Annotated in this window: 188 protein-coding genes, 4 pseudogenes and 1 riboswitch (2 of these 193 only partly in view); of the genes and pseudogenes, 139 read left to right on the top strand and 53 right to left on the bottom strand. The window is 48.9% G+C overall.

Annotation, left to right across the window (positions count from 1 at the left end):
* The 12 genes and pseudogenes from MKX76_RS18030 to MKX76_RS17975 all read left to right on the top strand — a co-directional run.
* On the top strand, positions 1-413 hold the end of the coding sequence (locus tag MKX76_RS18030; protein WP_283927173.1) for a sensor histidine kinase. It extends 757 nt beyond the left edge of the window; only the last 413 of its 1,170 coding nucleotides appear in the window; the start codon falls outside the window, past its left edge; its stop codon occupies positions 411-413.
* A 162-nt stretch (positions 414-575) separates the two neighbouring features.
* On the top strand, positions 576-3,137 hold the full coding sequence (locus tag MKX76_RS18025; RefSeq protein WP_341034362.1) for a LuxR C-terminal-related transcriptional regulator: 2,562 nt from the start codon (positions 576-578) through the stop codon (positions 3,135-3,137).
* Between the two features lie 366 nt (positions 3,138-3,503).
* Positions 3,504-7,010, top strand: a complete 3,507-nt coding sequence (locus MKX76_RS18020; RefSeq protein WP_341034360.1) for an RCC1 domain-containing protein — start codon at positions 3,504-3,506, stop codon at positions 7,008-7,010.
* 140 nt (positions 7,011-7,150) lie between these two features.
* Complete coding sequence (locus tag MKX76_RS18015; protein ID WP_341034359.1) at positions 7,151-10,522, top strand: S-layer homology domain-containing protein; 3,372 nt, start codon at positions 7,151-7,153, stop codon at positions 10,520-10,522.
* A 578-nt stretch (positions 10,523-11,100) separates the two neighbouring features.
* Positions 11,101-11,280 (top strand): annotated as a pseudogene (locus MKX76_RS18010) (group II intron reverse transcriptase/maturase); the annotation flags it as partial.
* A 4-nt stretch (positions 11,281-11,284) separates the two neighbouring features.
* Positions 11,285-11,686 (top strand): hypothetical protein, encoded by a 402-nt coding sequence (locus MKX76_RS18005; protein WP_155609839.1) that lies wholly within the window; start codon positions 11,285-11,287, stop codon positions 11,684-11,686.
* Positions 11,687-11,840: 154 nt separating this feature from the next.
* Positions 11,841-12,080, top strand: a pseudogene (locus MKX76_RS18000) (GTP cyclohydrolase); the annotation flags it as partial.
* Between the two features lie 1,191 nt (positions 12,081-13,271).
* Positions 13,272-15,047 (top strand): recombinase family protein, encoded by a 1,776-nt coding sequence (locus MKX76_RS17995; RefSeq protein ID WP_341034358.1) that lies wholly within the window; start codon positions 13,272-13,274, stop codon positions 15,045-15,047.
* A gap of 254 nt (positions 15,048-15,301) precedes the next feature.
* Positions 15,302-16,447 (top strand): endospore germination permease, encoded by a 1,146-nt coding sequence (locus MKX76_RS17990; RefSeq protein WP_007131025.1) that lies wholly within the window; start codon positions 15,302-15,304, stop codon positions 16,445-16,447.
* Complete coding sequence (locus MKX76_RS17985; RefSeq protein ID WP_244152739.1) at positions 16,444-17,976, top strand: spore germination protein; 1,533 nt, start codon at positions 16,444-16,446, stop codon at positions 17,974-17,976. Before MKX76_RS17990 ends, MKX76_RS17985 begins: the two co-directional genes overlap by 4 nt.
* Positions 17,973-19,109, top strand: coding sequence for a Ger(x)C family spore germination protein (locus MKX76_RS17980; RefSeq protein WP_007131027.1), 1,137 nt, complete (start codon positions 17,973-17,975; stop codon positions 19,107-19,109). The genes MKX76_RS17985 and MKX76_RS17980 overlap by 4 nt, the downstream gene beginning before the upstream one ends.
* A gap of 699 nt (positions 19,110-19,808) precedes the next feature.
* Positions 19,809-20,132, top strand: a complete 324-nt coding sequence (locus tag MKX76_RS17975) for a HAMP domain-containing protein (protein ID WP_341035055.1) — start codon at positions 19,809-19,811, stop codon at positions 20,130-20,132.
* Between the two features lie 58 nt (positions 20,133-20,190).
* On the opposite strand, the gene MKX76_RS17970 is transcribed toward MKX76_RS17975, so the two are convergent.
* Positions 20,191-21,171 (bottom strand): BtrH N-terminal domain-containing protein, encoded by a 981-nt coding sequence (locus tag MKX76_RS17970; RefSeq protein ID WP_341034356.1) that lies wholly within the window; start codon positions 21,169-21,171, stop codon positions 20,191-20,193.
* The gene (locus tag MKX76_RS17965; protein ID WP_213614984.1) at positions 21,155-21,727 is read right to left on the bottom strand and encodes a PadR family transcriptional regulator; all 573 of its coding nucleotides are present in this window, start codon (positions 21,725-21,727) and stop codon (positions 21,155-21,157) included. The genes MKX76_RS17970 and MKX76_RS17965 overlap by 17 nt, the downstream gene beginning before the upstream one ends.
* A gap of 322 nt (positions 21,728-22,049) precedes the next feature.
* On the opposite strand from MKX76_RS17965, the gene MKX76_RS17960 reads away from it, so the two are divergent.
* The 4 genes from MKX76_RS17960 to MKX76_RS17945 all read left to right on the top strand — a co-directional run bounded on the left by MKX76_RS17960 (position 22,050) and on the right by MKX76_RS17945 (position 27,686).
* Positions 22,050-23,006: a helix-turn-helix transcriptional regulator gene (locus MKX76_RS17960; protein ID WP_210095629.1), complete on the top strand. Its 957-nt coding sequence runs from the start codon at positions 22,050-22,052 to the stop codon at positions 23,004-23,006.
* Positions 23,007-23,203: 197 nt separating this feature from the next.
* Positions 23,204-25,036, top strand: a complete 1,833-nt coding sequence (locus MKX76_RS17955) for an ABC transporter ATP-binding protein (protein WP_341034355.1) — start codon at positions 23,204-23,206, stop codon at positions 25,034-25,036.
* Positions 25,005-26,753, top strand: coding sequence for an ABC transporter ATP-binding protein (locus MKX76_RS17950; protein WP_210095631.1), 1,749 nt, complete (start codon positions 25,005-25,007; stop codon positions 26,751-26,753). Before MKX76_RS17955 ends, MKX76_RS17950 begins: the two co-directional genes overlap by 32 nt.
* 69 nt (positions 26,754-26,822) lie before the next feature.
* Positions 26,823-27,686: an alpha/beta fold hydrolase gene (locus MKX76_RS17945; protein ID WP_028404462.1), complete on the top strand. Its 864-nt coding sequence runs from the start codon at positions 26,823-26,825 to the stop codon at positions 27,684-27,686.
* Between the two features lie 105 nt (positions 27,687-27,791).
* Here MKX76_RS17945 and MKX76_RS17940 read toward each other — a convergent pair whose 3' ends face one another.
* From MKX76_RS17940 to MKX76_RS17925, 4 genes are all read right to left on the bottom strand, one after another.
* A complete protein-coding gene (locus MKX76_RS17940) occupies positions 27,792-28,202 on the bottom strand; it encodes a VOC family protein (RefSeq protein ID WP_051425059.1) in 411 nt (136 codons plus the stop codon).
* A 338-nt stretch (positions 28,203-28,540) separates the two neighbouring features.
* Positions 28,541-29,917, bottom strand: coding sequence for a Na+/H+ antiporter NhaC (gene nhaC, locus MKX76_RS17935; protein WP_341034354.1), 1,377 nt, complete (start codon positions 29,915-29,917; stop codon positions 28,541-28,543).
* Between the two features lie 225 nt (positions 29,918-30,142).
* Positions 30,143-30,793 carry a nitroreductase family protein gene (locus MKX76_RS17930; protein WP_341034353.1) on the bottom strand — a complete coding sequence of 217 codons (651 nt, stop codon included), beginning with the start codon at positions 30,791-30,793 and terminating at the stop codon, positions 30,143-30,145.
* 31 nt (positions 30,794-30,824) lie between these two features.
* Entirely contained in the window at positions 30,825-31,808 is a 984-nt protein-coding gene (locus MKX76_RS17925; protein ID WP_007131040.1) for a DMT family transporter, read from the bottom strand.
* Between the two features lie 205 nt (positions 31,809-32,013).
* On the opposite strand from MKX76_RS17925, the gene MKX76_RS17920 reads away from it, so the two are divergent.
* Positions 32,014-33,354: an aminotransferase-like domain-containing protein gene (locus MKX76_RS17920; protein WP_341034352.1), complete on the top strand. Its 1,341-nt coding sequence runs from the start codon at positions 32,014-32,016 to the stop codon at positions 33,352-33,354.
* Between the two features lie 67 nt (positions 33,355-33,421).
* Positions 33,422-34,129, top strand: coding sequence for a DNA alkylation repair protein (locus tag MKX76_RS17915; protein WP_028404458.1), 708 nt, complete (start codon positions 33,422-33,424; stop codon positions 34,127-34,129).
* 150 nt (positions 34,130-34,279) lie between these two features.
* On the opposite strand, the gene MKX76_RS17910 is transcribed toward MKX76_RS17915, so the two are convergent.
* The 4 genes from MKX76_RS17910 to MKX76_RS17895 all read right to left on the bottom strand — a co-directional run bounded on the left by MKX76_RS17910 (position 34,280) and on the right by MKX76_RS17895 (position 37,698).
* A complete protein-coding gene (locus tag MKX76_RS17910; protein WP_028404457.1) occupies positions 34,280-34,462 on the bottom strand; it encodes a hypothetical protein in 183 nt (60 codons plus the stop codon).
* On the bottom strand, positions 34,443-35,603 hold the full coding sequence (locus MKX76_RS17905) for a hypothetical protein (protein WP_028404456.1): 1,161 nt from the start codon (positions 35,601-35,603) through the stop codon (positions 34,443-34,445). Before MKX76_RS17905 ends, MKX76_RS17910 begins: the two co-directional genes overlap by 20 nt.
* A 51-nt stretch (positions 35,604-35,654) precedes the next feature.
* The gene (locus MKX76_RS17900) at positions 35,655-36,908 is read right to left on the bottom strand and encodes an MBOAT family O-acyltransferase (protein WP_232239262.1); all 1,254 of its coding nucleotides are present in this window, start codon (positions 36,906-36,908) and stop codon (positions 35,655-35,657) included.
* Positions 36,909-37,302: 394 nt separating this feature from the next.
* On the bottom strand, positions 37,303-37,698 hold the full coding sequence (locus tag MKX76_RS17895; RefSeq protein WP_007131046.1) for a winged helix-turn-helix transcriptional regulator: 396 nt from the start codon (positions 37,696-37,698) through the stop codon (positions 37,303-37,305).
* A gap of 209 nt (positions 37,699-37,907) precedes the next feature.
* Between MKX76_RS17895 and MKX76_RS17890 the strand changes: the two genes are divergently transcribed.
* The 12 genes from MKX76_RS17890 (at position 37,908) to MKX76_RS17835 (ending at position 55,382) form a co-directional block, all read left to right on the top strand.
* Entirely contained in the window at positions 37,908-38,486 is a 579-nt protein-coding gene (locus tag MKX76_RS17890; protein WP_028404454.1) for an NAD(P)H oxidoreductase, read from the top strand.
* A gap of 231 nt (positions 38,487-38,717) precedes the next feature.
* Entirely contained in the window at positions 38,718-41,015 is a 2,298-nt protein-coding gene (locus MKX76_RS17885) for a beta-L-arabinofuranosidase domain-containing protein (protein WP_341034351.1), read from the top strand.
* 150 nt (positions 41,016-41,165) lie between these two features.
* Positions 41,166-42,335: a DUF4317 domain-containing protein gene (locus MKX76_RS17880; protein ID WP_341034350.1), complete on the top strand. Its 1,170-nt coding sequence runs from the start codon at positions 41,166-41,168 to the stop codon at positions 42,333-42,335.
* A 239-nt stretch (positions 42,336-42,574) separates the two neighbouring features.
* Positions 42,575-43,144 carry an SF0329 family protein gene (locus tag MKX76_RS17875; RefSeq protein ID WP_007131050.1) on the top strand — a complete coding sequence of 190 codons (570 nt, stop codon included), beginning with the start codon at positions 42,575-42,577 and terminating at the stop codon, positions 43,142-43,144.
* A gap of 203 nt (positions 43,145-43,347) precedes the next feature.
* Entirely contained in the window at positions 43,348-44,508 is a 1,161-nt protein-coding gene (locus MKX76_RS17870; protein ID WP_007131051.1) for a cobalamin-independent methionine synthase II family protein, read from the top strand.
* Positions 44,509-44,855: 347 nt separating this feature from the next.
* Entirely contained in the window at positions 44,856-48,227 is a 3,372-nt protein-coding gene (locus tag MKX76_RS17865; RefSeq protein ID WP_341034349.1) for a HEAT repeat domain-containing protein, read from the top strand.
* 15 nt (positions 48,228-48,242) lie between these two features.
* Positions 48,243-49,052: an AAA family ATPase gene (locus MKX76_RS17860; RefSeq protein WP_341034348.1), complete on the top strand. Its 810-nt coding sequence runs from the start codon at positions 48,243-48,245 to the stop codon at positions 49,050-49,052.
* Positions 49,053-49,270: 218 nt separating this feature from the next.
* The gene (locus MKX76_RS17855) at positions 49,271-49,852 is read left to right on the top strand and encodes a TetR family transcriptional regulator (RefSeq protein WP_210095651.1); all 582 of its coding nucleotides are present in this window, start codon (positions 49,271-49,273) and stop codon (positions 49,850-49,852) included.
* Between the two features lie 38 nt (positions 49,853-49,890).
* Positions 49,891-51,180 (top strand): cytosine permease, encoded by a 1,290-nt coding sequence (locus MKX76_RS17850; protein WP_210095643.1) that lies wholly within the window; start codon positions 49,891-49,893, stop codon positions 51,178-51,180.
* Between the two features lie 4 nt (positions 51,181-51,184).
* Positions 51,185-52,300 (top strand): DUF917 domain-containing protein, encoded by a 1,116-nt coding sequence (locus tag MKX76_RS17845; protein ID WP_210095644.1) that lies wholly within the window; start codon positions 51,185-51,187, stop codon positions 52,298-52,300.
* A complete protein-coding gene (locus MKX76_RS17840; RefSeq protein WP_210095645.1) occupies positions 52,297-53,874 on the top strand; it encodes a hydantoinase/oxoprolinase N-terminal domain-containing protein in 1,578 nt (525 codons plus the stop codon). Before MKX76_RS17845 ends, MKX76_RS17840 begins: the two co-directional genes overlap by 4 nt.
* 539 nt (positions 53,875-54,413) lie before the next feature.
* A complete protein-coding gene (locus tag MKX76_RS17835; protein WP_341034346.1) occupies positions 54,414-55,382 on the top strand; it encodes a tRNA dihydrouridine synthase in 969 nt (322 codons plus the stop codon).
* A gap of 278 nt (positions 55,383-55,660) precedes the next feature.
* Here MKX76_RS17835 and MKX76_RS17830 read toward each other — a convergent pair whose 3' ends face one another.
* Together MKX76_RS17830 and MKX76_RS29760 are read right to left on the bottom strand one after the other, a co-directional pair.
* Positions 55,661-55,834 carry a hypothetical protein gene (locus MKX76_RS17830; RefSeq protein WP_341034345.1) on the bottom strand — a complete coding sequence of 58 codons (174 nt, stop codon included), beginning with the start codon at positions 55,832-55,834 and terminating at the stop codon, positions 55,661-55,663.
* Positions 55,835-56,165: 331 nt separating this feature from the next.
* Positions 56,166-56,237, bottom strand: a complete 72-nt coding sequence (locus MKX76_RS29760; protein ID WP_431786086.1) for a putative holin-like toxin — start codon at positions 56,235-56,237, stop codon at positions 56,166-56,168.
* A gap of 304 nt (positions 56,238-56,541) precedes the next feature.
* On the opposite strand from MKX76_RS29760, the gene MKX76_RS17825 reads away from it, so the two are divergent.
* The 5 genes from MKX76_RS17825 to MKX76_RS17805 all read left to right on the top strand — a co-directional run bounded on the left by MKX76_RS17825 (position 56,542) and on the right by MKX76_RS17805 (position 59,707).
* Positions 56,542-56,832, top strand: coding sequence for a type II toxin-antitoxin system Phd/YefM family antitoxin (locus MKX76_RS17825; RefSeq protein ID WP_077569668.1), 291 nt, complete (start codon positions 56,542-56,544; stop codon positions 56,830-56,832).
* The gene (locus MKX76_RS17820; protein ID WP_341034344.1) at positions 56,810-57,127 is read left to right on the top strand and encodes a type II toxin-antitoxin system RelE/ParE family toxin; all 318 of its coding nucleotides are present in this window, start codon (positions 56,810-56,812) and stop codon (positions 57,125-57,127) included. The genes MKX76_RS17825 and MKX76_RS17820 overlap by 23 nt, the downstream gene beginning before the upstream one ends.
* A gap of 308 nt (positions 57,128-57,435) precedes the next feature.
* The gene (locus tag MKX76_RS17815) at positions 57,436-58,287 is read left to right on the top strand and encodes a hypothetical protein (RefSeq protein ID WP_341034343.1); all 852 of its coding nucleotides are present in this window, start codon (positions 57,436-57,438) and stop codon (positions 58,285-58,287) included.
* A 31-nt stretch (positions 58,288-58,318) separates the two neighbouring features.
* Positions 58,319-58,762, top strand: coding sequence for a hypothetical protein (locus tag MKX76_RS17810; protein ID WP_007131066.1), 444 nt, complete (start codon positions 58,319-58,321; stop codon positions 58,760-58,762).
* A 195-nt stretch (positions 58,763-58,957) separates the two neighbouring features.
* Positions 58,958-59,707, top strand: a complete 750-nt coding sequence (locus tag MKX76_RS17805) for a superoxide dismutase family protein (protein ID WP_341034342.1) — start codon at positions 58,958-58,960, stop codon at positions 59,705-59,707.
* Positions 59,708-59,821: 114 nt separating this feature from the next.
* Here MKX76_RS17805 and MKX76_RS17800 read toward each other — a convergent pair whose 3' ends face one another.
* Complete coding sequence (locus MKX76_RS17800; RefSeq protein WP_144878685.1) at positions 59,822-60,478, bottom strand: helix-turn-helix transcriptional regulator; 657 nt, start codon at positions 60,476-60,478, stop codon at positions 59,822-59,824.
* A gap of 164 nt (positions 60,479-60,642) precedes the next feature.
* On the opposite strand from MKX76_RS17800, the gene MKX76_RS17795 reads away from it, so the two are divergent.
* The 11 genes from MKX76_RS17795 to MKX76_RS17745 all read left to right on the top strand — a co-directional run bounded on the left by MKX76_RS17795 (position 60,643) and on the right by MKX76_RS17745 (position 73,225).
* Positions 60,643-61,257, top strand: a complete 615-nt coding sequence (locus MKX76_RS17795; RefSeq protein WP_028404445.1) for an FMN-dependent NADH-azoreductase — start codon at positions 60,643-60,645, stop codon at positions 61,255-61,257.
* A gap of 38 nt (positions 61,258-61,295) precedes the next feature.
* A complete protein-coding gene (locus tag MKX76_RS17790; protein ID WP_210095765.1) occupies positions 61,296-62,834 on the top strand; it encodes a DHA2 family efflux MFS transporter permease subunit in 1,539 nt (512 codons plus the stop codon).
* Positions 62,835-62,872: 38 nt separating this feature from the next.
* Entirely contained in the window at positions 62,873-64,012 is a 1,140-nt protein-coding gene (locus MKX76_RS17785; protein WP_341034340.1) for an NADH:flavin oxidoreductase, read from the top strand.
* Positions 64,013-64,206: 194 nt separating this feature from the next.
* Entirely contained in the window at positions 64,207-64,602 is a 396-nt protein-coding gene (locus MKX76_RS17780; RefSeq protein WP_007131072.1) for a hypothetical protein, read from the top strand.
* 52 nt (positions 64,603-64,654) lie between these two features.
* A complete protein-coding gene (locus MKX76_RS17775) occupies positions 64,655-65,017 on the top strand; it encodes a hypothetical protein (RefSeq protein ID WP_341034339.1) in 363 nt (120 codons plus the stop codon).
* Positions 65,018-65,119: 102 nt separating this feature from the next.
* A complete protein-coding gene (locus tag MKX76_RS17770) occupies positions 65,120-66,073 on the top strand; it encodes a carbohydrate ABC transporter permease (RefSeq protein WP_341034338.1) in 954 nt (317 codons plus the stop codon).
* Complete coding sequence (locus MKX76_RS17765) at positions 66,070-66,915, top strand: carbohydrate ABC transporter permease (RefSeq protein WP_341034336.1); 846 nt, start codon at positions 66,070-66,072, stop codon at positions 66,913-66,915. The genes MKX76_RS17770 and MKX76_RS17765 overlap by 4 nt, the downstream gene beginning before the upstream one ends.
* Positions 66,916-67,028: 113 nt before the next feature.
* On the top strand, positions 67,029-68,750 hold the full coding sequence (locus MKX76_RS17760; protein WP_341034335.1) for a cache domain-containing sensor histidine kinase: 1,722 nt from the start codon (positions 67,029-67,031) through the stop codon (positions 68,748-68,750).
* Between the two features lie 112 nt (positions 68,751-68,862).
* Positions 68,863-70,188 (top strand): ABC transporter substrate-binding protein, encoded by a 1,326-nt coding sequence (locus tag MKX76_RS17755; RefSeq protein ID WP_341034334.1) that lies wholly within the window; start codon positions 68,863-68,865, stop codon positions 70,186-70,188.
* A 352-nt stretch (positions 70,189-70,540) separates the two neighbouring features.
* A complete protein-coding gene (locus tag MKX76_RS17750) occupies positions 70,541-72,163 on the top strand; it encodes a response regulator transcription factor (RefSeq protein WP_341034333.1) in 1,623 nt (540 codons plus the stop codon).
* Between the two features lie 525 nt (positions 72,164-72,688).
* The gene (locus MKX76_RS17745; protein WP_341034332.1) at positions 72,689-73,225 is read left to right on the top strand and encodes a hypothetical protein; all 537 of its coding nucleotides are present in this window, start codon (positions 72,689-72,691) and stop codon (positions 73,223-73,225) included.
* Positions 73,226-73,310: 85 nt separating this feature from the next.
* On the opposite strand, the gene MKX76_RS17740 is transcribed toward MKX76_RS17745, so the two are convergent.
* Together MKX76_RS17740 and MKX76_RS17735 are read right to left on the bottom strand one after the other, a co-directional pair.
* Complete coding sequence (locus MKX76_RS17740; protein WP_084046551.1) at positions 73,311-75,023, bottom strand: M56 family metallopeptidase; 1,713 nt, start codon at positions 75,021-75,023, stop codon at positions 73,311-73,313.
* Between the two features lie 9 nt (positions 75,024-75,032).
* Positions 75,033-75,407 (bottom strand): BlaI/MecI/CopY family transcriptional regulator, encoded by a 375-nt coding sequence (locus MKX76_RS17735; protein ID WP_028404429.1) that lies wholly within the window; start codon positions 75,405-75,407, stop codon positions 75,033-75,035.
* A 299-nt stretch (positions 75,408-75,706) separates the two neighbouring features.
* Between MKX76_RS17735 and MKX76_RS29755 the strand changes: the two are divergent.
* Positions 75,707-75,835 (top strand): annotated as a pseudogene (locus MKX76_RS29755) (nucleoside triphosphate pyrophosphohydrolase); the annotation flags it as partial.
* Between the two features lie 73 nt (positions 75,836-75,908).
* Here MKX76_RS29755 and MKX76_RS17730 read toward each other — a convergent pair.
* Both MKX76_RS17730 and MKX76_RS17725 read right to left on the bottom strand, forming a co-directional pair.
* Positions 75,909-77,183 (bottom strand): M56 family metallopeptidase, encoded by a 1,275-nt coding sequence (locus MKX76_RS17730; protein ID WP_341034331.1) that lies wholly within the window; start codon positions 77,181-77,183, stop codon positions 75,909-75,911.
* 9 nt (positions 77,184-77,192) lie between these two features.
* The gene (locus MKX76_RS17725; protein WP_341034330.1) at positions 77,193-77,567 is read right to left on the bottom strand and encodes a BlaI/MecI/CopY family transcriptional regulator; all 375 of its coding nucleotides are present in this window, start codon (positions 77,565-77,567) and stop codon (positions 77,193-77,195) included.
* Positions 77,568-77,858: 291 nt separating this feature from the next.
* Between MKX76_RS17725 and MKX76_RS17720 the strand changes: the two genes are divergently transcribed.
* The 8 genes from MKX76_RS17720 to MKX76_RS17685 all read left to right on the top strand — a co-directional run bounded on the left by MKX76_RS17720 (position 77,859) and on the right by MKX76_RS17685 (position 93,703).
* Positions 77,859-78,362, top strand: coding sequence for a hypothetical protein (locus MKX76_RS17720; RefSeq protein WP_341034329.1), 504 nt, complete (start codon positions 77,859-77,861; stop codon positions 78,360-78,362).
* A gap of 68 nt (positions 78,363-78,430) precedes the next feature.
* Complete coding sequence (locus tag MKX76_RS17715) at positions 78,431-78,709, top strand: hypothetical protein (RefSeq protein WP_341034328.1); 279 nt, start codon at positions 78,431-78,433, stop codon at positions 78,707-78,709.
* Positions 78,710-79,681: 972 nt separating this feature from the next.
* Entirely contained in the window at positions 79,682-80,551 is an 870-nt protein-coding gene (locus tag MKX76_RS17710) for a DUF4007 family protein (protein WP_341034326.1), read from the top strand.
* The gene (locus MKX76_RS17705) at positions 80,548-83,961 is read left to right on the top strand and encodes a hypothetical protein (protein ID WP_341034325.1); all 3,414 of its coding nucleotides are present in this window, start codon (positions 80,548-80,550) and stop codon (positions 83,959-83,961) included. The genes MKX76_RS17710 and MKX76_RS17705 overlap by 4 nt, the downstream gene beginning before the upstream one ends.
* 11 nt (positions 83,962-83,972) lie before the next feature.
* Positions 83,973-84,788, top strand: coding sequence for a phosphoadenosine phosphosulfate reductase domain-containing protein (locus tag MKX76_RS17700; protein WP_341034324.1), 816 nt, complete (start codon positions 83,973-83,975; stop codon positions 84,786-84,788).
* A 214-nt stretch (positions 84,789-85,002) separates the two neighbouring features.
* Positions 85,003-86,838, top strand: a complete 1,836-nt coding sequence (locus MKX76_RS17695) for a hypothetical protein (protein ID WP_341034323.1) — start codon at positions 85,003-85,005, stop codon at positions 86,836-86,838.
* Entirely contained in the window at positions 86,838-88,382 is a 1,545-nt protein-coding gene (locus MKX76_RS17690) for a hypothetical protein (RefSeq protein ID WP_341034322.1), read from the top strand. Before MKX76_RS17695 ends, MKX76_RS17690 begins: the two co-directional genes overlap by 1 nt.
* Positions 88,382-93,703, top strand: a complete 5,322-nt coding sequence (locus tag MKX76_RS17685; protein ID WP_341034320.1) for an FtsK/SpoIIIE domain-containing protein — start codon at positions 88,382-88,384, stop codon at positions 93,701-93,703. The genes MKX76_RS17690 and MKX76_RS17685 overlap by 1 nt, the downstream gene beginning before the upstream one ends.
* A gap of 117 nt (positions 93,704-93,820) precedes the next feature.
* Here MKX76_RS17685 and MKX76_RS17680 read toward each other — a convergent pair whose 3' ends face one another.
* On the bottom strand, positions 93,821-93,940 hold the full coding sequence (locus tag MKX76_RS17680; RefSeq protein WP_341034319.1) for a hypothetical protein: 120 nt from the start codon (positions 93,938-93,940) through the stop codon (positions 93,821-93,823).
* A 1,133-nt stretch (positions 93,941-95,073) separates the two neighbouring features.
* Here MKX76_RS17680 and MKX76_RS17675 point away from each other — a divergent pair.
* From MKX76_RS17675 to MKX76_RS17635, 9 genes are all read left to right on the top strand, one after another.
* On the top strand, positions 95,074-96,318 hold the full coding sequence (locus MKX76_RS17675) for a WXG100 family type VII secretion target (RefSeq protein ID WP_341034318.1): 1,245 nt from the start codon (positions 95,074-95,076) through the stop codon (positions 96,316-96,318).
* Positions 96,318-96,647, top strand: a complete 330-nt coding sequence (locus tag MKX76_RS17670; protein ID WP_007131112.1) for a hypothetical protein — start codon at positions 96,318-96,320, stop codon at positions 96,645-96,647. The genes MKX76_RS17675 and MKX76_RS17670 overlap by 1 nt, the downstream gene beginning before the upstream one ends.
* A 382-nt stretch (positions 96,648-97,029) precedes the next feature.
* The gene (locus MKX76_RS17665; RefSeq protein WP_340897244.1) at positions 97,030-97,395 is read left to right on the top strand and encodes a hypothetical protein; all 366 of its coding nucleotides are present in this window, start codon (positions 97,030-97,032) and stop codon (positions 97,393-97,395) included.
* A gap of 169 nt (positions 97,396-97,564) precedes the next feature.
* Positions 97,565-98,053: a SitI3 family protein gene (locus tag MKX76_RS17660; protein ID WP_341034317.1), complete on the top strand. Its 489-nt coding sequence runs from the start codon at positions 97,565-97,567 to the stop codon at positions 98,051-98,053.
* A 150-nt stretch (positions 98,054-98,203) separates the two neighbouring features.
* A complete protein-coding gene (gene cdiI, locus MKX76_RS17655; RefSeq protein ID WP_341034316.1) occupies positions 98,204-98,530 on the top strand; it encodes a ribonuclease toxin immunity protein CdiI in 327 nt (108 codons plus the stop codon).
* A 486-nt stretch (positions 98,531-99,016) separates the two neighbouring features.
* Positions 99,017-99,502 (top strand): hypothetical protein, encoded by a 486-nt coding sequence (locus MKX76_RS17650; protein ID WP_341034315.1) that lies wholly within the window; start codon positions 99,017-99,019, stop codon positions 99,500-99,502.
* 134 nt (positions 99,503-99,636) lie between these two features.
* On the top strand, positions 99,637-100,002 hold the full coding sequence (locus MKX76_RS17645; RefSeq protein ID WP_341034313.1) for a hypothetical protein: 366 nt from the start codon (positions 99,637-99,639) through the stop codon (positions 100,000-100,002).
* A 303-nt stretch (positions 100,003-100,305) separates the two neighbouring features.
* A complete protein-coding gene (locus MKX76_RS17640) occupies positions 100,306-100,677 on the top strand; it encodes a hypothetical protein (protein WP_341034312.1) in 372 nt (123 codons plus the stop codon).
* On the top strand, positions 100,674-101,183 hold the full coding sequence (locus MKX76_RS17635) for a hypothetical protein (protein WP_341034311.1): 510 nt from the start codon (positions 100,674-100,676) through the stop codon (positions 101,181-101,183). The genes MKX76_RS17640 and MKX76_RS17635 overlap by 4 nt, the downstream gene beginning before the upstream one ends.
* A gap of 592 nt (positions 101,184-101,775) precedes the next feature.
* Here MKX76_RS17635 and MKX76_RS17630 read toward each other — a convergent pair.
* From MKX76_RS17630 to MKX76_RS17620, 3 genes are all read right to left on the bottom strand, one after another.
* Positions 101,776-102,438 carry a hypothetical protein gene (locus MKX76_RS17630; protein WP_341034309.1) on the bottom strand — a complete coding sequence of 221 codons (663 nt, stop codon included), beginning with the start codon at positions 102,436-102,438 and terminating at the stop codon, positions 101,776-101,778.
* A 429-nt stretch (positions 102,439-102,867) separates the two neighbouring features.
* Complete coding sequence (locus MKX76_RS17625) at positions 102,868-104,484, bottom strand: response regulator transcription factor (RefSeq protein ID WP_340897219.1); 1,617 nt, start codon at positions 104,482-104,484, stop codon at positions 102,868-102,870.
* Positions 104,468-106,258, bottom strand: coding sequence for a sensor histidine kinase (locus tag MKX76_RS17620; RefSeq protein ID WP_340897217.1), 1,791 nt, complete (start codon positions 106,256-106,258; stop codon positions 104,468-104,470). Before MKX76_RS17620 ends, MKX76_RS17625 begins: the two co-directional genes overlap by 17 nt.
* Positions 106,259-106,466: 208 nt before the next feature.
* On the opposite strand from MKX76_RS17620, the gene MKX76_RS17615 reads away from it, so the two are divergent.
* The 4 genes from MKX76_RS17615 to uidA all read left to right on the top strand — a co-directional run bounded on the left by MKX76_RS17615 (position 106,467) and on the right by uidA (position 111,437).
* Positions 106,467-107,360, top strand: a complete 894-nt coding sequence (locus MKX76_RS17615) for a carbohydrate ABC transporter permease (RefSeq protein WP_340897215.1) — start codon at positions 106,467-106,469, stop codon at positions 107,358-107,360.
* Between the two features lie 13 nt (positions 107,361-107,373).
* Positions 107,374-108,204: a carbohydrate ABC transporter permease gene (locus tag MKX76_RS17610; RefSeq protein ID WP_077569614.1), complete on the top strand. Its 831-nt coding sequence runs from the start codon at positions 107,374-107,376 to the stop codon at positions 108,202-108,204.
* Positions 108,205-108,282: 78 nt separating this feature from the next.
* Positions 108,283-109,626, top strand: a complete 1,344-nt coding sequence (locus MKX76_RS17605; protein ID WP_028404396.1) for an ABC transporter substrate-binding protein — start codon at positions 108,283-108,285, stop codon at positions 109,624-109,626.
* Positions 109,627-109,637: 11 nt separating this feature from the next.
* Entirely contained in the window at positions 109,638-111,437 is a 1,800-nt protein-coding gene (gene uidA, locus MKX76_RS17600; protein ID WP_028404395.1) for a beta-glucuronidase, read from the top strand.
* A gap of 189 nt (positions 111,438-111,626) precedes the next feature.
* Here the strand turns inward: uidA and MKX76_RS17595 are convergent, their stop codons facing one another.
* The 6 genes from MKX76_RS17595 to ssuC all read right to left on the bottom strand — a co-directional run bounded on the left by MKX76_RS17595 (position 111,627) and on the right by ssuC (position 117,517).
* A complete protein-coding gene (locus MKX76_RS17595; protein ID WP_341034308.1) occupies positions 111,627-112,613 on the bottom strand; it encodes an ABC transporter substrate-binding protein in 987 nt (328 codons plus the stop codon).
* A 27-nt stretch (positions 112,614-112,640) separates the two neighbouring features.
* On the bottom strand, positions 112,641-113,783 hold the full coding sequence (locus MKX76_RS17590; RefSeq protein ID WP_028404393.1) for an LLM class flavin-dependent oxidoreductase: 1,143 nt from the start codon (positions 113,781-113,783) through the stop codon (positions 112,641-112,643).
* Position 113,784: 1 nt separating this feature from the next.
* Positions 113,785-114,684 (bottom strand): aliphatic sulfonate ABC transporter substrate-binding protein, encoded by a 900-nt coding sequence (locus tag MKX76_RS17585; protein ID WP_028404392.1) that lies wholly within the window; start codon positions 114,682-114,684, stop codon positions 113,785-113,787.
* Complete coding sequence (locus MKX76_RS17580; RefSeq protein ID WP_028404391.1) at positions 114,681-115,697, bottom strand: ABC transporter substrate-binding protein; 1,017 nt, start codon at positions 115,695-115,697, stop codon at positions 114,681-114,683. The genes MKX76_RS17585 and MKX76_RS17580 overlap by 4 nt, the downstream gene beginning before the upstream one ends.
* Before the next feature lie 229 nt (positions 115,698-115,926).
* On the bottom strand, positions 115,927-116,724 hold the full coding sequence (locus MKX76_RS17575) for an ATP-binding cassette domain-containing protein (protein ID WP_028404390.1): 798 nt from the start codon (positions 116,722-116,724) through the stop codon (positions 115,927-115,929).
* A gap of 13 nt (positions 116,725-116,737) precedes the next feature.
* On the bottom strand, positions 116,738-117,517 hold the full coding sequence (gene ssuC / locus MKX76_RS17570; protein WP_028404389.1) for an aliphatic sulfonate ABC transporter permease SsuC: 780 nt from the start codon (positions 117,515-117,517) through the stop codon (positions 116,738-116,740).
* A gap of 287 nt (positions 117,518-117,804) precedes the next feature.
* Between ssuC and MKX76_RS17565 the strand changes: the two genes are divergently transcribed.
* Positions 117,805-118,287, top strand: a complete 483-nt coding sequence (locus MKX76_RS17565; protein WP_232239257.1) for a hypothetical protein — start codon at positions 117,805-117,807, stop codon at positions 118,285-118,287.
* Positions 118,288-118,510: 223 nt separating this feature from the next.
* Here MKX76_RS17565 and MKX76_RS17560 read toward each other — a convergent pair whose 3' ends face one another.
* Positions 118,511-120,322, bottom strand: coding sequence for an Ig-like domain-containing protein (locus MKX76_RS17560; RefSeq protein ID WP_213614888.1), 1,812 nt, complete (start codon positions 120,320-120,322; stop codon positions 118,511-118,513).
* A 523-nt stretch (positions 120,323-120,845) separates the two neighbouring features.
* On the opposite strand from MKX76_RS17560, the gene MKX76_RS17555 reads away from it, so the two are divergent.
* The 3 genes from MKX76_RS17555 (at position 120,846) to MKX76_RS17545 (ending at position 123,369) form a co-directional block, all read left to right on the top strand.
* A complete protein-coding gene (locus MKX76_RS17555; protein ID WP_341034307.1) occupies positions 120,846-121,580 on the top strand; it encodes an SMI1/KNR4 family protein in 735 nt (244 codons plus the stop codon).
* A gap of 150 nt (positions 121,581-121,730) precedes the next feature.
* Positions 121,731-122,903: a WXG100 family type VII secretion target gene (locus tag MKX76_RS17550; protein ID WP_340897186.1), complete on the top strand. Its 1,173-nt coding sequence runs from the start codon at positions 121,731-121,733 to the stop codon at positions 122,901-122,903.
* A gap of 19 nt (positions 122,904-122,922) precedes the next feature.
* Positions 122,923-123,369, top strand: a complete 447-nt coding sequence (locus MKX76_RS17545; RefSeq protein WP_340897184.1) for a contact-dependent growth inhibition system immunity protein — start codon at positions 122,923-122,925, stop codon at positions 123,367-123,369.
* A 396-nt stretch (positions 123,370-123,765) separates the two neighbouring features.
* Here the strand turns inward: MKX76_RS17545 and MKX76_RS17540 are convergent.
* A pseudogene (locus tag MKX76_RS17540) lies at positions 123,766-123,876 on the bottom strand (putative holin-like toxin); the annotation flags it as partial.
* A gap of 53 nt (positions 123,877-123,929) precedes the next feature.
* Here MKX76_RS17540 and MKX76_RS17535 point away from each other — a divergent pair.
* Positions 123,930-124,274 carry a hypothetical protein gene (locus MKX76_RS17535; RefSeq protein WP_340897182.1) on the top strand — a complete coding sequence of 115 codons (345 nt, stop codon included), beginning with the start codon at positions 123,930-123,932 and terminating at the stop codon, positions 124,272-124,274.
* Positions 124,275-124,592: 318 nt separating this feature from the next.
* Positions 124,593-125,096 (top strand): C40 family peptidase, encoded by a 504-nt coding sequence (locus tag MKX76_RS17530; protein ID WP_007131131.1) that lies wholly within the window; start codon positions 124,593-124,595, stop codon positions 125,094-125,096.
* A gap of 324 nt (positions 125,097-125,420) precedes the next feature.
* Here MKX76_RS17530 and MKX76_RS17525 read toward each other — a convergent pair whose 3' ends face one another.
* Positions 125,421-126,806 carry a helix-turn-helix domain-containing protein gene (locus tag MKX76_RS17525; RefSeq protein ID WP_341034305.1) on the bottom strand — a complete coding sequence of 462 codons (1,386 nt, stop codon included), beginning with the start codon at positions 126,804-126,806 and terminating at the stop codon, positions 125,421-125,423.
* A 205-nt stretch (positions 126,807-127,011) separates the two neighbouring features.
* Between MKX76_RS17525 and MKX76_RS17520 the strand changes: the two genes are divergently transcribed.
* Positions 127,012-127,566: a hypothetical protein gene (locus tag MKX76_RS17520; protein ID WP_340897176.1), complete on the top strand. Its 555-nt coding sequence runs from the start codon at positions 127,012-127,014 to the stop codon at positions 127,564-127,566.
* Between the two features lie 211 nt (positions 127,567-127,777).
* Positions 127,778-128,203 carry a DUF6157 family protein gene (locus MKX76_RS17515; protein WP_340897174.1) on the top strand — a complete coding sequence of 142 codons (426 nt, stop codon included), beginning with the start codon at positions 127,778-127,780 and terminating at the stop codon, positions 128,201-128,203.
* Positions 128,204-128,430: 227 nt separating this feature from the next.
* On the opposite strand, the gene MKX76_RS17510 is transcribed toward MKX76_RS17515, so the two are convergent.
* A complete protein-coding gene (locus MKX76_RS17510; protein ID WP_340897172.1) occupies positions 128,431-129,300 on the bottom strand; it encodes an alpha/beta fold hydrolase in 870 nt (289 codons plus the stop codon).
* A gap of 150 nt (positions 129,301-129,450) precedes the next feature.
* Between MKX76_RS17510 and MKX76_RS17505 the strand changes: the two genes are divergently transcribed.
* The 3 genes from MKX76_RS17505 (at position 129,451) to MKX76_RS17495 (ending at position 131,295) form a co-directional block, all read left to right on the top strand.
* Entirely contained in the window at positions 129,451-130,146 is a 696-nt protein-coding gene (locus MKX76_RS17505) for a MerR family DNA-binding transcriptional regulator (RefSeq protein WP_213614874.1), read from the top strand.
* Between the two features lie 18 nt (positions 130,147-130,164).
* Positions 130,165-130,569 (top strand): MmcQ/YjbR family DNA-binding protein, encoded by a 405-nt coding sequence (locus tag MKX76_RS17500; RefSeq protein WP_340897168.1) that lies wholly within the window; start codon positions 130,165-130,167, stop codon positions 130,567-130,569.
* Positions 130,570-130,749: 180 nt separating this feature from the next.
* Positions 130,750-131,295, top strand: coding sequence for a hypothetical protein (locus MKX76_RS17495; RefSeq protein ID WP_341034304.1), 546 nt, complete (start codon positions 130,750-130,752; stop codon positions 131,293-131,295).
* 261 nt (positions 131,296-131,556) lie between these two features.
* On the opposite strand, the gene MKX76_RS17490 is transcribed toward MKX76_RS17495, so the two are convergent.
* Positions 131,557-132,909 carry a uracil-xanthine permease family protein gene (locus tag MKX76_RS17490; RefSeq protein WP_340901500.1) on the bottom strand — a complete coding sequence of 451 codons (1,353 nt, stop codon included), beginning with the start codon at positions 132,907-132,909 and terminating at the stop codon, positions 131,557-131,559.
* A 44-nt stretch (positions 132,910-132,953) separates the two neighbouring features.
* Positions 132,954-134,318 (bottom strand): guanine deaminase, encoded by a 1,365-nt coding sequence (gene guaD, locus MKX76_RS17485; protein WP_210095355.1) that lies wholly within the window; start codon positions 134,316-134,318, stop codon positions 132,954-132,956.
* A gap of 222 nt (positions 134,319-134,540) precedes the next feature.
* Here guaD and MKX76_RS17480 point away from each other — a divergent pair, with 222 nt between their 5' ends.
* Both MKX76_RS17480 and MKX76_RS17475 read left to right on the top strand, forming a co-directional pair.
* The gene (locus tag MKX76_RS17480; RefSeq protein WP_144870926.1) at positions 134,541-135,050 is read left to right on the top strand and encodes a DUF4241 domain-containing protein; all 510 of its coding nucleotides are present in this window, start codon (positions 134,541-134,543) and stop codon (positions 135,048-135,050) included.
* A 195-nt stretch (positions 135,051-135,245) separates the two neighbouring features.
* Entirely contained in the window at positions 135,246-135,734 is a 489-nt protein-coding gene (locus tag MKX76_RS17475) for a GNAT family N-acetyltransferase (RefSeq protein WP_260985845.1), read from the top strand.
* Positions 135,735-135,932: 198 nt separating this feature from the next.
* On the opposite strand, the gene MKX76_RS17470 is transcribed toward MKX76_RS17475, so the two are convergent.
* Both MKX76_RS17470 and MKX76_RS17465 read right to left on the bottom strand, forming a co-directional pair.
* A complete protein-coding gene (locus MKX76_RS17470; protein WP_210095356.1) occupies positions 135,933-136,694 on the bottom strand; it encodes an alpha/beta fold hydrolase in 762 nt (253 codons plus the stop codon).
* 96 nt (positions 136,695-136,790) lie between these two features.
* Entirely contained in the window at positions 136,791-137,711 is a 921-nt protein-coding gene (locus MKX76_RS17465; RefSeq protein WP_144870930.1) for a copper amine oxidase N-terminal domain-containing protein, read from the bottom strand.
* Between the two features lie 87 nt (positions 137,712-137,798).
* Between MKX76_RS17465 and MKX76_RS17460 the strand changes: the two genes are divergently transcribed.
* From MKX76_RS17460 to sigJ, 3 genes are all read left to right on the top strand, one after another.
* Positions 137,799-138,050, top strand: a complete 252-nt coding sequence (locus tag MKX76_RS17460; protein ID WP_341034302.1) for a hypothetical protein — start codon at positions 137,799-137,801, stop codon at positions 138,048-138,050.
* A gap of 83 nt (positions 138,051-138,133) precedes the next feature.
* Positions 138,134-139,435 (top strand): phytoene desaturase family protein, encoded by a 1,302-nt coding sequence (locus tag MKX76_RS17455; RefSeq protein ID WP_144870934.1) that lies wholly within the window; start codon positions 138,134-138,136, stop codon positions 139,433-139,435.
* Complete coding sequence (gene sigJ, locus MKX76_RS17450) at positions 139,413-140,297, top strand: RNA polymerase sigma factor SigJ (RefSeq protein ID WP_341034301.1); 885 nt, start codon at positions 139,413-139,415, stop codon at positions 140,295-140,297. Before MKX76_RS17455 ends, sigJ begins: the two co-directional genes overlap by 23 nt.
* Before the next feature lie 205 nt (positions 140,298-140,502).
* Here sigJ and MKX76_RS17445 read toward each other — a convergent pair whose 3' ends face one another.
* Positions 140,503-142,089 (bottom strand): glycoside hydrolase family 30 protein, encoded by a 1,587-nt coding sequence (locus MKX76_RS17445; RefSeq protein WP_340901496.1) that lies wholly within the window; start codon positions 142,087-142,089, stop codon positions 140,503-140,505.
* Positions 142,090-142,179: 90 nt separating this feature from the next.
* Complete coding sequence (locus MKX76_RS17440) at positions 142,180-144,861, bottom strand: glycoside hydrolase family 3 C-terminal domain-containing protein (RefSeq protein WP_341034300.1); 2,682 nt, start codon at positions 144,859-144,861, stop codon at positions 142,180-142,182.
* Between the two features lie 800 nt (positions 144,862-145,661).
* Here MKX76_RS17440 and MKX76_RS17435 point away from each other — a divergent pair.
* Both MKX76_RS17435 and MKX76_RS17430 read left to right on the top strand, forming a co-directional pair.
* Entirely contained in the window at positions 145,662-149,003 is a 3,342-nt protein-coding gene (locus tag MKX76_RS17435; RefSeq protein ID WP_341034299.1) for an S-layer homology domain-containing protein, read from the top strand.
* Positions 149,004-149,177: 174 nt separating this feature from the next.
* Positions 149,178-151,268, top strand: a complete 2,091-nt coding sequence (locus tag MKX76_RS17430) for a bacterio-opsin activator (protein WP_210095360.1) — start codon at positions 149,178-149,180, stop codon at positions 151,266-151,268.
* A 265-nt stretch (positions 151,269-151,533) separates the two neighbouring features.
* Here MKX76_RS17430 and MKX76_RS17425 read toward each other — a convergent pair whose 3' ends face one another.
* Positions 151,534-152,091: a hypothetical protein gene (locus MKX76_RS17425; RefSeq protein WP_341034298.1), complete on the bottom strand. Its 558-nt coding sequence runs from the start codon at positions 152,089-152,091 to the stop codon at positions 151,534-151,536.
* A gap of 181 nt (positions 152,092-152,272) precedes the next feature.
* On the opposite strand from MKX76_RS17425, the gene MKX76_RS17420 reads away from it, so the two are divergent.
* The 3 genes from MKX76_RS17420 to MKX76_RS17410 all read left to right on the top strand — a co-directional run bounded on the left by MKX76_RS17420 (position 152,273) and on the right by MKX76_RS17410 (position 155,276).
* Positions 152,273-152,866, top strand: coding sequence for a TetR/AcrR family transcriptional regulator (locus MKX76_RS17420; RefSeq protein WP_144870946.1), 594 nt, complete (start codon positions 152,273-152,275; stop codon positions 152,864-152,866).
* Between the two features lie 272 nt (positions 152,867-153,138).
* A complete protein-coding gene (locus MKX76_RS17415; protein ID WP_341034297.1) occupies positions 153,139-154,260 on the top strand; it encodes a beta-ketoacyl-ACP synthase III in 1,122 nt (373 codons plus the stop codon).
* 158 nt (positions 154,261-154,418) lie between these two features.
* Positions 154,419-155,276 carry a hypothetical protein gene (locus tag MKX76_RS17410; RefSeq protein ID WP_341034296.1) on the top strand — a complete coding sequence of 286 codons (858 nt, stop codon included), beginning with the start codon at positions 154,419-154,421 and terminating at the stop codon, positions 155,274-155,276.
* Between the two features lie 50 nt (positions 155,277-155,326).
* Here MKX76_RS17410 and MKX76_RS17405 read toward each other — a convergent pair whose 3' ends face one another.
* The 5 genes from MKX76_RS17405 to MKX76_RS17385 all read right to left on the bottom strand — a co-directional run bounded on the left by MKX76_RS17405 (position 155,327) and on the right by MKX76_RS17385 (position 161,752).
* Positions 155,327-156,115: a response regulator transcription factor gene (locus tag MKX76_RS17405; protein WP_341034295.1), complete on the bottom strand. Its 789-nt coding sequence runs from the start codon at positions 156,113-156,115 to the stop codon at positions 155,327-155,329.
* Entirely contained in the window at positions 156,108-157,808 is a 1,701-nt protein-coding gene (locus MKX76_RS17400; RefSeq protein WP_210095365.1) for a sensor histidine kinase, read from the bottom strand. Before MKX76_RS17400 ends, MKX76_RS17405 begins: the two co-directional genes overlap by 8 nt.
* 134 nt (positions 157,809-157,942) lie before the next feature.
* Positions 157,943-159,598: an ABC transporter permease subunit gene (locus tag MKX76_RS17395; protein ID WP_028406417.1), complete on the bottom strand. Its 1,656-nt coding sequence runs from the start codon at positions 159,596-159,598 to the stop codon at positions 157,943-157,945.
* Positions 159,595-160,707 carry an ATP-binding cassette domain-containing protein gene (locus MKX76_RS17390; RefSeq protein ID WP_028406416.1) on the bottom strand — a complete coding sequence of 371 codons (1,113 nt, stop codon included), beginning with the start codon at positions 160,705-160,707 and terminating at the stop codon, positions 159,595-159,597. Before MKX76_RS17390 ends, MKX76_RS17395 begins: the two co-directional genes overlap by 4 nt.
* A 22-nt stretch (positions 160,708-160,729) precedes the next feature.
* Positions 160,730-161,752, bottom strand: a complete 1,023-nt coding sequence (locus tag MKX76_RS17385) for an ABC transporter substrate-binding protein (RefSeq protein WP_028406415.1) — start codon at positions 161,750-161,752, stop codon at positions 160,730-160,732.
* 246 nt (positions 161,753-161,998) lie between these two features.
* On the opposite strand from MKX76_RS17385, the gene MKX76_RS17380 reads away from it, so the two are divergent.
* The 4 genes from MKX76_RS17380 (at position 161,999) to MKX76_RS17365 (ending at position 165,560) form a co-directional block, all read left to right on the top strand.
* A complete protein-coding gene (locus MKX76_RS17380) occupies positions 161,999-162,226 on the top strand; it encodes a hypothetical protein (protein ID WP_028406414.1) in 228 nt (75 codons plus the stop codon).
* Between the two features lie 275 nt (positions 162,227-162,501).
* The gene (locus MKX76_RS17375; RefSeq protein ID WP_028406413.1) at positions 162,502-162,876 is read left to right on the top strand and encodes a BlaI/MecI/CopY family transcriptional regulator; all 375 of its coding nucleotides are present in this window, start codon (positions 162,502-162,504) and stop codon (positions 162,874-162,876) included.
* Positions 162,877-162,885: 9 nt separating this feature from the next.
* On the top strand, positions 162,886-164,409 hold the full coding sequence (locus MKX76_RS17370) for a M56 family metallopeptidase (RefSeq protein WP_445669856.1): 1,524 nt from the start codon (positions 162,886-162,888) through the stop codon (positions 164,407-164,409).
* A gap of 275 nt (positions 164,410-164,684) precedes the next feature.
* Complete coding sequence (locus tag MKX76_RS17365) at positions 164,685-165,560, top strand: radical SAM/SPASM domain-containing protein (RefSeq protein ID WP_144870950.1); 876 nt, start codon at positions 164,685-164,687, stop codon at positions 165,558-165,560.
* Between the two features lie 38 nt (positions 165,561-165,598).
* Here MKX76_RS17365 and MKX76_RS17360 read toward each other — a convergent pair whose 3' ends face one another.
* Entirely contained in the window at positions 165,599-165,880 is a 282-nt protein-coding gene (locus tag MKX76_RS17360; protein WP_007131178.1) for a hypothetical protein, read from the bottom strand.
* Positions 165,881-165,894: 14 nt separating this feature from the next.
* Between MKX76_RS17360 and MKX76_RS17355 the strand changes: the two genes are divergently transcribed.
* Together MKX76_RS17355 and MKX76_RS17350 are read left to right on the top strand one after the other, a co-directional pair.
* The gene (locus MKX76_RS17355; protein WP_007131179.1) at positions 165,895-166,650 is read left to right on the top strand and encodes a sugar phosphate isomerase/epimerase family protein; all 756 of its coding nucleotides are present in this window, start codon (positions 165,895-165,897) and stop codon (positions 166,648-166,650) included.
* A 156-nt stretch (positions 166,651-166,806) separates the two neighbouring features.
* Positions 166,807-168,279 (top strand): DEAD/DEAH box helicase, encoded by a 1,473-nt coding sequence (locus MKX76_RS17350; protein WP_007131180.1) that lies wholly within the window; start codon positions 166,807-166,809, stop codon positions 168,277-168,279.
* Positions 168,280-168,743: 464 nt separating this feature from the next.
* Here the strand turns inward: MKX76_RS17350 and MKX76_RS17345 are convergent, their stop codons facing one another.
* The gene (locus tag MKX76_RS17345) at positions 168,744-169,472 is read right to left on the bottom strand and encodes a hypothetical protein (protein ID WP_007131182.1); all 729 of its coding nucleotides are present in this window, start codon (positions 169,470-169,472) and stop codon (positions 168,744-168,746) included.
* Between the two features lie 385 nt (positions 169,473-169,857).
* On the opposite strand from MKX76_RS17345, the gene MKX76_RS17340 reads away from it, so the two are divergent.
* The 5 genes from MKX76_RS17340 to MKX76_RS17320 all read left to right on the top strand — a co-directional run bounded on the left by MKX76_RS17340 (position 169,858) and on the right by MKX76_RS17320 (position 174,023).
* The gene (locus MKX76_RS17340) at positions 169,858-170,295 is read left to right on the top strand and encodes an NUDIX hydrolase (RefSeq protein ID WP_007131183.1); all 438 of its coding nucleotides are present in this window, start codon (positions 169,858-169,860) and stop codon (positions 170,293-170,295) included.
* A 549-nt stretch (positions 170,296-170,844) separates the two neighbouring features.
* Entirely contained in the window at positions 170,845-171,519 is a 675-nt protein-coding gene (locus MKX76_RS17335) for a uracil-DNA glycosylase (RefSeq protein ID WP_007131185.1), read from the top strand.
* Between the two features lie 49 nt (positions 171,520-171,568).
* A complete protein-coding gene (locus MKX76_RS17330) occupies positions 171,569-172,117 on the top strand; it encodes a hypothetical protein (RefSeq protein ID WP_007131186.1) in 549 nt (182 codons plus the stop codon).
* A 392-nt stretch (positions 172,118-172,509) separates the two neighbouring features.
* Positions 172,510-173,070 (top strand): sugar O-acetyltransferase, encoded by a 561-nt coding sequence (locus tag MKX76_RS17325; RefSeq protein ID WP_007131188.1) that lies wholly within the window; start codon positions 172,510-172,512, stop codon positions 173,068-173,070.
* A 197-nt stretch (positions 173,071-173,267) separates the two neighbouring features.
* Positions 173,268-174,023, top strand: coding sequence for a hypothetical protein (locus tag MKX76_RS17320; RefSeq protein ID WP_138919345.1), 756 nt, complete (start codon positions 173,268-173,270; stop codon positions 174,021-174,023).
* 433 nt (positions 174,024-174,456) lie between these two features.
* Here the strand turns inward: MKX76_RS17320 and MKX76_RS17315 are convergent, their stop codons facing one another.
* Complete coding sequence (locus MKX76_RS17315; protein ID WP_007131191.1) at positions 174,457-175,287, bottom strand: WYL domain-containing protein; 831 nt, start codon at positions 175,285-175,287, stop codon at positions 174,457-174,459.
* The gene (locus MKX76_RS17310) at positions 175,274-176,581 is read right to left on the bottom strand and encodes a WYL domain-containing protein (protein ID WP_007131192.1); all 1,308 of its coding nucleotides are present in this window, start codon (positions 176,579-176,581) and stop codon (positions 175,274-175,276) included. Before MKX76_RS17310 ends, MKX76_RS17315 begins: the two co-directional genes overlap by 14 nt.
* Before the next feature lie 886 nt (positions 176,582-177,467).
* Between MKX76_RS17310 and MKX76_RS17305 the strand changes: the two genes are divergently transcribed.
* From MKX76_RS17305 to MKX76_RS17295, 3 genes are all read left to right on the top strand, one after another.
* A complete protein-coding gene (locus MKX76_RS17305; RefSeq protein ID WP_007131193.1) occupies positions 177,468-178,286 on the top strand; it encodes a nucleotidyltransferase domain-containing protein in 819 nt (272 codons plus the stop codon).
* The gene (locus MKX76_RS17300) at positions 178,261-179,865 is read left to right on the top strand and encodes a limonene hydroxylase (RefSeq protein ID WP_245256135.1); all 1,605 of its coding nucleotides are present in this window, start codon (positions 178,261-178,263) and stop codon (positions 179,863-179,865) included. The genes MKX76_RS17305 and MKX76_RS17300 overlap by 26 nt, the downstream gene beginning before the upstream one ends.
* A 315-nt stretch (positions 179,866-180,180) precedes the next feature.
* A complete protein-coding gene (locus MKX76_RS17295) occupies positions 180,181-181,407 on the top strand; it encodes an RtcB family protein (RefSeq protein WP_210095368.1) in 1,227 nt (408 codons plus the stop codon).
* A 389-nt stretch (positions 181,408-181,796) separates the two neighbouring features.
* Here MKX76_RS17295 and MKX76_RS17290 read toward each other — a convergent pair whose 3' ends face one another.
* Complete coding sequence (locus tag MKX76_RS17290; RefSeq protein WP_210095369.1) at positions 181,797-182,528, bottom strand: class I SAM-dependent DNA methyltransferase; 732 nt, start codon at positions 182,526-182,528, stop codon at positions 181,797-181,799.
* 243 nt (positions 182,529-182,771) lie between these two features.
* Between MKX76_RS17290 and MKX76_RS17285 the strand changes: the two genes are divergently transcribed.
* The 15 genes from MKX76_RS17285 to MKX76_RS17215 all read left to right on the top strand — a co-directional run bounded on the left by MKX76_RS17285 (position 182,772) and on the right by MKX76_RS17215 (position 198,919).
* Positions 182,772-183,017: a PepSY domain-containing protein gene (locus MKX76_RS17285; RefSeq protein ID WP_144868966.1), complete on the top strand. Its 246-nt coding sequence runs from the start codon at positions 182,772-182,774 to the stop codon at positions 183,015-183,017.
* Between the two features lie 410 nt (positions 183,018-183,427).
* The gene (locus MKX76_RS17280; RefSeq protein ID WP_144868963.1) at positions 183,428-183,616 is read left to right on the top strand and encodes a hypothetical protein; all 189 of its coding nucleotides are present in this window, start codon (positions 183,428-183,430) and stop codon (positions 183,614-183,616) included.
* Between the two features lie 281 nt (positions 183,617-183,897).
* Complete coding sequence (locus MKX76_RS17275) at positions 183,898-184,503, top strand: DUF2087 domain-containing protein (RefSeq protein WP_144868960.1); 606 nt, start codon at positions 183,898-183,900, stop codon at positions 184,501-184,503.
* A 241-nt stretch (positions 184,504-184,744) separates the two neighbouring features.
* Positions 184,745-185,008: a B-box zinc finger protein gene (locus MKX76_RS17270; protein ID WP_028405444.1), complete on the top strand. Its 264-nt coding sequence runs from the start codon at positions 184,745-184,747 to the stop codon at positions 185,006-185,008.
* A gap of 45 nt (positions 185,009-185,053) precedes the next feature.
* On the top strand, positions 185,054-185,842 hold the full coding sequence (locus MKX76_RS17265; protein ID WP_007131201.1) for a prolipoprotein diacylglyceryl transferase: 789 nt from the start codon (positions 185,054-185,056) through the stop codon (positions 185,840-185,842).
* A 23-nt stretch (positions 185,843-185,865) separates the two neighbouring features.
* Positions 185,866-187,281 carry a radical SAM protein gene (locus MKX76_RS17260; protein ID WP_007131202.1) on the top strand — a complete coding sequence of 472 codons (1,416 nt, stop codon included), beginning with the start codon at positions 185,866-185,868 and terminating at the stop codon, positions 187,279-187,281.
* A gap of 5 nt (positions 187,282-187,286) precedes the next feature.
* Entirely contained in the window at positions 187,287-188,399 is a 1,113-nt protein-coding gene (locus MKX76_RS17255) for an SGNH/GDSL hydrolase family protein (protein ID WP_144868957.1), read from the top strand.
* Between the two features lie 528 nt (positions 188,400-188,927).
* Positions 188,928-189,983, top strand: a complete 1,056-nt coding sequence (locus MKX76_RS17250) for a LacI family DNA-binding transcriptional regulator (RefSeq protein WP_028405442.1) — start codon at positions 188,928-188,930, stop codon at positions 189,981-189,983.
* Position 189,984: 1 nt separating this feature from the next.
* A complete protein-coding gene (locus tag MKX76_RS17245) occupies positions 189,985-191,856 on the top strand; it encodes a sensor histidine kinase (RefSeq protein ID WP_244869172.1) in 1,872 nt (623 codons plus the stop codon).
* Between the two features lie 2 nt (positions 191,857-191,858).
* Entirely contained in the window at positions 191,859-193,373 is a 1,515-nt protein-coding gene (locus MKX76_RS17240) for a response regulator (RefSeq protein WP_251536601.1), read from the top strand.
* Between the two features lie 113 nt (positions 193,374-193,486).
* Complete coding sequence (locus MKX76_RS17235) at positions 193,487-194,371, top strand: carbohydrate ABC transporter permease (RefSeq protein ID WP_028405439.1); 885 nt, start codon at positions 193,487-193,489, stop codon at positions 194,369-194,371.
* A complete protein-coding gene (locus MKX76_RS17230; protein WP_007131208.1) occupies positions 194,368-195,198 on the top strand; it encodes a carbohydrate ABC transporter permease in 831 nt (276 codons plus the stop codon). The genes MKX76_RS17235 and MKX76_RS17230 overlap by 4 nt, the downstream gene beginning before the upstream one ends.
* 177 nt (positions 195,199-195,375) lie before the next feature.
* Complete coding sequence (locus MKX76_RS17225; RefSeq protein WP_341034290.1) at positions 195,376-196,362, top strand: glycoside hydrolase family 113; 987 nt, start codon at positions 195,376-195,378, stop codon at positions 196,360-196,362.
* A gap of 299 nt (positions 196,363-196,661) precedes the next feature.
* Complete coding sequence (locus MKX76_RS17220; RefSeq protein ID WP_210095372.1) at positions 196,662-197,972, top strand: ABC transporter substrate-binding protein; 1,311 nt, start codon at positions 196,662-196,664, stop codon at positions 197,970-197,972.
* 368 nt (positions 197,973-198,340) lie between these two features.
* The gene (locus tag MKX76_RS17215; RefSeq protein WP_007131211.1) at positions 198,341-198,919 is read left to right on the top strand and encodes an SEC-C metal-binding domain-containing protein; all 579 of its coding nucleotides are present in this window, start codon (positions 198,341-198,343) and stop codon (positions 198,917-198,919) included.
* 58 nt (positions 198,920-198,977) lie between these two features.
* Here MKX76_RS17215 and MKX76_RS17210 read toward each other — a convergent pair whose 3' ends face one another.
* From MKX76_RS17210 to MKX76_RS17195, 4 genes are all read right to left on the bottom strand, one after another.
* Complete coding sequence (locus MKX76_RS17210; protein WP_251536607.1) at positions 198,978-199,436, bottom strand: hypothetical protein; 459 nt, start codon at positions 199,434-199,436, stop codon at positions 198,978-198,980.
* Positions 199,437-199,565: 129 nt separating this feature from the next.
* Positions 199,566-200,417, bottom strand: coding sequence for an ABC transporter ATP-binding protein (locus MKX76_RS17205; RefSeq protein ID WP_050954056.1), 852 nt, complete (start codon positions 200,415-200,417; stop codon positions 199,566-199,568).
* A gap of 23 nt (positions 200,418-200,440) precedes the next feature.
* The gene (locus tag MKX76_RS17200; protein ID WP_341034288.1) at positions 200,441-201,487 is read right to left on the bottom strand and encodes a FecCD family ABC transporter permease; all 1,047 of its coding nucleotides are present in this window, start codon (positions 201,485-201,487) and stop codon (positions 200,441-200,443) included.
* A 5-nt stretch (positions 201,488-201,492) separates the two neighbouring features.
* Positions 201,493-202,467 carry a FecCD family ABC transporter permease gene (locus MKX76_RS17195; RefSeq protein WP_341034287.1) on the bottom strand — a complete coding sequence of 325 codons (975 nt, stop codon included), beginning with the start codon at positions 202,465-202,467 and terminating at the stop codon, positions 201,493-201,495.
* 199 nt (positions 202,468-202,666) lie between these two features.
* On the opposite strand from MKX76_RS17195, the gene MKX76_RS17190 reads away from it, so the two are divergent.
* The 18 genes from MKX76_RS17190 (at position 202,667) to MKX76_RS17105 (ending at position 226,312) form a co-directional block, all read left to right on the top strand.
* Positions 202,667-203,695 carry an ABC transporter substrate-binding protein gene (locus MKX76_RS17190; protein WP_007131217.1) on the top strand — a complete coding sequence of 343 codons (1,029 nt, stop codon included), beginning with the start codon at positions 202,667-202,669 and terminating at the stop codon, positions 203,693-203,695.
* Between the two features lie 349 nt (positions 203,696-204,044).
* Entirely contained in the window at positions 204,045-204,578 is a 534-nt protein-coding gene (locus MKX76_RS17185) for a sigma-70 family RNA polymerase sigma factor (protein ID WP_028405431.1), read from the top strand.
* Positions 204,538-205,941 carry a DUF4179 domain-containing protein gene (locus tag MKX76_RS17180; protein WP_341034285.1) on the top strand — a complete coding sequence of 468 codons (1,404 nt, stop codon included), beginning with the start codon at positions 204,538-204,540 and terminating at the stop codon, positions 205,939-205,941. Before MKX76_RS17185 ends, MKX76_RS17180 begins: the two co-directional genes overlap by 41 nt.
* Before the next feature lie 165 nt (positions 205,942-206,106).
* Positions 206,107-206,210, top strand: a riboswitch (TPP riboswitch).
* A gap of 418 nt (positions 206,211-206,628) precedes the next feature.
* Entirely contained in the window at positions 206,629-207,333 is a 705-nt protein-coding gene (tenA, locus tag MKX76_RS17175; protein WP_144878187.1) for a thiaminase II, read from the top strand.
* Positions 207,334-207,480: 147 nt separating this feature from the next.
* A complete protein-coding gene (gene thiM / locus MKX76_RS17170) occupies positions 207,481-208,332 on the top strand; it encodes a hydroxyethylthiazole kinase (RefSeq protein ID WP_445669845.1) in 852 nt (283 codons plus the stop codon).
* On the top strand, positions 208,329-209,162 hold the full coding sequence (thiD, locus tag MKX76_RS17165; RefSeq protein WP_210095379.1) for a bifunctional hydroxymethylpyrimidine kinase/phosphomethylpyrimidine kinase: 834 nt from the start codon (positions 208,329-208,331) through the stop codon (positions 209,160-209,162). Before thiM ends, thiD begins: the two co-directional genes overlap by 4 nt.
* Positions 209,159-209,833 (top strand): thiamine phosphate synthase, encoded by a 675-nt coding sequence (gene thiE / locus MKX76_RS17160; RefSeq protein WP_007131223.1) that lies wholly within the window; start codon positions 209,159-209,161, stop codon positions 209,831-209,833. Before thiD ends, thiE begins: the two co-directional genes overlap by 4 nt.
* A gap of 228 nt (positions 209,834-210,061) precedes the next feature.
* Positions 210,062-212,014, top strand: a complete 1,953-nt coding sequence (locus MKX76_RS17155) for a BglG family transcription antiterminator (RefSeq protein WP_341034282.1) — start codon at positions 210,062-210,064, stop codon at positions 212,012-212,014.
* A 245-nt stretch (positions 212,015-212,259) separates the two neighbouring features.
* Positions 212,260-214,266, top strand: a complete 2,007-nt coding sequence (locus MKX76_RS17150; RefSeq protein ID WP_213614781.1) for a fructose-specific PTS transporter subunit EIIC — start codon at positions 212,260-212,262, stop codon at positions 214,264-214,266.
* Positions 214,267-214,443: 177 nt separating this feature from the next.
* Entirely contained in the window at positions 214,444-215,085 is a 642-nt protein-coding gene (locus MKX76_RS17145) for a TetR/AcrR family transcriptional regulator (protein WP_028405423.1), read from the top strand.
* A 14-nt stretch (positions 215,086-215,099) separates the two neighbouring features.
* Complete coding sequence (locus tag MKX76_RS17140) at positions 215,100-215,270, top strand: hypothetical protein (protein ID WP_007131227.1); 171 nt, start codon at positions 215,100-215,102, stop codon at positions 215,268-215,270.
* 227 nt (positions 215,271-215,497) lie between these two features.
* Positions 215,498-217,948 (top strand): helix-turn-helix domain-containing protein, encoded by a 2,451-nt coding sequence (locus MKX76_RS17135; protein ID WP_341034281.1) that lies wholly within the window; start codon positions 215,498-215,500, stop codon positions 217,946-217,948.
* A 160-nt stretch (positions 217,949-218,108) separates the two neighbouring features.
* On the top strand, positions 218,109-219,692 hold the full coding sequence (locus MKX76_RS17130) for an extracellular solute-binding protein (RefSeq protein ID WP_341034280.1): 1,584 nt from the start codon (positions 218,109-218,111) through the stop codon (positions 219,690-219,692).
* A 21-nt stretch (positions 219,693-219,713) separates the two neighbouring features.
* A complete protein-coding gene (locus MKX76_RS17125; RefSeq protein ID WP_341034279.1) occupies positions 219,714-220,670 on the top strand; it encodes an ABC transporter permease in 957 nt (318 codons plus the stop codon).
* Positions 220,671-220,681: 11 nt separating this feature from the next.
* Positions 220,682-221,566 carry a carbohydrate ABC transporter permease gene (locus MKX76_RS17120; protein WP_007131231.1) on the top strand — a complete coding sequence of 295 codons (885 nt, stop codon included), beginning with the start codon at positions 220,682-220,684 and terminating at the stop codon, positions 221,564-221,566.
* Between the two features lie 12 nt (positions 221,567-221,578).
* Positions 221,579-224,281 (top strand): exo-alpha-sialidase, encoded by a 2,703-nt coding sequence (locus MKX76_RS17115; protein ID WP_341034278.1) that lies wholly within the window; start codon positions 221,579-221,581, stop codon positions 224,279-224,281.
* 40 nt (positions 224,282-224,321) lie between these two features.
* A complete protein-coding gene (locus MKX76_RS17110; RefSeq protein WP_210095385.1) occupies positions 224,322-225,362 on the top strand; it encodes a sialidase family protein in 1,041 nt (346 codons plus the stop codon).
* Between the two features lie 14 nt (positions 225,363-225,376).
* Positions 225,377-226,312 (top strand): N-acetylneuraminate lyase, encoded by a 936-nt coding sequence (locus MKX76_RS17105; protein ID WP_210095386.1) that lies wholly within the window; start codon positions 225,377-225,379, stop codon positions 226,310-226,312.
* Between the two features lie 106 nt (positions 226,313-226,418).
* Here the strand turns inward: MKX76_RS17105 and MKX76_RS17100 are convergent, their stop codons facing one another.
* Positions 226,419-226,601: a hypothetical protein gene (locus tag MKX76_RS17100; RefSeq protein WP_210095387.1), complete on the bottom strand. Its 183-nt coding sequence runs from the start codon at positions 226,599-226,601 to the stop codon at positions 226,419-226,421.
* 70 nt (positions 226,602-226,671) lie between these two features.
* Here MKX76_RS17100 and MKX76_RS17095 point away from each other — a divergent pair, with 70 nt between their 5' ends.
* The 3 genes from MKX76_RS17095 to MKX76_RS17085 all read left to right on the top strand — a co-directional run.
* Positions 226,672-228,513, top strand: coding sequence for an alpha-L-fucosidase (locus MKX76_RS17095; protein WP_007131235.1), 1,842 nt, complete (start codon positions 226,672-226,674; stop codon positions 228,511-228,513).
* Positions 228,497-229,528, top strand: coding sequence for a glycoside hydrolase family protein (locus tag MKX76_RS17090; RefSeq protein ID WP_007131236.1), 1,032 nt, complete (start codon positions 228,497-228,499; stop codon positions 229,526-229,528). The genes MKX76_RS17095 and MKX76_RS17090 overlap by 17 nt, the downstream gene beginning before the upstream one ends.
* Positions 229,529-230,436: 908 nt before the next feature.
* A protein-coding gene (locus MKX76_RS17085) for an extracellular solute-binding protein (protein WP_028405413.1) crosses the window boundary here: on the top strand, positions 230,437-230,686 show its 5' end (the start). 1,334 nt of this gene lie beyond the right edge of the window; only the first 250 of its 1,584 coding nucleotides appear in the window; the start codon lies at positions 230,437-230,439; the stop codon falls past the right edge of the window.

The following is a 230,686-nucleotide window of genomic DNA, read 5'->3' as shown; positions in this document are numbered from 1 at the left end:
GTGAATTAAACGATTTAGCTTTGGCACAAACAATTTCTATTGAAATCCACATCCATCCTGATGTTGAGATATACGGGAACGATATTTTAGTCCAGAGAGCCATTAGCAACCTGGTCGAGAACGCCATTATGTACAACAAGCCACAAGGAAAAGTGATCATCACATGTGCAAGTCAAGAAGGAGAGTGTTTCATTTCTATCATGGACACCGGAGATGGCATAGATGAAAAACACATTCCGTTTATCTTTGAACCGTTTTACAGAACTTCGGAAGGTAGAACGAAGAACAAGGCAGGTACAGGGCTAGGTCTATCCATAGCGTTATCCATTATTAAAAAGCATGAGGGAACGATTGAATACAGTCGTGAGCAAACGACGAAAGGCTTTATCGTCCGCCTTCCTGTCATCGACTAGCGGAAAGATGTACTCCATTCTATTTCATGTTAATAGTACCCCCAGCATTGTCGATCGAAGATGCTCCGATAAGGCCCTACATAAATAAAAGTTTTTTGGTAAAATAATAGAAAAAATGTTCATATCTCATGACGGTTGCCAAATAAGGGAGGGGGGCAAGCCATGATCATAGCCACGAAACTGCATATTCCTCGATCGCGAAGCTCGCTTGTTGTGCGTTCCCGTCTCACCCGGCGTTTGCATGAAGGGTTAGATCGCACGCTTACTTTGATCTCAGCTCCAGCCGGGTATGGCAAAACGACATTGCTCGGCGAATGGGTGATGACGCTGGAAAATCCCGTCGCCTGGGTCTCGCTTGATCAAGGGGATAATGATCGCACGCGCTTCTGGGCACATACCATTGCAGCGTTAAAACAAGCTTATCCGTCTTTTGACCAACAGGACGTCCTTCGTCATGCCGCAGAAGATCCATCGGGTGTGTCACTGATTGCTGCGCTCATCAACGGGCTACATCGCATTTCACACACGATGGTGCTCGTATGGGATGACTTTCATCATATCGAAGAAACGTCCATCTTGCAGGGCGTCACTTATCTGCTGGAACGTTTACCACTACATGTCCATCTCTATCTTGCAAGCCGAAATTCTCCAGCGCTTCCTCTTTCCAGACTACGAGCAGAAAATAGGCTGATCTCGTTGGAGGCGAGCGATCTCCGGTTTGTGCCGGACGAAACGACTGAATTTTTTGCGAAGTGCGGTGGTATACAATTATCCAATGAAGATGTGGCGACCGTACAAAAAAAGACAGAGGGTTGGGCAGTGGCGATGCGACTGGCGGTCTTGTCAATGCACGAACATACCGATCCCGTATCTCTAATCCGGAAGATGGCGGGGACGGAACGTGATATATCGGATTACTTCTTTGATGAGGTGTTAGCCCGACAATCCGCAACGATGCAGCAATTTTTACTCTATACTTCCATTTTGGACCGGATGAAGGGCGAACTTTGTCAAGCGGTAACCGGTATAGCCGAAAGTCATGCGTATCTGCAACAATTAGACAAGGAAAGCTTGTTTCTTGTAGCTTTGGACGAGTGGCGGGAGTGGTACAGGTATCATCATTTATTCCGGCAATTTTTGACGGCGCAGTTGAAAATGCGCGAGCCGCGGCAATGGCAAACACTTCACATGACAGCGGGAAAATGGTTGGAAGAGAACGGTTATCCGCATGAAGCGGTAGATCATTACCTTGCGGCTGCCGATTATGAACATGCGCTATCATTGATAGAGGAGATGACACCGGAGCTGATGACCAATGAATGGACGACGCTTTGCAAGTGGTTAAACGCAATTCCCGACACGCTGTTATTTGCCAGACCGATGATGCTGTTGACAAAACTCGCTTCCCAGTACTTGTCCGGGCATGTCGAAGCGGCCACTGACGGGTATTGGCAAGCGGTTCGCAGGCTAGAAGAGGACACAGATCCCCTTCCTCCTGAAGAAGCCGAAACATTGCAAGCCGGACTCGCTTTTCTGGCTGCATTTCGCACGTTTTTGGATCGTGATTTTGAATATGCCGTTCAATTTTCACATGAATATGTCGAGAAGCATCCGGAAGGCGATTTCTTCATTGAGTTTGGGAGCGACGAGGATGGCTATCATCCGGTGTGGGATATCTACGTGTCGGATGACAGCCTTCGATTGGCGGAGCAGGTGTTAACGTCCTTGCTGTCGATTTGGTCTGAAACCCGAAATGTCTATTTTGTTGCTCATCTTTATATCGACTTAGGCAAAATGCAGTACGAACGAAATCGCTTGGTCGAAGCGGAAAAGCTGATGCGCCAAGCCTATGATATTGGAAGATTGCATGATCATCGAATCTTGGCGACCATCGCAGCGCTCTGGCTTGCCCGCATTGCCACCGTACAAGGAGACGAGGCGACGTCAAAGCACATATTACGCGAGCTAACCCAACTCACGTCCAAGACGGCGAATTCGCGTTTGTCCGGGAAAATCGCCTCGTTTCGCGCCATGCTGGGCAGGATGCATAGAGAAGAGAAACCGGTGAGACAATGGCTGAGAAAGAGCCGCTTGCGATTCCGTGATGAAATTCCGGTATCCATGATCAAGGAATACGATTTACTGGCCTCTATACTGGCAGAGCAGGGGAAATTCGAGGAAGCTGCAGCGTTAGCGGAGCGTCTTCTTTTCATGGCCAGAGAAACAGGACGGCAAAGCGATCAAATCCGTCTTCTTGTTCGTAAGGGCAGGCTTTTATCCTTACAAGGAAAGGTTGCAGAATGCATGGACGTGTTGGAAGAAGCGCTTGCATTGGCGTGGCCAGAAGGGTACATTCGAACCTTTGTTGACGAAGGGGCAGCTTTTGGCCAATTATTGGATCAATATATCCAACTGCGTCAAAAACAGCATCGCCGCCCCAGTCATAAGGTGCCTTTATCCTATGTGAAACGACTGCGGAGACTGATACCGCAAGTCGAAAGGAAAGCCGGTACTCTCCATGAAGCAACGGTGGTCGTTTTAACAGCCAGAGAACAAAGCGTGCTTCGGTTGATGGAAACGGGAATGTCTAATAAAGAAATCGCGCTTAAACTGAACGTTTCCCTGGCGACGGTAAAAACACACATTAACAATATCTACGGCAAATTGCAATCCAAAAATCGCTTACAAGCGTTGGAACGTGCCAGAACATTGCAGCTGTTCTGACTCGTTCTTTTTATTTTGTAAAAATTATCTCCACCTCCCTGTTCAACCTTTTTGATCTTATGTGCCAGGCAGGGTTGATCACAGATGGACAGGATGTTTGTATAATAAATCGGATGAAGTTATACTCCTTTGCCTTCACATCATCGGAAAAGTCATTGCTTGGTGAAGTAATTCCTCTGGTCAACTCGAGGTTCCGTTAAACCGCGTAAGTCACAATGCCAACAGACCATCTTGCGACCAAAGGGACTAACGGGAATGCCATCGGCGGTTAATGTTCATTTCATTGTCTACCCGTCACGGAAGCGTTCGCATCGCCAGGCAAACCCTTTGCCACAGATGGGAGGGCAAGCATTGGAAGGAGGATTAATGTTGAAATCAATGAAATCCCCGATCAAGTATGTATCCCCATGGCTGATTGCCATGCTCTTCATCAATCTGATTCTATCGCTGCTGGTTATACCAGCGCCAACTCTGGCTCAAGAATCAGAGACAAATGCAAACCTAGTCGGCGTATTTTCGTTCGGAATGGGTAATCATGGAAAATTAGGACATGGCGATACGGATCGTCAATACACGCCCAAGAAAATCGAGAGCTTGACGGACATTCAGGCGATTGCGGCTGCCGATAATCATTCCCTTGCTTTAACGAAGTCCGGAGACGTATACTCGTTCGGACATGGTTATCATGGCGAATTAGGACATGGCGATAGGGAAGATCAACTCACGCCGAAGAAAATCGAGGGATTGGCGGACATTCAGGCGATTGCTGGAGGATGGTATCATTCCCTTGCTTTAACGAAGTCCGGTGACGTGTACTCGTTTGGAAGCGGTACTTTTGGCCAATTAGGACATGGCGATACGGAAACTCAACTCACCCCCAAGAAAATCGAGGGTTTGTCGGACATTCAGGCGATTGCGGCTGGTGTATATCATTCCCTTGCTTTAACGAAGTCCGGAGACGTGTACTCGTTTGGATTCGGTACGCATGGCCAATTAGGACGTACGGAAGATCAACTCACGCCGAAGAAAATCGAAGGTTTGTCGGACATTCAGGCGATAGCTGCCGGGGGTCATTATTCCCTTGCTTTAACGAAGTCCGGAGAAGTGTACTCGTTTGGAAGTGGTACTTTTGGCCAATTAGGACATGGCGATACGGAAACTCAATTCACCCCCAAGAAAATCGAGGGTTTGTCGGACATTCAGGCGATTGCGGCTGGCTCTACCCATTCCCTTGCTTTAACAAAGTCCGGAGAAGTGTACTCGTTTGGAAAGGGTACGCATGGCCAATTAGGACATGGCGATAGGGAAGATCAACTCACGCCGAAGAAAATCGAGAGCTTGACGGACATTCAGGCGATTGCGGCTGGCTATTATCATTCCCTTGCTTTAACGAAGTCCGGAGACGTATACTCGTTCGGAGGTGGTAATTATGGCCAATTGGGACATGGCGATACGGATCGTCAATACACGCCCAAGAAAATCGAGAGCTTGACGGACATTCAGGCGATTGCGGCTGGCTCTACCCATTCCCTGGCACTTATCATCGAAGCGACACAAGATAGCACCATTTATCCGGACGAGGCATCGTTCGACAAGAACATCCTGAAGCAGCAAGCGATCTTGGTCACGATGGAGTTGAACGGCAATACGCTCATCGATGTGAGGAATGGCACAACATCGCTATCGGAAGGCGCGGATTACATCGTAAATGGAACGATCGTCACCATTACAAAAGAATACCTGGTCAACCTGCCGATCGGTACGACTACACTGGTCTTTATGTTCAGTGCAGGAAACGATGCAACGCTTAGCATAACGGTGAGCGACAGCACACTTGTCCCCCCAACCGACTTGCTGGCGACAGAGGGAGATGGGAAAGTGGTGCTGAGTTGGACGGCATCCGACGCTGTAGACGGCTATAACGTCTATATGCAAGAAGCGAAGGAAGGGATGCCCCCCGTTGTCGACCGATGGATGCTTGATAATGATGAGGGGCCAGTAACCGGAACGTCCTATACGGTCGACCATTTAACTGCTGGAAAGTGGTATTGGTTTGCTGTAACGACCGTGAAGGATGAGATGGAAAGCGGCTTTTCGGAGGCAACGTCCGAAACGCCGTATACAACGGTTGCGGCTGTCGCATCTCCCGGTGCGATCGAGGTGGGTAAGGGCGTCGCACCAGAGAAGCTGGCGGCCTATCTTCCCGAACATGTCCAAATTCAATTAACAAGCCTGCCGGTCACGATGGACGCGGGTGTGCAATGGGACCTGGAGCATGCTGATTATAACCCGGATCAAGCCGGAGTGTACGCGGTTACAGGAGAGTTGCAATTGCCGGGATATGTTCGCAATCCACAACGGCTGCAAGCCGAAATGGCGGTTCATGTACGGCCGAATACGAATGCGAGACTGAGCGGCATTACCCTGAACGGAGAACCGTTGGCCCCGTTTGATCCGGATATTTATACCTACGATGTGTCGGTTCCTTATGCAACGGAGCAAGTGATCGTGACAGCGGCAACGGATGATCCGGCAGCACACTACGAAGTCGTCGGCGAGGTTGTGTATGGTGGCGTGCAACCGCTGAAGGTCGGCTTGAATCGAATGGACATCCTGGTAAAGGCAGAGGATCCACAAGAGCAGGCCGTCTATACCCTCTATGTGCAGCGTCAGCCGGATGGCGAAGCGCCGCAATGGCGAGCGGGGGATGAACTGACCGTCTCGGACATCACCCCGACGAGCGTGAAACTGTCGTGGCCGAGCGCGACGGATAACGTCGGCGTGGCAGGTTATCGAATCGATGTTGATGTTGACAACTGGATGCCTCAAACCGTTACAGCAAGCGTGTACGAATTCACGGTCACGAGCCTTCGTGCAGGCATGACGTACACCTTTACGGTGAAGGCGTTTGACGATGCAGGCAACGAAAGTGCACCGCTTAGCAAACAAGCGACTACGGCTCGAGCTGCAGGCGGGGACGTTGGCTCAAGCGGAGATTCGGGAAGCGGTCGTGTGTTGTCCAGCAATGCGGATCTGGCGGACCTGCAAGTATGGGCGGGGGGCAAACAACTGAAGCTCAGCCCTTCATTTGCTACGGGAACAACAGAATATACGGCCTGTACCGAAGCCGAACGAATTGAGATTGTGATCAAAGAAGCTCACTCCGCGGCGAAAGTGATATGGAAGAACAAGGTGATTACGGACGGAATTCAATTCGATTTGGAGGAAGGCGACAATACGATTGTACTCACGGTAGAAGCAGAAAACGGCACGAAGAAAACCTATACGCTGACCATATATCGTGAAATATATCGTGAAATGCCAAAGCCAATCGAACCGGTTATTAAATTTACCGACATTGCCGGACACTGGGCGGAAAGTGACATCAAGCGCGCCACAGCGAAATGGATCGTCAGCGGTTATCCGGATTTCACATTCAAGCCGAATAACCCGGTCACTCGCGCCGAGTTTACTGTGATGCTGGCAGGTGTGAGGAAACTGGAAGGTGACGGCTCTGTGTTAACATTCACGGATCACGACCAGATCGGTGCGTGGGCGAAGCAAGCCGTTGCGCAGGCCGTACAAGCGGGCATCGTGGTCGGATACAGCGATGGCAGCTTCCGGCCAAACACGCGGATCACCCGAGCGGAGATGGCGGTGATGATCGCTCGGGCGCTACAACTGGAGCTTAACGCGAATGCGTTACCCGGCTTTGCCGATGATGAAACGATCCCTGGATGGGCGAAAGGCGCGGTCGAAGCCATCCGAAAACTGGGCATTGTCGATGGCCGCAGCGACAATCGTTTTGTGCCGAACGAAACGGCTACCCGCGCAGAAGCGACGGTGATGCTGCTAAGATTGTTGGATAGATGATAGAGCATCGTGCTGACAAGTATATCCCTCCGACTAGGAAGCGATCAGTTTCGACGAATCCGGGGAACAACAGCAGAGCGTGAACAAGGCCATGCTTGCGATGGAAAAGATTGATCTGGGAGCCTTGGAGAAGGCGAGAATTGGACTTTCAGACGGACAATGATGCTGAACTGGCGGGCTCCGCACGTTGGAAAGGAAGTGAAAGGAAAATGAGACCGTTTAAATCAGCCGTTCTGTTGGCGGCGTTAGTTCTTTTTTTCGGATGGACCTGGACACAACTGTTTGGGAATGTCGGCATATCGGTTCAGGCCGCCGATGACGGTGCATTCGCGCCGTTAAGCAGTGATTTTGCCGGCGGCTCAGGCACGGAAGAAGCCCCGTATATTATCGAAACCGCTGAACAGCTGAACAAAGTGAGAGATTATCTGGATGCCCATTTCAAATTGGGAGCCGATATTAATCTTTCAACTTACAGTTCCGGAGAAGGATGGTTGCCAATCGCAACGGAATACTCTTCTCCTTTTACCGGAACATTTGATGGCAACGGCTATCAAATTACAGGTTTAAAGATCAACCGTGAAGATGAGAACTACCAATCTTTGTTTGGAGTAACGTCAGAAACGGCTGTCATCCGGAATGTCCATCTCGAGGTCGTGGAGATCAAGGGGTATGATTACATCGGCGGGTTAGTAGGGTATAGCTACGGGATGATTGAAAACAGTACGGTAACGGGAACCCTTATTCGAGGAGAAATGAAGGTTGGCGGGTTAGCCGGTATTGTTAGAAATGACGTGATCGGGTCATCCGCCCATATCGAAGTTGTCGGAGAGCGTGAAGTCGGGGGTCTGGCAGGTCTATTTAGGGGTTCGACTGGTAAAAAGATTACGATTCGCGATTCATTTGCAACTGGTGACGTTGCGGGCATAAATAATCTTGTAGGTGGTTTAGTTGGCATAATTTCATCGGGAAATATAGGAAGTGTCAATGAAATCACGAATTCATATGCGACTGGGGAGGTTAATGGAGACCAGCTTGTAGGTGGATTTGTTGGTAAAGCTGAAGCCCTTCCATCTGGTGTGGTCAGAATTAAGAACTCCTATGCGACAGGGAATGTCAACGGTAAGCAATACGTGGGTGGTTTGATCGGATTTAATGTTACAAATGGTTACGATTCGCCAATAAGTTCAGTGATAGAAGTTGAGCATTGTTACGCGACAGGCAAGGTAACAGGTCATTCTGAGACTGGCGGGCTGGTCGGGGCGAATAATGAATATGAAGAAAGAGGAAATATCATTGAGGTCGCCGGCAGCTACTGGTTGACCGATAGCTATACGGATGGTGAACTCCCTGACAATGGAATCGGAATACCTGTGGAAGAGGCGGATCTCCGCGATCCGGAAACATTTAAGGATTGGGATCTCACAGAGGGCTGGTACCAGTACGACGGACATCGGCCATTTCTCCAATGGCAAAACCCGCTCATCTCCTGGGCTGCGTCCATTGCAAACGATCAGTTGAACCTTGACGACAAGACCCACATTACCGTGAATACGGAACATCAAAACGGGGATCGCTACAATGCGACAACAACCGCCAGGTATAGCGTTGATCCGGATGACCCCGAAATTGTGCGTGTTGATCCTAACGGGGAGGTCAGCACCGTCAAAGGCGGCAAAGCGACGATCACCGTCTCCTTATTCGACAAGTCCGAGACTCTCGACATCGTCGTGGACAGCGGAAATCCGGAACCGCCGACGATCACCCTTCATCCCGACGGCTGGACCAATGCTGCCAAAGTGGAAGTGGCGATCGACCACAGCGCCGCTAACCCAAGGCAGACAGATGTTCACACGATTCGTGTGAAAGTCGGCGACAAGGAGTGGGAGGATCGTGCATTTAACGGTACACCTATCCGCTTAGAGGTGACGGAAGAAGGGCAAACGAAGATCCAGGCGCAAGCGATGGATGACATCGGCAATAAGAGTACGATCGTTGAGCGGACCGTGAAGATCAGCAGAAGCGGCCTGAAGCTGGATGTGGATTTGTATTTTACCGATAATGACAGTAAAGCATATCCCAGCGGAACGTGGACGAACCAAAGTGTGACCGCAGCGGTTTATGCTTCTCATGACCACGGGATCGCGCTGCGGCCCATTGCATATTCGTTGGATGAAGGAGCGGCTTGGGAGATTTATCATGATCCGCTCGACTTCACAACAGAGGGGCAGTACTCGCTTTGGTTCAGAGTGGAAGATGTATTAGGCAATGAAATGAGCGAGCATGTACTCATCCGTATCGATCACACGAATCCGGAGATCGAATTGAAACCCGACGGCGATGAAACCCTTTCGCGGACCATATCCAGTCAAGTCAACGTGAAGGACGACGGCAGCGGGATCGATGCCGCTTCCCTCCGTTATGTTTGGTCAACGAGTTCAGACCCGTTGGATGAACATGCCGACTGGCAACCTTTCATTAACCAAAGCACGTTGAGTTATGCAGACAAAAACGGCGGCGACTGGTATTTGCACATTTACGCCAAAGATCAGGTGGGTCAAGAGAGTTATAAAATATCCCAGCGCTTTCGTCTGGTGCGTGAGCCCGATCCTTCAGATTCGCCGAGTCCGCCTGCCTCTGCACGCTCCGGCAATGCGACACTGAGGGAGCTCATCTTGTCAGAAGGCGTGCTGACACCGGAATTTTCGGGGGACATTACGATGTACAAGGCTTTGATCCCGCATGATGCTGACAGCATCCAGCTCACGATCCGTGCTGCACATCATCAGGCTGGAATCAGCGTGAATGGTCGGCAAGTCCGGAGTGATCAGGGAAGCATTCGCATCCCCTTGCACACGGATACGGATATCATTGACATCGTGGTCACTGCAGAAGACGGAACGCGCAGAACGTATTCCATCACCGTGGAACGTATGCAAGAGGAGATGCCGGACCCGCCTTCCCCGGAGCCGTTATTTGCGGATATTGCGGGTCATTGGGCGGAGCCGTTCATTCAGGAAGCCTATGCAAAAGGCATCGTTGCCGGATACCCTGACGGTACGTTTAGGCCGGATCATGCCGTCAGCCGCGCTGAATTTACGTTGATGCTCGTTCATGCCTTGCGGCTGGAAGGAGAAGCGGGAGGCGATGCGCCTGCTTTTGCGGACGGGGAGCAAATTGGCGAATGGGCAAAGCAAGCGATTGATTTGGCGGCAAGGGCAGGCATTGTGTCAGGATATGAAGATGGAACATTTCGACCTGGTCGCCCGGTCACTCGTGTGGAAATGGCGGTGATGATCGCAAGAGCAACAGGAGCGGAGTTGACCGACCATGCGCACACCCGCTTTGCAGACGATGCCAGTATTCCGGCATGGGCGAAAAGTTACGTGGAAGAGGTTCGTATCATGGGCATCATTCACGGTCGCGATCGCAATCTCTTCGCGCCGAATGAGACGCTGACCCGCGCGGAAGCGGTCACCAGTATCCTGAGATTGTTGGAGCTGTTGTCACAATAAGGTTTGGTGCAGAAGCGCTTTTGCTTCTGCACCCTTTTTGGTACGCCCGGCATGGGTGCCGTGCTTTAGGGTGAAAGTCCCGAACGGGGGCTGTCGAGCGCCTACCGTTAGCCAAAAGTAAGGGTGTCCATCGTGAGGTGGAATCTGAAGGAAGCTGGAGGCAAACACTCGACCTGAGATACAAGAATCCAATTTGAGGCTAGTACAGTCGGACGAGTCTGCGAAACAAGGCGAAGTCCTAAGGCGCCAAGGGCTGTATGGGTATATTGGACAGGTGCATGGATGAAAGTACGCATCCTTATCCGAGGAGGCCTGCACGGAACGCCATCTGAGGATGGTAACCAAGGCCGTAAGGTTTTGCTGAGCGTGCAGGAGTCAGCAAAGGTCATAGTGCGTGAGTAAGGTACGCCTGAAAAAGGGAAGGGCCAAATGTCAACTCAAGGATGGATCAGACGTTTTCGAGAACGACGCGTTGAAGCAGAATTCCTGACGGAACTCTTCCAAGGAAAGATGGGTGAAGCCCGGAGGGCCTTGAAGTGATGGTTAAGCGTCGTCCGGCAAACTCCGAGCCCCATGAGCACTGGCCGCTTATACGACAACAACTATTAGAAGGGGCCTATCAAACGGCACCAGTCCGAAGGGTCGAAATCCCGAAACCCGACGGCGTAGTCAGATTATTTGGCATTTCGTCTGTGGTAGATCGCTTTATCCAACAGGCTCTTCTCCAAGTGCTTACTCCTATCTTTGAAGCCCATTTTGTCAATGACAATTGAAACCGATCGGGAAGATATAAAGCGGCTTTTTGCTCCGGTTGCACCGGGAATTAAGCTGGGAATTCAAGCATTAAGAGAAGTACATGAGGTAGGGATAACTATACAAGCGTCAATTTCACCTGTACTGCCGTTCACTCCGGATTTCCCAAAGTTACTGGAAGGTATCGTAGATCGGATATGGATAGATACACTTAATATCGGGAATGGTTTGATGGGGAAACGCTCTGAACGACTCGGCAAGCCACAGTTGTTCAAAGCCTATGGACATTCGGAATGGTATCAAAAAGATATCCATCACAGAGTAGAAAAGTACTTTAAGAAAACATTCCCTCAAGAAATGATTCAAGTTTCCAAAGAAGAAGCTTTTCCGGTCTTTGAGAAAGGTACTTAGTTCAGATGAAACCATACCTAGATACTAATTCGCAGGCTATATAGTTTGCCCCTTAAGGATAACTCTCAACATAACTGTCGCAATATAAGCACAAGATAAGACAAGACTTTTCCAGAAAACCAACGAAATGGAGTCTATACATGTCAGTTAAACAACATCTGAGTTTAAGTGGTACTGCTGGCTTAATTGCAATGAGGTAACAGAAGATTTTGATCGTATTATTGCGAAACTATCTTCCGCTAATTTAGCTGAACTTCAGCAATAGAGCGTGCTAGTCCATGGCGATTTCGAAAATGCAGAGCACGCCTTAATTCGATTTCATTCCATCTGCCATACTGGAGATGTTTTTGGCAATAGGAGGGCAGAGCAAGTGCAGCTTGTTCATTCATTGCATGCAGGGTCGAGCGGCGGACAATGACCAGCACCTATATATAATGAGTAATCTGAACAACCTGCAGCGCATTAAGCTCTTGAATTATTCTTCGGGATCCCCCAGTTCACTAGCTTCCACCTTCAACGGGATTTTCTTCACTTTGTTCAGTTTCTTTACATGTAAAGCTGGTTATTGACCGAGATTTAATCGCGACAGCATTAAGTGGCCATTTTTATTTTTTTTCGGCAATAGATACATCCCATCTATTCTGTAACCGAGATTAAACTCTCGGAGCATGCAGATGATGATCTCGAAATACTCACATTATTTTCCCTCACATTGATTCATCATTTTTTTGAGCTTTCTGACAAAGCTCAGAACCTCTCTTGTTGGGACCATTTCTTCCATAATGTGATCACCTCGCCATCATTATAGCTCACGCTACCGGAGATTTCTAATCTCTGTACCAAGAGCTTTCTATCCTCTCCTATTTATTTTTTCGCAGAAAGGTCCGATTTTGACTTCAAAATGAAACGGATGATAGAGGGGCATGTCCCCTGCTGTTTTTCTGTACCTTGAAAATCAAATACCATCCATTCCAGTACGTTCCCCGCATGTCTAGGAAAGCCAAATTGCAGGTGCGCCATGACCATTCTGTTTTTTTTTCGATCTATGTTTGAAGTAGCAGGGTGAGAGCGATTTTTGTCCATGCAATAATAAATGGTGGTTCCATTTAAGGCGATGACCCATGCGGGGGATAATGATACTTCCGTCCAGCCACAGCTCTGCTTTTAGGCAGATCACGCAATGGGGGCGGCTTGCAGCGATCCTGGGAGAGGTATTCGGACTATACCTATGAGGCCGTTAACCACCGGCCGCTGGAATTGGATTTATGCGATATAACCAAAACAAGGAAGAACAGAGATGCGTATAAGGTTATCGTCCTTTGTCGCATCTCTGTTTAAGATGTAATGAACCAAACGGGGGGCTTATGATGAGTCGAAAATTAATCAGATATAGCATGCAAATTGCCATGTTGAAACAATTATTTGCTCTGTCATTGATTTCGGAAAAAGAGTTTACTCTTATCAAAAACAAAACCATGAAGGAATACGATGTTGTTTCAGACCTGACTTCTTGATTCATACAATTGTTGGTCTGCTTAACTCTTATTACACTGATCGTGATAATAAGACGAAAGGAGCCTTAACAATGGGGTATGCAGTTGAAGTAATCAAAGCCAATCGGAAGCTATCAGATCGTGTTGGAGGAAGGCCAGACCGTCTGCGCGTTGCTCCTTATGCCAGAGTGAGTACCGACACGGAAGAACAGTTAAGCAGCTATAAGTCGCAAGTTGCTCACTATACAGATATGGTTAGCCAACGAAACGATTGGATATTGGTGGACATTTACGCGGATGAAGCCATCACTGGAACCCAAGTGAAGAAACGTGATGATTTCCAACGACTGATAAAGGATTGCATGGATGGCAAAATTGATATGGTTATTACCAAGTCCATTTCAAGGTTTGCCAGAAATACTGTAGATACTTTGAAATATGTTCGCATGTTGAAAGAAAGAAACGTTGCTGTATTTTTTGAGAAAGAAAATATCAACACGCTTACCATGGATGGGGAATTGTTGCTAACCATTCTAAGTTCGGTAGCTCAACAAGAGGTTGAGAATATTTCTTCTATTGTAAAAATGGGCTTGAAAATGAAAATGCAACGTGGGGAACTGGTTGGATTTCAAAGCTGCCTTGGATATGACTATGATCCCGTTACCAAACAGATATCGGTAAACGAAGAAGAAGCTAAGATTGTACGCTACATCTTTGAGCGCTATATTTCTGGTGTTGGTGCATACGTGATTGCAAAAGAACTGATGGAATTTGGATATAAGACGAAAAGAGGGAATCCCGAATGGAATGATACAACTGTTCTAGGCATTATTAAGAATGAGAAATATAAAGGTGATCTCCTTCAGGGAAAGACGTTTACTCTCGATCCGATTTCCAAGCGCAGACTTGAAAATCATGGTGAGGAAGATCAATACTACATCAAAAATCATCATGAGCCAATTGTCAGCGAAGAAGTCTTTAACAAGGCACAGGATATATTGCACCGTAGAGGAAAAAATCGCGGGAAGCTTAAACAAGGCAGTAAACGGGAAAAATACAGTAGGAAATTCGCTTTTAGCAGCAAGTTGGAATGTGCGTTCTGTGGTTCCAACTTCTCTCGGCGGAGTTGGAATAGTGGTACATCGCATGAAAAGACAATTTGGCAGTGTACCACTAACACGAAGAAGGGAAAAAGATTTTGTCCGCACAGCAAAGGAATAGAAGAAAAAATTATTGAAGGTGCATTTATTGAAACGTACAAATTAGTTTGTAGTAATCATAAGGATGTGTTAGACGAATTATTAATCAGAATGGAATCCGTATTTAGTGACCAGAACAATCAAAAACAATTGAACAAAATTATAAATGAAATCCAGGCGATTGAACATAAGCGTTGTAAACTGATCGACTTGCATCTGGAAGAAAAAATAGACCGCCCAACATATGAGCGTAAGTTTGAGGAACTCGAATCCACGTTGACCGAACTGCTCGACGAAAGAGAGGGATTGGAGGAAGCGGCGCAAGAAGAAATCAATATCGAGAAAAGAATTGAACATTTCCGCAAAGTGCTTCAAACGAATGCCATCCTGTCTACATTTGACCGGAATGTGTTTGAGAGCGTCGTTGATAAAGTTATAATTGGAGAGAGCCTTAATGAAGGTAACCCTAATCCTTATAAGCTAACTTTTATCTATAAAACAGGCTTTACGAGCAGCGTTCAAGCCAAGATGGGCAGGCAAAATCGAAAAAAGCCCTCAGTAAATGAAAGGAGTGATTCATGTTCCTATTCCCAACTCAACACATGTGGAGTGCTGTGTGTCGCTAGTAAGAAAGTAGTAATTAGGAGCCGCATTTACCTTCTATATTAGGGCCTAAGCGATGTGAACGCTTAGGCCTTTTCTTATGCGGGAGACAATGTGGAGGCAACAGCTAATGAACAAGATTTTCTTCACCCTGATAGTAGGTTCTTCATGTTCTTCCCAAAAAAGACCGAACTTCTTATTAAAAAGCTCTGTCTCGATCTCGTGCATAGCAATTATCGAAGCAGCTTTATGAAGGCATTGGTTGATTAGGGATCCCCTCCAAGAACAGTTACCGAATTTCTAAAATGAGTGATTTTGGGATGAAAATGAAGAAGATGGGAAAAGTAATGGTACTGCTTCCATTTAGTGCTTCACAGGGTAAGGTGAGTTTGATGCCGAAAATTTCAGTTTTACAGTCATACATGATCATAATACTTTCTGTCGGTTTGCTGAACCACGTCATCATCATACCGTTACTGCTCGGTTCATCAGGGCGAGATGCCTGGCTTGTAGTACTTCTTGTATTAATCGCTTCGCCAATTTGGATTGGCATTCTGAGCCATATCCTAAAAAACATGAACGGAATGCACGTTAGGGATTGGTTAAAGCAACAATTCGGAATGGTTCTCTCGGTAACCTTGATTGTTCTATACAGTGTACTTGTATGGCTTATGGGAGTCATTTCCCTTAAGGACACTATAACATGGACAATTGCAACTTATATGCCTCAATCTCCAATGCTTGTTCTCGCAGGAACGACGCTTTTCGGATGCTTCTTCGCGGCATTTAAAGGGCTTCGCACCATTGCAATTTTAAGCGGGATATTGTTGCCTTTTGTTGTTATTCTGGGTGACCTTGTCATGGTTGCAAACTTTCAGTTTAAAGACTACACCATGCTATTTCCTCTTCTCGAAAATGGGTTATCTCCGCTTTGGAAAGGCATACCCTACGCAGCTGGGGGATTGTTGGAGTTGTCGTTGCTGATTTTGTTTCAGCACAAGTTAACGAAAAAACCAGGTTTCAAAAGTTTAATGCTTATTTGCATCATATTATCCGGGCTAACGCTCGGCCCTTTGATGGGCTCGATCGCCATGTATGGCCCTGATGAAGCGGCACACCAACGATACCCCCCTTTCGAACAATGGAGAATGGTTCGACTGGGCGAGTATGTGGAGCATATTGATTTTTTCTCGATTTACCAGTGGTTATCCGGTATGTACATTCGAGTTTCCCTTTCCCTGTTACTCTTAAGCGAATTGTGGGAATTGCAAAAGTATAAGTGGTTGCCTATGTTTCTGGGCGCTTTATTCATGCTGGTTGTTACATTGTTGCCAATCAGCGATATGATTTTTCAAGACCTGCTCAGCCGATATTACTTTCCTTTGTTTTGTGTCTTTACCATTGTGGTCATGTTCGTATATTTCGTGCGAATTTTAATCTCAACACGGAGTAAAAGGAGCAATTGAAATTGATAAAGCTTTTCAGTAATAAATGGGCAAAGGACATAAAATCGTCGACACAACAAGGGGCGCCTGATACACAACCGCTTAATGAACAAACACTTCTTCAACGTTTCCAGATGTGTAGTGATGTAAAGGATCATGTTTACAAATTAAAAACTGGCGACGATCAATCAAGGATCGTTTTACTGTATTGCGATGGGTTATGTGACAACCAACAACTCATTCAGGATGTGGTGCTTCCTCACTTGACTCGGTTTTACGAAAATCACGGTTTTCAAAAGAACAAGGAAGTTCTGGAGTCGTGTCAATTACAGCTTGAGAGCATTTCCTTCGAGGAGTGGGGGCAAAAATCCGAAACGGACATTTTTGAGGGAAAACTGCTTTTGTTTATTCCGACACTAACTTCATTGTTCTCCCTCGACATATCGAAAAAACCGGCACGCCAGCCCGAAGAATCCAATATCGAAGTCTCTATTCGCGGGCCGAAAGACGGTTTTGTTGAGGAACTCGGTGTCAATGTTGCGTTAATTCGGAAACGAATCAAGTCAACAAGCATGGTATACGAAACGAAAACAGTAGGTGTCCGGACAAAAACAACTATTGCAATTCTCTATATGCAAGACATTGTTGATCCGAAAATCGTCCAAGATATCAAGATGAAATTGGATCGTGTTCACATTGACGGAGCAATCAGCGCCACTCAACTGGAAGAGTTAATGGAACCGACCAAAGCTTTGTTTCCTTTGATGGGCTATACGGGAAGACCCGACTTTACCGTTAACTGCATGATGAATGGACGTGTAGCGCTGATTGTGGATGGTACGCCTGCCGCGTTGATCGCACCGGCAAATTTGTTCCTGCTCTTGAAAACGCCGGAAGACATCCACTTTACTGCATTATCGTCTACGTTTGGGCAAGCGCTTCGTTTGCTCGGATTGACCGTATCACTCATGCTGCCCGGTTTTTGGGTTGCCATTCTTTCGTTTCATCAGGATCAGTTGCCCTATTACCTTCTTGCAACAATTGGCATCAACCGATTAGGCATTCCTCTTGGCGTGACAGGGGAAATGTTTCTCGCGCTCATCTTTTTGGAAATATTGCGGGAAGCCGGTATTCGGTTGCCTTCAGCGATAGGATCTACAGTTACGGTAGTGGGAGGGCTTATTTTAGGGGATGCAGCCATACGCGCAGGATTTTTATCCCCTAGCATTGTTGTCATAGGAGCTATTACGCAAGTGTTCGGTTCGACTTTATCCAACCAGTCAATGAGTGGGACAATAAGCATTTTGCGCTTCTTCCTGTTCGCTTTGTCTGCCATCTTGGGGTTCTATGGCTATTTACTTGCTTTGTTTATCGTGATAACTCATTTAGCCTCTTTGCGTTCATTCGGATTGCCTTACCTGGCTCCGGTTTCGCCTCTATATGAAGACTTCGCCAATGCCTTGTTCCGATTACCATGGAGATGGCGGAAAACTCGGCCAGACATGCTAAATACTCAAGATTCTACAAGCCAAGGGGATAAGCAGAAATGAACGCATATAAATTTACCGCAGTTCTTCTGCTTCCCTTCTTTCTCACCGGATGTTGGAGCAAATACGAAGTACAAAACATGAACTATGTAACTGCCGTTGGAATTGATTATGCGGATGGCCAATACATTATTTATGCACAGTTGCTCGATTTCTCCACAGTGGCAAAATTGGAAGGACAACAGAAATCGGAACAGCCTCCGATCTGGATCGGCATAGGAAAAGGTATCTCATTTACAGAAGCGGCGAATGATTTATACAGCACTTCGGAACAAAGGTTAAACTGGGGACAAATCTCAGCAATCTTGTTTAGCGAAAGATTATTGAAGGAACGAAAAGTGGGTGAAGTGTTGGAACTGATCGACCGATATCGTGAGATAAGGTACTTAGCTTGGGTGTTCAGTACGCGCGATCCCCTTGACGAGGTCTTAATTGCGACTCCATTTTTCAGATTATCGCCGAAAGCGTCGATTCTACATAACCCCGAACAGAATTATCGGCAGCGTTCTATCCTCGCTCCGATCCGCCTGCAAAGATTTGTAATGGATTCAAACGAAAAGGCGAGGACAAGCTACATACCAGAATTATCTGTCCGAAAGGATCAGTGGAAGGAAAATCAAAAACCGCATGATCTGCTTAGATATTCAGGCATACAAATATACGATAAGGACAAATATTACGCACGCATGAACCTCGAAGAAATAAAAGGATTGCCATGGCTGAATAAACACACAATCCGACTGCCCGTCAACTTGTTTTCCGATAACAAGCTTGTTGCAGTTCTCGTCGCGGAAAAACCCAAATATGACGTTAAACCAAGGGTTACATATAACAAAGTATATTTCGATGTTTCCGTTAAAGTGGAGGCTGGAGTAAATGAGCTACATGCAGACGTTACGGAGCAGGAACTCACGCAACTGGCCCAAAAAGAAATTGAGCATCAAATTAGGCAGACCTTTCAAACCGCGGTTGAAAAGAGAATAGATATTTATAATCTAGGGGAATCTCTTTTTCGCAGGAATCCGTATGCGTGGAAACGGATTGTATCTGGGACTGTATTAAACAAAGATTCCTTACAAACGATCAACGTTAACGTACAAATCGTGTACCCTGGCAGGTATAAACTTTCCCCTTGAATTTGGTTGTGATTTACTTTTGCGGGTGGTGCCAGCTTCCTAGTACTGCCTTATATGGGGTATTGGGCGACCGGTACCCGTTTCATTCGAGTTATTACCTCCTTGCCCGGTATCAGGAAACTTTACTTATGATAGTTGACACTGCTTATTCAACACATGTTGAGTGCTGTGTGTCGCTCGTATGGAAGTAATGATTAGGAGCCGCATTTACCTTTCATTAAAACTGATAGAGCCTAAGTGGGGTCACCGCTTGGGCTTTTATTATGCACAGATATTATAGAGACAAAATGAAAGGTGTTCAGGAAATGGAGGCCCTTTTTGTTATTGGGCATGTGGGCATGCGCGTGACCGTGATGTCCGTGAGCATGTCCATGGCTGTGATCATGCCCGTGATCATGATGATCATGATGATCATGGGTAGAATGCGGATGGCTGGAATGGCTCATAACGTTTACCTCCTCGTATATGAACAATTGCTCATATATTCTTGTGAGATGATCATACACTCATTTTCCGACTGACGCAAGCCTTTTTTTGACATGTTGCGAAAAGCGAAGTAACGCGAAAAAAATTTACATATCCGATACATGTAAGGCTGGGATGATACATCTGCCCGATACCGTTTGAGCCGTGAGGGTATCCTCATGAGAATTTGAAAAAGGGAGGGCGGGAGGCGCGACCGATAACGAAGGAAAGGAGCTGGCCGCAGCACAACGTGGAGAGATCGCTTATTTTACGAAGTCTGTCCCCCGGTTATCCAAAAACTCTCAGCAGGTGTATGCCGGGGATTACAACATGGATATGCGAGTATCCTCCCGCGATGAGATCAGTGAATTGGCAGGCATGTTTAAGAAGATGATGCAGAGGATCAGGGAGCAAATCCGTATCACTGAACAGAAACGAGGTGCATTAAAGAAAGCTCAGGCACAAAACAAAGTGTTTTTCGCTAATGCTGCGCACGAGATGAATCCTCCGTTAACAACGCTCATAGGTTACGCCCAGATTATAAAGAAAAAGGGATAGAGTCATCAGAATACCTTCTGAAACTCTATCCTTTTTTACAAAGGAACGATTTATTTTCTCACAACAATAACTCCATGGCTGTGCGTTCTTTATCCGCGATCTCGAGCAAGAGCTTGGAAGCCTGCTGCAGCTCCTGGTGGCTGCCCGTTCTTCCCGCACGGTCGATTAATGCTGAGACGCTGACCCACATTGGGGCGATCTCCGTGAACAATTGGTAGGCTTGCTCGATTCGCGGGTCTGCTAATTGATCGGCGCATTCCTTCAAGTAATCCCGATACAGATTCCGAAACAAAGCGCCGCCGGTTCCCGCGCGTTCCATCAGCAAAGCCGTCAGGCATAAATCATGCTCGAAATGGCTGCTGCGGGAAGGCCACTTCAGGATTTCTTTGCTCATTTTCACGATGCCTTTATTTCCGATATTGCGGATAGGCGGGTTCAGATAGTCCTGCGCATTCTTGGTCAAGGATTGGCGTAATGCGGGAGCGAGCGGAGGTAAGGCGTCAATCGGCTCGAGCGTAAAGGAACGATTCCGGGAACTCATGGGTCCTTTTGCATTTCTGGCTTCAGCCAAGCTTGTCAAACGCGTCTTCACCAGACTGCCCTGTTGTCCGGTATCCGCCATATAGGCGTATTCGTCATCCATACCGTATAGGACCGCATAGTGACCGGCAAAGTGCACTTTGCTCGTGAAATAGTCCAAGTAATAGGAATCCAATTTCAGCCCGACCGGAATCCCGCGTTCGATACAGCCCCGTACGTTCCGCCACGCTTTATCGACGGAGGACGTTTCTTGAACGTTAACGGTCAAACGCAGCATGTCGGCGAGGTTGGCCGTCAACTGATCCACTTTCACTCTTCCGCCGATGAACGGAAAATCCATTCCCTTCGAGTCCCAATAAATGAATCCGAGCCCTTGTCCGAGTCCGAACAGCATCGGCTCCGACAGCTGGACTCCCGCAAACTGCATTAAATTGCCCATGGCAGTCGTTTCGCAATGCTCACCTTGGTAAGGAACGAAGCCTTCAATGATTGTGCTCATCTTCCCTGGTCTCCTTCGACAATTCGTTAATTAAACTGGCAACGAACGCTTGCTCACTCTCTATCAGCCTGAGCGGATGCAAGAACAGCGCCCTTACGTGCAGCGGCAATCGAACGCCGCCTTGGGATTCGAATTTTTGCCGTATGCCTTCTGAAGCCTCCCGAAGAAAATCCAACCTTTTCCGTAATGCAGCTATGGCCATGTCGTTCCCGATAAAAGGCATAGCGGCCAAGCCAAGATCGAAGCGATTGTCGCGCTCACGTGCTGACGACAGACTGTCAAGGATCTCATCTTTCAGCTGGGCCATGCCGGCTTCGGTGAGGACATACCGGGTCGGCGCTGGTCCCTTGCCGGATTTTCCATCGGATTCCTCGGATGCAATCCATCCTTTATCGCTCAGTTTCTTCAGTCCGACGTAGATTGAGGTCGTGCCGATGTTCGCCCATTCCCGATACCCTCGTTGATCGACTAATTTCTTAATATCGTAGCCCGAAGCTTGACGGCATTCCGCGATCATTTGCAGCAGCATGAATTCGACATTGGAAATAGGGTGCATGAAGAACCCCCTTAAATTTATTATTTCACATATGTAATATAACACCAGTGAAATATAAGTTCAATAACGGGTTCTATGGAGGCGCGTACGGCTGGTCAGAGTTGACCAACAGCACATTCGAAAGGGGAGGCACTCATCTTGTAGACTTGCACCGACTCATGTGGGAAGAGTTATTGGTCTTTTTTTAGAAAAGGCGATATTTCTGGGAAACATTATTTTATAATTTAGACATCATCGAGGTGCTAATGATGCTACAAAAGTATATTTATAAATTTTGCAAAATCCTGAATTAACAATTTTTGCGAAACGGGGTAGGAATAAAATGGCAGATTTCCATCATAACTTTCATTTGTTTTTCGACGAATTCGGCCTGCGGCAGCAAAGTACAAAGGGGTCGGAAATGACGATGAATACGCCGATCGGAGATGGAAGCATTCGTCGACTCGTTCCTCGCCCCGATCTCGAGATCGTGTTTGAAGAGTTGATGTTCCATGGCGATTTTCTCATGCCGCTAGCCACAACAACGCCAATGGTTGAGCTTCACTATTGTTTGCAAGGAACGAGGGTTATTCATGTCGAACGAAATCAGTACGAATTTGTTCCCGGGACGTGTGCGCTTCAACTCATCGACGAAGGGAAAGCGCTGTTTGAATTTACCGGAAATCAGCCTTATCAGGCACTATCAGTCGGGATTCCCGTTTCGACCTTCCATCATTACATGGAGGATATCTCGGGTGCCAGGCATCTTCATTTTTCCAGCCTTCTCGGGAGAAAGCCTTTCCGCCTTTTTGATGAGCCCATCGATCCCGCGTCTGCCGTAATTATTAAACGCTTGTCTCAGTCTGTGCAAACAGGCAGCATGAAGAACCTGGAGCTGGAGTGCAATGTGCTGGAGCTCCTGTCATCGGCCTTTCAGTCATTTCTTACCGAGCCGAAGACTCCGAGACTATCTAGCATTGAAAGGCAAAAAATACAGCGGGCGCGCGATATTATGTTGGAACGAATGGCGAATCCCCCCTCGCTGGTCGAACTGTCCCGTATGATTGGCCTGAACGATAACAAATTAAAAGTTGGCTTTAAAGAACTATACGGAACGACCGTATTTGGTTATTTGAGGGAAAAACGACTGGAAAAAGCCTTTCTCCTTTTGCAGCAAGGAGACTTGAATGTGACTGAAACGTCGCTTTCGGTAGGCTACTCCAACCCCAGTTACTTTACTGAGGCATTTCGGGAAAAGTACGGCGTAAATCCCGGAAACCTGCTTAGACGTTCATTTTGATTTGTAGCATGGAATTCATGAACAATTGTTTTATGGAAAGGCTGTTCTTCGGAGCAGTCTTTTTGTTTTGGATCGATGGCTCCCTGTAACCGCGAAAATACTCCGTCTACTGGTAGAGAAGGAATCGATTCGACTGTACGCTAAGGATTATGGAGTTTGTTTAAATACAATAAAACTCGAAAGGTCGAGGGAGAGCTATGACAAATAAAAAGGGGATAGCCAGACTGCTGGAAATCGCCGGAGAGAAGCGCGGACTGATGATCGTCTCCGGCCTGTTATCTTCGCTTAGTGCCATTTGTATGCTGGTGCCTTACGCTTCCGTCTATTTCATTTTGAAAGAGTTGTTGGAGCACGCGGCGTCCCCGGCTTTGGCTGACGGAGCGAAGATGATCCGCTTTGGCGTTATCGCTTTGCTCGGCTTCGCAGTCGGCTTGATTACGATGTACGCAGGGGGAATGGCTTCGCATATCGCCGCTTTCCGTATTCTTTACGGTCTCAGGATCAAGCTTTCCGGCCATATCGGCAAGCTTCCGCTCGGATGGCTGACCGGCAAATCGACGGGAGCCGTCAAGAAAACGCTGGAACAAAGCGTAGAGAAAGTGGAGACGTTCATTGCTCACCAGTTACCTGATCTCGTACATGTTGCCGTGACCACGCTCCTGATGATTGCCGTGATGTTCACGCTGAATGTTTGGCTGGCGATTGCTTGCATCGTGCCGATTGTTCTCGGTTTCGCGGTTCAGATCGCGCTCATAAGCGGGTCGGAGACGAAAGAAAACCTCAAGCGGTGCTATGATTCACTGGAACGGATGAATGCTTCTGCCGTCCAATATGTGCGGGGGATGCCTGCCGTCAAGGTGTTCGGACAAACCGTACAATCTTTTCGCCAGTTTCACCAGGACATGATTCGTTACCGCGACTATGGCGTTAAATTAACGGATCAGTTTCAATACGGATCTTTAATTTTCAAGGTGATTCTTGGCTCGTTAGCCGCGTTTATTCTGCCTGTCGGCGTGTTTTTGTTAAGCCGCGATCCGGGCAGCGTCGCCTTCGCCTCTGTTCTGTTGTTTTTCCTGGTCATGGCACCGGGCATATCCGCCCCGATGTTTAAAATCATGTTCCTGGCCGAAACAATCAGGGATATTAACGAGGGCGTGGAGCGCATCGACCGCATATTGGCGGAGCCGCATGTGCCGGAGCCCGAGCATCCGAGCCGGCCGACTTCATTCGATGTTACATTCGATCACGTCTTTTTTTCGTATGGATCGGAGCATGCGGATACCGATGCGCTTGCGGACATTTCCTTTACCGCCCGCCAAGGGGAAGTGACGGCGCTCGTCGGTCCGTCAGGAGCGGGCAAATCAACCATCGCGAACCTGGTGCCTCGTTTCTGGAATGTGAACACGGGATCGATTCGCATCGGCGATGTGGATATCCGCGAAATAGCGACCCCTGATCTGATGAACACCGTTGCATTCGTGTTTCAGGAATCCTTTTTGTTTTACGACACCGTGTACAACAATATCGCGGTTGGGCGGCCGGACGCGCCGCCGGAAGATGTGTACGCCGCGGCGAAGGCGGCGCAGTGCCATGCATTCATCGAGGACCTTCCGCTTGGGTATGACACGCTGATTGGAGAAGGAGGCGTTTATTTGTCCGGCGGGGAGGAACAGCGGATCGCCGTGGCTAGAGCGATCCTGAAAAACGCCCCCATCCTTGTGCTCGATGAAGCGACGGCGTTTGCCGACCCGGAGAACGAGCATGAGATGCAGCTGGCGTTGAAAACATTGATGAAAAACAAGACGGTCATCGTCATCGCGCATCGCCTGTCCACCATTCGGGATGCAGAACAAATTCTCGTCATGGACAGCGGGAGAATCGTCGAGCGGGGAAGGCATGAAGGGCTCCTCTCGGCGGGCGGCCTGTACGGACGCATGTGGAATTCCTATCGTCAAGCGGCAGCTTGGCATATGGGCAAAGGGGAGGTGGACGCTGAACATGAACATGCTGCGCAGCATTACGGCGGATAATCCGCGCTCGCTCGTCAAACCTGTTTTTTACACGACGATTGCCAACCTGGCGGGGATCATTCCTTTTGCGCTGTTGGTGGAAGCGGCGAGATTGATCTTTAACCCGTTTGTCCATCCCGATATCCCGCTGGATACGGCACGACTCTGGTGGGTGTGCGGTGGGCTGGCGGCTTCGCTCGTTCTCTTGTTTGTCTGCGAAATTCCTGCTTATCGAGCCCAATACCGCGACGCATACGGTGCGGCGGCGAACGGACGGTCTCGGCTGGCCGAGCATTTGCGCAAGCTGTCTCTGGGATACCTGAACAAGCGGGATCCGGGTGATCTGGCCAATATGATAACGGGCGATTTTGCGATGCTGGAGCACGGCATCTCCCATTTGGTTCCGCAGATGATCGGAGCCGTCGTCATGCCGGTTCTGGCCTTGATCGGCCTGTCTTTCCTCGACTGGCGCCTCGCGCTTTCCTTGTTCGCGGCTATGCCTTTGGCCATCCTGCTGGTGTTCTTGACGTCCGGCATCCAGCGCAAACTCGGCTCGCAGCATATGCGGGCCAAGATCGATGCCGGAGGCCGGCTGCAAGAATACTTGAACGGTATCCGGGTGATCAAAGCCTATAACTTGACAGGAGAACGTTTTGTCCGGCTTGAAAGCTCATTCAGGGAATTGATGCGGCAGAGCATCCGCCTCGAAGGGATCGTGGGGCCCATTGTACTGAGCGCGATTGCCTGTATTCGTGGCGGTCTAACCCTGATGGTCATGGCTGGTGTTCATCTGCTGCTCGGCGGAAGCCTGGATGTCATCACATTCGTAGCGTTCCTGATCATCGGAACCCGAATCTTCGATCCGTTGATGACAGCGCTCGCCGGTTATGCGGAGCTTCGCTATCTCGAGCAGGCGGGCGGACGCATCGTGCAGCTTTTGCGGGAGCCGGTCATGCAAGGAGAGCGGCTGCCCCCTGCAAATCATGATGTCGAATTGAAGCAAGTTACGTTTGGCTACATGGATCAGCAGGTTCTCCGGGAGGTGAGCCTAAGCATGCCGGCGGGTTCCTTTACCGCATTGGTCGGCCCTTCGGGCAGCGGCAAAAGTACGATTCTTCGGCTCATTGCCCGTTTTTACGACCCGGATAAGGGAACGGTGATAATGGGCGGGGAGGACATTCGTGCCATGGACCCGGAAGCATTGCTTCACAAAGTATCGATGGTGTTTCAAGATGTGTACCTGTTTCAGGATACGATCGCAGGCAATATCCGGTTCGGCCGAAAGGACGCAACGCGTGAGGAAATCGAGGAAGCAGCGCGGCTTGCTTGTTGTCACGATTTTATCCTGAAGCTGCCACAAGGTTACGACACGATGGTAGGTGAGGGAGGAAGCACATTGTCGGGAGGTGAAAAACAGCGGATTTCCATTGCCAGGGCGATGCTGAAAAATGCGCCGATCATTCTCCTCGATGAAGCAACGGCTTCTCTGGATCCCGAGAACGAAGCCGAGATTCAAAAAGCAATCGATCGTCTTGTTCGAGGCCGAACCGTCATCGTCGTTGCTCACCGGCTTAAGACCGTGCAGCATGCCGACCGGATTGTTGTAATGGATCATGGGCAGATCGTGGAGCAGGGCCGCCATGATGAATTGCTTTCGTCGAATGGCCTGTATGCCCGGTTATGGAGTCGGCAGCATTCGCCCCAGCAACCAGATATATTCCCTGACCACCGTCCTTAAGCTAACGGGCAGTGATGGTGAGGAAGCACGCGGTTTCTAAATTTATGAATGAGCATGGAGGATGAGCATATGAGGGATTATACCGTGATGTTGAATGATGGCAGAAAACTTGGATGTGCAGAGTATGGTCAAATTGATGGTGAAGCGGTCTTTGTATTCCATGGAACGCCGGGAGCACGCTACCAAATCTACGCTGCCCGGCTGGAATCTATTGCACAAGAAGGCCCAGTTCCGTTGCGAATTTTCGTACCAGAACGACCTGGGTACGGGTTATCGGATGCAAAAGCGGGAAGAACACTGGATGATTGGTGCCAGGATTTTGAAGCTTTGGCTGATGAAATTGGTGTTAAGCGGTTTTCTATTGTCGGGATTTCCGGGGGGGCGCCTTTTGCTCTTGCCTGTACGTATAGAATGCCAACACGCGTTCGGAAAACGGCCGTTATTTGTGGAATGGGTCCTATCGATATCCTTGGTCAAGAGGGGCTCTGTCTCTTTACGGAAGAAAAGGTTTGCCTTCAGGGTCCTGAATTCACCCGGGCATATATAACTAAGCTAGCAAATATGGTCAATGCTAACCCAGACCGCTTCACGGAATATTATATCGATAACCTTCCAGAATTGGATCGAAAATTAATTTCGGACGACCTGGTTCCCGTTCTTAAGCAATCCGGTATCGAAGCAACTCGGCAAGTGGACGGAATGGTAGATGATTATGTGATTTTTGGTCAACCATGGAACATCCCACTACAAAAAATACGCGTGCCCGTTGCGTTCTGGCATAGCGAAGACGATCATGTTGTCCCGATTCGCTATGCGGATTACCTAGCATCTATCATCCCGAACGCGAAACTGAGGCGGATGCAAGACTATGATCACTTTGGGTCGTTTTTAGCCGCACAACCTGAGCTTTATGACTTTTTAACTTTAGACTGATGTGACCTAGCCCTTTACTTCTGAAGAAATAAAGGGCTAAGTCAATTGGCGTAGAGGAGGCTTGTTCGATTCTAGGATCTTCCAATATTGAATGAGAGGAGGTATTCAGTCATTAACCATAACATCCCATGCTACACCAAACTTATCCCTAAGATGACCAAAATAATCTCCCCATGGTTGATCTGCAATCGGATATATTATAGTTCCCCCTTCGCTTAATGCCGCAAATAAGCGGTCAGCTTCTTCCCGGGATTTTGGATTGAGACTTATGGTTACATTCGGGATCAAATCCCAGTGCATGGGCTCCTTAGTATCGCTTGCCATTAATATACTTTCACCTAAATCAAGACCCATATTTAAAATAAGATTTTTGTCTTCATCCGGTAATTCTTTGTCACTCATATCCTGATAGCGTACAATTGGTCCTGCCAAATCAACCTTCAACGCATCTTTATAAAACAACATAGCTTCTTCAGCTTGACCATTAAATTTCAAATACACGTTTAACTTTATCATCGAACATCCCCCCTTCTTTTTAATCCCTTTAATTATAGCGTTTCAAATATCTGCATATTTCTTCTCGATTGCTGAAGTCTCCTTTCTTTATTCCCTCCACACTCATTTTCATGCAAACCAATAGATTTGCCCGCCGGTAAGCGGCACCTATAATGTCAACAAACTAATCTTCACATCCACCGGAAACGAATCGAAGCCGTTTGAGCACGCAGCGCTTATCCAGTGAGCCAATACTCGGAATCTTGTCAAAATGGAAGGTAGCTACACCTGCATAGCTCACAATAAAAAGGCCTTGTATCCTAATTGATAGGGTACAAGACCAGAGTTGAAGCTTGATATCACTTACTTTCTCCCAGCGAGTTTCGTTGTAATTGCGGAATCAAGGCAAAGGCGAACGTGAATATCGGACTTAACCATAGGAATGCAGCGAACGGGATATATTCTAGTACCGGAACGCCAAGGGTCGCAGCGAAGAAAGCTCCGCTGACGCCCCATGGAATCAGAGGGTTGACGAGGGTTCCGCAATCCTCCAAGGTTCGTGACAGGGTTTTGGCCGGTATTTGTCTGCGGGTATACTCATCCTTAAACATTTGGCCCGGCAGCAGGATGGATAAATACTGCTCCCCGGTCATGCCGTTAACGGCGATCGATGATGCGCCCGTCATAAGAACAATGCTGCTGCGCCGTTTTATCGGCTCAATCCATTTACGGAACAAGGCTTCGATGACTCCGCAGTGCTGCAGCAAGCCGCCTAATGATAAGGCGATCAGGATCAGGGACACCGACCCCATCATCGATTGCAGGCCGCCACGATTGACGATCTGAGCTACAGTCTCATTCACGATGCTACTCTTGTAACCGCCCTGCATCACGCTAAACCAGCTGCTTATCGTGGTTTGCTGTTGAACGAATGCCGTTATCAACAGTCCGGTAACGATGCCTGCTATTAATGTGGGAAGGATCGGTATACGCTTTGCCGAGCATACAATGACCGCAAGGGGTGACAGCAGCGTTAACCAGTGAAGATGAAACCCGTCTTGCAGCGACTCCTTGATGGGCTGAATAGAGCTCAAATCCATAGACCCGGTCGTCGGGATCAGAAGAAATAATATCGTTGTGATGATTAACGCAGGTACCGTGGTATACATCATATTACGAATATGGGTGAACAAAGAGATGCCGGCCACGGCAGGCGCAAAATTCGTCGTATCGGACAGCGGAGACATTTTATCCCCGAAACAGGCACCCGAGACGATGGCCCCCGCTGCCAAAGGAAGCGAAATTCCCGTCGTCATGGCGATCCCCATCAAGGCGACACCGACCGTGCTGACCGTGGTGAACGAGCTGCCGGTAAACATCGATACCATGATGGTGACATATAAGGCGCTCACTGCAAAATAATGCGGTTCGATATAATCCAAGCCGTAATACAGTATGGTCGGCACGGTTCCGCTCATCATCCACACGGCAATTAATATGCCAATAAGCGAAAGAATCAAGATCGGCATAATCGCGGATTGTATGCCTTGTATGATAGAGGATTCAAGCTTCTTCCAGGAGAATCCGTATAAGCGTAATATGGCGGCAGTGCCGATCGTTGCGCCCAGAAGCGGGATATGAGGCTCCGCCTTGAATATAAAGATCGAAACAAACAGAAATGCTAGAATGAAAGCGATAAGAATGATGCTTTGTACAAAACCAAGCTGTCGTTCCATGATGCTGGAGCTCCTTATACATGAGGTTAGCGGCTTGAAGACATGGATCCCCATCCGCTCTTTTTTGCTTTTTCACTTTTGTGCTTTTTGGCTTTTTTGCATTGAAGCACGTAGGTACTATAAACGATAAGATGAGATCGAGTCAATGTTATAAAAATACATTCCATAAGAAAAAGTCAAGTTTCCCAGCTGTACTGAGAAACTTGGCTTTTCTGCTCTGGCATACTACACCTGGAATCCGAACCCATTCCAATGAATCTTCTCTTCGACCGGCAGTCTTACGGAAGGCCGAGCCGGCTCTGCTGCCTTGCCGATGGCAACGAGCATGACCGGCACGTACCGGTCAGGAATCGCGAAGGCCTCGATCAGTTTGTCCGGATTAAAGCCGCTCATCGGACAAGAGTCCAGTCCCATCGCTTTTGCGGCAAGCATCAGCTGCATGGCGGCAAGCGAGGCATTGGAGAAGGCCTGATCCCGCGCCCAGGTAGGTTTGTTCGTATAGGCTCCCTGGATTTGCAGGATCAGATTTGCCTTTATCTCCGGAGATAACCGACCTGCCTGCACATCCGCTTCGAATATGCTCTCCGCATTCCGGTCGGCTTGCAAATCTCCGAGGATCGCCACGGTCGCCGATGCTTCGGCGACCTGCTGTTGTCCGTTCGCAATACCAAGGAGGATGTCCTTGCTCGCTTGATCCGTCACGACGAGGAAATGCCAATGCTGCAGATTCCAGGCGGAAGGTGCTTGCGAAGCGATTCGGAGCAGTTCTTTGATTTCGTCTTCGCTCATCCGATAAGTGCGGTCATAACGCTTTACGGCATGCCTTTCTTTTGCTACGGTCAAAAAATCCTGCTTGCTATCGAGGTTTACGTTCATTTTCGATACACTCCCTTTATTTAAGTATGGGTCAAACAACATTATCCTTCGGCATGCTTCGTTCCGTATCCCGGAGCACTGCTGCCGCTTTGGGCTTTGGTCTCACATTCGTTCCAATGACGCCCGCGACAATGAGTACCGAACCGATAAGATGATAGACGGTCACGGCCTCTCCGAGTAAGAACGCTCCGGCTGCGATGGAGATGACGGTGGACAGATTGGAAAATACGCTGATCTTCGAAGCCTCGAGCTTGGAGAGCGCATAGCTGGACGAGAAGGCCGTTACCAGCGATGCCAGAATGCCGAGATACAAGATAGCCCAGATAAAATCCGGATTGGCCAGCGGTGTGAAGATTTGATTCATCGTTCCGTTGGCCGCATGATCCAACAGCGACGCCAGCCAAAAGGTCACGCACCCGATCGTCATCATGAAGCTGGTCACTTCGGGCGGCGTGAACGTACGCAGCAGGAAGCGCGATAGTACGGTATACCCTGCGGATACGAGACAAGAGAGGAACAGCAGCAGCATTCCGGCTGCATTCGTAAGATCCATGCTTGAGCCTTGCATGACAAAGATCAGCACCACCCCGAATACGGACAGCAGAATGGAGAGCTTTTGCCGCAGCGTCGTGGACTCCTTCAGAAAAAATCCCGCGAGCATGGCGGTAAGGATCGGCGTGACGGCAAAAATGATGCCGCCTTCGGCAGAGGATGCATGCTTCAGCCCGAAAGCCTGCAAGGTGAAGAACCCGAGCGGGTACATCAAAGCCAACAGAAGCAGCCTCGGCCATGGCTTGCCCTTGAGCGAAAGGCGAAATACGCCTGTAGCAACCAGAATCACAATTGCCGCGAAGGACAAGGTGAAGCGAAGCGCCAAGGTGTCGATGGCGCTTGCGTACGCCAGAGCGACTTTCGTATACATAAAAGATAACCCGATGATGGATGCGTAGATGAGAACTGCTAAATACGCAAAGGCGCGATCTCGTCGCGACTTGTTGGATCGCATGGATGACATGGATAAAACCTCCTATTAGCTACTGGTTGATGAAGCTTGCAATTGAAATCGTACGGGATTCCCGATCATGCCACAATGCGAAAAATCCATAACTGTATCGGTACAGTTACGCCCGGCTGTCGTGGTGTGGGAGTTCTTTTTTCGGTATAGTAGGGTATGAGAGGAACTTCGGGCCGATTCGAGGGCTTAGGGGGCGAGGCAAATCATGAACAAATATTCGGTGATCCTGGCGGATATCGAACAAAAGCATGCTGCTGGCGAGCTGCGACCGGGACAGAAGCTGCCATCCGTACGTCAAGCGGCCGAAATTTACGGCTGCAGCGTCAGTACGGTGATTCGGGCCTATGCGGAGCTGGAGAAGCGTCATTTCATCTACTCGATTCCGCAGAGCGGTTATTATGTGGTGCAGGATGAAGAGAGAGAAACCGATGTGAATCACGGGATCATTGATTTTGCTTCTTCTTCGCCCGATTTGAATGTGTTTCCTTACCGGGATTTCCAACATTGCTTGAACAAGGCAATCGACACGTATAAATACCATCTGTTTACCTATGGGGATCCGGAAGGCCTGGGGGCTTTGCGCGAAACGCTCGTGAAGCATCTCGCTGCGGACCAGGTGTTCGCCAAGGCCGGGCAGATTGTGGTAACCTCAGGCATTCAGCAGGCGCTTCATACGTTAGCGGAGATGCCGTTCCCGAGCGGCAAGCCGGCCATCCTGGTGGAGCAGCCGAGTTATAATAAGTATTTGGATTTTCTTGAGGCGGAAGGGTTGCCGGTGAAGACCATCGCCCGCACCGCGGACGGCATCGATCTGCAGCAACTGGAGGAGATATTCCGCAGCGGCGATATTAAATGCTTCTACACGATGTCAAGGCATCATAACCCGCTTGGCACATCATATAGCGACAGGGAGAAGAAGGCGATTGCCCGTATGGCCGCCAAGCACGACGTGTATGTGATCGAAGACGACTACATGGCGGATTTGGGTGATCGGCGCGGGTTTGACCCGATTTTTGCGTATGACCGGAGCGGGTATGTGGTGTATTTGAAAAGCTTCTCGAAAATCATTTTTCCGGGACTGCGGATCGGCGCCGTGGTGCTGCCTGAGTCGCTTGCAGCCAGCTTTCACAAAGCAAACCAGCTAAACGGTGCTGCACTTCTCTCTCAGGCGGCGCTGGATATCTACATGAAGAATGGTATGTATGATAGGCACCGGGATAAGATCCATCGGCAGTATGAATCGAGGATGAGGACCTTACACGAAGCGGTGAACAGGTATAACGAACCGGGACTGCTCGAAGTGGCGGAAGTCCGATCAGGCATATATACGCAGTTCAAAATGCCGCAGGCGGTCAATCTGGAGCGGGTGGTGGAACGACTGCAGAAACGGGGCGTGCTCGTGTTGAGCGGGAAGCTGTTTTACCTGACGGACTATCGGCAGAGGGAGAAGTTTTTGCGAATCAGCATCTCCCGCGCCCGCCCGGAGCAGATTCATGAGGGCGTGCAAGCCGTGATTGAGGAAGTCAAGCGGGGAATGAATGTGTGAGGCAATCGAATTTTGCGAAAATAATGGTAAGTAAATACAACTAAAATAAAGACGGGAGTGTCCCACGATGAATTTTGAAACGGTGATGCAGGAGCTTGAAGCGCTCGGCAAGGAACGGCTCAAGAAAATGTACATGTCCAATGGAGCGCGCGAACCGCTGTTCGGCGTGGCGACAGGCGCGATGAAGCCCATGGCCAAGCAAATCAAGATCAATCAGCCTTTGGCTGAGGAGCTTTACGCTACAGGAAATTACGACGCCATGTACTTTGCCGGCATCATTGCAGATCCGAAAGCGATGACCGCGGCGGATTATGAGCGCTGGATCGAGGGGGCGTATTTCTATATGCTGTCCGATTACGTGGTTGCGGTCACCCTGGCGGAAGCCGATATTGCGCAAGAGGTTGCCGATCAATGGATCGCAAGCGGCGATGAGCTGCGAATGTCGGCAGGATGGAGCTGTTATTGCTGGCTCTTGGGCAGCCGGCCGGACGCCCAGTTTGACGAAAGCAAACTCGCGAGCATGCTGGAGAGGGTGGAACAGACGATTCACGAATCTCCCGAACGCACGAAAGCCTCGATGAATAACTTTATGTACACCGTTGGGGTATCCTATCTGCCGCTCCACGATAAGGCAGTCGAGACTGCTAAGGCCGTAGGCCCGGTTGAAATTAAACGGGATAACAAAAAGAGCAGCATCGTTAACGCCTCCGAAAGCATTCAGAAGGCGGTTGACAAAAATCAGCTTGGTTTCAAACGCAAATATGTAAGATGTTAAACCGTCCGGGGTGGACGAGCCTCAGAGCGAAAAGTCCGTTCGGACATCGCGGCGGGCGAAATTGCAAAACGGCATGCAGGACTGAAAGTCAGTCATTTGCACGCCGTTTTTTATGCGAGGATTTTGCAACATCCTGTTACGCATCAGATATTAGAAGTTCATATAAATAAATTCCTGCGTTTCTCCGGAAAAAAAGATAATACCAAGCACGACGGCGATCAGGACGACGGCTCCGCCGAGCGCCAGGCCGACCATGATCAGCGCCCGTACGACACGATCCGTAAGGCTGCGGGCTTTCGCTTCCGCCGATGCGTTATGGGGCTGCAATTCCATAATTGTTCATCCTCGTATACAAGATTTCGCCAAACCGGTGACTCCCTTGGTCGATCAGATGAGCCGGGTCGCGATAATATTCATGCGGAATGGTGTTGATCGGTTCTTGATTAAATTCGATAAAGGGGTAGCCTCTTGATTCTACCAGCTTCTGATAGGCGCCCATCGCTTCCGTATACTCGCTCCAATGGAACAGCTTCTTGTCAGCGATATGCTCTTTATCGAGCGGAGCGGAATAGAATACGGCTTGCTTCTGATGCTCCTCCAGCAGATCAAGCGTTTGTTCGATCATGAATAACCCGAAGCTGTGATCTGGATCGAAAGGCTTATTCCAGCGATAGAGCTCTTCGTAGTGCTGGTCGATGCCTTCCTGCTGAGCGTCATTCATGTTGTCATAAGCGGTATACATCGGCGTATAGCTTTCTTCGATCCCTTTTCTTTCATTTTCGTTCTTTTGAACCTCCTGGCGGATTTTCTCCATCGGCGTACGGGTCTTGAACAGACGGTAGCTGATCGCGTCGCGGTCATGATAGAGGGTCCATTGATTCAGGAGGCGGGACGTCACCCAATTGTGGGCATTACTCGGAAGCGACTCGCGGTTTTTGTCCGGGAAATCAGCAAGCCAGCTGCGCGGGATCGGCTGTCCCAGCTTCTCCACCAGCGACGGGTAGACAACAACGTTCGGCTCGTTATCCGACACGACGACGATCCCATAGTTGATCTCAAAGACAACATAATCAACCTTATCGATCATGGAGGCGAGCAGCGCGTAGGTCTCCGTAAATCTTCCTCCGGAAATTCCAAGGTTGATCACACGGCTGTCCTTCAAATGAGCCTGAAGGACGCCGGCCGAGGTATTCTCCCCTTTTCTTACGGTCGTGCCGAAGAGCGTGGAGGGTCCGAACATGCCGATCACCCTGGTGCCGTCATCCAGGTGCTTCTTCAAATATTCGACCCATAACGGCGTATAGACAATGGCATCATAGGTCGGAACGCGCAGCTCTTTCTCCGCGTATGTCACGACTTCCTGTCTCATTTCTTCGACCGCTTGATTCGCCCGAATGCTCAATCCGAGCAATCCGATCAAGGCAAAGGAGATCATCATGACAAATACGGTTTTATTCAGAATGAATTTAGGCAAGACAGCTTACACTTCCATTTCCATCCATATTCATATTCGAGTATCGACAACTTATCGCATGCCAAGCAGCCGGAGCATTAAATCCCATCCGTCTGCGATCGGCAATATGAAAAATACGCGGCTGATCGTCACCCCGAAGAATGTAAACAATATCGCGACCGTGACGGTTGCCGGCTTCAGCCATTTCGGAACGGGCTTTAAAGCAGGCTTCAGCTTCTTTACATAAAAGCGGTGCACGCACAACATCACGCCGTGGAACATGCCCCAGACCACGAAATTCCAGGCGGCTCCGTGCCAGAGACCGGAGACGGTCATCGTGGCCATCAGGTTGAAGTAAACCCGGGGAGCAGAGACGCGGCTTCCCCCGAGGGGAAAATACACATAGCGGGTCAGCCATGAACCGAGCGAGATATGCCAGCGGTTCCAGAACTCGGCGATGCTGCGGGCCAGATAAGGGAAGCGGAAGTTCTCCGGGAGGACGATGCCGAACAAGCGGGCGGTCCCGATGGCAATGTCCGAATAGCCGGAAAAGTCAAAATAGATGACGAACGTATAGGCGATCAGCGAAATCCAGAGTCCTCCGGTATCTGTCCCGGCGATGCCGGACGCCGAATAGACAGGCTGCGCCAGGATATCAATCGATCCGGCGAGGACGAGCTTTTTGAACAGGCCGATCCCGATCCGTATGACGCCGGTCAGCAAGTGGTCCACGTGAAATCTCGCTGTTAGCTGTGAATGAAACGTTTGAAATTGCTTAATGGGGCCAGCCACCATCGTCGGGAAGAAGAAAATGAACGACAACAGACCCTCCGGCCGATGCCCCGGCAGCGTTCCGCGTTTGCGTTCAACCAAGTAATGAATCAGCTCGAACGTAAAGTAGGAAATGCCGAGCGGGAGCACGATCTGCTCTGCCTTAGGCAAGAAGGGCTGATGAATAAAACCGAATAGATTATGTAACGTATCCAGCATCATATTCGTGTACTTGAAATAGCCAAGGACCAGAATGGCGGTAAGGATCCCTGCGGGATAAATCCATCGCCTGCCCCATTTCGCTGCAGATTTCACGACAATAATCGCGATGACAACTTCCGCAAGCAACAGGAACAGGTAAGCACCTGCAAAATTGTAGTAAAAAGCGACACCTGAGGCAAACAGCACCCAAGGTCTGACACGTTGCGGCACGAGGTGGTACGTGACGACAGCCACGAGCACGAACAGCCAGTAAAACCAATCCGTATACATCATAATTTTTCCGTATCCACCATCCAAGCCGTCAAAAATACGTAACTTTATACCCTTGTTCATGTTACACGATCCACAAGTCGAAGCCTATGGAAATTTTATGAACAAGCTTCATATATTGACGAATGATACATTAAAGTGAAAGACTCAGGCTATGAAGGCTTCGTGAGCTAACCGCCACCCGGGTATTTACGGGGGCAGTTAATACGAAGTGCGGCAGCCGTCTTGCCAATTTCCTATCAGAGGCCGTTACATGATGATGCCTTGAGGAAAGCACAGCACATAGAGTAGACGGATCCATTTCAATAAAAGTTGCAACCGGGTATAGGTCAAGAGAATCGTCTACAAAGGTTGTTGTGAAAAAAACCTGCTCTTAAACCGGCAGGTTATGTTTTCGTTACGTATCAAGTATCAAGCAGTCCCAGTTTTTCATGGCTCGGAGAGTACACTTAAAGGCTTATTTCTCCTCCGTACGGCAGCCTTGGAATTCCTCCAAAACCTTGGATTTGTCTCCGTACATCTTATCCAGGTGATCCTCTCCCCAATAGCATAACAGGTCCAGCGCGGGCTTTAATCCCCAGCCGTAAGGCGTTAGCTCATACTCCACTTTAGGCGGAACCTCGTTATATACCTTCCGTGTCACGATCTCATCCTTTTCCAGGCCTCTGAGCTGGGTGGTCAGCATTTTTTGAGTAATGCCGGGCATTAACCGGCGAAGCTCAGACGTACGTTTCCGCCCTGTCATCAGATGGTAGATGATTAAAGGCTTCCATTTCCCTCCCATGACCTCTAAAGCCGCTTCCACACCGACTTGATATTTCTTTTGAGCACTGTTGTTCACCGGTTCCGTCATCTCTCCATCCTCCAATCCCGTTTATCCATTGCTCAGGCCAAGATTCAAGGGATTCCCCTAGGGAACCTCCGTGTTCCTATGGCACATGTATCTTCCTATAGCACATCAAAGTGCGTACTTCCGGATCATTTTCCTACTGTTTATAATAACAGCAGCCATAGGTCATGGCTACAAATCAGCTGCTGAAGAAAGGTAGTGAAGATATAAGCATGAGAGTACTAACCGTTGTTTCCCACCCAAGAAAAGATTCCTTGACCTTTAAGGTTGCCGATCGTTTCGTACAAGGTCTTGCCGAGGCTGGCCATGACTATGAGATATTGGATTTGCACGGGATTGGTTTTGATCCTGTCCTTAAAGGCGCAGATGAACCCGATTGGTCCGCTTCGGTCCAGACCTTTTCCCCTGAAGTGGAAACGGAAATAAGGCGGCTGAAGGAGCATGATGCGTTGGCATTGATTTTCCCCGTTTGGTGGTGGCATCTGCCGGCAATGCTAAAGGGGTATATTGACCGTGTATGGAACAATGGGTTTGCATACGGTGCGAACAACCTTCATCACCAGCATGCCTTGTGGATTGGTTTGGCAGGCGTTTCGGAAGAACAGATGAACAAACGCAGCTATGGTGAAATGATTACTCACCTGCTGAATGTGGGAATTGCAGGTTATTGCGGTATTTCCAATTCAAAGGTTGAATTCTTATATGAGACTCTGGAATCCGAGCCTGCTCATTACGACATGCTGCTGGACCAAGCTTATCGCTTAGGTTTGAATTATGGCAAGGATCATTAAGCTCAGCAGTTCCTTCTATATGACGTAGAAGGGACTGTTTTTTTATAAATGGAATACCAGCACTGAAGTTGAGTTTTCTGTAATGGGTGTTCATGTTACGGCTAACGATCCGTGGCTTTGTGTGAAATTTTATAAAAAAATGGTTGGGTTCTTTCATCGTTCATCTCGCATGCAGAAGGTAAACTGGAATGTATGAGTGTTAAATTGGTGGACTTGTGGGGAGATGATATAATGCCAAAGACCGAACTGTTGGAAGGTATTTTTAAAGAATCGCAAGAAACGGGAAAAGGATATTTACTTCATCTGGATGTCGATCGATTAATGGCCCCTTGTTACGAGGCGGCCTCATTGGAGCCGAAAAAACCGCGATACGGCGGATGGGAAGAGACACCGATTGCAGGACATTCCATCGGGCACTGGCTGTCCGCAGCCGCAGCCATGATTGATGCAACGAGCGACGAGGAGTTGCTTAAGAAGCTGGTCTATGCAGTTAACGAATTAGCTTATGTGCAGTCGCATGATCCGGATGGTTATGTGAGCGGATTTCCCCGCGATTGCTTCGATATCGTATTTACCGGCGATTTTGAAGTTCACAACTTCAGCCTTGCCGGATCATGGGTGCCTTGGTACAGTCTGCACAAAATTTTTGCAGGGCTGATCGATGCTTACCGATTGACTGGAATCGAGCAGGCGCTTGAGGTCGTGATCCGACTTGCGGACTGGGCCAAAAAGGGAACGGATCGACTGACGGACGAGCAATTCCAACGCATGTTAATCTGCGAGCATGGCGGAATGAATGACACTATGGCTGATCTGTATCGCCTGACGAATAACCACGCATACCTGGAGCTTGCGATCCGGTTCTGTCACCGGGCAATCCTTGAACCACTGGCCCGCGGTGTGGATGAACTTGAAGGAAAGCACGCAAATACGCAAATTCCGAAAGTCATCGGCGCTGCCAAGCTATATGAGATCACAGGCGACGATTTCTATCGGAAGGCCGCAGAATTTTTCTGGAAAGAGGTTACGCGCAACCGCTCCTACATCATCGGAGGCAACAGCATCTTCGAGCACTTCAGGGCTGCGAACCAGGAGAAGCTTGGTGTTGAGACCGCGGAAACCTGTAATACCTACAATATGTTGAAGCTTACAGGCCACTTGTTCGGCTGGTCGCAAGATGCGGAATACATGGATTTCTACGAACGGGCCTTATATAATCATATTCTTGCATCACAGGATCCGGATACCGGCATGAAAATGTATTTCGTATCCACGGAGCCGGGCCATTTCAAAGTATATGGAACTGCTGAACATTCGTTCTGGTGCTGTACAGGCACCGGCATGGAGAATCCGGCCCGCTATACGCATGAAATCTATCATGCCACGTCGAATGCGATTTACGTGAATCTGTTCATTGCCTCCAAAGCAACCTTCGACGATCACCAGGTCGTCATCCGACAGGAAACAGAGTTCCCGAAACAATCGCGAACTAGACTCATTATAGAAGAGGCGAAGGCTGCTCATTTCAAACTTCGTATCCGTATTCCGCAATGGACCGCCGGAGCGGTAACGGCCGTGGTGAACGGGAGTGAGATCTATGCCGATGCGGAGCCCGGATATCTCAATATCGAGCGGGATTGGAATGCTGGGGATACGATTGAAGTGACCTTACCCATGGAGCTTCGCTTGTACCATGCCAAAGATGATGCGAAAAAGGTAGGCATCCTGTATGGCCCAATCGTACTTGCGGGTGCGCTGGGCACGGAGGCGTTTCCTGACAGTGATATCGTGGACAATCATACGAAGCTGCATCAGCATCCATTAATTGAGGTTCCGATATTGGTCTCAGATGAGCCGGATATCCGGCAATGGATTAAGCCTGTTGACGGGGAGGCATTGACGTTCGTCACGGAGCCTGTCGGGCAACCCGGCAATTCGCGGGTGAGACTGATCCCTTTCTACGCCCTGCACCATCAGCGATATACGATTTATTGGAATCTACTGACTGAAGAGGAATTCAAGAACTATGAGAATCGCGAGCGGGCTGAGAGGGAACGGCTGAAGGCCATTACGGTGGATGTCGTCCATCCTTATCAACAGCAATCCGAGGTTGATCACCATATGAAGTCCGAGCAATCGAGGTCAGGCTATTCCGTTTACGCTCAATGCGGCTACCGAGATGCGATAGGCAGCGGATATTTTAGCTATCAAATGGCGGTTCTGCCTGATCAACCGATGTTGTTGCAGGTGACCTACTTCAGCCGCGAAGGAGCAGCTCATGTTGACGGAAGGCTGATGGAGCGGGATTTTGAAATTTTAATTGATGACCATGTGATTGCACGGCAGAGGCTGGAGGGGACGCAGGGGGAACATCTCTTTAATGTGACTTATGAAATCCCCATCCGCCTGACGGAAGGAAAACGGAGTGTCGAAGTCAAGTTCGCATCGGCAAATGGGAAATTGGCCGGAGGGGTATACGGCGTTCGAATGATCGACCGGGTTCAAATGGAGAAGTTTGTGACGAAATAGGGCTTGATAATCTTTTGCGAGCGACAACTTTTTGGATACGATAAACTGAACAGGCGTCATGGTTATAAAACCCTTCCCTTCTGGCGAAGGGTTTTTAATTCGTTTATACTGGTAGAGCCAATTTACTTTCTAGGAGTTGTCTGCCGAGCTATGAATAAGAAAGAAGTCGCACATATACGCAAGCAGTTTAAGATGGATAATGATTTGCTGAATATTGAGGATATTCTCAACGTGTACATTATGAAGGAAACGAACGAAATCTATCACTGGGAGCGGCTGCCGTTTGGTCTGTTGGACCGAGAGAAGCAGGAGCTGCATATGGGCAATTTCAAGAAGCTGCTGACCGGTGAGCTGGATCATAAGCTGTTTGAATTGAAGTTTCAGGAGGGTGCAGGGGAACCTACGCGGGTGATGCTTCATCAAGGCTTGTCGACAGGAGACCCGGAAGAATGGCAGGACCTGATGCTGATGCTGGTGGACAAAATGATGGCGGATACCAAGTATGAGCGAGATACGGTGATCACCTTCGTTCGAGGGCAATACTACCGGCCGACCAAGGCCCGGAATGAGGAAGCTGAAGAGAGCGAGAAGGACGAGGTGTTCGGGCACCCGTTCATTCTATGCAGCGTGAATTCCACGGAGAAGCAGCGGAAGACGCTCTTGTTCGATTATGTGGAGAAGGAATTCAAGTACAATGTCATGGTGGACCCGGTTATCAAATTGAGTTCGCCGGAGCAAGGGTTCTTCTACCCCAGCGTGACGGACAATTACTCGGATGTGAACCGCGTTCTGTATTGTACGGGAAAATCCAATTTTCCGGATCAGGATTTCATCGAACAAGTCCTGAATGCTGAGAGGTCCATGACCGCAATGGAGGAGAGGGGCATCTTCGAAGAAATCGTGAAGGAAGTGGCTGGCGAACAGCTGGACTCGGCTACCCTCGCGCAGGTGTATGAGGAGATCAACCATGTCATTGAAAGCCACCAGGAGGAGGAAGAGCCTCCGAAGCTGGATTATAAAGATGTGGAACGCGTGCTGACCGTAAGCGGCGTAGAGAACGTGACGCCGGAAAAAGTAGAACAAGCGTTTCAAACGGTTGTCGACGATACGAATTATGAACTGAAGGCCAGCAGCGTGATGCCGAAATTTTCGTCGAAATCGATTAAGATCGATACCAAGGTAGCCACGATTTCGATCAGCCCGCAGGATTTACGATATGTGAAGCAGGTGAATTACCAAGGGAGACGCTGCATCCTGATTGAGGTCGACGAGGATGCCGTCATTGAAGGCTTTACGCTCAGTACGGAAACGCTATTATAGACTCGTTCATCGTACGCTAGTATATAATAAAGTGGAGTGAGGATGCTGGTAACATCCTCACTCCTGACAACAGCCGCTTTTAAGGGCGGCAGGCTGTACAAGGTTCAGAAATAGGTCGTCACCCTTGCCTGGGGAGTCCTATTTCTTTTTATTTTGGTTCAGTGCTAAGATTAAATATGACCATAATCATGGTATGATTGACCTTCACCCAAGGGTAATCTTTTCAATTAGGAGGAACCATGTCCTGGAGCAAATTGAAGCAACAACTGGAGAGCTTTCTCTCTCCTGCGTTACATGGAAGGGTCGAATACCGGGCAACCAGTTATCGTTACCTGCCAGGCAAACCCGGAATCTGTTATCTTGCCGTAGATAAGAAGAACGTGCTCAATATGAGTGAGACCACGGGTTCCATCCGCTGGTACCAGACAGAGCAGGAAATAAAGAATGATCCGGATCTCCAAATCCCTATCAGCCAGGAGGAAATTGAAGCGATCCGCAAGGAAACCAAGGGGACCGTTCCCGAGGAGCGTCTGCAAGTCATCGCAAGAAACCGAAAAATAACAGAGCTTGCAAAAGAGCTTTTGTCGGCACAGGCCGCATTAAGCAAATCCAATTTTGTGACTACAGCGAATAAGTTCTTATCTACTTCTATAGATGAAAGCTTGGAGAGTAATGATATTTTATTGAATATTCTAGCTTTGGTGGACAGACGAGTCGGCAAAAAGCGCATATTGAACATGGCCGAGAAGATGAAGCTAAAGCATCCCGCTGTGCAGTATTTTTATGAGCTGCGGCGCAGTACGTTGTAAACAAACAGTTTAATAAACACAGCATATCATTTTGGATATCCTTATCGAATTCTGCAACTTCACTGTTTAAGTTGGCTTCCTATGCATTTTCCGCACCTTTTTTGCTATAGCTTCTAGCTATAGCTAGTTATGATTTTTTGGTATGCCTTCTAACCCCGCTCGTCGTGATATGATCATCGTATACAACGAGGGGGGTTATTTACATGACTGATAAGTTTCAGATCGTAGGAAGTTTGTTGCGTCCTGAAGAGCTGCTGAAATATAAAAAGCAAATTGAACATCGTGATGATATCCAGTATCCGTTCTATGAAAATTTTGAAGGGTATGCCGAGTGCGAGACCGAGGCCATCAAAGAGGTCGTGAAGAAGGAAATCGAGCATAACCTGTCGGTTATTACGGACGGCGAATTTTCCAAATCGATGTGGCATCTGGATTTTGTATGGGGCTTTGGCGGAGTCCAGCGTTATATCGCGGACCATGGCTACTTCTTCCGGGATGTGGACGGAACCTCGAAATATGAAACGCGCAAAGATATTGGATTGCGTATTACTGGCAAACTTAGCGGAAAGAATCATCATTTCATCAAGCTGTTCAAACAGCTTCAGGATTTCGCAGGCGATCACCAAACGAAGCTTTGCGTACCGTCTCCTTCCCATATTTTCGGCGAGCTCTCCTGGTCGGATAACATTGGCGGAACGGATGCCGTTTATCAGAACAGACAGGAGCTCAAAGAGGGCCTTGTAAGCGCGTATAAGGAATTCGTGGCGGAATTCGCTGCGGCGGGCGGCACGATCCTGCAATTCGATGATTGCTTATGGGAGCTGTTTGCGGACGACAACCCGAACTCTCCGTTTACCGGGGAGCATATTAACCAAGCGGAAGTACAGGGTCTCGCCACCGAATTTATTGAACTAAACAATACATTGATTGACTACGGTCATAGCCTCGGCTTAAAAATGTGGACACACAACTGCCGCGGGAACTATGATTCCCGGAACATGGGCGGGGGATCTTACGCAAAAATCGCCAACCTGTTCCTGAAGCAATTGAAATATGACCGCTTCTTCCTGGAGTGGGATGATGAGCGTGCGGGTTCGATTGAAGCGCTGGAGGTCTTCAAGGACCGGCCGGAAACGGAGATTGTTCTGGGCCTGCTGTCTTCCAAAACAAATACGCTTGATGATGAAGCCCGCGTCATCCGTCTGCTTGACGAAGCATCCAAAATCATTGACAAGGATCGTCTGCTGCTCTCGCATCAATGCGGCTTTGCATCCTGCGATGGCGGTAACGAGCTAAGCGAAGCCGAGCAATGGGCAAAAATCGATCAAGGTCAAAAGATTGCCGAGCAGTATTGGAATAACTAAATTCGGATAAATATCATGGAGCTAAAAAGGGATGACTCGAAGGACCTTTAATGGGCCGGGAGGCATCTCTTTTTGTTTGCGGCTTGTTGTACGCAGCGAGTTACTGTTTCCCCGTTCACGGGCAGAAGTCCCGAAAATATAGATCATGAATATGGATTGTGCACCTGCTTCCCCATACATTAACTAGGCTGCAATGGCCGATTCCGTAGGCTATGCAGGCCCGAACTGTCGCATCGAACAGGAGAAGCCCTCGCTTATGGAGAAGTTATATGTTTCCAGGAGAGCTTGCGCAAACCGGTTACGAATAAATGGGGATCGGTCATAAGAGCATGAGGGGAGAGGAAATATTGACATATAACCATGATCTGTTGAACAAAGAGCAGCTGCTCAAGGAGCTGGATTTGCTGGGTTACTCGGACAGGATGAAGCGGATGGCGCTTCTGGGGCGCCAGTATAAAGGAGATGCGGATTTTTCCGCGCTGCTCATATCCTTGCTCGAAAGCGGCACCGCCTATGAGGCGCATTTGGCATTGACCGGTGCGGGTGTAGTAAATGATGCACGTGCGGTTTTGTTTGCCCTGAAGCATCCGAAGGCAGGGGTCAGAGGACGGGCGGCCAGATTACTGCCGGAGGTGGTGACAGCTCCGGACTTTTCGGTTGAATCCGAAATCGTGCAGATGTCCTATCATTGCCGTCGTCAACTGCTGCGGAGCATCGTAAATACCCGTCGCCAGGATTGGGCGGAACGGCTGCTGCCGCTCGTGCTTGACCGTTGGGGGGCGCAAGAAGCCTCTTTATTATTAGCCGCGTGCAGCGGAGAGACGGTTCGCAGCAGGCTTCCTGAGCTGGGGTATGCGCTACGCCATTGGCGGCTTGTAACGAAGCGCTATCCCGATCTGGCTGCAGCGTATTTCAAGAATGCTTTGCAGAACGCAACGCATCGGGAAAAGGTCAGCGTATGGTGGACGCTCTCTTCCGCGATTGAGGTACTGAGTGTTTCAAGGCCGGCAGTCGTGTTGGAATGTGCCTTGAAGCTTGGACCGACGGATATGATTCATCCTGTACTCAAGTTGCAATTGGGCATACTGATTCAGGCCAGCCCTGCGGACGTATTCGAGCTGCTGACACGTGAGGATGCGCGTGAACAGCTTTTGAATCAAGGCATTCCGGCAGGAGTTTTGAAGAAGAGAAGATGGTTCACCACAGCGCAGTGGACCACGCTGACGACTTTGCTTGCAGATCGGCCTGAGCATGTTGCCAAGGTGCTGGATACCCTTGCCCCGTCTTGCCGTGTAGCGATGTTTGATGCCGCTTATAAGGAGGATGAGCGGAAGACGCGTATGTTCCCTATGCCGCTGCTGGATGTACTGCCGCATCGGCTGCGCGACAAGGAAGCTGCCCGCATGCTGGGGCTTCGCGATGTTCGCGATCATCGGGATAGCATGCTCGAAACGGCGGCGCGTCGTTTCATTGCGAATGCCAGGGAGAAGCTGGTGCAGGCCGTCCAGGTGTCAAATAGCGATGAGCGTGCTGCGGCCTATGCCCACCTCGTTCGGAGTACGGCGTTATCCCGAAGCGGAATGGATGAGACGCTGCGCTTCCTGACCCGGATCAAGAACGACCAGGATCCGGTGCGCTGGCAAGTGATGGTCGAGCTCTCGAACTGTCCTGCTCCCATGTTTAAGGAAGAGCATGTGAATGATCTGACTGTGCTGGTGGATAGCGTGGTGGAAGCGAGAGACACTTCGTACGGGACAAGGTCGGCCACGGAGAAGCTGGCTTTTGCCCTGCTGCGTGAACATGCACTGGAGCCGAAGAGCGAGCTGTTCAAATTCGCTTTGAGAACGTTCGGAAGATTGACGATGCGTGACGGTCAGTTGGCGCTCTTCTCGATGGATTGGGAGAGCATACCAAGCTCTGCGCTGGAAGCGTTGTTCGATGAGATTTACGCCTTTGGCGTAGAAGCGAACAAGCGCGAAAACGTGAGTGTGGTCCTGCGAATGGCTAATTTGTTCGGGAAAGCCGTGGATCGATTGCCGAAGCTGCAGCTTCTGCTGGAAGAGCTGCTGGATTCCAAAACGGTATCGCCGCAGGCGGTCCATTATTGGCTGGCACCGTACAGAACGCGGGATGAGAGAGTTAGAGAACTGCTGGACAGAGACCCATCCTTCATCTCATTCCACGACGTATTCATGCATCTGCATCTGAAGCGTCAGGAGTGGCTGGACCCGTTCATCTCGGGGCAAATCATCCAAGGCAAGCATTTATCGGGAAAAACGATTTATGTCGTGCCCGCCCACAATGGGTTTCACCGGTGGCTGCCGCGTCAGCAAAAGGCATTAGCCTCCCTCTTGGAGCGGGTGGCATTGGATGCCAAACGAAGCTTCCATGAACGTGCAGCGGCGATGCGAAGCTTGGCCGTTATGCCGGATTATCGCTCTAATCAATTCGAGGTTCTGCTGCAGGACCAAGAAGTGCATGTCGTCGAGGCAGCGCTTCACGCCTATTCGTTAGAGGAAGAGCCGGAGAAGGCACTTCCTGTATTGCTGGGCAACCTGGATGGAGACCGTGCCCGGGTCGCCATGTACTCGATCCCCAGATGCATGCGCAGGGTGAGCCCGATGATGTTAACGTCGACGCTGTCGGACCTGCTGAGCCGGGAGAAGTTGAAGATCACGGTCAGAAAAGAGGTCATCCGGCTCCTTGGGGCTCATAAAAGCAGTGAGAGCATGGCGCTTCTCATCCGTGAATACGAAAAACCGAATGTGCACAAAGACGTGATGATCGCCATCGGGCATGCTGCCAGACAATGGCTTGATAATGAACGCAGCTGGTCCATGATGCGTGCCATGGCTGCTTCGCCGCAGCGTGATATCGCAAGAAGCCTGCTTAACCAGTACCCTGGCGGACTTCCGGTGGAGGCTCGGCCAAGGTATTTGCAATTGATTACGGAGATCGCAGGACATCCCGATGCTGTGGTGGCAAGAGAGGCTTTCCAGGCGATGAGCTATTGGGTGAATGGAAGCGAGGAGAAGGTGGCGGCTAGCACCGGCAGAGCGATTCTTGATATGGAGGACAACGCCAGATGGAAGGCGGCGATGGATACGCTCGTGGTGGCATGCCGTGACGGCAAGGTAAACGATCGGGTCATCAGCGTTTGCACACAGCTTGCCGGCATGGAGACGAGGGCGGAATGGAATGCTGCGCCGGAGAGAGACCTTCCTCAGCGGCAGCGTCTGGCGGCGTTGATCGACAAGCTGACCTCGTTGCCTCTCAATGCAAGGCGGGTGCTCATTCCTTTATATACGGGCCTGATCGATGCTCTTAAATCCCAAGAAACCCTGAAACCCGCCGTGATCAAGTTATATTTGGCGATGGTGGAATGGAGCGAGGCGGATCAGGCGGCCCTGCATTTGGACCCTGTGATTCAGGTCGTTGACACGCATCCGTATCTGCTGGATCACGTTTACAGACAGATCGCTCAGGCAGCCAATGCCAGCAAGGCGTATTGGAGCCCGGAGGCGATGCTGGATCTGGTGGATCATTTGAGAGATCGGCAGTCGTTTGCGGCCCAATATTTCGGTCTTTCTTTGATGCAGGTTGCGGGGGCAGCCTTATTGTGGAACCAGGCGTGTACCGACCGTTTGAGAGCGTACCGGAAGCATGAACATGAGGCGATCCGTCTGGCTGCGTTGGATATTTGGACCGTGCGTGAATAGAGGTGAGCGAAAGCGATGCTATATTTAAGGAACTTCAAACTCTCTTCCACCATTTCCAGCAATCCCAATATATATCCCGATCATGTGTTCAGGCACATCGCAGGGGAAGTTCTGCTGTTTGATCGAATCACAGTGTTATATGGCAGTAATGGCTCAGGCAAATCCACCTTGCTGAATTTAATCGCTAACAAATTGAACATCGCGGGCGCTGAGCGAATGACGAGTTATGGTCACAACGCGTACGCACAGCGGTTTATCGAGGAAAGCAGCTATGAGCTCGGGCATGATGATCAGGAGCATCCCGTATATAAGCTTCCCGAAGGGAGCCGGTACATTAAGTCAGAGGATATATTGTACGAAGTCAAGAAAATACAGCAGGAAAACGTGCTCCGCGAAGGGCTGCTGCATGAGCAGCTCGTAAAGGGAAAGAGCAAGCAAGAGGTAGAGGAGCTGGAGCAGTCGTATGAGTTCAAAAAGAAGGTGGATATCATTCAATTCGCTCAGGAGAAATACTCGAACGGGGAGACGTCGATGCAGTTTTTTGAGGAGCATTTGCTACCCGGTAAACTGTATTTACTGGATGAACCGGAAACATCGCTCTCTCCGGCGAATCAAATCAAGCTGGCCGAGCAGATGAATGATCTGGCGCGTTATTTTGACAGTCAATTTATTATCGCTACACACTCTCCCTTTGTTCTGGGTACGCTTCATGCGAAGATCTACAATCTCGATGCCCAGATTTTGCACACGGCAGAATGGTTTGAACTGGACAATGTACAATTCTTTTACCGATTTTTTCATAAGCATCAAAGATTGTTTGAATGAATAGGTTTGAGTTTCCAGAAGAGGTATCCTTCGAGTTGGGATATCTCTTTTTGGTATGGGAATTTTTATCTACCTTGGTGCATTGTCCTGCTTAAATCATTGAACGTATAAAGATTCGAAGACAATTCGGCTGGGCAATTAAATCAATTGATTTTTATGCAGAAAGTTGTATAATCTACTTAATTAACGTTAATTAAACTGGGAAAAAGGGGATGAACATGACCAGAACGAAGCTGAAAGAAGCTGCGCTGAGGTTATTCGGACAGAAGGGCTACGACGGAACGGCATTATCGGAAATCGCGAAGGAGGTTGGTGTCAAAACCCCGGCAATCTACGCTTTTTTCGAGAGCAAGGAAGATCTGTTTATGACGGTCTTCGAAGAATCGATGAGCGCCTACAACGAATATATCCAAGCGATGGCAGAAACCAGCAAAGGAATGAGCACGGAGAAAAAACTGCATGCGCTGCTGCTTCGCCAATACGATTTCCACCGGGACAAGCAGGAGCTTGCCGTATTTGCCTTCCGGTACTTAGTTTTCCCGCCGGATTTCTTGCAGGATCGGATGCACGAGGCGTTTGGGCGGTTCGATACGCTTCTGAGCAGCATTATCGGCGAGATTATCCAGGAAGGTCTGGATCGCGGCGAACTGGCCGTTATCCCGATGGAGACGCTGGTGGATTCGTACCTTACCTTGATGGACGGGCTGGGCATGCAATATTACTACTATAAATCGCCGGAGCTGTTCGAACGGAAGCTGAAACATGCCTTTGAGATGTTCTGGAGATCCGTGAAAGCTTAGGCGAACAACAAGATTGTACAGAAAGCAGAGGGTGGAGCATGAGCAATGATACGAAAATAGAAGATTACGAACGGGAGCCCGTCCCCCAGCATTTGCGGAAATCATGGCTCTCGATGGCATTCGTCTGGATTGCGATCGGCATTGACCTGTCCGCGATGTTCCTGGGGGCGCAGCTCGGCGCGGGCATGAGCATCGGCGACTCGCTTACGGCGGTCATCGTCGGTTCGGCGATATTAGGCATGATCGGGGCAGTCTGCGCATATGTGGGAGCGAAAACGGGCCTGTCGACGGCCATGATCAGCAGGTTTCTGTTTGGGAATCAAGGGGCGCTAATCGTCTCGGTCATTCTCGGCATTTCATCGCTGGGCTGGTTCGGCGTTCAGGTGGGCTTCTTCGCTTCCAACTTCCAGACCGCGTTAAACGAATTATGGGGATGGCATTGGTCGCTCTGGGTGCTGTCGATCATTGGCGGACTTCTCATGATGTCCACGGCGATCTGGGGCTATAGGGCGATTGAAAAATTAAGCGTCTGGTCGGTACCGCTGCTCGTCGTGTTTATCATTATCGCGCTGGTCATGGCGCTAAACGGGGAAGGCGGAAGCACCGTCTGGGCACCGTTCGAGGGTGAGGCTGTGCCGATGGGGACGGCGATTTCGCTGGTTATCGGTATCTTTATCCTTGGAACGGCGCTGTCCCCTGACATCGCGCGCTGGGCCAAAACGCCAAAGCATGCCGTTACCGCAGCATTTATCGGTTTCTTTGTCGGCAACAGCTTCATGACCATCATTGCAATTTTCCTGTCGCGTACGATGGATTCCGACGATCTGACGGGCATTCTACTGACGCTTGGTCTCGGTATTCCGGCGATCATCGTGCTGACGCTGGCACAATGGACGACCAATACGAACAATTTATATTCCGCGGGGCTGGGCTTCTCCGTCGTATTCAAACGGGTGCCTAAATCCGTGATTACGATTATTGCAGGTCTCATTGCGACGGCACTTGCTTGCTTTGGTATTTATGATCGTTTCATGACGTTCCTGACGTACATTACGATGCTTGTCGCACCGCTGGGCGGCATTTATACGGCTGAGTATTTGTTGGTGAACAAAAAGCGATTCTCGTTTGACGGGCTGGACAGCAACCGAAGCTGGATCCCCCGCTCCATCGTCGTATGGGTCATCGCCACGTTCTTCGGGTTCATGACAACGATGGCCCCGGATGGGCTCGGATGGTTCCAGGTAACGCAGGTTCCGGCGCTGGACAGCTTCCTGATGGCATTTATCTTGCAAGCAATCATAGGCAAATGGGTCGTAAAGAAGGGATGAAAGCATGAATCAAGCAACCAGATTAACCTCATTGGATGAACAGTCAATCGAATATATCGCGATCGGAGCTGCGGTGCTTGGCACGGGCGGCGGCGGAGATCCTCATGTCGGAAAATTGATGGCCATGGAGGCGATCCGCGAGCTTGGCCCGGTACGAATCGTCCAGCTCGAAGAGCTGGACGATGAAGGGCTTATCGTGCCGGTATCGATGATCGGAGCACCGACGGTGATGCTGGAGAAAATCCCTTCGGCAGACCAGCTGACCAAGCCGCTGGATCTGATGGAGAGAGAGCTCGGCCGCAAGGTGGACGCCGTTATGCCGATCGAGGTCGGCGGCGGCAACTCGCTCGTTCCGGTCATTGCGGCGGCACAGCGCGGAATTCCGCTCGTCGATGCCGATGCGATGGGGCGCGCGTTTCCCGAATCGCAGATGGTGACGTTCCATCTGGAAGGCATCCCCTGCAGCCCGGTGGCGATGGCGGACGAGCGCGGCAACAGCGCGCTGATGCATACGATTGACGGGGTGTGGGAAGAACGGCTGGCGCGTGCGCTGACAGTAGAGATGGGGGGCTCTGCCTCCATCTGCGATTATCCGGTATCCGGCGCGCAGGCGAAGCGAAGCGCGATCGGCGGCACGTTGACGCTCGCCTATGAGATCGGGCGGACGCTGTTCGAAGCGAAGCAGCAGAAGCTGAATCCTGTGCGCGAGCTGCTCACGAAGCTGAACGGCCATGCACTGTTCCACGGCAAGGCCGTGGATATCCGTCGCCGCATGGACGGCGGATTTACGCGCGGCGAAGCGGTATTTGAAGGTACCGGCGAGAACAAGGGAGAAACGATGCGGCTGTTTTTCCAGAATGAGTTCCTGCTCGCCACCGTTGACGATCAACCGCTCGCCATTACGCCTGATTTGATTACGCTGCTGGATCAGGATACGGGCATGCCGGTGACGACGGAGAACTTGAAGTATGGCGCCCGGGTGACGGCAGCAGGTTTGCCGTGCGACGACAAATGGCGCACGCCGAAGGGCATCGAGACGGCCGGGCCAAGATACTTCGGTTATGACTTTGATTATGTGCCGATCGAGACGTTGGCTTCGAAAGGAGGTGCGGCGAAATGACCGAGACTACAACTGCTAGTGCAAACCAGATTTACCGCATCGGCATTGATGTGGGAGGGACGAATACGGACGCCGCCCTGCTGGATTCCGACTTGCGCTGCGTGCACAAGGTAAAGGTCCACACGACGGCCGACGTGAACGAAGGCATTGTGGAGGCCGTTCGCCTGCTGCTGCAGGAAAGCGGCGTAAATGGCTCAGACATACGCTATGCGATGCTCGGCACCACGCATTGCACCAATGCCATCGTGGAGCGAAAGCATCTCGGCCGGGTAGGGCTGATACGTATCGGCGCTCCGGCAACGACGGCCGTTCCGCCGCTTGCCGGCTGGGACGAATCGCTGCGCGCTGCGGTAGGGCCGCATAGCTATATCGCCTCCGGCGGCTATGAGTATGACGGCCGCAAGATCGCCAGCCTGGACGAGAAGGAGATCGCCGAGCTGTGCCGCCGGATGAGCGGAGAAGTCGACGCGGTGGCGGTGTGCGGGGTATTTGCTCCTGTGAACCGTGAGCAGGAGAAGCGGGCCGGAGAGATCGTCCGCGAAGTGTTGGGTGCGGATATGCCGGTCACGTATTCCAGCGAGATCGGCAGCATCGGGCTGCTCGAGCGGGAGAATGCCTCCGTGCTGAACGCGGCGCTGCTGCAAGTCATTGCAGGCGTGGTGCGCGGCTTCGAGAAAGCGTTGAATGGCTTCGGCATTGATGCGCAGCTGTATATTTGCCAGAACGACGGGACGTTGATGAAGAGCGAGTATGCGCTCCGCTACCCGATTCTGACGATTGCGTGCGGACCGACGAATTCGATTCGGGGCGCGGCGCATTTGTCCGGGCTGAGCGACGCGCTGGTCGTCGATATCGGCGGCACAACGACGGATATCGGCGTGCTCGTGCAGGGCTTTCCGCGCCAATCTTCGGCAGCGGTGGATATCGGCGGCATTCGCACGAATTTTCGGATGCCGGATATTTTGTCCATCGGCCTTGGCGGCGGCACGATCGTCCGGCTTGATGACGCGGGCGGCGTAACGGTTGGCCCGGACAGCGTGGGCTACGAGCTGACGAAACGGGCCCGCATCTTTGGCGGGGATACGCTGACGGCGACGGACGTAGCGGTGAAGCTGGGCCGGGCCGCATGGCCGGGCACCAACGCGGATGCCGTGGACGAAGTCGTCTGCAGCAAAGCGGATGCAGTCATGCAGCAGAGCCTGGAGGATGCCATTGACCGGATGAAGACGAGTGCAGACCCGGTCGATGTCATTCTGGTCGGCGGCGGCAGCTTGTTGGTGCCGGAGACGCTGGCCGGGGCAAGCCGAATCATCCGGCCGGACAACTATGATGCGGCGAACGCAATCGGCGCAGCATTGGGATTGGTCAGCGGGGAGTCGGAGCGGATCTATTCGCTGGACGACTGGAGCTATGACGACGTCATCCGCGATGCAAAGGAGAGCGCCATGAACGAGGCAGCTGCTGCCGGCGCGAACCCGGAGACGTTAGAGATCGTGTCCGTCGAGGACATTCCGATTGCGTATTTGCCAGGCAATGCGCTGCTTGTGAAAGTGAAAGCTGCGGGTAAGCTGTAACGCGCTCAAGGCATTAGCCTCGCTCGGCCACTATTCGCTGCCGCATGAGAAGTTTGCGCATAGCCAGTGGGCATTTCGCATATCGGGGCTCGCGGCGATCGGTGAACAGCGCGGGACCCAAGTAAACATGAAAAATGGCGGTACGGATTCATTTCCGTACGGCCATTTTTTATTTTGCGGCCTAACTTTAAAATTCGATTTCCTCATATAAAAAATTGAAGTGCTGAAAAGTCCTTTGGCCTTTCCGTTATGGAGGCGAAGGGAGTCGAACCCCTGTCCGAAGATAACGACAGCACAAATTTCTACAAGACACTCTGATAAGGGGCGATGCCCCTTCTTTTTTTACTAATCTATGGGAGTATGCTCCTCACTTCGGATTGTGATATATTCATTTATGTGTCTACGGCTTTAACATATACTGCCGTTTGATATGCATGGCTTAAATATGCTATAAGTGAAGAAAAAGCAAGGGTATGAACGAGCTTACATTTACTATTTCGGGATAAAGATTTCCCTGCATTTATAGAGGAGTTTTGGATATGACAGAAAATTTTTGGCGGGATTTGCCGCGGCCTTTTTTTGTGCTGGCGCCCATGGAAGACGTGACGGATGTAGTGTTTCGCCATGTCGTAAGCGCAGCAGCCAGACCGGATGTGTTTTTTACGGAGTTTGCGAATACAGAGAGCTATTGTCACCCGGAGGGGCATCATAGCGTGCGCGGACGTTTGACGTTTACAGAGGATGAACAGCCCATGGTAGCGCATATCTGGGGCGATAAGCCGGAATACTTTCGTCAGATGAGTATCGGCATGGCGAAAGAAGGGTTTAAAGGCATCGATATAAATATGGGTTGTCCTGTACCGAATGTAGCCGAGAATGGGAAGGGAAGCGGCTTGATCTGCCGTCCCGACGTTGCAGCGGATATTATCCAGGCCGCAAAGGCCGGAGGACTGCCCGTCAGCGTAAAAACAAGGCTCGGCTTTAGCAGGGTGGACGAATGGCGCGGCTGGTTAACCCATATTTTGGAGCAAGACATTGTGAATCTGTCCATCCATCTGCGGACAAGAGACGAGATGAGCAAAGTAGAAGCTCACTGGGAACTGATTCCGGAGATTAAACAGCTTCGTGATGAGGTAGCGCCAGATACACTTCTAACCATTAACGGGGACATTCCTGACCGTCAGACCGGCCTGAAGCTCGCTGAACAATACGGCGTGGACGGAATTATGATCGGGCGCGGGATTTTCCATAATCCATTCGCTTTTGAGAAGGAGCCGAAGGAACATAGCAGCGAGGAATTGCTGGGTCTGCTGCGGCTGCATTTGGATCTGCATGATCAATATTCCGAACAGATGCGGCGCTCCTTCAGCGCCCTTGTCCGCTTCTTCAAAATCTATGTCCGTGGATTCCGAGGGGCAAGCGAGTTGAGAAATCGCTTAATGAACGCAAAGTCAACCGATGAAGCACGTGCACTGCTTGATGAATTTGAGGGTGGAGGAGTAGTATAAGCTCGGAACCGTATAGGTTCACATCCAAACCATTCCTTACGTTAAAGGAGTGGTTTTCTTATTGTCTTTTGAATGCGAGGGTTGTGGCTGCATCCGTTAGCGAGCCGTGGGCGGTGCGTATATCGGCTTCGGTCGCTGTTAAAATCGGGAAGCTGAGTGGATATCAGCTAAATGCCCCGCGTGGCGGCCCGCTTTATTAGCCAGGGACTACCCCGGTCGATAGGGGACGTTGCTGCGTCTTCCATTGGACAAAGAAAAAGACCGCCCCTTGACGGTCTTTATCCTGCGCTCACAAATTGGAGGATCCCAATAAGAACTAATAAGAGAAAAATAACGAGTACTATGATGATTCCTATTTTAAGTGTCTTGAAGCCATTTGACTTCTTTGCCAGCTGCTCTTCAACAGAATTCAATCGCTCTTTAAGCGCTTGGATTTCATCCTCCTGCCTCATGCCAACCTCCTTACAAGCATTTTGTAACCTATCATATGTATTCAATATTCAGCAACGATACCCTCTTTCGATGCAGAATGGATACGAAATGAGGACTTGCTCTGTACCAGTGGCTGCCGGATATCGCTGGTTATTGAAGTGGCAGAATACCGGATCGAGCGTTCATCTGAAAATCAGTTCGGATCATTGAGGACTAAAACCGGGTATGATATGATAAGAATAAATAAGGGACCGTGCTGTAACACGATCCCTGCACAACAACCGCTAACAGAGCGGTCGGCTGCAAGTCTTCAGTCAGAAAATAGACCGTAACCTTGCGACGGGCGGTCTATTATCGTTTATTAAACGATAACAATGCGACGATTAACGTCCCGAAGGTAAGCATTAAGCTCATCGCTTCCATACACTGTCATGGGCATCACCTCCCGTCCGGGAGACTAGCCGACCGCCTTTATTAGCCAAATGTCGTACATTCCAAATTATGGCATGCAAGCTCCGATATTCGGGGCTTTTTCTTTTGCCTCCATGCATGAATACGACCATCAGAAGTGAATTGGATATATCATTGAGTTTTTGAAGGGTACGGAGTGAGTTTCGTTATTGCCCATTTTCAAAAGTGTACAAGTGAAAGTAGGGGGTTACATTGAATATATAGCGGAATATAGGTACAATATGATTAAAGAATGGCTATGAAAGGAGTGGATACGGTGTTAATTAAACCATCGGCGAGTATACGTCAAAACTATAATGAAATTGCTGATTTGTGTAAAACGTCCGGGGAACCCGTGTATTTGACCAAAAATGGTGAAGGGGATCTCGTCGTCATGGACATTGAGGCATTCTCCCGTCGTGAGAAGATGTTGAAGCTCCGTGAAGAGTTGCTGGCTGTTCAAGAGGATCGATTGGCTGGACGCATTGGTGTAACTCCTGACGAATTGGATGCCTATTTGGACAGTGTTATTGATGAGGTCGAACATGGAAAAAAAACCTCGTTATAACGTAATCATTTCTGACCGTGCCCGTCAAATGTTAGCAAACCATGTGCGTTTTCTTGCGGAAAAAAGTCCCGAGGCTGCACGCAACACGAAAAACGAATTGCTCCAAGCGATACGTTCATTGGAGCGGATGCCAGAACGTTATCCTTTTCTAGAAGCGGAATTTATACCTCCGAACAAATATCATAAGATGTTTGTGGAGAAGTGGTATCTAGTGCTGTACCAGGTCCAAGATGAGATGGTGTATGTGGATCATATTGTAGATTGCAGGCAAGATTATCGCTGGCTGGTACGCTAACAACACTAAATTGAAGGTATATGCTGATGGAAAAGTTAGCAGGGGAAAGGGACATTGCCGCCACTGCTCTTTCAGTTCGTAATCAACCATTCCATATAAGGAGTGGTTTTTTTCTTATGATTGAGATTACTTACCTAGTAAATCCCTATCTTCGATTCAATTTCGGAATACGGTAAGATACCGAGTATTTCTCACTGCTGCGGACGCAAAGTCTTTCGCAGCCTTTTTATATGGGGAAGAGGATATCCGTTGGGTCCTACAGAATAATTTGAAACTGTAATTATTTTGAGCTTTGAAGGCAATTTGTAATGAAAACAAAATTGATCCTGGTTGAGGGCCTGCCTGGGTTCGGCAAATCGACGACGTCCCGGATGATTCATGACATTCTTACCGAACGAAACATCGAGGCCCGGCTTGTCATGGAAGGGGATGCAGAACATCCGGCAGATTATGAGGGAACGGCGTGTTTAACTGAAGAAGAATTCGGACGTCTGCTGCAGGTCGCAGGTCCTTTTAAACAAATATTGATCGAACGGGCTGCCAAGAAAGGCAGCTGGTATCTCTTGCCCTACCAGAAACTGAAGAACGAATATGAAGCCTCTATGCCGGATGATCTATATCATTCGTTGTCCAAACAGGATATTTACGAGCTCCCGCCGGACCTCAACAGGAGACTCATCACCGATCGGTGGGAGACATATGCGGAGCAGGCGGTGCATGAGAATACGCTCATGATTTTTGAGTGCTGTTTCATTCAGAATCCGGTGACCGTCGGTATGGTGAAGCATGATGCGCCGGAAGAGCAAGTGACTGACTACGTGCTGGGGCTGGAAAAGACGATCCACCCGCTGAATCCCCTATTGTTCTACATTGAGCAAAACGATCTCGGATATGCATTCCGCAAGGCCATCCGGGAACGCCCGGAGGCTTGGGCCACAGGATTCGTCCATTACTACACCCAGCAGGGATACGGCAAGCATCACGGTCTAGAAGGCGTCGAAGGGACTTTGCAAGTCTTGGAAGCCCGGCGCCAGCTGGAATACAGCATCTTGGACAAGCTCGGACTGAACAAGGAGCGAATCAATAACTCCCTTTATGATCAAGACACGTACAAAACCATGCTGATCAACAAGCTGAAGCTGCATGGCGTTATCCAGTAATATTCTTCCATAGATAAGAAAGGCCGGTTTAATGAAGCGCTTATTAACGATCACGATTCTGTGTATTACAACGGTCCTAATGGCAGGCTGCGAGAAAGAGACGGGTTGGGCGACGATGCAGCTTCTAGACGAACAGATCGCCGAAATCCGGATCTCGGCATTCGAGAATTGGGACGAGATGAATGGGGATACGCTGCTGTCCTTGAAGGAAGCGAAAGATGTAAGCGTATTTGAGGAAGCCATCCGTACGACCCGCAAGCAGCCAGATGATGCCAAACGAACGGAACCGAATTACGATGTGATGGTTGTCTATGCACAGCAATCTCCCGTTCATGCCATCAGGCTGTGGCTAGGGGAAGAGGGACAGGAAAGTGTATTCAGCTATGCTTTCAAAGATTGGGGAGAAGATGTATATGTGGTACCGTCCAAATATACGGATCGGATGAGAGAACTCATTTTGTCTGAGGGGAATTAAAGCCGTAGCCTGTATCCTCTTCTGCTCCGCCGTTTCAGATGATTCAAGTGCTAAAATTTATCTGTTATCGCTTGAACCTGTCTTTCGGAATCAATCGCTAACGCCGAAAGCCCCAACTCTCATAAAATCACGGCCCAGACGTATAAAATCAGAGGATTGGGAGATGAATGATACCATCATTCAGGAGGCGATGAAGTGAAGAAGAAGACTAACAAGTTAAAATATATGGCGGGAGCTTTTCTTGCCGGAGCCCTATTACTTATAGGGATCTTGATTGCTGCGAATCCCGAAGGAACCCTAAGCGCGATTAAACACACAACGTCTAAAATAAGCGATTACGTTAACGGGAAGGACAACTCCACCGCTGACGGCCCATTAGCGAAACAAGGGACGGCAACCTCGGATCCTAATATGCCTGCCGGCCGCAACGGTGTGTCAGCTCGCATGGATTCGGAACCAGTTAACCAACCCGTCTACTGGAGCGAGGCTTCCAGGAAGGAATCCATGGGGCATCCTGTAGTCAAGCTGTACAATGCGGCGGGAGAGCCTATTGGTTCCGCTACCTTGGAGCAGATCCATGACGGGGTGAAGGTGAAGATTACCGCATCCGGACTAACTCCGGGCAAGCATGGGTTCCATGTGCATGAGAATGCAATTCAGGGAACGGATTTTAAATCTGCCGGCGCTCATTTTAACCCGACCCATAAGCATCATGGCCTTGAGAATCCACAAGGAAGCCATGTCGGCGACATGCCGAACCTGGTCGTAGGCGCTGACGGCACCGTGGAAGCGGAGACGATCATCCAGCATGGAACGCTAGAGAAAGGCCAGCCCAACTCGGTACTTGGGCGCTCGCTGATCATTCATGCCGGTGAAGATGACAACGTCACCGATCCGGCGGGCAATTCGGGCGACCGTGTGGCCGGAGGAAATATCCCGGAGTAATCCGGCAAGCAGGCGGCGCTATCGGTTAACACATAGAAATGCCCGTGAACAACGCATCTCCACAGGGAGATGCGTTTTTTTAGTTATCAGAAAGTATATTGATCCAGGTGATCTTCACAGACCCTGCTTGTCCGTTATCCGATAAGCATAGCTGGGGCCGTCTGACAAAAGATATTCAACACGTTCGATGGTCACATGATCGCCAAGCACCGATTGAAACAGTTCGAGCTCGTTATCGGTAAAACGGGAACTAACAGCGACAGCCTCTGCGATCGGACAATGTTTCTGTACGAATAAGAAGCTTCCGTCCTCCTGCTCTTGTATTTCCGGAAAATACCCTTCGTTCATACGGATCATGACCAGCTTTTGGAGCCTGTCCCTTAGGCTGTCCGCATCGGACAAATGCTCCCGATATTTTATTATTTGATTATGTTTGAGGTCCTCAAGCACTCTCCCCAATCCTTCATCTCCGAACGTGGCCCTGACCGAATGAAGTAAATCGACCGATAATTGCAAATAGCCGTTAGGAAACCAACGGTTGGCCAAGGCCGTCAGCCTCCATACCTTTGCTGGCCTGCCGATGGGACGAGCCTCTTCCTCATATTCAACGACTTCCTGTTTCTGTAGTTCATATAAATGCTGACGCACAGCCATCCCTGTCAATGATAACTTCGAAGCTAACGTAACGGCATCCATAGGACCATGCTGCTTCAGCAGCGTTACAATGGCTTTTCTGGTGGATGTTACAGATGACTCGTCCTTCTTTTTCAATGGTTCACGACCCCCACATCACATATTACGAGAGATGCTTCTCCCCTTATATTCTAAAGAAAGTTCTTTACAAAGTCAAAAGAAACTGGTTAAATTTGTTTTATAAATAAAATACTTTATAAAGTGTAGCCCATCAAAAGTGGCCTATGAATGGAGGAAATGAAATGACAACAACGTTATTTATTCAAGCGAGCAATCGCCCGGCGGAGCACGCTGTCAGTGTGCAAATGTACGAAGCCTTCTTGTCAAGCTATAAGGAATCACACCTTCAGGAGGCTATTGTGGAAGTGAATTTATTTCATGAACCGCTGCCCTATCTGGGGACCACGATGATAACGGGAAATTATAAAATCGCCCAAGGCTTGACGCTCACACCGGAAGAAGAAGCCGAGCAACAGATGGTTCGTAAGTACCTGGATCAGTTTCTTGTAGCCGATAAAATCGTCATAGCTTTCCCGCTTTGGAATCTTACGGTTCCAGCTGTCTTGCATTCGTATTTGGACTATCTGCATCAGCCCCGTAAAACCTTTAAATATACAGCGGAAGGCTTGGTCGGACTATTGCAAGGCAAGAAAGTCGCTCTATTAAATGCCAGGGGCGGTATCTATGCGGAACAAGATGAGCTTGCGGTTAGTTTTGTCAAAAGGCATTTGCAGGTGTTCGGCATTACGGACATCACCACGATTGTTATAGAAGGTCATAACCAATACCCCAATCGCAGGGAGACCATCATTGCTGAAGGTCTCAGAAACACGGCACTTGCGGCAAAAATGTTCTGACGGCGGCTGGATATCGAAAATAGAGGGAGTGGAGTCGATTGGCCCAACAACGAAGGTTTATCATACTGATGTCCATTGCTTTAGGCTTGGTGCTGACCGCACTGGATCACACGATCGTATCGGCAAGTGTCAGCAAGATCATAGACGACATCGGCGGTCTGGATAGAGTCACCTGGATTTATACCACCTACGCACTGGCCGGAACGAGCACGATGTTAATATTCGGCAAGCTCTCCGATCTTTTCGGGAGGAAGACCTTGTATTTGGTTTCCATCGGCATCTTCCTTCTGGGCTCCGCACTCTGCGGAACGGCCCAGACGATGGAGCAGCTTAGCATTTACCGGGTCATACAAGGAATCGGATCCGGCGGTATTTTTCCGATTTCCTTCTCCTTGATATATACCTTGTATACCGATCCCAAAGAATCGGGGAAGCTGTCGGGGATATTTGGTGCCGTATTCGGACTCTCTTCGATTGCGGGGCCGCAGATCGGTATGTGGATTTCCGAAACGCTATCCTGGCGTTGGTGCTTCTATATCAACTTGCCGATCGGGATCCTCTCGTTCGCGGCAATGCTCCTAACGCTACGGGAATCCCGAGCGGAGACGAAGCCGAAAATCGATGTGCTTGGTGCCATACTGATTGTCATTGCTACGGTCTGTTCCATGATTGCGCTCGAACTTGGCGGTAATAACGTATCATGGACCTCCTGGAAGATCATGGCCTTGTTCGGGATTTCGGTTATGGCGGTCATAAGTTTCTTCACTGTGGAACGGCGGGCCATGGAGCCCATCTTGCCGCTCAAGCTATTCAAAAACCGTATGGTGACAGGAACAAGCATCGTCGTCTTCTGTCAAGGTGCCATGATGTTCGCCGCGATGACCTACCTGCCGCTCTATACCAACTATGTACTGGGAGAAAGCCGATTAAATTTATTGCTGACTCCGTTGATGTTGTCCATGATCATCGGCTCCGTTCTGATGGGTTTAATTCTCACCCGCTTCCAAATCCGGACCGTCATGGTGGTCAATATGGGGATCGGAATCGTTGTTTCTAGCTTGTTCATGAGTCTTTCGCCGGCTGTTCCTTTTTGGCAATTCATTGGAATGGTTGTCCTGCTCGGGCTGGGCGTGCTCGGCCCCCTGAACAGTCTCAGTCAGAACGCCGTCGCTTACAGCGTTGAAGAACGATCCATCGGTATTGCTTCATCGCTTGTCGGCTTCTGCCGCAGCATGGGCGGCGTAATGGGCGCTTCGATCATGGCCGTCATCGTCAATTCCCAAATGACCGCGTCGGTCGAGACGGCAATTACACGATTCAACCTGAATTCGAGCTCCAACCCGTCCTATCATCCGCCGGATGCCGAAACCGTGCTGCGATATAAAGATCGTTTTGAACCGGAGCTGGTGTCCTACTTTACACACGCGATGGATCATGCAATTACACAAGGATTTGTTCTGCTTCTTGGCTTCTCTGTCCTCGGCGCCATCGCGGCTCTGACGGTCGGATCGATGAAAATAAAAAAACGTTCCGAAGAGACATCCCGGGCTAAAACAAGTTCACGGCTTGAAATTTAATAATTACGCAAGAGAACAAATAAGGAGGATTCATTATCATGTCTAATCCATCAAACGGGAACGCATCCGCCGTTCACCCTTCCGTACAGCCTTTATTTACGCCATTTTCGATCGGTACATTGACGCTTCCTAATCGAATCGTCATGGCGCCTATGACCCGATCGTTCTCGCCGAATGGCATACCCGGTGCTGATGTTGCCCGGTATTACCGGCGTCGGGCCGAGAATGGGGTGGGGCTCATCATAACGGAGGGAACCGTCATTAACCATCCCTCGTCAGCTGACCATCCGAACGTCCCTCATTTCTACGGCCCTGCTCTGAAAGGCTGGTCGTCTGTTGTCGAGGAAGTTCATGCGGCAGGAGGCCTTATTTTCCCTCAACTGTGGCATGTCGGCATGGCACGGAAAATAGGCAGTCCTCCGAATCCGGAAATTCTCCCTATAGGACCATCCGGAATCGATCTGTCCGGCCATCAAGTAACCGCACCTATGACCGAATCGGATATCCTTTCCGTGATTGACGCATTCGCCCAGGCGGCTGCCGACGCTAAGTCACTCGGTTTCGACGGTATCGAAATCCATGGAGCCCACGGCTACTTGATTGATCAATTTTTCTGGAAAAAAACCAATAGGAGATCAGACCGATACAGCGGCGAAAGCTTCGAGGGGGCCACGCGTTTCGCTGTAGAAATCATTCGCGCCGTTCGGCATGCGGTCGGTCCCGATTTCCCGATTGCTCTGCGCATATCTCAATGGAAAACCTCGAACTACACGGCCAAGCTGGCGGAAACGCCGGAGCAGCTGGCCTCATTCCTTGAGCCGCTGACAGCCGCAGGTGTCGATATCTTTCATTGTTCGACCCGTCGCTTCTGGGAACCCGAATTCGAAGGCTCTAACCTAAACTTGGCAGGATGGGTCAAATTATTGACCGGACGACCGACCATAACCGTCGGATCCGTAGGGTTAAACGAAGAATTCATGCGCTCCTTCGCTTCCGGCCAAGCGACTCAGGTGACCGGGATCGATGGTTTGATCGAAAGACTTGAGCAAAATGAGTTTGATCTGGTGGCCGTTGGGCGCTCGTTGTTAGTAGACCCAGAGTGGGCGATGAAAATCCGGAACGGACGGTTCTGCGAGCTGAAACCTTTCACAGTCGATGCGCTGAATTCCCTATACTGATCCATGATTGAACATCATTCGGTGCACCGGATCTGAACTCATAAGAGGATTTGGTCGGGGATTTATGGAAAGGTATATAGATCCTTACCGCAAGCGCAGGACATGAACGGCAAGGATTCGAAGAACGTGGACTTTAACTTATTTTTTCATACTAAACTACCGGGCCTATCGGAGCCCACCCGCGGGGGATGATCATGGGAATAGCATTCAAATTGGAGTGCGGTACGTGCCATTACAACAGCATTATTTATGAAGGAATCGGCTTTATGTACATCTCCTTGAAGTCGATCGCTTCGTTTGTCACAGATCCGGCGCTTAAGCAGGTGATCGGAGAATTTATGGAGGATGGTTCCGTCTCGTACGACGCTCATCAGGCACTGTATGTGTGCCCACAATGTGATGGCATTCAAAATGAATTGTACATTGAGATGAAGTCAGACCGGTCACAGTATCGGCGCGTTTGCAACTGCAAGAGATGCGGAGCCGAAATGGAACGGACACCGATTGAGCACAACGTGCCGATTCGTCTAACCTGTCCAGATTGCAGGGAAAGCGAGCTGATGGCGACGTCTTTTATGGATTGGGATTGATGGGGCGGCGGATCGTGATGAAGATAAATCCAAAACTAAAGGGGAACTTTCATTGTCGATATTACTAATATTCCTTTTGTTTGTTGCCGGCGCTTGTTTCACATGGTTGGGATCGAAGCTGTCTTACATGAGTATCCGGGCCTCCCGATCCATTGCTAGTTCAAGTGCACCTGGTGAGTTAACCCGGCAAGATAAAATTGAATTACTCGCAGTGCACGTGGCTGGCTTCTTGGTCGTATTAGGCATCCTTCTTCTTCTGTTCTACCTGCTTACCAAAGGTCGGCAAAACGCAAAGGCATATCATATCTATGCACTGATCATCCAAATCCTATTTGTCATTGGATTTTTCATCATCAACTATACTTATCTTTTTGTGGATTATCCGGCACACCTGGATTCCGGTTTTCCGTTCTGACGACACATTCTGAAAATATTGAATGATTTTGAGCAATTGTCTTATGTAGTTCCCGGCGGCTCTCCTTCTATACTGAAGGTACGAAAAAAGGAGAGTGAGTTCATGGAACGAGCAACATCTGCAGCATCCGGAATACCTGTTCGCAAAAAGCCATCTCGCAAGCGCTGGGACTCTCCCCTTGCAGGTTATCTGTTTATTTCCCCTTGGCTGATTGGATTTCTGGCGTTGACGGCCTATCCGATGCTGTTGTCCCTCTACTATTCCTTCACGGATTACACGCTCATGAAGCCGATCGAGTGGGTCGGCCTGGACAATTACGAGCGCATCCTTATGGCGGACGACAAATTTGCCCAATCGCTCAAGCTCACATTTTATTATGTACTCGCCTCGGTGCCGCTAAAGCTGATTGCCGCGCTGATGGTTGCGCTCCTGCTAAAAAGGGCCGTGCGCGGGATATCCGTCTATCGGACGGCCATTTATTTTCCTTCCTTAATCGGGGCGAGCATCGCGGTGTCCCTGCTGTGGAAAAATATTTTCGGCGTGGACGGCTTCTTCAACAAGGTGCTTGGATTTTTCGGGATTCCCGGCACGGGCTGGGTCACGAACCCCGATACCGCATTATGGTCCCTGATTGGGTTGTCGGTATGGCAATTCGGCTCCTCGATGGTGATTTTCCTGGCGGGCCTGAAGCAGATTCCGAATGATCTGTATGAAGCCTCCGCGGTGGATGGGGCGGGCAAGCTGAAGCAATTTTACAAAATCACGCTTCCGATGCTGTCGCCCACATTATTCTTCAATCTCATTATGGGGGTCATTAACTCCTTCCAGATGTTCACGCCTGCATACGTCATCACCGGCGGCGGGCCGATGAACTCTACCTATGTCTATGCGTTATACCTGTATGAAAGGGCATTCAGCCGCTATCAGCTGGGCTATTCCTCTTCCTTGGCCTGGATCATGCTGATCTTGATTGTGGCTGCCGCCGTGATCATTAACCTGACTTCGAAATACTGGGTATTCTACGAGTCCGAGAGCCAAGGAGGGAAAAGAAAATGACCAGACACAAATGGAACCCCGTAATTCGCCATGCGATGCTCATCCTATTCAGCTTGGTGATGGTGTATCCGGTCATTTGGTGGATTGGCGCCTCCCTGAAAACAAACCAGGAGCTCAGCTCTCCGTCCATCTTCCCGTCCGTGCCGCAGTGGTCCAATTACGTCAACGGATGGAATTCCGTTCCGGGCTTCACCTTTACCGACTTCTATCTGAATACCTTTTATCTAATTACGGCGGTCATCATCGTAACGGTCATTTCCTGTACGCTGGTCGCCTTCGGATTTGCAAGGCTGGACTTCCCGCTTCGCGGCTTCTGGTTCTCGCTGCTCATGCTCACGCTGATGCTGCCGGGTCAAGTGCTCATCATTCCGCAGTATGCGATGTTCCACCAGTTCGGCTGGGTCAACACCTACCTGCCGTTCATCGTGCCCCATGCGTTAGCGGGAGGGGCGGGAGGAACCTTCTTCGTCTTCCTGCTCGTTCAGTTCATACGCGGAATCCCGCGGGAACTGGATGAATCGGCCAAGATCGACGGTTGCAGCTGGTTCGGGATTTACTGTCGGATTGTCATGCCCTTGATGAAGCCTTCCATCGTGACGGTCATCATCTTCTGCTTCCTATGGAACTGGGATGATTTCCTTGGCCATCTTCTGTACATTAATTCCGTCGACAAATACACGGTAGGCTTGGCTTTGCGGATGATTAACGATTCGCAAGGCGGCGCGGAATGGGGACAACTGCTCGCGATGTCGCTCGTATCCATTCTGCCGGCTACGCTGCTGTTTGTCTTTGCCCAGAAATATTTTGTGGAGGGTGTAGCTACCACAGGACTAAAAGGGTAGTAGCTAGGCCTGCCGATATATTATAAAATGAGAAAACATTGAGGCAGCGGTTCGCCGCACGGCTTCAATGTTTTTTTCGGATCGGAATGGATAAGCATGGAGGATGAGCGCTTATGATCAATCCCTTCAAGAAATACCGGATCGATTCCCTGTTTATTATTTGCTTTGCAGGGCTGATCACGATTGTGCTGGCGATCACGGTATGGACCAGTTATGCCATGACCTCGCGGGAATTGGCCGACAACACGTCGTATTACCAGAAAAGGCTGCTCGAGGAGCTGAACAATGAAATTACGGGACGTCTGACGTCGATCGAGCAGATCTCGCTGACCACGTCCAGGGACAATGATTTGCTTACGTTTTTGTCGGGAAAAGAGGATGAGTTTAATCACTACAGACGCTCCAAGGGCATACAGGAAGCGCTGGCTCATCTTACGTATTCGATTCCGCAAATTCAAGCCATCGATTTATATATGGAGCAGCCCGAGTGGGGGGATCGGCAGAGCTATATTCAGTTCCATGGATTAACGGAGGCTGAGACAAAGCCATGGTATCCTTTGCTGAAGAACAATGACTTTTCCTGGTCAGAGGAGCATGATTTAACGACCTATAATGGGAACGTGCCTGTGCTCAGCTTTTCCCGCAAGGTGTACAACAACTCCCGGTACTTGGGTATTCTTGTCGTGCATGTGAAAGCGGATTGGATCCGCGGGATTCTCGAAGGATACTCTAAAGATTCGAACCGGATGCTGCTGGATCTGAACGGCAGGGAGCTGCTGAGCGTCGGGAAATCAATGAGGGATGCCGGATTACAGGAGCAGGATTTGCGGTTCACGGACCAATCCGGTGTGCCACGGCTGCATACACAGCATGGCGTCGAGTCTCTGATCGTCTATTCCAAAGTCGCCGACTCCAACTGGATGCTGGTTGAGATTACCCCTTGGGAGAGAATTACGTCAGGCAGCGTCAAGCTGGCTGGAGCCATTATTACCATCGGCATCGGAGCCCTATTGCTGGCTTTTTTGTTAACGCTATGGCTAAGCAGGCAATTGTTGAAGCCGATCGCCCAGTTAGTCAGAGCCATGAAGAATTACGATGTCGGTGGGAGACAAGCTGAGCTGGCCGGTGATTACACGAATGAATTCGGCATTCTGTTTGCAGGGTTTCGCAGACTGAATGAGCGAATCCAGGCATTGTACGCCTCCCTGGCGCAGCGTTACGAGCAGCAGCGGAAGGCGGAAATCGAAGCGCTCCAAGCCAATATTAATCCGCATTTTCTATATAACACCTTGGACCAGCTGAACTGGATGGCGATTGCGGAGGGACAGGAGAAGATGAGCCGCATTCTGGAGCTGATGGGCCGCATGTTCCGCATCGGATTATCGCATGGAGAAAGCTTTATCACGATTGAAGAAGAGCTGACTCACGTCGCATGCTATTTGGAAATCCAGCAGATCCGGTGGGAAGACGGTCTGGAATACGAGGTGCATGCCTCCCAGGAAATCCGCAACTTATTCATTCCCAAAATGACGCTCCAGCCTTTCGTCGAAAATTCAATCATTCATGGATTTAATTCAAGGCAAACTGGCCGAATTCAAATTAAGGCTGAGGAAGAGGGCAGCCGGATCCGAATGACGATTATCGACGACGGAAGTGGGCTTGCTCCTCAGAGCAAAGGGAGCCATCGCCGCAAAGGAGGTTACGGGATCCGGAATGTGAGAGAGCGGTTCTCGGCGTTTTTTAATGAAAATTATGAGATCCACGTTAAGGACGGCGAGTTTGAAGGGGTCGTTGTAACGATCATCTTCCCAAGGCTTGAGGAAGCACAGACGTAATGCATAATCAGACGATTTTATAATAAATTGTGCATCTCTCTTATACTCCCGTCATCCCGGAATTGATAGGATCATATTGACCACAATATATTGTTTCTAGGGGGAAGTCGGCATGAATAAATGGAAGCGATTGCAGATTCTCGCGTTATTGATGGTGTTCTCCTTGCTGGCAGCGGCATGCGGCGGCGGTAACGGAGGCACCGGCACAAACACAGGCAGCACAAACTCATCCAAGAACAATACACAGGCCGAAGGCGGTTCGGCAGACAACGTCAAGCTCCGGATTATGTGGTGGGGCTCACAGCCGCGCCATGAAGCGACACTGAAGGCATTGGAGGCCTATACGGCGAAAAATCCGCATGTGACCTTCGAGCCCGAATACTCCGGGATGGATGGTTATCTGGATAAGCTATCTACGCAGGCAGCGGCGCATAATGAGCCGGATATTTTCCAAATGGACCCGGGCTGGATTTCGGACTGGACCTCCCGCAACCAGCTCGAAGAGCTCGACACCAAGGTTAAACTGGATGAATTGACGCCGAGCCTGCTGCCGATCGGGCAGAGAGACGGCAAGCAATACGGCGTGCCGCTCGGATCGGTTGCTTTCGGGATGATTTACGACAAGGCGGCTCTGGAGAAGCTGGGCGCAACGATGCCGAAGGACGGCTGGACATGGGATGATTTCTTCGCATTGGCGGAAGAAGTAAAGCCTAAGCTGGCGGAAGGCCAATATTTCACGCTGGATTATGCCGGCAACTACTTCATGTTCAGCGCGTATCACTATGCCAAGGGCAAGGGTACCTTGATCACGGAAGACGGCAAATTCAACATCGATGAGGCGACATTCCTGGAGTGGACGAAGAAGTTTGAACAGCTGCGCAAGGACGGACTTGTGCCTCCGGCGGATCTAAACGCATCTGACAAGGAAATGGATCCGACGGCCGACCTGCTGGTCAACGGCAAAATCCTGTTCCGCTACTCCTTCTCCAATAACTACACCACATGGGACAGCATGAAGGAAGGGGCGTACGATCTGGTTACGATGCCGCGGGCCGAGGAAGCAGGGGGCTGGCTCAAGCCGTCCATGTACTTCAGCCTGTCGCCGAATTCCAAGCATAAGGAAGAAGCGGCCAAATTCATCGACTGGTTCATCAACGATCCGGAGGCAGGGGCCATTCTTGGTACCGCTCGAGGCGTGCCAGCCAATGCCAAAATCGCCGAGTCGCTGATTCCGAAGCTTCCGGAGGGCGAAAAGGTCGGGATGAAGCTGATCGACGCCACGACGCCGGACGGACAGATCTTTACGACAGGGCCGGAAGGCTGGGTGAACTTCATCGACAAAGACTTCCCGCTCGTCCGGGATGAGCTGAGCTTCGGCAGAACGACGCCGGAGGAGGCCTATGAATCGTTGAAGAAGGCCGCGCAAGAATATGAATAACTCTTATACAATGGAATGACTGAGAACGAGATGTCAGCAAGGGAGTAAAATGACTCGGTTATTCGGTGAAAGCTGGAAAGAGAGCTGCAGCGGAAGCCTGAACCAGTGACCGCCTTTGTGACCGGATATTTACCCGCATTATATAAAATCCAAGAAATCCGGGAGCAACCGCGATCATAGGAACATTTTACGTGCTTGCCACCTGCATCCAAATCGATAATTCTGTAAATATAGTTCCAGTCTATTTCCGGTTTACGTCATGCCTGAGCGGTTTCACAGCCGATCGGGCATGGCGTATTACCGTTAGCGTGAAGCTATTTTCCTTTTTGCAAATAAGGAGGGGGCTCTTCAGATGTGGAAGATAGGAATCGTGGATGACGACCGCGCCGTGCTGCAGGGAATCCGCAAAGCCATCCCGTGGGATGAACTGAATGCAGAGTGGGCAGGGGAAGCGTTGAACGGGGAAGAAGGGCTTGAAATGATTGCATCGGCCAGCCCCGATATCGTGATTACCGATTTATACATGCCTGTCATGAACGGTCTGGATATGATCGAGCACCTGCGGAAGAACGCCGGCTATACGGGAAAAGTGATCATTCTGAGCGGTTACTCGGACTTCGAATATGCCCGTCAAGCCTTGCGTCTGGACGTAAGCGATTATCTATCCAAGCCGGTCAGCCTTCCGACGCTGAAATCCGTGCTACACCAAGCGATATCCGATTTGGAGGAGCGTGAAGAGGTGCGCAGCAAGCAGGATGAGCTGCTCCAGAAGCTGCATCTGTACGAGCCCTTCGTCGAGAAGGAGTGGGTCAAATCGGCCGCAGCCGGCACGCTGCTGCAGTCAGGACTCCAATCGGAAATCCCGGAGCCTTATCGGTATTGGACCGATCACGATCATACGGTCATCGGCATCGAGCTGGTCTACGACCAACGGGCAGCCAAATTAAGCTTGCCGGACTGGAGCCTCCTTCGGTTTGCAATCAGCAATATGGCGTGCGAAATTACGCAGGCGGCATTTCCATGCTTCGACCATACGGATCTCCACACCAACCGTTCGGTGATCATTATTCACCATGATCGAACGGAGCCTGCCGAGCGAGTGCGGCAGCGGCTGGAGCAGCTGGCTGTCCGATTAATCGACTGTGTGCGGAACTACTTGAAGCTGAAGATCCGGATCGGCATCGGTGAGCGCAAGAGCAGCATAAGGGAAATCGGCATCTCGACGGATGAAGCCTTCCGGGCGATCGATGTGACTTCCCGGCCGGCGGTTCCGGAGCATGAGCTGTATTTCTACAGTGCACAGGAGCCGGGGAATGCGGAGGCCAAGTCTCCGGTGCGTCCGGTTAAGCTATACCTGGAGCTGGCCGGCGCGATTCGTACCTCGCAGGAGAATCAGGCGCAGACGATTATAAGGGATTATATGAAGCGGCTGGAGCAGGAAGGGGGCATCACCAAACCCTACGTCGGCATGCTGGCCGGCGAGCTGTGGGGCATTATCGCCTTTGCTTTCTATGAGACGGGGACCGTCGTTGACGATATCTTCCCGTATGACGGCATTACGCGCGAAATGGCGAAGCTGCAGCGTCCGTCCGAGCTTGCCGAATGGCTGATCACCAAGATCGGGCTCGTGTTCGGCAGCCGCGAATGGGGCGGGAACGGAAAGCATCGGCAGGCTGTGGACTTTATGATCGAGTACATTCACGAGCATTATGCCGAGGACCTCACGCTCGGGGGACTGGCAGACAAGGTGTATATTTCGAGAAACTACTTGTCGATGATTTTTAAGAACATGACCGGAGAAACGTTCAACAATTACCTGACCCGAGTACGGGTCGAGAAGGCCCGGGAGCTGCTGATGGAGAAAAATGCATTGGTATACGAAGTGGCCGAAAAGGTTGGATATAAAAACGTTCCGTATTTCAGCACGGTATTCAAGAAATTCACGGGCATGAACCCGACGGAGCTCGTGAAATGATGCTGGGGAGGCTTGATGAATCCAGGAACACAGGGGAGCCGCAAAGGAGTGGTGGCGCAATGTCATCAAAGCGTATTTTTATCGGAATTCGGGGATCAAGGATTAACATCATCGAATGATCAACTCATGTTGGTGAGGACCTTGAATTCAACCTTGGTTGAATTCAGGGTCTTTTTGTTATTCGTGGCTGAGGGAACACACATTTTCTTATTCGAATCATAAAATCCTATATATTTCCTTATTATTATCAATAAAGAAAATCCCCTAAAAAAAGTTTAGGGAAAAACAGTCATAATTTACTATTATAATTCGTTTTAGTAGTAGATTAGCTCTTTTGGTTGTTGCATCTTCAAGCTGCCTTACTGATCTAAGCAGGGTGCGACATGAAGCTGTGATCCTACAAGATACTTGCCATGGGAAATAAGGTAGCTCACATCTCGGGACAAGGGGGTGAGGTGAGTTTTTTTGTGGTTGGTCTGAAGAGCTAATCTAATATTTTCAGTAAAAAGAAGAGGAGGATTTTCTATGAAAAAAATGCTTACACTTGCCCTTGCAATGGTTATGATCTTGTCACTTTCGGTATCGGCTTTTGCGAATCCTGTGGAAGAACAAGAAATCTCTCCCCCTGGAACTTCCATTACAGTCAGACCATTGACTCCGGAAGAGATCACTTTACTTGAGCAAAGAGCCAATGGTAACAAAGACGTTAGTCTTTTTGATGTTGGCATCCTGTCTGATAGCTGGAGCGGAAATGTTACTGTACCTGTTAATAAAGATGGGAACCAAGGAGCGAACGTAGGCCATGCATTTGTTCCATCTCCGGATAGATATGTATTAATATACGTGGGAGACTTGCCTAGCACTATGCCATCCGTTAATTTAAGCATTCAAAGTCAAACCAACAGCAATGTACAGTGGTGGAGATCGAATATAAAGGGAAATTCGCTGGTTGTTATTGACACGGGTAGTTACAACAATCATACATTCCGAATTAAAACAAGCACGAACGAAGCTAATTCAAGAAGTGCATGTTTCGAATGGGCTACCTCTAGCGATTATTGAGGTGTTACAAGCCACATAACCCCATCCATAAACCCAAAGAAGCACTGCCTTCGGCAGTGCTTCTTTTCTTTCGATTTTCGTAGTTTTAATCTTCAAACTCAGCCTGTTCTTCAGGAGACAGCAAGGCTCTTGCTGCTAACTCCCTTTCCTTAAATTCAGCGCTTTCTTCAGGGGTTAATTTTCGTACCGTAATGGAAGTTCCCGGCGGCATTTCGCCTGGACGAAGTTCATAATCTTCTTCTTCAAACTCGGCTTGTTCTGCGGGAGTCAGTGATGCGCGTGCTGCCAACTCCCTTTCTTTAAATTCAGCGCTTTCTTCAGGAGTTAATTTTCTTACTGTAATGGAAGTTCCCGGGGGAATGTCGGCTGGATTAGACTTCTCATAACCGCCATCTTCAGCTGGGGCTGGCTTTTGGTTTGGTTGAAGTTCAGGGCCGTTTTGCTCAGGCTTAGCTGTGTCTTTAGGTGCCGCCGTGGTTGCTGATGGAGTCTGGACAGTGCTTGATCGGTTGTTAGCTGCAGATACAGCAGGAGCTGACTCTGATGAAGCTTTCTTGCTGCTTTTTTTAGAATCGGTCTCGATTTTAGGTAGGGCTAAGGATTCTTTGCCTTTGGCTTCATTGTTTGATTCACTTTCCGCTACAGGTGCAGTCCGAGCTTGATTTTGCTGTGGATCAATATTGTTTGATTCTTTCTCAGCTACCGCATCATAAGGGGCCGCTTCTGGGACTTGCTCCCCTGGTTGAACGTTAGCATGACTTTCCTCATATTCCTCATGTGGAACGACTTTTGGCGTATTGCTGGAAGCCCATACCGCTGCTGATGTGCTAATTACGGCAACGGACAATACAGCTGTTATCGTAAGATATAATGTTCTCTTTTTCAGCTTCTTCACATTAAGCATCATCATCAATCTCCTTTTCAATTGTTGGCCATCACTGGATAAGGAGGCGCAAAATTGCACGGGCAAATGCCTTGAACCTTCCATGACATTCAAGATCGTCATACCGTATCGTTTTCGCTCGGCATGGGACATCCCTTTGACGACTTCTTCATCGCAAGACAGCTCGCTCCAGGTGTGAATGTCCTTACGAAGAATGTGCACGAAGGGGTTAAACCAATGTATGGCAGACGCTACCAAGGTGAGGGCCTTGACCCATAAATCATTCCGTTTCAGGTGGATCAATTCATGACGAATCACCATACCCATGTCCATGTTCACGTTGTGCTCCATAGGGAGATATATGGTCGGTTTCCATAGGCCGACAAGAACCGGGCTCCGAATGATGGCGCTGTAAGCTAGCAGGACATCTCGTTTCACACCGAGGGATTTCTTAACCAATGAGAGCTGTTCAGTAGCCGTGCTGTTTTTCGGAACGGCGGTACGCGTATGTTTTAATACCTTCAAAAATCTGCGATAACAATACATCTGCCATGCAGCAAAAGTGATAGCGCCGATTGCCCATAAACTAATAAGGGAAAGAGCTACGTTGGTTGTAATGGCAAACTCTGTAGTGAACGACTCCGGATTGAACCCTGAATATGATCCGGACGCATGCGGCACTGATGGCGACTCGTTCACAGAAGGGACCGTTGCTGTATTGAAGTTGATTGATGATATCCACTGAATGCCAAGGATCACGGGCAAAAGATAGAAGCCTACGGCCATTTTGCTAAATCGGTAACGCCACTTAGTAGGAAAGGCATCGTCGGGTAAGAGCCGCAGTAACAGAATACAGGCAACAACAACACTACCAGCTGCGTTTAATGTAAACAGCAGTTCAAGAATGGTATTCATGGATGCCACCTACTTTCCCGAAAACCATTGCTTCAGTTCCGCGATATCTTCATCTGAAAGCTTGTCGCCGTCATATAAGGCTGCGATTAAATTTTTCACGGATCCTTGGTATAGTCCGTCCAGAACATGCTGCGTTTCAGCCAGTTTATAATCTTTCGGCGTGATCAGGGGCGTATATTTGTTCGTTCGGCCATGCCGAGTGGCTTCCAGGGCCCCTTTGTCCACCAGTCGCGATAGGAAGGTGGAGATCGTTTGCGCCTTCCACTCTTTGCCCCTCCCAGCGAAAATGTGCAGCAATTCAGTGGATGTGACCGGAGGGACGCATTCCCAAATCACCTCCATAAGTTCCATTTCAGTATCCGATAACTTTTGCACTTGGTTCACCATGAACACCTCACAACAATCGTTATGCGTCCATAACGAGCTGTATTACTACACTACGTAGTAATTATAAATTACTACGTAGTGTAGTGAGTGTCAAGAGAGGATGAGTTAAAACCACTACAATTGTAGTGAAAGGGGAGTTATCACGTTGTATGCAGGAAGAAACTTAGAAGAGTTATTGGATTTTTCGTTGGAAGGTTAAGGTTGGGGACGAATCGAAGATTTCTAGTAATCACGCTTCCTCGGATCATTGATGATAGAATAGGGATAAATAATTAACCGTTGAGGTGATCTGAGAATTGGCGGTCGTGCATGGTGCAAATTGGGAAGCGCTTGGAGCCTTGAGAGAGAAGAAGGCGAAAGCTCGAGGCGGGTTTCAGGAGCGGGTGTATTTAATCGATGTGGATTACAATGTTCTATCTAGATAAAGGAAGTGAAAAAAGGTTGTCCCAATTCATCTTAGATAATTCAGGGTCCAACCTCTTTATTATTTGATTAGATTTATTTGAGCTTATCAATTACTTCAGAAGTGTAAATTCCATCTTCTTTAGTAACTTGAGTCTGTTCAGCTGGTGTGAGTTTTTCATAAGGAACCAAGTTGTCGTAACCTTTAGGCTCATAAAGCCCCAATTCTTTAGTTACTAATTCTTTCTCATCAGGTAAAAGAGCATCATACTTAAAATAATGTATGCTTTGGGAGATTGTATTTGATGCAGAACCACCGATCTCTTCAATGGTTTGATTAGTAGCATCGTTTATCGTTGCTTCAGCTTTGATCTCAGGTGAATTTTTTGAAGCCCAAACGGCTGTAGATGCCCCGATTGCTCCAACAGCAATGATTGCCGTTGCCGCAAAGATTACGGTTTGTCTTTTCAACTTCTTCACACTAAGCATCATGATCAATCTCCTTTTCAATTGTTTGCCGTCACTGGATAAGAAGGCACAGAATTGCATGGGTAAATTCCTTGACCCTTCCATGACGTTCAAGATCGTCTCCCCATAGCGTTTTCGCTCGGCATAAGACATCTCTTTTACGACTTCTTCATCGCAAGAAAGCTCGCTCCATGTCTGAATGTCCTTGCGAAGAATGTGGACTAAGGGATTAAACCAGTGGATGGCGGACGCTCCCATCGCAAATGCTTTGACCCATATATCTTTCCGTTTTAAATGGGTCAGCTCATGACGGATCACCATACTCATATCCATATCCGCCGTATTTTCCATAGGGAGGTAAATAGTCGGTTTCCATAGCCCGACAAGGACAGGACTCCGAACAGCAGAACTGTATGCAAGATGAACGTTGCTGCGCATGCCTAGAACTTCCTTCATTAAGGTAAGTTGTCTGGCAGCTTCACTGTTCTCTGGAACGGGGATGCGAGTTTGCTGTAATTTCCCTACAAACGTACGATAGCAATACACCTGCCACACTGCAAAAACTAAAGCTCCGATCCCCCACATACTCAAAAAGGCAAGAGCAATATCAGCCGAAAAATTCAGTTCCGGGATAACCACTTTGGATAGATCAGGCTGTATTTGCTGCACACTCATAGGTAAACCGGATAAAGAAGGGTTTTGCTTCGGAGTAAAGAGCAACCCTAGAGACTGCAGAACAAGAGCTACGGGCAAAAGATAGAAGCCTACGGACATTTTGCTAAGTCCGTAACGCCACTTTGTAGGGAAGGCATCGGTGGGTAATAGACGCAACAACAGAATACAAGCTACAACGACACTACCCGCTACATTCAACGTAAACAGCAGTTCAAGAATGGTATTCATGAATGGCACCTACTTTCCCGAAAACCATTGCTTCAGTTCCACAATATCTTCATCCGAAAGCTTGTCACCGTCATACAGGGCCGCGATTAAATTTTTCACCGATCCTTGATATATTTCGTCCAGAACATGCTGCGTCTCGGCCAGTTTGTATTCTTTCGGTGTGATCAGGGGCGTATACTTGTTCGTTCGGCCATGCTTTGTTGCTTTAAGCGCTCCTTTATCAACCAACCGCGATAGGAAGGTGGAGATCGTTTGCGCTTTCCACTCCTTGCCCCGCCCAGCGAAAATATGCAGTAATTCGGTCGATGTGACAGGAGGGTCGCATTCCCAAATTACCTCCATGAGTTCCATTTCAGTATCCGATAGCCTTTGAATTTGGTTCACGGTGAACACCTCTTCAAATCGTTATGCGTCCATAACGAATCGTATTACTACACTACGTAGTGATTATAAATTACTACATCGTGTAGTGAGTGTCAAGCGATGTAGGTGGAATCATTACAAAATGTAGTACCAGGGGGGGAGGCATATGTTTAGAGAAGATCAGTGACTTGATGGAGGTTCTCCTTTAAAAGATACGTTGGGAGGGAATTGGGTACGCATATGATGACGAATCTATGTTCATTGATGATAGAATGGATACATAATTAACCATATTAGAAGGTTGGAGATTAGGTGAAGATAGTATATTTCAATGATACCGGTAAGGAAATCAATATACACCCCGGAACGCTCTCACATGGGACCCAAACTTCCACTGAGCCTATCAAGCCCTTGGAGGAGAGAGTATTTGAGCTGCCAGAGGGAACCTATCCTTGGATTATGATGTGCGAGCATGATGGTCAGCTTTCTATTTTCGTATCCGGCAAGCAGGGCGACGAGCAAAAAGAAAGTTTATATGAAGAGTATGATGAGGATGAATACTACGAGGATTACGAAGATGATGAAGAGTATGAAGAGTATGGAGATGATGAAGAAGAATCCGATCGTGTTCGAAGGATTAAGGCCGTCCGGGAGTATGCAAAATCTTCAGCGAACTTGGGGGCGGTGTTGTTTGTAGCAGGGGCAGCATTGACCTATTTTACGGATAGTAAATTGCCGCTTTATGCAGGAGCAGCTTTAGGTGCTGTATTCTTCTTAATTTCTTTGGTGGTATTCATAAAGTCTTTTAGAGTCTGAGGGATATTACTTGGGAGAAGTAAAGTTCTCACTAAAGGTGCTATAACCAAAGGAGAAGACGTTACAATATGAATCGATTTGTGATGATATTACTTTTATTATTGGCTCTAGTTGGCTGCGCTGGGGAACAGAATATCTTTCATGTCGAGGGTCCTGTGGAAGAGATAAATGAACAATCTTCACAAATTTACGTAGACGGATTCTGGCTGCCCGTTAAAAACATAGGAATTTACAATGTAGGTGATATTGTCAGTGCGGAAGTCGAGAGTTCTGCAGAAGGCGATCAATACGTTCCTGGAGATATAAAGGTTATCAAAATAAAGTTTATTGAGAATCCCGAGAAATGAACATTTATATTGGGAATGTTTTATTTCTTGGTTGAAGCCTTAACTCCGGTTTCACCATGTTCAATCTTGATGAATTTCAGAAAGATAAATTCTCATTAAGATAGAATTTACCCCATAGTTCACCAATAATAACTGATATGCTCCCCTTAGGTAACAGGTGAAATTATTAAAACCTGCTAGCTTAGGGGAGTTTCGTTTATCTCATAAAAAGCATTATTCTCCCGTATTGTCCAAAATACCATTCACAAATGTAAAGTTTACGATTCGATTGCTGTAGTTATAATTATACAACCACATGTCGGCCGTTCCCCTAGCAATGTGAAGACTTCCTTTCTATCTGGATCTCCAAGAACAAGATGAACCATTGGTCTCGTCATCCCTGAAGTGACTTTATAGTTTTGAATTCCATATAAGTATCACTCATACCATAAGTGATTTCATAAGTGATTTTTGGATTATTAAGAAATAATGTATTTTTCAAATCCTTTTCCAGAATAATAACAATAATAAACATTTTCATCAAGATTATAAACAACTATTTCCAATCATTCCTAAGGATTATCCCCTCTAATAATCTCTTTTATTCCCGCTCTCATTAATTTTTTGGATAGGTGCTGGTGGAGTAACAATACAAATTAATAAAATACTAGGCGAAATAAGTTAGCAGACCATTATTTTAGTACAAAAGTATGCACTAAAAAATAGTATAAAAGTCCTTCAGGGTGTTCGGTCTAAAAAAAATCTTACTTGATTCTTCAAACAGATCGTATATCGATAAAGGCTAATATAGCGATATTATTGACACGATGAATGTCAAAAATAATGAGTGAATTTTCTGAAAATTAATCGTTGAATTATGGGTGAATATGGATACTATGTTAACTTTATAACTGATATTATTCATCTTCTATGATAAAATGACTTTAAAGTTATTCTGGAGATGATTCACCAGAAATAAAGGGGCGAACTAAGGTGGGTTATGGACAACATCAAAGTTTTTATCTAAGAACATATTGGCTAAGAAAAGCTATACAACAATTAGAAAAAAACAATAGATTTTTTTACGAAAAAGAAGCATCGGAATGGATTGGTCTAGGGAGTAACATGGTAAAGTCCCTTAAGCATTGGATTGAAGCAACAGATATTTGTGAAATTGATAAACGTAATAGTGATAATAAAGTCATACACACAATTTCACCATTTGGAGAAATTTTCAATGAATATGATCCTTACATAGAAATAAATGACACAGTAAGCATACTTCACTATCATATTGTGGATAGTGATGATCCATCTACGACATGGTATTGGCTTTTTAATGAATATGATAAAAGTTCATTTGATAAAGAAGAGGCACTTAACGATTTGATTTCGTGGATAAATAAGAATTATGACACTAAGAATTCAACAGATACTTTGGAAAGAGATCTTGATTGCTTGTTAAAGCAATATTTTTCAAGAAACAAATCGGAGGATCCGGAGGAAGTTATTCAGAGTCCTTTTGTAGCTCTAAATCTATTAGAAGAATTAGATGGAAGGATATACAAAAGACATCCTAAATATGAAGACATAGGCTTGACAGCTTTAATGTACGTATTATTAAAATATGGACAAACTGAATTATCAATAGATGAAATTGCGACTAATACAAACTTATGGGGCAGAGTATTTAATTTACAAAGGAATGAGATTGTTAGAGCAATTGAACAACTTGTAAACACATATAAGTATCCACTTGTGTTTGATAGGACGAATAGGTTGGATTTAGTTAGAGTTACTCTTGTTGATCCTATTGAATTCTTAAAGGAAGAGTATGTTAGAAAAGAAAGGGTATTGAGATGATAATTACTAAGAGTAGATTTAAGTCAACCGTTAATATAAAGCTAGATTTAGGTAGAGAGTGGATTGCAGAAAGGTATATTCCTACTCCAACGCATTCAGAAAGTCTGTCAGGAGTGTTAGAAGGTTTCTTAGGCAAAGGTAATAAGTCGCATATATTAATAGGATCATATGGATCCGGTAAATCTATGATTGGAACTTTAATAGCTAATGTAGTTTCAAAGAACATTGATTCTAAAACTTTTAATGAGTTGGTTAATAAATTCGATAGAGTTAATATTGAAGAGTCAACTGTAGGTTACTTACTTAATCAAGTAAAGCAGTTGGATAAAATATATATACCTGTTGTGATAAATGGAAAACAGGGGAACTTTCGTGAAGCGATAATATCTTCGATCCATAAGTCGATTACTAAGTATGGTTTCGATTTGTCTCTTCCATCTTATGCAGCTGAAATTAAAAGTAAAATTTTATTATGGGAAGAATATTATAAAGAGACCTTTACACAATTTAATCATCTGTTAAAGTTGAACAATTGGAATTTAGAAGGTTTTATTAATGATATTAATGAATATGAAAAAGAATCCATTAGTTGGTTTAAAGAGGTATATCCATCATTAACAGCAGGGGCTGAATTAAGTCCCTCTTATAACCTTGATTTTACAGAACATATAGCACTTATTTTAGAAGAATTAGATAAAAAGAACTACGGTATCTATTTAGTTTATGATGAATTTGGGAGATTTCTCCAGGGGTTGGATAAATATGAGACATTAGAAGCCATGCAAGATATACAAGATATAGCAGAATTAGCTGATCACCATCAAAGCGCAAACCTTACTTTATTATTAATAACCCATAGAAATTTAAATCAGTATTTCCTAAGTTATGGTGATGAATTACAAAATGAATTTAAGAGAATACAAGGTCGCTTTAGGATTTACCATACGCGGAGCGATCCAGCAACATTTATAAGACTTGCAAGTCAAGTTACTTCAGATTATAGAGTTAATTGGAATCAAGAATATAATTTTGAAAATGATATTATTAAGTATGACTTATTTCCTGAGCTAAATGGAAGAGAGAAGAAGACTATTTTGGTTGAGAATTCATTTCCGTTACATCCAGTAACTCTATATACTCTTCCACGTTTAGCTAATGCGGTTGCCCAAAATGAGAGAACTTTGTTTACCTTCTTAGAAAGCGATGAAAATGGTGGATTAATACATTATTTTGATCAAAATAAAACTTGGTATTTTGTAGGAAACTTATTCGATTATTTTGAACCTGCTTTTCAAGAATTTGTAAGCGATACTTTAATTGGTAAAGCATATATAAAATATTTAAGAGTTAAAAAAAAGGTTGAGAAGTCCACTTCTGCTTCAAGTGAATTACAATTCTTGAAGCTACTCACATTGTGGGACATAACTAATCTAAGTTACAAGCGTAAGCTAACAAAAGATTTTATTTCTTTTTCCCTTAATTGGGATGAAAATAAGGTTAATGAAGTAGTTAGCATACTTGAGAATAAAAAACTCATTAGATATAGGCTGTTTGATGAAATTTGGGAAATTTTCGAAGGAAGTACTATCGATTTAACTCAGAGAATAAAAGAAAAAAACGAATTAGGAATTAACAAAGTTGAGAGTATAAGTATCATCAATCGAGTTCTAGATACTAAGTATGCTTATCCAAAAAGATATAATGATGAGAAGAACATGATTAGATTTGCAGTAATAACCCCTATATTCGCAAAGGATCTTACAGAATGCTCAATTTATTCCAAAAGTATAAATATGAATTCTGATTTAGAAATTTTATATGTTATTCCAGAGAATGATGCAGATATTGAATCTATAAAAAGTGATATTGTTAAATTAAGTGAAAAACAAGCTAGATTCATATTTGCCCTACCTAGAAATCAACTGAATAATTTCGAAAAGGAAATTCTAGAATTATCATCAATAGATAAGTTATTAGAAGATAAATATTTATTGAATGAAGATGCTATTGTAGAAGAAGAATTATTAAAAATCAGAGAAAATACTACTTATAAATTAAGAAAACATCTAGAGCCTTTCACTCAATTTACGGGATCATATTGGATTTATGAAGGGGCCGAAATAAACATAAAGAGTAAAATGTCCTTAAGTGAACAATTATCTAAAATGGCATCTAAATATTTTTGGGGTACACCAATTATTAATAATGAGTCTTTTAATCGAAGAAACATTTCAAAGCAACAATTAAATGCAGCTAAAGAAGTAATAAATGCTATTATTAGTGGAACAAACGATTATAAATTTACAGGACCTGCTAAGTTAATCTACGCTTCTGTAGTAAAAAACAATAGAATTAATAGGGCTGATGAAAGTGAAGAAATTACTTTATTACGTCATGAGTTAATAAAAGAGGTCAAATCGAACAATAATAACTTTTTAAAATTGGTAGAAATTTTTAAAGGTGAGGGATTTGGTGTAAGAGATCCGATTATTCCCGTATTGTTAGTAGCCATCTTAAAAGAAGAATGGAAATATATTATGTTTTATCATAAAGATGGCTCGTACATCAGTCATGTAGATGGTGATATATTGTATGATAGAATGCTCGATAAGCCTGAAAATTATACTTTTACACATCAGAAGTTGGATAACAAATACAAAGACATCATAAATGTAATTGACTCTTGTTTTGAAGATTATATCGAAGATCTAGATTATTCTTACCATCCAAGTGTTCGTTTAAACAGAATGCTATTAAGATGGCTTAATAGTTTACCTAAGATTGCTCAAAAGACGAGTAAAATATCAGAAGAAGCCAATATCTTTAAGAAACTAATTTCCAAAGGTGAATTTGAACCGGATGCTGCATTAAAGGAACTATTTAACTTGAAGCTAGATGTTGAAAAAGTTAACGAAATAAAGAAAGAATGCGAAGAATACTCACAGAATCATAAAAAACTAATTGAAAACACTGTTTACAAGTTAACCAATTCTTCTTCATTTGAAGATTTAATTAGCCATGTTCAAAAGCAAAGTGAATTAGTTAAAGTTGATAACAAATTCTATAACTTTATGTTATCAATAGATAAGGGGAACTGGATCAATGAATTGTCTAATGAATTAGTAGGTGTAAACAGAGAAGATTGGTCTGATGCTACAAGTGAGGTTTTCTTTAAAACCCTAAATTCGCTTGTGGAAATAAAAGATCAAAATTTACAAGATCAATATATTGAAATTAAAGTTGATTCAAAAACTTTCGCAATTCCTAAAATGGATTTGTCTCCAAAGGGTAGTATTATTTATTCTAATGTAAAAACAGATCTTGAATTAATGGCAAGGAAACTACCAAAAAGAGAAATTACCGCCTTACTGTATAAGTTGCTAGTAGATTATTACGAAGAAAATAAATAAGGGTGATTTAGATGTACGGTAGAGAACCGATTTATATCGCAATGTTTAGTGGTGGTGCTGCAAGTGCTTATGTCGCTTATTTAATGGTTCAAAAACATGGTGAGAAAAGATCGCAATTATTTTTTACTGATACGCTCTGGGAGCATAAAGATAATAAACGATTTATGGTAGAAGTAGCTGAGAAGATTGGTATAGATATTAAAACGGTAAGAGATGGAAGAACACCAGAAGAAGTGTTTGAAGAGACCCGCTTTCTTGGCAATTCAAGACTTGCCAAATGTTCATCGGAACTAAAAGTTTATCAAACTATTATATATCTTGAAGATCTTAGGGATAATGGCTATGAACCGATTCTTTACTTTGGAATTGGCAAGCATGAAAAACGAAGACGTGAAGGAATTGAAGCATTATATAATCACTTCCTATTGCCTCGAAATGGAGAGGAACAACCGGTAAAAACTGTATTCCCGCTTTATGAAAGCAATATTTCAGATGATGAGATAAAAAAGATAATTACAAAAGACTGGAATATTGAACTTCCTGAAATGTATCACTTAGGATTTTCTCATGCCAATTGTGGTGGACGTTGCGTAAGAGGTGGTTTTAACCATTATAAACATTTGTATGAGACTTGGCCAAGTGTGTATATTGAACAAGAAGAAATGGAAAATAGACTAAGAGAACAACTAGGGGATGTTACTATTCTTAAAAGAAATGGAAAGCCATTTACTTTAGAGGAATATAGAAAAGAGTTAGATAAAGATTCAGAAATAGTGAAAAAGCTAGTTGAAGAAAATGATGTGCCTTGTGTATGTCATTACGCCTAGAACGCAACCTAGTTATAGATTAAACTGATGAGGACTGGAATAATCTAGTCCTTTTTTTATTAACCGATAAGATCTAGACGGAGTTCGATCATGCTCTACGCCAAGGATCTGACAAGCAGATTAGAAGGCATGAGAAACATCAATTTGATTAGTGCTTAATTCATAGTTTAATAGTCCTGTGTATAGTATAATGATATTAGGTAAAATTTGTAACGTGAAAGTAGGGATTAAAAAGATGAGCACAATAAGGTCCAATTGGGTAAACTTTCTAAGACAATATGGTCCTATTCCTCAAAATGACAATATGTATGATGAAACGATACAATCAATTCTGAGGAAAACGAAGGTTACGCCGATTAGAATTGATATGGAATATTTAGAAGAACTAGTTGATAACTTTAAAAGCGAAAATCCTTATTCTGTGATTTTGACAGGTACAGCCGGAGATGGTAAAACCTTCTACTGTCGTGAGATTTGGAATAGACTTGGTGGATCAGAAAATAAGTGGGCTGAAAATAATAAAATAGAAGAGTTAGTGGTTGATGAATTCAAATTTATTTTTATAAAAGATTTAAGTGAGCTAATGGAAGACGAAAGAGAGATTCTGTCTACGATGGCTGACTCAATTATGGGCTTTGAAAATAGAACAGTATTTTTAGTAGCTGCTAATGATGGGCAATTGCTAGAAACGTGGAAGATGGTAAAACCAACTTATAATGTTATAGAAACAAAGAATTGTATTGAGGACCTTCTAGTAGAAGGGAAAAAGGAACGAGTGGGTTTTTCGTTAAAATTATACAATTTAAGTAAAATAAATTCAGCAACTCTTCTACCTAAGATAATAGAAGAAGTAATAAATAATCCCGGATGGGAAGAATGTATTGACTGTCCATTTAATAATTCTAATGAAGCTTTTTGTCCAATAATTGAAAATAAGAAGAGATTAGAAGAAGAAACTAGTTTGATAACGAAGAGGTTAGTAGACTTATTAACCTTATGTGAAATAAACGAGATACATACTCCACTAAGGCAATTACTACTTTTAGTTTCAAATATGTTACTGGGTCATCCAGATGTAAGGGATAAATTATTAAAATGTAGCGATATCTCAAAAATCAATGAAAACAATACAACATACTTAGCTAGCATTTACCGTAATATATTCGGAGAAAATCTGTCGGAGAGAAAGAGAAACTTGACAGATATATTTGTGACACTGAATAAATTTGGTATAGGATCCGAAACCAATACGCTCGTAGATAATATTTTGATATTCGGAGAAGATGATCATGATTACTATGAGCTTTATGAACAACTTATTCTATCAGATAAACAATACGGAGCTGATAACGTTTTTATTTCTGAGAAAAAAGCCTACTTAGAAGGCGTTGTTGAAGACAAAAATAATTTTCTGGAAATGTTAAAATCTCAAAGGCAACGGCTATTTTTTGTAATTCCTGAGAAGTTAGTTGATAGATTAAAACTGTGGAATCTAACAACATTTCAATATGCAGGAGAATTTCTTGACCAAGTTTATCGAGTCATAAAAGAAAGTCAAAGGGTGAAGCCTCAATACCTTACTAGATTAGTGAGAGGTTTAAACAGAATTACTACTGGTTTATTGGTGCAAAATAATGATCAATTAATCTTATCTACTTCAGGCAATTACTCTCAGGCGAAAATTAGTAGGGTTTTAGAGGAAATGGTCTCAGTTTCCCCAAAAAGAGGTGAATATATCAAATTTGATTTAGACGAAGATAATCAAAAATTGAACTTATCTGTGAGTTTTACGAGTGATTTATCACCAGTGGTACTCAACTTACAGTTAGTAAGATACGAATTTATATCTAGAGTGGCCGAAGGAGCACTACCAGGTAGTTTTTCAAGAGAGTGCTACGAAGATATATTAGCATTTAAGAGTAGATTATTAAAAAAGCTAAATGATAGAAGAATAGCAGATGGAGAAATTGAAGAGACTCAAAATTCCCTTAAACTATTAAAAGTAAATGATAAAGGTATAGTTGAGTATAAGACTTTGGAGGTTTTCTAATGCTAAAAACGCTTCCGCGAACAACTAATATAAAGTCAGATTTTTGGGTGGATGAAGCGATTTGGGGTCATAGATTATATGATGAACAAACACCGTGGCTTTGTTTAATGGAATTCCTGGGAGTATTAAACTCAGAGTGCGAAAAAGAAAGAGCATTTAAGGAACAAGAGTTTAATACGTTGGTATATAGCCCATATACTAGACTTCATCTAAGGAATATACTATTTAATAATCCTTTTATGGAAATTGTTTATCGGGACTATCAAGCAACCAATGATGAACAAAAAGCTTGGAATGATTGGTTAAAATTAGCTGAGAGGGATTTCGGGGGAAGTGATTACCCGAATTTGTCTTACTTAAAGGAAAACTTCGACACTTTCGAAAAATTTTACGAAACAGTCAAATTTCTTCAAAGTAATACTATTGAGGGAGAAAATAACAAAAGATGGAGTTCCCAATTCATCTTTCCTTATGGTAGAGAGTGCTTGTATGAAGATCTACGAGTGAGTGGGAACAAAGCTCAAAATGATAGAAGATTTTTTGGGCGCACTGGTGAGTTGTTATATTTAATGCTATCTCGCTCAAAAAAAGGGGAAGAGCTTCTGAGCTTTCTTGAACCAAATATAATCAATTCAAAGTCTATATATAACAGATTAGCAGAACTGTTGCAGCCTAATTTTGGACGAGGTGAAGTAAGAAGAGATTCAACAGGATCCTACCTACCTTATGAATATTTACCGGAATATACTAATATGGCTGATGATTGGATAAATATATTCAGTAATAAGATACCAGCATATGATACTTTACCACATATAGTAAATATTACAGGCTTACACATGATTATCTATTTTCTTAATAGATCAAAGGATATCCTTAATCAGAGTGATAAAACTCAATTTATCTTAGAGATCTTAGCGCCTAAAAAAACAATTATCAGGGATCTCTCGGCAGATTCCTACAATAAAAACAATAACCTTTCTAGACAAGCTCTAGAGCATTACATAAGAAGTATTAAACAAACGGAGGAATGGAGAAGTATACAATATGCCCCAGACCCGTATTTTGAAGCACAAAAAATACTAAATAAACATTTCCTATGGCCTTCAAATAATGATGACTTATTATCAGAAAATATTGACTCATTGGTAGAAGAGCTAGTTGATAAAGTACTTGCAAGACATAAACAGCATGTTAACAACTTTCATAGGGTATGGGGAAGGGAAATAGGTTTCTCCTCAAGTAGAAATAGTCAACGAATTAGATATGCGCCAACAGACAGCCTCTTAAAGACTTTAGTACTGGCAAATGTACCTAAAAGAATGGAGTTCCAAGACTTTTTGAAAAATCTTTTTGAAAAGTATGGACTTATCATTGGTGATAAAGAAGCAACAGATGTTATTAATTCAGGGCAAGCTGATCAAGAAGCATTCTCGGATAATTCACATAGATTAGAACAAAGGCTTTCTAGTATGGGATTACTAAGAAGATTGTCCGATGCTTGTGCATATGTTGAAAATCCCTTTGCAAAGGATGGGGTATAATGGATTATTTACAGTTAATCGGAAAAGTCGCCGTTGAATATTTAAAATCAAATATTGAGAATGAATCATCCGATGCAACTGCTAGATTTCTATTGGATAGACTATCCGGTTCGCAGGTATCAGTGATATGTAAAGAAATTTTAAATGATATCTATCTTAAAAATATAATTGATATAAAGATACCAATAGAACTAGCGGTTGGTAATGATTTACCCGAAAGTATTATTACGAGCGAAAGAATGACTAGGTTACGACATACTCATACTGATAAACCTGTACTGCTGTTAGCAAATAATAATGACGATCAAGGCCCATCGTTGAAGAATATTTATACTATTGGAGCGAATGATTTAAAAGCAAATACAAATTTTTGGATAAAAGTTGTATCGAAAGATTTACCCTCTATAAATGGAAGCGAAAGGCTACTAAATATATGGGGAAAAGCTTTAACAGGACTACTTAGTATTAACGATTGTAGCTTAGAAATGTTTAGTAAGTTTATTGTAAGTACTAGAGAAAGTATAGATAAAGACGGGACTTCTCTTATAGAGGCTTTAGGATGGGCATTGCCTGCTTTAAAAATTCCTAGAGATTCAGGTTGTTTTTATACTATCCCTGACAATCGGCTAACTCATAAAAATAAGTGGGCTACAGCATTTAAAGAACTAAAAGAAAAGAGAAGTTATTATCTTCATAAATTAACACCTTCTAGAGATGTATTAGAAAATGATCAGCTTAAAAATTCGTTTGAAGATGCTAAAGAATATATTCCGGAAGATATTCATCCTGCTATATTAAAGTTCATAGAATCTAAGCCTGGATGGAATGATGAATCAGAAGTATTAGCAAACTATGAATGGGAACAAGACCATATCGGTACTTTTTTCTCAGGAGTAAGAATCTCCAAAAAAGCAACATTAGCTGAGGAAACAAAAGAATTCTTAAAGGATGAGTTTTCCGATTTAATTACTGAGGATGACGAGGACTACCTAGAACTTTTGGATAAAAGAAAAACTAGGGAACCAAATGAAGAAGATATTGCATTCTATGAAAAGCAAAGATATCAGATTGAAAATAATAAAAAGTTGAAAGCCAAATGGGATAAGTTTATTTATGGAAAGCCTATAGAGTGCGATGACTTTTTAGTTGGATTTATGCAAGCAATAGAGAGGCTATTTGCACAATCCGAGGTATCAAGTGGGAAAAAGATAATTAAAATCAAAACTCAAAAGAGGGACTCAAGAAGTGCTTGGCTAAATTTAAATACCGATTTAGGTTTGTATTTTTGTACTAGATATAAGGGTCTGGAAAAATTAACAAATAATTTAATAGAATGGGATACTTGTTATCTTTTCGAATACGATAAATTTATCGAAGAAGAGAAGACAAGGGCAAAAAAGAAGGGCAATCCTTTTAAGGCAAATAACTCAGTATCAAAGGATTCAAGACAAATTAAATTTTACTTTGAATTATTCTATCAGGATGAACAGGGTATAGAACAAGATTGTAAAGTTCAATTGGTTTGGGAAGGTGCTACAAATGCAATTGGATTGGAACTCTTTAATGATTTGAGAAGATTAAAGGCCAATCCTTTTCAACACACAAGTGTAGCAAAAAATCCAATAAGCAAAAAAGGAAAATTACAAGGGATTTCACTAAACGATATCTATACTTTACAGGCAGTATATAGACAAGATAGAGGTTCTCTTGTTGGGTTGTATGAGTTAGATAAAGATTTATCAAGGCAGTTCCTTCAGGAATTACAAAGCTCCAAGGATGAGGGAAGAATTAATGAAGCTGGCTATCAAGAAATACTAACCTCTTGGGAAGAGTTTTCCAAAGAGTATACTAATGCTCTTGATCACTGGATAGAAGAAGGCTTAATTAATGAATCACAAACTCGACAGTCTATACTATATGGAAATCTATTAAGTAAAGTCGCCAAAAATGCTAAAGGAGATATAAACCGAATTAAACTTTGGTATCCACTTATTAAAATAGGTGTAGTAGAGGTAAAAGACACGAAGCCTCTCGCAATTATTCCTCCTTGGAATCCATTTAGGATGTCTGCTCTTACAACGAAAATGCAACAAATCAGCAATATTATTATGTACCTATTAACATCGGAAGAAATAGACATAGGAGATTCAAAGCTTTTCTTTAATGAACTAATTAATGATATAAAGCATCCTTATTACCCAGAGATTTGCTTAGGTTTTAATGGGGAGGATATTCCTGAGTTACTATCACTTACAGATTCTCTTTACGATTATAGCTTAATGGAGATGCCAATTGCTAAGGTAACTGATCAGGAAACAAACGAAGATCCAAGAGATGCTAGTGAAAAATTAACTGGTTTATTAGAACGTTATCTTGAGTTACAACCACATGAAGGGGCTAATTTAGGTGTTGTTTTATACAATTCCGATTCCACAAGGTTACCACTGTCAATTGTAGATTCTATCTCGAAGTTAAACAGTAAAAATGACAATATTAGATGTCAAGTGGTACTAAGACATAGAGATACAAATAAACTAAACCAGATATATTCAAAAATGGTTGAAGGATCTGATTCAGATCCAGATATGTTTGTTGCAAGTGAAGTTACTAATGATTTTATGGCAAAGCTCCGTATTGGAGTAATGGCACATCAATCATCTGTTTCAGAAAAAGAAGAAGGGAAGCCTTATGATATAGTTTTTTTACAGGATGTAATATCAAGGCACTCAAATTTTGAGTGGACTAAGGTAGAAACAACATATAAACCGAATAATTTAGAGTTATTTCCAGCTAGATGGTCGCGACGTCGCCCAACGGCAAAAGATGAATTGAAATCAACTACTTATCTAGTATGCCCTAGTCAGTTATCTGAGGGATGGCAGTATTTAAGTTTTATTAGAAGTATAACTGAAAGTGTGGATGAACAAACAGAGGATTGCTTTTTACCAGCAAGGCAAATTACCTTCCAAAACAGTGAAACAAAAAATGTGTTTGAAGAATCTCATAAGCTCGGCGAATGGGTGGTAAATTATGATGAGCTACTAGATAGAAGACTGTTAAAAAGCCAAGGCGTCAATGTTATAAAATATCAACATAATAAGACTAACGGTCCTAACTTAGTTGTTTCTACAACAACATCTCTTAAACTCTTAAAAATTATATTGAAAAGAAAATTTAAAGCGTTAAATCTAGGTATTGATGACGAAGATATCGATTGGTTAACTGATTATTTTATAAATGAAGCTAATGAGCTATCAGGTGATATTGTACTAAGAGCAGCAAAAATAGGACGTTATGCTAGTGAGTTAATGGGAGTAGTCCTTAGTAAGTTAATTACAAAAGAAGAAGTTGAAGAAGAAGGAAGTGTAGGCTGGTATTTCCTTGATGACTACGCAAGTTGGTTAGGTAAAAAAGAAGAGCAGATTGCCGATATACTAGCCCTTAGTCCTTTCGAAAAGAATGGTAAATATTACCTAAAATTGTTAGTTACGGAGGCTAAGTTTGTAGATATTAAAAATCTATCAAACTCCAAGAAATCCTCAAAGAAACAACTAATTGATACCGTATTAAGAATTGATGAGGCTTTATTTGGAGTTCCAAGTCGTCTTGATAGAGACTTATGGCTATCAAAGATAAGTGATTTACTTGTTGAAGGAACAATTTTCATGCAAAACTCATCCATCTCTGTTGAAAAATGGCGAGAGTTAATCAGAACCGGTAAAGTAGAAATGGAAATTAAAGGGTATTCACATGTCTTTGTACCAACTACTGATAATACAGATACTATAGAGAGTGAGCAAGTAAAAATAAATGATATAGATAACTGCTACCAAGAAGTCTATTCAAGAGAGTCTGTTAGAGGCTTAATTCTATCGCTATTAGAAAAGAAACCGTTATATACAGTAAGATCGAAGTTTTCTACAGAAGTAACATGGAAGAAGTTCAATCCGTCATTACCTACTGATAATCAGACATTTAAATATGATCAGTTCACTAAATCACAGAATGAGCAAATAGATAACGCTGATCGAACAACTAATAATCTGAAAAAAGATGTATCAATTGGTAGTGAACACGAAAATTCTAATAACACAGAAGAACAACAACTTCCTAGTACACTAACCGTTACAAGCACTGAGAGAAGAGGAGAAAGCAGTAAAAACCTTCAGAGTTGGATGGTAAATAATCTAAACGAAGAAAATCATAGTTTAGCCGATCAAGAATGGCTATCTACTGTTGTTAATTCTTTAAAAGCCGCATTGGCTACCTATAACCTTCAAGGTAAGGTTTTAGAATCCAGACTAACTCCAAATGCTGCTATTATTAAATTGAAAGGATCTGACCGTTTAAGGGTAGAGGATATTGAAAAAAGGAAATCACAACTCTTAACAACTCATGCTTTAAATATAATTAATGTCTTACCTCAGCCTGGTGAAATAGTTGTATTTATAGAAAGACAAGAAAGAGAAACTATTTCATTAGCTAATGTTTGGCGTAACAGAAAATTAAAAAATGATGTACAGGATACCAATTTAAACTTTGTAATAGGTGTAAAAGAAATAGATGGGGAGTTGCTGTATTTAAACCTGGGTGGTCCATTCGGTGGTTTAGAGCAACATGCTCCTCATACACTAATCGCAGGTGAAACAGGTAGTGGTAAATCTGTACTAATCCAAACATTAATCCTTGATATATGTGCCACAAACTCAATTGAAACTGCGAAGATATATTTAATCGATCCCAAATATGGAGTCGATTATCAGAGCCTTGAAGAACTTCCTCATTTAGCTGAAGGTATAGTTATAGATCAGCAGAGAGCTTCAGAAATTTTAGAAGAACTCGTAAATGAAATGGAAAACAGATATTTAAGTTTTCGAGAATATAAAGTACCAAATCTAAAGGAATATAATGAAAAGGTACCTGAAGGGAAGAAATTACCGTTTATTTTTCTCGTTCATGATGAGTTTGCAGATTGGATGTTAATTGATGAATATAAAAGTACTGTATCCTCAACTGTTCAAAGATTAGGAGTAAAGGCAAGAGCTGCAGGAATTCATTTAATATTCGCTGCACAAAGACCAGATAAAGATGCGTTACCGATGCAATTAAGAGATAATTTGGGTAATAGACTTGTGTTAAAAGTTGGAAGTTCTGGGACATCAGAAATTGCACTGGGAGAAAAAGGTGCTGAAAACTTATTAGGAAAAGGACATTTAGCAGCTAGATTGTCCGGAGAACCTAATTTGATTTATGCACAAGTACCATTTATCTCAAGTAATGAAATTTATAATGTATCCCAAATCATTAAAACCACAAAGTAAAAACAAAGAAGATGGCTAAGGTCAATCGCCATCTTCTTTGTTGTTCTTGGATGAGCTCCGGAAAAGACCATTTTTTAATCCAACAGATTGAATATATCCGGATCAGCGTGACAAGCCCTAAGTATCTAGTTTCATCTCCCTCTCATAATCCTCAATTAATATCGAAGGCTTAACATGAAGCGCCCTTGCTAATGCGGTAATCGTTAGTAGAGAGGGCGCTTTTTCTCCGTTCTCCAACTCACTAATATATGACCGGTCAACACGGGAATAGAGGCTTAGCTCTCTTGGGTAAGCCTTTTCTCTTTCCGAAGGTTTCGTAGAGCTCTGCCGAAGGCGAGCAATTCTATGGATTTCTCATTATTGGCCACGTTCCATAACCCCTTATTTGATCGTTAAACTAATCTTATGTGGTTCTATAAGGGAATTTCCGTAGGCTATTACCTACAAAATGGTTAGAATGATACAATACAGATAATGGAAAACGGTGATTCGGATTACTAGAGCATGTTCTGAGTGAAAGGGAGTAAAGAGAATATGAAATCAGTAGTAACCAGTGATATCGATCTAAATGTGAATCTGTTCCCCCAACATAAGGAAGGGAGCTGTTTTTACCAGGATATGATTCTTCTTCATACCAGTTGCTCTCAAGAATATATGAAATTATCCAAGCATTTCTTGAACAAAATCTACTATACGTCAGTTTATTGTTATGCAACAAGGCATTAAAATCAATGCTAAACGCATTATATATAAAAGAGGAGGGGAGGCAGCCTATATCAAACATTTTACTGGAAGATATGCTGCAGATGTTCCCCAAAGTCTCCAAAATGAATGTGGAGTCGTTGATATTTATACACTCCTTATCCTTTTTATCACAGGAGAGTACTCTAATCAGTAAAATGCAGCCTACACATCTAATGAATCTCATCAAGAGAGCGGATGAACTCCTTCTCAAAATATCCAGACTGCTAGAATTGACCTATGAATCATACCAATCCATTTTAAAATATAGGACTTAAAGACAAGTACAGATAATTCTTTTCTAAACAGATATCCAGTACCAGTAAGCAGGGGCAAGAATAATGAAGGATAAGTTAATCCATTTATTCCTGCCCCTTTTTTACGGTATTTAAGGTTCTTTGACTCCAATCGTGACTCCCTTAATCCTGCAACTCCTATAATAATGCTCATATTACTGAGAATCCCGCTCGTAATAAAGTCCCGTATCTAACTGAGAAAAAGATCCTAGTTTTAAGTGACATAGCAAGGCCTCGAGAACCTTTTCCATATAATTCAAGTGGAGTAAAATATTTAAGTTAGCTATGATCGGAAATCGGGTTCAATCCCGAAAGCAAGATGGAGAGGTTGTTATGAGTAGAATTTTGGTCACACCGGAGATGTTGCTGCGCGTTGCAGAGCAATGCTCCAGGGCGCATGAACAGCTGGAAGCAATGATATACATGTTGAACCAGAACATTCATATGCTGGAGTCTGCCTGGGAAGGTACGACGAGATCCCGTTTTTACGCGGATTTTCAGCAGGCGCATCGGGAGATGATGCAGACCACGGAGCATATCCATCGGACAAGCCTGGAGCTGAGAGGGATTGCCCAGCGATTTAAGTCAGCAGATGAGCGGGTACAACCGATCCAAGTTGCTGGGCATGTGCTGGGAACATTCCCTATGATGAGGGGCCCCTCAGGCTATAGAGCCGTAGAGGATATGGGGAGAAGTGCCGAGGAAGCCTGGAATTCGGTGCAGCAGGAAGCCGGGAAGGCATGGGACACCGTGAAGCAAGAAGCAGGGGAAGTATGGGAGGGCGTAAAGATCGGGGCCGCCCAGTTAGGGAACTCGTTAAAGGATACGGGGATATCCTTGTACGAAGATCCACTTGGAACCGTGAAAGAGATGCTCTATAATGCAACCATCGGGACGGTCGAGGAAATTTGGAACACGGGGATGTGGGCCGGCCGAATGGTTTTTAGCAATGAGTACCGCGAAAAAGTTGCAGAAGACGTAAAGGCAGAAGTCGATTCAGCAGGTGGTTGGTCCAATTATTTGGGGCAGGCGGCAGCTTTGATCGTTGGGGAGGTTATTCTCAACCGTGCTGGAATTAGGGGGAGAGGCCCCCTGAATAATAAGCATAATGATCATGGTGGCGGTAGTGGTGGTGGTAGCGGTAATGGTGGCGGTAATGTTAAACCGGTAAAAGAAGTAGAAATTGTTGATAAGAATGGAAGACCAATCGGTGAGTTAGACGAAATCGATTTGAAGAACGGTGTTTTTTATGAAGATAAAACAGCTAAAGGATTAAACATAGTAAATCCTAAAACAGGGTTACCTGCCCAAACTCCTCAGCAGTTTGCTGATAAGCAAATACTAGATAAGACTAGAAAAAGGATAGTTAACCTGGAAGAAGCTATTGCAACTAGACCGACAAAAAATGGTACGCCGGATGTACCTTCACTAGACCAAATCCAAAATATCCGTAAGTTCGTCTTTAGATTGGACGGAGATACACCTGAACTAAGGCAGGCAGTCGAGAACAGCCTAAATCAACTAAGAAAAGAATTTCCTGACTACACATTTGAAGCAATATTTGGAGGGAAAGATTAATGTCTATTGCAGCTATGATATTAAACTCAGAAAACGAGTTTGAGGAAAAATTTTACATTCCTGTAGCGTCAGAAGCTTTTTTCGAAGAATGTTGGATACCTGCTATTGAAGAACTGAACTTAGAATGGATTAATGTTTTTTCCGTTGGATTAGATATGGAGAAAGAAGACTTGCCTTTTGTGATGAAGGAGCTATCTCAGATAAAGGAGTGGGCAAAAACAAATTTACCTAGCGAAAAACAAGAAAAGATAATTGAAAGAATTGAATTACTTGAAGCTGAACTTCCTATCGCTTTTCGAAGAGATGGGGCAGTAGTGTTTATTGGCTAGGTTTCAATAAGTACTGGTGGGGCTACCCAGTGCCGAAACAAAACACTTATACCTATGTTTGGGTAACCTATCAGTTGATTAGTGGCTATTAAACAACCGTGTCTATTTAGATAATATTCTGTCCGCCGTCCACCACGCATCGCCCGTTAATCGGGCGGGAGATAACTAAGCCAAGCAAATTCATCTTTCATGCCAGTATGAGGATTAGATCGAATTGGTAATCATCCAATTATTGTGATGAGATGCGGTGAACAAATCGAATGCATTCGGCGTGTGGATCTTTCGTCGCGCGCCTTTTCCGGATATTGCATTACCAGGGCATACGCCAGTTTTGATCTGATATAATACAATAAACAGCTATACGCAGAGGTGGCGAATGACTTTGAAGAAACCTCGGAAGATCATAGCATTCGGTTTTATTGGCATCGTATTTCTTGTCGTTATGTTCGTAGGTGCCTATATCAATAATATCGGATTCCATAACCTAAAGCTCATGTACACGTTGAGTACTACGGAGAAATTAATAGTTCCAATGGATAAAGTGGGGCATTATCTGGCAAGAGAGGATCGTTCCGTTGAGCTTCTAAAAGAGCGAATGAGCAGTAAAGGATGGAGCTATGTCGAGCAAGAAGGCTCTAATTATTTTTTTGAAAAGGGAAATGAAGAAGCGATCGTTACCTTGCAGCAATGGAATCATAAATATATCATCTATCAGGTTAAAGATAACGTCATCAATATAGCGGACTAGTGAGCAATTATGTTGTACACTTTAATAAACAGACTTTCATCATTGTTATTTGAAATGGTGGAAATTAATTTAATTAATACTTTATCAATTTTAAACGATTAGCGGATTGGCCGATTAATGGACTTAAAGAATTAATAGCAATTGATTTACATAATATAGGAGTGCTCAAGTGGCTATTGAATATTCTCTCAAAACAGAACAAAAAATATCTGAATCCTGTTTATTACAAGAACTAGCTTCAATGGGGTATAAAAATATTGATGTAATAGACATTCCAAAAGGAATTAAAATTAGTCAATTTGAAAAATCACTGGGTCTGTCTGTTTACTTAACGGAGCCTGGCGAATATCCCTATAACGCTTATGACACTCAGTTTTTGAGCAGTGAGTTTGTATATGAAAGCACATTGAGTATTCGCTTTATAAACAATTTATACAATAATGAATCCTTTAAGTTTGCTTTATCTCTAGTGTTCAATTTGATGAAAAACAATAATTCAAATGCTTTATTTTTATCAAATGGTGATAATGAATTATCTTTCTTTACTAAAGGACATGTATATTTGGATAATTCATCACATGTCTGGGATAATGGTTATTTTACTGAAATTCTTAAGGGATATAGATATAGTAATTTTGATGGAAAATTTATAGATTAGAGAAGGCACTGCCTGGTGACGAATGAACCCATCTTCAACGAATAACACATTTAACTCAAGTAATTTTTATCTGACTTTTGATTATAAGGACTAAAAAAAGAGAAAGAACTGTATAGAATACTTACAGAAAAAGACGAAATTGACAAACTGGTGGAATCTTATTTCTGGGTTATTGATTTCCCAAGGGCTTTGGAGTATTTGGGGGATATTGAGAGGCATGGCTATGGATCGGGGCCATTAGAGGTACAATTTTCATCTTATCATGAGCCAGAAGAGGAGTATTACATTGGGGATAAGAAAGTGTGCTTTATAGGAGAGCCCCCAGCTTCCGACGAAAATGTAATGGCAATAATTGAGTATGATGAATTTTATAACTACATAATTATTTTTAGTGCAAAACATCTTGACGAGCACCCTGAAGATAAAAATAAGATTAATACTTCATTAGAGAAAATAAAAAACAGATTAGGTATATAACTTGAATAAAGATCGCAAAAACCTGCCAAGCCACAATGCGAGCTATCCGTCCGTATTGTGGTTTTCTTATAACCGTATACCCGCTCCCATCCAGTGCCGAATTAGTCGGGCGGCTGAACCACATCAAAAAGATATCGATTCCCTTTGTAACCTGATACAGATAACGGTTTTCCAAGCCCGTCGTCGAAACTGTTTTTTTGGTTTGTTGAGCCTGTTCATCTGCTTCAATTATCCTTAAAAAAGATGGTCAACCTGCCGGGTGATTTAGATGTTGTTACTAAGAATGCAATAATTGAAGTTAAGGCATCAATTAAAGCTGTTGAGGTGCAGAACAATTTTTGAAGATGGCTAAGCAAAACCATTCGGATTTTTTTAAATCCTGGGAACACAGAAATATAATTCTCTATATTGACAAGCCGTTGGCTAACTTAAGAGGTGTAACCATTGTTAATTCATGGGATGATTTACAGGAGGCACTAAGATAGAATGGGAACCACTGCTTTTATTTTGACAGATCGTGAAAAATATACGCCGGAAAAGTTCTTGGCGGATACAATTGTAGCAACCTTTCATTCGGATGCTAAACTTATCTTTGAGAATTATAAAAATTACGAAGAGGGACGATTCTCATCTACAACATTGAATATACTTGACCATTCCTATAATAGCGAAGAGAATAACTACCAATTTATTTTGTATGTAAAGGCTAGAGAGAATCCTAGTATTTTTTTCAGTGACTATGATGATCTTGGGTTGAATTCAGACCGCGAATTATTTCGGATAGGGGCTATTGAAGAGGTTTACGGAGCAGAGAAGGTTATTTTTCGTTTTATCTATGAATATCTTAAGATTAACCCGGACGATTACTTTTGGGTAGCAGATTATGATTGGGTCTACAGTTGGGAAGACATGCAAAGATTAAAATCGTTACCTTATGATCCTGATTGGTGTTATAAAAATCCTAAATATTAGAATTGCCAGTCAATGCATTTGCGTGTAGATCTTTCGTCGCGAGCCTTTTCCGGATATTGCATTACCAGGGCATACGCCAGTTTTGATTCTGATATAATACAATAAGCAGCTATACGCAGAGGTGGCGAATGACTTTGAAGAGACCTTGGAAGATCATAGCATTCGGTATTATTGGCATTGTTTTTCTTGTCGTTATGTTCGCAGGTGCCTATATCAATAATATCGGATTCCATAACTTAAAGCTCATGTACACGTTGAGTACTACGGAGAAATTAATAGTTCCAATGGATAAAGTGGGGCATTATCTGGCAAGAGAGGATCGTTCCGTTGAACTTTTAAAAGAGCGAATGAGCAGTAAAGGATGGAGTTATGTCGAGCAAGAAGGCTCTAATTATTTTTTTGAAAAGGGAAATAAAGAAACGATCGTTACCGTGCAGCAATGGAATCATAAATATATCATTTATCAGGTTAAAGATAACGTCATCAATATAGCGGACTAGTAAGCAGCTATGGCAAACACCCTCATCATTGATATTGAAATGGTGGGGGGTTGTTTTAATTAATTCTTCATCAACTATAAATAAGGCTGCATCATAATGTTTATAGAGGCGAATGAGTCACGGAATGGAAATAGAGCTTGTTTATAAAAATGATAAGATAAGAGTGGACTTTGGTGAATCAATAAGTAAATTCTGGGGCCTTTTTATATAGGGACTCATAGAGGGATGATACAATATGGAAAAGATGGTGCTTATATATTTTCCAGCCAAAACCATCAGAATAAAATAAGAAAGAGGATATCTATGGAAGTGGATTCTTTATTTAAAACATTAAGGGAGTATAAAGGTGTAGAGATTATATTAGAGTGGAGCAGTGGATTAAGAATTGTAGGCAAAACAGACACATTTTTTGAGACAGACAATGGATTAGATGATGATCACCCCGAGTACGCAGAATATTATGCAACTGCATTTCAAGTAAATCAAATTTTATCCTATCCTTCTATTAACGAAGGCAGTGTATATAATTGGTTGCAAGAAGGAAAAAGTTCACTGGTTGAAATCTCTCTTTATGAAGATCCACCCAGTTCAGTATGTTTAACCGACGGAAAAAGAGTATGGGAAAGGGAGAAATTTATAAATAATCAGGAAGGCGGAAGGAGGCAAGTGAATTGAGGAAAAAAACCAGGACTATACTGATTTCTTTCTCTGTAATAACGCTGATTATCTTTTCTATATTTTTGATCAGTCAAAGCATCACGAACGATAGAGATTCAAAAATGAAACTGGAATCTATAATTGGTAATTCCGTATTTGAAGTGTGGAATTTTTATCACGATCTCGGAAACCTTCAAGATTTGGATGGTAATAGCATTCAGGAAATCAATAATCGGCTATATCGTGTAGAGAGCTATTCTAAAGTTATAGATTCGGGAGTATCGACAGAGTTATTAGTTCCTATTGCCAATAAATTGAATACAAGAATTAGCGCAATATCTTCTAACTATAATGAAACAGGGGAAATAAGTGAAGCTGATCAGGAAATATTCAATCAAATGGTCCAAGATGCAAGAAAGATCTCTGAGCTGATTACAGAAATTTATTATCAAAATAATATTCATCAAGAAGGGAAAATCAAACTTAACATTACGAACTATGAAGAGTTAACGAAATTTAAATAATTTAAATTCACACAAGAAGAAATAGGACTTTATCCGATCGCGGGCGACTTGCTTGTCGTTCTGTCTCCATACAAAACATGGACGGAGCAGCAGTTCGTTTTGCCTGTCCCTGTTAAACAGAGTGCAACGGAACCGTTGTTCCACAGGTAGAATCACAAGAAGATATAGATCACAAGAACGGTGGATAAAAAGGAAATCGAGGAAACGGCACTTAAGAGGTTGGACTGCTTCGGAGTATGATTCGTATTCATTTTTGAAATGGTTAATCGATGAATGCCAAAAAAGAGCATTAAGCTAACGACCCATAAGAGGATGTTGAATAATCCGTTATTCCCTCGATTAATTAAATGAACAATGAATCCAGAAAAGTAATACCATATGAATCCAATGCAAACATTCAATATCAGGGCAGCTGTGATTTTCGCCTTCATGGCATACTCCTTTCAAATTCCATTATCAAACATATTATATCATAAAAGGAATATAAGTCGACTGGGACCTTCAGTACGGAAACCAAAAAAAAGGACACCAAGTCCCAAACAGACCTCGTGCCCTCAAATCAACGGATTCACATTGTTCGTTGTACTTCTTGTTATTTCACAAATGAGTCCGGCAGCTTCAGGGAAACGACAGCATCGTCAGTCTCCTGCAGCCCCGAATCACTTAGAAATTGCTCGCGGAGCTCTTTTTTATTCTTACCTAATGCATACTTCACGCTAATATCAACGACATTGTCATGCGAACGAAATGCGGGGAATTGGTCCAACGAAAAAACAACCGCATTCGCTTGATAAGTCTTCGAATCATCATCGCCGCAAGGAGATTTGGAATCATCCGGGCATAGGTTTACGGTAATGGGACGGTGCCGCGGATTGTGCTTGGCTGTTTCCCCATTGATGGAGCCGTCGATGTACTGGATGCTGATTTCCCGATCCTTCCTCGTATTCTCGACCGCAGAAACGACATACAACCGATCCGGAACGGCTTGATTATTCTGGTTGACGGCATCTCTCACCAAGAAAACGTATTGGTAGCGGATGCTGATATTGTCTTCGATCTCCGAGATTTCGGTCAAAGGCTCCGTGTTCACGGATCCGGCGGATTTGATCCCTTCCAACTCATAGATTGCGCTTAATATTGATTCGGGGTCCGTGTTCAGCGGGACGGTTTGTTTGACGGACGTGCTGCAGCCGGTAAAAAGGGCAGCGAAGGCCATGAAGATGGCTAGGATATATCGGTTCTTTTTGCGAATCACGCCTTTTCCAATCCTCCTTACAACGGCATGTACGATCATGGTTAATATATGAAGCTATCTAAACTAAGTTAATGGAATTCATGTCATAATGCAAGCTAGGATGATACTTAGGGATAGGTGAAGGTGAAAACGGATCAAAGATCCTTAATGGCTGCGTGAAAAGTTACCTTTAACCGAAAGCCGAATCCAGAACTTGAAGATCCATCACCACTTTCTGCATTGACGGTCCGATGTATTGTTGAACATGAAAAAAAGGACACCAAATCCTAAGCAGACCTCGTGCTCCCAGATAAATTGGTTATTGATGCTCGCAACATGACCCTTGATAGTGGATCGGTTGAACTTCATAAGAAAAACAGGAGATCATCTCTCGCAAACAGAGGCAGGTCTCCTGTTTTTCTTCATGACAACTTTCAGTAAGCTGATGCCTTATATTGATCGCCGGTATTCGCTCGGCGACATCCCGGCGTAATTCCGGAATAGCTTAATAAAATAGCTCGTATGCTCATATCCGAGCTGCTCGGAAATTTCCGCAACGTTTAAATCGGACTGGTTCAGCAACTCCTGGGCTCTTTCCATTTTCGTGCGGGTGACGAATTCGACGAAGGTTTCTCCAGTTTCCTGCTTGAAAATACGGCTGAAATGAGACGGGTTCAGATTCAAGCGATGCGCCATTTCCTCCATCGCGATTTTCTCGCCCATATGGAGGCGGACGTATCGCTGCGCCTCGGCAATTTCTCGGCGTACGACGGTTTGTTCCCGAAGCGACTCGATTTCGACGGATTTTTTTTCGAGAAATTCTTGGAGCCATTCCAGCAAATGGTCCAGCGTTTCAATCGAGGCAATTTTCCGCTGGAGCCTTTCGGTATTGAAGTTCGTGACGAAGTTTTGCATGACGGTGTACTTGAGCTGGAGTTCCATGGTCATTTTGAGCACCCAGCATTTTACCGCCTCCACAGGATAGACCTTGCTTTCTATAAAACCTTTCCATTCTCTGACGGCAAGCGAAATCCGGGTCTTGTCCCCGGCAAGAATGCAATCTTTCAAATCCTGCAGGGCTTTGGAATAATGCAGGAAAATATCCTCTTTCGTCGTCTCCAGGGGCTGCATGTTGGCATAAACGCGCTCGCCCGAATAGAATCGAAACGTTGCGGCATCAAGCAATTTCTGGATCTCTTTTTTCAAATGAAGCAATTCGCGGCTCACTTCCCCGCGGATAAACGAAATGCCGATGCGCAGATGTTGAAACATCTGTTGTTGGACGCGAGACAGTTCGTCCTGAACGTCCTCATAGAGATTCCGTGTCAACGTATGCGGGAAGGGGAACAGAAACAGGTATTGGCGTTCGTTCAGGACAAACAAGAAGCTTCCGTTAAAACGAACTAATTCCTGCAAGGCGTTATGGATCACAAACTGCATGTTGACGGCTCCGCCGAACCGGACTTCCAATTCGGCGGCTCTCTCCGGCAGGGCCAGGACTGGCAGATAAGGGACGCCGTCACGGAGAAGGATACCGAAATTTTGAAATTCGTTCGCCCATTCGGCTTCGCTCCAGACCGGTTGTTCAAGAAACTTGCGGATCAATCCGGATCGAATGGCGGAAAGATGTTGTTGGATTTTCTTTTGGAGCTGGTTCCGGTCGTGTTCCAAGTCATTTTCCACGGTCAATTGGTTCGTCAATCGGCCCAGCACGGAAACGACCTGATCAATCCGAAGACTCTCCTTTAAAATATATTCGCTCACGTTAAGTTTTACGGCCGTCTGCGCGTAGTGAAAATCTTCGTGGCAGGACAAAATGACCGCCTTCAACCGCGGGTTGGCTGCGCGCGCTTTTTCGATTAATTCCAGTCCGTCCATGACGGGCATTCCGATATCCGTTACGAGAATGTCCGGACGATGAATTTGGCAAGCTTCCCAGGCTTCGCCGCCGTCGGAACAAACGGCAGCCAATTCCAGACCTAGTGTCGGCCAGGGAATGCCGGCACTCAAATAATCCAATACCGTATAATGATCGTCGGCGAGAAGAACTTTAAACACGTTGATCATCCTCCCCTGCATTCTCGATCGGCAGCAGCAGCTCCACAGTCGTGCGCCGCCCGTATTCGCTTTGAATGTTCATTTCAAACCGCTCCCCGTACAACAATTTCAATCGGCTGAAGACGTTGATCAGGCCGATACCGTCAGAAGAGATCCGTTCGCCCAAGTTCTTCTGCGCGATGAGATCCTGCTTTTGATAGCTAAGCCGCTTCTTTAATTCCTCAAGCGTATCCGGATTTATGCCCAAGCCGTTATCCTCGACCGTGATGTTTAATGAAGCGCCGGCGGTTTGCGCACGGATCCAAATCATCCCCCCATTCTTCGAAAAGCCGTGTTTATACGCGTTCTCGATAATCGGCTGCAAGATAAAGCGGGGGACGGTAACGGCAAACGGGTCCGCATGGATTTCCCAATGAATCTCGATCGGAAATCGCGTAGTAAACTTCATTAAGTCCGTATATTGTTTAGCTGTTTCCATTTCGGCATAAAACGTGACGAATTCATCCTGCCTAAGACTTGCTCGGAGCAACGAGGATAGCGACTCGACGGTGACAGCGTTTTCATCATCACCTCTCATCAACAATTTCAGTCGGATCGAATTTAGAACGTTAAAGAGGAAATGCGGATGAACTTGCGCCTGCAGCATCGCCATTTCGGCTTGACGCTTCAATTCCTGCTCCATCTTCACCTGCGTCAGGATTTGCTGGATGCGGTCGAGCATAAAGTCGAACGAACGGCCGAGCCGGCCGATTTCATCAGGTCCGCGAACGTTGGAACGCACGCTTAAATCCCCGGATTCCACTTTCTTGGCCGCCTCCCCGAGCGCCAGAACCGGCTTGGTGAAGCGCCTCAACAAATAGGTAAGGGCGAGCAAAAAGCCGATCGCGAACATGGCTTGCAGAAATAGCATCGTTTTATAAATCCCGTTCAATTTTCCCGTAAGCTGTTCGTAAGGAGCCACGCTTACAAGCTTCCATCCCGAAAAACGAAGCGGGAGCGAAAGAAGCAATTGATTTTCTCCGCCGATTTGAATAATCTCCGGCGAAGCTGAAATAGGATGCGGCAGCACGTTCTCGAACCGGTCTCCGATCCAATCGGCATGGCGATTCGATAGGATGCGATTGTTCTCGTCTACCAAATACACGTCCTCCTCCATATCGGCAAAGAGCTCACGAATGCTGTTTTCCGTGCGGCTGACCACGAGGTAGGCAAACGGCGCTTTATGAACGGTCTCGGTCAATGCCCGCGCGGTCATATAAACATATTTCTGTTCAGGGTACAGCGGTGGCAGGTAGTTTTCCAGTCCGCCTAAAAATAATGTCTCGTAAGGCGTCAAGCGTTCCGCCCTGGGAAACCAGTCCTGCCGGAAAAAGCGCTGTGGCTGAAAGTCGTAGAAGGAGTAATCGGAATATGCCCGGCCGTCCTCTGTCAGCAAGGTCAGGCGCAGGTCCTGCTTCTCGCCGGCGACCTGCTCCAATCGGGTCGTTAGCTGCCTCGCGGCAACCGGACTTTTTTTCGCCTCTTCCAATAGTGTTTTAATTTCCGGATCCAATTGGACGAAGTTCGATATGGACACCATTTCCTCCAGTATCGCTTCCACTTGAGATTGCACAATCATGAGCGATTGCTCCGCTTTTCCGAGCGTGTGCTCGCGAATGATGATTTTGGAGTATACGCCGGTGGTGTAAAGCATGCCGATGGCAGGCAGTACGAGGCAAGCAATGGATGTAAGAATCAGTTTTTTTCGCAGGGACACATGCTTGAAATTCAGTCGGATGCGCATTCGTTGTCGATCACCTCGGCCACAATGAATCGATTGCTTTTGCGTGATAAGTAAATATTAAAGCATTCTGTGGACGGTTTCATTCAACATTTTTTTCTATGCGGGAAAAAATATCGCAAAAATCTTTTCCGATTAGAAAAAATCGTTTCATGTGCACCGGATACACCGATGTCTATAATGAGAAAAAATAGAGAATGTAAAAGAGGTGATGAGGGTGATCCGAAGACGAGCGTTTTATGAGAACGTTACCGGATATTTATTTATTTTACCGATGCTGGTCTTGACGATGACCTTGGTCGTCATCCCGATTGTGCTGTCGGGGGTAATCAGTTTTACGGACTGGAATTTCATTGCGGGCATTGGGGGGCTGAACATCGTCGGGTGGGACAACTACACGGAGTTGTTTCGGGATGAAGCGTTTCACCGTTCCTTGCGAAATAACATCGTGTTGATCGCGGTCGTTCCGGTGTCCATGTTCATTGCGATGGTGCTCGCGGCACTGATTAACAAGGGGACGTACTTCAAGAGCTTTTTCAAAGTCATCTATTTTATGCCGTTTATTTCTAGTATTGTTGCAATCGCTTTGCTTTGGAGGGTGCTGTTCCATCCGAACAGCGGACCGATTAACGGCTTTTTACGGTCGATCGGTATCGATCACCCACCGATGTGGCTGGCGGATCCGAACTACGCGCTGATGGCCGTCATGATCATCATGATCTGGACTTCGCTAGGGTTTAACATGATCATTTATTTGGCCGGACTGCAAGGCATTCCGAAGGATCTTTATGAGGCGGCCGAAGTGGACGGAGCTTCGCCGATACGCCAGTTTTTCAAAATTACGCTGCCTATGCTGTCGCCGACAACCTTTTTCCTGTTGATTACAGGGGTTGTAGGATCTTTCAAGGTTTTTGATCTGATTATGGTGCTAACGAACGGAGGGCCGGCTGGTTCGACATCCGTTATTGTTTTCTATCTGTATGAAGAGGCTTTCGTGAATCTGGAATCCGGGTATGCATCCGCCATGGGGATTGTTCTGTTGATTCTGATACTGTTCATCACCTTGATCCAATGGGTAGGACAGAAGAAGTGGGTAAATTACTAGGAGGCCGTTAAACATGAAATCCATTCGACTGAACCGGGTCATCATTACGGCCCTGATGGGCATCGCAGGGATCTTCTTTATCCTGCCGTTTCTGTGGATGTTGTCGGCATCGTTCAAGCCAGAGCTTGAGGTGATGACTTATCCGATTCAATGGATCCCGAGTACGTGGAAAGTCATTGAAAATTACAGCCAGGTATGGCTGGGGAGCATCCCGTTCGGGCTTTATTATCTGAACAGCATCAAGGTGACTTTACTGACGACTGCATTATCCTTGGTCATCTCCGCCATGGCGGCTTACGGCTTTTCCAAGGTTCATTTCAAAGGACGGGATGCGGTCTTTATACTGGTATTGGCTACGTACATGATTCCGCATCAAGCCATCCTTGTTCCGCAATTCATTATGTTTCGCTGGCTCGGATTGTTTGACAATCACATGAGCCTCGTGTTGCTGGGCGCTTCGGGGGTGTTGGGCACGTTTTTGCTGCGCCAGTTTTTCATGGGGGTTCATAACGAGATTATCGAATCCGCAAGAATCGACGGCGCGAACCACTGGAGAATTTTTTTCCGGATCGGGCTGCCGCTGGTCAAACCCGCGCTTTCGACCTACATGATTCTCCGTTTCATTTGGACCTGGAACGACTACCAGAACCCGCTGATCTTCCTGCGCACAGATTCACTGTTCACGCTGCAGCTCGGCATTCGTAAATTTGCCGATTTTAACGGCGAATTTTATTCGCTCATGATGGCGGGAGCCGTATCCGCAATCCTGCCGCTGCTGATTATTTTCATTATAGGTCAAAAACAAGTCATAGAAGGGGTGGCATCAGGAAGCGTCAAAGGATAAACGATCTAACAGTAGTTCAAACCGTCATCGTCTGGTTTTTTTGGAACGCTTATTATCATATACCAAGGGGGAATTCACATGTTCAAAAGAAATTGGAAGCGCTTTTTCGCTGCTGCGGCCATCCTTTCGCTCATCGTATCAGGATGTGCTTCAGGTTCGGGAGAAAGCCAGGGGGCCGGTTCGAACGGCAGCGCAGCGGACGGTACAGTGACCATCAAACTGCATACCTGGTATCCGAAGAAGACCGACAACTGGGATGTTGCCATCGCGGAATTCGAAAAAAAACATCCCAATATCAAAGTGGAATTCGTATCCGCGGAAGACAACAATTCCAACGAATATTACAAGAAGCTCGATCTCGCCGCGGCCTCCGGCGAAGCGCTGGACGTCGTAATGTTCAGCAACATGAATTACCTCAGCCAGCGTATGGAACTCGGCATGCTGGAACCGATCGACGGCTATCTGGAGCAAGAAGGTGCAGTCCTTGCTGACGAGTATACGGTAGATACCAGGATTGGGGGGAAAACGTACGGGTTGCCGGGCAAATCGGTTCTCCCCTTGGTGTTCATCAATGAAAACCATCTCAAAGAGGCGGGGCTTGAACTTCCGAAGGATTGGACGTGGGACGAATATATGCAGTATGCCAAGGCGATGACAAAAACCGACGCCGGCAAGACAAGATACGGAACTTATTTCCATAGTTGGTCCACGCAAGCATACTTTGTTCAGAGCATGAATCAAGCGGTCGGAGCGAACTTGACCACGGACGACGGAGCGGCAGCCAACGCGGATACGCCGAGCGTTCGCAAGTCGTTGGAGCTGCGGCTGCAAGGGGAGGAGGAGGGCTTCGTGACGCCGTATTCGGAAGTCATCAGCCAAAAATTGAACTATCGCCCCCAATATTTCAATCAGGAAACGAGCATGATTTCAATGGGATCATTCCTGGTTCCGGAAACCGGAGGAACGGATCAAGTGCCGGCGACATTCAAAACGGTTTTCGCTCCCCTTCCGAAGGTGAATAAGGAAGATCCAATTTCGGGCAATGTCAGCGGTGATGTGCTGGGGATCTATAGCAAATCGAAGCATAAAGAAGAAGCGTACACGTTTATCCGTTGGTATACGACAGAGGGAATCGCCCTTCAAGGGAAGTACTTTCCTTCCTGGAAAAAGGTGAACATGGACGAAGTCGTCGATAACATCATCGCCGGCACGAAAACCCCGGAAATGATCGACAAGGAATCTTTGCTCTACGTGCTTGAACATACAAAACAAACGACGGCGGCGGTCGCGGTGCCGTTCCATGCGGAGCTGGAGAAAGTGTTCGTCGAAGAATTCGACGCGATGATGCTGTCGGGCCAGGATCTTGATACAACCGTAAAAAACGCACAGCAACGCATTCAAAAAATCATCGATTCCAAGTAGGAGGGAAGCTCATGCTTTATCCCATTATGACCGCATCCCGGACGGTCTTCGATTTAAACGGAATATGGAATTTTAAACTTGATTCCGGCAACGGATTCGCCGAGAAATGGCAGGAACGTCCGCTTTCGGATACGATCCCGATGGCGGTACCTTCCTCATACAATGATGTGGGCGTGAGCGCCGAAATTCGAGATCATGTCGGCTGGGTGTGGTATGAGCGGGAATTCATCGTTCCAAGCATGCTTTCCACAGAGCGAATCGTTCTCCGATTCGGATCGGCCACGCATGAGGCGAAGGTGTACGTCAACGGCCGCTTGGCGGCCGGGCACGCGGGCGGGTTTACGCCGTTCGAGACCGAAATCAACGAATGGTTAACCGAAGGGAAAAACCGGCTTACCGTTGCGGTCTGTAACGTGCTTGATGAATCAACGCTGCCCGTCGGCAACTATTCAGAGCAGGAGGTTGAAGGACTCGGCAAAATCGTTCGCAATCGTCCGAATTTTGATTTCTTTAATTATGCGGGACTTCACCGGCCGGTCAAAATCTATACGACGCCTTGGGTCTACATTCGGGATGTCGAGATCGTATCCGGCGTGCAGTCTGATGGATCCGCCTTGGTGAATTATTCGGTGGCTGCAAGCGGCACGGTGGAGACAAAGGTCAGAATCCTGGATGAGGACGGCGTCGTTGTCGCGAGTGGAGAGGGGGCGGAAGGCGAATTAATGATCACGGGAGCGAAGCTCTGGGAGCCGCTGAACGCTTACTTGTACAGGCTGAAAATCGAGCTGCTGCAACATGGTGAGAAGATCGACGAATACGAGCAGCCCTTCGGGATTCGAACGGTGGAAGTGAAAGAAGGAAAGTTCCTCATCAACGGTAAAGCGTTCTACTTTAAAGGATTCGGCAAGCACGAGGATTCCCCGATTCACGGCAGGGGATTCAACGAGGCAGCCAACGTGATGGATTTTCGCTTGATGAAATGGATCGGCGCCAATTCGTTCCGGACGTCCCATTATCCGTACTCGGAAGAGCTCATGCGGCTAGCCGACCGGGAAGGCTTTGTCGTGATCGACGAGGTGGCAGCTGTCGGCTTGCATTTGAATTTCATGGCGATTCATGCAAAGGGCCCGAAACGGAATACGTGGAAGGAAATCAAAACCGGCGAGGCGCATCGGGAGGCCATTCGTGAATTGATTGCGAGGGACAAAAACCACGCCTGTGTCGTGATGTGGTCAATCGCCAACGAGCCGGCAACGGCGGAGGACGGGGCGTATGAGTACTTTGAACCGCTGTTCCGGCTGGCGAAGGAATGCGATCCGCAGCAGCGTCCCGTCACGGTAGTGACCTTGCAGGAAGGCAGCCCCGAAGATTGCAAGGTATCGGATCTGGCGGATGTCCTGTGCTTAAACCGCTACTACGGTTGGTATGTGGAAGGCGGGGAGTGGGAGTTGGCTCAGGCCAAGCTCCGCCGCGAACTCGAAGGCTGGAACAAACGTTGCCCGGACAAACCGATCATCATGACGGAATACGGCGCGGATACGATCGCCGGGTTTCACGATGTCGATCCCGTCATGTTCACCGAGGAGTTTCAGGTCAAATTTTTGCAGGCGAATCACGAAGTCTTTGACGAATGCAGAAATTTCGCCGGGGAACACGTATGGAATTTCGCCGACTTCCATACAAGTCAAAATATCATTCGGGTTCAAGGAAACAAAAAAGGCGTATTTACCCGCGACCGCAAACCAAAAGCCGCTGCACACGAGCTGAGAAAGCGGTGGCATTCGATTCCCGATTTTGAGTACAAGCCGTAAATTTTCCTGTCCCGCAATGATAAGGAAGGGGCTTTAAACGGGAAGGCAAGGAGCTTAGTCTCCTTGCCTTTTTCAATATTAAACGTGACCAGGGTCATGACTGCCCTACCGCCAAATGAAGTTCCTCTTGTTTTAGTTTACCGAGCAATGCTCGACGCTCACCGCTCCTCTAACCTTCCTCAAGAGGCTTCACTTCAATGTCCTCACATCCACCGTATTGGACAGGACATCCACTTCATTCGGAATAATCCCTTTCTCAAACATATAATCGGCGACCGCTTGCCAACGTTGGCGGACGGTGTCATCAATCGGGTCAAACGGGTATAAAGAGCCTTCCAGCTGCTGACGAGCCACAGGCTCGGAGACGCCTTGGATGTCCTGAATTAATTGGACAGTGTGATCGGCGTCGCCGGATAGAAGCGCGGACTCTTCATTCAAGCCTTCGAACACTTCATGGACGAGCTCAGGATGCTCCTTCAGGAAGCCGTTTCGCACAATATACACCGTATCGTTCTCGGATTCGATGTCGCCTGCGGAAATGACCAGCTCTGCACCGAAATCGACGAGCGCCACGGCCGTAAAAGACCCCCATGTCGCCCAAGCGTCAACTTGCCCGCTTTCAAAGGCAGGCCCCGCTTCCGTTGGCGGAAGATAGACGATCTCGACTTGGCTCGCATCGAGTCCGCCTTTCTCCAGCGCTTTATATAGTAAGTATTCGCCCGTGCCGCCGCGGTTGACGGCGATTCTTTTGCCCCGAAGGTCGGAAGGACCCTTGATGCCGGCTTCCGGCTTGGCCACAATGCCTTGATTATTTTGATCGCCAGGCTGCTTCGTAAAAATCGTAAATTCCGAGGAGCCCCCGACAAGGGCGCTGATGGCTGCCGTAATCGAGCCGATCGTGATGTCGATCGAACCGGCGTTTAACGCCTCGATCGCCGGCGACATGGCGGCGAAACCGCCGGTTTTTTCAATGCTCGCTCCGGCTGCTTCCAGCCTTTTATACAGGGGCCCGCCTTCCTCGGATAGACTTAATGGCTGGGCACTGCGCAGGATGCCAAGACGAACGGGGACGGCCTCATCCTGGGCATTGGCTTGTTTCGCTTGGCCGGCTTTACCGCAAGCCGATAACGTAACTAACAGAAATATGAATAGTACCTGCAAGCTTATTTTTCGCATAGGACACTTCCCTTTTTGCCGGATCGTTTAATGGATGTTATGAGCCCACGTGAAGACCTTCTCCTGTTCTTCTAGCTTCGGCGTCGTTACGGCCTGACGGTTCACGCGCAGATGGGGCAGGATGTATTCTCCTACACGGTAAGCTTCTTCAAGCAGCGGAACACCGGAGAAAATAAACGTTGAAATGCCCGCATCCTGATACTCTTTTATGCGCGCCAGCACGGTTGCCGGACTGCCAACGATCGTGGTGCCCGGACCTGGTCGTACCAGACTCATCCCGGCCCATAAATCCGGATAAATTTCGAGCTCCCGCGCGTCTTTAGGAATTTGGCCGTTGTGATTGCGCAGCATGCGCTGCTGCCCCACCGAATCGCTGTTTCGAAGAATGGTTTGCATATGCTCCACCGTCTGCGGATCCATCGTCTTGAGCAGCCGGTCCGCTTCTTGCCAAGCTTCCTCATCCGTATCGCGCACGATCAGATACAGCCGGATGCCATACCGCATCGTACGGCCTTGCTCAGCAGCTAAAGCTTGAAGATCTTGGATCTTCTCGGCGACCTGCGGAGGCGTTTCGCCCCAGCTCAGGTACGTATCGATGTGCTTGGCGGCCGTGAGGTGAGCCGCTTGCGACGAACCGCCGAACCACAGGGGCGGCGTTGGCTTCTGCGTGGAGGTGAGCTGCAAGGCTTTGCCTTCGGCGGTAATGTACTTGCCATGGAAATCCAGGCTTTCTCCGGCTACCGCTTGCTTCCATACCTGAATCCATTCATCCGTGTAGGCATAACGCTCATCATGCCCAAGCGTTGATCCATAGGCGCGAATTTGCGCCGTGTTCCCGTTCACGATGTTTAATAGGACGCGTCCTCCGGAGAAATCATCGAAGGTTTGCGTCATTTTCGCGGCGAGGACGGGGGAAATCAGCGGCGGATGGACAGCGATGAGAAAACGCATATTGTTCGTGCTGGAGATCAGGGAGGAGCCCAGCACCCACGTATCATGCGGGCCCGTTGCCAGCAAGGCGCCGGTAAATCCTAATTGGTCGACAGCCGAGGCAATCTGCCTCAGGTAAGGCAAATCGATTTTGCGCGCGCCCTCCGTTGACCAAGGACTGCGGCCATCCGGCGCGGTTAAATACCAATACACTTCAACGTTCTCTTGGTGTGCAGCCATGCTATTCTCCTCCAATTTCTACGGGTACGGGCAGAACGGCATCGGAAACGACAATGCTTTTCGGCAAAATATGCTGCCTTGCCAACAGATCGGCAACCCGCTGCTGTTCGGTTATGAACTCCTCGGTAATCGGCTGCAGCCCCCAAGGTCTCCGCTGAAGCGCGGCTTCCCATGAATCCGCGGATGGCCAATCGGGCAGGTCCCGGGCAAACAGCTCCGCCGCTTCGCGCGTGTTGTCTTGAATCCATTGATCTGCTTGCTGCAGCGCTTCAACGACGGCCTTAAGCAGCTGCGGCTGATTCGTCGCAAAATCCCGGCTGGCAAACCATACGGAACGGTGGGAGATATGGGACTCAAGCGGCACCAGCGTGCGAATGAGACCTTTGTTATGCAGCTCCGTCAGCTGCGGATCGTTGCCGACCCAAGCCTCCACTTCTCCGGCCAGCAGTGCTTTCGCCCCCGCATTGCCTACATCCGCACGAGCGACATCATCATATAGAAGACCTGCCTTATCGAGTGCGGTTGCCAGAAAACTCGTATGCCAGGACCCTTCGGACAGCGCAATGCGCAAGCCTTTCAAATCGGCAACGGATTGCACCGGCGATTCCTTGCGCACGACCAAGGCTCCGCTGGCTGTACGAGGATTCGATACCGCAACGTATACGATATCGATACCCGATGCCTGGGCGGTTAACGGCGGGGTAGACCCTGTACCGCCGAAGTCGATTTCACCGGAAGCGATCCGCAGCGGCGTCCTTGCTCCATCGGTGTAATCAACCCAGGCAACGGATGCGTTAAGGTCTTTAAGAATCTCTTCCAAAAAGCCCAAGCGGCGCAATACGAATAACGAATGATTATTAGGATGAACGCCGATGGTTACGTCTGCTTTCGTTTGAGTCATGTGAGGGACACTCCTTTGGCAATGTTTTGTTCAGCCGCGGCTAACGGTTCTGGAAGAATCCAGTCCCATACGTTTACGGGATTCGGGAGGAAACCATGCTCGAACAGGAATCTGCTCTGGGCTTCAAGTGCTGTTAAATAGTCTTCACGCAGTGACGGTCGAAGGGAAATATTGCGATATGCGGAAGCTACATATTCGGAGGAAGCGCCGGTTTCCTTCGTAACGACCCGAATGAAATCCTCGGGATGATCTTTGGACCAATCAGCGGCACGAAGCAGAGAAGTGAGAATTTGCTCCACGATATGCTCCTGCTCCGTCAAGGCCGTATCGACCGTCACGGTTCGGGGCACGCCATTGTTGACTCGCACCAGCGGATCCGGATGGAACCCGAGCTCGATCACTTCCTTAAGCCCGACCGTACGGGCAACCTCCAGCCCGGTAGCTCCTTTGACAAAAACAGCATCGATCTCACGCCGCTGCAGCGCCTCGATTTCGGTATTCCACGAATCCCTTCTTCCTTCACGAACCGCTTCAAGATGGGTGATGTTGACGTCATCCAGCGTAAGATTCGCCAGCGAGAGCGCATTATGAAACCCGCGAAGCGCTTGGGCCGCTCGAAAATCGATCTCCAAATATCCATGACGAGGAATTCCGATCCGTCTTCCGTGCAGATCGCCAGGCTCCTGAAGATCCGAGTCGGGAAGGGTAAGAATGGCTTGGTATTCATCGACCCAGCTTAGCCCGATCAGCCGCGTATCACTCCCGGTGGAGCGTGCCCATAAAGCCGGAATGTTGCCTCCTTCCCGCACCAGGAATGGCAAGGTGTGATTAAAATGCGCATCAGGCAAAGCTTGACGGGTGTCTCGCGTTAGCTCCGCTGCCGTACATCCGGACTTTTCAAGCTCCTGATCAAGCAGCCCGAGGTCAAGGGCCAAACTGGCTGCTGTCGGAACGGGGCAGCGGGTAATCCTAATTTCTTTTACGATTTCTTGCGGACTATCGATGTTGGGCATGGTTTCTATAGCTCCTTTCTTTTTCTAGATATCAGAACGTATAAACTTCGGAGAATCTGCTGCCTGGTATCGCAAGAGAAACTACCGCTAAACGCGGTCTGTCTTCTTTGAAAGTACGTCGATAGACGTTTTTCTTACGGTTTCACGTCCGGTCAAACGCTCGCTTGTGATCCACCTCCTTCAAGAAATGGTTATGGAATTCCCTCCCGAGCGGGATGGCGTTAGACACCTATGAACCTTTCTTTAAGGGATAGGGGAGGCTTTCTGTTTCATGACGGCTTGTCACTTCGGTTATGCCCAAGACCCGTTTCAGGATGTGATCGATGAATGCGGCCACTTCGGCATTTCCCCGTTGACGGGGGCGCGGGAAAGAGACGGCTCGATCCATCGCGATCCGGCCCTCCTCAATGAGGACCACGCGATCGGCCAAGACGACAGCCTCTTCGACATCGTGCGTAATCAGGACGGTCGTAAATGGCTGCTGCTGCCAGAGTGATTCGATCAATTGCTGCATTTCAATGCGGGTCAATGCATCCAGCGCGCCTAAAGGCTCATCGAGCAGCAATAGTTTGGGCTGGCTGGCGAGCGCTCTGGCTAAGGCGACGCGCTGCTTCTGACCGCCGGAGAGCAAGGACGGCCAATCATTGGCCCGGGCACCGAGCCCAACCTGTTCTAAAGCGGCTTCGGCTTTATGACGATCTTCTTTTCGAAGTCCGATCGCTACATTATCGATGACCTTATTCCAGGGCAGCAGCCTGGCATCTTGAAACATCATCCGGGTCTCGGCATGCACATGGTGGACCGGATGGTCATTGATCCATACGCCTCCCGACGTGGCGGGCTCCAATCCGGCGATGACGCGCAATAGCGTGCTTTTCCCGCAGCCGCTTCGCCCGATGATGGCTATGAACTCTCCAGGCTTCACGTCTAACTCAACGCCTCGAAGTACAGGCTGTTCGCCAAAGCTTTTCTGTAATTGGGTTATACGAAGATGCACACCATGGGTAGAGGATTTCAGGGTCGACACATCCTTTCAGGGCTTAGTTGTGATAATTCGGGTTCCAGCGTAAGAACCGCCTCTCTAAGAGTTTGGCGATGGAATCGGCCAGCTTTCCAAATAAGGCATACAGCACAATGGTCAGCAGAATGATATCGGTTTGCATGTATTCTCTTGCATTCATGGCCAGAAAGCCGATGCCCGAATTCGTAGCAATCGTCTCGGATACGATCAGGGTGAGCCACATGATGCCTAAAGCGTAGCGGAGTCCGACCAGAATGGAAGGCAGGGCGCCGGGCAGAACGACTTTCCAGAAGAGCGAAGCGGTGCGCAGCCCGTATACGCTGCCCATTTCGATCAATCCGTTATCCACGGATCGGATGCCGTGCAAGGTATTGATGTAGACCGGGAATAACACGCCGATCGCGACCAAAAATATTTTCGACTCCTCGCCAATGCCAAACCATAGGACGACTAGAGGAATCATCGCCAGATGAGGAACATTGCGTACCATTTGAATCGTGGTATCCAACAATTTTTCAGCGATGGGCGATAAGCCGTTGATGAAGCCCAGTACAAGGCCGATTCCCCCGCCGATTAAGAAACCTATGAATGCTCTTTGAAAGCTGATGGAGACGTGTTCGATTAACTTTCCTGATAACAGCAAATCTTTGAAAGAAAATAAAACGTCTTGAGGCAGGGGGAGGATTTTCCTCGATATCACATCAAGATTGGATAATATGGCCCACACAACGATTAGTAAGATGGGGAGAACCCAAGGCAAACATTTTCCGATCAATGGATTGGACATGAGCTTTCTCATCGCTTCAACTCACCTAGCCTTCAAAAATAGGATCAAAAATAAAAGGCCACAGCTCCAGCAGAATATCCTGCTGAGGCTGTGACCTCCATTTGAATGGTCGGTATCTTTTTAATATTTAATAATTCCTATAAGTTTAATATGGATTTGATTATACTTCCGGATTTTGGTTTCGTCAACCGGAAATGTGCGAGTCCATGGAAGAAGTTATGTTAAAATATGGTGTAATGCAAATTCTCTCTTACGGAAAATACGTACTTGAGTGAAGATGATGTGTAGGAGTGTTTTATATGAACAAAAAAATAGTCTTGTTGTATCTTCTTCTTGTTACGTTGCTCATAACCTCCTGTTCGCCGAAAAACCAGGATCGAATAGAAGAAGAATCCGGCTCGTTGGAGATGGTAAATATTTATTTGTACCGTAACGATTCCCATCGCGTTCAGCCTGAGTTGATCAATGTACAAAGTGATCCTGATTTGCTAAAGACTGCTGCACAATGGGCACATCGTGGAGAGTTTGAACCGTTGCCTGAAACCCAAGAAATAGAGCAAATGTATGTCTTTCAGTTTCAATTTCGGAACGGAGATACCATCCAAGATGTGTATTATATGTACGTTACGGACACGAGTAATAAGCAGTACATGAAGGAATTTGAAGGGAGTCTTAAAAAGGATACCGACAAATTTGACGATTTGGAAAAAGAACGGATACTAAATTTAATTGGACTTGAGAGCTGGAAAAAGGTTTCAGCATCAGACTTATTAAATTCGTGATCGTTACGTGGTAATCAGGGCGAATCTTATATAGACATGAAATGTGTGGGGACAAGAGTGTCTAATATATTATATGGTTTTGGGACGTTCCCCGTATATCACCCAAGGGTGCAATAACTAATATGAACCGCTCCCGCTGGAGGATGTGTTCATTCAAAGGTCACAACTCCAGCACAATTATCTGCTGAGGCTGTGACCTTCATTTAATTTTCGTCAACCGGAATTATTCTGACACAGGTGCATGAACGACCATCACGCTGGCATATGTCATGCTTCCCTTATACTTCGCATAGATTATGGTTTCTCCCGGTTTATGGCCGATCAGATTTCCTTCCTCATCTACTTCGGCAATGTCCGGATTATCGCTGATAAACGTTGTTTGCTTGGTGATGTCGGTTTCCGTATTTGTGTTATAGTCATAGAATGTGACCTTCAGATCAAGACTCGAGCCTTCCATAACTGAATACTCGCCCGAATCCAGTTTGATAGACCCGAAGACGGGATCGAATTCGTCCGTATCTTCAGGGAATACCGTGACGTTTATTCTGGCAGTGAAACCCTCATACGTTGCTTCGACATAGGTTTGTCCCGGCATATGCCCCGTGATCCGGCCCAATGCATCGACATCTGCGATGGCGCTGTCCCCCGCGATGTATACTGCTGCGCTGGACAAATCATCCTTGACCCCGTCGGAATAAACTGCTTGAAGCACGGTTGTGACGCTTGCGCCTGCTTTCAATTTCTTCTCCTTATCCGTAAACGAGATACCCGTTAGCGTACGTTCCGCTGGCGGCCGGGCCTCGGAAGGAGATACCTTCATCAGCTGAAATTTATTGTCGTCCCCCCGCAAAACGGTTCCAGAGAAAATAAAGCCGCCGTCAGGGGTTGCTGCTGCGGTCCCAATGTTGTAAATTGGAGCCCCCTTAAACAATTCCCTGCTGATAAACCCGCCGTACGCGTCCACGTTTACCACATTGTATTGCTGTCTCCAATCCAAAGCGCCCTTAGTAGTATGTCCTCCCAACATGACGTAGCCGTCTTTTGTCTGGAGCAGGCGATTAAAGGATTCGGAATTCGTACCATCGCGATATGTTTTCTCCCATTGTACCTGTCCGTTCGAATCGGTTTTGGTAAGAACAGTTACACGTTTACGATCCATATATTTGGAGCTTAAGATCACATAACCTCCATCCTCCGAAGCAATAATCGATTGGCCAGTCCAGCGGCTGCCTGGGTCAGCGAATTGTTTCAACCAGACCTGTTGGCCTTGATCATCAATCTTCACCATCAGCAGCGCATCAAGTTCTTTCGATTCATATTCGACATTGCCTCCAAAGCCAACAGCGATATAACCGCCGTCAGTCGCGGGGATCAGATCGTATATAGAGTCGGCAGTACCCGAAAAACGGTACCTTTTGTACCACAGCGTCTCTCCGTTTTTATCGATTTTTGTAATATTCGGTGTTTCATAGGCGACACCTCTTGAAATCCCTGTGCCGGCAATTAAAAAGCTGCCGTCGTCCGTTTCGACAATAGCTTCGGGGGTATTAGAGAATCCGTCATTGACCAGAGCCTTCTCCCACAGCACATTCCCCGATGAATCCAATCGGACTATGAACAACTGGTGGATGGGTTCACCGTCTCCCCTCGCTGAACCTACAACAAGGTATCCTCCGTCTTTTGGTTCAATGGCCAGATATGCCGTGCTGTTGTCCGAATTATTTTTCAGTTTCTGTTCCCATTCCACCTGTCCTTCCGCATCAAGCTTCAGAATATAGGACTTTTGAAACAAAGACCACTGCCAATCCTCCGGTCCAACCTTTTCCTTCTCGTATATGCTTCCTAAGGCTAAGTAGCCGCCGTCAGAAGTCGAGATCACTCCTTTCCCGGTGGAGTTGCTTCCGTAATCCCTGGACCATTCGACAGCTGATTGCACCTCTTCGGCAGCCGCATGTCCCAATCCGGACAGAAACCCAAACGTCAGCAGCACCCCGGCAATGCATACCGTAATAAACCGCGAAAAGATTCTTGTCATAATCAAACCCCTTTCGATACAAATGATGTATTTGACTTGAGAATTTGTTGATATCCTCTGTCAAATTCATTATTCATTTGATTCTAAGGTGTTGGTATCCCACAAACTTCATAATTCCCTACTGCATTGGAACCATCTTCCATATTTTGAATCTAATAATAAGTCGTGCTCATGGGACTAAAGGGAATACCTTCATGACTCTTTCCTTGCTATGAAAAAAAGAAGCCGGCGGATCCGCCGGATTTCCTAATATTTGTTCACCCGGAAGTTCGAAAGCATCACTCTATGAAAACGTAACAAGGGTGCTGGATCTTTGATAGAATGGTTTTTGACGAAAACAAATTATCCAAAGATAGGGGCAATCATTAGGTGTACGCTACCCCCGCAATCTTCAGCAAAATCAAAACTAAAGAAACCGAATAAACTAGATTGGATTCGTTGTGATGGGTGGAAGAAGGCTCTCTGGCAGGGAGTTCCGGAAGCTTGTTTAAGGATGTAGACGTCGAGGAGGTTGACTCAATTAATGAAAGCGACAATCGAAGGACTTCTCCGTGTATTAGGGGAGCATCATAAAGAGGCCCACGGCATTCCGGAAGCGGACATCCAGGCCAAGGAACAGAGCCTTGGCTTTCGGTTGCCGGTGGTCTTGCGGGATTATTATAAGAATTTGGGACGTTCCCCATATATCACCCAAGGGTGCAATAACCAATATGAACCGCTCCCGCTGCAAGATGTGTTCATTCCGGATAAAACGTTTTTCACGACAGACAAGGCATTCCTGGTCTTCTATCAAGTGGAGGAATCCGTGATCTATTGCGGGATCCGCATTCAGGATTTGGAGAAGGAGGATCCACCAGTCTATCTCTGCGATAGGAACTCACCCGACTGGCAGCTGGAAAACCGGTCACTTCAGCATTTTCTAGCTGGTAAGGCATTTGTGCAGTTGGGCGTCGAGGATCGGCTGCCGTATTGGGCCATTTTCGATGAGAGCATGTGGGGCTTGTCCGACTATTGCCGCAGCATGCATTTGGAGCGGGAGCATGAGATTGATGAGGGGTCAGAACTGAATGCATGGAAAATCTACGTAAAGGATGATGTGCTGATTGTGTTCGAGCTCTACGTATCCGAAGAGGAAACGGATGACGTGTTGGCTGTGTACCTGGCGTCTTTCGAGCGAGCCAATTTGGGGAAGCTGTTGAGCGGGATGGGGCGAGCGGCCAATTTGCCTGCGTTTCGATCGAATCAATCAGAATCGTGATGATTCTTGTGTAGTACGTTGCAGATTTGGCAGTTCTGATAGGCACTTTCGGCTGAGCGAAGCTGCGTATAAGAGAGGACCTTGGAACCTTTTCCAGTTATTTGAAGTAGGGTAGAATGACTATCTAGCAAATGATGAAGAGGTTGAATTATGTCCAAAATCCTTGTGCCTCCTGAGGTGCTGCTGTCGGTGTCAGAGCAGTTCAATCGAGCCTCCAATCAGTTGGAGGCGAATTCAAACACGCTGAACCAACACATTCAGATGCTGGCGTCATGTTGGGACGGGACCACGTGCTCGCGTTTTTATTATGATTTCCAGCAGGCGTATCGCGACATGAAATTGACGATTGAGCATATGCAGGTGACTTCTCAGGAATTAAAAAAAATTGCTTATAAATTCATGCAGGTCGACAATGAGCAGGGAAACTTAGACCCTAGGTGCGCATCTCCACAGACCCTGAACTCTTTGGGGATGAGCAATGTCCACTATGAAAAGGCCATCAAGGAAAAATCGTTTGGAGACCATGTCAATGAACTGGGAATGGAATTTAAAGCATTCGGCGTGGGAGTTCAGGCAGCTGCCGCCGAGATGTGGGACTCAGCTAAAGATACGGCGAACGCCTTGATCGAGGAACCGGTCGAGACTGGGAAGCAGATGGCATACAATGCTACGATCGGGACCGCGGAGGAGATTGTAAAGACAACGATTTGGGGTGCCAAAATGGCACTTGATATCGGTGACACCCGCGAGAAATTCGGTGAGGAGGTCCAGGCGGAGCAAGAACTAATCAATGAGATGGGCACATCGACCTACCTGGGTCAGCAGGCTGCCATGATTTTCGGCGGCTTTGCCTTGAAACGACTTGGTGTCAAGGATACGCCTAACCTCAAGAAAGATTCTGGTGGCGATGGGGGTAAGGGTGGAGCGGGGACTGGTGATCTTAATAGGGTAATCTCAAGTATTGATGATTTATCGGATTCTTCCAAATCAATGATTACCACTAGTCAGAGGGCAACTTTGAATCAACAGGAAAGAACATATTCGCATTTAACCGCAATGGATTTAAAAGGAGCTCAGAGGGACTTAGATGGTAACCCAGTTCCAAAACCAGGTGGAGGTTATTATGATCATGCTCAAGAAGTTTCCGATGCATATCGTGGTTTAGTAGATTTGAAAAAAAGTTGGGAAGGAATGCTTAAAAATCCCAATTTAGATACTGAACTTCGCCAACTTTACACGTCAAAGTTGAATGAAGTAAATAATACAATGAAAAAGATAGAAGATATGTTTGCTCCCCGCGGGGGAGTGTTTCCACCAAAATAATGATTGGGGCTATGTAAATATGTACGATAGAAAGAAGAAGTTAAAAGAGTTTTTATCTGATGACGAATATGAGGTTATAGTACAAAATGCAACGAATTTTTCCGATATGCCACTGCCCGTATGGCACCTGGAAATTGCGAAAAAAAGTCTAAGTGAGTTGTCAAATTTTGATCTAATTCGCTGTATTCGCCAAGATGTTTTTACAAACTTAGCAACGTATGAAATTATTGAAAGGATTGATGAAAATAATACTCCTTTCTATGCTGATATTGATTCGCTGGAGCTAATGGAAAAACTATCGTCCGTTAGTGGGGAAATTCTCTCGACACATAAGGATAAATTAAATAGAATGATTGAAAATATTAAAAAAAAGAATTTAATAGATTTAGCAGATGTTTGGATGTTTGATGAACAGAAGGAAACGTACCAAGGTTATGTTGAAACGATAGAAAGAAAAATTCATTAATGTAAGGATATGATTTTTGGCAGGGGCTACCCAGTGCCGAAAGAGCCTTACATTTAACTATAACGCATATAACCCATATGGTATAATGACCGATGCCCGTCTCGCATCACACACTGCGAGAGATAATGCAAATGCTCGTCCCCCTTTAGAAGAGATCTTGAGGGGGGTAATGGTTTTGCTGGAGGGTGCCTATCATAGACAGCCCTCTTTGTTCTTATGGAAATCTTGGACTATTCTGTAGTAACAATACCAGGTAATATAATGGTACAATATGTAATTAATAATGTGGAGTGAGGATGCAGCTAGCATCCTCACTCTTTAACAACAGCCGCTTCTAAGGGCAGTAGGCAGTTAGAGGGACTAGAAATAGGTCGTTATCCCATCCACGGGCGGCCTATTTCTTTTGTTTTGGTTCAATGCTAAGACAATTGTTACGACCAGCCCGATAAGCGTGACAAGTAGCGAACCGAACTGGATCATTAATGTCAGAGCATCCCTTTCATAAATACGGTATAATTTACTTCCTATGATTTACAGAAATAATGGAAATGGGGTAGAAAATGAAAGAAGTAAAATCCATTAAGTTTTCAATAACATTTTTTCTTATTCTTATTATTTGTTCGGCATGCCTGAGCACTAAGGAAGAAGGGCCAAGTGGAGCTATTTTATTAGATGAATTAAAAGGCTTGTCTGAAAAGGGTGTATCACTGAATTGGGATGATTTCAACAAATACTCTTTTGAGGACATCGGTTCAGGAGTATATATAAGAAAGTATCAAATCGAAGGAGGACACGAGTTATTTATTACAGGTAAAAGCCTAAAGACTCTTCCGGAGAAAATTTATATTATCAATAAAAATGGTAAGGAATTATCTCTTGCTCAGGATGATTTGAGCGTTTTATAGCCGCATGATAGCGGCTTTTTTATTTTAAAGATACAGGATCTTCTCAACTGCTGTTTAGAAATGCGGTCACGAAGTCCATTCCACATGACCCGGATGTTTTATCAGATCGTAAAGAATTTTCTCGAGGAGTTTAAATTAGTGACTCCTATCTTTCGAATAGGCCAATTCATTGGTGAATGAATACATTTTTTAGAGAGCATATTTGCATATAAACGAATAACCAAACCTTTTGTTTGGTTTTGAATAATCTGTAGCATTGCAAAAAAGGTACATGTCACCATTTGTTGATCTATTTTTGAATCTGGAGGGGAGGAACTTATGGCACAGCCGAAAAAAATAAATACGCATGAAAAAATTATTATTGCTGGAATGAAGCATATGAGTAAACCATACAGGTTGGGGGCTGAGCCGTTTCAGACCAAAGAGTTTGATTGCAGCTCATTTGTACAATATCTTTATAGCCAAGTTGACGGGATTCTTCCTCGTACTTCCAGGCAGCAGAGCCTGATCGGCAAAAAAATAAAGAAAGAAAATATTCGAAGAGGAGATTTATTGTTTTTTACCAGTCGGGCCCGATATTCAAAAAAGGGCATTGAAAGGATAGCCCACGTTGCTATTTTTATTGGAAACGACAAAATGATACACTCATGTAAAATGGGTGGTGTCGTTATATCGAAATTATCAGATGTCATCAATAAAAATGATAACAAACGCTGGGATGATTATTATTTATTCGCGAAACGAATATCAAAAGATGAATTGCAAGATCTAATCACAAAACCTCAGGAAAACGCTAGTTCCAAGTTAAAGGCTAAACAGTAAACCCAAATCTTGAAATGTAATAAATTAAGGGGACCATGAAATAAAGCAGAAAGAGCCGTATATTTTCAAATTCCGATCTGCAAAAAACTCGTAAGCCCTAATGATACTACCAGCCCTTGCACAGACTCTTCCTCTAAGCAGGCGATGCTGTGGCTCAGCTAGAAACCACGGCCCTCGAGTGAACTGCCCCCCCAATGTTAGATGATGTCTAACATTAGGGGGGCAGTTGAAATCTCTATTAGAATCGGCTGGTTTTCTTCACTCAAGCATTCAAATGAAGTTACATATTTCTCAATTATACCTTGAGGCCCCGTAGGTAGTGATTCAAGAAATATTTCTTTTCCTGGACCAAGAATCGCCTTCCTTCCGAATTGCTCCATACCGTTGAAGAATGGATGGATTTAATTTGGGCCTTAGATGCTCCATCGTGGTATTGCACCTTACGATGTTGACCGGATTATTGATGCGATAGGAAACTTCAAGACCGTCCAAGAGATACTTCGTTCCTTTGAGGAGGTTGTTCTTCCGTAAATAATAGTCGCCGACATCGATCAGGAAATTGGCAAAGCGGTCATCGATGATATGTCGGGTGTAATTGCCGATGATTCCCCCAGGGCGGAGATGCTCTTCAATGAGCTCCTCAAATCTTTCGAGATAGGGATCCACCTCGAAATGATACATGTTAGCCGCTTGAATGATTTTAAACAACGCTTTTAAAATTTCGTCCTCGTGAGCAGCAATATATTCAATGTACGGTTCAAGAACATCGATATTCCCCTTCATGAGGCGGTACAAATAACGGTTGCCTCTGGCCCATTCCCGAAACTGTTCCTTGGTCTGTTCAGCCTGTTCGTCGGTTTCGATAATCCAGCTCTGGTCCTCGTAGCGGGATAAATAGTAAAGGGCTAGATCATAATCAGCGTTTTCTGCTGCTATCGAACCTAATAACAAATCGGAGTACAAAATATAGCCGAACAATGGTTTTACTGGCTCAAGTTGTCTCCGGTTTGTCTTGATTTGGCTATGCTTCTGAGCGTACAACATTCTTGCGATCCGCCCCATTTCCTGGGCATGCGTCTTGGCTTTGTTCCATTTGCGTAAGGATAATAACGTGTTGGTCAGGTCTTTTAAAGCATCTAATTGCACGCCTTCGGGGACTCGCCGGATATAAGCTTCAAACTGAATGGCGCAGTGCAGGTTATTCTCCTGGTTCTCATTTAAGGAGCAGGTAAAAATCCGGTATTGGCACAAGCCAAGCCGCTCGGCGTGCTGGTACTTCTCACCGTCAGCCACTTTTTTGTATATGATTAGGGCGGCTTCCCGTTTCCCTTGCTGGAATAGTTCTTCCGCACAATCAAAGAGCGGTGCAGCGTAAGATGGATAATCCATCATCATATCGACTGCCTGTGCGACGCAGTCTAGTTTTCCTAGCTCGGCACAGCGCATGATAAAGGGTCCAAGCCGCCGCCAGTTCAAGGATAATTCGTTTAAATATAGATCATAAAAAAATCCTTCTTCTACATCCATAGCTCTTGTAATGGAATCAAGGCTTGAAACGGACAAGGCTTGTTGTCCCTTGATAAACCGGCTGAGCGTTCCCGAATTAATGCCTGCTCGATTGGCAAAAGAAGTGATGCTTAATTGCTCCTTCTCTAGGTATCGTAATAGCTCCCTACTGATCGTAGCCTCTGTAGGTAACAAGAATATCATCCTCCGACCTCGTTATTCCAGAATTTAGGAAATGACTTATATAAGTAATTTAACGCATGATGGTAACTTTAATCAACCATTATTTTGTTTGAATACAATAAGCTATTAAAAACAAGTGAGGTGCTTAATTCTGAGGACTTTTGGAGATAAGAACACATTTGCTATTCAGTATGAGTTTGAAGTTAATCCTTTTAATGAAACCAGTTTGACTGGTGAAACATGGGGGAAGTTTGAATTAATTGTTCGTGGCATGGACGTCTGTCGATATAAAAGACTGAATAGCGAAGCTACCTATCAATGGAATTTGATATACATTGTCGAATGGTTTAGCGAAAATTTAAAGTATATTTTGAGTGAAGAACCATTCCCCTTCCCTGTTGAAGGACAGAACTCACTTGAACTTTTGAATAATAGTCTGTTGTTTGAATCAGACAACGATGATGAGTTTGATGCATGGTTCGATACAAAACAAGAATGGGAGTATAAGCACTCTTGGTTTTCAAATAGAGCAGGTTCATTTTTGCCTGATGTACTTTTCAGAAGGGTTAACGATAAAATAGAGATTGCTTGGAATAATGAATCAATTTACTCTTCGGAAGGAATATCATTTATTAATCCAACTGGAATTGAGTACGTATCACTTGGGATATTTGAATCTACCGTCAAAAGTTTCATTAAGGATTTCTTAGATAATCTTCTGCAAAATTCTAAAAATAAATGTGATGTAGAAGAAGTTTATCAAAAGTTCTTCATCTTCTAACCAATAACACTTCTAACCCATGTAATACCCGGTATAGAGGATAACGGGACGAAAGCGATTCAACATTCGACCATCTTGATCTCGTTCGAAATCTTGCTCTATCTTTGCCGTAATAACTGACCGATTCTGTCAGGAATAAAGGGTTATAATAGATGTTAGAAAATTCGATGTGTGATGAGCGAAGCTATACATCGGTTCAGGAGGAACGAAGATGGAATGGAATTACTATGATACGTTTATTACCGTTGCCCCGGATTGCCCCGCAGAGAACGGAACGAAGCCTCCGGACAAGAAAAGCGGAAAAACCAAGCCGGGCATCGAGTTTGAGTTGCTTGAGAATCATCCGTACGTCTATACCCAGGAGGAGCTCCTGTTCGAAGTACATATCCGGCACAAGAACATTCCGGAAGCGGAGCTGGCCGAGAGAAGGGAGCAGATTCGAGAAGCGTTTTTTAGGAAGCCGCAACCATGCTTGAGAGCATCCATGCTCCCGAAAAAATACGGATGGGGTCTCCATTTCAATGCGAAGGGGCAAATCGCGATCGTTCCGGTAGAATCTCCGGACTACCATCGCTTCGTGGAAGGGGCGAACGGAAAGGTGAAGCTGCTCGCCGCCATGAGGAACAAGAAGAAGTGATTCGGTACAGCGGCCACGACGATGTCTAGGTGACTTCTATTGGTCTGGATTTGATGATAAGGCCGTGGCTGAAGCTGCCTATAAAGCCATGAAACCAGAATTCCTCAACCAGACGGGCTTCCAAAGCGGTCAACATCTTGGAAAATGGAACTATACATATAAAAGGGCAGCCGATGGAACTCGATCGGCTGCCCTCTTGTTTTTTAAAATCACCAACAATTTTTTAACTACTTCAAATGTTTAATGAACCAAGCCTTTATCAATGGCAGAACCGTTGCAGGTTGCATGGCTTTGGTGTGATCCATATCCTTTCCTTTTAGGATTTCTATATCCCATCCAAGCTGTTCTAATTCTTCTTTATTGTTTTGAAGTATACCGATAATATCAACTGTGACATTGCCGAAGTTTTCTCCATAAACGATAGTGTCTTTTTCCCCGGCAAACGCCAATCTCGGAATAGCTAATTTATGTTGAATTTCCCGATCATCAAATTCCATTAAATGTTCGTACATTGTAACAAACTGTTTAGTTTGATTCGTGTCGATCTTTACTTGAATGTTATCCCAATCGACCTTTTCTGGACTGATTTGGCTTTGTTCATCAACAACGGAAGCATTTTGATTGCTTAAAGCTTGTTTATATGTTTTATTTGTCACAACCATCATTTCTTTATACGGACCATCTATTGGCGGAAAGCCACCCATGATTAAGCTTTCTAGTCTGTCTGTCCGAATAGCTAATTGTAATCCAACCAAAGCCAACCAAGAGTAACCATAATAGCTAAACTTCTTAACGTTCATTTCATTAGCAATGGTTAGTATATCTTTTACAATGCTTTCAGGGGTGAGATTCTCTGGATTCGGATGTTGTAAACGGTGCCCTTCGTAGTCGAAGTGTAGAATCCGGAACTTGTCCATAAGTCCCTCAACAAAATGCTTTCCTAATTCGGGGTCTACTCCCCACAGCTTTAAGTGTTCGGCATCCTGTCCATAAACGGATTCTTTAGCAACCGGAAGCATGATGGTGGGAGAGTTTGCATTTCCTACTAGACCAACTTTTAGCTCTGTTCCATCCGTAAGTTTTATGTTCTTTTCCATTTTTATCACTCCTAAACGGTTCATACGACCATCATATAACATTCATGCAATCTTTCGGTTTTCTATTTCCCGCCCTTTATATATTGGGGCTTTATTGGAAAATATGTTATTGTAGCACTTGAAGGTCTTACTTTAAAAAGGAGGTAATAGATGGAGACATATACCCCTAAACAAATTGCAAAGACCTTAAATGTCAGCACCACAACTTTGCGAAGGTATGAAGAACTAGATCTCATTCCTGCCGTACCGAGAACAAAAAGTAATCACCGTTTCTATACAGCGCAACACTTCCAAGCTTTTATTACGATTAGGGCCTTGTTGAAAGGATATGACATCCCTATTGTTTACGAAGTCATGAGACTGAGTAAAAATGCACGATATGAAGAAGCCCTTTGGTTAGTTAATGAACAGCAATATCATATTCAAGTGGAGAAGCAGCGAGTCGAAGAAATACTTACGATGATACAGAATGCCGATTTTACCAAATATAAAAATGTAAAACTAAAAGAATATATGAGTATTGGAGAGGCTGCCCAAATAGCGGGCGTAAATACTTCAGCTATCCGGCATTGGGAACATGAGGGATTAATCCATTCGGAAAGAAATAATGAAAACGGTTATAGACTGTTCTCGATATCTCAGCTTCGCAAAATCCTGGTCATAAGCAGCTTGAGGAAAACCGTTTATTATATTGAAAATATGAAGAGTTTATTGAATAATTTGGACAACCAAAATTATGATAAAGTCGAACGTTCCTTTCAATTGGCTTTGGAAAATTTAAATAATCAACTAATGCTTCAAATGAAAGGAATCGCAGAATTGATAAAATATATAAGGGAATTATGAGTTGAGGAAGTGGTGATCATGGTATTTCATACCTATACGATAGGGGGGAGAGCGATTCAACCGTCCGACCATCTTCATATGGTTCGAAATCTTGCTCTATCCTTGCCGGCCGTAGAAGAGGGGACCTCTTACGGAACCCCCGCATATCGCATCAAAGGAAAGTTATTGGCGCGTCTGCACGAAGATGGGGTTACCCTCGTACTAAGAATGGACTACGAAACGCGGGACTTCTTGATGCAGTTCGATCCCGATGTCTATTACATCACAGATCATTACCGCAACGCTCCGTATGTGCTTGTGCGCCTTTCGGCCGTCGACCCGAAGGAACTGCTGGAGCATCTCGAACGAGCGTGGAGATCCTGTGCACCAAAGAAGCTTCTGGATGGGTACAGCCCTAGTTGGAGTTTCGAATCGGAATCTTAGTGCTGCGTGTAAATGCAAAAGCGTTTAGCCAGCGCCTTAAATTGTGTTTTAATATAACTTATACTTCTCAATCTAGAATCACACTCGGTGGCATTATCATACTAAAGATAATTGGAAAGATCATAAGGGAAATGTTGACCGGTATCAAAATTCACTTCCAAAATGGGGTTCGGAATAAAAGTGGAAAAGAGAAGATTTTTATTAACATTTGGTCGGAATTTAGACCATAGCAATATCGACTACTTGGTCCAGAGCCGACTGTTTAAGTATAGGGGGAGGATTCAGGAGGATTATTTCAATCCTGTTCTTAAAAGCGGCGCTGAGTTAATTCTGAACTACCAGATTATCGATACGAATTTTAATCGAGTGTCAATGAAGTATTATTTGGAAGATTTTCATTTAACGGAAGCGCAGAAGAATGGGTTTATGCTTTCCTTGCAAAAATTGAAGGGTACGCATGTCTGGTGTGATCCGAAAGTTCAAGGACATGCTTTTTGCGAAGTGAATGGGATTAAGTACAGTTTTCACGTTTATCGGTCACTTCAAGGACAAGAATTTCGCTTCCCGGAATATTACAATGACAGCACGGCTGATGCTACGATTCAGAGTCAACTGCATAAGTTGCCAGAGGAAGAACAATATTTACAGTTTCCTGCAGATATGAATCCAGAGGTAAAAGACGAAATTACGATTAAATGGCTAAAAAGACTAATTGAAATGAAATAAACAGGTGAGACTCTGCGCTTATATGTTGCAGGGTCTTATTTTCTTTTGTGAATTGCCCAGCCCAACATGCAGAAATATAAAACACCTGCCATCACCTAATAAACAGCAAGCATCTTCTAAGCTCCTAGACTTTGTGTGTAACGAAGTGTTTATCCCCTAACTATAAAAAACACCCCCAAAGTCTGCGATGAACGCAGCCTCTTTGGGGGCAGACGTGCTTAGCTTACATATAATCCGCTCGTTTTTGCCTCGCTTTACAACCTACTTCGCGCTCGGCAGTAACTTATTCAACACAATCGCTGCAAGGGAAGCAGCCAGAATTGGGGAGCCCAATAGATATTGCACGAACGTAGGAAGCGTATATAAGAAATCTTTAGGAATGAGCACTAGCGCCAACGTCAGAATCATCGGGATGGCGATAATGTACATTTCCTTCTCGCGAATGGTTACGTTCTTCATGACCTGGATTCCGTTAATCGAGATGATGCCGCAGACGATCGCGAATACGCCGCCGATGACAGCCGTTGGGATCGAGGAGATCAGCGCAGCCAATTTACCGGAACAGCCGAACAGGACGAACCATCCGCCTACCGCAAGGAAGACCCGGCGACTGGCTACGCCCGTGATGGAAATAATGCCTGCATTGGTGGAATAGCCGGTAACCGGCGTTGAACCGAGTACCGAAGCGATCAGACAGCTAATCCCTTCGCCAATAACCCCGCGGTTAATGTTCTTATCCGTTAACGGTTTATCAATGACGTTGCTGATTGCAAACCATGTCCCTGTCGTTTCCGCCAAGAGTACGAGGTAAATGATGACCATGGTGATGATCGCCGAGAGATCAAATGAGAAGCCAAAATCCTTAAACGGCAGCTGCGGCATGCTGAACCACTTGGCGCTTGCGACAGCGCTGAAATTAAGGACACCCATGAAGTTAGCCGATATGCATCCGATGATTAACGCGATCATGACGGAGGTAACTCGGAAGATCGCGCCTTTCGCTCGCATCAATGAACCGAGGGCTACGAATAGAAGGAGTGCACCTGCTGAGATCAGCGCCAGCAGCACGTTCTGATTGATGGCAGCGTCCGTGGCGCCATAGATATTGTCGCGGATGGCAACCGGCAGTAACGAGAGACCGACAATGAAAATAATCGTGCCCCCTACAATCGGCGGGATGAAGGATTTCACGATTTTATTGAAGATTCCCGTATATCCCAAAATCACCACGAGAACAGCACCAACCAAGCTGGCACCCAGCACCGAGCCCCAGCCCGTCTCCCCGCCGCCGCTGGCGGCATAAATGGCGACAATCGCGCCGAGCGGAACATAGGAAGGACCCTGCGCCATCGGCAGCTTCATACAGAAGTACGTCTGCACGATCGTGGCAAGCCCGGCCGCGATAAACGTGGATTGAATTAAGGCGCTGGACTGATTGGGCGCTAAGCCGATTAACATGGCAATCAGGAACGGAACGACGTAGACGTCCATCGCGACGACATGCTGCAAACCGAGAATGGCGGATTTTCCGAAGGAAATTTTGCCGTCGGGCGGAACCGTTAATTGCTGTGAATTCGTTTGTGCGTCATTTTGCTTGTCTGCTTGTGTTTTCACTCCGATGGACACCTCGAATGTTTAGATTAATTGATCTATCATGCTTAACGCGAATGGACCTTGTCCCCTTGCACCCATACCTCGCGGATATGCTCAGGTCTTGCCAAATACATGATTTTCTGAAAAATATCGTGCACATCCTCATGCTCATCGAAAATCGGCAGCTTGGCGGATGGAATGCTCGTATCGATCACCTGCACATCCCATGCATAGCCTTCCTGGATACGACCGATCGGCAAGCTCAGACTATCCCCGCCGCCGGCCGTTGCCAGATAGAATGCCTGATGGATCGTAATGCGCGAATCGGGTACGCCGCGATCTTCGGCAGGAAGGGAAGGGTTAACGCCATCCTCCAGCATCCGCGAGGATATTACCGCTTGTCGAATATTATCGAAGAGGCTTGGCGAGAAGCCGCCGGAGATATCCGAGCCCAGGCCGATCTCGACATTTTTGGCATGGAAACGGGCGACCGGGATGACGCTGTTGGCGAAATACGCGTTGGATATCGGACAATGGGCAATCGCGGTGCCGGTGTCCGCAAATAACTCCGCATCCTGATCCTCCAGAAAATTGCAATGCGCCATAACGGATTTATCCCGCAGCAGGCCAAAATCATGTAACGCAAAGGCATCGTTCTTGTGGAATCGATTCTTGACATATCCGTGCGCCCAATCGCTTTCGCTGCAGTGGGATTGAACATAGGTGTCATATTTGGCAGCCAGCTCGCCTAAGCCTCTAAGCCCCTCATCGGTGCAGCTTGGAATGAATCGTGGGGTGACGACGGGATAGACGCCTTGTTTTGTAGTCTTGGCTAATTCCTGTACAGCGATAATAAATTCTTCCGTATCCGCAAGTGCGGTGGATGTGTCCGCATCGCGATAGTATTCCGGATTCTGCTCGGGATCGTCCATGACGACTTTGCCAACAAGTCCGCGCTGGCCTTTGCTCGCACAGATTTGGGCTAACAGCAAGCTGGCTTCCTTATGCACCGTTGCAAAATAAAGAGCCGTTGTCGTTCCGTTGGCCAGTAAGGTGCTGACCACATCGTCGTAAACCGTGCGCGCAAACTCGAGATCGGAAAATTTCGATTCCAGCGGGAAGGTGTACGTATTTAACCAGTCGTAGAGCGGGATGTCTAATGCGGTTCCAGATTGGGCCCACTGCGGCGCATGCACATGCAAGTCGACAAAACCAGGCAAGAAATATTGACCCGCCTCTAACCGTTGAAATTTGTCAGTGCCTTGATACGCATCCAGCAAGGACGCGTACTCGGCGTCCTCCGGGGCGACGATTCGCTCAATCATACCGTCGTCATTGATGCAATACAGATGGTCCCGTAATACTTGAATTTCTGTGGGCGATTTGCTTGAAAAAGACGTGCCTTGAAATAATTGCATATATTTACTCATGGTTACCGCCTTAATGTTCGTTTTTTGGAATGTGGTTGTTATTATAGACCTTCAAAAAGGATTCGTCCATACCCTAAAGGCGAATAGATGTAGATACATGTCGAATAGGAGCGATTGTAATACCCTATCCTGATGGATAACCATCCTGGTGCGTCATTAAACTTTCCTTTGCACCCATGATAGAATAGATGTAAATCCAAGCGGTTATGGGAGGTATCCTCATTGATCATTCAACTGGGTAATTTTGAAGTAACTTCCGGACAATTGGTTGTTGCGGATCCGTGTTACGAACTAGATACGAGCATCGTTATTATGGGTGTAGTGGAGCCTGCATTGAATGGAACGTGGGTCTCGGAAGTGGAGAAGGCGGAGATCCCGGACTGGGGTGAAGCCAACGCCAAGCTGACGGCATACCATCAGTCCGTTGCGGAACAAGGGGCATCCTTGGAGTGGATCAAGTGTCCTTTCGTGGCGGGGGTGGACAGCGGACAGGCTGGGATTTTTGATATTCACAAATACCGGATTCCGGATGCGGAAGGATCATCGGACGGCACGGATACGGAATGGTATTATGCCTGCTGTGATATCACCGAAAGCGGGGAAGAGGCGGGTGTTCTCGAGGGAGGCGTTGTCTCGCGTACCGGCATTGGCGACGGGGCGTACGGCGTGTACAAGGCGGTGAATGGGCAGGATCAGGTGGTAGGCGTGAAGATTGTTTTTATTAAAAGCTAGGATACAACCGCAACGACTAATGCATCGTAGTCTGTACATGACGTGCACATGTCTTTAGGCAGCGGGACCGTCGAATTATTTTTATAAAGGGTGATTCCTATAGAAGCTATATGCATTAAACCGATTCATCGGTTCACGGACGAAGAACAAACTGAACTTGGGGAGTGTGGATATTCCTCAAACGCAAAGTACAAGGTGACCAAAATTGAAAATGAAGAGAGAACCACGATCGACATTCAATTAGTAGAGCTTGAAGCACCGTATCACAAAGAATATACAGACAGTGAAGATGATTTGGAGCTTTACAGCAAGATCGTCCCCATGGGATATTCACTAGGAGCATACATAGGTACTCGATTAATCGGGGTCGTAATCGCTGAGGAAATAAAGTGGAATAATACCGTTTTGATTTGGCATTTCCAAGTCTCGGAAGACTGTAGAAGAATGCATGTTGGCAAACAATTGATGGATGAATTAGTACGTCTTGCAGAAGGAAACGGAATAAGAGCAATAAACCTGGAGACGCAAAACACGAACGTAAATGCTATAAGGTTCTACAGAAAATGTGGATTTGAAATCGAAGGCATTGATTTATCTCATTACACCAATGATGATGTTGTAGATGGGGAAGTGGCCATATTTATGAAAAGAAAAATCGGGCAAACCGGGCAAGAGTTCAAATAAATGCGGAGCAATGGCTCTCCCCAACTTGGGGAGAGCACCCCATAGAGTGAGCATCAGAAACATATGATAGTGATAATGGAACCGCACCCCTATTGTTTGACAGAACTAACAACGGAGGTGCAGTTTTTTTATGATTACATTTCGTTTTTGGAGACAAAGCGGGATGCCTTCTGTTAATGAAGAGTTTCGTTTCTACATTTATTGACCTTCCTGTTTATGAAGACTCAAATCATGGAGGATATGTTCGCAAATGTCGTCAGGATGGGTCAGGGTAATGATATGATTCGCGCCAGGTATTCGAACGACTTTAATTTTAGGAATTTGATTATATAACTCAGCTATGCGGAAAAGATCTTTGGATTCATTCTCGCCGATCAATAATAAAGCCTCTGCCTGAATTTCGTCCAACCTTCCTAATGCGGGAGGTAAGGAAACCGTTTCGTAAGTTTTCCATTCAAATGTCTTTTGAATGTTGTGTCTCATCATTTCACGTAGTAAATCATAGGCTTCTCCTGGTGAAATGCTCCAGGAAGGTTCGCTCAATGTTAGATCAATCATTTTATTGACGTCCGGCAACGCTTTGGCAGCTTGTTTCTCTAGTTCAGCATACTCAGGAGAAAATTGATACCCGGATAGGCCAGGAGCAATTAATACGAGTTTAGACACGATGCTCGGATAGGTCAGAGAGAAATCAACAGCAATTTGACCTCCTAGGGAATGACCAATGAGTACAGCTTCGTCAATGTTAAGTTCGGCTAATAGCTGCCTTAAGTCCCCAACATGGTCAATTGGTGCTTCTGGAACTGGGGACCTTCCGGCTCCACGTACATCGTAAATGATGACTTTGAATATCTTAGCTAGCTTTGGCGTAATAAAGTTCCAATCACGAGAATCCATAGCGCCGCTATGGATTAATACAACTGGCCTGCCACTCCCATGAACTTCGTAGTAAAGACCCATCGTATAAATCCTCCTCGATAAAATGTCGTTGAAACATCATCTTCCTCAACATTTGGACCCGAATAAGTCATTTTTTTACGTAAAACAATAGATTATTTATTCTTCGGGAATTTCCACGATAATATAATTTTCCTTCATTTGATTTTGCTCGAGTTCCTGATCTTTATATGTGACCTTATTCCAGTTTTGTTTGTTAATAAGGCTGTAACCCGTAGCTCCAATATGAGGCATCCAACGGAAGCTTGCAAAGGTTGTACCCTTAAATGACGGAAGTGTTCCAGCTTCATCTATTAACATGCGATTAATAAAATACAGGTCGTTTGCTGTGCCTGGTTTATCACCCAGGAGGCCCTGCCATTTCAGGTAAGCCGTATGGTTAGAAATTTTATAGTAACTAACTACGTTATTATTTACTTCTATGAACTGGCCGGATTCCCGTTCAGGAAAATAATATTGAAGACTAAACGTATCCAATGTCGGCTCAAATTCTTTCGGTAGTTGGGAAACCCTTGGCAAATTTATGGCTGCATTTCTTGCAGTACTAAGCTCGTCGCTTTTATAATCCTTGGTCAGTTTTGAACTTGCTTTTGTGATATATGCGGTTTGGGTCGCCTGATTCCAGGTTACGGAGCTGCTCATTGCTTCTGTAACAAAGCGCAAAGGAATCATGGTCTTGCCTTTATGGATGAACGGCGCGGAGCTAAGTTTTACGGGTTCACTATTCTTTTGTGCAGTTGTTTTATTGATCGTGAGTATTAAATGAGTCTCTTTTCCTTGGACGGTCACTTGCTTTGTCTTATTGTTCCACTTAAACGTTAAATCGTCTAAAGTCTTGGCTCCCGTTAAGGTAATAAATACTTGGTTGTTTTTTAGAAGTATATCTTCAGAGGATAGACTTGTGTTGTTGATGATTACATGTGGTTCCTGTTTTGAAGCTGCTGAAGATATGTTGTAGCTTGGAGCAATTAGAGCCGCACTGCATAGCAGCGCGATTGAAATTTGCGATATTTTTTTCATGAATTTCCCTCCAAAATATGGTGTCATACTTTATGACGTAAAAAAAGCTGGAAAGTTACAAGGATTTTATTCATTGGAGCCTCTCGCTTGTCCATGAAGACCGAAATTAACAAAATCCTTCATATGGGGCATGTGGTCCATGATATGAAAACGATCCAGGGAGAAGCCTTCACGTCCTCACCGGGATTTGCCGGATATGCAGTAAAGGTGCGAAACCTTGCCATTACCCGGCGGCATCTTGAATCGAATGGATTCCCGGTGGTTGAGACGGCCCGGGGAGATATTTTTGTTCCGAGCGCCTCCCTTCTCGGGACGGCTCTCATTTTCACGGAAAGATAAGCATCATAATTTTTTTTCGATTCCTGTCACACTCCGCACCCCTTGCCCGTCATACAGGTAAAAATCGAAGGGAATGATGAACGATGCAACAGTATGATGTGGTCGTTGTTGGCGGAGGGATTGCCGGGTTGACCGCTGCAATTTATGCAGCGAAAGCAGGGAAGCAAACGCTCATCATTGAGAAACAGGAACGATTAGGCGGCCGGGCCATGTCCATGAAGAAAAAAGGGGCTTACTTCAATCTGGGCGGGCATGCCTTGTATAAGGGAGATGCTTACGCAACTTTCATGGATTTGGGAATTCACGTTCAGGGAGCGGAGCCCTCGATTGAAGGTTATGGGGTGTGGAAGGGGAAATTGAGCATTTTGCCCACGGATATGAAATCTTTATTCACGACCCCGCTCTTGTCTTGGAAAGGGAAGCTGGAGCTTGCTGCCTGGCTGGGGAAACTCGGCAAAATGGATACCCATCCCTATGATCGCATCAGTATTCGCGAATGGGTCGAATCGAATTTGCGGGATCCGATGGTGCGTAATATTTTCTATTCCTTGCTGCGAACCGCAAGTTATGTGGTGGGGCCGGATTTGCCTGCAGCGGGTCCTGCATTGAAGCAGCTTCAAAGTGCCCTTAAAGGTGTGTTGTATCTGGACCGAGGCTGGGGCGAATTGGTCGAAGCGTTAAGAAGAAAGGCATCCGATCTCGGCGTGCGGTTTGTAACGAACAGCCTGGTTACGTCCATCGATGTCCAGGATGGCAGCGTGCGTCACGTGCTGTGCAAGGATGGAGCGAAGATCGGCGCACACCATGTCGTTCTCGCCACACCGCCTTCGATTGCCCATCAGCTGGTGCCTTTTTCAGAAAAAACCGCCCTTCATACCTGGAAAGAACAAGCGATCGAAATCACGGCAGCCTGCCTGGATGTTGCATTGAGACGTCTACCGAAACCCAAACAACAATTTGTATACGGCATCGATCAAACCGTCTTTCTTTCCAATCAATCCCGTGCCGCTTATCTAAGCGACGACGGTGCGCAAGTCATATCCGTTCTGAAATACCAAGGGAAAGAGACCGACCCGAATAAGGATTTGCGCGAGCTTGAGGGGATGCTGGATTTGGTGCAGCCGGGGTGGCGGGAAGAGCTGATTGTCAAACAATACCTGCCGAAAATGACGGTTTCTCATGATTTTATGCATGTGAACGGACGTGTTAATCCCGGACCGGCCGTTCCCGAAATTAGCGGTTTATATGTAGCAGGAGATTGGGCGTCACATGGTGAACTATTGGTGGATGCCGCGACGGCAAGTGCCAAAAGAGCGGTGCAACACATCCTCTCCCTTGAAAGGAAGGAAAGGACTGACCTTTATGAGCATCGAGGAATTGTATAAGCTTTATAAAGCTCCGCTTTTTTCTTTAGCCTATCGAATGCTCGGAAGCGTCATGGATGCGGAGGATATCGTACAAGAGGCCTTCCTGAGTTATGAAAGGCTTCAGGATGCGGATGCCATTCGAAATGAACGGGCGTATTTATACAAAATCGTGACGAATCGGTGTCTGGACCTTTTACGCTCATCCGTCAAAAAAAGGGAGTTGTACGTCGGCCCCTGGCTCCCGGAGCCTCTCATTGAGAGGGGGGCTTCGGATGGCGCTTCGGTTGGCGATCCCTCCGACACGTATTTGCGCTCAGAGTCGATTTCCACGGCCTACCTATTGCTGTTGCAGCAGCTGAATGCGATGGAACGGGCGGTTTTTCTCCTGCGGGAGATTTTCCAGTATTCGTTTGAAGAAATTGCCGATATGGTCGGGAAGAGCAACGCGAACTGCCGGCAAATTTTCCATCGCGCCAAGAAGAGCATCCATTTCGATCCGGACCAGCATCCGTCGGTATCGACGGCGGAGAAGCATATCAAGGATTTCGTGGCATCGCTGTTGCAGGGAGATACGACTAGACTGCTAGAGCTGGTTAGCGAAGATGTGGTTTTCTACTCGGATGGCGGAGGCAAAGTCAAAGCGGCGCAAGTGCCTGTGGTTGGATTTGAACTCGTGCTGAAATTCCATCAGTTCCTGATCAAAACGTATGCAGGCCGATTTACGTACTCTTTCCTCATGGTGAACGGACTCCCGGGGATCCGATTCCTGCTGGATGAAACCGTCCAATACGTGTATTCCTTCGCTTATCGCGATCATAAAATTCAGACAATCTATACGGTCGCGAATCCGGATAAGTTAAGACATCTATCTCTAGGATGATTTCCGCATTTTTAATGCAGCATATGTTTGGAAGGATTCCGCATGCAATGTGCAGGAACTAACTTGAAGCAGAAATAACCGAGCGAAGAGCAGGGCCGGTCCCTGGGGTTCGCTCGGTTTTTTTTGTTTATAACAGGCCTCCTTGACTTGAAACAAAAGACTGGTCTGATAAAGATAGAAGGTCTAGAAAGCTAAACGTTTCCTTTTAGGAGCGGCTCCCGGAACCCGGCAGCCATTTAAAAGTGACGGCGCTTTGGGGAGGCAGGCTGTAAGAGAAAGCTTTACCGTTCCATTCCACGCTAAAGGGCAGCTCCTCGGCTCCTGGATTGGCGCCGATCAGGACAAGGGAGCCGTCGGGATTCTCATATGCCACGGTTTCTAATTTACCTTTGTAACGAGTAGATGCGATCCGGACAGCCCCGGGATCCACAAATTTGCTGGCATGCCCGAGAGCATAATATTCCACGTTTTTTTCCACGTCTCCCGTTGCAGGATTCACCGTAATCACACCTCGGCAGTCCTTGCAGCCTCCGTTGGTCGGCCCCCCGCTGGGGTCCAGCGCCAGGTTCCAGAAAAGAACCGTTTTGGCGGCATTTCGCGGTGCACCGACGATCAGGTGGTCCATTTGCCAGCTAAGGTTGTCGCCAAAGTCCGGGCTCCATTGTCCGCCGCTGCATTCTGTAAGGTATATATTTTTGTCCGGAAAATCATGGTGAACGGCCGACATGGCCTCCGCGGAGCCTTCATAACAATGGTACGCGGTTCCGTCGATATACGAAGCGGCTCCTGCGTCTCCAAGAACTTGTCGGGCGTACGCTTCCCCAAGTCCCCAATTATGGTCGAAAGCGATAATTTTAGTCCCGATCCCTTGCTTGGTAAAGGCGGGGCCGAGGTAATCCCGGATGAACCGTGCCTGCTCCTCGGCACCCATGCTCATGCTTGGATAGTCCGGCGACGTGAATGCCGGTTCGTTCTGAACCGTCAGGCCGTAAATCGGAATTCCCGATGCCTCATACGCCTGAATGTATTTCACGAAATAATCCGCATAAGCGGCATAAACCTTGGGATTGGTATAATCCAAATACCAGCCGTTGTATGTCTTCTCCCCATATTTCATCCACGGCGGGGCGGTCCAGGGGGTGCCCAGTATTTTGACCGCATGGTTTTTCTTCAGCATGTTTTGCAGCAGGGAGACCACATCCGCATCCTTAGCTATTGAAAAGTGCTCCATGCCGTAATCCATTCCCGATTCGATATCGTCATACGTATAGCTGCTCGGGCGGCCTTGTTCATCCACGGAAAAATCGGAAGCGCCGATCGTATGTCGGACAAAGCTGAGGCGGATGCCTTCTTCCGTAAACAAATCGCCCAGAAGGGAACTTCGCTGAGCTTCGGTCATGGTATGGTTGATCAGATAAGCCGAAGAGCCGGTAATCGCTGCGCCAAAACCGTCCATGGTTTGATAACGGATTTCCGGATTCACCTTGATGTTGAGGGTTTCCTGGCTTGAAGCTTGATTCGTGAATGCGACGGGCGCCTTTTGGGTGAGCAGGTTGGTCTGATCGCCGGTCGTTAGCCATACCTCGGAAGAGATTTCGCCTTTTGTACCGGGCGGGATGGCTATAGAACAGATCAGCAGCAGGAGAACGAGCAGCAGCAGACTGAGCAGGAACCGTCTGCGCCGCTGTGTGCTTCCCGGTTTATTCGCCCGGCCGGATAGGAGCTTGGTTTCTGTTACGGCTTGGGCCGCGGTCTCGCCTTTCAATACCGCCGTCTTCTCCGTTAGTTTCAAATTCCGCTCCTCCTTATCTCCTAACAAAAAGTCCCGGGGCGAAAACGCCCCAGGCTAAGAATTGATGAATAGAATGAATGAATCGTATGGTTATTTGCCGGAGCCTTTAACAGCGACGCTGCCTGTAAGGCGAATGTCGTCGGAGGCGCCGCCTACATAGATCGGCACTTGTCCGGAAGGCATAACCCAGCTCTTTTTATTTTCATCCCAATATGAGAAGGCCTTAGGATCAAGCTTAACCGTTACGCGCTGCTGTTTGCCCGGTTTAAGCTCGACTTTGGCAAAGCCAGCCAGCTGTTTGGACGGTGTTGCTACGCTGGTCGGAAGCTTGCCTGCATAGACTTGCACAACCTCCGCGCCCGTTACAGCTCCCGTATTCCGGAGGTTCAGCGAGACTTCAATCGTGGAGTCCTGCCCAGTCCCTTTAGCTTTCGTCTTCAGATTTCTATAGTCAAAGGTCGTGTAGGACAGGCCGTGACCAAACGCGAACGCCGGTTGGATGCCTTCTTTCTCGTACCCTTTATATCCCACGAAAATGTCCTCAGAGTATTCCGCGTCTCCGTTTACTCCAGGGAATTGCTTTTCATCCGAAACCGGGGTGGAATGCTCGTCGACAGGAATGGTTATCGGCAGTTTACCGGATGGATTCACGTCGCCAAACAGCACGCTGGCGATGGCGTCACCCTGCTCCTGCCCGGCATACCAGGCTTGCACGATGGATTTAACGTCATCTTGCCAGCCGTTCATTTGCACGGCTCTGCCGCTCATTTGAACCACGATCGTATTCGGATTAGCTGCAGCCACCTTCTTGATCAATTGCTCCTGGTTATTCGGAAGATCCAGGTCGGAACGGTCGATGTACCCTTCGCTTTCATAGGTACGCGTCACCACGACGGCAACGTCGGATTTACCCGCAAGATCAACAGCCTTCTGCATCTTCGAATCGGTTACCTCTTCCGGCGCTTCCCAGCCGAAGCGGACCAGTCCGCCAAAATCGCTGTCGCCGTCCGTCCAATCCGTGCGGTATTCAATGCGCACGTCGTGGCTTTCGCCGGCTTTCAGCTGCAGCGTCGCTTTCTCGGTAGCCACCTTCTCACCTTTATTATCGATCAGAAGCTTGCCGTCGAAATACAGCTTGCTGGAGCCGAAGCTCGAGAGCGACAGGGTGTATTCGCCGTCCTGTGGGGCTGCAATCGCGCCGGTCCAGCGTGCCGACATTCTGCCGTTCAATTCGCCAGGGACGGGAGTCAGCTTGGAGGACTGTCCGTTTAATCCGTCATAATTATAAAAACCAAGGTTCATATTCACTTGGCCATCCGTGCGTACCACGGAAGGTTGGCCTTCGAGATTCGTGTTATTGAAATATTCCGCGCGAAGTCCATGCTCGCCTTGAATTACATTACCGTTCTCATCAACGGGGCTTAGCATCGAAGATGGAATGGCCGATGGTCCATTCATAATATCCGCGGTGGAAATCGGATCGGTACCGGCTGCATATTTCACTTCAACACCCTTTCCGGCACGTTTGCGGATGGCCTCCAGCGGGCTTACCGTATAAGTCGGCTTCACAAGCGAGCTGCCGCCAACCGTTGCATAGTTGTCCGCATCCGGACCGATAACGGCGATCGATTTCAGGCTGTCTGCTTTCAGCGGCAGAGCATTATCTTTGTTTTGCAGAAGCACCATGCTCTCTTCGGCAATCTGCTGTGCTTTCGCTCCATGCTCGGCTGCCGGAATCTGTTTATTTACCGCCGGATGATCAAACAGCCCCTTGTCAAACATTTGGAACAGAATATTGCTTACCATCTTGTCAATGACGTCCTCAGAGACTTCGCCGTTTTGGACGGCGTTCATAAGCTTAGAGCCCCAAAATCCGTAAGGGTCCCCGGGGGTTTCCAAGTCAAGACCCGCGTTGGCCGAAGGAGCCGTGCTCAGGTTGGCGCCGTAGTCGCTCATGACGAAACCATTGAAGTTCAACTGGTCTCGGAGCATCGTAGTCAAGACCTCTTTATTTTCGCAGGCCGGCGTGCCGTTGATCTCATTGAAGGAGCACATGGCCGAGCCCAGGCTGGCTTTCTCGATGGCTGCGGCGAATGGACGCAGGTATACTTCCTGCATCGCGCGTTCACTAGCGATCGAGTTCACCGTGAAACGGTCGGTTTCCTGGTTGTTCAACAGAAAATGCTTGGCTGTCGCGATAACCGGATATTTTTGCACCGCATTGACATAAGCAACGCCCATCTTCGACTGCAGCAAAGGATCTTCCCCCATGGATTCGAAATTCCGGGAGCCCCAAGGCAGACGGGCAATATCGAATCCCGGACCGAGCAGGACGTTATGGGTGGTGTTAAAGGATTCATTGCCCACCAGGTCTCCGTACTCCGAAGCGGTTTTCGTGTTCCAGGTTGCGGCCAGCGCAATCGGAGTAGGGAGAGCCGTCGATTGTTTATCCTGAATTTCCGGATTGGCGACCCGCACGCCGGTCGGCCCGTCGGCCATCGTTAACGCGGGAATGCCAAGCCGCTCAATAGGAGCGTTATAAAACCCGTAATTGTTATTGACGTTCCCGGTAACAAAATCAATTTTCTCGGATAGCGTCATGGCGTCAAGCAATAGCTCCGTGCGTTTCTCGGCGGATTGAGATGTGTTCATCCACGGACGCGCTCCTCCATCATTCGATTCTGCGTTTGCAATCTGCAGCGGAGCGGCAGCGATGGCTCCAATAACGGTAAGTGCAACAAGTTTAGAGAATAATCGTGATCTTAACTTCAATGGTATAAGCTCCTCCTTATTTTTGGCTTTTGCCCCTTCACGCATTTCTATGGCATGCGCCGTACTATGTACCGGTACATCTCGTGATCGTTTTGATTTCAAGCGATCATAGGGGTCTAAATGGGTGTTCCCCTTATCCGCCCAGTCACCTGAAAATATATTTTCCCATAGGAATAGTTGGAAAATAGGGAATAGCCTGCAGCCTTCCTCCCTGTTAATGGCCGTAGCATGCTGCATTCTCTAAGGTGCTGGTACCCGCCCCGTCAACTTATTGGGGTTTGCAGGATAGAAGAACTGGCAAGACTGGGTGTCCATCCGATGTGCCGAGGCATCCCTCCTTGGTTAATCGGGTGATCTCCCGGCAATTAGACTAACGCACTTTTAGAGAAAGTGCATCACCCATTTCCTGGATGCCGCTGCTTTGAAAATGACAAGAGTGTCACAAAATTAGGTCTAAAGATTACAAAAACGTCATTAATTAGGTCCCGTTCCTCTTGATTTCGCCTCATGCGCTTTATTTTTGCAAACCGAATATCAGCCTCTTGTCTTAGAAAAATAGGACTGATTAATTTCAGAAAATGACATATATATTTCAGAAAATGGAAGCGGAACGCAGGGTCGGCCTCTGGGATTGGCTCGGTTTTCGTTTATAACAGCCCTCCTTGAACATGAAACAAAAATGAGACAGTTCTTGATCGACAATTGGTTTACACTGATTGAAGATGTTGAATCTATCAGATCACGGAGTATATCTACGACTCATCGCTTGACTTCGCTGATGTAAAAGGAGAAACGGGTTTATGAAAAAAATGTCCATCATGCTGGCGGTACTGCTCATTTTTTCGGCGGTGCTTGCTCCCTTGGCTTCCGCTGCGTCTGTGGTCCGGTCCGGTAGCGCCTCGATTCCGTCCGAAGCGGACGGTTGGGTGTGGGTCGGGACCGCAGAGGAACTGGCCTATATCGATCGGAATCAAGCGTCCTATCTGGATCGGAATATCCGATTGACCGGCGACATCGATATGACCGGATACGATTGGGTGCCCTTAGCCGATGAAGCGACCGTCTTCAGCGGCATTTTCGACGGAAGGGGACACCGGATCAAAGGCCTCACCATTGCTGGAGGAGCTCTGCAGTTTACCGGCTTCTTTGGCCGTGTTTCGGGTACGATCCGTAATCTGGACGTTACGGTTCAAGTGAACGGTGGCAGCTATGCCGGCGGATTGGTGGGTCATCTGATCGGCGGCAGCATCATCAACTCGCATTCGCAGGGCACGGTTACGGCCGGAGATACGGGTTACGTGAGCGCAGCAGGCGGGTTGGCCGGGGCGGCCAATGGCGATTCGAGCATTCTCCGCTCATCTTCATCCGCTGCCGTGAAGAGCGGAGATACCCCCAATCAGTATGCCGGAGGGTTGGTCGGATCTCAGGGAGCGGGCGCGATCAACGACTCGTATGCCACCGGAACGGTAACGAATTCGGGGGGAGGTTACTATTATTTTGGGGGCGGTTTAGCCGGACAACTGATATACGGAACCATTGCCAACAGCTATTCTTCGGCTGCCGTCATGCAATCCGGAAGCGCTATCTATTACGCCGTGGGCGGTTTTATCGGAACCATGGCGGTTGCCACGATCAACGCCTCGTATTATGATATCGAGGCATCGTCCTTAACCACTGGCGTGGGGAGTGGGGATATCATAGGCTCGCCTCATCTCACGGGCCTTACGACCAATGACATGAAGGTAGCCTCCAACTATCATGGCTGGGATTTCACCGATCTTTGGGCCATTGATGCTGGCGTCAATGGCGGCTATCCTTATTTACGCCCCGGCATCTTGACGACCGATCTTCCGCGGGCAATCAAGGACGCCCCCTATTCGATTGCGATGGACGCTTTCGATGGTTCAAGGGGCGGGCTGACATGGAATGCCTACGGACTTCCGGATGGCCTATCGATGACAGCCTATGGCATGATCGAAGGCAGTCCTAAGGAGAGCGGCACATTCACGGTTGCGGTTTCGGCAACCGATGCGGGCCGAAGCACCGTCAGCACGGTGTTGACCCTGCACGTGGATGAATCTGCTCCGGACATCGACGGATTTGTCGTTAGTCCAGGCAGCGCGAACGGGTCGACAAGCGTGACGGCGGTCCCGAGCGATCCCGGCCACATGTTTGCATATCTGCTCGGGCCAGATGCCGGTGTGCGTCCCCTAAGGGGGGCTGCGCTGCATGGCGAAGCGGTCCTATACTCGCTAGGCACGGATATTTTGCATCCGATTCCGGGTCAATATCTTCAGGTATTTGAGGTGGATGAACAGAAGTCCATCGAGGCATGGAGCAGCGTCCAGGTAGAAGCAGCTCACATTCAAGACCAGGTCCGCGTTACGGGAGTGACGCTGGATCAGACGGAGCTAACCCTTGCGGTAGGAGGGGCTTCGCAGAAGCTGACAGCCGTCCTTACGCCGGTGAATGCGACGAACCCGGCGGTCGCCTGGGCCTCCAGCGACCCAGCCGTCGTGGCGGTAAACCAGAGCGGCGAGGTGACGCCGATCAATGAGGGTACGGCAGTCATTACGGTGACAACGGCTGACGGCGGGTATATGGCTTCCGCTACGGTGACGGTGAAGTCCGCTCCTGTGGCTGCAGGGACGGTCATCGGGTCGGTATACGGCACTGGCAATACGCCGCTGGCCGGTGCGATGGTATCGGCCGGCGGCGTAACGGACGTCACCTACGCTAATGGGGATTTTGCGCTAACGAACGTGACCGCAGGCATCCATACGCTTACGGTGACGGCAGAGGGTTATGGCAGCCATACGACAGCCGTGAATGTCTTGGCGGGTGAGACAGCTGATGTAGGACGCATCGATCTAAGAGCTGCCTATCACCCTGAACCAGAATCACCATCCTATAGCGGGGTTCCTTCTCCCGCTCCTGTCCCTGCCCCTACGCCGGATACAAGGATGACCGTAAGGATCAACGGCCAACACGTCCAGGTGACCATCAAGAAAGAGCAGGAGCAGGACGGACGCACCGTTCTACGGCTTATCCCGGGCTCCGAGCTGGTTCGGTCGTGGGCTGCCGGCGGGGATGAAATCGTCATCGACATCGACAATGAGGAGCCGGTGGTGAAGGTGGATCTTCCGGCGGAAGCGCTGCAGGAACTCCTTGCGGCGAGGCCGAACGCCGCCATTCGGATTGGGGTGAACGGCGCAAGCTACAGCGTTCCGCTGCACGTTCTAAGCGACCTTCGGAATCGAGCGGCTGTAACGATCGCCATTGCGAAAATGACGAAGTCTGCAAACCGCGCGCTGGAGGAAGAGCTGGCCCGCCAAGGGTACGTCATGCTGGCGGAACCGACGAGCTTTGACTTGTACGGCGATGGTGATGAGAGACTTGAAGCCGAGGGCACGTACATGGAGCGGACATTCTCAATGAACGCTGTGGCTGATCCTGATCGTTCCACGGTCATCCGGGTGGATGATGCTGGGAAGCTGCACTATGTCCCGTCCGTTTTCGAAAGGGAGACGGCGACTTTGTACAGCGCGCATAACGGCGTATACACTGCGGTACGCTCTAACCGAACCTTCGAGGATATGCGGGGACATTGGGCGCAAGACGATATCGAGCGGATGGAGAACAAGCTGATCGTGAACGGATCGGCTGACGGCAGGTTTGACCCCAACCGTACGGTGACCCGTGCCGAGTTCGTAGCGATGCTCGCTCGTGCGCTCGAACTGGCCGATAAGCCGCAGCGAGCTTCTTACGCTGATGTGGCGCCGAACGAAGCGTGGTACGCGGGTGCGGTTGGAGCGGCTTCCGCGGCCGGCCTGATTGAAGGCTATGCCGACGGTTCGTTCCGTCCGGACGCTGGGGTCACGCGAGAGCAGGCGGCGGTTATGCTGGGCAGAGCGGTCCGTTACGCCGGTGAGCTTCCGCAGCAGGACGCCTCCGTGTTAGAACGTTTCTCGGATCATGCCGAGGTATCCGGCTGGGCCAAGGGACCGGCTGCCGAGCTGCTGGCCGCGGGCTTGATCGAAGGCATCGGGAATGCAGCGTTCGCTCCGCAGGCATTTGCAACGCGGGCCCAAAGCGCCGCTCTCTTATATCGGATGCTCCACTACTTGAATTTCATCAACTAATCGCAACCAAATAGCTGACGCGTACATTCCGGCCAGGAATGTGCGCGTTTTTTTGCGTTTCTTCCATTATCATGCCTGTCCGCAATCTCGAAACATAGTATAGTATACAAATAGAAGGTTGATTGGTTAGCGGATTTCGGCTTGCGGGAAGCGGATGGGGTGAGGATATAACGAATGGAGAACATGGCAAGGCATCGCATCATCGGTTTTGATCGGGAAATGATGAGCTTCACGGATTGGCTGACGGACGCCCAGGCGAAGACATCCATCTTTTCGATATCAGGGATCGGGGGCATTGGCAAAACAACGCTGCTGCTTCAAATGGCTCGCACGGCAAGGCAGTTTTCCGTACGTTCTCTTTGGCTGGACGGACGAGGCGGCTTAACGACATTGGGTTCTTTTTTGGCGAGCCTGGAGATGAGTCTGGCAACCGAATACGGTAGAACCCGGGATCGGGATGCGGCGCTGCTGTCTTACATCGCTTCGGAGTTGTCGCTGGTGCCTACCGTCTTGCTCATAGACAACTGTGAGGAGATTGAAAGGCTGGAAGGCTGGCTGTTTTCGAGCTTCCTTCCGGAATTGAAGTCTGCCCGCGTGTTGTTCGTATGTGCCTCGCGCAATGGACTGCCGCTCCAGTGGCAGACGAATCCGGAATGGAAGTCCCGACTACGAAGATTCCCTTTGCGGCTGTTTACGCGAGAAGAGGTCTACGATTATTTAGGTAGCAGCGGCTTGCCTGTGGAATTGCAAAGGGAGATTGCCCAGAAGACGGACGGCCACCCGTTGTCGCTCGCCTTGACCGTGGATATGCTGTTTTCCGAATCTGCGGAAGAGCGGGATGTATGGCGGGAAGTTCCGGCAGTTTTGAGCGCCGAATTTTTGCGGGAAGCAGCCTCCCCCAACCTCTACCGCGCGCTGACGGCCTTGTCGCTCCTGCCGGCAGCCGATGAGGCGCTGCTGAACCGTTTGTTGGACAAGCCCTTGGAAGGGGCGGACTACTACCAGCTGACGGCCCTTTCATTTGTTCGGGATACGATGGATGGAATATCGCTGCACCAGGTCGTCGCTCGAATCCTACGGGAGGATTTCGCGCGCAGAACCCCCGAGCAATTCGAAGCGGTTCGCCATCGAGCGTTCGTCCTGCTGGCGGAGCGGTTCCATTCGGTCGATCACCGGATGCAGATGCGCCTGAGCGCCCATATCTTGGAGCTGTACCGCGAATTTTTGCCCTCTGCCCATGCTTATGCCAATTTCTCTTCAAGCCTGAAGCCCGGCGAGCAGAAGCCGTTCCAGCTGGAGGATCTGCCGGATTTGCAACGCTTTATGAAGGCGTCGATTCTCGGTTCCGACTGGCAGTCCGAGCTGGTCGAACCCGCCGATTACCCGGCTTTGCTGGACGGGATTGCCGCTCGATTTCCCGAGGGGATCTTTGTTGTGCGGGACGAGAAGGGGAGACCGCTGGCGTTCTGCGCAGGTCTGTGGCTGCACGCCTTGAGCATGCCCTTGCTGGAACGATACGCGCCTGGATGCAGACAGATGCTGGGCGAAGAAGCTTTTTCGCTGCATGAGCTTCCTCTGGAGGCGGCCGATACGATATTCGTCCTGTTGTCCGCAGTCAATTCCGAGCATTCCTTATATCGCCCCGAAGAGCTGGGGGCCTTGCTGATGCAGCAGTGGCTGGTCCATATGACTAGGGGGCTGCGGGGGATCCTGGCGGCAGCGGATCCGCAGTTGAATGCCTTATTATCGGTACTAGGCTTTCAAGCGTGCGGGAAAGTGACGGGATTCGCGGGCATCGAGTTGACGACATGGGAGCTTGATTTTCGGCAATCGGCCTTTGATCAGTGGATTCAGCGGATCATTCGGCAAACAGAGACAGCAGCAGCTCAACCAGCGCTTCCAAGGGAGAACGATCATCGTCTATCCATTGAAAGAAATGAAATGAAGCAAATGCTGGAACGGCTGTTTGAGCTAGACAAGCTGGAAGAACTCCCTGTCATGCGGCGTTTCTGTTGGAGCGGGATGCAGGTGAGGGCAACCATTCAGGAGATTCTGGCCGACACTCATCAGGCGGGGCCGCTGACGGCAATGGAGAAGGAAATCTTAATCGCGGGTTATCTGCGCAAGGACCGGAATAAAAGCGAGCTCGCAGCATCCTTTCATATGAGCAGGGCGACCTTTTACCGACATATGCGTTTGGCCGAACAGCATCTGGCTTATGTGCTTGGCGATAGGCTGAGGCAGGCGGAAGGGGATTCGTTATGAACGAAAAAAGAAGTAACCCGCTACAGGTTGATCGGCCTGAATGAGACGGGTTACTGTCTTGTGAAACACGGAGTGGGGCAATCCCACTGCAAATGCTGTATAGGGGAGCAGTCCTGGCTGACTGCTCCTTATTCTAAATTTATCATAGCATTTCCCGAGTTATACACCTTCTTAAGTTGAAAAACTTCATCAAGATGAAGCAGGATGTGTGGGGCTACCGTTTTTTTTGCCCCTTCTCAAGTACTCCAATTCCATCCTCCACCCTTCACCGGCAGGGTTTCCCCCTCCCATAATGATCGACAGCGAAGCCGAACAATACCTTGATCACGAACAACATACCAATGATCAGCATATAAGGCGTGATTCCCGGCAGCATGGGCATGCAGCCCAGGCCGGCGGCCATCATCAAGCTCGCTGCGAATAATTGCGTGTGCTTCCCGATTAAGGCATTCACGATCAATGCTCCGATAACCGTATAAGCCCATATTCCTAAGGCATATTCCGTGTCGGTATTTAGAAGAAAAGCGATCAGGACGATATGGACATGTATCGCAATAAATACGATTCGATTGGCAGGCCGCACTGCATAGAAGTTGCTGGTGGAAGCCGTAAAATTCGCAATGCAGCCGGCAAACACGTCGAAGATCAACAATAAGGCCAGGATGTTGCGCCATGCCGGCAAATGCCCGGTCATTTCCGGGAATCGGTAATATAACGCAGCCGTCAGCATGCCTCCGAACAGCAGGATTGTCAGAATGGCTCCTACGGACTGCTTTTCTCCAAATACATCGTGCAAATAAGAAGGCATTCGCAGCTGTTTCATTTCGCTTCACTCCCATCATGATTGGAACATCCACACACTTATTTTAAAAGTTATGTAGTGAATTCATTGTTATACTCTAAAACAATTATATCGACTTGAATCCGATGGTTCAATATGTTTTGTAGTATCTCTATTGAATCAGTCTAAAACTTTGATTAAACTACATATGAGGTGAAGGCTGATGAACGGCTACGAACGACGGAAGCAGAAGAAGATGGAGCAAATTTTCGAGGCATCGATTGAATTATTTTTCAAACACGGCTTTCAGAAGGTCAACGTTAATGAAATCGCGCAGAAAGCAGAGGTCTCTCCTGCAACGATATATAATTACTTCGGTACGAAAGAGCAGCTATATGCCGATTCTCTGGCCCATTGGATGGACAAGCAGCTCGAGCAGTATGAGGCTATTCTGGATTCCCGGCGGACTTTTCCGGAGAAGACTAAGGAAATCATGCTGCTGGAGGCGCGTAATCTGAACATTTTAGGCGAGGAATTTCCGAAAGTCCCATCCTCCGAATTAAGTGGGCTGATGGACATGATGGACCGCTATAGCGAGGAGAAAATCGTCGGCTTTTTCAAAAGGTTTATCGCGCTCGGCAAGCAGGAGGGATATATTCGGCCGGATCAATCGGAAGAAATGCTGATGCGATATTTCACGATGTTCCAGAATGAACTGCGTCGGCACTGGGAGTCAGCGAATCAAGAGCGGATGACCTGGAGCATGGATCAATGGATGGAATTGTTTTTCTATGGGATAGCTGGACGAGGGAACTGACATGAATGACATGAAAGGGCTCATTCTAACTTGAACACGAGTTAGAAATGAGCCTTTTGCACGTTAAAGTCCTCTGCCCTTTACCGAGCCGATTCTTTGAAAGTGCCTCTCTTGGGCTCTTTGCGATGATACCTGAATCTATCTATGGATATTAATGATCATCACAGGTTGCCAAAGGCCGTTAGATTATTCTCTTAATTTTAGTCATTTCTTGCATTCATAGAAATATAATATACCAATATTAACCAAATTCTATATTTGCGAGGTGTGCTATGAATTCCGTTTATATCACAAGTGTGGGAAAATTTCTCCCTGGTTCTCCGGTTAGTAACGAAGAGATGGAAGATTATCTTGGCAAGATTGGAGGGAAGTCTTCCAAAACCAAAAGGCTCATTCTAGAGAAGAATCAAATTCGGTCCCGCTATTATGCCATAGATAAAGAGCAAAAGAGCTTATACACAAACGCTGAGATGGCATCATTAGCTATTCGGGATGCCTTGGAGCGAAACGGCAGCGTAACCGACCAAGATATCGATTTCCTAGCGACGGGTACGACAAGGGCAGATTTGCTCCTGCCAGGATTTGCGAGCATGGTGCATGCAGAGACGGGCTTGCCCCCTATGGAAATTGCGTCTCATTCCGGATTATGCGCCAGCGGAATGCATGCACTCAAGAATGCGTATGTACATATCAAAGCTGGGGAGCACCGGGCGGCCATCGCCTGTTCCAGCGAGTTTTTGAGCCGCGAATTCAAACATACGAAATTTGAAGCGCAGGGGATTTATAGCAATAGCCGGGTGCCTTTTGACACGGATTTCTTACGTTTTATGCTTTCAGATGGGGCAGGAGCAGCTGTATTGCAAAATGAGCCTTCCTCCAATAGGCCGTCGCTGCGTATTGAATGGATCGATAACCAATCCTATGCGAACCAGTATGAGGTGTGTATGTATTCAGGCATGAGTAAGGAGAGTGGAATTCGTTCCTGGCTGGACTATCCCTCCATTCATGAAGCAGCCGACCAAGGAGCTCTGAATTTGAAGCAGGATGTAAGGCTTGTCAATGAAATAACAAAGGTAGGCACCAATCGAATTTTGGAACTCGTGGAGGAAGGGAGGATTAATCCTGAGAGAATAGATTGGATGGTGTGCCACTATTCATCGCATTTTTTCAGGGATGAAGTCTTCCGGCTACTGGACCTTGGCGGAGTGAGGATTCCGGAAGAGAAATGGTTTACGAATTTATATACAAAAGGGAACACAGGCGCAGCATCGATCTATATTATGCTGGAGGAGCTGATGAATGAAGGACATCTCACTGAAGGAGAGCAGGTGCTCTGCATCGTCCCCGAAAGCGGTAGATTCCAAATCTCGATTATGCTGCTGAGCGTAGTGTAAGCATAGAAGACGCCATCGTCAGACGGCGTCTTTTCTTTCCCTCATTAAAACAGCCATCATCCTGCGACGCATAAGAAGATTCTTTAATCATTTATAGAGGAATAACCCCCATATAATCGAATAACGCTAGAAACTAAAACGAAGAGAGGGATACTCTGATGAACATGCAGACACTAGCAGAGAAACTGAGTGCCGGCGAGTTTGATGATATTCTAAAACGTGACTTTTCGCGGGACATGATTTCTGAATTAGAACAGATGAACGCGGTCCAATTGGAAAATAAACTGAAAGACATATTAGCCGTACCGATCGATATATCCAAGCCGAGGGTATTCGAATACCTTCAATTGTATTATTCAGCATCTTGGCACAATCTCTTCATGGAGCTGAATCTCCCCCGTCCTTTAAGCCTTTTGGAGGTAGGTTCAGGTGATATTGTATACATTCCAAAGGCTTTAGACGCTTATTCCAACAACATGGGCACCTATGTGACTGCCAATCTCAACAGGGAGCTCACCCGAAGCTTTCAGGACAAAACGAAAGGAATGGACATCAACGTACAGGTGATTGAGGACGATGCCGCAAATATCGGTTTATATTATCCGGCGTCCTCCTTTGACGTTGTCGCTTTCCATCACGCAATTAACGATATCATCCAGACCATTATCGCCGACCGTGAGGGCATTGATACGGTAAATCATGATTGGTGGACCATCGAACCTCTAATGCTGCAAGCTGTTATGGATTATCACCGAAAAGGCATGTTGAAGGATGCAGCATACGATGCGTTTATCCAAATCATGGACACAAGCCGCAAGCAGTTAAAAAGCGGAGGGTACATGATCTTCGATAACATTACGTATGCCGGATATGATGAAATGGGTTATTCCTCCGAATTTCACAGCAGCTATATAGAGCTCGCAAGAAGCTGGATTAGCGAAGCAAACCTAGGTCTGGAAGAGATTGAAATCGATTCGTATGATAACCAATGGTGGATGGTATTGAGAAAAGTGTGATTCGATTATCCCGGGGAACCACCCGCCGCGCCACAAGTTATTCTCTCATCCTACGATTGCTTCTTCTCGAAATACTCCTGATACTGGCTCGGCGTGACGTGGGCGTACTTTTTGAAGATGCTGATAAAATATTTATAGTCGCTAAATCCGATATCCTGTGCGATGGTGTATACTTTGTTACCGCCTGACTTCAGTAAATCGATCGATTTCTGAATGCGGTAGCGATTGAGAAAATCATTGAAGGTATAGCTTGTCTCGGCCTTGAATTTCTGGTTCAGGTAGTAGGCGCTTAAGCCGAGCTCTTCCACGAGATCGTGAATGCTGATTTTCTTGGCATAGTTCTCTTGGACATAGGCGATCATCTTGGACACATACTTCGAGGTTTTGGTTTCCTTCTCCAGAAATTTGCTGCTAAGAATCTCTTCCTTTTCCTGCGGATGCTTCGAGATCACTTCATATTTGCGGAGCAGGTCCACTTTAGACTTGGCCGATTCCAGGGCTTCAACCAGCTGCTCGTCCTCGAGCGGCTTCACCAGAAACTCGGTCACGCCTAATTGGAGTGCCTGCTTCGCAAGGTGGAATTCATTGTAGCCGGAGATAATGATGCTGCTGAACGTATGCTGCTTGAGGCCTTCGCGGATCATCGTGATCCCGTCCATGATCGGCATGGTAATGTCGGTGATGACGATATCCGGCTTCAGCTCACAGATCTTCTCGTAGCCATCCTGTCCGTTCAATCCTTCTTCCATGACGATGCAATCGTATTGAACCCAGTCGATGCTGAACCGTATCCCCCTGCGAATCATATCCTCATCTTCGACCAGCAGAACTTTAAACATGATATCCACTCCATTCGTAAGGAATCGTAAGTGCGACACAGGTGCCTGTTCCTTCCGCGCTGTCAATATGGATGCCGGATTCCTCGCCATAAAGAAGCACTAAACGGCGATGAACGTTGTACAGCCCGATATGCTGCGTCGTATTCGTCTGACTCTGCAGAATGTGGTTCACTTCCTGCAGCCTCTGCGCACTCATGCCTTGTCCGTTGTCGCGCACCTCCAATATGAGCTTGCCGGTGGAGGTGTAAATGTTAATTTCGATCAGCACCTCGCTCTGATTCTCATAGCCATATTTGATAGCGTTTTCGATTATCGGCTGCAGCAGCAGCTTGGGGACGTATACATCCAGGGTTTCCTCCGCGACGTTAACCCGATATTCCAGCCGGTCGTTGAACCGGATTTGCTGCAGCTTCAGGTAATCGCGCACATAGCTCATGTCATTCTTCAGCTGGACGCTGCGGTCAGGCCCGATGCTGTACCTTAGCAGCCGGGATAGAATCAGCACGATTTCCTGGGCTTGATTCGCGTCGATCTTAATGGCATAGCGCAGAGTTTCCAGAACATTGAAAATAAAATGCGGATGGAACTGCGATTGCAGCTGCTTCACCTCGATAATCGTGCGGAGCTCCGACAGCTCTTTATTTTTCTCGATCAACTCTTTCAACCGATCCAGCATTACATTGTACTCATTACCGAGAATTTGAAACTCGTCGTTCGTCTGAATGTCGACATAGCCATTGAAATTACCTTCGCGCAGCTGTTCCAAGGCATGGATTAATTTATCGATCGATTCGGAGTTGCGCGCCGACATTTTATTCGCCAGAAACTCGATCAACACCCACAACAGCAGGCCGGCAGCAAGGACAAAAAACGATACCGTAAAGTAGGTATATTGCTCCGATTTGTAGGAATTCAGCGTAACGACTTGAATCGGCGTACCGGGGATTCGCTTGGCATACATGTAGTATTTGCCTTCGTTCAGCAGTACGCGTCCCTTGTTATCGAGCTTGGGGCTGAATTTATTCAAGCCGCCTTTGGTCACATTGCTCGTCGTGGCTATGATGGTGTTATGCTCATCGGTGATCATGGCAATCTCATTATTTTGCTTGAAAATCACCTTCTGCATATCGGCTTCGTACAGCTGATAAATGATATAGCCGATCGTCTCGTTGTCCTTCACGATGGCTTGGCCAAACGTATAGCTCGTATCGCGGTCATGCGAATAACGGAAGCTGTTCATTTCCGATAGCGTGTCGCCGGGGCGCTGATCGATCCGGTGAATCAGGTTGCCGAAGGCGAAATTGGAATACAGCACGTCGGGCGGGGCGGAGCTTGCCAGAAAGACCCCGTTGGTATTGACGATATGAAAAATGCTCTTGACCTTCTGCCGATTGTTGAAATCATAGAACTCGGAATATACCTGCTCGCTGCCCAGATGGGAGCTTACATAATTGATCACGGTAGGAGAGGCGGCCATCCGCTGAATCTCCTCCTCGTACTGCCGGTATACGTCCGATATGGTCTGGCTGATGGACTGGGCGGCTTCGGTCGTTTTTTGGGTCAGGTTCATTCTGCCATTCACGATCGTAAACGCCAGGAACAATACGATTAAGATGGAGAACGGGATCATCGCATAGATGCGAAATAAATGACGGGTTGATTCCTTGAAGTTACGATAACGGATATGCTTCATGCTGCCCTCCACCTGCGGTTAGCTGTCAAACCTATTATACTGACTCGGAGCAACCGCAGATAATCCAAATACATCCAAGCCGCTCCCTTCAGACTGCAGGTGCCGACTTGGATGTATTCTGTGTTCTAATGGTTTTACATGGAAACTTCCTTCTGTCCGGAGAGCTTCAGGAAGACGAGCAGGGATACCACCGTAATGACGGTCAGAATCGTGGACAGCGCTGCCGCCACCCCGTAGTTCCCGCGGACGACCTCGGTATAGATGGCCACCGTTACGGTCTTGGTCTTGCCTGTATACAGAATGATGGACGTGCTTAACTCCGTAATGATGGTAATCCAGCTCAGGATCGCGCCGGACACAACGCCGGCCAGCATCATCGGTAGCGTAATCTTGAAGAACGTCTTCATCTGGGAAGCTCCCAGACTGATGGCTGCTTCCTCGATCCCGTCGTTAATCTGATGCAGGATCGCAGCGCTGGATCGGATCGTATACGGCAGGCGCCGGATGACAAACGATATGATCATAATGACGGCCGTTCCGCTCAAAGCGAGCGGCTTATTGTTGAACGTGATCAGCAGCGCGATCCCGAGAATGGAGCCGGGAACGATATACGGGAACATTGTGAAGATGTCCAGCGTGTTGGTTAGCGCATTCTTTCTGCGAACGGTTACGTAGGCGATCAGAATCGCCAGCAGGATGATGACGATCAGCGACACGATGGCCAGGAAGAACGTGTTCAGAATGACGCCGCCAATATTACTGAAGGCATCCTGGTAGCTTTGGAGCGAGAACCCTTTAACGAACACTCTGCCGTTGGATTTCAGGAACGAAGTATAGATGACATAGAGCTGCGGCAGCAGTGCGATTAACGTGTACAGATAGATAACGGCATGGGCCGCGATATTGCCGAATCCCTTCTTCTTCTTGGCTTCGATCGGATGCAGTGCGCTCATCGTAAAGGACTTGCGATTGGCTACGAATTTTTGCAGCAGGAAGATCGTAGTGGCGAACAGAACGACGATGACGCTGATCGCTGCCGCAAAGCCGTCGTCGCCGCCGACCTCGCTGATGAACTCGTTAAAGATCAGCACGGGCACGGTCTTGTAGCCCTCGCCGATCAGCATCGGCGTACCGAAGTCGGCAAGCGCGCGCATGAAGACGAGCAGACCCCCGGCCAGCAAGGTTGGGGTAATGAGCGGGAGGAGCACTTTGCGCATTTTGCTTAAGCCCTTATAGCCCATGCTTTCCGCAGCTTCCATCAGCGATTGGTCCATATTCTTCAAGGCGCCCGATACATACATGAAGATCAGCGGGACCATCTGCAAGGTCAAGACCACCAAAATCCCCGTAAACCCGTAGATATCCGGCATTTGGATTCCGAATGTGCTGCTCACGAATTTGGTAATGACGCCGCTTCTTCCCAGCAGCAGGATCCAGGAGTAAGCTCCGATAAAGGGAGCCGACATTGACGAGATCAGAATTAACACCCGAATGGCCGAACTGCCTTTAATCTTCACCGTTGCCATGATGTAGGCCAGCGGCGTAGCGATAATCGCGGCAAGCAGGGTTACGCTGACGGTGACTTTGACGCTGTTGAACAGGGCATTTAAATAGTAGGGCTTGCTGAAAAATTTCGTGAAGTAAGCCAGCGAGAAATCACCGGTCGTGCCGTTGAACACACTTTTAAACAGCATCGTAAACAAAGGCAGGGCCAGAAAAAGAATGTAGAACACAAAGATCAGTAACGAAATGTTGGTCCAGACATCAAATCGTTTGCGCGTGTCTCTCATAGCCGGGCGCCCCTTGTATAGTTCAGCTCTCCTGCCGCATCATAGACATTAATCTTCTCTTTCTTCACCTTGAGATAGATGACTTGACCAGGCTCGAGGATCTGTGACGCTTTCGATTCCTGGGTGATTTCCACGCGTTGACCGGACGCCAAGTCCACAAAATAATGGGTGTTCTGCCCCAGAAATACGCTGTGTACGATCGTTGCTTTCATGCCGGTCTGATCCTCGGTCAGAATGAATTCTTCCGGCCGAACCGAGATTTGAACATTTAGCGTATTAGCTGCGGCCTCGGCCTTCGGAACCTCGATGTTAGACAGCTCTTCCGCATAGCCGGAGCCGAGCTGCAAGACATAGCTGCCGCCTGCTTCTTTCGTTATACTTCCCGCAAGAATGTTGGTGCGGCCGATAAAGGTCGCAACGAATACGTTCGCAGGACGCTGGTAAATCTCCTGAGGCGTTCCGAGATGCTGAATGACGCCGGATTTCATGACCGCAATGCGGTCGGATACCGCCATGGCTTCCTCCTGATCATGCGTAACGTAGACGGTGGTGATTCCGACTTCTCTTTGAATGTCTTTAATTGCGTTACGCATGTCGACGCGAAGCTTGGCGTCGAGGTTGGAGAGAGGTTCGTCCATCAGCAGGACATCCGGCCGGATCACAATCGCTCTTGCTAGCGCTACGCGCTGCTGCTGACCGCCCGACAGGTTCTTCGGCATGCGGTCCTTATAGGGCTCGATCTGAACGACCTTCAAGATGTCGTCGACCTTGGCGTTAATCTCCGCCTTGGATAATTTCCGATTCTCCAGTCCGAACGCAATGTTACCTTTGACGGTCAGGTGGGGGAAGATCGCGTAGCTTTGAAATACCATCCCGATATTTCGCTTGCCCGGCTCCACCTGGTTAATGACACGCTCGTTAAAGTGAATTGTTCCGCCTTCAATGCTGTTAAAGCCGGCGATCATGCGCAGCAGCGTCGTCTTGCCGCATCCCGAAGGCCCGAGCAGGGTGAAGAATTCACCCTGCTTGATCTCCAGGGACAGCTCGGGAATGACGGTCGTGTCGCCGTATTTTTTGACTAAGTTTTGAATGGTTATGGTCACGCTCATGGTTGTCACCTGATTCTATAATTTATTTAACGCTAGTGAACAAATCGACATAGCGCTCAACGATTTCGGATTTATGCTCACTTACATAGTCTGTGTCTTCCTCAATCATGTAGATCTCTTCATAAGGCTTCATGTGGTCGCCGAGCTTCGTATCCTGGCGAAGCGGACGGTTCGTTAATTGGGTGCCGAATGCATCTTGTGCTTCTTTAGAGAGAATGAAGTCGATGAACTTCTTGGCATTGTCCATATGCGGAGCGTCTTTGACAATCGCCGAGCCTGCGTCGAGGAACACTGCGCCTTCTTTCGGATAAACGATTTCGACCGGGGCCCCGTTCTTCACATAGGTGCTGGAAGGATCTTCGTAGGTCAGGCCGACGACATATTCACCGTCTGCCACGCTTTTGTGGACCGCGCCGGAGCCGCTGGCGATTTTGCCGTCGAGGTTCTCGATCAGCTGGGCTACATAGCTCCATCCTTGCTCGCTCTCATAATCGCCGCCCATCGCCTTCAGCATATTGGTTAGCTGGGCGAAGGCGGAGCTGGAGCTTGCCGGGTCGGCGGAAGCAATCTTCCCTTTGAGCTGCGGGTTCAGCAAATCCGCATAGCCTTCGATTTTGATGTCACCGATGAGGTTTTTGTTGACGAGCAGCACGCTGCCATCCGAGATATAAGGAGTGGCGAAGCCGGTTTTATTGCGGTGACCTTCTATCAAATTTTTGTCTTCAGGTGACACATAAGGCTCCCACAGCGCGGCATTTTCACGGAAGCCGGCCATCGAACCGCCGAACATCACATCGGCGTAAGGATTTTGCTTTTCCGACTGTAAACGCTTAATAATTTCTCCGGTGCCGGCCGTGACAAGCTCAACCGTAATCCCGGTTTCCTTCTCGAACATCGGAATGATTGTTTTGATGATTTCCTCGCTATTCGGGCTGTAGATGACGAGCTTATTCGACGAACCGGAGTCGGACTCGCCGCTTGCGCAACCGCTTAGCGCCCCTATAATGAGCATGCAGGTTAATAGTAAAATCGACAGCTTTTTCATGGTTGATCCCCCTTGAACATAGTTCATTTCGTAATTGCATGTTCATTGTAGCAGGGATGATAACGTTTACATAATCCCATAATCCGCAAACATCATCTAAAATACGCAACCTATTTTGGAGTGGAAAGGAATCCGGGCAGGAACATTTGTAAGAATTCTTTCTCATTGGTTAGGGCAAGATAGGCTTTGGAACGGGTCTGGCAAGAAAGCCTGTTCCTGTCACCATTTTCGAGGGAGTGAGCTATGATGGCTAACAAAGACGATCGTAATTCAAAGGTTGATTCTGACCGCGACATAACCAAGATGGATGTTAACGCTGGAGAAGCTTTAGGCACCGCTGGCGGTGGCGTTGCAGGTGCCGTTGTAGGCTCCGTTCTAGGTCCAATCGGCACCATTGCGGGTGGTATCGCTGGTGCAGCATTGGGGAACAAAGCAGGCGAGGCAGCAGAAGATAACGACAAAGAATCCAAGTAACAGGCGTTAACACTACGATATCTGTACGAGTAAAAAATAAGAGGACCCGAAGGAGAAACTCGGTGCTCGTGATCATTTAAGCTGTATTGTAGATAGAGAACCGCGCTCCCGCGCGGTTCTTTAATTTTGCGTATGAGTGCTATGAAGTCGTATGAAGTCGTACATTCAGTCCCTTCGCTTGACATATCACTACATGGTGTAGTAGTTTATAATCACTACACTGTGTAGTGATTAAGCACGTTATGGACGCATAACGACGTAAAGAGGTGTTCACCGTGAACCAGGTTCAAAAATTATCGGATACTGAAATGGAGCTCATGGAGGTGATTTGGGAGTGTACCCCGCCTGTCACATCCACCGAACTACTTGCACTGTTCGCCGAGAGAGGGAAGGAATGGAAGGCGCAGACCATTTCCACCTTCTTATCGCGCTTGGTGGACAAAGGAGCACTAACGGCTACGAGGCATGGACGGACGAATAAATATACGCCTCGCATTTCGCCTGAAGATTATAAGCTCATGGAAACGCAGCATGTTCTGGACGGATTATATCAGGGCTCGGTTAAAAATCTAATTTCAGCTTTATATGACGGCGATAAGCTTTCAGATGAAGATATCGCAGAGCTGAAGCAATGGTTCTCGGAAAAGTAGGGGGGCATGATGAATACGATTCTCCAAATGCTGTTTACCCTTACCGCTGCTGGAAGTGCCGTCGTAGCCTGCATACTATTGCTGCGGACCGTATCCGCCAATGCCTTTCCTGCAAAGTGGCGCTATGGAATGAGCAAAATGGCGGTAGGCTTTTATCTTGTGCCCATAGCCCTTGGCATTCAGTGGATCTCGCCGTTGTTTACATTCAATGCAACAGCAACCGCTCCCACCGCGAACGAGCTGTCTTCAACTGTGCAGCATGCGCTGCCTGGTCCATATTCGGCAGTTCATCCGAAGCTGCTCGTCCCGGAACTGACCCTGTCAGCAACCGCGGCCGTTGTACTTATTTTCTTATGGGCACTCGGCGCTATAGCTTTTGCTGCATGGCAGATGTATTGTTATCGCAGATTTTTAATGAAACTAGAACCAACCCGTACGATCGCTCCGGAAAGCAGCGAAGCAGCCAAACAGCTCGCTTTCGTCAGGGAAGCCCTTGGTGTGAAAAGCAGCGTCAGGCTTGCCTACAGCCCCATCGTTCGGAGTCCCGTTCTCGTCGGCCTATGGAGACCAACCATTTATCTCCCTATAGAGAATACCGTTAACCTGGACATGGTGATTCGTCATGAGTTGGTCCATCTGAAACGGAAGGATCTATGGATCAAAGCGTTCACGCTCGGAGCAAGCGCCTTGCATTGGTTTAATCCCTTGGTGCACATCCTTCGCAAGGATATTCATCTTTGGAGCGAGCTGTCCTGTGATGAAGAAGTCGTACAAGAGATGTCTCATACCCAGCGAAAACGCTATGGGGAGACGATCTTAAGCGTCATGGCAGGATCAAGGAATTTGCCCGTGCAATTTTGCGCCTCCTTATCCGGTGACGGCAAACAATTGAAAAGGAGATTGATGATGATGCTTAATGTAAAGAAGCCTAAAAAGAAAACAGTGTACCTCACCATAACAGCGTTGTTTTTAGTGGGTGCAATTAGCACATCCGCAGCGGCATGGGCGTCTGGCAATTCGCCCAAAGTCGTTGGCAATGAGGAAAGCCGGCCGGAAGCTAAACCAAGCGAAGCGGCCCCTAAAGCGGCGCCTTCTGAAGCCGTAGCTGGCAATGAAGGGAACCAAGTTGTAACTCTTCCCAAAGAAGCTGCCCCTGCCCCTAGAGAAGTCGTCGTTGAGAATGAAGGAAATCATGTTGTAACTCTTCCCAAAGAAGCTGCCCCTATGGCGGTCATTGTCGAGAATAGAGGAAGCGATGTTGTAGCTGCTCCAATAGAAGCTGCTCCTAGGGAAGGTGTCGTTGAGAAAGCAGGGAACCAGGTTGTAACCTATCCAACAGAAGCTGCCCCGGCGGAAGCCGGCGTTCAGAATGAAGGAAGCCAGGTTGTAGCTCCTCCTAAAGAAGCAGCTCCTTCGGAGGCGGTCGTAAGTGAAGGGAACCAAGTTGTTGCTCCTTCAACAGAAGCTCGACCTGCCAAGGAGGGTTATAAGCTGCAGCCAAACGAGGCCCCACGGGAAATTCCATCACGCTAAGATTCATGACACTTGAAGAGCTTGCTGAGTATGTTTGATACTGATAAGTTGCGCATTCCAACATATACGGTGAACGTTAATTCGAGCAAAATGAGAGAAGAGGGGGCCCCCTCTTCTCTTTACTTTATACAGAATGGCATCAGATTAATATTTACAGCTGTAGCTGTAGTTGTAGCTGTAAAAGCCAGCCTATGGTACGATGTGGATGATTGATAGCTAGCAAACTAGCAGATCATCATCATGCGATCATAGACATCTGGATAGGGGATAAGATCTTGAAGAAATTTAAGAAGGTTTACATAGAAATTACGAGTATTTGCAATCTGGCCTGCACGTTCTGCCCGCCTACGGAGCGTAAGGCCAACTTTATTAAGGTGGAGGACTTCGCGAGAAGATTGGACGAGATCAAGCCGCATACGAGTTACATTTATCTGCATGTGAAGGGGGAGCCGCTGCTTCATCCGAAGATCGATCAGCTGCTGGATGTGAGCCATGAAAAAGGGTTCAAGGTCAACATCACGACCAACGGCACGCTGATCGCGAAGAACCGGCATAAGCTGCTGGGCAAGCCGGCCTTAAGGCAGATGAACTTCTCGCTCCACAGCTTTGACGGCCATGTCGGCTCCACGGACCGTGAGGGATATTTGCGGGACATTCTCTCTTTCGTACGGGATGCCAAGGAGCATAATGTGATCTTCTCCTTCCGCTTGTGGAATTTGACGCAGGACAACCAAACGAACCTGGAGAAGCAGCGAAACCGCCAGACGCTTGAAATTCTGGAGAAGGAATTTAATCTCGACTACCGCATCGAGGAAAAGGTGGAGCCCGGCGGTGGCGTGAAGGTGGCCGAGAACGTCTACCTGAACCAGGACTACGAATTCCAATGGCCAAGCCTGTCGGCACCTGAGGATGACGGCAAAGGCTTCTGTCATGCGCTTCGCAGCCAGGCCGCCATTCTCGTGGACGGGACGGTCGTGCCGTGCTGTCTGGACGGGGAAGGCGTCATTAATTTGGGTAATATCCACCGAACGTCGTTCTCGGATATCGTTGACGGGGAGCGGGCCAACAACCTTGTGGATGGATTTTCGCGCCGGGAAGCCGTCGAGGAGCTATGCCGAAAATGCGGGTATCGGCAGAGATTTGGGGCGTAATCTGACTGCATATAAAAGCGATTGATCGGGGCTGCGCGCTAAGGCATCAGCATATTGTAATTAAAAAAACGATCCATAACAGGATCGTTTTGTATATACGTGAGGTCCATCTCGACGTTTAGCTTTTCTCTTGTGATTTGGTTAACTGCCTCCACGACCTCGGCGGTATCTTTCTTGTTATTGCCCATTATGACAACGTTAAGCTTTACGAGCTCCTTTTCTTTCAAATCTCCTTCAGCGACAGGTCCAGAATCGTTCTTGGCGCCGGAACCGGAATCTTTGCCTCCGCAAGCGGCAAGGATCATCGAAAGCGCTAACATGATGACGAGCCCGCATGACAAATCTGAAGGTTGCGTTACAGTTGTATACTTTGAGGGATTACGATCAGGAGGATTTCGCTGCGAAGCTTGGAAAGGTAAGGGAGGCCGGCTATGACGGCGTTGAATTCGTAGGATTTGCCGATATTTCGGCAGAAGCGATGAAGGCGATGCTCGAGAAGTCAGGACTGGAAGCCATGGGCAGCCATACCCGAGTGGAGGAGCTGATGGATCATCTGGACGAGGTTATTGCTTACAATCAAGTGATCGGCTCGTCCTATATCGTGATCCCGTACTATAAGATTGAATCGATGGAAGACGTACATAGCCTGGTCGATATTGTGAAAGAGATGGGTCCGAAAATCAAGGCTGCCGGCATGGATCTTCTATATCATAACCATTACCATGAGTTTACGAATGAGTTCGGAGACAAGCCGATATTGGAGATGCTGCGAGAAGCAACAACGGAAGCAGAGCTGGGCTTTGAAATCGATATGTTCTGGACGACGCATGCTGACCGTGAGCCGGTGGGGGTTATGGAACACTTCGGTTCCCGCTGCAAGACCGTTCACGTGAAGGACATGGTAAATAAAGAAGGTAAAGAGATGACCGAGGTAGGAACGGGCATCCTTGATCTGAAAGGCATTATCGAAAAGGCCAAGTCCTTGGGTTACAAGTGGGTCGTTGTTGAGCAGGATCGCATCAAGATCGATGGCTATGAGAGTGTCAAGATTTCGCTTGATCATGTGAAAGCAATGCTGGAGGATCATTAAGGTTAGGTAAAAGCTATATCAACAGTTCGGGGATCGCCAACAGCATAGCCGGACTTCAAGAGGCGGAGATAAATTCCGCTTCTTTTTTCATGCCGATCTGTGGTATCGTTATGTGTTATGACTTAAATTTCAGGTATTCACCATAAAGGAGACCCCATGACATTTCAAGATTTAAATATATCCCCGATCATTCTCAAGGCGCTGGCCAAGGAGAATTACAAGACGCCGACGCCTATTCAGGCTCAGGCCATCCCGGCTGTGTTAGCCGGCAGAGATTTGCTTGGCTGTGCCCAAACCGGGACAGGGAAGACCGCTGCTTTTTCGGTACCGATGATCCAGCTGTTAAACGAACAGCCTCCTAAACCAGGTATGGGACGCCGCATTCGCGCGCTGGTGTTGTCGCCGACTCGCGAGCTTGCCCTGCAAATTTCGGATAACGTCAAAGCTTATAGCCAGTTTACGAAGCTGCGTTCGACCGCAATTGTCGGTGGCGTTTCGCAAAAAACGCAGGAGCGGGCCCTTCAGCAAGGAGCGGACATTCTCATCGCCACCCCGGGCAGACTTATCGATCTCATAAATCAGAAGCACGTCGATCTGCAGCATGTGGAGATTTTGGTGCTGGATGAAGCTGACCGTATGCTGGATATGGGCTTTATTCATGACGTGAAGCGGATCATCGCCAAAATGCCGAGCAAAAAACAAACGCTCTTCTTCTCGGCAACGATGCCTTCAGAAATCACCCAGCTGGTCAAAACACTACTGCATAATCCCGTGAAAGTAGAGATTACCCCGGTTTCCTCTACGGCCGAGCGTATCGTGCAATCCGTGTACCTGCTGGAAACGGGGAGTAAGCAGAAGCAATTGAACGAGCTGCTGAAGGATCCATCGATTGCATCCGCATTGGTCTTTACCCGTACGAAACGCGGAGCTGACCGGGTTGCGCGCGGTCTGAACAAGGTGAATATTACGGCTCAGGCCATTCACGGCGACAAATCGCAAACCAGCCGTCAGAACGCACTTAATAATTTCAAAAGCGGCGAGACGCGGGTATTGGTGGCAACGGATATCGCCGCGCGAGGCATTGATATCGACGAGCTGTCACATGTCATTAACTTCAACCTCCCGAATATCCCCGAAACGTATGTTCACCGGATTGGCCGAACAGGGCGCGCGGGGCTGAGTGGAACGGCAATTTCGTTCTGTGAAGTGGACGAGGTGCCTTTGCTCCGGGATATAGAGAAGTTAATCGGAAAGTCCATTCCGGAAGTGAAGGATCATGCCTATCCGATGTCCGGCTCATTAAGAGCCGCCAAGGTAGACCAATCCCCGAAATCGGGCTCGGCCAAGCCCGGCCAAGCTAAGTCGGCAGCAGTCAGACCTGCTAAACCGAAAGCTGATACCACTCGCAAGCCAAAGACCGACAAGGCTCGTAAACCGAAATCAGACGCGGCTCGCGATTCGAGCACGAATTCGCCACGTAAGCCGAAAGCGGAGGCAGTTAATAATCCGTATTTAGAGATGGCACGTAAGCTGAAGTCGGAAGCTGCTCTGAACCCTAAGGATGGCCAAGCCCGTAAGCGCAAGTCCGATGGATTCAAAAAGGGAAGCAAGACGGGCAGATCCTCGTAAGCAGAAATAACGTATGGGGGATGATTTCATAGGCGACAGCCATCCGGGCATACTCCAAACCACGCATCGTGCGAACGATGTATACGGGCATTCCCGGCATTTCTGACAATCCCCCTAATAGAAAGCACCCTGTCTCACTTTGTTGAGAATGACCCCCGTTTGTGAGACAGGGATCAAAACGCCTTGCAAGTTTAAGCAGCCAGTCGCCGTAAATTATTCGGTGACTGGTTATTTAGTTTCGTTTGAATGGGAGACTAACGATGATGCATCCTAACAATTTTGGAACAATAGCAATATTCCAGCGTATATACAGGAAATGATGCGGGATGTAGTGGGAAAGGCAATGAGCAAGGACAAACGGTCGTACTGGGGACTAGCTATGGGCTTTTCATAGGCGTCATCTTGGGTTGGATTATGGATAATTTTATTTCTGGCATTTCGATTGGGATCGTGTTCGGATATCATTATCGAACAATTTCATGTAGTTTCCCACCTTTTACAATCCAATTCGTAGTACCCACTACAAATGTATTGGCTTCATTGTCATAAGTTACTTCCTGAACTCCCAGCGTTTCATTTAGGTTTGTTACAACAGTATGAGAAGGCTCTAGTTTGTAAATTGAAGTTTGAGCAATCGTACCAACGGTAGCGACAATTTCCTTGATGCCATCCTTGTCAACGTCAGCTTCCACGGTATGTGCTTCAATTCGCATGACTTTTGGAGAATTCGTATTTACATCAATGTAGTCGCTAATCGGACAGTTTGCTCCGCATACGCCATTGACTTTTATATAGTTTTTGCCGAACGCATCTACTTGTCTAACTGTAAACAGTTCAGTATTTTGTGCAGAGTAGCCAACCTGACCGATCTCGAATCGATTTGTTCCCAGCTGTATAGCTGCGTTAACCTCTCCATGATCTCGATTTTTATGATAAAAATACACGGTGTAGTCACCGATCTTTTGTGTAAGTATGCTATTGGTTAGTTGCTTTGCAGTTAGTTCCATTAGCGGCTTCTCTATGTCAGCAATTTCAAAACTTAAGGTATATTGCTGAGCTTCATTGGTGTCTGTGTTCAACCCATGGATATCGGATTCATAAAGTGTTGAATTCATTGCGGGGACGTCAGATGCTTGATTGCAACCTGCGAGAAGACATAGTGCGGTTAAGATTGTAAATCTTAGTTTCTTCATTATTTCATCCCTTCTGCTCCGATTTGTTATATTTGGAATAAGTAGAAATCCAATTCCGGACTTATTATAGTAGATTCTCTGGACTGGAAAGTTGATACAATGTATTTCTTTTATGAAAGATTAGTAATCTTTTGATTAGCTGACGAACTTACATAAGGTCCTTGACCGGGAAGCTTGCTTGAAAAAATGCCTCGAAAGCTTTTTGCATATTGCGAATAATAAAAGTCGGCCTGGGCTGGCCCCCTGCAAACCGATTTGGAACATGGACCAGCAAGTCTAAACGCAAATTTATAGCTGCCGTGCAGACGTGAATTCTCCAATGTCTGCTTCCGTTCCACCAACAGGAAAATCATGTTAAAGTTATGGAGAAGAGGAGGGCGATTCGATGTTCATCGTCAACGTGGAAGGCGCTGTATATAGGGACAAGCAATGGCTCCTGATTACTCGCAGCATGAAGGAGGAGCATGCCGGGGGGACTCTCTCGCTTGTAGGAGGCAAAGTCGATGCGGAAGGGCATTCGCAGGAGATTCTTGAGCGAACGGTAAGGCGCGAATTGTTCGAAGAGGTCGGAATCCGGGTTAAAGATGAGGCTGCATTCGTATACAGCTCTTCCTTTGTAACCGACGATGGAAGTCATGTCATTAACGTGGTTTTCCTGTGTGAATACGAAGAGGGAACGGCCTATTGCAAAAGTCCGGACGAGGTCGAAGCGGTGCATTGGCTGGATTACGAGGCTATTATGAATCACCCGCAGGCGCCGCCTTGGACGAAAGAGAGCATTAGAAGGGCGGCGTTGATGAAGGAGAACAGCTGCTCATCGTGATAGATCGTTAACGAATGATAGAGTATGCCTGGCAAAAGGGGGTCATCCTTTGGCGGTGCTTCAGGATATGCGCGAGCCGGGGACATGGGTTGAATTTAGGTTCATATCCCGGATACCTGGTGAGGATGAGGGATGTAGGCTTCAGTTCAAGTTTTGCAAGGCGGGGCAGCTTGTATATGACCTGGAGTTTGGCTGGACCAATATTACGATCAGGAACTATATCAAGGTCACTTCACGCTTTCCCGTTGAACCCCCGCACAGCATGCCTTCGAAAGGATTGTTCATGTCGTTCGAAAAACATCTATATCAGCTGGACTGGGAGGAGACAGGACCAGAAGGTTGCTACAGGTTAAGATTTTTTGGATCGGATCAGGATTTTACGCTGACCGTCCATGAGGAGTCCGTAAGAAACTTTGGCATGGAATTCAGTAAGGAATGGGAGCATGCACCTTCAACTGTTCTATAAAGCGCATACGACATATTCATGAAATGGATAATTTAGGACAAGCCCCTTACTCAACATCCATTGTTTAACCGAGGTGATACACAGTGGCGATATTGAAAAATGACTGGGCCGACTATTTGGCGCCGGAGTTTGAGAAGCCCTATTATTTGAAGCTGCGCAAATTTCTTGCGGAAGAGTATAAGACGAGACGGATTTATCCGGATATGTACGATATTTTTAACGCGTTGCATTATACGTCGTTTGCCGATACGAAGGTGGTCATTCTGGGGCAGGACCCATATCACGGACCCGGGCAGGCCCATGGGCTTAGCTTCTCGGTCAAACCGGGGGTGACGCCGCCGCCGTCGCTGCAGAACATTTTTCAGGAGCTGCACGATGATCTGAACTGCGAAATTCCGAACAACGGTTATCTTGTTCCTTGGGCCAAGCAGGGAGTGCTCCTGCTGAACACGGTGCTGACGGTTCGAGCGCGCACGCCCAATTCGCACAAGGAGATGGGATGGGAAACCTTCACGGATCAGGTGATCCAGACGCTGAATCGGAAGGAGGAGCCGGTCGTCTTCCTGCTGTGGGGGAGCCATGCCCAACGGAAGGCGGAGCTGATTACGAACCCGAAACATCATCTGATCCGGTCACCGCATCCGAGTCCGTATTCGGCAATGCGCGGTTTTTTCGGAAGCCGTCCGTTCTCCCGGACCAACCGCTTCTTGCGTGAGGCGGGTCTGCCGGAGATCGATTGGCAGATTCCAAATATATAAGGGCACTGCGCTCAAAAATATCGTTAGGTTAACAGGGGGAATGTAGAAAATGAGTAAGCCTGTCATGCAGGTCGCGCTGGTATGCGGACCGGATAGTGATATGGAGGCCCAGGCCGTGCGAGCGGCATTGGAGTATTTTGGGGTACGCGTCTTTACCTACTGGATCGGCAGGCCGAATGACCTGATCGACGTCTTGTCCGGCGATGATTTATATGAAGGCACCGATATGATTCTGCTGAGCTTTCACGGGGATGAAGGCCGTCTAATCATGCCGGAGCTCGGCGATGACGTATATGAGCCGAACGAACCGAGAGGAGATTTCGGGCCGGACGAGATCCGGCGATTTGCGAGGCTGGACGGAAAGACGGTGATCGCGAATGGCTGCACGCTGGGAGATCCGGCGCTGGCCGAAGCCTTTCTTGCCAGTGGCTGTAACATGTTCATCGGACCGGATGACTATCCGGACGGCAACGATGCGCTAATGTTCGTGCTCCGGCTGTTCTATGAGATCATTCAGCAGGGCCGGGATGTGAAGGAAGCTTTCGCGATGACCGTACCTATGAGCAGCGAGCTGTCCATGTACCGTTTGTATGAATGAAATGATGAATGTAGAAAGACAGATAGACTATTGAAAATGCTATTTTGCCATCTCCTAGCTGTTCCGCAGGAAAGTCCTTGGAGATCTGCCGGGTAATGGATACATAAGAAAGTCGCCGGTGATGGGGCGGCTTTTGTTTTCACGAACAGGAATGCCTGAAATCGATTCCGGAGATGCATATGCCGCAGCTGACCCTGCTCGAGCATCCGGAGGAGGATTATATGTACGGACTGATCACAATGACCCTCGAAAGCCTGGCCTATTCGCTTCAGCTGGTGGAGAAACGATTGTAGGCAATTAACCGCTGATATCCCGGGTTCTTCGGCCATATTCGCCGGACGCTAACCATTTCGGAACAAATACCTGATATGAGAGAGGATTGGGAGTACCACATGAAAACAGAAAAGCAAAAAATGCTCGATGGAGAGCTATACAAGGCTTGGGACCCTGAATTGGTGCGTGAGCAGGCCTATGCCAGACGGATGACGCGCATGTATAACCAAACCACTGAAGCCGACGAGAATCTGCGGGTGCGGATTCTTAAAGAGCTGCTGGGATCGACCGGGAATAACCTGAAGATGGAGCCGAACATCCGATTCGATTATGGCTACAACATTCATGTCGGTGAAAATTTCTTCGCCAACTTTGACTGCACTATTCTGGATGTATGCGAGGTACGGATTGGCGATAACTGTATGTTCGGACCTGGCGTTCACATCTACACGGCTACGCATCCGGTGGATCCGTATGAACGGATAAAGGGACCGGAATACGGGAAGCCGGTTATGATCGGCAACAATGTATGGGTTGGCGGACGCGCCGTCATTAATCCGGGTGTTACGATTGGCAATAATGTGGTTATCGCATCAGGAGCCGTGGTGACCAAAGATGTTCCGGACAACATGATTGTCGGCGGCAATCCTGCGAAGGTGATTAAAGAAATTCACATTTAAAAAGATGTCGCTGCCTCGCATTGTATAAGGAACATTTCGCTTTCGACGGATCTCCTGGATGAAATAAAGAAGCGATATTATTGGCGATATCGTTTCTTTTTATATACTTGAGGTACTAATATAGAATCAGCAGCCGATCAGATTTGCCTCTATGTTGACGCTTCTCGGTGAATAAGTGGGGAGGGATGATGTTGCCTGTGAAAAAGAAGCTTGGTTTCGTCCTATTGATGATCTTTTCGCTGTTTATGATCAGTCCGGCTGAGGCATCCGTAGCTCCCGTTGAGCAAATCCGGGAACTGGTAAACCCTGAGTTTATGACTTACACATCAGGCTCTTTACGTCCGGTTAAGGATGATTATGGGATCACCGACACGGAGGATGTACAGCTTGGTGAAGGGCAGCCTTACTACATCGTCTCATCCGAATTTCTGAAGTCTTCGAGTGCAGACGGGGAGCACACAGACGATGATATTTTTGAACACGGCGGGTATTTATTTGTTATGGAGGAGAACGGAAAACCTGTTGGGAACGTAGACGTTACCAAAGAAAATGGGGCTTGGAGCATCTTCAAGCTTTCGAGTGGAATCAGCCCGGTTCAGGCGATAGTCGATACCCGTCAACAATCAGCAGCCGTTCCGGATACCAAGCTGATCTACGATCAAGCCTTTGGTCTGTTGGGGATTAGTCAAAATGAGAAATATATACAAAAAGCAGGTGAACACCAACTGAGTACTGCACAGGAAATCGATATCCGTTCGCTTGGAAATCAACTGATTCAGCAATATCAAGCAAGCCGGAAGCTCCCTCCTGGTTCAGCGGGGGGAAGGCTGTTTCCGTCTGATTCTACACATGCACATGGGAAATATTATACTGTGGGAGCTGTTATTTTTGCCGGATTCGCCATCATCGGAGCCGCAGTCATGCTGTTTAGGAAAAGAAGATCCAAGCTTTAAATAGGAGCAATGGATTGGTGTTACTGAACAATAAAAGCTTCGTATGTCCTCCAGCTCCTGAGTTTTCAGCACCACTTCCTTATCGTTCGTTACCATGATCGCAGGAAATCGATCGAGGCCGATTTTGTCGGCGATGTCTCGGTTTGTCGGGGTCTCGAGATCATATACCTGAATGCCTTGAATCACTTTCAAGAGAACATCGCTGGAGTTCATGAATTCAAGAAGCTGCATGTCGAGACCCGAGTAAGTTTCATAGAATAAATGGATTTTATATTGATCTTTCGAATCGGATGATAGAAAATCTAGCACATCCTGCTTGCTGGTTCCCGAGCAGCCAAGGGCCATAACCAACAACAGCATCGCGAAAATCTTACCAAATACATTAACGAAATACCGTTTGCTCCTCATGTATTCACCTCACTAACATAATTTCCTATCCCTTTGGCACTTCTTCCTTACAGGCCGAGACGATGCCGTACCGTTCCAGCGCCTTCGTGGATGACTCCAGCATCCGCCGCCGTAAATAGGCACCCTCCCGGATGCGCACCCGCCGGCCGAGAAAGCGGAGCTTGGATAGCAGATACTCCTGCTCGTCACCGGGCACCAAGAGCCGGACACTGTAGGTATCCTGCCCTTCGTCATACGTTACTTCCTTATCGAAGCAGGAGAGAGCGTACAGAATTCGGGACAGCTCCCCGTTATACCGGGGGACGACGTCAATGACGGCTTCCGTCCGCCTTGCATCGAGCAGTTGCGGAATCCTCTCCAGGATGCGGTCCGCATCGGATTCGGCGATCGGTTCCTCGGACACCGACAGGATGCTGTACAGCCGGGTGCGGAGCAGCGAGCGGTTCTTCCGGTGATACCAGAGCAGGTACCACTCCTGCTTGACCATGGAGAACTCCAGCTTATAAGGCAGCCCAGGCTGGTCCTTATGGGTACGCCCGCCCTTGATCGCGTAGGAGATGTTGATCGCGCGCTTGCGCATGATCGCTCGGCGCAATGGCCGCAGCAGCGGGTGGACGACCGGTTTGCCAGCGGCCTTCGCTTTTTCCAGCAGATGCTCCGGGGTTTCCATTCCCGCATCGGGTTCCAGGATCGCCCGCAGCTTCTCCAGCGTGGCAGGGGAGAAGGCATCCGCTGCAGCCGGATGGTCCAGCATCGTTTTCAGCCAGCTGCGCTCCTGCGAGGTCACCATGAACGTGCCCGAGTCCTCGAGACGGGATAGGATCTGGTAGTTAAAAATTTTTTCAAACGGATTCATAGGCAGCCTGGATCTCCTTCCATTCGTCGATCATTTCCTGGCGGAGCGTCAGCGGCTCCAGAATTTCGCAGGCAGAGCCGAAGCTCCGCAGCCAAGGCTTGATCTCGGTTGTGCCGTTCACGGTAATTTCGTATATGAAGGAGACCTCGTCTTCTTCGATGATCTCTCCCCATTGTCCTTGCAGCAGTACGCGTTCCTTCACGAAGCTCGGCCCGGAGACCCCGGGGTGGAAAAATCGGGCCCGAACCGTCACCGGACGGCCGGTATCGATCAGCCAGCTGTGCCGGATACGCTCCTCCAGCTCCTGCATTTTCGCCTCGAACCATGCCTCGTCAACCGCCGCGTCTTCCTCAATTTGAGTCATGCCCTCCATTCGATATTTGCGAATGCCTTCCCGGCCATTAGCGAGCAGATACCATCTGCCGTACTGGTGGTCGTAGACGACCTTCAACGGAAGCACCTTTTCCCATCTGCCCTTGGATTCCCGCTCGAACAGCGGGTTTGTATTTTTAGACGCATAGCTGAGCTCCGTTTTCGGCGAAAAGTACAGAAAGCGTACCTTGTGCCGATTACGGATGGCCTTAAGGAGGGTGAACAGATGCGCTTCGTCTAAGATGCGGGAATGATAGTGATACTTGTATAAAAAGGTTTCGGTAAACGGCATGGCTTCGCTTCGCTGAAGCTGCTTTTTAAGCCCGTCGCGGAGCAGGTATCCCGGCACGGATGGCACCTGCGTATTTGCCATGATATCAACGAAGTCATAGAGGTCCAGGAGCTCCTCTTCGGACAGCTCATGGACCAGCTCGCCGCGGATCCGGTACCGGTAAGGCCGGGGACCGGGCTCCCTGCAAATGACGCCGACCTCCTCGAGATATTTCAGATCGGAGCGGACGGTTTTTTCATCCGGGTAGGGAACGCCGTCCGGGGTTCCGCCGCAGCAGGCGTCCAGCAGCTCCGAGACCGTTAAGGTCTCATCACGCATGGCGCTGAGGAGCAAAGAAATCCGGAGTCCCTCGGATTCCTTGACCGACTTGGCGCGGAACAGGAACAGCAGTACCGGATCGGCCGACTCATAGTAGCTGAACCGGAGGGCATCAGCCAGCTCGGCGCCCTGCTCCATGGGCAGCTGCTGGTGCACGGTGCTGACGATGTCCTTCAGCTTCCGGATGGTTTTATCAAAGGTATGTACGGAAATGCCGAGCCGGTCGGCGAACTGCTGCCGGCTGTAGGCGCCGCTCGTCAGTGCAAGCATGCGCAGAAACTGGATCTCCTTGTCAAAGCTTTCCTTGGCCATGGTCAACCTCCGTTCGTTAAGCAGGCTATCTCTCTATTGTATCAGGGGTTGAAAAGCGGTGAAACGGAAAACTTTAACCCGGATTTGCCGCTTCGTAATACTTTTGCCATGTTCAATACCCCCGGAATGCGCGAAGATAGAGGCAACAAAGATAACCGAGTCCCTAAAAAGGACTTGTGGAGCGTGAACGAGCCGGACAGTGGCGAGCAAGTCCCCAAAAGGGACTTGTGGAGCGCAAACGAGCGCGCCAGGAGCAAACAAGTCCCGAAAAGGGACTTGCGGAGCGCGAACGAGCGCTGCCGGAGCAAACAAGTCCCAAAGAGGGACTTGTGTAGCGCGAACGAGCCCGGCCGAGGCAAACAAGTCCCGTAAAGGGACTTGCGGAGCGCAAACGAGACGGGCAGTGGCGAGCAAGTCCCTAAAAAGGACTTGTGGAGCGTGAACGAGCCGGGCAGTGGCGAGCAAGTCCTCAAAAGGGACTTGTGGAGCGTGAACGAGCCGGGCAGTGGCGAGCAAGTCCCTAAAAGGGGCCTTCGGAGCGCGAGCGAGCGCTGCCAGCGCACGAGTGAGTTGTACTACGTGAGTTAGCTCTCAAAAACCTGCTTCAACGGAGCAGGCGGAATCAGGTCGGAAAAGCGCTAGCGTTCTCCTTTGTCCTCTAATTTTAACAACTGTGAAGATCATTCCAAAAATTAGAGGACAACAGAGATTGGAGACATGATCCGCATGCGGAGTGCTGATAGGCGACGAACAAAGGATTGATCCGCATGCGGGGTGCTGACAGACACCAATTTTGGTTTTCGGCCCCACGTTTAGTGGACGATGACGCTTCCGGCATCCGAAGTGATGCGACCGCACCAATAGACCCCCAAAGGAGGAATTCAACATGTCGCAGATCAAGCAAACGATCCTCGAAGAACTGAAGCGCATTGAACGGGAGGAGGGCGTCCGGATTCTATATGCGTGCGAGTCGGGCAGCCGGGCGTGGGGCTTTCCTTCCCGGGACAGCGATTATGACGTGCGTTTTCTATATATCCGGCCGGTTGAGTGGTACTTATCCATATTCGACAAGCGGGACGTGATTGAACGACCGATCAGCGATAGGCTGGACATCAACGGGTGGGATTTGAAAAAAGCGCTCCGTCTCTTCCGCAAATCAAACCCGCCGCTGCTCGAATGGCTGCAGTCGCCAATCCGGTATTTGGAATGCTACTCGGCCGCTTCGCGAATCCGGGAGCACGCGTCGCAGATGTTTTCGCCTAGAGCGTGCATGCATCATTACTTGCATATGGCCAGAGGGAACTACCGGACCTACCTCCAAGGCGATACCGTCAAGATCAAAAAATATTTCTACGTGCTTCGTCCGATCCTGGCTTGCGAGTGGATCGAGAAGCATGGCGCGATGCCGCCTATGGAGTTCCAGCGGTTGGCGGATGCATTGATTCCCGAAGGGAGCGGGCTGAAGACGGCCGTTCAGGAGCTGCTCGCCCGCAAAATCGCCGGGGATGAAATGAAAGATGAGCCTAAAATCGCCGTGATCAATGAATATATTGAGACCAAATTAGCCGAATACGAGCGGATCGCGAAGGACATGCGGACGGCCGAAAGGGACGAAGTCGGCATCGATGCGAAGCTTGACGATCTGTTCCGGTCGGTAGTATATGAAGGATGGGAGAAGGATGAGTGCGATGGTCATTTTGTTTAATCAAGCGAAACGGATGCCTTGGGAGGGGAGGACCTCTATATACGATCATATTCGGCAGCAGGGCGGCACGGTGGACGGCTCCCTGCCGGATGATGAGGAATTCTGGGCGGGAAGCCGAATGCGTTGGGTGGCCGGAGGATTGGATGGCGCGCTTGGGCACCATGCGGCACCAGCCGGCGCTTCGGAGGATGTCCGGGAGCTGATCCGCCTGCTGGTAAAGCTGACGAGAAAGCCTGGGGCGTTGAAGCGTAAGGCCGTATACGAACAGCTGATGAAGCTGGATATCGGCGGCAGCATCGATGCCGTGCTGGAGGAGATTCGGCAAGCTCCCGGCATCGAGCCGGAGCCGCTGTTTTACGAAGCTAAATGGTTTGCGGAATGCGGGGCACACCGCAATGTCGTCAAATTCGGCATGGCCGTGCTCGGGTTGTTCCGAAACGAAGCGGCGAAGGACCTGCTCCTGACGCTGGGAAGGCATGAAGAATTTACACTGTATGCCGCCGTAGCGATCACGAACGGGATGGAAAACAGCAATGACGTGTTGTTTGAATTGGCCCAGACGGTCCATGGCTGGGGAAAAATCCATACAGTCGAACGGCTGCAGCCCGATACACCGGAAATTCGGGCGTGGCTGCTTCGTTACGGCTGCCCAAACAGCATCATGGATGAATACCTGGCTTGCATTTGCGCACGGAACGGCGAGCTTCATGAAGCGCTCTCGGCAAGCCGCGTCGATGACGAGCTGTTTGAAGGCGCGACTGATATCATTCAGGCGCTGCTCCATGGCGGACCCGCCGAGGATATCGACGATTACGAGTTCGCCCCGCAGGTTGTAACGGACTACGTGCGGCTCGCGGAGGAGCAGGGGCGGACGGCGAAGCATCTGACGGTCATTCTGAAGCTCCGTGAATATCTGGACGCTTCGGATGAAGGCTGGGTGCAGCGGTTAACCGCGGGATGGACCGAGGAGCGGAGACAAGCCGCTGCCGGCACTTGCGAACGCATCCTATCGAAGCCGATGTGGCAAGAAGTCGTCATGGGAGCGGTCAAGAGCGGAAGTCCCACGGAGCAATGGTACGGGGTGTCCGCTGCCCGCAGGCTGGGCGTTGATATCTGGCAGGAGCTATTTGCTCAGCTTACGGTGAACCCGCTGCTAGATTCGCACTATTTGGAGCTGATGAAATCCAACGATTCCATGCGAATCCGGGAGCTTGTCGACTTCGCCGGGCAGCGGCTGCCGCTCGCGGAGATTGCCTCGGGCCCGGGCGAGGAGATGGGGTTCGGCGAGGAATTTGCGGCACACCGGTGCCTTAGCAGCATCCTTCAGAACCTGGACCGTCATGAAGGGATCGGCCTTGAGCTGATCGCAGCCGGCCTAAACAGCCCGGTGGTGAATAACCGGCATATGGCGCTTACCGCGCTGGAGGCATGGACGGTAGCTTCTTGGAAAGCACGGCTGTCCGAAGTGCTGGTTCAGGTGTTGGCGGTTGACCCGGATGAATCGGTCCGGGAACGCATTCGCTCCCTTTTGGAGGAGATTGGAATTTCAAACAAACAGGCAACGCAGGGAGAAGCATAAGTAAGTTGTTTATGGGAGCTCTTAAGGTGGGGTCATGAAAAGAACGCTTGAGGCTGGCTCCAAGAAAAACGCCTTGGAAGAACTCCTAAGGAACCTCCCAAGGAACTCCCAAGGAACTCCCAAGGAAAAAACTCCTAAGGAGGACTCTTGAGAATGAGGAGAACTTTTGAAGAGAACTCCTCAGGTCACTCTTAGGAGACGGCCCCTAAAAAACGCTTAGAAAAATACGCTTAACGAGCAATCATACGTGTAACCTTGGGGAGAAGCATTAGTACAGAAGGCTTTCATTTTTTAAGAAACTGGAGTGAACGGAAAATGGGATATCAAAACATCGACGGTGTACGGGTGTGGGGAAAGCCGGATGAAAGCGCGGTGGCCCAAGCGCGCAGATGCGCCGAAACCGGCAATGTCATCCGGACCTTGCTCATGGCCGACCATCATAAAGGGTACAGTCAGCCGATCGGAGGCGTCGTTGTATACGACGGCCAGATCTCACCCTCCGGCGTAGGCTACGATATTGCCTGCGGGAACAAGGCGGTACGGACGAACCTGCATGCGAAGGACATCAAGCCAGTGCTGGGACGCATAATGGACGACATCGCGCGCAGCATTTCCTTCGGGATCGGGCGCGTCAACAACACACGGGTCGATCATGAGCTGTTTGATGATCCGGACTGGGACGTGTACCGCTCGATCGGGAAGAAGGAGCACGACAAGCTGCTGGCGCTGGCCCGGAGCCAGCTTGGCACGGTCGGCAGCGGCAACCATTTCGTCGATCTGTTTGAGGAGCAGGAGACGGGACGGCTGTGGGTCGCCAATCACTTCGGCAGCCGGGGCTTTGGACATAAAACGGCGAGCGGCTTCCTCAATCTGAGTGCCGGACGCGATTTTCTGGCAAATGCCCCGGGGGAATCGATGGACCAACCGCCGGTGCTGTTCGACCTGGACAGCGAGCTTGGCGATATGTATTATCGGGCGATGAAGCTTGTGGGCCGTTACGCCTATGCCGGACGGGATTACGTCATCGGGCAGGTGCTGTCGATGCTCGGGGCCGAAGCCGACTTCGAGGTGCATAATCATCACAATTATGCTTGGAAGGAGACGCATGACGGGAGAGAAGCCATTGTCGTGCGGAAGGGAGCCACGCCGTCGGCACCGGGGCAGACCGGGTTTATCGGCGGCAGCATGGGTGATATATCCGTGATCGTTCGGGGCAAGGATTCGGAGGAAAACCGGGACGCTTGCTACAGCACCGTACATGGGGCAGGACGCATCATGAGCCGGACGCAGGCGGCCGGCCGAATGAACTGGAAGACCCGGACCCGCAGCGGCGGACAAATCTCGACAGCACAGATGCTGTCGGCAGTTAAGGAATTTGGCGTGGAGCTGCGCGGCGCCGGTACGGACGAAAGCCCGTTTGTGTACCGCAAGCTCCAGGACGTTCTGGATGCGCACGCCGGGACGATTGAGGTACTGCATGTGCTGAAGCCGATCGGCGTCTGCATGGCGGGTGCAGATGAATTCGATCCGTACAAGGATTAACGCGTATACTGGTATCATCGGACTTACATGGATTACATTGGATTACATTGGATTACGTTGCTTTGCATTGCATTGCATTGTGCCGTATTGCATGTACCGTGCTGCATGTATCCGTATTATGTATCGTATTGCATGTATCGTACTACATGTATCGCAATGTATTATATCGCATTGCATTTTATTTTATTGTATTGCATTGAAATGAATAAATATGAAATGAATGAATTGAACAGCATTGAATTGCGGCCGTTTCCTGGAATATCACCAAGGAAACGGCCGTTATTATTTCACGGATTATCATAGGACGAATGAAGTCCTGAGTCGTTCATTGGAACACATGATTGAACATCTAATGCCAGACTTTTCGTGGTCATCAACGCAATGAAGCCCTACCCGTTCTTAACCCCCTCCAAGAACAAAAACAGCGGAATCCGCCGCCGGCGTTCATACGTCTCCTCGGTTAGGAAATGCTCCCGAACCGGCCTCGACTCGCGAAGAGACGCTACGCGAAAGCCTGCTCCCGTAAGTGCCATAAAATAATCCTCCACCGTGCGATGATATTTATGGACCGTTCCCCCAAGCCACTGCTGCTCCCGGTACCCCTCGATGAAGTAGTTGTCCACGACCCAATTCGTTCTGATCCCGGACGGCTGAAGGGTAGAGGTAATGACCGGATGCTCAATGGAGAAGATGAATTTTCCGCCGGGCTTAAGGGTCTGATGAATGCCTCGAAAGACGCTCTCGATATGTTGCAGATAATGAATGGCGAGTCTGGAGATTACCACATTATAGGTATCCCGCGGATACGTATATTCCTCCATCCTCATGTGCAGAACGGTCCCGTTGTTGTATGCCGTTAGGTTGCTCGTAGAGGCATCCGTCATTTTGCGGGAACCCTCGATTCCCACGTAGGCTGCACAACCTTTTTTCAACAATTCCACGCCAAATCCCGCATCCCCGCACCCCAGATCCAGTATATGACGATCCGAAATATCCCCGAGCAGCTCCATAATGACGGGCTTCTCTAAGGTATCGTTAGCGTTCTCCTGCCATTGCCGGCGCTGCATATACTTCTCAAAGTTAGCGTCGTTGTCATAAAAATCAGTTCCGTGATTGCGCATTAGGTCCCTCCCTCGGATAATGTCCTAAATCCTACCATCGTGTACTTTACCACATAAGCGGAGCTGGAAGCTATGGGTACAGAGAAAGGCATGATCATGGCGCTAATTCACCGTGCCGTGCTGCAAGGAGTCCTCAAGGTAGAGGGAAAATGAAATGACATCCGGTAGATGAAGACGCACCAACAACCGGCCTTTTTCATATGGTACAGGAGCGGATCTTATGATGAGGGGAGTTATTGATCGATGTACGGAAATTACTATCATGTCCCGGGACCCATGACTAGGCAGAGAGTTTCAATGCAGCAAGCCCAAGAAATAGCACTGGCCCGCGTTCCGGGGCGAATTGTGCATGTCGATATGGAGCTGGAGCACGGCGTGTTGGTATACGAAGTATTTATCCTGACATCCGAGAACAGGCTATTCGAAGTCGAGGTACTCGCGAAGTCAGGAAGAATCTTGAAGATCGAGGAAGAAGACGACGAAGATTAAGGCGGGTCGGGTTTATAGAAACAACGAACCGAGTGAGACGTGGGAAAACCATCGTTTCGCTCGGTTTTTTATCATGGAGATGCAAAGGCATCCCCGCCTGTCATGTTCATGATTTACAGCGGGACAGCAAAATTCCGGATATCCATATCCCCGAAGCTTGCCGCATACATTCGATATCAAGATTAGGTGAAGCTCGAACCTCGAAGCGATATATGTAAAAAAGGTTTAGAGGCGTTTATTCCCTATATTTTGCATCAAGCTGGCCTCTATAATGGAGTTGAACATGCATAGCGGCTTGTATCCCTAAGGATGTGGATTCTCATAACATGGGATAAACGCATCAAGGGAGCTGCTCGTGTACAGGTTCGCTGAAACAAGAGAGAGATATCAAACTAAAGGAGATATGAAACATGGCTAAAACGAAACGGGGCCGAGCCCTGTGGAACACGCCTTCCCGGGGCCGCGGCACATGTCCGGTATGCAGCACGAAGCGCATCAAGCTGCTCTATACCGCGAACAAATCGGACGGCACGGCGCTGAAGGTATGCAAGCGATGCCAGAACGCCGACCCGGCCAGGGTGGACGCTCCCGTAATCTAGAGGGGGTCGGTGCAAGGCGCCGGATGGCGGGAGTGAGCCGCCTTTCTAATAAGAGGCATCCATCAAAAAGTCCATTCCTTATTCAAGGGGATGGTCTTTTCATTTTGACAGGATAACGCTGCCGATGGTGTAGACCTCCAGCAGACCAATGGTAAGCGAGCTGAGGTGTACGTACGTCGTGCCCATGCTGGTTTACTTTTCCCTGCCGTTGGTTTAATATTTAATTAGATGAATATTAAATTAGACGATGATTAAACTAACGGATTGGAGGGACCCGGACAATGCAACTGGATAAAGTGGTCAACTATCACAAAGCACTTGCGGATCCAACGCGGATTAAAATCCTCATCCTGCTCGCCGAAGGGGAATTGAACGGGCAGGTCCTTGCGGAGAAGCTCGGCGTTACGCCGGCAACGATTACGCATCATGCCGCCAAGCTGCGGGAAGCGAGCCTCATTAAAGAGCGCCGGGACAAGAACACGATTTATTTTTCGCTCAATCATTATTTCATTAAGAACAGCGCGTCGGCAACGGAGAATTTAATCTACCAGCGCGTGAACCCGGAGCATACAGCCGAGCGCATTCCGGATGCGGATCAGCAGCTGCGGGAATCGGTGATCAAGAACTTCTTCACACAAGACGGGAAGCTGAAGAGCATTCCGGCACAGCTGAAGAAGAAGCTCATCGTGCTGACGCATATCGTATCCATGCTGGAAAATGGACGAAAGTACAGCGAGAAGGAGATCAACGAGTTCATCGCCGGATTCCATGAGGACTTTGCGACGATTCGCCGGGAATTCATCATGCACCACTTCATGTACCGGGACAATGGCGTGTACGAGCTGAACCCGCAGGAGATGTGGGCCCGGTGGGAGGATTTAAAGTAAAAACAGCGCGCAGCTTGCACCTTAGCACTCCATTCCATGCATGGAATCCGTTTTGATATATAACAATGAAAAGAGCGGATGGCAAGCCCTCGGACCTTTTTAGAATGCTGGTCCAAGGGCTTGCTTTCCTTATGTCCGGTCCGCATTCGCAGACGCTCCCGATACCGAACCGTAGCCAACCGACCCGGCAGCGGTTACAATAAGAAAATACAAGGATAGAAATTCCAAGTGAGGTGAAAGGATGGACGTTTACCGCTGCATGAACCATCCTGAAGCGCCGGCCATCGGTCAATGCAGGCGCTGCGGGAAACCGATCTGCAAGGACTGCTATAACCTGGACACCGGCTGCTGCCGCTACCGCTGCGGCGAGATCGGCTATGCTCCGCATACGCCGCCCCGGCCCAAGAGCGCGTTTTGGAGCGTCATTGTGTCCCTGCTTGCCATTCTCGGCGGATTGGCGGTGCTGCTGCTTGCGATTTGCGGCGCCATGCTGTTTTCCTATTAGGCAATGAATCTTATGCGTTAAGTTTGTAAATCAAGGAGTGGGCAGATGGAATTTCCCGTTTATATATACCTAGGTTCCTGGCGGATTCATCCGCATGTGCTGTTTGAAGCACTGGCCTACTTTATCGGCTTTCGCGTCTATTTGTGGACCCGGCGGCCCAGCGGCATGTCCAAGCTGATGAGCCTGCAAATTTTGGCAGGGACGATCGCGGGCGCGGCCATAGGGTCCAAGCTGCTGTTTTGGCTGGAGGATCCGGCCGCCACGTGGGAGCAGCTGAGCCAGCTCCATTTGCTGTGGGGCGGGAAAACGATTGTTGGGGGTCTCCTAGGGGGCCTAATCGGGGTGGAGCTGACGAAACGCTGGGTGGGCTGGAAGCATTCTACCGGCGATGATTTCGTATACCCGCTTATCCTGGGCATGGGGCTGGGACGGATCGGCTGCTTTCTGACCGGTCTGGACGACCATACGTACGGCACGGCGACGTCCTGGGTGACGGGCGTGGATTTCGGCGATGGAGTCCTTCGCCATCCGACTCAGCTGTATGAGATTGTTTTTCTGATCGTCCTGGCACTGCTGCTTATCCCGCTGTACCGTCAGAGCCGCAGCCAATCCCCCGGTGAAGGTTATGTATCGGGCCGGATGTTCCAATGGTTCATGGCCGGGTACCTGCTGTTCCGTTTAGGGGTCGAATGGATCAAGCCGACGCCTCACCCCTACCTGGGGCTGAACAATATCCAGCTGGCCTGCATTGCCGGCCTGATCTACTACGCCTGGCTCATCGGCGGCAAGAGCAAGCTTCGCCGATCGATCCCGGAGTCCCATCTTCCAAGCTGATCAAGATAAAGGAGCGTTACATTATGCCGAACCGGCCTTATCTGTATCATGAACTGACGAATAGCATTTGCACGACCTGTTACCGTAAAGTCGAAGCCAAAATCATTGAGGAGAACGGCAAGATCTATATGGTCAAGCGCTGCCTTGTTCACGGCCCGGAGAAAGTGCTGATCTCAACGGAGGTCGATTACTATCACCAGACCCGGAAGTTTATTAAGCCCTCCGAAATGCCGCTTAAGTGGAACACGCCGATACGTTACGGCTGTCCCTACGACTGCGGTCTATGCCCCGATCATGAGCAGCACAGCTGCTTGACCCTCCTCGAGATTACGGACCACTGCAATCTGCAGTGTCCGATCTGCTTCGCGGAATCATCGCCGCACCGTACCTCTTACCGGTCGCTTGAACAGATCGAGTTCATGCTCGACCGGATCGTCGAGAACGAAGGCGAGCCGGATATCGTGCAGATCAGCGGCGGGGAACCGACGACGCACCCGAATTTCTTCGAAATCCTGGATATGTGCAAGAGCCGTCCTATCAAACACATCATGGTGAACACCAACGGCATCCGTATTGCTCAAGATGCCGATTTTGCCCGGCGGTTGTCGGAATATATGCCCGGATTCGAGATCTATTTGCAGTTCGACAGCTTTGAAGCCCATGTATTGAAGGAGCTGAGAGGGGCCGATCTGAGACGTATCCGCCAGCAGGCCATCGATCGCTTAAATGAATTTAATATCTCCACTACGCTCGTGGTTACGCTGAAGAAAGGGCTCAATGACGGCGAGATCGGCGACATTATCCAGTATGGGATGAAGCAGCGGGCGGTGCGAGGCGTGACGATTCAGCCGATTCAGGCGGCAGGTCGTCTGGAAGGCTATGACCCGTCGACGGATCGGCTTACGGTTAGCGAAGTGCGCAGGATGATCATCGATCAGTCCGGAGTGTTCCAGGAGGCCGACATTCTGCCGGTGCCTTGCCACCCGGATTGCCTGGCGATGGGCTATGCGCTCAAGCTGGGCGGGGAGGTGCTGCCTCTGACAGGCATGATCGATCCGAACATTCTGCTTGAGGGCGACAGCAATACGATCGTATTTGAGCAGGATCCGGTCATTCGCGGCAAAATGTTCGAGCTGCTCTCTACCGGACATTCCCCGCAGTCCTCGGCGCTGTCCTTGAAGAGCCTGCTTTGCTGCCTTCCTTTGGCGGCTGTGCCGGAGCAAATTACCTATGATAATGTGTTCCGCGTCATTATCATGCAGTTCCTCGATGCCCATAACTTCGATGTCCGCTCGGTCAAAAAATCATGCGTTCACATCGTCCATCCTGACGGGCGGATGATCCCGTTCGATACCTATAATCTGTTCTATCGGGACGATAAGGAAGAGCTGCTGAAGGAACGCAAAGAAGAGCTGGTCACCGCCTGGGACAGGGGGTAAACAACATGGGAAGTGATAGCGAGAAGCTAACATCCAGCCCTCTGTATCAATTGGACCGCAATATGAGCATCGGCAGCCCGCTCTCGGACCGCCTGCAGTGGCATTCCCCGCTGGAGGCCCCGTTTCTCGTAGCCGGATTCGGCTGGTTTCAGGCCGAGCGCCTGTACCGGAGATTGCCGGCGGTGCCGGACGTACCGGTCCGCCCGGAAGTGGATGCTTTGTCGAACTGCACCTCGGGAGGCCAGATCCGGTTCCGAACCGATTCGCGCACCGTATCGGTTCGCGTCCGCTTAACGTCAGGCTCCGGCATGTACCATATGCCGCCGACCGGGGAGTGCGGCATGGATGCCTATATCGGAGGCCCCGGGCATTGGATTCACGCGGGAACGGCAAGCTTCAAGCCCGGTCAGGAAGAATACGAGAGCAGCCTGTTCACCTGCGAGGACGCCGAGGAGCGCTCCTTCATGTTGAACATGCCGCTATATCAGGGCGTACGAGAGCTATGGATCGGATTGGAACCAGGTGCGAAGGTGTGGGCACCAGAACCGTATGATTCAAGCAAAAAGGTGATCCTGTACGGCACTTCCATCACCCAGGGCGGGTGTGCGTCACGGCCCGGCATGTCCTATCCGAATATCCTTAGCAGGCATATCCATCTGGAGTTTATAAACCTCGGCTTTTCCGGCAACGGAAAAGGCGAGCCGGAGCTGGCAATGCTCGCCTCGCAGATTTCGGATCCGGCATGCTTCGTTATCGATTATGAAGCGAACTGTGGAGGAACCGAGGAATACCGGCATACCTTGCCGGGCTTCATCAAGACGTACCGGGAAGCCCATCCGGATGTGCCGATCATTCTCGTATCGCGGATTCCGCATGGAGCGGAGTCCTTCAAGCCGGAGATCCGGGAAGGGCGGCTCGCCAGGCTGAAGTTCCAGTCGGAGCTTGTCGCGGAGCGGAATAAGGCCGGGGACCGGCATATTGTGTTCGTGGACGGGTCGGATCTGCTCGGCGACGATCCGGGCGAGGCGATGGTGGACGGCGTTCATCCGACGGATCTGGGCTTTCAGCGGATCGCAGACGGTCTGCTGCCGGTTATTCGGCAAGCGACGAGCCGGTAATACCAAGCATCCGGCTGGTAATGGCCGATTCGTTCAATCATTTACCGCCGAATAGCGGCGGGAAACAAGACGGCACGGGAGTCATTCCTGCGCCGTTTTTATTTTGCTTAGCTCCGCTACAAAAACTTCACTGTAGGCTCAATCGCAAGTCCTCAGCAGTAAGCTCGATCGCAATACCTCCATTGTGAGCTCCACACTCATGTTCACTGCAGACCCTCCATTGTAAGCCCCACCGCAGATTCTCCGCTTTAAGCTTCATCGCAAGTCCTTCACTGTGAGCACCATTGAAACTCCTCAACTATAGGCTCAGCCTCGAGTCCTACACATCTCCTCCACAGCTTAACCACAGGTCCTTCCACCGTAGCCCCACCGCATGTCCACTGGCGTCAAGCTCGACCTCACATTCACTACCGCAAGTTCTCTACCGCAAGGCAAAAGATAAAAATCACGATTGTTTTCCTGATTATTATGATGTTATGATAACAACAAACTAACATAATGATGATAGAAAAAGGATGTGCTGTTCACATGGCAGGCAAAGTAACGATGCAGCAAATTGCCGATCATCTCGGCCTTTCGAAGTTCGCGGTTTCTAAAGCGCTTTCAGGAAAGCCCGGCGTTAGTCTGGAAACGCGGGAGCGAATTGTGAGCGTGGCGACGCAGCTCGGGTATTTCGCGAATAAAGCGCCAAAAAACGGAAGCCGGAAGAGCGAGGCGGCGGGCGGGCAGACGGCTGCGCGCGAAACCGTCATCGTGCTCGTCCCGAACGTCCGCTATCAGACCCGCGACTCGATGTATTGGGGGCGCATCATCGACGGAATAACGAGCGAGCTTGAGCGCAGAGATATGGGGATGGTGATCGTGACCGACCAGTTCAAGGACAGCTTCGCCAATCTCATCAATCCCGCCGGCGTCAAGGGCATCATCGGCGTGGGCTTCATCTCGTCGCAGCTGCTGCTTGAGATCCGCAGCCTCGGCATTCCGTTCGTGCTCATTGACCATGAAGACCCGCTGATCCCGTCGGATGCGCTGTTCATGAATAATGTGGAATGTATCCGCAGGACAGCCAGCTACCTGATCGGCTGCGGCCACCGGAAGCTGCAGTTCGTCGGCAACATCCACTTCTCGAGGAGCTTCGCGGACCGCTATCAGGGATATCGGGCCATTCTGGAAGAGCAGGGGATACCGCTCGGCCAGAACGAGGAGCTGCTTCGTCTTGAGGGCGAGAACCGATCCGAGTTGACCGAGGCGCTGGAAGGAATTTTGGGGAGGATGGATGAGCTGCCGACGGCCTTCGTATGCGCGAACGACTCCATTGCCATTTGCGTCATGACCGTACTCGGAAGAATGGATGTAGCGGTACCGGAGCAATGCTCGGTTACCGGCTTCGATAACATCGAGGATGCGGCGAGCTCGTCCCCGTCGTTAAGCACGATCCATGTGCATAAGGAGGCGCTCGGCCAGCGGGCGGTGGAGAGCTTGCTAAGACGCGTGGAGCAGCCGGACAGCCCGCTGGAGAAAATACTGCTGGCCGGGGACTTCGTCATCCGGAATTCAACAGCTTATGCAAGGAAGGTTGACTGATGTGACAGGCTTCCGCCGTATTGCGCAGCTATGGAGAGAGCGGCCGGCCGGCCGGCTGGACCGCAAGCTGTCTGTCGTATTTTTATTTCTGATCATGCTGCCGATGGGGCTCATCACGTATTTTGCGGCGGAGCGTTATACGGCTTCGATCGAAAAGAATACCGTGGCCTATGTCTCCCAGCTGTCGAGCAAGATGATGGGCAAGCTGGACGATTACGTGAATGACATGATGAAGATTTCCATTATCCCTTCGTATTTGAATGAAATTCAATCAGGGCTGGACATGTCGAACCGGTATTACGAAGAGGGAGGCCCGTCTAAGGCAGCGGACCGCCCGAACGAGAGCGAGGTCAAGCTGCAGATTACGCGGAAGGTCGAGCGCAGCATTTATTTTATGAACAATATCAAGGAAGGTACCAGCAACGTATATCTGTTCGATCTTTACGGCAACCCGTATTTCGTGGTCAAAAGCGGCGGCAGCCGCTCGAATCTGCAGCAGTATTACGAGGGCTGGAGAAAGCTCGCCACCGCGGCGAACGGCCGGCCCGTGCTGGTCAGCACGCAGGAGATTGCGGTTCCTGCCGGAAGCAAGCAGTATATGTTCACGGTCGTCCGCGACATCATCGACAAGTCATATCACTCCATCGGGACGATTGCGGTCGATGCAAACATCGGCGTGATCGAGAATATCGTGACCGACCTCGAGGATACGACCCGCGGAAAGACCTTTATTTTGGATGATAACGGAACCGTCATTTACGACAGCGAGAAAAAATACTTGGCGCGCAGCATGAACGAGCATGCGGCCCTGGCCCAGGTTACCGGAAGGGAGGGGAGCTTCCGCATGACGATTGAGGGCGAGCCTCAGCTCGTCGTGTACAAGAAATCCGAGAAGACGGGATGGCTGATCCTGATAACGGTACCGGAGCAGCCGCTGATGAAGGAGGCCTTCGATACCCGCCGGATCACCATTGCCGCCGCCGTAGGCGTCACCGGATTTGCGCTCATGATCTCGCTCGTCCTTATCTATGCGCTGATGCGGCCGCTGAGATCCATTGTCCAGCATATGAAGCAGGTGCAGACCGGCAACCTGGATGTCGTATTTCCGGTCCGCAGGCGGGATGAAGCGGGTTTGATCGGGATTTCCTTCAACCGCATGATGGCCCGGATCAAGCAGCTGATCGACGATATCTACGCGATGGAAGCGAGGAAGAAGGAAGCTCAGCTGGAGAGCCTGCAGCACCAGATCAACCCGCATTTTATTTACAATACGCTCGAGACGATCCGGATGACGGCCGTGCTTCATGATGATGCCGAGGTAGGAGAAATGGTTCAGCTGCTGGGACAGCAGCTGCGGTACAGCATTCACGCCGGCAGCGAAATCGTCGAAGCGAGGCAGGAGTGGGCACATATTAAAGCCTATATTGAGCTGCTGAATTACCGATATGGAGATCGTTTCGTGCTCTCGCTGCCGGAAGAGGAAGCCGTTCATTCCATCCGGGTCATGAAGCTGCTGTTCCAGCCCATCATTGAGAATGCCGTGAATCATGGCTTCGATGAAACGAAAGCCGTCCTGCATCTGACGATTACCCATGAACGCGAGGGGGATCATCATATCTTCACCGTAGCGGATGACGGCCTGGGCATGCCGCCGGCAGCGCTAGTGCGGCTGCGCCGAGCGTTGGAGGAGGAGCAGCCGCAGGCAGCGGAAGGGCGGGGAATCGGTCTGCGCAACGTTCATGAACGCTTACAGCTGCGATATGGCAGAGCTTACGGGCTTGCCGTTCAGAGCGAGGAGGGGCTCGGAACGACGGTCCGGATTACGATTCCAAGTGACGATACAGAGCAGCATTTAAGAACAGGAGTTGGTTGAGGATGCTTACGATTGCTGTGGTGGATGACGAGGAGCGAATTCGGCTGGGGCTGGGCAAGCTGATTCGGGACGCGGGCGAGCCTTACCGTGTCGTCGGGACGTTCGCAAGCGGCCAGGAGCTGCTCGACCGAATGCATGAGCTGCAGCCGGACCTAGTCATTACCGATGTCAAAATGCCGCAGATGGACGGCCTACAGCTGATGGCACGCGTGCGGGAGCTCGCGAGCGGCGCGAAAATCGCCGTGCTGAGCGGCTACAACGATTTTGAGTACGCCCGGACGGCCATGCGCCAGGGCGCCGTGGAATATTTGCTGAAGCCGGTCAACATCAAGGAGCTGCATCAGCTGCTTGCGAACGTGCTTGAGATGGTGCAGAAGGAGCGAAGCGAACGAAGACTCGAGTCAGATGATCTGGTGAGCTTCCTGCTGGGTCCGGGTGAGAACAGGGTGCCGGAGCATCTCTTCGAAGAGGTGTGCGCAAGACTGGACCGCCAGCCTTTGTTCCGGGGTTATTATGCCATACTGCTGCTTCAGACTTCCTCGGAGGTGACGCCCGCCGGACTGGAGCATCTCACCGCCGAGTGGGGGGAGGAGCGCAGAATCGTGGGCTGCATCGACGGCCGAAGGGCCGTGATCCTGCCGGTGAGGCCCATCGAGCATGCCGGCATAGCCAGGGAACGCTCGGTGATGCTGCTGCAGCAGCTGCCTGCCGGAACCGCAGCCAAAGCGGGCATCAGCGGCGTGTTCTCCGGCAGCCAGTGGCTACCGCAGGCCTACGAGGAAGCGCTGCGCTCGCTGGAGCAGGCGTGGTACAGCCGAGAACGGCGGGTATGCGGAGCCCAGGGGGACGGGCAAGGGGCGCGGAGGCAGCCGGAGGAGCGCTACCGCCTGGTGCGGCTGCTGGACAAGCAGCTGTTTCCGGCTCTGCACGGGGGCGATTATGCCCGACTGCCGGATTTGGCCGGCGCCTGGCTGGATGAGGTTGCACCGTTGGCACCCGGGTGGGCGGAGCTTAAAGAAGCGTGCGCAGCGATCGCGGCCCATGGCTCGGAGGAGCTGGAGCACCGCGGGATTCCCAAGGATGAGGTCGAATGGCCCCATGATCCGGGGCGATTCGAGGATTGGCGTGCATTTGCCGCAGCGCTGAAGGCCGCGGTAGAGAAGCTAGCAGGTCTGCTGGAGCAGGTGAAGACTGAGCACCGGGCCGTTGAAACGGTCAAAGCTTATATCCAGCAGCATTTTACCGAGGAGCTCGAGCTTCAGCATTTGGCCGATCTCGTTTACTTAACGCCGAGCTATTTAAGCAAGCTGTTCAAGACCGAGACGGGAGAGACGATTACGGACTATATCATCAGCGAGCGGATCGCGCTGGCGAAGCGGCTGCTGAAAGAGGATCGCGGCCTGAAGACGTATAAGGTCGGCGAACGGGTAGGGTACCCCGACCCGGCTTATTTTACGAAGGTGTTCAAGAAGATGACGGGAAAAACGCCGAAGGAATACCGGGACTTTGTTAGGTGATTGTTATCTAAAATGAGGACAATAAAACGAAACCGAATCTATTATTTTTCAGCATGCTGTCTTTTATAATTATGAAATCGGTACCACTTCAAGCAGAAAGCGAGGAAGGGAGCTTGTTCAATTTCAGTTATAAAACACAGCGCTATCTTATTCTGTTCGGGTTCCTCACCATTCCTGTTGTCCTGTCTCTGACCTTCTCGTATTATCCGGCGATTTCCCTGCTGTATTACAGCTTGACGGATTGGACCGGCCTCGGCTGGGATATGAATTTCATCGGACTGGATAATTATGTGGAAATATTTACGAAGCCTGAAGTGTTCAGTACGTTGAAGAACAATCTGTACTATTTGGGCGGCGGCCTGGTGCAGGTCGTCTTTGCCCTGTATTTCGCGGTCATTCTGACCGGGAAGCTGAAGGGGAGAAACGGCTTTCGCGTAGCTCTGTTTCTGCCGTATGTTCTGCACAGCGTCGCGACGGTGATCATGTTCAAGAACGTGTACCACATGGAATACGGCTCGCTGAACACGCTCCTTGGCGCGCTCGGGCTGGATTCTTGGCAGCAGAGCTGGCTCGGCGACAAGCGGATCGTGAATTTCGCGCTGGCATTCATCTCCATGTGGAAATACATGGGGCTGAACATGGTGATCTTCATCGGTGCGCTCCAGTCCATCCCCGGCGATCTTTATGAGGCCGCTTCCATCGATGGCGCGTCGGGCTGGCAGAAGTTCCGCTATATTACGCTGCCAAGCATCCGCGGCGTACTGGAGCTGATGCTCATCCTGACCCTGACGGGCGCGCTTGAGGCATTCGATATTCCGTTTGTCATGATGCTAGGCGCAAACGATACGTCAACCTTTGTCATCCATACGGTGAATACGGCGTTTAAGTACCAGAACTTTGGCCTGGCTTCGGCCATGGCGGTCGTGCTGCTCATCATGGTGCTGCTGTTTATCGTCATTCAGCGGAAGCTGTTGTTTAGGGAGGGGAGAAGCGAATGAAGCGGGAACGATCCATCGCAATGACGATTTTTAATTATTTTACGCTGGCGGTTGCGCTGTTCGTTGTCTTCTTCCCGATCTACTCGATCGCGGTGGGAGCCTTCAAGACCCAGGTGGAGTATTATCAATCGGGTCTTGCGCTGCCGGACAATTTCTTCAACCTGGAAAACTTCAAGCGGGTGATCGACATTGGCGATCTGGGCCTCGGCTTCCGCAATATCCTGATTATTCTGGCCATTTCCGTGGCGGGAAACATCGTGCTCGGGACAATGGTTGCCTATGCGGTGGGACGCTTTGATTTCAAGCTGAAAAAGGCGATCATGGGCATGTACCTTGTAGCCCAGGTTATCCCGATGGTCACGACTCAGGTCGCAACGTTCAGCGTGATCCAAAGCCTGGGCGCCTACAATACGATGCTTGCGCCGATTCTGCTCTATTTGGGCGCGGACGTGCTCCAGATCGTCATTTATCTCCAATTCGTCAACAGCATTCCTAAAGATCTTGACGAGAGTGCCATGATCGAGGGAGCATCCCTGTTCAAAATCTATCGCTCCATCATCTTCCCGCTGCTTGCGCCGGCTACGGCAACGCTGATCATTCTGAAGAGCATTTCGATATATAACGATTTCTACACGCCGTATCTGTACATGCCGAAGCAGGATCTGAAGGTGGTATCCACCGCGATTTATTCCTTCATCGGTCCGAACGCGGCGCAGCTGAACGTCATTTCAGCGGGTATTCTGATTATCTTTATTCCGACGGTGGTGCTCTTCTTGTTCATGCAGCGGTATATTTTTGCAGGCGTGACGAACGGGGCGGTCAAGTAATTAGGGGGACGCTGACGGTGACGGATCAAAAAGGGTTCGGCGGGCCCGATGTGACGGATGGATGCATAGGGTTCGACGAGCCGGTGTGACGGATGAACGCACTAGAGTTCGACGCCCCGGTTTGCCGAGCCTAAAAAAGAGATAAAAAACGACATAACGGAGAGGGAGAGTGCCAATATGAATACAAACAAGATATGGCCGGAGTATGTCAACGGCATGACATGGGGGTGGACCGGCGTCCGGGGCACCTGGAGCGGGCCTGAAGCGGAGTTCTCCATGGAGCGAATGGCGGAGATGAACGTGAACTGGACAGCACTCGCGCTTTCCGCCGTGCAAGCAACGCCGCAGTCGACGGAGATTCCGTTTCGCGAGGAGCCGACGGTAACGGATGACGAGGTCCGATGGGCAATCCGCAAGGCGAAGCAGCTTGGCCTGAAGGTGTGCCTGAAGCCGGTCGTCAACGTTGGCAACGGCACATGGCGGGCGCATATCAGCTTCTTCGATGAAGAGGTGCCTGGCGAGCCAAGCTGGGCGGAATGGTTCCGTTCCTACGGGGAGTTCATCCGCCACTATGCTATGATCGCCGAAGAAGAGGGCTGCGAAATGCTGTGCATCGGCTGCGAGATGGTACAGGCCGATAAGCGCGAGGCCGAATGGCGGAGCCTGATTGCGGATGTCCGGTCGGTATATGGAGGCTTGATTACCTATAATTGCGATAAGTACCAGGAGGATCGCCTGACCTGGTGGGACGCGGTCGATATCATCTCGTCGAGCGGCTATTATCCGATCGATCAATGGGAAGCGCAGCTGGACCGAATCGAAGACACGGTCAAAAAGTGGAACAAGCCTTTCTTCTTCATGGAAGCCGGATGCCCGAGCCGCGAAGGCTCCGCGGCCCGGCCGAATGACTGGTCGCTGCCGGGCGGGCCGTCCGAAGCGGAGCAGGAGCGGTACTATGAAGCGATGTTCGCTGCATGCGCACAGCGGGACTGGATGCAGGGATATATGCTGTGGGACTGGCCGGCCCGGCTGTACGACGCGCAGGAGGCTTCGGAGAACGACGATTATTGCATGTACGGCAAACGCGCGGCCGGAACGGTGCGGCGCTTCTACGCAAGCGGCTCCCTGGCATTGGAAGCCGGTGAGAGTTCCGATGCTCGATAACACGCAAGTTTAAATAGGTTTATTGCTTTGTGAAGTGAACCGCATCGCATGCAGCTTCTGGCGCATGCGGTGCGGTATTTGCTTGGGAAGAGGCACGCTGTCGGGAGTCGGTAGGATCGATAGAATCCCCACCTAACAAAATAATCATAGGTTAGCATAATTTATGACAATAAAAACAAATGTACTTCATTTGTTTTGTTCTTGTTAGCTATTAATATTTGAGTTGTAAGCGATAACAATATCGGCATTCCCTTTTTGGGAGACGCCGGATCATTACAAAGTACAGGGGGAAGAGACAAATGAAGAACAGACTGACAATGCTGCTGCTTCTGTTATTTACCGTATCATCCATATTGGCCGCCTGCGGAGGCAACAAAGCGAATGATGCGGGCACGACGCCTGGTGCGAGCACGGGCAGCGAAACGGCCGGCACGGAGGGAGCGACCGAGCTTGGCGGCAAGCTAAAGGTGCTGACGCACCGTACGGATCTTGTGAACGACGGAACGCTCGATAAGTATGAGGAGGCTTTTAAAGCCAAGTATCCGAAGGCCGAAATCGAATTCGAAGGCTTGACGAACTACGCCCAGGATATCCAGGTACGTTTGACGACCGGAGAAGCCGGTGACGTGCTCATGATTCCGACCGGCCTTGCAACCTCGGAGTATCCGAAATATTTTGAGCCGCTGCCGGATGCGATGTTCGAGAACGTGTATTTCGCGGACAACACGCTGTTCGAAGGCAAGCGTTACGGGATTTCGACCGGCGTGAATACGCAAGGGATCGTGTATAACAAAAAAGCGTTCGAGGCTGCCGGGATCGACAAGGTTCCCGGGACGCTGGATGAGCTCTATGCCGCGGCCGAGAAGCTGAAGGCAGCCGATATCATTCCGCTCTACATGAACTTCGGCGCTCAGTGGACGATGGGCAACTGGGCCGATAACTCGGCATGGTATGTGGCAGGCGATCCGCAATATCACTCGAAGCTGGTATCGGAAGAGGCTCCGTTCCAGGTTGATAATGCATGGGGCACGCTGGCCCAGATTGCACGTACCTTCGTGCAGAAGGAGTGGGTAGAGAAGGATCTGTACACGAATAACTGGGAGATTTCGAAAGGGGAAATGGCTGCCGGCAAAGCCGGGATGTATTTCCTTGGCAACTGGGTCATTCCCCAGGTGATCGGCGCAGGCGCCGCTTCAGAGGACATCGGGTTCTTCCCGCTCCCTTACGACAACAGCGGCAAGTATAACGCACCGCTTGGCTCGGACTACTTCGTTGCAGTCAGCAAGGACAGCGAGAACAAGGAGCTGGCAACCGCGTGGGTGGAATTTTTCGTGAAAGAATCCGGCTACGTGGAAGATTCGGGCTTTATGCCGATTATCAAGACGGCCGAGTCCACCATTCCGCAGCTGGCTGAATTCCAGTCGTTCAATCCGACCCTCATCGAGAGTGAGGCGACCGATCCGAAGTTTAACGAGATTGCGAATAAAGCCCAGATCGGCATCGGAACCGGCGACTATGTACAGGAATATGTCGTAGCCGAGGATCTGCAGGCAGCGTTCGACAAGCTGAACGCGAAGTGGAAGGAAGCGAAAACCGCGCTCGGTTATTAATTAGATCAAGCCGAAGCTGTCTCCATCACGGGGGCTGGCTTCGGTTTTCTTACATAACCAAGGCTGCTTGCTCCGAAATGAAGTATGTAAATCATGGGAAGGGATAAGTTTTTACAAATTTGTTACTTCTTACTTGCATAAAATGAAATATTATAGAATAATAAAATAGAGCGCGGCTTTCCACGAAGCAACCCGCGTTTTTTTTGCTATTCGCCCCGGCCATTCGTCTCTGAGCGTAAAGGACTATCCCTTTAGGAGATGAATCAGGGGAGGAACGGGAAGCATGCATGAGCATTTTACAGGTAGAGGTGCGCTTTTCGAGCTTTTCCATGTATAATAGAAGAAATCATCTAAATAGGAGCTAGGAAATGAAAAAGCTAGGAAGAAACGATCTATGTCACTGCGGAAGCGGGAATAAGTACAAAAGATGTTGTCTTGAGAAGGATCAACGCACGATCCAAGGTAAGGTCATTCCGTTCCCTGGTACCAGAGCTGCATCCGTACCACAGCAAAAGGCTGACCAGCTGCGCCAGATGATTCACGATAAGCTGGATTGGATGGACTGGAATGCGGACGAGCACCGTGAGCTCGCCGAGTCGTTATTTCCGCAGATTTGCCGGGATTACGAGCTTAAGAGCGAGGAGCAGCTGTTTCAAGTGTTCAGCCTGCTGATCGTCTGGAATAACTTCTCCAGGGAAGCCAATCCGAAGTACCGCAAGCCAGGCGGATACGCCAGTGCATTAGAATATATTGCGACTTCACTGCTTAACATCTCCGTGACGAAGTCCGACATTGCGAAGAAGCATGAGGTTGCCGTAGCAACCCTGACCCGCAATAGCGGACAGATTCAAGATTTTATGGATGGCATAGCGGCCTCCGGTGACCAGTTGGATTCCGAGGATGCAGAAGAAAGCCATGAGGATCAGGATTTGTCTGTAGGGCGTTAAGCAGTCTTACGGAAATATAGAGAAGCCGTCCCGGTTCGGGGCGGCTTATTCGCGTTGTTTACTCCAAGCGCGTGCGTGCCCGTGCACCCGCCAATAGCCTCCCCAATACAACCCCATACAGCAAGTGGCCGGACAGCCACAGCAGGAAAGAGACCGGATCGGTAAGCTCCGGCGTCCGATCGGATAATGCTGTTGTCGGGTAGAGCAGAACGCCCACACCGGTGCAGGCGGCTGCGACAAAGGTGAAGGCTCGTGCAGGCGGCAAAAGCTGCATGCGCAGAATCTGAGCCAGCACAGCGCTAAGCAGGACGGAAATCGCAAGATGGAGCAGAAACTCCACCCATTCCGGCAGCTCCAGACGATTTAGGCCGGGGATATAATCGACGTTCAGAAGCAGCGTATACACGTTGAATGAAGTGAAATGCTCGATAAATTTAAGGTATATCCCCAGAAGGCTGCCTGCAGCTAAGCTAGAGCCGAGCATTCGAGCCGGCGTAATTATAGGTTCTTTCAACATATACGCCACCTTGCTGTTTGTTGAACTGGTTTGTGTCGGATATTCCATACAGATAATTCCATACAGAAGGGCTGTTTCCCTTCACCTTCACGACTTCGGTGAGGAATACAGCCCCGTGCATTTCGGTTGCTATGCGGTTGTCAGCTCTCGGAGCCGTTCCGTCTCCTCTGGAGCAGACGAGGCGGTTTGCGTCCGGCGAAGGCCCTTTCCATGCGGAACGCACATCGGCGTCCCGTACAGCGGGTCGGGAATAATCTCGCACGGCAGCTGGAACACCGTCTGCATCAGCTCGGAGCAGATAATATCCTCCGGTCTTCCCATCGCCTTGATGCTGCCGTCCCGGATGGCGACAATATGATCGGCGTAACGGCAGGCCAGATTGATGTCATGCAGCACCATGACAATGGTTCGTTGTTCCTGCACGTTCAGTTCGTACAACAGATCAAGCACCTCGATCTGGTGCGTCAGGTCCAAATACGTCGTAGGCTCATCCAGCAGAATCAGCGGCGTCTCCTGCGCAAGCGTCATCGCGATCCAGGCCCGCTGACGCTGCCCGCCGGATAGCGAATCCACCGTTCGATCGGCAAGGCCCGTAAGTCCGGTCGACTCAAGAGCTGCCATGACGGCCTTCTCGTCTTCAGGCGACCATTGGCGAAGCCAGCTCTGGTAAGGGTAGCGTCCCTGCTTGACGAGCTGCAGGACGGTCAGCCCTTCCGGTGCCGTCGGACCCTGGGGCAAGATGGCCAGCTTGCGGGCCACATCCTTGGTCGACATGCCGGCAATGTCGGCGCCGTCGAGCACGACCGCGCCGCGCTGCGGCTTCAGCAGCCGGGCCATGGAGCGCAGCAGCGTCGATTTGCCGCATCCGTTGCTGCCGATGAACACGGTGATTTTACCTACGGGCACGGTCAAATCCAAATTTTCAAAGATGTAGTCGCCCCCATAGGAGAGGCTCAATCCTTTCGCTTCGAGTGCACTCATCATGTCAGCTCCTTTTTTTTATATTAAAACCGATTCCGATTGCGGTACAGCAAATAGAGGAAGAACGGCGCCCCGATGGCGGCGGTGAATACGCCGGCCGGAACGTCGCGCGGCAGAAACGCCGTCCGCGCCACCAGATCGGCGGCAAGCAGCACGATCGCGCCGATCAGGGCGCTTACCGGCAGCAGGCTGCCGAAGGAAGGTCCGACCAGCCTGCGGGCCATATGCGGGGCCATCAAGCCGATGAAGGCGATCGCGCCTCCGATGGAGACAGCCGCCCCGGCAAGCGCCACGCTTAAGCCGATCAGCAGCAGGCGCTGCTTCTGCACATGGGCGCCCGCGCTGCTGGCAACATCGTCCCCGAGTGCCTGGATGTTCACATTGCGGGCCTGCAGCCAGGTCACCGGCAGAAGGACCGCTACCCATGGCAGCAGCGTCATAACGTCCTTATCCCAGGACATTCCATATATGCTGCCTGCCATAAAAGTAAGAGAGCGATCGGCCAGCTGGAGCGGGCCGGAGATGATCAGCATATACGAGATCGATTTGACCGCCGCAGACACCCCGATGCCGATCAGCACGAGACGAAGCGGCGATACGCCCCCTTTCCAGGCCAGCACGTACAGCAGCCCGGTAATGAGGAAGGCGCCGAGGATTGCGAACAGCGGCATCCAGTGAATCGATACGGTTCCGGTGAACAGGAAGATGAACAGCACCGCGCCGAGCGATGCGCCTTCCGTCATGCCGATCACGTCAGGGGAGGCGAGCGGATTGCGAATCACGCCCTGCAGGATGGCGCCGGCTACGGCCAGTGCCGCTCCGATCAGCACGGCGATGATCACCCGCGGCAGCCGGAGCTTCATGACGATGACCTGCTCCATCGGCGGGGCTTTGCCCGCCAGCGCTTTGATGACGTTCAGCGGCGATATGGGCTGGCTTCCCATGCCCGTGCTAACCACAATGACGATGAAGCATACGGCAAGCAGGATGAGGGATACCCAGACGGTTCTTCGCTCCAGCATGAATGAAATGCCGGCCTTTCCTCCACGGAGGATGCGGTGCTTGCTCATGATGTTCACCTTCCTTTCCTGGCAATGTACACGAAGAACGGCACACCGATGATTGCCGTCATAACGCCGACAGGAACTTCCTTCGGCATCGCGATGTACCTGGAGCCCAGATCGGCCGTTACCAGCAGGATGGCGCCGAGTACCGCGCTGTAGGGCAAGATCCATCTGTAATCATTTCCTATAAAATAGCGCACGATATGCGGAATAATAATGCCAATGAATGCAATCGGTCCGGCGGCGGCAACGGATCCGCCAGCCAGCAGAATGACTGCGGCCGCAGCAAGCAGCTTGATAAGCGCGGTCTTCTGTCCAAGGCTTTGCGCGATGTCATCGCCCATGGAGAGCGCGTTCAGATGCCGCCCGAGCAGGAGGGCGATCAGCATGCCTGCCGCCATGTAAGGCCAGACGGCGTTCAATTGGTTCAAGTCTCGACCGGCAACCGATCCGACGAGCCAGATCAGCACCTGGTCGAACATTTTACCGTCGGAGAGCATCAGTCCTTGGGTCAAGGAGTGGAAGAATGCGGCCATGGAGGCGCCTGCCAGCGTAATCTTGACCGGGGTCATGCCGTCACGGCCGATGCTGCCGAGCATAAATACGATGCCTCCGCTGACAGCGGCGCCGATCAGGGCCACCAAGGTAAATGCCTGCAGCCCGTCAACCCCGAGCCAGCCTGCGGCCATAATAATGAAGAAGGCTGCACCGGCATTCACGCCTAGCGTGCTGGGCGATGCAATAGGATTGCGGGTGATGACCTGCATCAACGCGCCTGCGATTGCGAGGCTCGCCCCTACGGCTGCTGCGATGAGTGCCCGGGGAACCCTTGCGGTCAGGATGATGAGATGCTCGTTGCCGCCATTATAGTGAGCGAACGAGTTCCATACTTCCGTTAGCGGAATGTTCGTTACGCCGAACGCGATGCTGCCCATCATCGCGGCGGCAAGCGCCAGCAGCGATATCAATAGTCCGAGTAAGCGCATATATACTCACTTTCTTAAGTTCATGGATTATTAAGTTCATATGAATTTTAGGTGAAAGGGAGCCGATCTGTCAATGAACTTGATAATCATTCTCAAAAAATATATTGATATTTTTGCTGGAAACCGTTATAGTTTTGAATCGGTAAGTGATAATGATTTTCAATAAAGCGGAAATGATATGAGGGGGATTACGATAGGAATGGGACAAGGAACAGCTAAGAAACCGGGCCGAAGCCTGAAATGGAGCTTGCTGGCGCTTATTATGGTTGTCATACTCGCAGGCTGCGGATCGAATGGGACGCAGAATAATGCAAGCCAGCCATCGAACGGAGAAAGCGGAACGGCTCCTGCGAATAACGGCTCCGGTGCATCCGGCGATTCTTATGAAGTGGTGCATGCGATGGGAACCGAAACGATCAAGGGCACGCCGCAAAAAGTGGTCGTCCTTACGAACGAAGGAACGGAAGCCTTGCTCGCACTGGGCGTGAAGCCGGTAGGCGCCGTTAAATCCTGGACAGGCGATCCGTGGTACCCGCATATTAAAGACCAGATGGAAGGCGTTACCGTGGTCGGCGAGGAGAGCCAGCCTAACATTGAACTGATTGCCGGACTGCAGCCGGACCTGATCATCGGCAACAAAATGCGTCAGGAGAAAGTGTATGAGCAGCTGAAGGCGATCGCGCCGACGGTATTTGCGGAGGATCTTCGCGGAGAATGGCAGAACAACTTCAAGCTCTACGCACAGGCAGTGAACAAGGTAAGCGAAGGGGAAGAGCTTCTCGCGGCGTACGACCAGCGTATTCAGGATTTCAAGGAGAAAGCCGGAAGCAAGCTGGATGAGACCGTCTCTGTGGTGCGTTTCATGGCCGGCAAGACGCGCGTTTACCATACGAACACCTTCTCGGGGGTTATTTTCGATCAGATCGGCATCGCACGTAATGAGATGACGAAGAACGCGAAGGACAATTTCGTGGACGAGATCACGAAGGAGCGGCTTCCTGAGGTGGATGCCGACAGACTGTTCTACTTCACGTACGAAACCGGCGACGGCGGCGCCAACCAGACCGAGCAGGAATGGGTCAACGATCCGTTGTGGAAAAACCTGAACGTCGTTAAGAACGGTCAAGCCCATAAGGTCGATGACGCGATTTGGAACACCGCAGGTGGCATTCTGGCGGCAAACCTGATGATTGATCAGCTGTATGAATTTTACGGCTTGGAGAAATAAATCGTGTCCTGCCCCCATTTTATATAGAGAGTATGATGGGATACTAGTAAAAGCAGCCTGTTGAGTCCGCTCAACAGGCTGCTTTCGTTTGTCCAGTGTTTTCGCATTCTTCAAACACTAAGCATTGCCACCGGGTAACAATTGGACGGTTCGATGGTGTGAAAAGGAATATCTTGCCATGGTTCCTGACTTTTTCCGCAACTTGAGCAAACGTATGATCCAGATTCTATTCTTACAAAAATATGCCCTGTAGTTAAGATTAGACTAGCGCAAGCCACTGCTTTTTTGAGCGCTTTGGGAACCGACAGCGGTTGATCTGCATATTACCTGTGAAAGGAGCGTGAGATTCGTGGAGCAGGAAGAAAGACTAAGGGACTGGATGGAGAAGTATACGAACCGATTGTACAGGCTTGCGTATACCTTGACTCACAGCAAGGCCGAAGCCGATGACCGCGTCCAGGACGGATTCATCAAAGCATATTATGCGATGGGGACGTTTGATCAGCTGCGAGATCCTTTTCCTTGGCTGGCGAAGATCGTCATAAACGAGTGCAAAATGGCAAAGCGACGAAGTTTTCGCGAGATCGTAACTAATCTTCTTCCCGAAAGATTGTCCGTTAGTACGGAGGAGACCGTTCTGCGTTTGGCAACGAGCAACGAGATGTATGAAGTGATTTTACGATTGCCGCTGATTATGCGCATTCCCATCGTCCTTCACTATTTTGAAGAGCTGAGCGTCCAGCAAATCGCAGACATTACCGGCGTGCCGACAGGAACGGTGAAATCTAGACTGGCACGAGGAAGAGCAAAACTTAACCGATCGCTAAAGGAGGCAGGAGTTCATGATCGACCAACAGATTCAGAATGCGAAACGATCCTATGAATCAATGGAGACCGATGTAGACCGTTTGATGGAGCGTGTCCGGTACAGTGTTAGCAGCGAGGATTGTACAGGCATGCTTCATAACAACCGCTCACAGCGGATTATCCGCCGCTTGTCGCTAACCGCAGTCGTAACCCTTGTGGCCTGTGTAGTGATACTCGGCAGCGGCTTCGTCTCCCCTATTATGGCATCCGTACTACAAGAAATACCGTTCGTAGGTTCTGTTTTCCAGCGTCAGGAGCAGCACCAGTACGTTCGCGAAACAGCCTTGAAAACAGCTTCTGAAAATGGAATGACGGCGCAAGTCTTGCAAGCTGTGAGCGACAACGGGATTACGCTGCAAATTCAAGAGGTGATGTATGACGGTGATCGTCTCTCCATCGGTTATATACAACAGGTTGAGGATGGATTCTCCGGTAGGCATGGTTTCATAGACGGAATCAAATTCAAAATTGACGGCAAGCCATACGCAGACCGTGTCGGTGGCAGCGGTCCTCTACCTATTGATAGCCAAACAGGAATTGGACAAATCAGCTTGCTGCCATTCAAACAGAAGTTACCGGATGAATTCGAACTAACGATCGAGGTAGCAAACGTGGACGGAGTTAAAGGTCATTGGGATTTTTCAATTCCCATTAAAAAGACCGTTTCCGGAACGAAATCATGGATGCCGATGAGGAGTGCAACGGATGGAGAAACCACCCTGCTGATTAAGAAAATAGGCTTTAAATCCGGTACGGGTACGATGGACGTGGAGCTAGTATACAGGCGGCCGGCAGCTAAAGCGCAAGATCCCATGTATGATATCCTAGCTATTACTGATACTGGAATGGAGTTCAAACCTTATGAGATGGATGGAGATGGCTACGTCGAAGACGGTACACATGTCCAGTTAGGAACCTTTCGATTTGAATTACCTCTTGTTACGCCGAAGTCCATTACGTTCCGTCCGTATTTGCGCGGGGATGTGCCGGTATATGGAATTAGAGTGCCGATGAAGCATGAACCGTCGACCGATCATCCTCTAATTATTCCTCAAGGGGAATTAGGCCGCCTGTTAGTGACGAAAGTGGAACGCTTAAAAGATAAGACGATCGTACATTACCGGAAAGAAGTCACTGACCCCCTTCAGCAAACCGAGTTGATCCTCGAGGATTTGGAAGGCAAGTACAATTTTTACCCATGGGACATGTACATCATTCCTTCCGAGGAAACGAAGACGAGGTTAATTGATGCCAAAAATAATGCTTACGTAACCGAATTCCCGGCCTTAAATTCGGATCAACAGCCAGTCTTTGTCACCCATGAATACAAAAAACCTATTTTCCTGAAAGAGCTCGAAATGACAATACCGCTTCAATAAGGTAAGCATCGGTCAATTGATGGCATTTGCGAATGAAAGCATGAACGGTCACCTTTTTTTCTGGAAAAAGGGGGTTAGGGGGTTATATCTACCGAGTATTGCAGCAAACACGGAAACGTTTGACACCACCGCTAAACCTATGTACAGTAATAGTCAATAGAATAGGAAGTCCACTAGGGGAGCCGTCAGCGGCTGAGACAAGAGCGTATCTTGGACCCTTTGAACCTGATCTAGTTCGTACTAGCGTAGGAAAGTGGAGCCTTCACGGATAGAGTCCTTTTTGCGCCTGCTTCTGCCGGGCAAGAGGACTATTGCTGAAGCCGCTCCGTTTTTCGGGGCGGCTTTGTTTGTCATGCTCCGAAAAACGTAATTTCCTGCATCTTCGTCGCACAGCACGATAGCGCACGAGTACGAGCTAGCAGCATGCAAGGTTGCCATATGCCGTGCATAAAGGGTTGGCCGTGTACATAAAGGGTTGCCGGATATACACATGTAGCCGGGTACAACGGCTGCCGGATCTGCAAAGTTCCCGGATGCAACCGTTGCTGATATGAAAAGGATGCACGGTATGCGTAGGTTTGCGGGACATGCAACGGATGCTTGGCTTCGAATCCCCGGATTACCGGGATTGCCTGGTCGCTAGGAGGACTTCCTGCTCTTCATTTCAAGATGGAGGTGGGGGAAACCATGACGTTTACCCAAGAGCTTCGCCAGCAGGCGGACGGAATTTTCGAGGCGATCGTAAACCATCCCTTCGTGCGGGGAATTGCCGCCGGGAAGCTGGACAGCGAACAGCTGATTCACTATGTGAAGCAGGACTTCGAGTATTTGAATGCCTACATTCGCATTTATGGCGTCGCCATATCCAAGTGCACGAGCCGGGAGGATATGGCGGCGTTCAACGAACAGATTGCGTTTATCCTCAACAGCGAGGTGCATCCGCATCAAAATTTCTGCTCGGTCGCGGGAGTGAACTATGAGCAGCTCCAGGGCTACCCTCTTGCACCGTCTGCGCACCACTATATCCGTCACATGCTGACCGTTGCGCATGAGGGAACCCTCGGCGAAATTATGGCGGTCCTGCTTCCTTGTCCGTGGACGTATTATGAGATCGGCCGCAGACTGCTGGATGAAGTTAAGCCGGATCGCACCCATCCGTTCCATGAATGGATTCATTTTTACGGGAATCGCGGAGAGGATGCGGCAGGGAAGTTCCTTGGCCGTGTGGATGCGTGGGCGGAAGGAGCGACGATGAAGGAGCGCGAGCGGATGCGCGAGCATTTTATGCTGAGCTGCCAGCTGGAGTATATGTTCTGGGACATGGCTTACAAGCAGGAGGAATGGCCCGTGCCGTTCCAGCCGTTGGTCGATGCCACGGGGTATGGGCGCTGAGCATTTGAGTTATGGGACAGACAGGGGTAACGAAAGGTCATGCATTTTGAGAATGAATCAGAATTCGGGTTGAGATGAGATTATGGGTTTCATATGTCGTATGTCATATGCCAAAAACCAAGAAAAGAATGGGAAAGGATGATGGCAATGAGCGGAAATACATGGGATTCGGAGCTTGCGGGGCTTTTAACGAAGGTGCAGCAGCAGAAGCCTCTTGTCCATAACATGACCAATGTGGTGGTTACGAATTTTACGGCCAACGGCTTATACGCGCTGGGCGCGTCGCCGGTAATGGCATATTCCCCCGACGAGGTGGCGGATATGGCCCAAATTGCCGGAGCGCTCGTGCTCAACATCGGCACGCTGTCCCGCGAACAAGTGGATGCGATGATCCTTGCCGGGCAATCCGCCAATACGCATGGCGTCCCGGTCCTCCTCGATCCGGTAGGAGCGGGGGCAACGCCGTTTCGGACCGCTTCTGCGCTGCGGATCCTGCGTGAAGTGAAGGTTTCCCTGGTGCGGGGCAATGCGGCCGAGGTTGCCAATCTGATCGGCGAAGTCCGGGTGATCAAGGGGGTCGATGCAGACGACTCTGCGTCCGGCGGGAACTTAGAGCTGGCCCTGCGGGCTGCACAGCGGCTAAATACGGTGGTGGCTATCACTGGAGAGGAGGACGTGATCAGCGATGGTGTTTCGGCGCGAATCATACGCGGCGGGCATGCGATGCTGACGAAAGTAACCGGAGCGGGCTGCCTGCTCACGTCCGTGCTCGGGGCCTTCGCCGCTGTGGAGCCGGATTTGCTGCTGGCGGGGACGGCTGGCCTTGCCTTCTATGGGGCAGCAGCCGCCCGCGCGGCCGAGCAAACGGCCGGACTCGGGCCGGGCAGCTTCCAGATCGCCTTCCTGGATGAGCTTGCAAAGCTCCACTCCGGTTCGCTCGAAGGGCACGCGTCGGTCCGCGAAGCGGACATCCTGACGGAAGGGAGCGTGTCCCGATGACAGACGCGCGGATTCCGAGAGCGCTGACGATTGCCGGGTCCGACAGCGGGGGCGGCGCAGGTATTCAAGCGGATCTGAAGACGTTCCAGGAGCTGGGCGTATTCGGCATGTCGGCATTGACTGCAGTAACGGTGCAGAATACATTGGGCGTCCATGGCGTCTATCCGCTCCCGCCGGAAGCGGCGGCGGAGCAGATCGAGGCGGTGGGCGGCGATATCGGCGTGGACGCCTTAAAGACCGGGATGCTGTTTCATGCGGATGTTATCCGCCTGGTCAGCGCTAAGATCCGGTCGTTTGGCTGGGAGAACGTCGTTGTCGATCCCGTGATGATCGCCAAGGGCGGTGCGGAGCTGCTGCGTACTGAAGCGGTTGATGCACTAAAGCGGGAGCTGCTTCCCTTGGCGATGGTGGTGACGCCTAATATTCCGGAGGCGGAGGTGCTGGCGGGAATGGGAATCCGCACGAGGCATGACTGCCGGGAAGCGGCTCGCCGCATCGGCGGGCTCGGTCCGCGGATCGTCATCATCAAGGGCGGTCATGGCAGCTTCGAGGAGGATGGAGATCAGGTGGTGGATCTGGTATATGACGGCACCGGCTTTACGGAACTCAGCGCCAAGCGCGTGAACACCGTTCATACGCATGGGACCGGCTGTACGTTCTCTGCAGCCATTACGGCAGGTCTGGCCCAGGGCTTGAGCGCCTTCGATGCGATTCAGAGCGGGCGTTTATTCATTCAAGCGGCCATTGAGGACGGATTAAACTTGGGGCAGGGACAGGGCCCGACCAATCATTGGGCATACAATCGCCGCCGTCAGGAGGTGCTGCAATGACAGGCAGAGTGGCACCTGAGATGATGAGGCGGCATCTGCGGATGTACCTCGTGCTCGGCAGCGTGAACTGCATCGTCGAGCCTAGCTTGGTCGTGCAGGAGGCGTTGGCTGGAGGCGCAACCATGGTCCAATTTCGTGAGAAGGGACATGGAGCACTCAACGGGGAGCCGATGCTCCGGCTGGCTCGCCGGATCCAGGAGCAGTGCCGGCAAGCACGCGTACCCTTCATCGTCAATGACGATGTAGAGCTGGCACTGAAGCTGGACGCCGACGGCGTGCATATCGGCCAGGACGACGAATCTGCGGCTTCGGTACGTGAACGGATCGGCAACCGGATGCTGGGCGTCTCGGCGCATACGGTGGAGGAAGCCCGGCGCGCGATCCTCCATGGTGCCGATTATCTTGGCATCGGACCGATCTATCCGACCCGCTCAAAGGATGATGCCAAGGCTGCGCAAGGCCCGGCAATTCTCCGTGAGCTGCGCGAAGCTGGAATCCGATTGCCGATCGTTGGCATTGGCGGGATTACCGTGGAGCGCGTGGAGGAAGTGATTGGAGCGGGTGCGGATGGCGTCGCGGTGATATCCGCCGTGACGGGAGCGGCGTCGGCGCAGGAGGCTGTGGAGGCTTTTATGGGAAAGATACGCCGAGGAGCCGAAGGGATTTCTTAAGTTGTACGAGGATTATAAGCGGATCAAGAACAAGGGTGCCGACTTTTGAGGCATCCTTGTTTGGTTTACCGCTCGCTCCGTTTTCCTGTCAACAAGCCCTTTTATAGCTCCCTTCCCGTGTAACGTCCCCGTTCAGATTGCCATAGCGACCCGGATATGATATACGTAGGACGATGTACCTGCTCTACGAAGCGTGAGCTCTCCCAATAAGCTGAATAGGAGACCGGAATGAATAACAGGCAAAAAGAGATTTTTCGCAACTTGTTAATGGAAACGAACCGCCAATGGCTCGTTCAGGATCTCGCGGATCAGACCGAGTGCTCGGAGAAGACGATCCGTAACGATCTGAAGGTGATTGAAGAATATATCGTTAAGCACTCCAGTGGCCGTCTGGTGAAAAGGCCGGGACTTGGCGTCTATCTGGAGATTGGAGAAGCGGATCGGGCTGATTTGTTCCACCGTTTGTATTCCAACGAGCGTACCGGCGAGGATGAATCCGATGAGGGAAGGGTGCTGCACCTGGCATATCGGCTCTTGATGAACGCGAAGCCCGTAACCCTGCAGAACCTGGCTTCGCCGTTTTACGTGAACAAGGCGATTATCCGACGGGATATGGACAAGATTGCGGACTGGCTGCGAAGCTTTGATCTGAGTTTAGTGACGAAGCAGCGCGTAGGCTTCATGATTGAGGGTACGGAGAAGAACAAACGGATGGCGCTGGCGCGGCTGAACCAATTGATCAACCGTCCGGAGTTGACGGGACAGATGATGCGTAACCAGTTTGAACCGCACGAGATTGCAGCCGTGTCCCATGAGTTGAAGGAGCTGCAAAAGCAGCATCAGCTCCGCTTCACCGATGAAACCTTTGAAAGCCTGATGCTGCATATTCTGCTCATGGTCAAACGGACCAAGCTGGGTCAGCCGATTTCGCTCTCTGATCAGGACATGGCCTTTTTGGGAAACAAAACGGAATTTGCATGGGCGACGGACTTTTTGAAGCAGCTGCAAAAACTGTTTGCCGTCCCTTTCTCCAAGGAGGAAACCGCTTATCTAACCCTGCACCTGCTTGGCGGGAAGATCCGATACACGCAGGAGAATGAGGGCGTTGGACGAAGCGATCTGGCAGACAGCCACCCCCTCTTGCCCCGCCTGGTTGAGCAGCTGACCCAGCGGATGTCGGAGCTGAATATGCTTCCTTTCTCCAGGGACCCCGTATTGCTGAACGGGTTAAAATTGCATTTGTACACGACCATGAACCGTCTTCATTATGGTCTGCCTGTGTCCAACCCGATGCTGGCTGAGATCAAAAAGATGTACCCGTATATGTTCGATCGGGTCATTATGGCACTGGAAGAGGTAGGGGAAGCGTTCCATCTGTATTTTCCCGAAGAGGAGGCCGCGTACTTGACGCTGCATTTTCAGGCGTCCGTGGAGCGGCTTCACCAGAATGAAAGTCACCCTCAAAAGGTGATTATCGTGTGTCATATGGGGGTAGGGATGTCCCAACTCCTTCTCGCGAAGGTGGAGCGGAGATTCCCGTCCGTGCATGTAGAGACAACGATGTCCAAAGCGGAGGTAGAGGATTATCTGGCAGCTCATGAGGTGGATCTTGTCATAACGACCGTTGATCTTCCCAAGTTAAAAATACCGCATATCCTCGTTTCCCCTCTGCTCGAGGCCAGTGACGAGCGGAAGCTGGAGCAGGCGATCCGTCGGCTTGATGAGCCGGACGGCAGGGCGGCTGAGGAATCGGTTTTTTTGAAATATACGACACCTTTTCTCATCTTTCCTCAGCAGGAGCTAGAGCGTCCGGAACAGTTAATCTCCAAGTTTGCGCAGATGCTGGTGGACAAAGGGTATGTCCAGGCCGGGTATACGGAAAGTGTGCTGGAACGTGAGAAACTGTCTGCTACAACGATAGGAGGAGGCATTGCCATCCCTCATGGCGGCTCGGAGTGGGTTACACAGTCCTGCATCGTTGTCGTTACTTTGAAGCAGCCGATTACCTGGGGGACCGAGAAGGTAGAGCTTGTGTTCTTGCTTGCGATCCAGCATGATGAGCGAAAAGAGATGCGGCAGCTGTTCAAGGAATTGTCGCGCATCAGTGAGCAGCCGGCACTGGTCAGTGCGTTGTCTAAGGAAACGGATGCGATACGATTGCTGAATAGGTTAAAAGGGTAACATGAATGGTAGAAACGGTGATGATCAAGCAGGACGGCATACGTCCTGCTTTTTACATTTTTCAGGATGCTGCAAAGCGTTTGGGATAAGCATCGTTGCATAGGCCCGTTTTGAGGGATATTTTGCTTGCGAAATAAATCCGTTTTTTCCGGAAGTTCCGGTAATAAGTTCATCCGATAACAGCGCTTTCAGCGTGTACACTATAAATGTAAGCGGGAACATGACAGCGAAGGAGAATGACGAACATGAAAATACTAGCGATTACTTCATGTCCTAACGGAATTGCACATACCTATATGGCCGCCGAGAATCTGCAGAAGGCAGGCGCGAAGCTTGGCGTTGAGATGAAAGTCGAGACTCAAGGCTCCATCGGCGTAGAGAATCAATTCACGGAGCAGGATATCCGTGAAGCCGACGGTATTATTATTGCAGCGGATAAGACGGTGGTGAAGGACCGGTTTGTGGGTAAAAAACTGCTTGTCGTCGGGGTGCAGGACGGTATCCGTCGTCCGGAAGAGCTGATCCAACGGATGATGAAAGGGGATGTGCCCGTCTATCAGGCACAGTCCAAGTCAGCTGAAGATACGACAGGGGAGAAGAAACCTAAACAAAATCCGATTTACCGCCACTTGATGAACGGCGTATCCTATATGGTGCCGTTTATCGTGATCGGTGGGCTGCTCATCGCAATCGCACTGACGATGGGCGGCGTGAAGACGCCGGGTGGTTTGGTTATACCGGATGATTCGATCTGGAAAACGATTGAAAGTATCGGCGCGGCTGCGTTTACCTTCATGGTTCCGATCCTTGCCGGATTTATCGCCATGAGTATTGCGGACAGGCCGGGCCTTGCGCCAGGTATGGTCGGCGGGTTCATTGCCGCGAACGGCAGCTTTTATGGAAGTGAAGCAGGGGCTGGATTCATCGGGGGGATTATAGCCGGTTTCCTGGCGGGTTATGTTGCACTTGCTATTAAAAAGATCAAGGTTCCTCGGTCGTTGCAGCCGATTATGCCCATTATCGTTATCCCGGTACTGGCTTCACTGGTCGTAGGGTTAATCTTCGTCTTTGTGATCGGAGCTCCGGTTGCGGATCTGTTTGAGGCATTGACCGTTTGGCTCGCGGGAATGCAGGGTACAAGTTCGATTCTGCTCGCGCTTATTCTGGGCGCGATGATTTCTTTTGACATGGGGGGGCCCGTGAATAAGGTTGCATTCCTGTTCGGCTCGGCCATGATCGGGGAAGGAAACTATGAGATTATGGGCCAGATTGCCGTTGCCATCTGTGTTCCTCCGATTGCAATGGGATTGGCAGCAATGATAAACAAAAGAAAGTTTACACCTTCGGAACGTGAAGCCGGAAAGGCAACATTTACGATGGGACTGTTCGGTATTACCGAAGGAGCGATTCCATTCGCGGCGCAAGATCCTCTACGCGTCATTCCGAGTATCATGGTCGGTTCCATGACGGGCTCGGTGATTGCCATGTTGGGCAATGTCGGTGACAGCGTAGCCCACGGCGGTCCGATTGTAGCCGTGCTCGGTGCCGTTGATCATGTGCTGATGTTCTTCTTAGCGGTCATGGTCGGCGCAGCCGTATCGGTGATCATGGTGAGCCTGCTTAAGAAAAATGTTGCGGCAGTGACTCCGGCAGTTGTTGGAGAAGGAGCAGAAGCAGTAGCAAAGCCAGCCGGAGCCGAAGCGGCCCCAGCTGCAGCCGTGGCTGCGGACGCAACCGAAGCGGCTTCAGCCAAGAACAGTAACGGTACAACGACGGAAGCATCTCCTATCCGCGTTGAGAAATTGACGGATATCGTAACACCGGATCTCATTAACCTGAATCTGGCCGGTACGACACAGGATGCTGTTATCGACGAAATGATTGCTGTATTGGAGCGGAATGGGGCGGTCAGAGCTGACGGTGATTTTAAACAGGCCATATTAGCCCGGGAACAAGAAAGCTCCACCGGCATCGGCATGAATATTGCGATTCCTCACGGTAAATCGGATGCTGTCCTGAAACCAAGCGTGGTCTTTGGTATTCAGCGGGATGGTGTCGACTGGAAGAGTCTCGACGGCAGCGAAGCCAAATTGATCTTTATGATTGCCGTGCCGCGCAATAGTAAACAAAATGCGCATTTGAAAGTGCTGCAGATGCTGTCCCGTAAGCTGATGGACGATGATTTCCGAGAAGCGCTCTTGGCGGTGACATCGAAGGAAGAGGCCTATCGATTGCTCGATCAGGTGCAATAATTCAAGACGCTAGAATGACTTTACCTGGCCATTGGTTGGGTGGGCAGCAGCCCAAGGAGCTTGGTTTAAGCAAAAAATTAATGGCTGTCGTTAGACAGCGATGAAAGGGCCGGCCATCGGTAAAAGATGGGCCGGTTCTTTATTGATTAATTAGTACGATCGTACTAAAATATAAACATGAGTACTAAAAATAAAGCAAATGACCCCAATGACTTGTCGTTTATCGAAAAAGCCCGCCGTGCTCAAATCGTCCAATGTGCGATCGAGACGATTTCCGAAGTCGGCTATGCCCAAGCTTCCATCGGGCAAATCGCCAAGCGCGCCAATGTTAGCAAAGGGGTGATTACCTATCATTTTGCCAGTAAGGATGATCTGCTGGAAGAAGTGGTGGCGGCTTACGCGATCTCGGCGGAGGCTTTTATCCGTCCAGTTGTGGCTAACGCAGCCACACCGAAAGAACGGCTTAGGAAGTATATGGAGGCGAATCTGGCGTTTATTGCGGAGCACCGGGAAATGGTATTTGCCGTCGTGGAAATCGCGGCAGGCATGCGAACGAAGGATGGAAAGCTTCGGTTCTCAGCGGATGCGGACGAGGGCATCTATCAGCCTATTGAGGAGATTCTATATGCGGGTGCGGAGGCTGGATGCTTCCGGACATTTACCCCGTTGTCGGCACGGGTCACGGCGCTAGCCATTCGCCATGCCATTGATGGATTCAGCCTTGAGCTGATGCGTACTCCGGATCTTAGCGTGAAGGAGTACACGGAGGAGCTGATCGGCATCTTTGAGCGGGCCGTAAGTAACGTAGATTACGAATGAGGAGGGGGCGGGGCATGCTGTTCTACGAGGTGGAATGCTTCTGCTGCAAGAAGAAATTCCGGATTTACGAAGGAAGCGCGGGTTACGCTAATTTTAAGGAAAACAACCAACGCGGGAAGTATACCTGCGAGTCATGCAGCCATACGATCCGACTGGAGGCGATTTTCAACCTGCTGCGAAAATGATGAATACTAACGCAACCAAACATGCGGGATCGCTGAGAAAAGGCAAGGATCCATACTTGCCTCAAACGATCCCTCCCTATACCCCAACAACAAGCCTATAAGGTATAATCATTTTAAAAGTGATTGAAAGCGCTTTATTTAAGAACCCTGGAACGGCGGCTTGAACAGCACGATTCTCTACAGGTTCCGGCATGCAATGTACATATTTCGGGACAAGGGGGATAGGGATGATGTCTCAGCTGAGAACCTGGATCGATTCGATTGGAAGAATAAAAAGGCGTAAGTTCTTTTTAAAGTTAATCGTCACGACCGTGTTGATTACCGTGCTCCCAAGCTTGGTGTCCAATATCTTCGCTTATTACAGAGTATCTGACATTGTCGAGGAAGAGACGGGAAACAACAAGCTGCAGTATTTGAACCAAACGATCAACACGCTTGAGATTCTATTGAACCGGATTAAGGAAAATTCGAATTTGCTTGCGCTTAACCGTTCTTTTATCAGCTTCGAGAATTTTCCTAACGGTGCTTATTACGAGAGCCTTCAAGGGGAGATCCCGAAGGAGGATTTGCCTGCGCTGTATGCTTATTTGGAGGCTAAGAAGAACACCTTCCTCACGATGAACTCATTTAAACTTTCGGATCAATTCGTGGATTCCGTATATTTTTACGACAGCAGCAAGAACCTGGTGATTACCTCGGACAATGACCGCTCGAACCGCCAGTTCCGCCGAGAGGACTTTTATGATCAAGGCTGGTATGAAGCCGTGCAAAACATGCAGATGAACCCCGTTTTCCTGGACACCCGGGTCGCCAAGCAATACCCTCAAGGCGAGAAAGAGCTCCTGTCCGTGATCTACAAGTCCAAGAAAGCCAGCAACGCGATTATCGTTAACCTCGATGCATCCATGATTTATGCGGATATTATCAGCAAACTGAACGCGAATGACGACATGTATGTCGTGTCCTCCAGCGGAAATATCGTGTTCCGCAGCCAAGCTTCCGGTAAGGATGACTTTCCGCGAATCGGATTATCCGAAGCGCTCCAACATGCAGGCGGGGCGGGATCTTACTCCATTGAGCTGGACGGCGGCAAAAAGCTGGTCAGCTACTCCTCCTCGAAACTGCTGGATTGGACGTTTGTCAACGTCTCCGATATGGGGGTATATACCCAGGGCACGATTGACATCAAACAGACGATAACCTACACAGCCGGCGCCTTAATCCTCTTTTCGCTGCTGCTGTCCTATTTTTCGTCCAGAAGCTTGTATAAGCCCATTTCCCGCTTGAATGCGCTGGCGAAAGGCAGGGAGGATGATATCCGGCCGGATCGTGGAAAGGGTAACGATCATCAGGATTTCAGGCACCGTAAAAGGAGCGTTCACGTTCCGGATCATACGCTTAAGGGGGCGAATGATGAACTCAGCGTCATCGGCAGCTTTGTCAGTTCGACCATCGATGAGCGCAATTATTATAAAGAACGGCTGGAGGAAAGCCTGCCTTTCCAATTGGAACGGTTTAAACAATCATTGCTGCAGCGGCATGCCATGAGTCTTGAAGAGATTGAAGCGAAGAAGGATTATCTTGGGCTCGACATCAGCCTTCATGATCTGTCCGTATTCTTGCTGTCTATTGATGAGGAGCTGGCCTCGAATGGCGAGGATATGCTGGCTCAGGATCTGTGCAAGATCAAAATCATGGATGCCCTGCGGGACAGCAGGGTTTTGGGGCAGGAGACCGCATTTTTCGTGGTCAATGTGGAAAAGGACAAGGTCGCTCTTGTTTTTCATTTTCCCGGCAAGGGACGCCAGCCATTATTCCACCTGGCGCAGCAGCTGCTCGATGAAGTCAATGCCCGATTGGGAGCCCAATGCTCCCTCGGCGTTGGAAGCATCTGCAAGGGGATCGGCGAGCTGCCGCTTGCGTATGAAGAAGCGGCGGAGGCGCTGAAATATCGCATTCTGTATGGCAAAGGCTATGTTATATCCATGGACGATATCCGTGCCGACAACGGGCAGACCTTTATTTATCCAAGCCAGCTTGAGGAGAAGCTCAATAATTACATCCGGACCGCCTGCTTGGAGGAAGCACTCTCGACGTTCGGGGCTTTTGTGGCCGAGATCGAAGCCTGCAAGAATAAGCTGCATTACAACCAGATCCAGCCGATCTTCATTCAATTGCTTACATCAATCCGGCATTCTTTCAGCTCGTTCGGAACGGACATCGAGATTTTGTTCGGGGACGGAACAGATCCCTATCGGGAGCTGCTTGATCTGGAATCGCTGGATCACATTGTCCTCTGGTTTCAATCGCTTATAACTCGTGGAATTGAATGCATCCGTCAAGAAATTCATGCCAGGGGCAATCAGCATATCGCCAAAATCATCGAGATCCTGGAGAACGAGTACGATAAAGATATTTCGCTCTCGTGGGTAGCCGAGCGGTTGAACCTCAATCCGGCTTATATCAGCAGATTGTTTAAGCAAAGCACCGGTCAGCCCTTCATTGATTATTTGAAGCAGGTTCGGGTCGATAACAGCAAGCGTCTGCTTGCGGAAGGCAGGCTTAAAATCAATGAGATCGGCAGACAGGTCGGATTCGGCAGCGCCCACTATTTTATTAAAGTGTTTAAGGAAATAACCGGACTCACCCCCGGCGAATACAAAAAAATATACTCTTAACCATGATCCCGGCTCCTTGCTCCCGCCAAAGGAGTACCGGGATTTTTAGCTTCCATAACAAATAATTGATAAGTAGAAATGTTGTTATAAATGTACGGCGTTTTTCATTTAAAGCGTTTACAATCCGTGATAAGGTGTCACCTGACAGAAGGTCCCGGCCATGTTGGAATCGTGGACCCGCAAAGTAGAAGGAGGGATTATGATGAAAAAATTCGCACAGACCACGCTGACGGCCATGCTCGTCCTGGCGATCGCGGCATGTGGCGGCGGAGGGAGCGGGGGCAATGGAACACCAACCGGATCCAAGGAAGCTGATGGAGGTTCCAGCAAGGGCTCCGGGGAAATGCCCAAAATTTATATTTACCAGAATACCGGGGCTTTGAATCAGAAGCCGGAAGGCAGCGTACCGGACGCGTTGGAGGAAATGAAACAGATGTATATGGAAGAGCTCGGGATTGAGCCGATCGCCATTGTGCCTCCGAAAGGCTCCGAGGGCGAAAAGCTGAACCTGCTGCTCGGGTCCAAGGATCAAGTGGATGTATTTCAGGGGGATTGGGATCAGTATGCTTCGAAGGGGGCCATCATTCCGCTGAACGATTTGCTGGAGGAGCACGGCCAGGATATTTTGAAGGCATGGCCGCAGGAAGCCTGGGATTATATGACCGATAAAGACGGGACGATCTGGGGGATTCCCCGCGGCTTGCCTTCCGTTCATTATCCGGTATGGATTCGCACAGACTGGCTGGAGAAGCTGGGCTTGGAAATGCCGAAAACGATCGATGAGCTCGAGGCGGTGATGAAGGCGTTCCAGGAGGGCGATCCTGACGGCAACGGCAAAGCGGATACCATTCCCATGATGACCGATATCAATGGAATCAATAATGCGCTAATGGGCGGCTTCGTTGAAGGCGGCAACAGCAACTGGCTCGACCCTGCCGATAACAAAATCAAGCCGGTCGAGCTGGCGCCGGGCTACCGGGATTTCTTGGCCAAGATGGCGGACTGGTATCAGAAGGGCTACATCTACAAGGAGGCTTTTGCCAAATTTGACCCGCTCGAGCTGCTGAAGACCAACCGGGTGGGCATGTCTTCCATGTGGTATTCAAGAATTACGCTGCTGTTCCCGCAGATCAAGCCAAACCTTCCGGAAGGCGCGGACTATGCGATTGCGAGAGATCTTACGGGTCCTGCCGGCAAGCTGATGACGGCGTCGCGCGGAAACACAACGGGCATGCTGGTCACGAAAAAGGCCAAAAATCCGGAGGCCGTAATCAAGTTTATCAATTATCAATACAAGGACTTGCCGACCAATACCCTGAATGCAGCCTTCGGCAGGAATTGGAAATATTTAGATGACCAAAAGTTCGAGATCGAGCTGCTTAGTCCGGAGCTTCGGTATGCCGGCGAATATATGCTCTCTTTGGGCCTTGCGACGGAGAACAAATACGCCTTCCGCGATCCGGTGAAGAAGATGCACGCCGATTATTTAAATCATGAAATTACGAATGTAAGCGCCGCCAAAATGCCGCTGGATGCGACCGTCGTCTACGACAAGGAGCGGCTGAAGCAGAATGTTCCCATGTTGGAGGACCTGGATCGTTTGCGGAGCGAGGAGCTCGTAAAGTTTGTGACCGGCGTAAGACCTTTGGGTGAATTTGATCAATACATTGAACAATTGAACAAGGCGGGGCTGCAGATGTGGATTGATGAATACACGAAGCAATACCACGAGCTGAAAAAATAAAAGCGGGAGGGCACGCCTATCATGGAGCTTAAAGCAGCGACGGTTCCCCCGCCGGAGTCCAAGAAAAAAAGCCGATGGCCTGCAGTGAAAAAGCATCGGTTCTACTATTACTTAATCCTGCCCGGTCTATTATATTTTCTTATTTTTGATTACGTGCCCATGTTTGGCGTCATCATTTCGTTCAAAGACATCTCGCCGTTCGAAGGAGTACGCGGGATATTAACGGGCGAATGGGTAGGCTTCGATCATTTTGTCCGTTTCTTTCAATCCTATTATTTCTGGAATGTTCTCCGCAATACGTTCCTGATCAGCTTCTACAATCTGTTGTTCGGGTTTCCGGCTGCAATCGTATTGGCACTCTTGATGAATGAACTGAAGAACGGGCTGTTCAAGCGGTTCGTTCAAACCGTCTCGTACTTGCCGCACTTCATCTCGACCGTCGTGGTTGCAGGACTCATCATGATGATGCTGTCCACGGACAATGGATTGCTTAATGCGATCATCGTGTTTTTCGGCGGAGAGCCGATTCTGTTCCTAGGGGAGCCCAAGTATTTCCGGTCCATCCTCGTTGTATCCCATGTGTGGCAGACCGTCGGATGGGGCACGATCTTGTACTTGGCAGCCATGGCCGGGATTGATCCGGGACTGTATGAAGCCGCAAAAATCGATGGTGCCAACCGGCTTCGTCAAGCATGGCATATCACGCTGCCAGGCATCTCGCATGTCATTGTCATTATGCTTATCCTGTCGATCGGGGGATTGCTGAATGCGGGGTTCGAAAAGGTGCTGCTGCTGTATTCGCCTGCGGTATACGAGGTGGCTGACATCATCGATACGTATGTGTATAGAGAGGGCCTGACATCGCTTAACTATTCATTCGCCACGGCGGTCGGTTTATTCAAAAATCTTCTGGCCATGACGCTCATCTTGGGTGCGAATTATTTCGCGAAGCGAATGAACCAAACGGGAATCTGGTAAGGAGGGATACGGTGGGTGGAATAAAGCCGACGAGAAGCGAACGTATTTTTGATGCTGCCAACATTGTTTTCCTGATCTTTTTGTCCCTCATGTTCGTCATCCCGTTTCTGGCGGTGCTGTCGACGTCGTTCATCAGCGCAGAGGAATCCATGCGCCGGGGGGCATTCGTGCTGATCCCGGAAAGGCTCGACTTTACGGCCTATGACGTGCTTCTTAACCGGGGGAAGATCATTTTGAATGCTTATCAGGTTACGCTTTTCAGGGTCATCGTGGGCACGTTCCTCAATTTGCTGTTCACGTCCATGCTGGCATACGGTTTGGCGCGCCGGAGCTTGCCGGGCCGAAACGGGCTGGTGCTGTTCATCTTTCTGACCATGATCTTTCAAGGCGGCTTGATCCCTAATTATATGCTGATGGATACGCTGGGGCTTAAGGATACGCTTTGGGTGCTTATTTTTCCAAGCTTGGTCAGCGCGTGGAATTTGTTTATTCTTCGGAATTTCTTCATGGGTCTTCCGGAGGAGCTGGAGGAGTCCGCCGTCATTGACGGGGCTACGCCTCAGCTGATTCTGTTCAAAATCGTCATTCCTCTTTCCATGCCGGCTATGGCAACGATCGGCTTGTTCTATGCGGTTCATCATTGGAATGATTGGTTCGGGGCATCGATCTATATCAATGACATTAACAAGATGCCGATCCAGGTCATCATGCGCAATATTTTGCTAACGGGGATTACGCAAAACGAGGCACAGCTGGAATACGTGCGGAATCCGCCGCCGGCCGCCACTTTGAAGTCAGCGGTTATTATCATCAGCACGCTTCCCATCTTGTTTGTGTATCCGTTTCTGCAGAAGTACTTCGTTAAAGGGGTTATGGTCGGCTCCATTAAAGGTTAGGAGGGTTCGTTTATGATGAGGCCGCTTCGCAAGGCGTTTATTGGCTGGATGGTGTTTATTGTTATGGCTGCCTGCTTCCCTCATGGCCCCGTTAGCTTAAGTAATGCTGCCAAAGCTGAGACAGCGGCCGACGGGGAAGCGCAGTTTCGCAATATCGATTTGTTCGTGGCAGGAACGGAAGGGTATCATACGTTTCGCATTCCAACCGTGTTGACGACCATGGACGGAACCCTGCTGGCGTTCGCCGAGGGGCGGAAAAACAGCGCTTCCGATACGGGAGACATCGACCTTGTGCTAAAGCGCAGTATGGACGGCGGCACGACATGGGGGTCGCTCCAAACGGTCTGCGATATGGGCGCGGATACCTGCGGCAATCCAACAGCGGTACAAGATGAGAGCAATGGCCGCATATGGTTATTTATGAACCATAATTATGGCGAGGACACGATCGAGGAGATCAACAATGGAACGAGCAGGGGCGTACGGACGATTTGGAGCGCATACAGCGACGATGACGGCGCTTCCTGGTCGGAGCCGGTTAATCGGTTTGAAGAGGTGCAGCCGCCTGATATAAGGTGGGATGCAACAGGGCCTGCCATCGGCATTCAGCTTCGGCATGGACCTAACCAAGGGCGGCTGGTGATTCCCGCGATTGGCCGGAACATCCAGAGCGACGATCATGGCTTAACCTGGTATCAGAGCGGCTATATTCAAGGGGATACGAACGAGGCCACCGTGGTGGAATTGACGGACGGCACCTTGATGCGGAACGACCGCTTGTCCGCCAACAAAGAACGGAAACGGAGGGCGATCTCGACAAGCAGAGATCAAGGAGCGACTTGGTCACCTGTGTATTATGCGCCTGAGCTGATTGATCCGGTCGTGCAAGCGAGCATTGTGCGTTATTTGCCGGCCGATAATGATCTTGGCAGCAGGCTGCTGGTATTCGCCAATCCGGCCAGCGAGAACGTCAGGGAAAATATGACGGTCCGCCTAAGCCATGACGACGGAGCCACCTGGCCGGTAGCGAAAACGGTATACAGCGGGCATTCCGCCTACTCCTCGCTCACCGTGCTGCCGGACGGAACGATAGGTCTGTTGTTTGAAGGCGGGGGTTATACACCTTATGACAAAATCATGTTTGCAACCTTCAATTTGGCTTGGTTCGAAACGGAGGATGTGCAGCTGGACGGCCTGGTGTTCTCGGAAGGCTCGCTGTCACCCGTGTTTAGGAGCGATATCGAGCATTACCGCCTTACATTGTATGAAGGAAGCGAAGCAGTGACGGTTACGCCGATCGCATCGAAAGCTGGCGTCGAAATCGAAATAGCGGGCGAGCCGGCAGCACCAGGAATACCAAGGACGATCCGGCTGGGCGAACTTGATAAGCTTCTCGTTACGGCCCGGCTTGGGCATCGCACGCGCACCTATACGATTGAATTGGATAGGTCCAGACCGCGTCCGGAGCTGCTGCTGCACTGGGATTTCGAGCAGGTTAGCGTTGGGGGCGTGACGGATGTGACAGGCAGAGGGCATACCGGCTTGCTGAAGAACGGCGCGGCGATCCTGCCTGGGGCGGTGCGTTCCGATGGACAGGGCCATGTTCTGCATTTGGATGCCATGCAGCGTTCGCACGTCGAGATCACGAAGGCCGATGATCTTCATTTTGGAACCGGCGATTTTACCTTCGCGACATGGGTCAACCCCGAGACGCTTTCCCGGCAGCGGCATCTGTTGATATGGTACGGAACGGCCGGCCGGGGCGTCCCGCAGTGGTGGATGTCGGTTGAACAGAACGGTGCAGTCCGGATGAATCTGAACGGGCTGCCGCTGAACAGGGAGATTGGCATAGCAACGCCGTCAGGTCTGGTCAAGACCGGGGAATGGGCGCATGTTGCCGGTGTCCGGCAGGGCGGCAATCTTCTGGTGTACGTCAACGGGGAATTGGCTGCGACATCGGCCCAATTTGACGGTGCCGCTATGAATGTGACGAACGAAGACGCTCCGCCGCTGGTCGGCTTTGATAAAGGCACAGTTGCCAATCGGGATTGGAGCGGCAGTCTGGACGATGTAAGGATATATCGCCATGCGCTGGATCCATCCGACATCAGGAAGCTGTATCAGCTTCCGTTCGACGCAGCCGCCCCGGTCACGGAAGCTGTCGTTACGCCGAACGAGCCGGACGGAATGAATGGATGGTATACGTCCGATGTGACGGTGGAGCTCACGGCAGCGGATCAAGGCTCCAAGGTGACTTACACGGAATATCGGCTGAATGGCGGGGAATGGACGAATTATTCAGGAGCAGTCTCCGTTTCTGCGGAAGGAATCACCACGATGGAGTACCGAAGCCGGGACGGAGCCGGCAATGTGGAAGAGACCCGGACCCTGGCGCTTCCCATTGACAAGACGGAGCCAGAGCTCACGGTCCCTCCGAATCTTGAGGTTCTCTGGCCGCCTAACCGCAAGTGGGTGCCGATGGAGATAAGGCTTGACCCCAAGGATGAATCATCCGGAATCGATTCGATTGCATTGGTGTCTGTCACAACCGAAGGCACGCCGGACCCTCTTGAAGGAATTCGGGATGCGGACATCGGAACAGCGGATACGTCCTTTCAGCTGTTGGCCGCAAACCATCGGCGCGGAGAGAAGCGGGCGTATACATTACCTATGAAGCAAGGGATAAGGCCGGGCATTCAACGACGAAGACAATAACCGTGGAAGTGGCGAGAACGGTTAAGGAGGATGAACGTTAATGGCGATTGAAAAGTTTGCGATCAGCAGAGACGAGGAATGGTATGAAGCATGGCCCGATGTAACGCTAACTGCAGCGGGCAAGCTGGTATGCGTATTTTCCCAATGCACGCATCACGGCGACAGGTCGGCTACGCGCCTGATGCTGACTGAAAGTACGGATAGAGGAAGAACCTGGAGTGACAAGAAGCCGTTTACCTCATGGACGAAAGGATTTCCCTACTGGAACTGCGCTCGGATTTCGAGACTGCGGGATGACCGGCTTGTTATCGTCGCAGATCTGATTAGGGAGAAGAAGGAGAACGGGGGACGGAATTATATATGGATTGGGGATGCCGAAGGGAACCGCTGGTCCGAGCCCATCGAGACGCCGGTTACCGGTATCGTGCCGGATAAGCTGTGCGAGCTTGCATCCGGACGGTGGCTGCTGTCCGCCCATGAGCGAAATGCGGAGACAGGCGTCAGCGAGCAGCGTCTATGGTACTCGGATAGCCAAGGCGAAGATTGGTACGGACCGGTTACTGTGGCCTCGCATCCGGATCTGAAGCTGTGCGAGGGGAGCATACTTCCGCTCCCGGATGGAACCCTGGTTGCCTTCCTGCGGGAGAACTCCGGGCAGGGGCTCGATTGTTACAAATCGATTTCCTATGACCAGGGCGAGACTTGGAGCGGACCCTACCGCGTCCCCATCCCCGGGTGTCATCGTCCGGTTGCAGGGATGCTGCAGAGCGGAAACATTATGATCGCGTACCGTTTCATGCAAGGCGGCAAAGGCTGGCTCGGCACCTGGACGCAGAACTTCTTTGTCGCACTGACGGATCAGGAATCGGCAAAGGCGACCGAGCGGCGGGAGCAGTGGACGAGAATCATGCCCATCGATTATGACCGCAGCCCGGCAGCCGATCTCGGTTATTCGGGATGGGTGCAATTTGAAGATGGGGAAATCTATGTTGTCCAATATATTGCCGACGATGCGCCGAAAGCGCAAATTCGCGGGTACAGCTTTTATGAGGATGATTTTCTGTTAAGACCTAATCCATAAGGAGGGGACTCCCCTTGAACCTGGTAACTGGAGAACGAAGCAAGTTTAAAGGCATATTTACCGCATTGTTGACCCCTATGCACGAGGACGGATCCATCGATTTCGAGTCGTTATCGCGTTTGGTGGAGCATCAGATCTCGCTGGGAATTACGGGCTTCTATGTTGGAGGAAGCACCGGGGAAGCGTTTATTTTGACGACGGAAGAACGGAAGCAGGTGCTTGAGTCCGTCGTCAAGACGGTGAACGGCCGGGTGATCGTGATCGCGCATATCGGCTGCATCAGCACCATGGAGTCGGTTAAGCTTGCCCGCCACGCGGAAGAGCTTGGCGCAGATGCCGTTTCGGCCGTCGTCCCGTTCTATTACAAAGTAACGATGAAAGAGATCCGGGAGCATTATGAAACGATCATGTCCGCCGTGCCGTTGCCCATGCTGGTCTATCATTACCCGGGTGCTACCAGCGTGAGTCTGACGATGGATTTTTACACGGACATGAGCAGTCATTCCCAATGTATCGGCGTGAAATTTACGTCCTTGAACCTGTTTGAGATGCAGCAAATCCGCGCCTTATGCCATGAGCGGTTCATGATTTTTAACGGGCATGACGAGGTATATTTAAGCGGGGCTTGTGCCGGAGCCGATGGCGCGATCGGGAGCACCTTCAATATGATGCCGGGACCATTCATTCAAATGCACGATCATATCAGCACTGCCCAAAGGCCTGATATGAGCCTCCTACAGTCTTTGCAGACGGAGGCCAATGCGGTGATCTCGCACATGATCCAATACGATGTTATCGCGTATGAAAAGTATATTTTATATCTCCAAGGGGTACTGCGCTCCCCGAAGGTACGCCAGCCCTTAAAGCAGCTGACGGATGGCGAACGGCGGCAGATTGATGATTTCTATCGGAATTGCGCCTTGCTGCAGGACCACCGTGTCAGCGTTTAAGCCAGCTATTGGGCAGAGCCTATGTAACGTTCTGGTTAATCGTGGAAGGATGAATCCGTCATTTTGGCACGCTCGTCTACGGTAAAACTTGATCCATGATAAAGCATCAACAGGCCGGTCGTGACCGGCCTGTTGTTTTGATGTTCGTTGCGTTGGGACGATTCAGATCCATTTGAATATCAACATGAATAGCAATATTAATAACAATATCAATATCATCAATACCAATATCGACCATGCCTCCCCAAACAAAACACAACCCCAACGCAAAAAAACAATCAATCGGCACCTGCCGACATCCTATAATGAAGCCATGAACGACCAAGAGCTGCTGATGAATCAGGGCAAGGAGGGCGAGCATGAAACGGGATGAATACATGGACGGTGCTGGACTAAAGACAGGGCCGATGGAGGCGCAGGGATGGAAGAGGGATGAGTTTGCGTCCGAATTCGACCGGCGCATAGCCTGGTGGAGAGCGGCCCGGTTTGGCATTTTCGTGCACTGGGGGCCTTATTCGATGCTGGGCGGCATGTGGAAGGGGAAGCGCGTAGAAGCGAATTATGCAGAGCATATCCAGCTGCGCGGGAAGATTCCCGTTGCCGAGTACGCCGAGGCTGCCGCAGGGATGAAGCCGGATGCCTTTGACGCATATGAATGGGTGTCACTGGCGAAGCGGGCCGGTGCCAAATATATGATTGTAACGGCAAAGCACCATGACGGATTCGCGATGTACGACTCCAAGGTCAGCGATTATTCCATCACTCGCCACGCTCATTTTCCGAGCGACCCCCTCAAAGCGCTGGCGGCGGCCTGCGAAGCAGAGGGGATTCGCCTTGGAATCTACTACTCCCACGCGATGGATTGGCATCATCCGGATTCGCAAGGCAATACGCTGGACTACCCGGACAATGTCGGCGCGTGGGACCTGCTGGAGGATTGGGTGGATGACGACGGCAAAAGAACCCGCTTCGAGCGCTATCTTCAGGAGAAGGCATTGCCCCAGGTCGAGGAGCTGTTGACCGGTTACGGCCCGATCGGCGTGATGTGGTTCGACTGCGGCCATAAGATCAGCGATGAGCACGCCGAATGGTTCCGTGACCGGGTGCGCAGGCTTCAGCCGGATTGCCTCATTAATAAGCGCCTTCGGGACGAGCGGTTTGCGGATTACGGCAATCCGCACGATAATCAGCTTCGATTCCGTCCGGTGCAGCCGGACTGGGAGTCGATCCACACCTTGAACGACTCCTGGGGCTTCCGCTATGACGATGATAATTGGAAGAGCCCGGATGAGCTGATCGAGCAGCTGCTCCGGGTCGTAAGCGCGGGCGGCAATCTCGTTCTGAACATTGGGCCGATGGGAAGCGGGGCGATTGATGATACGTCAAGGCGCCTGCTGGAGACGGTAGGGCGTTTCCTGGAGTACAGCGGCGAAGCGATTTACGGGACAGAGGAAAGTCCGATCGGCGTGCCGCAGTGGGGCTGGTGTACATGGAAGCCGGACGAGTCCGCGTTATATCTGTTTGTAAGAGATTGGCCTTCGGACGGGCGATTGATCCTGCCCGGTCTCGCGAGCCGGGTCCAGTATGCGCAGCCGGTAGGGGGCATCGGAGAGCATGAGCATCCCCGCAGCCTTGCCTTCCGGCAGCTTGGGCCTTGGGACGTGGAGATTGACGTTCGTTCGGTCCGGAAGCATCCGTATGCAACGGTGATCAAGGTCAAGATCCTGGGGGAGCTGAAGGCGGATCCGACCCCCAGATTCATTGCCGGAATGCCGAACACGTTCTGGGCATACGATGGACGGATTGAGGGAGGCGTTCATTACGATAACGGCAAACGCGGGCATGACGGCGTAACTGGCTGGGCTGATCCCGGTGCAGCTGTTCACTGGACATTTCGTTCGGAAGAAGAAAGACCTGTCCGATGTCGTCTTATGGTCACATTATCCGCCGATGCCGAGCAGGCGGGCGGCCGGTTCGAGGTGTCGCTTGATGAGCAGAAGGTGGAGGCAACGATAGAGGAGACGGGCGGCGACGGGAGCTGGGGAGAGCTCGAGACGGGCCCGCTTACGGTAAGCTCGCGGGGACTCCACCATCTTGAAATCCGGGGCTTATCACTAGCCGGAAACTCTTTAATGAAGTTGCGAAAAATAACCTTGCTGCCTATAGAAGAAGGAGGGAAAAGCCATGAGGCTGGTGTTTGATCCTGCACCGGCAGCCGGAGGCTTCCGCATGCCGGGCTATTGGGTCTGGTGCGGAAGCGTAATCGAGGGGGAGGACGGCCGATACCATATGTTCGCTTCGCGCTGGCCGAAATCGCTGCCCATGCATCCCGGGTGGCTTGCGGCCTCGGAGATCGTCCGGGCGGCTGCGGATCATCCGGCCGGCCCGTACCGATACGAGGAAACGGTGCTTGGCGCCAGATCCCCGGCCTATTGGGACGGATGCAGCGTGCATAATCCGCACATCGTGAAGGTGGACGGGATATATGTGCTCTATTATATGGGCACCACGTTCCCGTTCCCTCTGCCGGAGGACGGAAGGCAGCTGCGGCCGGATGATCCGCTTGCCGTTGCGGCAAGAGCGAATAAACGAATCGGCATCGCGACGGCGCCATCCGTTGGGGGGCCGTGGACCCGGCCGGACCGACCCGTTTTGACGCCGCGCCCGGACCGCTTCGACAGCTACCTGGTGTCCAATCCGGCTCCATGCATCCATCCGGACGGCCGGGTGCTGCTCATCTATAAATCCCGACCTTATGCCGGGCATTCTTACGGAAACATGCAGCTTGGGGTGGCCTGTGCAGGATCGGTGCACGGTCCTTACGTTCGCGGCGATGAGCCTCTATTTCCCCCGTCGGTTCATGTTGAGGATCCGTTTATATGGCGTACACCACGCGGATACGAGATGATTGCCAAGGATATGGACGGCTCGCTGTCCGGGGAGCGATATGGCGGCATCCACGCATGGTCCGCTTCCGGCGGCCGATGGCAGTTGACGACGACGCCCGGGGAGCCGGCGTACTCCCGCAGGGTACGCTGGGATGACGGCACCGAGCGGCTGATGGGCAATCTGGAGCGCCCGTTTCTGCTTATGGAGGGAGGGCGCCCTGCCTGGATGTTCGCGGCGACTTCGGATGGAAGCCGCGGATTTCATGACTGCACGGAGACCTGGAATATGGCGATTCCGATCCGGGAAATCCTTCATCCGGATGAATAGCGGCAGCATTACGCGCCGTTAGGCAGACGAGTCTCGCAAGAAGGATGCACCAGCGATGCTGATTACGCGTCGATCCCGGCTGATGGAACGAGCAAGCCGGTATTGCATCGCGCCTTGTCTCTCAGGCGTGCTCTCATTTTTCGCGGGATTCAAGCATGGCCGGCAAAAAGTCGACAGACTGATGTAGAGATGTTTATATCAATCGCTTTTTAAGCGTCCTTTTCCGTAATCCGCGGTTCTTCACCGTGGTTTGGGATTGGACGCTTTTTCACATATAGCGATAATAGCGAGCCTCTATGATGTAATCGGATGGAACGACGCCTCCGTTTGACGGTTGTTCCTGGTGAGAGCTTGTACGTAATGGCAGAGAAAACCGCGTGCAATCTGATAACACTGATAACAACCGCTTCGTACCTACAACGCCATTAAGCGTATTATGGGTTTGATGATCCGCACAGCTTTTGGTCACGACTGGGGCGTCGGCGTTAAGGGTTGTTCTGCGCGGTCGCGCATTGGAATTCGTACTCGTTCGCACTATACTATATCAATAACCTGAGGCTGTTTTTCGCTGCAGGTTCGCCTGCGGGAGATTGCCATGACCAACCAGATAGGGGGGATGGACACAATAATCGGCTCGATCAAGCCGGATCGTAAAAGAACACACAGGATCATAAAAAACGCCAATACGGAAATGAGGCGATTTAGGCTACCATGAAATTGATTTTACGTAAGCGCTTACCTTTGAGTGGCAGGGTGACTGATTGGGCATGGCTCGGCATGGATAAGCGACGGATAGGCATGGACAGATATGAATCATAAGGATCGAGATGGATCGATGGCATGTTGGAGCTTGTTTGATCTCCAAATGAAATGAACGGTTGATGATTTCGTGGAAAGGGGAGAGGTTGATGAAGAGAGGCTTTTCGGTTTTGCTCGTGAGCTGCCTGATCCTAACGCTGCTGGCAGGCTGCGGAGGAAAAGCGGGTGAGGGCGGACAAGCGGGAGCTCAGCCGGGAGCTAAGGATGGGGCGGCCGCATCCGAGAAACTGTCCTTCTCGATTTCATTCTCTACGGGCGGCAATATCTATATTGAATCCTCGCCGGATATCAATAACGACAAATGGGTGCTGAAGCTGGAGGAAATGACGAACACCGATC

This window comes from Paenibacillus sp. FSL R5-0810 (assembly GCF_038002285.1).
In the GTDB taxonomy this organism is placed as follows: domain Bacteria; phylum Bacillota; class Bacilli; order Paenibacillales; family Paenibacillaceae; genus Paenibacillus_AQ; species Paenibacillus_AQ lactis.
Note: the sequence above shows the minus strand (reverse complement) of the source record. Positions and strands in the feature narration are given on the sequence as shown.

Coding starts and splice junctions, on each gene's coding strand:
- MKX76_RS18025 (WP_341034362.1), top strand. CDS start 576: ATGATCATAGCCACGAAACTGCATATTCCTCGATCGCGAAGCTCGCTT.
- MKX76_RS18020 (WP_341034360.1), top strand. CDS start 3,504: ATGTTGAAATCAATGAAATCCCCGATCAAGTATGTATCCCCATGGCTG.
- MKX76_RS18005 (WP_155609839.1), top strand. CDS start 11,285: ATGACAATTGAAACCGATCGGGAAGATATAAAGCGGCTTTTTGCTCCG.
- MKX76_RS17995 (WP_341034358.1), top strand. CDS start 13,272: ATGGGGTATGCAGTTGAAGTAATCAAAGCCAATCGGAAGCTATCAGAT.
- MKX76_RS17990 (WP_007131025.1), top strand. CDS start 15,302: ATGAAAATGAAGAAGATGGGAAAAGTAATGGTACTGCTTCCATTTAGT.
- MKX76_RS17980 (WP_007131027.1), top strand. CDS start 17,973: ATGAACGCATATAAATTTACCGCAGTTCTTCTGCTTCCCTTCTTTCTC.
- MKX76_RS17970 (WP_341034356.1), bottom strand. CDS start 21,171: ATGAGCACAATCATTGAAGGCTTCGTTCCTTACCAAGGTGAGCATTGC.
- MKX76_RS17965 (WP_213614984.1), bottom strand. CDS start 21,727: ATGCACCCTATTTCCAATGTCGAATTCATGCTGCTGCAAATGATCGCG.
- MKX76_RS17960 (WP_210095629.1), top strand. CDS start 22,050: ATGGCAGATTTCCATCATAACTTTCATTTGTTTTTCGACGAATTCGGC.
- MKX76_RS17955 (WP_341034355.1), top strand. CDS start 23,204: ATGACAAATAAAAAGGGGATAGCCAGACTGCTGGAAATCGCCGGAGAG.
- MKX76_RS17950 (WP_210095631.1), top strand. CDS start 25,005: ATGAACATGCTGCGCAGCATTACGGCGGATAATCCGCGCTCGCTCGTC.
- MKX76_RS17945 (WP_028404462.1), top strand. CDS start 26,823: ATGAGGGATTATACCGTGATGTTGAATGATGGCAGAAAACTTGGATGT.
- MKX76_RS17940 (WP_051425059.1), bottom strand. CDS start 28,202: ATGATAAAGTTAAACGTGTATTTGAAATTTAATGGTCAAGCTGAAGAA.
- nhaC (WP_341034354.1), bottom strand. CDS start 29,917: ATGGAACGACAGCTTGGTTTTGTACAAAGCATCATTCTTATCGCTTTC.
- MKX76_RS17930 (WP_341034353.1), bottom strand. CDS start 30,793: ATGAACGTAAACCTCGATAGCAAGCAGGATTTTTTGACCGTAGCAAAA.
- MKX76_RS17925 (WP_007131040.1), bottom strand. CDS start 31,808: ATGTCATCCATGCGATCCAACAAGTCGCGACGAGATCGCGCCTTTGCG.
- MKX76_RS17920 (WP_341034352.1), top strand. CDS start 32,014: ATGAACAAATATTCGGTGATCCTGGCGGATATCGAACAAAAGCATGCT.
- MKX76_RS17915 (WP_028404458.1), top strand. CDS start 33,422: ATGAATTTTGAAACGGTGATGCAGGAGCTTGAAGCGCTCGGCAAGGAA.
- MKX76_RS17910 (WP_028404457.1), bottom strand. CDS start 34,462: ATGGAATTGCAGCCCCATAACGCATCGGCGGAAGCGAAAGCCCGCAGC.
- MKX76_RS17900 (WP_232239262.1), bottom strand. CDS start 36,908: ATGAACAAGGGTATAAAGTTACGTATTTTTGACGGCTTGGATGGTGGA.
- MKX76_RS17895 (WP_007131046.1), bottom strand. CDS start 37,698: ATGACGGAACCGGTGAACAACAGTGCTCAAAAGAAATATCAAGTCGGT.
- MKX76_RS17890 (WP_028404454.1), top strand. CDS start 37,908: ATGAGAGTACTAACCGTTGTTTCCCACCCAAGAAAAGATTCCTTGACC.
- MKX76_RS17885 (WP_341034351.1), top strand. CDS start 38,718: ATGCCAAAGACCGAACTGTTGGAAGGTATTTTTAAAGAATCGCAAGAA.
- MKX76_RS17880 (WP_341034350.1), top strand. CDS start 41,166: ATGAATAAGAAAGAAGTCGCACATATACGCAAGCAGTTTAAGATGGAT.
- MKX76_RS17875 (WP_007131050.1), top strand. CDS start 42,575: ATGTCCTGGAGCAAATTGAAGCAACAACTGGAGAGCTTTCTCTCTCCT.
- MKX76_RS17870 (WP_007131051.1), top strand. CDS start 43,348: ATGACTGATAAGTTTCAGATCGTAGGAAGTTTGTTGCGTCCTGAAGAG.
- MKX76_RS17860 (WP_341034348.1), top strand. CDS start 48,243: ATGCTATATTTAAGGAACTTCAAACTCTCTTCCACCATTTCCAGCAAT.
- MKX76_RS17855 (WP_210095651.1), top strand. CDS start 49,271: ATGACCAGAACGAAGCTGAAAGAAGCTGCGCTGAGGTTATTCGGACAG.
- MKX76_RS17850 (WP_210095643.1), top strand. CDS start 49,891: ATGAGCAATGATACGAAAATAGAAGATTACGAACGGGAGCCCGTCCCC.
- MKX76_RS17845 (WP_210095644.1), top strand. CDS start 51,185: ATGAATCAAGCAACCAGATTAACCTCATTGGATGAACAGTCAATCGAA.
- MKX76_RS17840 (WP_210095645.1), top strand. CDS start 52,297: ATGACCGAGACTACAACTGCTAGTGCAAACCAGATTTACCGCATCGGC.
- MKX76_RS17835 (WP_341034346.1), top strand. CDS start 54,414: ATGACAGAAAATTTTTGGCGGGATTTGCCGCGGCCTTTTTTTGTGCTG.
- MKX76_RS17830 (WP_341034345.1), bottom strand. CDS start 55,834: ATGAGGCAGGAGGATGAAATCCAAGCGCTTAAAGAGCGATTGAATTCT.
- MKX76_RS17820 (WP_341034344.1), top strand. CDS start 56,810: ATGGAAAAAAAACCTCGTTATAACGTAATCATTTCTGACCGTGCCCGT.
- MKX76_RS17815 (WP_341034343.1), top strand. CDS start 57,436: ATGAAAACAAAATTGATCCTGGTTGAGGGCCTGCCTGGGTTCGGCAAA.
- MKX76_RS17810 (WP_007131066.1), top strand. CDS start 58,319: ATGAAGCGCTTATTAACGATCACGATTCTGTGTATTACAACGGTCCTA.
- MKX76_RS17795 (WP_028404445.1), top strand. CDS start 60,643: ATGACAACAACGTTATTTATTCAAGCGAGCAATCGCCCGGCGGAGCAC.
- MKX76_RS17785 (WP_341034340.1), top strand. CDS start 62,873: ATGTCTAATCCATCAAACGGGAACGCATCCGCCGTTCACCCTTCCGTA.
- MKX76_RS17780 (WP_007131072.1), top strand. CDS start 64,207: ATGGGAATAGCATTCAAATTGGAGTGCGGTACGTGCCATTACAACAGC.
- MKX76_RS17770 (WP_341034338.1), top strand. CDS start 65,120: ATGGAACGAGCAACATCTGCAGCATCCGGAATACCTGTTCGCAAAAAG.
- MKX76_RS17765 (WP_341034336.1), top strand. CDS start 66,070: ATGACCAGACACAAATGGAACCCCGTAATTCGCCATGCGATGCTCATC.
- MKX76_RS17760 (WP_341034335.1), top strand. CDS start 67,029: ATGATCAATCCCTTCAAGAAATACCGGATCGATTCCCTGTTTATTATT.
- MKX76_RS17755 (WP_341034334.1), top strand. CDS start 68,863: ATGAATAAATGGAAGCGATTGCAGATTCTCGCGTTATTGATGGTGTTC.
- MKX76_RS17750 (WP_341034333.1), top strand. CDS start 70,541: ATGTGGAAGATAGGAATCGTGGATGACGACCGCGCCGTGCTGCAGGGA.
- MKX76_RS17745 (WP_341034332.1), top strand. CDS start 72,689: ATGAAAAAAATGCTTACACTTGCCCTTGCAATGGTTATGATCTTGTCA.
- MKX76_RS17740 (WP_084046551.1), bottom strand. CDS start 75,023: ATGAATACCATTCTTGAACTGCTGTTTACATTAAACGCAGCTGGTAGT.
- MKX76_RS17730 (WP_341034331.1), bottom strand. CDS start 77,183: ATGAATACCATTCTTGAACTGCTGTTTACGTTGAATGTAGCGGGTAGT.
- MKX76_RS17715 (WP_341034328.1), top strand. CDS start 78,431: ATGAATCGATTTGTGATGATATTACTTTTATTATTGGCTCTAGTTGGC.
- MKX76_RS17705 (WP_341034325.1), top strand. CDS start 80,548: ATGATAATTACTAAGAGTAGATTTAAGTCAACCGTTAATATAAAGCTA.
- MKX76_RS17700 (WP_341034324.1), top strand. CDS start 83,973: ATGTACGGTAGAGAACCGATTTATATCGCAATGTTTAGTGGTGGTGCT.
- MKX76_RS17690 (WP_341034322.1), top strand. CDS start 86,838: ATGCTAAAAACGCTTCCGCGAACAACTAATATAAAGTCAGATTTTTGG.
- MKX76_RS17685 (WP_341034320.1), top strand. CDS start 88,382: ATGGATTATTTACAGTTAATCGGAAAAGTCGCCGTTGAATATTTAAAA.
- MKX76_RS17675 (WP_341034318.1), top strand. CDS start 95,074: ATGAGTAGAATTTTGGTCACACCGGAGATGTTGCTGCGCGTTGCAGAG.
- MKX76_RS17670 (WP_007131112.1), top strand. CDS start 96,318: ATGTCTATTGCAGCTATGATATTAAACTCAGAAAACGAGTTTGAGGAA.
- MKX76_RS17650 (WP_341034315.1), top strand. CDS start 99,017: ATGGGAACCACTGCTTTTATTTTGACAGATCGTGAAAAATATACGCCG.
- MKX76_RS17640 (WP_341034312.1), top strand. CDS start 100,306: ATGGAAGTGGATTCTTTATTTAAAACATTAAGGGAGTATAAAGGTGTA.
- MKX76_RS17625 (WP_340897219.1), bottom strand. CDS start 104,484: ATGATCAACGTGTTTAAAGTTCTTCTCGCCGACGATCATTATACGGTA.
- MKX76_RS17620 (WP_340897217.1), bottom strand. CDS start 106,258: ATGCGCATCCGACTGAATTTCAAGCATGTGTCCCTGCGAAAAAAACTG.
- MKX76_RS17615 (WP_340897215.1), top strand. CDS start 106,467: ATGAGGGTGATCCGAAGACGAGCGTTTTATGAGAACGTTACCGGATAT.
- MKX76_RS17610 (WP_077569614.1), top strand. CDS start 107,374: ATGAAATCCATTCGACTGAACCGGGTCATCATTACGGCCCTGATGGGC.
- MKX76_RS17605 (WP_028404396.1), top strand. CDS start 108,283: ATGTTCAAAAGAAATTGGAAGCGCTTTTTCGCTGCTGCGGCCATCCTT.
- uidA (WP_028404395.1), top strand. CDS start 109,638: ATGCTTTATCCCATTATGACCGCATCCCGGACGGTCTTCGATTTAAAC.
- MKX76_RS17595 (WP_341034308.1), bottom strand. CDS start 112,613: ATGCGAAAAATAAGCTTGCAGGTACTATTCATATTTCTGTTAGTTACG.
- MKX76_RS17590 (WP_028404393.1), bottom strand. CDS start 113,783: ATGGCTGCACACCAAGAGAACGTTGAAGTGTATTGGTATTTAACCGCG.
- MKX76_RS17585 (WP_028404392.1), bottom strand. CDS start 114,684: ATGACTCAAACGAAAGCAGACGTAACCATCGGCGTTCATCCTAATAAT.
- MKX76_RS17580 (WP_028404391.1), bottom strand. CDS start 115,697: ATGCCCAACATCGATAGTCCGCAAGAAATCGTAAAAGAAATTAGGATT.
- ssuC (WP_028404389.1), bottom strand. CDS start 117,517: ATGAGAAAGCTCATGTCCAATCCATTGATCGGAAAATGTTTGCCTTGG.
- MKX76_RS17565 (WP_232239257.1), top strand. CDS start 117,805: ATGAACAAAAAAATAGTCTTGTTGTATCTTCTTCTTGTTACGTTGCTC.
- MKX76_RS17560 (WP_213614888.1), bottom strand. CDS start 120,322: ATGACAAGAATCTTTTCGCGGTTTATTACGGTATGCATTGCCGGGGTG.
- MKX76_RS17555 (WP_341034307.1), top strand. CDS start 120,846: ATGAAAGCGACAATCGAAGGACTTCTCCGTGTATTAGGGGAGCATCAT.
- MKX76_RS17550 (WP_340897186.1), top strand. CDS start 121,731: ATGTCCAAAATCCTTGTGCCTCCTGAGGTGCTGCTGTCGGTGTCAGAG.
- MKX76_RS17545 (WP_340897184.1), top strand. CDS start 122,923: ATGTACGATAGAAAGAAGAAGTTAAAAGAGTTTTTATCTGATGACGAA.
- MKX76_RS17535 (WP_340897182.1), top strand. CDS start 123,930: ATGAAAGAAGTAAAATCCATTAAGTTTTCAATAACATTTTTTCTTATT.
- MKX76_RS17530 (WP_007131131.1), top strand. CDS start 124,593: ATGGCACAGCCGAAAAAAATAAATACGCATGAAAAAATTATTATTGCT.
- MKX76_RS17525 (WP_341034305.1), bottom strand. CDS start 126,806: ATGATATTCTTGTTACCTACAGAGGCTACGATCAGTAGGGAGCTATTA.
- MKX76_RS17515 (WP_340897174.1), top strand. CDS start 127,778: ATGGAATGGAATTACTATGATACGTTTATTACCGTTGCCCCGGATTGC.
- MKX76_RS17510 (WP_340897172.1), bottom strand. CDS start 129,300: ATGGAAAAGAACATAAAACTTACGGATGGAACAGAGCTAAAAGTTGGT.
- MKX76_RS17505 (WP_213614874.1), top strand. CDS start 129,451: ATGGAGACATATACCCCTAAACAAATTGCAAAGACCTTAAATGTCAGC.
- MKX76_RS17500 (WP_340897168.1), top strand. CDS start 130,165: ATGGTATTTCATACCTATACGATAGGGGGGAGAGCGATTCAACCGTCC.
- guaD (WP_210095355.1), bottom strand. CDS start 134,318: ATGAGTAAATATATGCAATTATTTCAAGGCACGTCTTTTTCAAGCAAA.
- MKX76_RS17470 (WP_210095356.1), bottom strand. CDS start 136,694: ATGGGTCTTTACTACGAAGTTCATGGGAGTGGCAGGCCAGTTGTATTA.
- MKX76_RS17465 (WP_144870930.1), bottom strand. CDS start 137,711: ATGAAAAAAATATCGCAAATTTCAATCGCGCTGCTATGCAGTGCGGCT.
- MKX76_RS17455 (WP_144870934.1), top strand. CDS start 138,134: ATGCAACAGTATGATGTGGTCGTTGTTGGCGGAGGGATTGCCGGGTTG.
- sigJ (WP_341034301.1), top strand. CDS start 139,413: ATGAGCATCGAGGAATTGTATAAGCTTTATAAAGCTCCGCTTTTTTCT.
- MKX76_RS17435 (WP_341034299.1), top strand. CDS start 145,662: ATGAAAAAAATGTCCATCATGCTGGCGGTACTGCTCATTTTTTCGGCG.
- MKX76_RS17430 (WP_210095360.1), top strand. CDS start 149,178: ATGGAGAACATGGCAAGGCATCGCATCATCGGTTTTGATCGGGAAATG.
- MKX76_RS17425 (WP_341034298.1), bottom strand. CDS start 152,091: ATGAAACAGCTGCGAATGCCTTCTTATTTGCACGATGTATTTGGAGAA.
- MKX76_RS17420 (WP_144870946.1), top strand. CDS start 152,273: ATGAACGGCTACGAACGACGGAAGCAGAAGAAGATGGAGCAAATTTTC.
- MKX76_RS17415 (WP_341034297.1), top strand. CDS start 153,139: ATGAATTCCGTTTATATCACAAGTGTGGGAAAATTTCTCCCTGGTTCT.
- MKX76_RS17410 (WP_341034296.1), top strand. CDS start 154,419: ATGAACATGCAGACACTAGCAGAGAAACTGAGTGCCGGCGAGTTTGAT.
- MKX76_RS17405 (WP_341034295.1), bottom strand. CDS start 156,115: ATGTTTAAAGTTCTGCTGGTCGAAGATGAGGATATGATTCGCAGGGGG.
- MKX76_RS17400 (WP_210095365.1), bottom strand. CDS start 157,808: ATGAAGCATATCCGTTATCGTAACTTCAAGGAATCAACCCGTCATTTA.
- MKX76_RS17395 (WP_028406417.1), bottom strand. CDS start 159,598: ATGAGAGACACGCGCAAACGATTTGATGTCTGGACCAACATTTCGTTA.
- MKX76_RS17390 (WP_028406416.1), bottom strand. CDS start 160,707: ATGAGCGTGACCATAACCATTCAAAACTTAGTCAAAAAATACGGCGAC.
- MKX76_RS17385 (WP_028406415.1), bottom strand. CDS start 161,752: ATGAAAAAGCTGTCGATTTTACTATTAACCTGCATGCTCATTATAGGG.
- MKX76_RS17380 (WP_028406414.1), top strand. CDS start 161,999: ATGGCTAACAAAGACGATCGTAATTCAAAGGTTGATTCTGACCGCGAC.
- MKX76_RS17370 (WP_445669856.1), top strand. CDS start 162,886: ATGAATACGATTCTCCAAATGCTGTTTACCCTTACCGCTGCTGGAAGT.
- MKX76_RS17360 (WP_007131178.1), bottom strand. CDS start 165,880: ATGTTAGCGCTTTCGATGATCCTTGCCGCTTGCGGAGGCAAAGATTCC.
- MKX76_RS17355 (WP_007131179.1), top strand. CDS start 165,895: ATGACAAATCTGAAGGTTGCGTTACAGTTGTATACTTTGAGGGATTAC.
- MKX76_RS17350 (WP_007131180.1), top strand. CDS start 166,807: ATGACATTTCAAGATTTAAATATATCCCCGATCATTCTCAAGGCGCTG.
- MKX76_RS17345 (WP_007131182.1), bottom strand. CDS start 169,472: ATGAAGAAACTAAGATTTACAATCTTAACCGCACTATGTCTTCTCGCA.
- MKX76_RS17340 (WP_007131183.1), top strand. CDS start 169,858: ATGTTCATCGTCAACGTGGAAGGCGCTGTATATAGGGACAAGCAATGG.
- MKX76_RS17330 (WP_007131186.1), top strand. CDS start 171,569: ATGAGTAAGCCTGTCATGCAGGTCGCGCTGGTATGCGGACCGGATAGT.
- MKX76_RS17325 (WP_007131188.1), top strand. CDS start 172,510: ATGAAAACAGAAAAGCAAAAAATGCTCGATGGAGAGCTATACAAGGCT.
- MKX76_RS17315 (WP_007131191.1), bottom strand. CDS start 175,287: ATGAATCCGTTTGAAAAAATTTTTAACTACCAGATCCTATCCCGTCTC.
- MKX76_RS17310 (WP_007131192.1), bottom strand. CDS start 176,581: ATGGCCAAGGAAAGCTTTGACAAGGAGATCCAGTTTCTGCGCATGCTT.
- MKX76_RS17305 (WP_007131193.1), top strand. CDS start 177,468: ATGTCGCAGATCAAGCAAACGATCCTCGAAGAACTGAAGCGCATTGAA.
- MKX76_RS17300 (WP_245256135.1), top strand. CDS start 178,261: ATGAGTGCGATGGTCATTTTGTTTAATCAAGCGAAACGGATGCCTTGG.
- MKX76_RS17295 (WP_210095368.1), top strand. CDS start 180,181: ATGGGATATCAAAACATCGACGGTGTACGGGTGTGGGGAAAGCCGGAT.
- MKX76_RS17290 (WP_210095369.1), bottom strand. CDS start 182,528: ATGCGCAATCACGGAACTGATTTTTATGACAACGACGCTAACTTTGAG.
- MKX76_RS17285 (WP_144868966.1), top strand. CDS start 182,772: ATGTACGGAAATTACTATCATGTCCCGGGACCCATGACTAGGCAGAGA.
- MKX76_RS17280 (WP_144868963.1), top strand. CDS start 183,428: ATGGCTAAAACGAAACGGGGCCGAGCCCTGTGGAACACGCCTTCCCGG.
- MKX76_RS17275 (WP_144868960.1), top strand. CDS start 183,898: ATGCAACTGGATAAAGTGGTCAACTATCACAAAGCACTTGCGGATCCA.
- MKX76_RS17270 (WP_028405444.1), top strand. CDS start 184,745: ATGGACGTTTACCGCTGCATGAACCATCCTGAAGCGCCGGCCATCGGT.
- MKX76_RS17265 (WP_007131201.1), top strand. CDS start 185,054: ATGGAATTTCCCGTTTATATATACCTAGGTTCCTGGCGGATTCATCCG.
- MKX76_RS17260 (WP_007131202.1), top strand. CDS start 185,866: ATGCCGAACCGGCCTTATCTGTATCATGAACTGACGAATAGCATTTGC.
- MKX76_RS17255 (WP_144868957.1), top strand. CDS start 187,287: ATGGGAAGTGATAGCGAGAAGCTAACATCCAGCCCTCTGTATCAATTG.
- MKX76_RS17250 (WP_028405442.1), top strand. CDS start 188,928: ATGGCAGGCAAAGTAACGATGCAGCAAATTGCCGATCATCTCGGCCTT.
- MKX76_RS17240 (WP_251536601.1), top strand. CDS start 191,859: ATGCTTACGATTGCTGTGGTGGATGACGAGGAGCGAATTCGGCTGGGG.
- MKX76_RS17230 (WP_007131208.1), top strand. CDS start 194,368: ATGAAGCGGGAACGATCCATCGCAATGACGATTTTTAATTATTTTACG.
- MKX76_RS17225 (WP_341034290.1), top strand. CDS start 195,376: ATGAATACAAACAAGATATGGCCGGAGTATGTCAACGGCATGACATGG.
- MKX76_RS17220 (WP_210095372.1), top strand. CDS start 196,662: ATGAAGAACAGACTGACAATGCTGCTGCTTCTGTTATTTACCGTATCA.
- MKX76_RS17215 (WP_007131211.1), top strand. CDS start 198,341: ATGAAAAAGCTAGGAAGAAACGATCTATGTCACTGCGGAAGCGGGAAT.
- MKX76_RS17210 (WP_251536607.1), bottom strand. CDS start 199,436: ATGTTGAAAGAACCTATAATTACGCCGGCTCGAATGCTCGGCTCTAGC.
- MKX76_RS17205 (WP_050954056.1), bottom strand. CDS start 200,417: ATGAGTGCACTCGAAGCGAAAGGATTGAGCCTCTCCTATGGGGGCGAC.
- MKX76_RS17200 (WP_341034288.1), bottom strand. CDS start 201,487: ATGAGCAAGCACCGCATCCTCCGTGGAGGAAAGGCCGGCATTTCATTC.
- MKX76_RS17195 (WP_341034287.1), bottom strand. CDS start 202,467: ATGCGCTTACTCGGACTATTGATATCGCTGCTGGCGCTTGCCGCCGCG.
- MKX76_RS17190 (WP_007131217.1), top strand. CDS start 202,667: ATGGGACAAGGAACAGCTAAGAAACCGGGCCGAAGCCTGAAATGGAGC.
- MKX76_RS17180 (WP_341034285.1), top strand. CDS start 204,538: ATGATCGACCAACAGATTCAGAATGCGAAACGATCCTATGAATCAATG.
- tenA (WP_144878187.1), top strand. CDS start 206,629: ATGACGTTTACCCAAGAGCTTCGCCAGCAGGCGGACGGAATTTTCGAG.
- thiM (WP_445669845.1), top strand. CDS start 207,481: ATGAGCGGAAATACATGGGATTCGGAGCTTGCGGGGCTTTTAACGAAG.
- thiD (WP_210095379.1), top strand. CDS start 208,329: ATGACAGACGCGCGGATTCCGAGAGCGCTGACGATTGCCGGGTCCGAC.
- thiE (WP_007131223.1), top strand. CDS start 209,159: ATGACAGGCAGAGTGGCACCTGAGATGATGAGGCGGCATCTGCGGATG.
- MKX76_RS17155 (WP_341034282.1), top strand. CDS start 210,062: ATGAATAACAGGCAAAAAGAGATTTTTCGCAACTTGTTAATGGAAACG.
- MKX76_RS17150 (WP_213614781.1), top strand. CDS start 212,260: ATGAAAATACTAGCGATTACTTCATGTCCTAACGGAATTGCACATACC.
- MKX76_RS17145 (WP_028405423.1), top strand. CDS start 214,444: ATGAGTACTAAAAATAAAGCAAATGACCCCAATGACTTGTCGTTTATC.
- MKX76_RS17140 (WP_007131227.1), top strand. CDS start 215,100: ATGCTGTTCTACGAGGTGGAATGCTTCTGCTGCAAGAAGAAATTCCGG.
- MKX76_RS17135 (WP_341034281.1), top strand. CDS start 215,498: ATGATGTCTCAGCTGAGAACCTGGATCGATTCGATTGGAAGAATAAAA.
- MKX76_RS17130 (WP_341034280.1), top strand. CDS start 218,109: ATGTTGGAATCGTGGACCCGCAAAGTAGAAGGAGGGATTATGATGAAA.
- MKX76_RS17125 (WP_341034279.1), top strand. CDS start 219,714: ATGGAGCTTAAAGCAGCGACGGTTCCCCCGCCGGAGTCCAAGAAAAAA.
- MKX76_RS17115 (WP_341034278.1), top strand. CDS start 221,579: ATGATGAGGCCGCTTCGCAAGGCGTTTATTGGCTGGATGGTGTTTATT.
- MKX76_RS17110 (WP_210095385.1), top strand. CDS start 224,322: ATGGCGATTGAAAAGTTTGCGATCAGCAGAGACGAGGAATGGTATGAA.
- MKX76_RS17095 (WP_007131235.1), top strand. CDS start 226,672: ATGAAACGGGATGAATACATGGACGGTGCTGGACTAAAGACAGGGCCG.
- MKX76_RS17090 (WP_007131236.1), top strand. CDS start 228,497: ATGAGGCTGGTGTTTGATCCTGCACCGGCAGCCGGAGGCTTCCGCATG.